At 44.7% G+C, this 190,092-nt stretch carries 147 protein-coding genes, 1 tRNA gene and 2 pseudogenes; 70 read left to right on the top strand and 80 right to left on the bottom strand.

The genetic code is table 11. The features are described 5' to 3' along the window. Positions 1 to 64 precede the first annotated feature (64 nt). The 5 genes from AC23P2_RS23050 to AC23P2_RS23030 all read right to left on the bottom strand — a co-directional run bounded on the left by AC23P2_RS23050 (position 65) and on the right by AC23P2_RS23030 (position 3,263). Positions 65 to 454: a hypothetical protein gene (locus AC23P2_RS23050; protein WP_487775386.1), complete on the bottom strand. Its 390-nt coding sequence runs from the start codon at positions 452 to 454 to the stop codon at positions 65 to 67. Positions 455 to 514: 60 nt separating this feature from the next. Beyond that, a complete protein-coding gene (locus AC23P2_RS23045; RefSeq protein WP_487775385.1) occupies positions 515 to 2,089 on the bottom strand; it encodes a zinc-dependent metalloprotease in 1,575 nt (524 codons plus the stop codon). Between the two features lie 62 nt (positions 2,090 to 2,151). Beyond that, on the bottom strand, positions 2,152 to 2,367 hold the full coding sequence (locus AC23P2_RS23040; RefSeq protein ID WP_487775384.1) for a hypothetical protein: 216 nt from the start codon (positions 2,365 to 2,367) through the stop codon (positions 2,152 to 2,154). Positions 2,368 to 2,596: 229 nt separating this feature from the next. Then, a complete protein-coding gene (locus AC23P2_RS23035) occupies positions 2,597 to 3,127 on the bottom strand; it encodes a DUF6169 family protein (RefSeq protein ID WP_487775383.1) in 531 nt (176 codons plus the stop codon). Next, positions 3,102 to 3,263, bottom strand: a complete 162-nt coding sequence (locus AC23P2_RS23030) for a hypothetical protein (protein ID WP_472487867.1) — start codon at positions 3,261 to 3,263, stop codon at positions 3,102 to 3,104. Before AC23P2_RS23030 ends, AC23P2_RS23035 begins: the two co-directional genes overlap by 26 nt. A gap of 240 nt (positions 3,264 to 3,503) precedes the next feature. Between AC23P2_RS23030 and AC23P2_RS23025 the strand changes: the two genes are divergently transcribed. Continuing rightward, positions 3,504 to 4,688 (top strand): hypothetical protein, encoded by a 1,185-nt coding sequence (locus AC23P2_RS23025; RefSeq protein WP_487775382.1) that lies wholly within the window; start codon positions 3,504 to 3,506, stop codon positions 4,686 to 4,688. A gap of 27 nt (positions 4,689 to 4,715) precedes the next feature. After that, positions 4,716 to 6,134 carry a hypothetical protein gene (locus AC23P2_RS23020; RefSeq protein ID WP_487775381.1) on the top strand — a complete coding sequence of 473 codons (1,419 nt, stop codon included), beginning with the start codon at positions 4,716 to 4,718 and terminating at the stop codon, positions 6,132 to 6,134. An 80-nt stretch (positions 6,135 to 6,214) separates the two neighbouring features. Here AC23P2_RS23020 and AC23P2_RS23015 read toward each other — a convergent pair whose 3' ends face one another. From AC23P2_RS23015 to AC23P2_RS23005, 3 genes are all read right to left on the bottom strand, one after another. After that, entirely contained in the window at positions 6,215 to 7,330 is a 1,116-nt protein-coding gene (locus AC23P2_RS23015) for a DUF2911 domain-containing protein (protein WP_487775380.1), read from the bottom strand. 110 nt (positions 7,331 to 7,440) lie between these two features. Next, positions 7,441 to 7,950, bottom strand: a complete 510-nt coding sequence (locus AC23P2_RS23010) for a metallophosphoesterase family protein (RefSeq protein ID WP_487775379.1) — start codon at positions 7,948 to 7,950, stop codon at positions 7,441 to 7,443. A gap of 63 nt (positions 7,951 to 8,013) precedes the next feature. Beyond that, a complete protein-coding gene (locus tag AC23P2_RS23005; RefSeq protein ID WP_487775378.1) occupies positions 8,014 to 9,195 on the bottom strand; it encodes an NRAMP family divalent metal transporter in 1,182 nt (393 codons plus the stop codon). Between the two features lie 393 nt (positions 9,196 to 9,588). Here AC23P2_RS23005 and AC23P2_RS23000 point away from each other — a divergent pair, with 393 nt between their 5' ends. The 4 genes from AC23P2_RS23000 (at position 9,589) to AC23P2_RS22985 (ending at position 11,768) form a co-directional block, all read left to right on the top strand. Further along, on the top strand, positions 9,589 to 10,206 hold the full coding sequence (locus tag AC23P2_RS23000) for a hypothetical protein (protein ID WP_487775377.1): 618 nt from the start codon (positions 9,589 to 9,591) through the stop codon (positions 10,204 to 10,206). A 177-nt stretch (positions 10,207 to 10,383) separates the two neighbouring features. Next, entirely contained in the window at positions 10,384 to 10,761 is a 378-nt protein-coding gene (locus AC23P2_RS22995; protein WP_487775376.1) for a transposase, read from the top strand. Continuing rightward, positions 10,694 to 10,918 carry a hypothetical protein gene (locus AC23P2_RS22990; protein WP_487775387.1) on the top strand — a complete coding sequence of 75 codons (225 nt, stop codon included), beginning with the start codon at positions 10,694 to 10,696 and terminating at the stop codon, positions 10,916 to 10,918. Before AC23P2_RS22995 ends, AC23P2_RS22990 begins: the two co-directional genes overlap by 68 nt. 325 nt (positions 10,919 to 11,243) lie before the next feature. Further along, positions 11,244 to 11,768 (top strand): hypothetical protein, encoded by a 525-nt coding sequence (locus AC23P2_RS22985; protein WP_487775375.1) that lies wholly within the window; start codon positions 11,244 to 11,246, stop codon positions 11,766 to 11,768. Between the two features lie 640 nt (positions 11,769 to 12,408). Here AC23P2_RS22985 and AC23P2_RS22980 read toward each other — a convergent pair. Next, entirely contained in the window at positions 12,409 to 14,091 is a 1,683-nt protein-coding gene (locus AC23P2_RS22980; protein ID WP_487775374.1) for a fatty acid--CoA ligase, read from the bottom strand. Positions 14,092 to 14,440: 349 nt separating this feature from the next. On the opposite strand from AC23P2_RS22980, the gene AC23P2_RS22975 reads away from it, so the two are divergent. Continuing rightward, positions 14,441 to 14,980 carry a hypothetical protein gene (locus tag AC23P2_RS22975; protein WP_487775373.1) on the top strand — a complete coding sequence of 180 codons (540 nt, stop codon included), beginning with the start codon at positions 14,441 to 14,443 and terminating at the stop codon, positions 14,978 to 14,980. Between the two features lie 91 nt (positions 14,981 to 15,071). Here the strand turns inward: AC23P2_RS22975 and xerD are convergent, their stop codons facing one another. The 3 genes from xerD to AC23P2_RS22960 form a co-directional block, all read right to left on the bottom strand. Continuing rightward, entirely contained in the window at positions 15,072 to 15,965 is an 894-nt protein-coding gene (gene xerD / locus AC23P2_RS22970) for a site-specific tyrosine recombinase XerD (RefSeq protein ID WP_487775372.1), read from the bottom strand. 232 nt (positions 15,966 to 16,197) lie between these two features. Then, complete coding sequence (eat, locus tag AC23P2_RS22965; protein WP_487775371.1) at positions 16,198 to 17,520, bottom strand: ethanolamine permease; 1,323 nt, start codon at positions 17,518 to 17,520, stop codon at positions 16,198 to 16,200. A gap of 45 nt (positions 17,521 to 17,565) precedes the next feature. After that, positions 17,566 to 18,525, bottom strand: coding sequence for a vWA domain-containing protein (locus tag AC23P2_RS22960; RefSeq protein WP_487775370.1), 960 nt, complete (start codon positions 18,523 to 18,525; stop codon positions 17,566 to 17,568). An 86-nt stretch (positions 18,526 to 18,611) separates the two neighbouring features. Here AC23P2_RS22960 and AC23P2_RS22955 point away from each other — a divergent pair, with 86 nt between their 5' ends. Together AC23P2_RS22955 and AC23P2_RS22950 are read left to right on the top strand one after the other, a co-directional pair. Then, on the top strand, positions 18,612 to 19,571 hold the full coding sequence (locus tag AC23P2_RS22955; protein ID WP_487775369.1) for an L-threonylcarbamoyladenylate synthase: 960 nt from the start codon (positions 18,612 to 18,614) through the stop codon (positions 19,569 to 19,571). Positions 19,572 to 19,619: 48 nt separating this feature from the next. Further along, positions 19,620 to 20,402 (top strand): sterol desaturase family protein, encoded by a 783-nt coding sequence (locus tag AC23P2_RS22950; protein ID WP_487775368.1) that lies wholly within the window; start codon positions 19,620 to 19,622, stop codon positions 20,400 to 20,402. A 60-nt stretch (positions 20,403 to 20,462) separates the two neighbouring features. Here AC23P2_RS22950 and AC23P2_RS22945 read toward each other — a convergent pair whose 3' ends face one another. Further along, positions 20,463 to 21,353, bottom strand: a complete 891-nt coding sequence (locus AC23P2_RS22945; protein WP_487775367.1) for a Ppx/GppA phosphatase family protein — start codon at positions 21,351 to 21,353, stop codon at positions 20,463 to 20,465. Between the two features lie 127 nt (positions 21,354 to 21,480). On the opposite strand from AC23P2_RS22945, the gene AC23P2_RS22940 reads away from it, so the two are divergent. From AC23P2_RS22940 to AC23P2_RS22920, 5 genes are all read left to right on the top strand, one after another. Continuing rightward, on the top strand, positions 21,481 to 23,343 hold the full coding sequence (locus AC23P2_RS22940; protein WP_487775366.1) for a carbamoyltransferase family protein: 1,863 nt from the start codon (positions 21,481 to 21,483) through the stop codon (positions 23,341 to 23,343). Positions 23,344 to 23,346: 3 nt separating this feature from the next. After that, positions 23,347 to 24,480 (top strand): SGNH/GDSL hydrolase family protein, encoded by a 1,134-nt coding sequence (locus tag AC23P2_RS22935; RefSeq protein ID WP_487775365.1) that lies wholly within the window; start codon positions 23,347 to 23,349, stop codon positions 24,478 to 24,480. Next, complete coding sequence (locus AC23P2_RS22930; RefSeq protein ID WP_487775364.1) at positions 24,464 to 25,531, top strand: hypothetical protein; 1,068 nt, start codon at positions 24,464 to 24,466, stop codon at positions 25,529 to 25,531. Before AC23P2_RS22935 ends, AC23P2_RS22930 begins: the two co-directional genes overlap by 17 nt. Before the next feature lie 109 nt (positions 25,532 to 25,640). Then, positions 25,641 to 25,790: a DUF5989 family protein gene (locus AC23P2_RS22925; RefSeq protein ID WP_169731800.1), complete on the top strand. Its 150-nt coding sequence runs from the start codon at positions 25,641 to 25,643 to the stop codon at positions 25,788 to 25,790. A gap of 75 nt (positions 25,791 to 25,865) precedes the next feature. Beyond that, entirely contained in the window at positions 25,866 to 26,234 is a 369-nt protein-coding gene (locus AC23P2_RS22920; protein ID WP_487775363.1) for an SxtJ family membrane protein, read from the top strand. 16 nt (positions 26,235 to 26,250) lie between these two features. Here the strand turns inward: AC23P2_RS22920 and AC23P2_RS22915 are convergent, their stop codons facing one another. The 3 genes from AC23P2_RS22915 to AC23P2_RS22905 all read right to left on the bottom strand — a co-directional run bounded on the left by AC23P2_RS22915 (position 26,251) and on the right by AC23P2_RS22905 (position 29,610). Further along, a complete protein-coding gene (locus AC23P2_RS22915; protein ID WP_487775362.1) occupies positions 26,251 to 27,381 on the bottom strand; it encodes a pyridoxal phosphate-dependent aminotransferase in 1,131 nt (376 codons plus the stop codon). Positions 27,382 to 27,649: 268 nt separating this feature from the next. After that, complete coding sequence (locus AC23P2_RS22910) at positions 27,650 to 28,735, bottom strand: GRAS family protein (RefSeq protein WP_487775361.1); 1,086 nt, start codon at positions 28,733 to 28,735, stop codon at positions 27,650 to 27,652. Positions 28,736 to 28,860: 125 nt separating this feature from the next. After that, positions 28,861 to 29,610 (bottom strand): LOG family protein, encoded by a 750-nt coding sequence (locus AC23P2_RS22905; protein WP_472487848.1) that lies wholly within the window; start codon positions 29,608 to 29,610, stop codon positions 28,861 to 28,863. A gap of 59 nt (positions 29,611 to 29,669) precedes the next feature. Here AC23P2_RS22905 and AC23P2_RS22900 point away from each other — a divergent pair, with 59 nt between their 5' ends. The 6 genes from AC23P2_RS22900 (at position 29,670) to AC23P2_RS22875 (ending at position 33,484) form a co-directional block, all read left to right on the top strand. After that, positions 29,670 to 30,308: an MBL fold metallo-hydrolase gene (locus AC23P2_RS22900; RefSeq protein WP_472487847.1), complete on the top strand. Its 639-nt coding sequence runs from the start codon at positions 29,670 to 29,672 to the stop codon at positions 30,306 to 30,308. Between the two features lie 4 nt (positions 30,309 to 30,312). Continuing rightward, on the top strand, positions 30,313 to 31,020 hold the full coding sequence (pssA, locus tag AC23P2_RS22895; RefSeq protein WP_487775360.1) for a CDP-diacylglycerol--serine O-phosphatidyltransferase: 708 nt from the start codon (positions 30,313 to 30,315) through the stop codon (positions 31,018 to 31,020). Between the two features lie 43 nt (positions 31,021 to 31,063). Further along, positions 31,064 to 31,315, top strand: coding sequence for a phosphoribosylformylglycinamidine synthase subunit PurS (purS, locus tag AC23P2_RS22890; RefSeq protein ID WP_028521798.1), 252 nt, complete (start codon positions 31,064 to 31,066; stop codon positions 31,313 to 31,315). A gap of 66 nt (positions 31,316 to 31,381) precedes the next feature. Next, positions 31,382 to 32,383 (top strand): 3-oxoacyl-ACP synthase III family protein, encoded by a 1,002-nt coding sequence (locus AC23P2_RS22885; RefSeq protein ID WP_028521797.1) that lies wholly within the window; start codon positions 31,382 to 31,384, stop codon positions 32,381 to 32,383. Between the two features lie 43 nt (positions 32,384 to 32,426). Beyond that, positions 32,427 to 32,882 carry a DinB family protein gene (locus AC23P2_RS22880; protein WP_487775359.1) on the top strand — a complete coding sequence of 152 codons (456 nt, stop codon included), beginning with the start codon at positions 32,427 to 32,429 and terminating at the stop codon, positions 32,880 to 32,882. An 11-nt stretch (positions 32,883 to 32,893) separates the two neighbouring features. Continuing rightward, positions 32,894 to 33,484: a Pycsar system effector family protein gene (locus AC23P2_RS22875; RefSeq protein WP_487775358.1), complete on the top strand. Its 591-nt coding sequence runs from the start codon at positions 32,894 to 32,896 to the stop codon at positions 33,482 to 33,484. On the opposite strand, the gene AC23P2_RS22870 is transcribed toward AC23P2_RS22875, so the two are convergent. The 4 genes from AC23P2_RS22870 to AC23P2_RS22855 form a co-directional block, all read right to left on the bottom strand. Then, positions 33,477 to 34,562, bottom strand: a complete 1,086-nt coding sequence (locus tag AC23P2_RS22870) for a hypothetical protein (RefSeq protein WP_487775357.1) — start codon at positions 34,560 to 34,562, stop codon at positions 33,477 to 33,479. The two genes, AC23P2_RS22875 and AC23P2_RS22870, sit on opposite strands and share 8 nt — an antisense overlap. 65 nt (positions 34,563 to 34,627) lie before the next feature. Further along, on the bottom strand, positions 34,628 to 35,650 hold the full coding sequence (locus AC23P2_RS22865) for an alpha/beta hydrolase family protein (RefSeq protein ID WP_487775356.1): 1,023 nt from the start codon (positions 35,648 to 35,650) through the stop codon (positions 34,628 to 34,630). 31 nt (positions 35,651 to 35,681) lie between these two features. Then, on the bottom strand, positions 35,682 to 37,007 hold the full coding sequence (locus AC23P2_RS22860) for a M20/M25/M40 family metallo-hydrolase (protein ID WP_487775355.1): 1,326 nt from the start codon (positions 37,005 to 37,007) through the stop codon (positions 35,682 to 35,684). A gap of 115 nt (positions 37,008 to 37,122) precedes the next feature. Then, positions 37,123 to 37,851 carry a hypothetical protein gene (locus AC23P2_RS22855; RefSeq protein WP_487775354.1) on the bottom strand — a complete coding sequence of 243 codons (729 nt, stop codon included), beginning with the start codon at positions 37,849 to 37,851 and terminating at the stop codon, positions 37,123 to 37,125. Between the two features lie 148 nt (positions 37,852 to 37,999). Between AC23P2_RS22855 and AC23P2_RS22850 the strand changes: the two genes are divergently transcribed. Further along, positions 38,000 to 39,316: a hypothetical protein gene (locus AC23P2_RS22850; RefSeq protein WP_487775353.1), complete on the top strand. Its 1,317-nt coding sequence runs from the start codon at positions 38,000 to 38,002 to the stop codon at positions 39,314 to 39,316. A gap of 60 nt (positions 39,317 to 39,376) precedes the next feature. Here AC23P2_RS22850 and AC23P2_RS22845 read toward each other — a convergent pair whose 3' ends face one another. The 4 genes from AC23P2_RS22845 to AC23P2_RS22830 are packed head-to-tail and all read right to left on the bottom strand — an operon-like array spanning position 39,377 to position 47,263. Next, positions 39,377 to 41,536, bottom strand: coding sequence for an ATP-binding protein (locus tag AC23P2_RS22845; protein WP_487775352.1), 2,160 nt, complete (start codon positions 41,534 to 41,536; stop codon positions 39,377 to 39,379). A gap of 35 nt (positions 41,537 to 41,571) precedes the next feature. Then, the gene (locus AC23P2_RS22840) at positions 41,572 to 43,764 is read right to left on the bottom strand and encodes an ATP-binding protein (RefSeq protein WP_487775351.1); all 2,193 of its coding nucleotides are present in this window, start codon (positions 43,762 to 43,764) and stop codon (positions 41,572 to 41,574) included. 11 nt (positions 43,765 to 43,775) lie between these two features. Then, positions 43,776 to 45,896 carry an ATP-binding protein gene (locus AC23P2_RS22835; RefSeq protein WP_487775350.1) on the bottom strand — a complete coding sequence of 707 codons (2,121 nt, stop codon included), beginning with the start codon at positions 45,894 to 45,896 and terminating at the stop codon, positions 43,776 to 43,778. Continuing rightward, positions 45,896 to 47,263 (bottom strand): ATP-binding protein, encoded by a 1,368-nt coding sequence (locus AC23P2_RS22830; protein ID WP_487775349.1) that lies wholly within the window; start codon positions 47,261 to 47,263, stop codon positions 45,896 to 45,898. The genes AC23P2_RS22835 and AC23P2_RS22830 overlap by 1 nt, the downstream gene beginning before the upstream one ends. A 105-nt stretch (positions 47,264 to 47,368) precedes the next feature. On the opposite strand from AC23P2_RS22830, the gene AC23P2_RS22825 reads away from it, so the two are divergent. Next, complete coding sequence (locus AC23P2_RS22825; protein ID WP_487775348.1) at positions 47,369 to 50,482, top strand: cyclic nucleotide-binding domain-containing protein; 3,114 nt, start codon at positions 47,369 to 47,371, stop codon at positions 50,480 to 50,482. 11 nt (positions 50,483 to 50,493) lie between these two features. On the opposite strand, the gene AC23P2_RS22820 is transcribed toward AC23P2_RS22825, so the two are convergent. The 6 genes from AC23P2_RS22820 to AC23P2_RS22795 form a co-directional block, all read right to left on the bottom strand. Then, on the bottom strand, positions 50,494 to 51,621 hold the full coding sequence (locus AC23P2_RS22820) for a DNA alkylation repair protein (RefSeq protein WP_487775347.1): 1,128 nt from the start codon (positions 51,619 to 51,621) through the stop codon (positions 50,494 to 50,496). 109 nt (positions 51,622 to 51,730) lie between these two features. Next, on the bottom strand, positions 51,731 to 52,351 hold the full coding sequence (locus AC23P2_RS22815) for an NADPH-dependent F420 reductase (RefSeq protein ID WP_487775346.1): 621 nt from the start codon (positions 52,349 to 52,351) through the stop codon (positions 51,731 to 51,733). Between the two features lie 12 nt (positions 52,352 to 52,363). Next, positions 52,364 to 53,017 carry a potassium channel family protein gene (locus tag AC23P2_RS22810; protein WP_487775345.1) on the bottom strand — a complete coding sequence of 218 codons (654 nt, stop codon included), beginning with the start codon at positions 53,015 to 53,017 and terminating at the stop codon, positions 52,364 to 52,366. Continuing rightward, complete coding sequence (locus AC23P2_RS22805) at positions 53,017 to 53,955, bottom strand: bestrophin family protein (RefSeq protein WP_487775344.1); 939 nt, start codon at positions 53,953 to 53,955, stop codon at positions 53,017 to 53,019. The genes AC23P2_RS22810 and AC23P2_RS22805 overlap by 1 nt, the downstream gene beginning before the upstream one ends. Before the next feature lie 144 nt (positions 53,956 to 54,099). Next, positions 54,100 to 54,669 carry a hypothetical protein gene (locus AC23P2_RS22800; protein ID WP_487775343.1) on the bottom strand — a complete coding sequence of 190 codons (570 nt, stop codon included), beginning with the start codon at positions 54,667 to 54,669 and terminating at the stop codon, positions 54,100 to 54,102. 17 nt (positions 54,670 to 54,686) lie between these two features. Beyond that, positions 54,687 to 55,004, bottom strand: a complete 318-nt coding sequence (locus AC23P2_RS22795; RefSeq protein ID WP_487775342.1) for a DUF4890 domain-containing protein — start codon at positions 55,002 to 55,004, stop codon at positions 54,687 to 54,689. A gap of 99 nt (positions 55,005 to 55,103) precedes the next feature. Here AC23P2_RS22795 and AC23P2_RS22790 point away from each other — a divergent pair, with 99 nt between their 5' ends. Continuing rightward, positions 55,104 to 55,463, top strand: a complete 360-nt coding sequence (locus AC23P2_RS22790; RefSeq protein ID WP_487775341.1) for a winged helix-turn-helix transcriptional regulator — start codon at positions 55,104 to 55,106, stop codon at positions 55,461 to 55,463. A gap of 17 nt (positions 55,464 to 55,480) precedes the next feature. Here AC23P2_RS22790 and AC23P2_RS22785 read toward each other — a convergent pair whose 3' ends face one another. Continuing rightward, entirely contained in the window at positions 55,481 to 56,116 is a 636-nt protein-coding gene (locus tag AC23P2_RS22785; RefSeq protein ID WP_487775340.1) for a hypothetical protein, read from the bottom strand. A 130-nt stretch (positions 56,117 to 56,246) separates the two neighbouring features. Further along, the gene (locus AC23P2_RS22780) at positions 56,247 to 57,005 is read right to left on the bottom strand and encodes a type 1 glutamine amidotransferase domain-containing protein (protein ID WP_487775339.1); all 759 of its coding nucleotides are present in this window, start codon (positions 57,003 to 57,005) and stop codon (positions 56,247 to 56,249) included. 405 nt (positions 57,006 to 57,410) lie between these two features. Here AC23P2_RS22780 and AC23P2_RS22775 point away from each other — a divergent pair, with 405 nt between their 5' ends. Further along, a complete protein-coding gene (locus AC23P2_RS22775; protein ID WP_028521779.1) occupies positions 57,411 to 57,758 on the top strand; it encodes a winged helix-turn-helix transcriptional regulator in 348 nt (115 codons plus the stop codon). Positions 57,759 to 57,903: 145 nt separating this feature from the next. Here the strand turns inward: AC23P2_RS22775 and AC23P2_RS22770 are convergent, their stop codons facing one another. The 5 genes from AC23P2_RS22770 to AC23P2_RS22750 form a co-directional block, all read right to left on the bottom strand. Next, complete coding sequence (locus AC23P2_RS22770; protein WP_487775338.1) at positions 57,904 to 58,683, bottom strand: alpha/beta hydrolase; 780 nt, start codon at positions 58,681 to 58,683, stop codon at positions 57,904 to 57,906. Positions 58,684 to 58,695: 12 nt separating this feature from the next. Next, positions 58,696 to 59,802: an alcohol dehydrogenase catalytic domain-containing protein gene (locus AC23P2_RS22765; RefSeq protein WP_487775337.1), complete on the bottom strand. Its 1,107-nt coding sequence runs from the start codon at positions 59,800 to 59,802 to the stop codon at positions 58,696 to 58,698. A 147-nt stretch (positions 59,803 to 59,949) separates the two neighbouring features. Continuing rightward, complete coding sequence (locus AC23P2_RS22760) at positions 59,950 to 60,276, bottom strand: HopJ type III effector protein (RefSeq protein WP_487775336.1); 327 nt, start codon at positions 60,274 to 60,276, stop codon at positions 59,950 to 59,952. A 39-nt stretch (positions 60,277 to 60,315) separates the two neighbouring features. Continuing rightward, complete coding sequence (locus AC23P2_RS22755; RefSeq protein ID WP_487775335.1) at positions 60,316 to 61,062, bottom strand: hypothetical protein; 747 nt, start codon at positions 61,060 to 61,062, stop codon at positions 60,316 to 60,318. An 18-nt stretch (positions 61,063 to 61,080) separates the two neighbouring features. Continuing rightward, complete coding sequence (locus AC23P2_RS22750; RefSeq protein WP_487775334.1) at positions 61,081 to 62,091, bottom strand: bestrophin family protein; 1,011 nt, start codon at positions 62,089 to 62,091, stop codon at positions 61,081 to 61,083. Positions 62,092 to 62,256: 165 nt separating this feature from the next. On the opposite strand from AC23P2_RS22750, the gene AC23P2_RS22745 reads away from it, so the two are divergent. Further along, positions 62,257 to 63,375 (top strand): DNA polymerase III subunit, encoded by a 1,119-nt coding sequence (locus AC23P2_RS22745; protein ID WP_487775333.1) that lies wholly within the window; start codon positions 62,257 to 62,259, stop codon positions 63,373 to 63,375. Here AC23P2_RS22745 and AC23P2_RS22740 read toward each other — a convergent pair. From AC23P2_RS22740 to AC23P2_RS22725, 4 genes are read right to left on the bottom strand one after another with little or no spacing between them, the layout of a single operon-like run. Beyond that, positions 63,343 to 63,984: a hypothetical protein gene (locus AC23P2_RS22740; protein WP_487775332.1), complete on the bottom strand. Its 642-nt coding sequence runs from the start codon at positions 63,982 to 63,984 to the stop codon at positions 63,343 to 63,345. The two genes, AC23P2_RS22745 and AC23P2_RS22740, sit on opposite strands and share 33 nt — an antisense overlap. Next, a complete protein-coding gene (locus AC23P2_RS22735) occupies positions 63,984 to 65,081 on the bottom strand; it encodes an efflux RND transporter periplasmic adaptor subunit (RefSeq protein ID WP_487775331.1) in 1,098 nt (365 codons plus the stop codon). Before AC23P2_RS22735 ends, AC23P2_RS22740 begins: the two co-directional genes overlap by 1 nt. A 5-nt stretch (positions 65,082 to 65,086) precedes the next feature. Continuing rightward, a complete protein-coding gene (locus AC23P2_RS22730) occupies positions 65,087 to 68,278 on the bottom strand; it encodes an efflux RND transporter permease subunit (RefSeq protein WP_487775330.1) in 3,192 nt (1,063 codons plus the stop codon). A 17-nt stretch (positions 68,279 to 68,295) separates the two neighbouring features. Continuing rightward, a complete protein-coding gene (locus AC23P2_RS22725; RefSeq protein ID WP_487775329.1) occupies positions 68,296 to 69,747 on the bottom strand; it encodes a TolC family protein in 1,452 nt (483 codons plus the stop codon). A 114-nt stretch (positions 69,748 to 69,861) separates the two neighbouring features. Here AC23P2_RS22725 and AC23P2_RS22720 point away from each other — a divergent pair, with 114 nt between their 5' ends. From AC23P2_RS22720 to AC23P2_RS22710, 3 genes are all read left to right on the top strand, one after another. Further along, positions 69,862 to 70,539, top strand: coding sequence for a response regulator transcription factor (locus AC23P2_RS22720; protein WP_472487816.1), 678 nt, complete (start codon positions 69,862 to 69,864; stop codon positions 70,537 to 70,539). Beyond that, positions 70,536 to 71,903, top strand: coding sequence for a sensor histidine kinase (locus AC23P2_RS22715; RefSeq protein ID WP_487775328.1), 1,368 nt, complete (start codon positions 70,536 to 70,538; stop codon positions 71,901 to 71,903). Before AC23P2_RS22720 ends, AC23P2_RS22715 begins: the two co-directional genes overlap by 4 nt. Positions 71,904 to 72,063: 160 nt before the next feature. Continuing rightward, positions 72,064 to 72,411, top strand: coding sequence for a carboxymuconolactone decarboxylase family protein (locus AC23P2_RS22710; protein ID WP_472487814.1), 348 nt, complete (start codon positions 72,064 to 72,066; stop codon positions 72,409 to 72,411). Positions 72,412 to 72,580: 169 nt separating this feature from the next. Here the strand turns inward: AC23P2_RS22710 and AC23P2_RS22705 are convergent, their stop codons facing one another. The 5 genes from AC23P2_RS22705 to AC23P2_RS22685 form a co-directional block, all read right to left on the bottom strand. Beyond that, positions 72,581 to 75,979 (bottom strand): VCBS repeat-containing protein, encoded by a 3,399-nt coding sequence (locus tag AC23P2_RS22705; protein WP_487775327.1) that lies wholly within the window; start codon positions 75,977 to 75,979, stop codon positions 72,581 to 72,583. A gap of 24 nt (positions 75,980 to 76,003) precedes the next feature. Continuing rightward, positions 76,004 to 76,705 carry a hypothetical protein gene (locus AC23P2_RS22700; protein ID WP_487775326.1) on the bottom strand — a complete coding sequence of 234 codons (702 nt, stop codon included), beginning with the start codon at positions 76,703 to 76,705 and terminating at the stop codon, positions 76,004 to 76,006. A gap of 8 nt (positions 76,706 to 76,713) precedes the next feature. Then, positions 76,714 to 77,478 (bottom strand): glycosyltransferase family 2 protein, encoded by a 765-nt coding sequence (locus AC23P2_RS22695; protein WP_487775325.1) that lies wholly within the window; start codon positions 77,476 to 77,478, stop codon positions 76,714 to 76,716. A 125-nt stretch (positions 77,479 to 77,603) separates the two neighbouring features. Then, a complete protein-coding gene (locus tag AC23P2_RS22690; protein ID WP_487775324.1) occupies positions 77,604 to 79,457 on the bottom strand; it encodes a RagB/SusD family nutrient uptake outer membrane protein in 1,854 nt (617 codons plus the stop codon). A 19-nt stretch (positions 79,458 to 79,476) separates the two neighbouring features. Next, complete coding sequence (locus tag AC23P2_RS22685) at positions 79,477 to 82,737, bottom strand: SusC/RagA family TonB-linked outer membrane protein (protein WP_487775323.1); 3,261 nt, start codon at positions 82,735 to 82,737, stop codon at positions 79,477 to 79,479. Positions 82,738 to 83,257: 520 nt separating this feature from the next. On the opposite strand from AC23P2_RS22685, the gene AC23P2_RS22680 reads away from it, so the two are divergent. The 3 genes from AC23P2_RS22680 to AC23P2_RS22670 all read left to right on the top strand — a co-directional run bounded on the left by AC23P2_RS22680 (position 83,258) and on the right by AC23P2_RS22670 (position 85,506). Continuing rightward, positions 83,258 to 83,728 (top strand): ATP-dependent zinc protease family protein, encoded by a 471-nt coding sequence (locus AC23P2_RS22680; protein WP_487775322.1) that lies wholly within the window; start codon positions 83,258 to 83,260, stop codon positions 83,726 to 83,728. Positions 83,729 to 83,845: 117 nt separating this feature from the next. After that, complete coding sequence (rimK, locus tag AC23P2_RS22675; RefSeq protein WP_487775321.1) at positions 83,846 to 84,748, top strand: 30S ribosomal protein S6--L-glutamate ligase; 903 nt, start codon at positions 83,846 to 83,848, stop codon at positions 84,746 to 84,748. Positions 84,749 to 84,798: 50 nt separating this feature from the next. Continuing rightward, positions 84,799 to 85,506 carry an NUDIX hydrolase gene (locus AC23P2_RS22670; protein ID WP_028521764.1) on the top strand — a complete coding sequence of 236 codons (708 nt, stop codon included), beginning with the start codon at positions 84,799 to 84,801 and terminating at the stop codon, positions 85,504 to 85,506. 267 nt (positions 85,507 to 85,773) lie between these two features. Here the strand turns inward: AC23P2_RS22670 and AC23P2_RS22665 are convergent, their stop codons facing one another. From AC23P2_RS22665 to AC23P2_RS22655, 3 genes are all read right to left on the bottom strand, one after another. Further along, entirely contained in the window at positions 85,774 to 87,063 is a 1,290-nt protein-coding gene (locus AC23P2_RS22665) for an adenylosuccinate synthase (protein ID WP_487775320.1), read from the bottom strand. Positions 87,064 to 87,170: 107 nt separating this feature from the next. Continuing rightward, positions 87,171 to 87,674 carry a Fur family transcriptional regulator gene (locus AC23P2_RS22660; RefSeq protein WP_037302452.1) on the bottom strand — a complete coding sequence of 168 codons (504 nt, stop codon included), beginning with the start codon at positions 87,672 to 87,674 and terminating at the stop codon, positions 87,171 to 87,173. Between the two features lie 107 nt (positions 87,675 to 87,781). Beyond that, positions 87,782 to 90,040 (bottom strand): RelA/SpoT family protein, encoded by a 2,259-nt coding sequence (locus AC23P2_RS22655; RefSeq protein WP_028527258.1) that lies wholly within the window; start codon positions 90,038 to 90,040, stop codon positions 87,782 to 87,784. A gap of 252 nt (positions 90,041 to 90,292) precedes the next feature. Between AC23P2_RS22655 and AC23P2_RS22650 the strand changes: the two genes are divergently transcribed. From AC23P2_RS22650 to AC23P2_RS22640, 3 genes are all read left to right on the top strand, one after another. Next, positions 90,293 to 90,374 (top strand) — tRNA-Leu (locus AC23P2_RS22650). A 138-nt stretch (positions 90,375 to 90,512) separates the two neighbouring features. Next, positions 90,513 to 91,859: a trigger factor gene (tig, locus tag AC23P2_RS22645; RefSeq protein ID WP_487775319.1), complete on the top strand. Its 1,347-nt coding sequence runs from the start codon at positions 90,513 to 90,515 to the stop codon at positions 91,857 to 91,859. Between the two features lie 71 nt (positions 91,860 to 91,930). Beyond that, positions 91,931 to 92,500: a Crp/Fnr family transcriptional regulator gene (locus AC23P2_RS22640; RefSeq protein ID WP_487775318.1), complete on the top strand. Its 570-nt coding sequence runs from the start codon at positions 91,931 to 91,933 to the stop codon at positions 92,498 to 92,500. Between the two features lie 30 nt (positions 92,501 to 92,530). Here the strand turns inward: AC23P2_RS22640 and AC23P2_RS22635 are convergent, their stop codons facing one another. Next, entirely contained in the window at positions 92,531 to 93,115 is a 585-nt protein-coding gene (locus AC23P2_RS22635; protein ID WP_487775317.1) for an O-methyltransferase, read from the bottom strand. A gap of 39 nt (positions 93,116 to 93,154) precedes the next feature. Between AC23P2_RS22635 and AC23P2_RS22630 the strand changes: the two genes are divergently transcribed. From AC23P2_RS22630 to AC23P2_RS22620, 3 genes are read left to right on the top strand one after another with little or no spacing between them, the layout of a single operon-like run. Next, complete coding sequence (locus AC23P2_RS22630) at positions 93,155 to 94,696, top strand: ATP-binding protein (RefSeq protein ID WP_487775316.1); 1,542 nt, start codon at positions 93,155 to 93,157, stop codon at positions 94,694 to 94,696. Positions 94,697 to 94,745: 49 nt separating this feature from the next. After that, positions 94,746 to 96,287 carry an ATP-binding protein gene (locus tag AC23P2_RS22625; protein ID WP_487775315.1) on the top strand — a complete coding sequence of 514 codons (1,542 nt, stop codon included), beginning with the start codon at positions 94,746 to 94,748 and terminating at the stop codon, positions 96,285 to 96,287. A gap of 49 nt (positions 96,288 to 96,336) precedes the next feature. Next, on the top strand, positions 96,337 to 97,884 hold the full coding sequence (locus AC23P2_RS22620; RefSeq protein WP_487775314.1) for an ATP-binding protein: 1,548 nt from the start codon (positions 96,337 to 96,339) through the stop codon (positions 97,882 to 97,884). Here the strand turns inward: AC23P2_RS22620 and AC23P2_RS22615 are convergent. Next, positions 97,874 to 98,650, bottom strand: a complete 777-nt coding sequence (locus tag AC23P2_RS22615) for a hypothetical protein (protein ID WP_487775313.1) — start codon at positions 98,648 to 98,650, stop codon at positions 97,874 to 97,876. The two genes, AC23P2_RS22620 and AC23P2_RS22615, sit on opposite strands and share 11 nt — an antisense overlap. Before the next feature lie 145 nt (positions 98,651 to 98,795). Here AC23P2_RS22615 and AC23P2_RS22610 point away from each other — a divergent pair, with 145 nt between their 5' ends. Next, positions 98,796 to 99,638, top strand: coding sequence for a universal stress protein (locus AC23P2_RS22610; RefSeq protein WP_487775312.1), 843 nt, complete (start codon positions 98,796 to 98,798; stop codon positions 99,636 to 99,638). A gap of 92 nt (positions 99,639 to 99,730) precedes the next feature. Here AC23P2_RS22610 and AC23P2_RS22605 read toward each other — a convergent pair whose 3' ends face one another. Genes AC23P2_RS22605 through AC23P2_RS22590 form a run of 4 tightly spaced genes read right to left on the bottom strand, consistent with a single transcriptional unit; the run spans position 99,731 to position 104,074 of the window. Beyond that, positions 99,731 to 100,756, bottom strand: a complete 1,026-nt coding sequence (locus tag AC23P2_RS22605) for a hypothetical protein (protein WP_487775311.1) — start codon at positions 100,754 to 100,756, stop codon at positions 99,731 to 99,733. A gap of 4 nt (positions 100,757 to 100,760) precedes the next feature. Beyond that, positions 100,761 to 101,828 carry a hypothetical protein gene (locus AC23P2_RS22600; RefSeq protein ID WP_487775310.1) on the bottom strand — a complete coding sequence of 356 codons (1,068 nt, stop codon included), beginning with the start codon at positions 101,826 to 101,828 and terminating at the stop codon, positions 100,761 to 100,763. 4 nt (positions 101,829 to 101,832) lie between these two features. Continuing rightward, on the bottom strand, positions 101,833 to 103,659 hold the full coding sequence (locus tag AC23P2_RS22595) for a M56 family metallopeptidase (protein ID WP_487775309.1): 1,827 nt from the start codon (positions 103,657 to 103,659) through the stop codon (positions 101,833 to 101,835). A 46-nt stretch (positions 103,660 to 103,705) separates the two neighbouring features. Next, the gene (locus AC23P2_RS22590; protein ID WP_487775308.1) at positions 103,706 to 104,074 is read right to left on the bottom strand and encodes a BlaI/MecI/CopY family transcriptional regulator; all 369 of its coding nucleotides are present in this window, start codon (positions 104,072 to 104,074) and stop codon (positions 103,706 to 103,708) included. A 140-nt stretch (positions 104,075 to 104,214) separates the two neighbouring features. Between AC23P2_RS22590 and AC23P2_RS22585 the strand changes: the two genes are divergently transcribed. Next, positions 104,215 to 105,054, top strand: a complete 840-nt coding sequence (locus tag AC23P2_RS22585) for a dienelactone hydrolase family protein (protein WP_487775307.1) — start codon at positions 104,215 to 104,217, stop codon at positions 105,052 to 105,054. A 162-nt stretch (positions 105,055 to 105,216) separates the two neighbouring features. Beyond that, positions 105,217 to 105,381, top strand: a complete 165-nt coding sequence (locus AC23P2_RS22580) for a hypothetical protein (RefSeq protein ID WP_487775306.1) — start codon at positions 105,217 to 105,219, stop codon at positions 105,379 to 105,381. A gap of 66 nt (positions 105,382 to 105,447) precedes the next feature. Here AC23P2_RS22580 and AC23P2_RS22575 read toward each other — a convergent pair whose 3' ends face one another. From AC23P2_RS22575 to AC23P2_RS22565, 3 genes are read right to left on the bottom strand one after another with little or no spacing between them, the layout of a single operon-like run. Beyond that, entirely contained in the window at positions 105,448 to 108,561 is a 3,114-nt protein-coding gene (locus tag AC23P2_RS22575) for an efflux RND transporter permease subunit (protein ID WP_487775305.1), read from the bottom strand. A 3-nt stretch (positions 108,562 to 108,564) separates the two neighbouring features. Further along, positions 108,565 to 109,647 (bottom strand): efflux RND transporter periplasmic adaptor subunit, encoded by a 1,083-nt coding sequence (locus tag AC23P2_RS22570; RefSeq protein WP_487775304.1) that lies wholly within the window; start codon positions 109,645 to 109,647, stop codon positions 108,565 to 108,567. A gap of 20 nt (positions 109,648 to 109,667) precedes the next feature. Continuing rightward, positions 109,668 to 110,948 carry a TolC family protein gene (locus AC23P2_RS22565; RefSeq protein WP_487775303.1) on the bottom strand — a complete coding sequence of 427 codons (1,281 nt, stop codon included), beginning with the start codon at positions 110,946 to 110,948 and terminating at the stop codon, positions 109,668 to 109,670. Positions 110,949 to 111,287: 339 nt separating this feature from the next. Between AC23P2_RS22565 and sufC the strand changes: the two genes are divergently transcribed. The 6 genes from sufC to AC23P2_RS22535 all read left to right on the top strand — a co-directional run bounded on the left by sufC (position 111,288) and on the right by AC23P2_RS22535 (position 115,470). Continuing rightward, positions 111,288 to 112,046 (top strand): Fe-S cluster assembly ATPase SufC, encoded by a 759-nt coding sequence (gene sufC, locus AC23P2_RS22560; protein WP_028527244.1) that lies wholly within the window; start codon positions 111,288 to 111,290, stop codon positions 112,044 to 112,046. Between the two features lie 24 nt (positions 112,047 to 112,070). Continuing rightward, positions 112,071 to 112,298, top strand: a complete 228-nt coding sequence (locus AC23P2_RS22555; protein WP_487775302.1) for a hypothetical protein — start codon at positions 112,071 to 112,073, stop codon at positions 112,296 to 112,298. After that, a complete protein-coding gene (locus AC23P2_RS22550) occupies positions 112,295 to 112,552 on the top strand; it encodes a Txe/YoeB family addiction module toxin (RefSeq protein ID WP_028527243.1) in 258 nt (85 codons plus the stop codon). The genes AC23P2_RS22555 and AC23P2_RS22550 overlap by 4 nt, the downstream gene beginning before the upstream one ends. Positions 112,553 to 112,569: 17 nt before the next feature. Next, on the top strand, positions 112,570 to 113,889 hold the full coding sequence (sufD, locus tag AC23P2_RS22545; RefSeq protein ID WP_487775301.1) for a Fe-S cluster assembly protein SufD: 1,320 nt from the start codon (positions 112,570 to 112,572) through the stop codon (positions 113,887 to 113,889). A 211-nt stretch (positions 113,890 to 114,100) separates the two neighbouring features. Beyond that, positions 114,101 to 115,039: a D-2-hydroxyacid dehydrogenase gene (locus tag AC23P2_RS22540; protein WP_487775300.1), complete on the top strand. Its 939-nt coding sequence runs from the start codon at positions 114,101 to 114,103 to the stop codon at positions 115,037 to 115,039. A gap of 92 nt (positions 115,040 to 115,131) precedes the next feature. Continuing rightward, complete coding sequence (locus AC23P2_RS22535; RefSeq protein WP_487775299.1) at positions 115,132 to 115,470, top strand: hypothetical protein; 339 nt, start codon at positions 115,132 to 115,134, stop codon at positions 115,468 to 115,470. A 51-nt stretch (positions 115,471 to 115,521) separates the two neighbouring features. On the opposite strand, the gene AC23P2_RS22530 is transcribed toward AC23P2_RS22535, so the two are convergent. Further along, positions 115,522 to 118,572 carry a serine hydrolase domain-containing protein gene (locus AC23P2_RS22530; protein ID WP_487775298.1) on the bottom strand — a complete coding sequence of 1,017 codons (3,051 nt, stop codon included), beginning with the start codon at positions 118,570 to 118,572 and terminating at the stop codon, positions 115,522 to 115,524. Positions 118,573 to 118,684: 112 nt separating this feature from the next. Between AC23P2_RS22530 and AC23P2_RS22525 the strand changes: the two genes are divergently transcribed. The 4 genes and pseudogenes from AC23P2_RS22525 (at position 118,685) to AC23P2_RS22510 (ending at position 122,816) form a co-directional block, all read left to right on the top strand. Further along, complete coding sequence (locus tag AC23P2_RS22525; RefSeq protein ID WP_487775297.1) at positions 118,685 to 120,487, top strand: TrkH family potassium uptake protein; 1,803 nt, start codon at positions 118,685 to 118,687, stop codon at positions 120,485 to 120,487. Between the two features lie 6 nt (positions 120,488 to 120,493). Then, entirely contained in the window at positions 120,494 to 121,177 is a 684-nt protein-coding gene (locus AC23P2_RS22520) for a potassium channel family protein (RefSeq protein WP_487775296.1), read from the top strand. A gap of 85 nt (positions 121,178 to 121,262) precedes the next feature. Then, positions 121,263 to 121,805, top strand: a pseudogene (locus tag AC23P2_RS22515) (phosphoenolpyruvate carboxykinase (ATP)); the annotation flags it as partial. 114 nt (positions 121,806 to 121,919) lie between these two features. After that, complete coding sequence (locus AC23P2_RS22510; protein WP_487775295.1) at positions 121,920 to 122,816, top strand: S1 family peptidase; 897 nt, start codon at positions 121,920 to 121,922, stop codon at positions 122,814 to 122,816. 92 nt (positions 122,817 to 122,908) lie between these two features. Here AC23P2_RS22510 and AC23P2_RS22505 read toward each other — a convergent pair whose 3' ends face one another. Beyond that, complete coding sequence (locus AC23P2_RS22505) at positions 122,909 to 123,712, bottom strand: SDR family oxidoreductase (RefSeq protein WP_472487779.1); 804 nt, start codon at positions 123,710 to 123,712, stop codon at positions 122,909 to 122,911. Positions 123,713 to 123,727: 15 nt separating this feature from the next. Beyond that, positions 123,728 to 124,756 (bottom strand): helix-turn-helix domain-containing protein, encoded by a 1,029-nt coding sequence (locus tag AC23P2_RS22500; protein WP_487775294.1) that lies wholly within the window; start codon positions 124,754 to 124,756, stop codon positions 123,728 to 123,730. Positions 124,757 to 124,891: 135 nt separating this feature from the next. Between AC23P2_RS22500 and AC23P2_RS22495 the strand changes: the two genes are divergently transcribed. The 5 genes from AC23P2_RS22495 to AC23P2_RS22475 all read left to right on the top strand — a co-directional run bounded on the left by AC23P2_RS22495 (position 124,892) and on the right by AC23P2_RS22475 (position 131,904). Continuing rightward, a complete protein-coding gene (locus AC23P2_RS22495) occupies positions 124,892 to 126,316 on the top strand; it encodes an aldehyde dehydrogenase family protein (protein WP_487775293.1) in 1,425 nt (474 codons plus the stop codon). A 153-nt stretch (positions 126,317 to 126,469) separates the two neighbouring features. Further along, entirely contained in the window at positions 126,470 to 128,188 is a 1,719-nt protein-coding gene (locus AC23P2_RS22490) for a histidine kinase (protein WP_487775292.1), read from the top strand. Between the two features lie 3 nt (positions 128,189 to 128,191). Further along, on the top strand, positions 128,192 to 129,601 hold the full coding sequence (locus AC23P2_RS22485) for a sensor histidine kinase (RefSeq protein ID WP_487775291.1): 1,410 nt from the start codon (positions 128,192 to 128,194) through the stop codon (positions 129,599 to 129,601). 57 nt (positions 129,602 to 129,658) lie between these two features. Next, the gene (locus AC23P2_RS22480) at positions 129,659 to 130,354 is read left to right on the top strand and encodes a 3-keto-disaccharide hydrolase (protein WP_487775290.1); all 696 of its coding nucleotides are present in this window, start codon (positions 129,659 to 129,661) and stop codon (positions 130,352 to 130,354) included. 140 nt (positions 130,355 to 130,494) lie between these two features. Beyond that, complete coding sequence (locus tag AC23P2_RS22475) at positions 130,495 to 131,904, top strand: Gfo/Idh/MocA family oxidoreductase (RefSeq protein WP_487775289.1); 1,410 nt, start codon at positions 130,495 to 130,497, stop codon at positions 131,902 to 131,904. 44 nt (positions 131,905 to 131,948) lie between these two features. On the opposite strand, the gene AC23P2_RS22470 is transcribed toward AC23P2_RS22475, so the two are convergent. The 8 genes from AC23P2_RS22470 to AC23P2_RS22435 form a co-directional block, all read right to left on the bottom strand. Further along, positions 131,949 to 134,222, bottom strand: a complete 2,274-nt coding sequence (locus tag AC23P2_RS22470) for a tetratricopeptide repeat protein (RefSeq protein ID WP_487775288.1) — start codon at positions 134,220 to 134,222, stop codon at positions 131,949 to 131,951. Between the two features lie 315 nt (positions 134,223 to 134,537). Continuing rightward, positions 134,538 to 136,460 carry a heparinase II/III domain-containing protein gene (locus tag AC23P2_RS22465; RefSeq protein WP_487775287.1) on the bottom strand — a complete coding sequence of 641 codons (1,923 nt, stop codon included), beginning with the start codon at positions 136,458 to 136,460 and terminating at the stop codon, positions 134,538 to 134,540. A gap of 58 nt (positions 136,461 to 136,518) precedes the next feature. Next, positions 136,519 to 137,952, bottom strand: a complete 1,434-nt coding sequence (locus AC23P2_RS22460) for a TolC family protein (RefSeq protein ID WP_487775286.1) — start codon at positions 137,950 to 137,952, stop codon at positions 136,519 to 136,521. Then, positions 137,952 to 141,116, bottom strand: a complete 3,165-nt coding sequence (locus AC23P2_RS22455; protein WP_487775285.1) for an efflux RND transporter permease subunit — start codon at positions 141,114 to 141,116, stop codon at positions 137,952 to 137,954. Before AC23P2_RS22455 ends, AC23P2_RS22460 begins: the two co-directional genes overlap by 1 nt. 30 nt (positions 141,117 to 141,146) lie before the next feature. Continuing rightward, positions 141,147 to 142,229 carry an efflux RND transporter periplasmic adaptor subunit gene (locus AC23P2_RS22450; RefSeq protein ID WP_487775284.1) on the bottom strand — a complete coding sequence of 361 codons (1,083 nt, stop codon included), beginning with the start codon at positions 142,227 to 142,229 and terminating at the stop codon, positions 141,147 to 141,149. Positions 142,230 to 142,280: 51 nt separating this feature from the next. Next, positions 142,281 to 142,565 carry a hypothetical protein gene (locus AC23P2_RS22445; protein WP_487775283.1) on the bottom strand — a complete coding sequence of 95 codons (285 nt, stop codon included), beginning with the start codon at positions 142,563 to 142,565 and terminating at the stop codon, positions 142,281 to 142,283. 299 nt (positions 142,566 to 142,864) lie between these two features. Next, positions 142,865 to 144,217: an ATP-binding protein gene (locus AC23P2_RS22440; protein ID WP_487775282.1), complete on the bottom strand. Its 1,353-nt coding sequence runs from the start codon at positions 144,215 to 144,217 to the stop codon at positions 142,865 to 142,867. A 13-nt stretch (positions 144,218 to 144,230) separates the two neighbouring features. Further along, on the bottom strand, positions 144,231 to 144,902 hold the full coding sequence (locus AC23P2_RS22435) for a response regulator transcription factor (RefSeq protein ID WP_487775281.1): 672 nt from the start codon (positions 144,900 to 144,902) through the stop codon (positions 144,231 to 144,233). Positions 144,903 to 145,355: 453 nt separating this feature from the next. Here AC23P2_RS22435 and AC23P2_RS22430 point away from each other — a divergent pair, with 453 nt between their 5' ends. Continuing rightward, positions 145,356 to 148,760 (top strand): DUF7133 domain-containing protein, encoded by a 3,405-nt coding sequence (locus tag AC23P2_RS22430; protein WP_487775280.1) that lies wholly within the window; start codon positions 145,356 to 145,358, stop codon positions 148,758 to 148,760. 53 nt (positions 148,761 to 148,813) lie between these two features. Here the strand turns inward: AC23P2_RS22430 and AC23P2_RS22425 are convergent, their stop codons facing one another. Continuing rightward, on the bottom strand, positions 148,814 to 149,446 hold the full coding sequence (locus tag AC23P2_RS22425; protein WP_487775279.1) for a transposase: 633 nt from the start codon (positions 149,444 to 149,446) through the stop codon (positions 148,814 to 148,816). Positions 149,447 to 149,709: 263 nt separating this feature from the next. Between AC23P2_RS22425 and AC23P2_RS22420 the strand changes: the two genes are divergently transcribed. From AC23P2_RS22420 to AC23P2_RS22410, 3 genes are all read left to right on the top strand, one after another. Then, entirely contained in the window at positions 149,710 to 151,080 is a 1,371-nt protein-coding gene (locus tag AC23P2_RS22420) for a TrpB-like pyridoxal phosphate-dependent enzyme (protein ID WP_487775278.1), read from the top strand. Between the two features lie 143 nt (positions 151,081 to 151,223). Beyond that, complete coding sequence (locus AC23P2_RS22415; RefSeq protein WP_487775277.1) at positions 151,224 to 152,072, top strand: Rpn family recombination-promoting nuclease/putative transposase; 849 nt, start codon at positions 151,224 to 151,226, stop codon at positions 152,070 to 152,072. A 239-nt stretch (positions 152,073 to 152,311) separates the two neighbouring features. Beyond that, positions 152,312 to 152,566: a hypothetical protein gene (locus AC23P2_RS22410; RefSeq protein ID WP_487775276.1), complete on the top strand. Its 255-nt coding sequence runs from the start codon at positions 152,312 to 152,314 to the stop codon at positions 152,564 to 152,566. 86 nt (positions 152,567 to 152,652) lie between these two features. Here the strand turns inward: AC23P2_RS22410 and metG are convergent, their stop codons facing one another. Beyond that, the gene (metG, locus tag AC23P2_RS22405) at positions 152,653 to 154,710 is read right to left on the bottom strand and encodes a methionine--tRNA ligase (RefSeq protein ID WP_487775275.1); all 2,058 of its coding nucleotides are present in this window, start codon (positions 154,708 to 154,710) and stop codon (positions 152,653 to 152,655) included. A gap of 96 nt (positions 154,711 to 154,806) precedes the next feature. Here metG and AC23P2_RS22400 point away from each other — a divergent pair, with 96 nt between their 5' ends. Next, on the top strand, positions 154,807 to 155,325 hold the full coding sequence (locus AC23P2_RS22400; RefSeq protein WP_487775274.1) for a hypothetical protein: 519 nt from the start codon (positions 154,807 to 154,809) through the stop codon (positions 155,323 to 155,325). Between the two features lie 41 nt (positions 155,326 to 155,366). Here AC23P2_RS22400 and AC23P2_RS22395 read toward each other — a convergent pair whose 3' ends face one another. From AC23P2_RS22395 to AC23P2_RS22380, 4 genes are all read right to left on the bottom strand, one after another. After that, the gene (locus AC23P2_RS22395; protein WP_487775273.1) at positions 155,367 to 156,260 is read right to left on the bottom strand and encodes a glycosyltransferase family 2 protein; all 894 of its coding nucleotides are present in this window, start codon (positions 156,258 to 156,260) and stop codon (positions 155,367 to 155,369) included. A gap of 24 nt (positions 156,261 to 156,284) precedes the next feature. Further along, positions 156,285 to 157,913 (bottom strand): M1 family metallopeptidase, encoded by a 1,629-nt coding sequence (locus tag AC23P2_RS22390; RefSeq protein ID WP_487775272.1) that lies wholly within the window; start codon positions 157,911 to 157,913, stop codon positions 156,285 to 156,287. A 369-nt stretch (positions 157,914 to 158,282) separates the two neighbouring features. Then, entirely contained in the window at positions 158,283 to 158,804 is a 522-nt protein-coding gene (locus AC23P2_RS22385) for a DinB family protein (protein ID WP_487775271.1), read from the bottom strand. After that, on the bottom strand, positions 158,801 to 159,439 hold the full coding sequence (locus AC23P2_RS22380) for a pyridoxamine 5'-phosphate oxidase family protein (protein ID WP_487775270.1): 639 nt from the start codon (positions 159,437 to 159,439) through the stop codon (positions 158,801 to 158,803). Before AC23P2_RS22380 ends, AC23P2_RS22385 begins: the two co-directional genes overlap by 4 nt. A 102-nt stretch (positions 159,440 to 159,541) precedes the next feature. On the opposite strand from AC23P2_RS22380, the gene AC23P2_RS22375 reads away from it, so the two are divergent. From AC23P2_RS22375 to AC23P2_RS22365, 3 genes are all read left to right on the top strand, one after another. Further along, positions 159,542 to 160,972 (top strand): amidohydrolase, encoded by a 1,431-nt coding sequence (locus tag AC23P2_RS22375; RefSeq protein ID WP_487775269.1) that lies wholly within the window; start codon positions 159,542 to 159,544, stop codon positions 160,970 to 160,972. A 5-nt stretch (positions 160,973 to 160,977) separates the two neighbouring features. Beyond that, positions 160,978 to 162,435: an aminotransferase-like domain-containing protein gene (locus AC23P2_RS22370; RefSeq protein ID WP_487775268.1), complete on the top strand. Its 1,458-nt coding sequence runs from the start codon at positions 160,978 to 160,980 to the stop codon at positions 162,433 to 162,435. 119 nt (positions 162,436 to 162,554) lie between these two features. Continuing rightward, positions 162,555 to 164,015: an ATP-binding protein gene (locus AC23P2_RS22365; RefSeq protein ID WP_487775267.1), complete on the top strand. Its 1,461-nt coding sequence runs from the start codon at positions 162,555 to 162,557 to the stop codon at positions 164,013 to 164,015. 147 nt (positions 164,016 to 164,162) lie between these two features. On the opposite strand, the gene AC23P2_RS22360 is transcribed toward AC23P2_RS22365, so the two are convergent. From AC23P2_RS22360 to AC23P2_RS22340, 5 genes and pseudogenes are all read right to left on the bottom strand, one after another. Continuing rightward, complete coding sequence (locus AC23P2_RS22360) at positions 164,163 to 167,174, bottom strand: hybrid sensor histidine kinase/response regulator transcription factor (protein ID WP_487775266.1); 3,012 nt, start codon at positions 167,172 to 167,174, stop codon at positions 164,163 to 164,165. Between the two features lie 97 nt (positions 167,175 to 167,271). Then, positions 167,272 to 167,499, bottom strand: a pseudogene (locus tag AC23P2_RS22355) (T9SS type A sorting domain-containing protein); the annotation flags it as partial. Between the two features lie 55 nt (positions 167,500 to 167,554). Next, the gene (locus tag AC23P2_RS22350; protein WP_487775265.1) at positions 167,555 to 176,101 is read right to left on the bottom strand and encodes a beta strand repeat-containing protein; all 8,547 of its coding nucleotides are present in this window, start codon (positions 176,099 to 176,101) and stop codon (positions 167,555 to 167,557) included. Between the two features lie 512 nt (positions 176,102 to 176,613). After that, positions 176,614 to 178,545: an ATP-binding protein gene (locus AC23P2_RS22345; protein WP_487775264.1), complete on the bottom strand. Its 1,932-nt coding sequence runs from the start codon at positions 178,543 to 178,545 to the stop codon at positions 176,614 to 176,616. Between the two features lie 164 nt (positions 178,546 to 178,709). Further along, positions 178,710 to 179,300, bottom strand: a complete 591-nt coding sequence (locus AC23P2_RS22340; protein WP_487775263.1) for a helix-turn-helix transcriptional regulator — start codon at positions 179,298 to 179,300, stop codon at positions 178,710 to 178,712. A gap of 339 nt (positions 179,301 to 179,639) precedes the next feature. Between AC23P2_RS22340 and AC23P2_RS22335 the strand changes: the two genes are divergently transcribed. The 7 genes from AC23P2_RS22335 to AC23P2_RS22305 form a co-directional block, all read left to right on the top strand. Next, positions 179,640 to 180,314, top strand: coding sequence for a LytR/AlgR family response regulator transcription factor (locus AC23P2_RS22335; protein ID WP_487775262.1), 675 nt, complete (start codon positions 179,640 to 179,642; stop codon positions 180,312 to 180,314). A 222-nt stretch (positions 180,315 to 180,536) separates the two neighbouring features. After that, the gene (locus AC23P2_RS22330) at positions 180,537 to 182,294 is read left to right on the top strand and encodes a sensor histidine kinase (protein WP_487775261.1); all 1,758 of its coding nucleotides are present in this window, start codon (positions 180,537 to 180,539) and stop codon (positions 182,292 to 182,294) included. Between the two features lie 415 nt (positions 182,295 to 182,709). Then, on the top strand, positions 182,710 to 183,783 hold the full coding sequence (locus tag AC23P2_RS22325; protein WP_487775260.1) for a hypothetical protein: 1,074 nt from the start codon (positions 182,710 to 182,712) through the stop codon (positions 183,781 to 183,783). Positions 183,784 to 183,787: 4 nt separating this feature from the next. Then, positions 183,788 to 185,152 (top strand): TlpA family protein disulfide reductase, encoded by a 1,365-nt coding sequence (locus AC23P2_RS22320; protein ID WP_487775259.1) that lies wholly within the window; start codon positions 183,788 to 183,790, stop codon positions 185,150 to 185,152. 185 nt (positions 185,153 to 185,337) lie between these two features. Next, positions 185,338 to 185,841, top strand: coding sequence for a hypothetical protein (locus tag AC23P2_RS22315; RefSeq protein ID WP_487775258.1), 504 nt, complete (start codon positions 185,338 to 185,340; stop codon positions 185,839 to 185,841). Between the two features lie 354 nt (positions 185,842 to 186,195). Beyond that, positions 186,196 to 189,234, top strand: a complete 3,039-nt coding sequence (locus AC23P2_RS22310) for an Ig-like domain-containing protein (RefSeq protein ID WP_487775257.1) — start codon at positions 186,196 to 186,198, stop codon at positions 189,232 to 189,234. A 94-nt stretch (positions 189,235 to 189,328) separates the two neighbouring features. Continuing rightward, on the top strand, positions 189,329 to 190,092 hold a 764-nt coding region (locus AC23P2_RS22305; RefSeq protein WP_487775256.1), incomplete at its 3' end, for an Ig-like domain-containing protein.

Below are 190,092 nucleotides of genomic sequence, written 5' to 3'. Positions count from 1 at the left end.
TTGAACGTAGAACACTACATTACAAATAGTTAACTCAATATCGTGGAACATTACCCCCGTTTATTTAATAAAGGCCAACATCGTAGGTAGCGTCGCTTTGGTCATAGTGTGCCCAATAACAAAAAGAAGACACTTTGTTACAGTTACGTTTGAAGTCTTCTTTCTCAATTAAATAAGTTCCAGTTTTTGTAGGAATATGTAATATACTTAACCGTTCGAGATAATCAGTAAAAGACGTATTAGTAATGAAGTATAGCCCTATTGTGCCTTTTAATGGGCTACAGTAGTTCATGTAAGTGGTTTTTAATTTGGGTTTTGACCATTTTTGTCCGTTGCGCATTCCCTCAATTTCTCCATCATAATCTGATAAATCAAACTTAAACGTGGGTTCTTTATGGCAACCGAAAAGTAGAAGTAACGCTGTTACAATGACGTGATTGACGTATATTTTCATGGCTTTTGGTGGTAATTTTCACCAGCTCGCGTTACTTTAAGCCGCGAGCTGAAATGAATGTTATTGAACAACTGAAAACTTTTGAACGAATGCGCCGTTTGCCGTATTTAAACGAACTAAATAAATACCATTTGCTAAATTTTGTAGCGAAACCACTTGTTGGGTAGTTCCTTTCGATAAAATCCCTTTGAGTAAATTTTTAACTACTCTCCCTGTAAGATCAATGACTTCCAATGTTCCGTATTGGTCTGCTTCTAATGTATATTCAATAGTAACTTCTTTGGTAGCTGGGTTGGGAAAAGTGTTCAATTTAATTCCGTCTATTTTGTCAGGTTTAATCAAAGGTTTCCAAACAATAGGTGCCAAAGGGGGAGTCACTTCATTAGAAGTAGCCAGTCGTGCGCCGCCTTGTGAGTAATCAATGTAAATAGTAGTGTAAGCGTTAGCTGTTTGGCCGTCCGAAGAAGAAATATGCAGCCATACATAATAATAATTGTTACCCGTCCACGGGAGATATTCGGAAAAATACTCTCCTGTCCCTCGTACACTACTCCAGTTGAATCCATCAGTACTTGTACGCCATTCAAAACTATACGGCTGATTACCACACGATACTATTGCTTCCCACGTATAACTATTATAAACGTAACCATAGGTTGGCCCCTCCATAGCCCCCCACAGGATATTGGGTTCTGAGCGAAAATTTCTAACGGTTGAAGAGGCTTCATACAGTTGTCTTGCGTTATGTTCACTCGCATAAGTGCCCGTTGGAGTTCCAGAAAATGATACTTCTGGGTTTGAGAAATTTTCAATGATAGAGGCATTGGCATCACTATACATCATTGTATTGCGGTATTGCAAAAATAAACCAGGTATAAAACGATAAGCGTGAGCATACGGGTTGCCGCCTGAGTCTATAAAAACTGTATGACGGCAGCCAAATAAATGTCCTACCTCATGGGCAAAAATTTTCTGACTTACTGCTTGTTGCATTTGGACGATTGCGTAAGCAAGTGAGTCATTGGGATTGTTATCGGCAGCAGCTCCTCCGACAATATCGAGATGCTCTTGACATAATAAAACTACAATATCTGCCTTGTACTGATTTCGTAAACTTTTAGCTGTACTATTATTTGATAATTGCCCTGCATCAAACTTCATATCGTTTGAAAACGAAAAATTATTGAATTGAAGAGTTGCGGCAATAGTTGCAGAGCCGTCTCCAGAAATGTTACTTCTATAGACGGTATTATTGTATTGGCTAACTGTATTAGAAGCGACATCAAAAGGATTCAGTCCCGTTTCCTGAACAGCTTCTGGAGTATATAGAACCAAGATGCGAATGGGGCCTGTACAAGGAGCAATCCTAGCATTTTTTAAGTCAGCGATACTTTGTCTTCCATTTTTATGAATTTTTTCGGAGGTGCCACACCCTTTTTTAAGAATCGCAGAGTTATGTTTCACTAAAACGTGTTTGGGCTCTGATTCACCTATGTTCATTATTTCAAACTCACCTTCGTCTGGAATAGAAATATAACCGTTGTATCTATCTTTAGATCTTTTAATTACGATACTACCGAGTCCATCTTTGGTAGTAGCAAACCACTGATATTCATTAGGGGATATATACTCCATTCTAAGGGTTTGGGCATCAATTCGTTTTGATAATTTAGGCAGTGAAAATGAAACGCGTCCATTTAGCTGTTTTTAAACAAATCGTCAAAATCGACTAAAGAAACATCATCGAAGCCTTTATTGGTTTTTAACTTTTCCCATTTTTTCTGCTCACTAGCAGACAGAGCCGTTGTTTCTCGTTTGATTTTGAAAAATTCGTCTTGCGAAATAGCAAGAATAGGTAAGCCTAGCAAGCAGATTAGCAGAATTGCAATTAGTGGATTAGTGAACTTTTTCATAGATAAACGTTGTTTGTGTTTGATTTCGCCTCAAAACTAATGAATATGTTTTCGCCATGTTAGCGTAAAAATACCTGTTTTATTAAAAAGTTAGTTTTTTCTTTTTGTCGAGACTTTTATTTGTACAGCAGAAAAATAGGTGACTGAAACGACCCACTTACTTGTAAGGTATCGGGAAAAGCCTTGTAGTATTTGTAGCTTACCACAAGAGATATATTAAAAAAGGCTATTAATTACCTAGAAGATAACTGACAAATTCTTTACTATACAGGCATGTTTCAAGATTCAACAGAACCACGTCTGTTTTGACTGTTTCCCCATATTCATTTTCAACATCAACAGGAATTATATACTTTGTAATGGGAACGTCGGGTTTATATTCGGAGTTTTCAGCTTCATCAAACCATCTATTAAACAGGCCACTCCTTTTCTGCTGCCTACCATCACTATAATCACAAACATAAATGATGCTTGAATGGATGTTGTTATCCACATATTCCTTCAATATGGCTAGAATAGTGTATTTTACCTTTACATCTCGCGTAGGAACGTCGGAACTGTGATTAGCTGATATGATGTCAAATCCAAATTCTTTAATGAAGCCACGGTAATTTGGGTTATTAGGTAGGTATTTTTCGCCTCCAACAAAATAAACGCCATAGACTAGCCCCGAATCAGTTGTAAATTCGAATATAGTAGCAAATTGACTCGAAGTACGGGTGTAACTATAGTGCTTAACTGAGCTTGATGCCTTGTGCATTTAATTCTTCGCTGGTTATTTCGCCGCGAAAATGGGCAAAAATAGCCTTTTTATTATCTAACATTTTTGAGGCCATGTTAGACTGTTTGCTACCCTTCTTGAAGGTCTTGTTTTTGGGAGTGTCTATGGTTTTCATGTCCTTGCAGTATTTGGTCTGTATGATACAAATGTACTACATAAATTAGACAATAAAAGTTTTAAGGGCTAGGGCCAAAATGTTAGTTTTTGTTTTGAAAGTTAAAAAATCAATTCTACGTCTTAAATTGCGCCATTCGTCCCATTTTTGGGAGGTAAAACAATAAATTTTGCCAACTTCGAGTTTTTAAGTATCAAATTGTGATTAACAATACGCACTTAACAGCCCAAACCATCCAATATGAGCTTCTTTGAACGTGTCAAAGCCTATTTTAGTCGCGATAACTTTCAAAAAGACCCTGAATTGGTGTCTTTTGATGAACTAGAGCCGTCCCAAGCTGTTCAAACAGCACCTGCGTCTGCTACGGCAGTTACATCAATGCCTTCTTTGCCTAGCACGGGGGCAGTTACGCCTTCGGTACTGTCTGCCTCAACCCAACCAATGTTGGCGGAAGACTCGCTCGCTGAGACTAAATCGTGGGCGATGACGCCCCCTAACCAAAAAATCGAATGGCCAAATTGGCTGGAAGATGAAACCCTGCTGCGTGATGAAGGGGTGATTTTTGGTTTGTCTGAATCAAAAGCCGAGGAAAAAGTAGCGATTATCCGCAACTACTTTGTCCACCAAATGGCCGATTGGGAGCGAGAAGTGGAGCGTCACGGGGAGAAAATTCAAGAGCTTAACCTGTTTATTGAGCAAAAAGAAAATCGTATCAACGAGCTCAAGGAAAAATGTTCGGACTTGGAATGTCGTAACCACGACGGCGAACATCAATTGCCCCGTACCATTGTAGGTTTGGCTTTTTCGGCGGCGATGTGTGTAGGTAATTACTTCTTAATTGATGACACTTTGCGTCCGCTGTATCCCAATAGTCAATGGATTGCGGTGGGGGTGTTTTTGGCAGGGATGTTCAATTTATTTGGTCGCGTGTCGTTGTTTCACGATACTGAAAGCACCGTTTCGTGGCGGCGAATGCTCGAAGAAGTTGGGATGCCGTTTGCTGCTGCCTTGTTTGTGTTTGTGCAAGCTATTCAAAATCAAGGTGTTTGGCGGGCGAGTGCGTTGTTTGTTTTTGTATTTTTCTTGTTTTTGTTTGCGGGCAAATTGTTGTTGAGTAACATTACGGTGTTGCGAAATGACTTGAAAATATGGTTGACAGGAACAAATTTGAAGAAAGAAAAATCAACCAAAACAGAAACGTGGGACGGTGAAGTGGCGCGATTAACGGCCGAAATTGATGGGTTACGGGTGCAAAAATGGCAGATTTTGCCCAATCTCAACAAAGCTGAAGCCGAATTAGCCCGTTTGAATGCCCGTCGCGATGCACTTATCAAATTGTTTGAAAGTGAGTTTTACTTGGCACGCCAACTCCGCGACCGTTTGACCGATAAACAATGGCGTGAGTTTGAAAAAGGATTTGAGTAAGGGCTTTTTATTTAGTCACCAACAACCATGGAAGAGAACCAACAACATACCGAAAAACCTGATTTTTTGCACGGATACAATAGTGGCGTAGAAGGGTCGGAAAACCGTAGCCCTTACGAAAGCTATTTGTCGAGCCAGATACATTACAATTGGCTAGTACAGCGAGTTACTGATCGTCGAAATGAAGCACAACGTGTTGAAAATCAAATAGAAGAGACGATAGTAAAACGTAAAGTTGCGTATGACCGTTTGCAAGAGTTTGTACAGCGTTTTACCAAATCGACCAAACGTTTGGCTGATTTAATAACGCAACGTGACCAGATTGATGAAGAAACAGAAGCCCTGCGTAATCGTCGTAAGCAAACCCAGTCAGAGTATTCGCTATTGGCAGGTTTGTTCTTCTTTGCGGCAGGGTTAGCCTTTGTGTTTGGAGACTTGATTATCTCGCACGAAATCGTTGCCTATGCCCTCAACATCCGCAATAACTACGAAGCGTGGGCCTTTGCGATTGGTTTGGCCATGATTTCTATTTTGCTCAAACCCGCCTACGACCGTTTGATTGAAAAACCTTATACTGACCAGCATACCCAACAAGCGCGTTCGCGTTATGCGTGGTTTAAGGTAGGCTTGGCAGGGTTTGCGATTGTGACATTGGGGATTTTGGGCTGGTTTCGCTACGAGGCGTACCGCACCGACAAATTGAAGGAAGCGATTAATAAGTCGGTAAAAAACTTGCAGCTGAATGCAACCCCGCTGGATCCAACGGCATCGATTACCCCTGCGCAGCAGCAAGCTTTATTGCAAAAAATTGAGCAGCAATTACTACGCTCCGACGAACTCAATTTAGGATTAGTCAATAGTCCTTGGGCGTTGGCTTCGTTTGTCCTGAGTGGTATTTTGTTTGCCTTGGCAGGAGCAGTTTCGCTCGGAATGGCCTTGCCCGTTTTGCAAAATTTCTGGTATCGTTGGTTGCAAATTGATCCACGTTTGGGGCGCTTGCGTCGCCGCCGTAAAAAATTGGTAAAAGAAATTGAAGGCGCTGAAAAAGAAGTGGCCGAAGACACAACTCAGAAGGATATTTTGGCGCACGAGTTAGAAATACTTCCTAATTTGGACGATTTACGTGCCGAACGTCTCAAGCTTCGCGATGAACTTGATCAACTGATTGAAACGACCCGTTTGGCGCAAACTGATAGCCGCATTGCTTCGTTTAACGACGGGTACGCCAAAGGTGAGATTGCCCGCGAAATGATGAACGAAGAGGAGTTTACCCAGTTTAGAAACTCGGTGATGAACACGCACAATTTGGCCTTAAAGGCATCAACCGCCGCCGACCGTAGCATCAATTACTTGACAACGGGCTCAGGCAAGAAAGGAAATTCACTTCGTCCGCATCAAATGATTCGGAAAATGATTACCGATGAGTTTAGAGGAGAAGGAGAATAGGGTGAGAATGTCGAGTGGGAGAGTGCAGAGTGTCGAATGATAGCAACAAAAAAGGAGGGCTTGCCCTCCTTTTTTGTTGCCTAATTGATTGCTTGTCCTTGTTCTAATTTTTTTATCATGGCTTCGACGCTGGTTTTGTTGAGGGCGTCGGGTGCTTGAGGAAGCGCGGCTTTCATGTATTCTAACGCTTTTTTACTGTCGCCAATGGCCGAATAACCACGCGACAGCCCTACGTTGGTGGTGAATTTGTTGGGATTTTTATCGTAGTTGACTTTAAATACCTCAAAGGCTTCTCGGGCGCGTTGGGCTGCCAGTAAGGTTCGGGCATATTGGTGGAGTTCGTTCATCGACCCTAGCGGCAGGGCTTCCTTCATGAGTGCGTCGGCATCGGCGGTTTTGTTCATTTTCAACAATACGCCCGCTTTGGCGCTCAGGGTTTGGAAGTTTTTTTGCCCGATAAATGGAGCTGAAATACCTTGGTCGGCCCAAGCCAAAGCTTTGTCGAGGGCGATGTTGTGTTGAACACAGTAATTGGCCGCCTCCACAAACCCTTGCCACGCAAACCCTGGCGTGTTGCGAAGTTCGTTGGCAAAAGACGCCACTTGTGCTGCATGAACGTCGGTTTCTACCTTGAACGCAATTTGGCGCTTTTCCCACTGCATTGCTACGGTTAAGCCGTTTTCGGTTTGGTTAGTGAACTCGTATTTGAGCCATTCCACGCTTTGGGGTAATGACTGGTTTTTGACCGTTACGCGTAAGGCATCTTCGGCTGGGTCATAATAAAAGCTGCCCCATGAAGTGTAATTTTTCGAGAAAACGAGCGTAGTTTCGTTCTCTCCCAAAACCATGTGCAAGCCATAGGTACCTGCGGGAAGGTCTTGGCCTTCGATTTTTACGGGGTACGAAAACGAAATGGCGGTGTTTTCGTTGGCTCCTGCGCGCCAAGGTGCCGCTTTACTGGTACCAAACCCCAAATCGTTGAGGCCGTAAGGGGCTATCGGTGTTCCCCAAATCTTGCCTTCGCGCCCTTTGACCCCAGGGCGATGGTAAGAAATATCGACTTTGACGACACCAATGTATTCCGAAACAGAGGCTTTTTTATTGCCACCATCGGGTGCGGTAGTGAGGCGACCTTGGGCGTGAAGCAACATTGCGCTGACCATGAGCCAGCCAAACAGTAGAAAAAAGTATCTCATGGGTGATGAAGTTTTGTGTTGCCGCGAAATTGGACAAAATTACTAGCTTCTACATCCCCCTTTTTGTGGTATTTTTTAAAATTATAAGGCGATATTGATATTGCTCAAAATCAGTGGATTGCCCCCCGTTTCCCCAACTCAATCACCTCCATTTGGTTGATTTTACCGCTGTCCAAAACAAACCGCAAAAGAGTACGGATTTTGTGAAACCCTTCGCGGCCCGCTGCGCCTGGATTCAGGTACAGCATGTTGTTGAGTTGCGGATCGCGCATGACGCGGAGGATGTGCGAATGGCCACACACAAAAATATCGGGAGTCATATTCTTTAATTCGGGCCGAACGTGCGGGTTGTATTTTGGGGGCGCTCCACCAATGTGCGTCATCCATACCCGAAACCCCTCTAACTCAAAACGTTGGTGTTCGGGGGCTTGCCAGCGGATTTCTTTGGCGTCGATATTGCCATATACCGCCCGAAGTGGTTTAAATTGGGCTAGTTTGTCCAAAATCTCAACGCTACCAACATCGCCCGCGTGCCAGATTTCGTCACATTCGTCAAAATGGGTAAAAACAGCGTCGTCTAAATAATGGTGCGTGTCAGAAATAAGACCAATACGTTTCATAGAAAATGTCGAATTGAGTGTCGAGTGTCGAAGGCAGAATGTCGATTTTTGAATTAGAAGTACTTATTTCAACAATGTTTGAAGTGCCATGCCGCTCATGATGAGGACGACTAGCCAGCCTGCAAGTTGCAGCCAAAATGGATGTCGGTATTCCCCGACGAGGCGTTTGTTGCGAGCAGCGATAAGCATCACCGAAAGCGCAATGGGTAGAATAAATCCATTGACCGTTCCTACAAATACTAAAATTTGTACGGGTTTTCCGATGGCGATAAATATAAGGGTAGAAAGGGCGATAAAACCGACCGTGATATAGCGATGATTACGTTCGAGGGTAGGGTGGAAAGTCCGTAAAAATGAAACCGACGTATAGGCCGAACCAATGACCGAAGTGATGGCGGCACTCCACATGAGTACCCCGAATAGCCGATAGCCCGTTTGGCCCGCAGCCAACTGAAACACCGACGCGGGTGGGTTGTCTTTGCTTAACGTAAGTCCCATGGCAACCACGCCCAACGTAGCTAAAAACAGAAAATAACGAATGACGGAGGTGACCAAAATGCCCGTGGTCGCACTGCGATTGACTTGGGGAAGGTAGTGTGCTCCTTTGATGCCCGCTTCCAACAAACGATGTCCGCCCGCAAACGTAATGTAGCCGCCAACCGTGCCGCCGACGAGCGTGATGGTGGCGATGGGGTCAAACTGTTGGGGAGCAACGGTTCGCAAGATGGCTTCCCCCACGGGAGGGTTGGCCGAAAAGACTACGTAAGCAATAAGCAGGAGCATTAAAATGCCTAGGTATTTGGCAAAATTGTCCATGGCTTTGCCTGCTTCGGGAAGTAGAAATAGGGCGATTCCAATCGCCGCACTTACCAACGCTCCGATTTTTACATCTAACCCGCTCATGGCTTCAATTCCCAAACCTGCACCCGCCACATTACCAATATTAAAAGCCAATCCACCCAGTACAATCAAGGCAGAAAGTAAGTAGCCCAACCCAAAAAATAAATCGTTGGCAATGTCTTGGGCGCGCTTTTCGGTAATGGCAATGATTCGCCAAATATTGAGTTGAGCCCCTAGGTCAAGCAGAATAGACAGGAGAATGACAAAGCCAAAATTAGCAAGTAACTGTTGCGTAAAAACGGTAGTTTGTGTCAAAAAACCTGGCCCAACGGCGGAAGTCGCCATCAGGAATGCCGCGCCAAGCATGGTATTGGTAGAGGAGTTACTTTTGGGTGGTAAAGGCATTACAGGTAATTTTTAGCTGGTTATCAGAATGAACTTCCTAATAACCGAAAAAAAATCTTGTAAATCAGGTTAAACGCATAAAAAAAGTAGCCTCAGGGAGGCTAAATCTTAGTAGAAAAAGAGGGGGGTGGATTTGATTCATTTTTCTACTAAGATGTAGCTCCTCTGGAGTAATGAATAGAGAATCTCTATTTTAATGCGTTCAACCTGCTTGTAAATAAAATCTTGGATTCGCTCCGATAGCGCGAAGCAGAGCCTTGTGCTATCAGGGTCATATAGAACGTATCCTCGATGGAAAACATTATTTCAAGAACAAAATCGTAATTTGCCAACCCAAATTGATTTCCGTTTCATAGGCTAAGAATATATTTACCAATCAAACTGCTGTCAAGAATGAAGAAAATAAGCTCATATCATGGGACTCTCTGGGAAATTGAGTTAAATGAAAATCTAGGATTTGGATATGTCCAAATTATAGATACCAAAATCTATAATGGGTGGGGATTTTTAGTGAAAATTTTGAATTGTCGTTCGGAAGTTCGAAAAAAGCACCTCTCAATAGAAGAGTTTTATGTTTGGGATATGTTAACTAGCCCCTTGATGGCGGCTGGAACAATTCCTCAAAAAGGAAACAAAATATGGAAAAAAATTGGCACCTTTCCACTTAATAATACAGATACACAAGTTCCTGTTTGTAAAGAAGGAGGTTGGGATTATGAAGAAGAAAAAGAAGTATGGTCTATAATTAAAAATTTGACACCACAGGACTGGGAGGATGGTTGTTCCTTTGAGCAAATAAAGCATTTAGGGTATTACAATCCAGTGATTTTTTTACACTCAATTCACCATCGTATTACTATGGAATGGATGAAAGTTTTAGGAATGGACTTTGAAAATTACCATACAACTGAATCTGACCAAGAACATATCCGAACTATGAAAGAACAAGTAAAATATAGTGTTCCATACTCAGAAGTCCCTATTGAAATTAGGGGTAAAGTAAAACTGTAATTCACCCAAGTTGTGCGTAGTGTTCTTTTGAACACTGCGTACAAAACATAAATAGCCCGCACCGGCGGCTCGGGTCTGTGACGGCCCGACCAAAGTAGAATATCAATAAAATAACCGTAAAACTCATGGCCTTTGCGCGTAGAATTCAAAATCCAGAAGGGCTATATTTCATAACTTTTGCTACCGTGCAATGGCGGGGCCGCCCGTGCGATAGACGTATTTACCCGAAGTACTTATATTGACATCGTTTTAGACAGTCTAAGATACTGTCAAAAAGAAAAAGGCTTACGGGTTCATGCGTGGTGTATCATGAGTAATCATGTGCACTTGATGATTTCTACGAAATTTGGTAGCAATCCATCGGATGTTTTGAGAGACTTCAAAAAGTTCACTTCAAAGCAAATTATAGCAGCAATAGAAGACAAAGAGCAACCTGAAAGCCGTCGAGGCTGGCTTTTATGGTTGTTTCGTCAAGCAGGGGAAGCTAATGCCAAGAACACCACCTATCAACCGCGTCGGCGGCCCGATTTGGCAACAGGAAAATCATCCCATTGAACTGATTAGCAACAAATTTATTGACCAGAAGTTTCAATATATCCACGAGAACCCTGTAAAAGCAGGATTGGTAGATGAACCTTGGGAATATCGTTTTTCTTCAGCACGAGATTACATGCACAATCAAAAAAGGCTATTAGAGGTAGAATTACTATGAAATTAAGGTATTTGGAGAGTTTATCAGGCTTGGTCGGGCCGTTACATGGGACCGCCCACGCGGACGGCCTTTTATACTCAGTACGCAGTGTTCTGTCGAACACTACGCACAACCTTTGTGGAACTGATGACCCTGAAGTATTTGCTATGGATATTGGTGACGAACCGATAATTAAAAAACTAGGAGATAAATTTTCTGAGTTCATTAAGTATGTTATTGGCAAAAGATTAAAAAGGGAGTCTTGGTAAAATATAATAGTTGTTCATTTTAAAAAAGTTTTACTTAATTTCAAAAAATGAGCTGATTTACTTAAAACCCTAAAAAAATGAAACGAGAAGACCTAAATTACAGCTTAGATATGTGGATGGAGGAAGATTTGCGTTTTTTTTCTCCCTTTAAGCAATCTATTGGAGTAACAAAACAATGTTTCATTAAAGCCTGTGAAAAACAGAATTGGCCATTTGGTATTGGTGGAGAGCCTTTTAAGGAAAAATACTACGGTTGGTGTCAACGTGTTGAACCTACAGAAAAAGAGGTTATTTCATTAGTAATTGAGTGCTCTGATTATACTCTCAATTGGTTTGAAAATCAGAAATATAATCCTAAAGCTCATATTTCTGATAGTTGTTATTATATCATGTATTTTGATTTTTGTTATGATCGTGAGTTTATGCTGGATTTTGCTATTGCCTTCTTAGAAGAAAATCCTACTTCCTATGCGGAAACTCTTTGGGCTAACGATACAACCTATTTTGATGAATATACTTTGGCAGATTTGTATGAAATCAAACGATTAGGTTATGCAAATAATTGGGCATGGTATCGACGCGGAAAGCCCGCAGAGGAGTAGAGTAATCATTGATTATCCTATTTTTTCAATTACTTTAAGAATATATAGGAATTAGTATTACGAGATAAAAAATAAATTATATCTCTTAGTAATTAACCTTTTATGACCCCCAAACACATTCAATAATTCATTTCATTTAACCATTTATTTATGTTCAAACACCTTGCTGCTTTTTTCATTATTGCTGTTTTATTTGTCGGCTGTAGCTCCAAATCAGAGGAGTGCGTTGCCCCCGCCATTGATAAAAATCTGGTAGGTACCTGGAAAGGGTAAAGTCAAGGAAAACACCTGTACCAAAATAGTCCTCGACGTTTTTGGTTTGTACACCGTCGAACTTACGAAATAAACTTCTCTTTCACGAGGTACCTCCGATAGCTCGAACGTCCTGCTGTTGCTGAATATCAGAAGGCTTCTAGCCTAGTCAACAAAAAAGGCTGTAAGCCTTCTGACAACTATCACGAGGCAAGAACCTCGCGCTATCGGTAGAAGCTTGCAAAAAAAAGGTGTGAGCGTCACGCTGCATCGAAGGAGGAAATCTAACGTTACTTTAGACCCCTCCTTCGTCGGGGTGACAAAAAGTAGGGAATGACAATGAAATGGGGCGACAAAAAAGCCTTTCAATAGTCAATTTTATAGGAAACTAGGCACCCAAAATCAACTCCTTCATCTCCACTCGAATTCGTTTTTTGTCAATTTTCCCCACCGATGTTTTAGGAATTTCGGGGACAAAAACGATATTGTCAGGGACGTACCACTTGTTGATTTCGCCACTATCTACGCGGGCTTGTAAACCTGCTTTGATGCCTTCGGGGGTAAGTTTGTCTTGGTAGTCGGGCTTGATTACCAAAATCGCGTGCGGCCGCTCGCCCCAGCGTGGGTCAGGAAAACCAACAACCGCCGATTCGGCCACCCCTTCCACTTGGGAAAGCAAATTCTCAATGTCGAGGGACGACACCCATTCTCCGCCCGTTTTAATCACGTCTTTGACGCGGTCAGCAATCGTAACGTAATAATCTGTACCAATCGCCGCTACGTCGCCCGTGTGCAGCCAGCCGCCCGCCCAGAGTTTTTCGGAGGCTTCAGGGTCTTTATAATAGCCCTGCGTCATCCACGGGCCACGCGCGACCAATTCTCCCACGGCGTCGCCATCGTGAGGGAGCGAGTTGCCATCGTCGTCGATAATATCCAGCTCCACAAACGGGGCAATTTTTCCCGCTTTGGTTCGGAATGGAAGTTGTTCGTCGGTACCCAATTGAAGCTGTTCGTCGGTAAGGTGAACCACCGACATAATAGGCGCCGTTTCTGACATCCCATAGCCTTGTGTTACGTTGATGCCCAGTTCTAAGGCTGCTTTGGCAAGTCCTTTCGTAAGGGCCGAGCCACCAATCAAGACACTCCATTTACTCAAATCCACTTGTTTTGCCACGGGGCTATTGACCAACATATTGAGGATGGTCGGAACACAGTGCGAGAAGGTTACCTTTTCTTTCAACAACAACCTCAAGAGCATTTCGGGCTCGTACCGCCCAGGATACACCTGTTTGAAATTGAGCATGGTCGCCAAATAAGGGAACCCCCAACCGTGTACGTGAAACAACGGCGTGATGGGCATATAGACATCGCGGTGGTCGAGTGGCAAGGCGCGGTAGCCTGGAAAATACGCCAATAAACAAAACGTGTGCATGACTAATTGACGATGCGAAAAGTAAACGCCTTTGGGATTGCCCGTTGTACCTGTAGTATAAAAGGTAGTTGCTAAACTATTTTCGTCAAAATCAGGGAAATCAAAGTCGTCTGAGGCACCACTGAGCAAGTTCTCGTACTCGCCTTCAAGACGAAAACTGGTGGTAACCAACGGCGCATTGGGGTCTTGATACACTTTATCACTGATAATGATAAATTTCTCGACGGTGGTAAGTTGGTCTTTGATGGCTTCGATGATTGGCACAAAATCTTCATGAATAATCACTACCTTATCGTCGGCATGATTCATGGTATAAAGAATTTGGGCAGGAGAAAGCCGAACGTTGATCGTGTGCAACACCGCCCCTAAGCAAGGAATTGCAAAGAAACACTCCAAGTAACGGTGACTGTCCCAGTCCATGACCGCCACGGTATCACCTCCTTTTACCCCTAGTTCAGTGAGAACATTCGCCAGTTGACGTACCCGTTTGTCGAAGGTGGTATAATTCATCCGAAACAAGTCTCGATAGACAATCTCCCGTTGTGGATTGTATTTAGTGACTTGGTTGAATAACATCTTGATAGTCAACGGTGGGTCGTAGGCCGAGTGCGTGCGGGGAATAATACGCGTCTGAATCATCGCTAGTTAAAGGTTTGTTGTTTGGGTAAATTTATGTTTTTTCTTTGAATCACTATAAAAAATAAAGAGAGGTACCAAAAATAACTTTTGCGTAAAAAACCTCCCGAAAAATAATGAGCAGTTGGGAGGCTTCCTTGCCGTGTAAATTAACTTGCTTATAAAGAGAGGTTTATAATTGGTGGTACTTGATTTTGGTATATTTATGTATGTTGATTAAGTCTAAGGCGTTTTTTATAAGTAGTTGATATTTATGGTAGTTAAATATTTTTTTATTTTTTTTGTGATATAAATAAAAGTTTGGCACGTAAGTTGTTTAAAAGAAAAGCATAGCTCACAAAAATACTTTGGAATGAAGCAGATTTTAGGAGTAGGTTCTCGGGTACGTCATAGCGAGTTTGGCGATGGGGTAGTGATAAATGTGAAATCAAGTAGTTATAGCATCACCTTTATTGAGCACGGGAACAAGGTCATTAAATTAGACACTCCTTTGGAGATTGTAGAAGCGGTAGAATTGGACACCGATTTGGTGAGTCTCTTCGACGTAGAACAATCTCTGACTAAAATCCTTCAAAAGTGGATGGATGCGAGCGAAGTAGTTCCGTTGGGAGATAAATGGAAAGGCGGAAAATTGATTTTAAAGCCTGGACGAAGTGACTTGGCTCCTAAGGAAATGACCATTGATAGTTTTTTCCATAAAATCGTGATGACCCGCGACCGCTTACGCGTATTGGAACAACGCATCAATGCCAGTAAACTAGATGACGAAGAAAAAGTAAATTTACAGCAGTACATCACCAAGATTTACGGTTCGATGACCTCCTTCAACCTGCTCTTCAAACATACTGAGCACTATTTTGTGGGGGAAAAATCTAGCGGTGATAACGCATAAAGAGCTTCTCAATTCACGTTTTTATGTGATTTGAATAAGGGGTAAAGTAAAAGCGGAGATCGCGGGGGGCCATGCCCCCCGCGACTTTTTTTTAGGCCCTTGGGTGGTATTTTGTCACTACTTCGCGGAGGTATTCGCGGTCGAGGTGGGTGTAGATTTCGGTCGTAGTAATGGATTCATGGCCGAGCATTTCTTGCACCGCCCGCAAATCGGCTCCTCCTTCAATCAGGTGAGTGGCAAAAGAATGTCGAAAAGTATGCGGACTGACTTTTTTGGGTATTCCAGCCACTTCAACCAAGTTTTTGATGATTAAAAATACCATAACGCGGGTAAGTTGCTTACCTCGACGGTTCAAAAACACAAAATCTTCGTGGCCTTTTTGTACTTCGAGCGCGCTACGGGTATGGTTGATATAAAGCAAAGTTTGTTTGACGGCATCGCTGCCAATGGGTACCAGGCGGGTTTTACTCCCTTTTCCAATGACCCGTAAAAAACCCGCATCGAAATAACAGTTGGTGATTTGTAAATCGACCAACTCAGATACCCGAAGCCCCGAACTGTACAGCACTTCCAACATGGCACGGTTGCGCATTCCTTCGGGGGTCGAGAGGTCATTGGCTTCTAACAACGCTAAAATTTCGGGGTAAGTGAGGACATCGGGCAAATGCCGCGACAAATGTGGAGACTCGATGAGCTGAGTTGGGTCGATGGTAAGAATATTTTCTAACAACAAATATTTAAAAAATGCTTTGAGTCCCGATAAAATTCGTGCTTGCGAATGAGCGGCCAGACCCAAATCGTGCAGGTAGCCCAAAAATCCCAAAATATCGAACTCAACCACTGCCGTGATTTCTTTTCCTCCCATCAATTCGACGTATTCGGCGAGTTTGGAGGCATCGCGTACGTAAGCTTCCACCGAGTTGTCGGCCAGACCGCGTTCGAGGAGTAAAAAATCTTTAAAGTGTTTTAGGTAAATATCCCACATAAATAGGCCCTCTTGATGATTGATGGCACAAAAGTACGGGCTTTTGAGGGGAAAATCAGGGGGCAGAAAAAACAAAAAGCTGCTCGAAATTTCGAACAGCTTTCCGACGTTATCCACACCATTTCTATAAATCCAATTTCTCAAATGAGAAAGAATTGAATTCGAGAACAAAGCTAATGCATTCTTTATTAAAACGAAATTAAAAAGTGCGAAATTTTTACTGAAATGACTTTTATTCCTTTTGATACATACTAATTGCCCAATAAATGGTAAAACTAACCACAAGCGTTCCGACATAATAAGCGGCCAAGAGTGGATTGGAAACGACGACGGCAATTAGGGACACCAAAGTGAGCCCAAAAGCACACCAAGGAATATAAGGATAAGCAGGTGCACGAAAGGGGCGAGGGAGGTTGGGTTCGTTTTGGCGGAGGCGTATCACACAAATACTCCCAAAGCCATAAAGGGTAAGCGCACCGAGTACCGATAACACGATGATGTCGGCCGAGGTGTTAGACAACAACACGATGATTCCGACGACCATATTTACCAGCAATGCATTGGCGGGGGTTTGGAGTTTGGGGTGAATTTGACCCAAAATCCGTGGGAAGTGTCCAACGCGACCCATTTCAAACGTGGCGCGTCCAGCAGCCATTAGCAACCCATGAAACGAGGCTACCAAGCCAAACAAACCAGTTACAATAACGGCACTGTACCAAATCGAAGACTCACCGACCAAGCGTGCCAGCGCCAAAGGCAAGGGAGAATCTGAAGCACTGCCATCAGCTTTGTAGATGACAGCCTCCCAGCCCGCAATCCCCACCGAACCGATAAAGGTAATACTACAAAGTATGACGAGGGTAAACATCGCAGAACCAAAGCCGCGTGTAAGGTCGCGTTGGGGGTTTTTGCTTTCTTCGGCAGCATTGGCTAGTCCTTCGATGCCTAAAAAAAACCAAATAGCAAAAGGAATGGCAGCCCATACGCCCGACCAGCCATTGGGTAGGGCATTGTGCGATAAATGCTGCACCGAAACCGCCCCGAACGTGATGGAGGAAAATAACAAAAGCCCCGCAATGGCCACAAACGTAATCAAGAGCTCAAAAGTAGCGGCCAATTTTACGCCAATGATGTTGAGCGATGTAAATACTATATACGCACCGATGGCGGCATACGTAGGTGGTAATTCGGGAAAAAAAAGATTGACGTGGGCGCCTATGCCGACGGCGATGGCGGGTGGCGCTAAAACAAATTCAACAACTTGGGCAATGCCTGCTACAAACCCCCAGTCGCGACCCAGTGCGCGCGTGGCGTAGTCAAAAATGCCCCCTGCTTTGGGAATAGCACAAGAAAGTTCGGCGTAGCCAAACGTAAAACAGACGTACATAACGACGACTAGCCCCGTAGCGAGGGCCATACCGAGGCTGCCGCCTTTTTCAAGGCCAAAATTCCAGCCAAAGTACATTCCCGAAATAACGTAACCTACGCCCAGACCCCAAAGTAATGTAGGGGTGAGGGATGCTTCTAAATGGGTGTTGTTTGTTGATTCCGACATGGTGGGGTGTCAGTGGGTTTAGTAAAAATGATGAAAAAAGTGGTGTCAGACTTGGAAGGTAGAGACCGTTACCAAGATGTCAAGGGCAATTAAAACAAGGGCGACCATTAGGAAATACCTGTACTTATTACTTACAACGGCCACTTTACGGCTATCAATCAAACGATTTTCCACCGAATTGATGGCATCAACAACATCTCCGATGGCGTTTTGTTGGCTGTTGATTTCGAAATATTTTCCGTTGGTAGATTTTGCTAAATCTCTTAAATAAGCATTGTTGAGGTGTGTAGTTACAATTTGGTCGTTGTCGTCTTTTACCCATCCTGTTCCTTCCTTGATTCGGCCACCGTTGGTGGTGCCTACGCCCACAATCATCAGTTTAAGGTCAAATTTTTTGATATTGGTAAAAGTTTGACGTTCGCAGGCACCAAAATTTTCCCCGTCGGTCAGAAGTAAAATAATTTTTGAGGTATTGGTCGAACGATTTTGGACAAGTTTTTCCACCCCCAAATCCAGCGCACTGCAAATATCAGTACCGTGGTTGCTGACTTGAGAGGTGTTGAGCGTTTGGGTAAACAAACTGAAAGCGTTTAGGTCGAACGTAAGCGGAACTTGCAAAAATGGGCTACTTGAAAAAATCATGAGGCCAAACCGATTTCCACTGAGGGAAGTGGTGAGGCGTTGTAGTTCAAATTTGACTTTGTCGAGGCGAGAAGGCTGAACGTCAGTAGCATCCATTGATTTGGATACATCGACGAGCACCATGATGTCTTTTCCTTCGGCAATAATGTCGCGTTCGGGTTCGCCAAAAAAAGGCCCCAAAATCGCCACAATCAACAGCGCAACGTAGATAGTTCTTAAAAAAAACTTGATGACCACGCCCCGCGCAGTACTACCCAATGCCTTGGCGACGTACAAGGTTCGTCCAATGTAAACACTGTACAAAATGAGGAATGCAGCAATAAAAATATACTCAACGAGTGTGAGTTCGTAGTTAAAATTCATATCAAAACCCTAAAATCCTGTTCAAATAAACAAAAAATCCCCAAAAGGTAAACCGTGAACTGTAAACTCTCCGCTAACTTTGCAGCATGGCAATGATAGGAACAGATATTTTAGCAGTAAAAAAACTCCTTGAAGCGGGGGAAGTGGTGGGGATTCCGACCGAAACAGTCTATGGTTTGGCGGGAAATGCGTTGAATGATGACGCTGTTCTTCAAATTTTTAAGGTTAAAAATCGCCCACAATTTGATCCACTGATTGTGCATACCAATTCGTTGGAGAAAGTAAAAATGTTTGTCACTGATTTTCCTCCGAAAGCTCAGCAACTCGCCGAAGCATTCTGGCCTGGGCCATTGACGTTGCTTTTGCCCAAATCAGAAGCTATTTCTGACTTAGTCACATCAGGCTTGGGAACAGTAGCGGTACGTATTCCTAATCACCCACTTACCTTGGAACTGCTATCAGAACTTGATTTTCCATTGGCAGCGCCCAGCGCCAATCCTTTTGGTTACATTAGCCCAACGTCGGCGCAGCACGTTGATAAACAGTTGGGTAAAAAAATACCTTACATTTTGGAGGGAGGCGCCAGTCAAGTAGGAATCGAATCGACGATTGTGGGTTTTGAAGAAGAAGAAACGGTGGTGTATCGTTTGGGTGGAGCATCGGTTGAGGCCATCGAAAACGTGATTGGTCCCGTTCGTTTGGTGGCACATTCAAGCTCCAATCCCAAAGCGCCAGGTATGTTAAAAAGCCATTATTCTCCCAGAAAACCGCTCTTTATTAACTCCTTGGCGGAAGCATTGAAGGCGTATGATACTCAAAAAGTGGGATACTTGACCTTTAAAAAAACTTCTACGCTAGTTCCTGTCGAGCACCAGCGCATTTTATCGCCATCGGGGAATTATGCCGAGGCAGCCAAGCACCTTTTTGCATACATGCGCCAACTTGATGCGCTTGAGGTCGAGGTAATTTGTACTGAACTTTTGCCCGAAAAAGATTTGGGGCGTGCCATCAATGACCGCATCCGACGAGCAGCGGTTCGAGAGTGAAATGCCTATTTTCTAAAACACCTTACTTGTGTGTGTTGTTACTCAAATATGGAAACCATTGATTTTACCCAGCCCGATATTTTTGCCCAAACGGCTTTTTATATGTTTCTAGGCATTTTTGGGCGTTATGTGCTCATTGCTGCTTTGTTTTACTACTTGTTTAAAGTAAAATACCAAGCGTATTTTCAACCAAGGGAAGTCAACTTACGACCTCGTCGTCCCGAACAACATTGGCGTGAAATTGGCTTTTCGTTTATTACATCGGTCATTTTTGCCGTTGTAGGCACGACCATGGTGGTGCTTTGGCAGCAGGGATATACAAAAATATACACCGATTTTAATCAATATTCCGTTTTGTGGTTTGTTCTTAGTATCGGCTTAGTTTTGTTTTTGCACGAAACCTATTACTACTGGCTTCATCGCTGGATGCACCACCCAAAGGTATATAAATGGGTACACAAAGCACACCACGATAGCATTACTACTTCCGCGTGGACTTCTTTCTCTTTTCATCCTACTGAAAGTATTTTGCAAGCACTGGTGTTGCCCGCCCTGACGTTTGTGATTCCCCTACATTACAGCGCAATTGTGGTTATTCTGCTCATAATGACTACTACGAGCGTTATCAATCACCTGAATACGGAGCTGTATCCCCGTGATTTTCATCGGCATTGGTTTGGAAAGTGGTGGATAGGGGCGACGCACCATAGCCTACATCATTCGCAATTTAAGTACAACTATGGACTGTATTTTACTTTTTGGGACAAATGGGGTAAAACCGAAAGCCCCGATTACGAAAAGCTTTTTGATAAAAAGACATCCAAAGTTTGATAACTGATGCCGAACAAACTTGGGATGTCTTGTGATTGATGTTATTTTATTGTAAATTTTCTAACCAAGCCCTTCGTGTTTTTTGCACAAATTTTCGTACACCAACTGAATAATACCATCTTTTAGTCCCAAGTCAGGAACGATAATTTCGGACGCTCCCGCCCACTTCATCACCGAAATGTAGATATCGGAAGCAGGTACGATGACGTCGGCACGGTCAGCGTTGAGGCGAAGTTTATGGACGCGGTCTTCTTGGCTGAAAGAAGCAATGTAGTCGCGCATTCGAGTAAGTTCCTCGACAGACGTTGCGTTATCGGACGTTTTTGAGACCAAATTAAAAAGCTTAGAAATGTTGCCACCCGTTCCTACTGCCTTTACAGGTTCGTAGCTGTCCACGTTTTCTTCAATCCAGCGTTCCATTTTTTGCCAAGCACCTTTGCTTTCTTTGCCTTCTAGCAGCCGTACTGAACCAATCTTAAAGGACTTTGAAGCCACTTTTTGACGATTAAAGTACAGGTTCAACTCCGTACTACCACCGCCTACGTCGATGTGGAGGTATTGTCCATCTACCAGGGCCTGAACCACCACATTATTGATAAGCTCGGCCTCTTTGCTACCGTCGATAATGTGGATTTTTATTCCTGTTTCATGGGCGATGCGTTCAACTACTTCGTGCCCATTGGCCGATTCGCGCATGGCGGAAGTAGCGCAAGCCATGTATCCTTCCACTTCATGAAGCTCCAGTAACAGCTTGTAACACTTCATGAGTTTGATGGTGCGCTCTTGGCTTTCGGGGGTTAGGCTGCCATAAGTGAACACATCATGCCCCAAGCGGAGTGGAAAGCGGACGTACTCTACCTTTTTGAAACTGGTGTAACCTCCATCTTTCAGAACCGATGAAATTTGCAAACGTGCCGCGTTTGAGCCAATATCAATTGCTGCTATTTTCAATTTTGTCTCAATTTAAGTTTCTGCAAAAGTAAACGGGAAAGAGCTACCATTAAATAACCTATTTCCTAATTTTTTGAAATATTAGGTAATCCTGTGTAGTTTTGTTGCCTTATATAATTCTGGTTGAATGAAAATCCTTGGAATTTCAGCATTTTATCACGACTCCGCAGCCGCCCTCATCGATAACGGCGAAATTGTAGCAGCAGCACAAGAAGAGCGTTTCACTCGCAAAAAACATGACCCTAATTTCCCTACCAATGCGGTCAAATATTGTTTAGAATACGGTGGAACTACCCTCAATGAATTGGACGCTATTGTCTTCTATGACAAGCCCCTTTTGAAATTTGAGCGCTTGCTCGAGACCTATTATACCTTTGCTCCTAAGGGATTGAAGTCATTTATTACGGCGATTCCTGTGTGGATCAAAGAAAAAATGTTCTTGAAGCGCCTTATCAACGAGGAATTAGAAAAAATAGGTTACGACAAAAAGAAGCCCGTTAAGCTTCTGTTCCCTGAGCACCACTTATCGCACGCAGCAAGTGCTTACTATCCATCTCCCTACGAAAAGGCAGCTGTCTTGACCATCGACGGGGTGGGTGAGTGGGCTACTGCTTCTATCTGTTTGGGTGAAGGAAATAAGATGTCAATTCTCAAAGAATTGCGGTTCCCGCACTCTTTGGGGTTATTGTATTCTGCTTTTACGTACTTTCTAGGATTTAGAGTAAACTCAGGAGAGTACAAATTGATGGGATTGGCGCCTTACGGCAACCCCACTGCTCCCGAAGTTGATAAATACATCGAGACCATCAAAAAGGAATTGATTGAAATCAAAGAAGACGGTTCTATTTGGTTAGACCAACGTTACTTTGACTATGCAACAGGCTTAAAAATGGTAAACGAAGGAGAGTGGGAGCGTATGTTTGGCATGAAAACCCGCCGTCCTGAAGACCCACTCGAAGCCCATCACTGTAACCTTGGGTTGGCGATTCAGCGCGTGACCGAAGAGGTGGTAGTGAAAATGGCGCAAGAAGCCAAACGCCTCACAGGAGCCGATTATTTGTGCTTAGCGGGTGGGGTAGCGCTCAACTGCGTATCGAACGGAAAATTACAAAAATCGAACGTTTTCAAAGAAGTATATATCCAACCTGCCGCAGGTGATGCGGGTGGGGCGTTAGGAGCTGCTTTGACGGGTTATTATATTTATTTTGACCAAAAACGCGTCATTAACTATACCCGTGATGCCATGAAAGGTTCTTACTTAGGGCCTACTTTCTCTGACATCGACGTGGAGCTTGTCGCGAAAAAATACAAAGCTGCGTATAAACATTTTGACAAATTGGACGACTTAACCAAAGAAGTTGCTCAGATTTTGGCCGATGGAAACGTAGTAGGTTGGGTGCAAGGCCGTATGGAATTTGGACCACGGGCGTTGGGAGCGCGTAGTATTTTGGGCGACCCACGGAATGCCGAAATGCAGAAAAAACTCAACGTAAAAATCAAATACCGCGAGTCGTTCCGTCCGTTTGCTCCTTCGGTATTGGCCGAAAAAGTAGGTGATTATTTCGACTACGAGGGAATTTCACCTTATATGTTGCTGGTTCACCCCGTCAAAGATTCGCGTCGGAAACCTTTACCAAAAGACTTTGATGGATTTGACTTGCGTAACAAGTTGTATTATTTGCGCTCTGATTTGCCATCTATTACCCACATCGACTTCTCGGCACGGATTCAGACCGTTCACCAAGATACCAATCCACGCTACTACCAGCTTATCAGCGATTTTGAGAAGTTGACAGGCTACGGAGTAATCGTGAACACCAGTTTCAACGTACGTGGTGAGCCTATCGTTAGCACGCCAAATGATGCCTATCGCTGTTTCATGCGTACCGAAATGGACTACTTGGTGGTAGGTAACTATTTGTTTGACAAACGTCAGCAGCCCGCGTGGCAAGATACCGATAACTGGAAAGAAGAGTTTGTCCTCGATTAAAAAATGACTTCAAAACTCGTCACGTCTGTTTTTAGACTTTTATTGCTTGGTATTCCATTTGTCTTGTTGTTTTTCCCTGACAAATGGAATATCAAATTTGACTACCCCTACGCAGGGTTAGTTGATAACTTCTATATTCGCCTTGCCAAGGCTATGACTTTGCTTTTGGTGTTGGTAGAATTGCTCCGTATGTTTTATTATGGGGTAATCAAAAACGAAAAGAGCAACAAACTGGTCGCTAATATCGCCACCTTAGGGATTATGGTGGTTTGGTTGGTGGGATTGTTGGAAATAACCTTCATGTTTATTTCGCAAAGCCACGAAGGTGACCTTAGCAAAGCCTCTCAGATTTGGTTTGCCAAATACTGGCGCCCCATCACACCTGAGGGTTACCGCGATTTTCCTAAAACAAACGCCGAAAAGAAAAAGAAGGTATTGGTTTTGGGTGACTCGTTTGCGGCTGGGCATGGGTTGGAAAATACGGAAGATCGTTTTTCTGACCAATTAGAACAAAAGCTGGGGGCAGACAACTATGCTGTGTACAATTTAGGCGTTTCAGGTTCCGACACGCGCGATGAGTTTCAGCGTTTGCAGAAGTTTCCTGTAAAGCCCGAAGTATTGGTGTTGGAATATTTCCCGAACGACATTGAAAAAGCAGCGCGGGATGCTAAGTTGACTTTGGCACAATTTCAACCTTACGATGACATTACAATCCCAGGAGCGGGGTCGTTGGTGATGCGTTTTTATTTCCCCAACTATCTTTATTGGCAGTTTCCGCACATGCCTCCTGCGTCGATTACCGATTTTGTTCAAAAATCATATACCGATACCACGATTCTGAACCCGCATTTGCGCGATTTGCAAAAAATTGTGGACTATGCGCGTCAAAACAACGCCCCAATGTACGTGGTGATGGTGCCGTTTTTGCAGAACGTTGAAAAAAGCAATGGTTATACTAAGCCTATTGAAGATTTTTTCATCAATCAGAAAATTCCAGTCGTTCGCCTTAGTGATCATCTGGGCAGTATTCCCCCAAAGGAACGAATCGTAGGTAAAAACGATGGTCATGCAAGCGCCAAAGTAAATGCGTTGATTGCCGACTTATTATATAAACAAATTCATGCAAGCACCCCGTAATAGTACGAGGCAGAAAGGTTTGTTTGCGTTAATTACCATCGTATTGATTGGGCTTTTTTGCGAACTAGCTTTTCGTCTAACACTGAAAATCAGTAAAGAAATTCCTTTTGTTAGACCCGACTTAGCCGTTGAAGAACATTTTTATAAGGAATTGAAACTCGTTCAAAATTCGACTATTTCAACGGATAATGATTCGTTGGATGTGCTTATTTTGGGTGGGTCGGTTGTGGCTGATGAATGGAGGAGTAAAGTAGCTCGCTATCTGCAAGATTCGCTACGAAAAGGACTGAATACGTCTAAAGTTCGGTACTTTAATTTAGCCAATTTGGGGCATAATACCAACGATAACTTGTATAAATACAAGATGTTGGGAGACAAACGCTTTGATTTGGTGGTTTTTTATGAAGGGATTAACGAGACTCGTTTCAACAATATACCTGCATCGCTGTTTCGCTCTGATTATACCCACGTGCGCTGGTACCACGACATAGCTTTGATAAAACAACACCCCGAGATGCGCTATACAGTGATTCCGTTTACGTTTCACTTGTTCTTAAATTACGCATCTACGCTTGTTGGGAAACGGTATTTTATCAACGATACACCCGATGAACGCTTTTACTCGGAAGCGTTTGATGTCAAAACAGCCCCTACTTATCGAAACAATCTGAGTCAGATTGTAGCAACAGCACAGGCGCGGAAAGAGCCACTTATTTTGGTGAACTTTACCTATTACATTCCCGAAAAATGGCGTAAATCAAATTTTAAAGACCAAGAATGGGATTATGCGGGCTGTGATTTATCATCGCCTATTCGGACGTGGGGAACGCCCTTGGCAGTAGAGAAAGGGATCTTGACCCACCGCGCCATGATGCAACAAATTGCGAACCAGAACAAAGGCGTATATTACCTGGATATGATGCCTCTTTTGCCGCGCGAAGGTCGAAATTTCTGTGATATTTGCCATTTGACGGACGATGGTTGTCGGGTGTTTGCCAATAATGTGGCCTCCTATGTTTTGAAAAACAATATGATTCGCAGCTCATATTGAGTTGGTTAGGCGAGTAATAACGATTAATTTTGCGAGTGTTAGAGGTTACTTATAACCTCGGCTAGTAACAACGATTAAATTTGCACTATAATAAAACGTTTTAAAAAAAATGGATTTTCTAAAAGATTTGTTGGCGTTCTTGAAAGAACGTAAAAAATGGTGGTTAGCTCCAATGATCATCCTTTTGTTATTGATTGGTATCATCATCGTGATTGGTGGTGGCTCTGCCGTAGCACCTTTCATTTATACATTGTTTTAATTGAATGTTATCTGTTACTGGTTATCAGAATTACAAATAACCAGTAGCGGATAACAGATAACTTATCTCCTCGAAATGTCAGAAGCAGAAAAAAGTAAAGCCCAGTTGGTGATTGTTACTGGGCTGGTGGTGTTTTCGTTTATTTTCAAAAATGCAGCTACGTATCTTTTGTATGCGGCAGGGGCAGTGGGACTTGTCAGTATTTTTATCCCAATTGTTGGCGATTTTATCGTTAAAATCTGGTTTAAAATCGCGGAAGGGCTTGGCTGGTTTAACTCACGCGTTATTTTGACGGTTCTCTTTTATGTGTTTTTGTGGCCGATTGCGACACTTTATCGCCTTTCTACCAAAAACCCAATGAACGTAAAACGCCCAGATTCAAATACGGTGTATGCAGAAAGAAATCATACTTATACACCCAAAGATTTGGAGCAAATTTGGTAGTTAATCTTCCCTTTGCTTATTTACAGACAACATTTGTTTCGATGGCGCGGCTTTTATGCTGCGCCATTGTTTTTTTAAGGAGACGTACTACTCGGTGCATTTCCACTTCGGTACCAATGGTCAGGCGGAGGCAGTTTTGGAGTGGATAACCTACCAAAATACGATTGGCTTGGAGGGCAAGTTTGAGGTTATTATATAAATCATCGTCGTTGAAACGGAGCAACAAAAAGTTGGCCGATGAAGGCTGAACCGAAAACGTATGAGGAGCGGCCACTTCGTCGAGAAGCTGATAAATAAAGTCGCGTAAGTTGTTGATACGTTGGATATTGGCTTGTTGGAATTTGATAAATTCTGCGTTGGTAAGCGCTTCTGAAACAATAATTTCCGTAAAACAATTAACCGTAAAAGGAATCGTATATTTCTTCACTAATTGGATAAGCGCCGTGTTGCCAGCTGCATAACCGAAACGAACACTAGGCAAGCCGTACCCTTTTGAAAATGTACGAAGTACGAGTAAGTTGGCATAGCGTTGTACCAACGAAAGTGCAGTCTCTCCCCCAAAATCACCGTAAGCTTCATCAATCACAAAGACACATTCTGGGTGTTTTTCTAGCAATGTTTGAAGGTATGCCAATGGAAGTGTTGCACCCGTCGGGTTGTTGGGAGATGTTAACACCACCAAAGCGGGCTCCGTTAGTTGAGGAAAAGATGCAAGGTCAAAGCCCGTATTTGGTGACAATACCCACTCTTGGTAGCGCATTCGTTCGTTTTGACACACTTGGTGGTAAAACGTAAACGTAGGGCTTTCGAGAATAGCGACTGAAAATACCTTCGAAAAGCAGCTGACGATTTGTTGGATAAGTTGTGAAGAGCCGTTTCCTAAGAGTATATTTTCAGGGGTCACATTGGCTTGTTGGGCAATGAGCGCTTTGAGTGCGGTATTGTGAAAATCGGGATATTGATTCCATGACAATGATGCCATTTTGGCGGTCAACTGCTGCTTTAATGCTTCGGGTAAATCGAAAGGAGTTTCGTTGCAGTGAAGCCGAGCCACATTTTCGGGCATTTCGACTGAGATGGCTTGGGGAGTAAAGGCAAATGATTTCCGTATCTCGCGGGGTACCGCCAGTTGTGCAATTGAGTTCATGATTCTGTTATGTTAGAAAAGGTTTAGAGAAAATCTTTTGAAGTAATTATGGTATATTTATAAAATGAAGGTGTTAAGTAGTTGAGCAAAAGTTCTAGGGTAATTCAAAGTAGCCTCGGTAGAGGCGTAACATTTGTAGTAGCAGAAGGGTATTTTTTTAATTTTTGCTTCGGAGAAGCAAAACCTATTGCTTTGTTATGCTTCCGCACAGGCGTCCCTGTCCGAAGCAAAATAAACTACTAATACACTAAAATTGATGTGCAACTACTTAAATAGCCCAGAAAAGGCTTGTAATTTCTTCTCCTTCAAAAACCGTCGCGTAGCGATTGGGGAGGTCAGTTTTTAAGTCAGTACCGTTGAGGTGGGTGTATTGGAACTGAGCCTCGCGTTTTTCAAGTTGGAATCCAGTTTCGGTCAGCAGTTGTTCCCATTGCTCGGTGGCGTAGTGTTTTTCTACGCGAACTTCCTCCGAATTGCCAAGAACATCGTCGATTTCACGGCTAAAGAACAGTTTCAACGCTGCTTTTTCCGTACTGGTTATGTTGAGGGTATCAATAATTCTGAACAACGCACCGTAGTGATTGACGCAATTTTGGAAGCGACGCTGGTAATTGGGTTCGTAATGGTTTGAATTGGGTTCGCTCAGGGCCAACGCTTTAATGCCGAGTGTTTTTAGTAATTCAAACACCGTTTTACGTTGCGAAGCGTGTTGAATATGGTGTAGTGCAAACGACGCATTGGCATAAATTCCGTCGTGTTGCGCGGGGAGAAGCGCTTGCAGCGTATCCAAGGTATAGTTTTCGATAAACGCAACCTCCGTCACCAACTTAACCGTGAAAGGTGATTGGGCACTTACGCGTTTTACATTTTCGTGGGCAGTCGTCACGGCATCGGCAAATGGCTCAATGCCAACGACGGTTAGGTGTTTGACGTTGCTGTTTTCTTTCTTAGACAACCCTTCAATGATGTTTGCTACTTGAAAACCAGTCCCAATGCCGATGTCCATCAAGACGGGATGCGTGTGCTGGGCGAGGGCATCAATTAATAAAGTGTTGGTGCAATGTTGGCTTAAATTTGCCAATGGAAATTGTTGAATTAATAATTCAAACAAACGAATTTGGGGGATTTCAAAACGTTGTAAATAAATATGTTCGTGGCTTTGTGCTCCTGTGGTGTGCTTACGCATGGCTTTCGTAAGCGTATAATGAAACAACGACTCAGGGTTTTCTAAATCTTCGACTGACTCATGATAAATTTCGCTAAGCGTTTGATTATCAGCTTCGGTGAGCGAATGAGGCATCCGACTAGCTAAGTCATGTAAAGAAGTCAAGGCGGTAGTTGCGAGAAAGTCCATTGTCGAGCACGGTTATGTTTTTGTTTGATGGTTCAAAGCTACAACCAACGCCTCCCAAGGTTCAAAACTGAGTTACCAAGGCGTTGATATTTGCCATTGAATAGGGAAAAAATGAAAATGAACCGCTAACTCTTTTCAAATAACCACCAGATAGGGCGACGGCGGCGTTGGATTTTAAAATTTGCCTTCAAATAACTTTGGATGTGCTGGGTCGCTTCTTCAAGGTCATCGGTGATTTTGAGCAAATTGAGGTCATCAGGAGAAATGGTTCCTTTGTCAATCATCTTTTGGAGCATCTCAATCAGTGGTTCATAGTAAGCTTTACCAATCAATACCATCGGAAAGTTCTGAATCGTCCCCGTTTGAATAAGTGTTAGGGTCTCAAACAGCTCGTCCATGGTGCCTACGCCGCCTGGCATAATCACAAACGCGTAGGAATATTTGACCAAAAGTACCTTGCGGATGAAAAAGTACTTGATTTTTACCCATTTGTGCATGTAAGGGTTTTCGCTTTGTTCGTGCGGAAGAATGATATTACAACCCACCGAACGTCCACCCGCTTCAAACGCCCCACGGTTTGCGGCTTCCATGATGCCAGGCCCACCGCCTGTCATCACCGTAAGTCCCAACTCCAAAGCAATGCGCCGACCCATCTCACGGGCTTGTTCGTAGTGTTCACTCCCTTCTTTGAATCTTGCCGACCCAAAAACAGTGACACAAGGGCCAACAAAGTGCAGGGCACGGATTCCTTTCAGAAATTCCCAAAAAACTTCGAGAACAAACAAAAACTCAAATCGACGGCTTTTGGGGCCTTCTAAATAGTAGTCGCCCGTGCGTTGGTCGAGGAAGGGCGGGGGGAAAGGTGGATTGGGCATAGAACTCGTCTGGTTTCGGAAATACTTTAGTAACTTAGCGGCAGAATAGCTTAACTACTATGATTCAAATCACTTCTTTTGTTTTTTCTCCTTTTTCGGAAAATACCTACGTTCTTTATGACGAGACCAAGGAAGCGGTCATCGTCGATCCAGGTTGTTTGATGCAGTCGGAAAAAGAAACATTGGCTAATTTTATTTCAGAAAAAGGATTAAAAGTTACGGCTTTACTCCAAACTCACGCGCATTTGGACCATGTTTTTGGGAGCGCATTTGTGAAGCGTAAATATGGCGTAAAAATGTACATGCACAAAAAAGAATTGCCTGTATTGGAGGCGGTCGAAAGTCGCTGTAAGTTATGGGGAATTCCTGGTTTTGAACCCGTAGAGGCCGATGCATTTTTGGAAGAAGGCGACAAAGTGACGTTTGGACAGTCGTCGTTGGACGTGGTATTTGTGCCAGGCCACGCGCCAGGGCACATTGCCTTTATTTGTCATCCGCAAAAATTTGTCATCGGTGGCGATGTGTTGTTTAAGGGAAGTGTAGGCCGTACCGATTTCCCTTTGTGCGACCATGCGGCCCTCCTGAATAGCATTCGTACAAAGTTTTTTACGCTCGACGACGACTATCAAGTATATGCAGGGCACATGGAACCCACCACCATTGGGTATGAACGCCGTTATAACCCCTTTTTGAAATAAACGTATGCGCCTTTTTACGATTCCCAATTTAATGACCTGCGGCAATCTACTTTGTGGATGCTTGGGTATTGTGTTTAGCTTTCGGGGTGATTTATTATTAGCGGGCGCCTTGATTTTTTTGGCGGCAGTGCTTGACTTTTTTGATGGCTTTGCCGCGCGGCTTTTAAATCAATCCTCGCCCATTGGCAAAGAACTAGATTCATTGGCCGACATGGTGACGTTCGGTGTTTTGCCTTCAATGATTGTATTTCAATACCTCGAACGTACCAACGATTCTATTGAAATTGAGGGTATGTTGGTGTCTTTTGTAGCGTTTTTGCTGGCGGTTTTTTCGGCCTTGCGTTTGGCCAAATTCAACATTGATACCCGTCAAGCCGATTCGTTTATTGGTGTACCTACGCCAGCCAATGCCATTGTAGTGGCCTCACTTCCTTTTATTCTTAGGATGTACCCTGAGTCGCAATCTATCATTGTTAACTCAACGGTATTGATAGGTTACACGCTTGTGATGTCGTTTTTGATGATCATGGAAGTACCTTTGTTGGCCTTCAAATTCAAAAGTTTTGGTTGGAAAGAAAATCAACTCAAATATATTTTCCTTGGGGTGTCGGTGGTTTTATTGATTTTGCTGAAATTTGCAGCTGTTCCGCTGATAGTCGGTATTTACATTTTACTCTCATTCATAGCCCCCAAATCCCCAAAAGGGGCTTAACAATCAAAATCTCCCCCATTGGGGGTGGGGGGCTTTAAGTTCTATGAAATTCATCGCCGAAATCAACGTCATGCCCCAAAAAGAAATCCTTGATCCACAAGGGAAAGCCGTTAAACTCGGGCTTCATAATTTGGGTATCGACGACGTATCTGATGTCCGTATTGGCAAACACATCACTTTGAGTTTAGACGCTGATTCAGAGGCTGCTGCCCAACAACTCGTCGAAACGGCTTGCAGTAAATTGTTGGCCAATTTGATTATGGAAGACTATACTTACACGTTGAAAGAAGCTTAGTGAAGTGATAAAGGCAGAGCATTCGGAAGGAGGTTCTGCCTTTTGTTATTTAATATTCCTACAATCATGCCATATTCCAAAATTACAGGTTTGGGTTTTTACGTACCCGAAAACGTAGTAACCAATGATGACTTGAGCAAACTGATGGATACCTCTGACCAGTGGATTCGTGAGCGGACAGGGATTCAAGAACGTCGTTACTTTACCTACGGCAAAGATACCAACGCGAGCATGGCTACTGCGGCGGCCCGTCAGGCATTGGAACGGGCGGGTTTGCAGCCATCGGATGTTGACATGATTGTGTATGCCACCATTACGCCCGACTATTTTTTCCCAGGCTCAGCGTTTTTGATGCAGCGCGAACTCGACCTCATTGGCATTCCTGTGATTGACATTCGGGAACAATGTTCGGGTTTTGTGTATGCGCTTTCGATTGCTGACCAATTTATCAAAACCAGTACGTATAAAACGATTTTGGTCATAGGAGCTGAAATTCAATCGACTTGGACTGATAAAAGCAATAAAGGCCGCAACGTCGCCGTCATTTTTGGGGATGGTGCAGGGGCTGCCGTCGTGCAAGCGACCGAAGACCCCACCCACCGTGTCCTTTCTACCCACTTACACGCCGACGGTCGTTTTGCGGAAGATTTGTTTGTGAAAGACCCAGGCAGTAGCCGCCCAGTTCGCTCAGCTACCAAAGAGATGGTGGATGAGGGAGGATTTGAAGTGATTATGAACGGAAACGCGGTCTTCAAACACGCCGTTGTTCGTTTTGCCGAAGCCATCAACGAAGCCTTGGATGCCAATGGCTATAAGCCCGAAGATATTTCGCTGTTGGTACCTCACCAAGCGAATATCCGTATCAGCGAGTACATTCGTCAGCAGATGGGCTTGCGCGAAGACCAAGTCTATAACAATATTCACAAATACGGTAATACCACCGCCGCCTCCATTCCTATTGCCCTCACCGAAGCTTGGGAAGAAGGACGCGTCAAAGAAGGCGATCTTGTTTGCCTAGCTGCTTTTGGTAGCGGTTTTACGTGGGCGTCTGCGCTGATTAAATGGTAATTGTACTGGACATAATGTCGAAGTAATCATAGCCTTTGTTTCCATGAAAACGCATTTTCTCCGACTTCTCGATTATGAGCGTTGGGCCAACGCCCAATTGGTCGCTTCCATTGAATCGCTCGAAACACCTCCCGAAAAAGCCTTGTCGCTGATGAGCCATGTGCTCAATGCACAAATGGTCTGGTTTACACGCGTTGCCAACGATCATTTGGTGGTGGGCGTGTGGGACGTCTTGCCTGTTGCTTGGCTTTCTGAAACGTTGGAACACAGTTATCAAAAATGGTCAAGCTTGATAAAAGATACCGACGAAGCTGATTTTGATAAAATTATTACGTATCAAACCACCACTGGTGCTACTTTTCAGTCGTCGTTAGGTGATATTTTAACGCACCTAAGCCACCACGCAGCCTATCATCGTGGACAAATCATCAGCATTTTAAAACCCGAATTGTCGCAAGTACCATCGACTGACTTTATACTTTGGGCGCGTCAATCTTAAAAAACAGACCAATGGAAGAGTTTGAACAACCCAAAGAAAAAGACAAGTCGAAGAAAGAGAAGAAGAAGAAGAAAAAAAAAGAAGGCCGTAGTGCAGAAACGATGTTTCGGACGACTTTGGCAAGCCATCTTCAGCTCAGTGCTATGGCCGACCAAAAAGCGGGCTTGATGATTTCGATTAATTCTATCATCATTTCGGTGGTTATCACTTTTTTGGTGAGTGAAGTAGAGTCCAACCCTCGCTTATTGCTGCCGATGACTTTATTGGTACTCGTTTGCCTTGCGACTATCACCTTGGCGTTGCTTTCTACCCGCCCGTCGGTGCGCTCAAAAGCCGAGCGTCTGACGTTGGATAAATCCAAAATAGACTTGTTGTTCTTCGGAGATTATTTGGCGCTATCGCGCGATGAGTATAAGGACGCAATGAAGCAGCTGGTAACGGAAGAAGAACGAGTGAAAGAAACGATGATCGACAATATTTACGCCCAAGGGTTTGTCATTGAACGTAAATATCGCTTATTGAAAATCACCTATTTGGTGTTTATGATTGGTTTCCCGTTGGTTCTTCTTAGCTTCTTGGTGGTATTATTTGGGATTAGTTGAGTCCTTTGATAACAACACCAGCCGCCTGTGGTTTTCCCCCACCATAAATCAGCAAGCGCTTTACATCTTTTGGATTGTCGATAATCGAATAAAAATCATCCAAATAGCGCAGAGTACGCTTAATGTAGCCTGATTTGAGATTCGGATTGTTTTGATACAAGGCGTAAATCTCGGGTTTGGCGGCTTTGAACCTTGCAAAAACCTGCTGGAGCAGTGCGGGAGGGTAGGTTAATCCTCGGTAAAGGCGCTCTCGTACTGAGGCAAGTTCCAATTGCTCGGCAGGTTGGGCGTATTTTGCTTCTACAATGCCCGAATGGTCAAAATCATAAGGGACAGGAATCGGATATTTTCCTCCTTTGGGTGCTAATAGTTTGATATTGTGTAGATATGGCACGGACCAGTCGGTGTTGCCAATCATGAATTCAAACACCGCAACCGTTGCCATTTGAAGAGAATCAATGCGGGTCATTGGAATTTGTTTGATTGTATAATCTTTGGCTTTGTTGCGTTTGGCCATATCGTCTTCATCTTCAAGCAAAAACGCATAACTTGTTACGGGTTTTTGAAGCCCCGCCGAGTCTTCGTACGTTACCTGGGCAATTCGCGCCCGAAAGCTGTAATTGGTTATCAAGTTGTACATTCGATATACCAAGTATTCGTTGAAAATGTATTCTTCGCTCTGGCAATGCGTGACAAGTTTAAGCCGATTTTGGCGCTCAAAGATGGAGTTTTTGTCTTTTTTTTGCGGTAAATCCAACAGCAAAGGGGGAAAAATGCAGTTTTTGGATGCTTTGCGGAAATTGCCGCGCACTTTGAGCTTGATCGGAATTTTTAAGTCACCCTTCTTCTTGCGGGCATAATACAATTCGGCCCAGTGGTTGGAAGGGGAAGCGCCTCGGTCTTTTTGAAGGGCTTTAATGTTGGTAACAATTCGCAATTTGATGACCTCGTCGTTCTTGAAAAGAGGACCAAAGTTTACTTTTTTCTCGACTTTGGCGGTGTCGGTTGTCACCTTTTGACTGTAAACCTGAGCACAGGCCAAGGTATAAAAACAAAGAAGATGCAAATATCGCTTCATACAAAATGGCTGAATTTAAGATATGAGAGAGGAGTGATGAGATATGAGAGAAATATTAGAATGGGCTATTTAATGGGATTGGGAGGCGTGAGATGCGGAGCTAAAAAACGATAAATCTCTTGCCGCGACTCTTTGGCTAGTTTTGTATCAATGCGATTGAACGTATGCCCCCCTGGTGCTTCTTGGTAAATTTTATACTCAAATTTTTTGCCATTGGCTTTCAGCGCGTTGATAAGCCCTTCTACTTCTAGCACATTGACGTCTTCGTCGTTGGTATTGGTGTGAATAAGAAGTGGAGTTTTTAGTTTTTGAGCATTCCAAAGCGGCGAGCGACGGCGGTATTCGGCCACGTTTTCGGCGGCGTCTTTCCCAATGTGATTGGGCGATGAAAACTCGTTGCGATAGCTTTGGGTTTTGTAGCCCATGCGGGCAATCAAGTCACTCACAGGCACACCAGCGTAGGCAACGCGGTAGTCTTCGGGATGGTCAAAAATATTCATGAGCGTAATCATCCCGCCGTGGCTCCATCCCATAATACCGACGCGTTCGGCATCGACTTGCGGCATGTTTTCGACCGCCCAACGTTTTCCCGCTAATACATCGTCGTTTTCGTAGGCACCATAGTCGATTTGGCGGTAAAAAGTGCTTCCGTAGCCTGTGCTTCCTCGGTATTCGGGGGCGATGATGATGTACCCTTGCTCAACCATTTCGCGGACAATGTGGGCATAAAACGTATTGAAATCACCGTGAACACCGCCGTGAATGAGCACAATCAACGGCAGTTTTTTCGACTCAGCGTATTTTTTCGGAATAAAAGTATAGGCAGGAATAACCACGGGATTGTAGGCGCCTTGCCCAGTGGGGTTGCGTACCACATGTGGAGGTTTGCTGGCGTACCGAACTTTGTCGATGATGGCGACATCGCCCAGTTTTTCGTACCAGAGCAGGTCGTCGATGGTCTTGGTCAGACCTTGTTCCATAAATTGGAGTTTGTCTTCCAATGCTTTCACGCGTTCGTTTAAGTCGGAACTTTGTCCAAATGACCACTGCGTCAGAAACAGCAAGAAAACAAAACAGAGCTTTTTCATAATGAATGGAATTTAGTGGTTTTAGGTAGTTTTATTTGGCCAAACCTGCTTCCGATACAAGCGTGAGTAAGGCAAGTTGAATGGCTTTATAGCTGTCTTTTTCGTCGTACCACCACTCGTTGAGGGCGTGGTTATTGCTCGTTTTTCCACCTTGCCCGAGCGTAATGGCAGGAATTCCTTTGGAAATAGGCACGTTGGAATTGGTCGAGCCACGCGTCAGTCGAGGTGACACCCCAAAATAGGTAGTAGCGGCCATGGCGCGTTGGATGAGTGGAAGACTTTCGGGAAGTTCGCCAGAAGGACGGTCGCCGATTTTTTTGATTTCTACCGTCAGGGCAGGCCCCATGCGCTTCATGGCATTGTGCTCGACCAAGGCTTGTTGAATGGAGGCTTTTAGTAACGAATCGACCATGTTGAGGTTTTCGGGAATTTCAGAACGCATATCGACTTCCATCCACGACTCGAACGCAATCGAATTGACCGACGTTCCGCCGCCAATGCGCCCTACGTTGTAGCTCGTGCGAGCGCCCGAACGAGTAAACTTATCAGCCGCTTTGGAAAAATAATGAATGGCCGAGCCGAGTGCATGTTGGGGATTGGCCAGCCCAAAAGCTCCCCACGAATGACCGCCTGGACCACGAAACGTGACACGGTAACGAAACGAACCCAAACCCATGTTGATAAGTGTGCCCGTATCGCCGCCGTCGATGGCAATCCAAGAGTCGATGCGGCGGCTTTGGTCAGTAAATAAAAACTTGGTACCGCGCAAATCCCCCAAGCCTTCTTCGCCCACCGAACCCACAAACAGTACATCGGCGTCGGTCTCTACCTTGGCTTCTTCCAAGGCCCTAACTACGGACAACAATAAAACCAAACCACGGGTATTGTCGGCAATGCCTGGCGCAAAGAGCGTATCGGCATTGTTGCTTACTTTAATCTTGGTTTCGAGTGGAAAGACGGTGTCTAAATGGGCGTCAAAAGCAATCGTACGCGTGCGTTTTTTCCCCTTACGAAGCGCGAGCACGTTTCCTTCCTTATCCGTCCAAACCGAATCAGCACCTGCTTCTTTGAGCATACTGGCAAATTGTTCGCCGCGCTTGGTTTCCATAAACGGTGGCGCAGGAATTTCGGTGAGCATGATAAGCTCGTTTCGGTTGCGCTGGGTTTGCCCTAGAATGGACTGAAAAGCGGCTTGTAATTGTTTGGTTTTGGCCAATTGCTCTACTTCTTTCAAATAAGAGGTTTCTAATTTTCCACTTTTTCCTTCGCCGTTTTCTTGGGCATTCACAGGTTTTGGAAGAAAAACAAAACAACCTACCAAAGCGAGCAACGTTAAGGTAGAGGTACGATTTAGCATATTGATGAAATAAAAAGATGGTACGCTAATTTTACCGCAATCTACACATGTTTGGCTGTTAGATGCTATTTTTTGCAGGCTCAATTTTTTCTAACGTGACTTTTTGGGGGAGGCGTCAAAAATGCAACTCAAAAAACCACTGACAGAATGTTTGCCAAAAAGGAAACTTGTAAAAATTGAGCACAGAGTAATGATAGACTAAAAGAATCCCCAGGGCAAGCGGAAATACATTGAGCCGTTTGTGCGACCGCCAATCCCAAATACAAAGCGCTATCAACAGCAAATCGCTCAATATAAACCCTGCCACGGGCGTAATAGGCCACCCTTCCAACAAGGGTAAATAAGCACGGATACCTGGCGCAAAATGACCGATGAGTCGGTCGGTAATGGGCGTAACCATTGGAAAAGCACAACAAACCAAGTACCGTGCGTGAATGGTCGCTTTCTTTTTGTAATAAATGCCCAAACCGTATAGAGTCAAAAAGGCAACGAGGGCGTTGATTACCAGTGTGATAAAGAAATATTCCATCGTGCCTAACGCCTGACTTTTGTCAATTTGGAATTTGAGTAAATCCAACGTCGTGAGTATAATCAACGGAACCAATACGTAAGAATATTTCCCGATTTGGCGGTGCAACGTCGTTTTCTTTTGACGAATGAGGTAAGGTTGCACAACCAACATGGCGCACCACAAAATCAGACTGATGCCGTGGGTGTGCATTCGATAATTGGCTTGGTCTAGCAATCGAGAAAAATAACTAAACCAAAAGCCGCCGACCATCAATAGGAAAAAACCAATGAAGTAGAAGTGACTCCTTTTAAATAGCGCGGTTTCGAGTTTCATCGTTAAGCGTTTTTTTAGAATAATAGATTCCGCGAATATGATTTAGTAAATAGTTGATTCTCTTTTGAATATTTGCAAAATACTATTAAAATTTTTATAATTGTACTTGTAAATCAATACATTAACCACACATTTCTTCTTGGCTGCTATGAAAAACTTTCTGCTGTTTGTATCGTTTTTGTATGTCCTTGGCAGTTGCCGAGATAAAAATGAAAGCCCTCAACCCAGTGTTTATCCTGAGTTACAAATCAAGGCTATTCACTTTCCGGGCATTCCAGATGAAAATGTAACAATTGACCCTCTTAAATGGACTATCCATGTCAAAATTCCTGCGGCTTTAAGCGCGACCCATTTTATTCCAACTTTAGAACTGTCAGATGAAGCGCAACTGTATGATTCTTCTGAGCTTACTGAGTTGAGCAGGGTCTATAGAATGAAATACCCCAACGAACAAGACTTGAGTGTACGAATTAAAAGTAAAACATCAAACAGAAAAATAACATACACGATAAAGACAACACCTAGTGCTCCGCTCAAAATTACCCAATCAGAGCCTCTCGTCGATTTTGTTATTGGTGATTCTTCTTATATCAACATCAATGCTGAAAATACCTCTGGAAATGCAGTCCCTCAAATGGCTATCTTTAGGAATAAGAAATCTGGGGCTGAACATACGTTGAATTTTAATTCGATTGGATCACTTGGAACTACCCATAACACTTTAAGACTCACTGCGGCTTCCCTTCCCTTTGAATTAGGTGAATATGATATTTCTTTCCTGATGGCGGATGGAACCGAACTGAAAGTAGGGCCGACGGTCAGGATACTGCAAGGTAAACCTAGCCTAAATATGAGTGCTGGGAGTAGCATGAATAGAGTGGCAGGTAAAGATTTGGCAGTTGGTGGAATCAATTTGTTTGAAAACACGGTTACTTTTCGATTACATTATCCCAATGGTACAACGGTTCCGTTGCAAGCCAATTATTCCTTAAATGGACGAGCGGCTTCTTTGTCAATGATTTCCTCGTTGGCTCCTGGTTATTATGGTATTGAAATTCTTCGGGACAATCAGCCTTTGGGTATCAGTTACCGATTGAGTATTTTAAAAAATGAAGTACAGACCATGATTATGGCCTTGAACAATTTCCCCTTTCGTAACTATCCCAGCGCTGAACCGATGGTTTTGGCCCGTAATCAGCGTATTTCTGTGCATTTTAATGCTGTAGTGCCTTACGGGATTTATGGCGTAACCGACAAATATGTGATGACTTACGCAGACGAATCAAAACCTACATCTGTTTTTCGTTTTCCGATTACAATTCCCAATGAAGTTGCACCTCACTTTACAATTCCCACCGATGTTCCTGCTGGACGTTACAAAGCTATAATTCAGGAAATAAATCCTGCAACAAAAGAAGTAGTACAGCAAAGCGAGCCTTTTGAACGAATCGTGGTATTGCAGTAATGAATTAAATACAAATGCCTCCGTTTTTTGGGCTGGTGATTATACTTAAACACATGGCTTTTACGATGACTTATCTAACGGTAATTTTATCATAAACGTCGTTCCTTGGCCTTCCACACTTTCTACCGCCAACGTTCCATCGTGCCCTTTGGTGATGATGTCATAACTCAGCGACAAACCCAGTCCCGTGCCTTCGCCTGTGGGTTTGGTGGTGAAAAAGGGCTGGAATATTTTGGGTAAAATGTCATTCGGAATACCGCCGCCGTTGTCGCTGACTTGTATTTCGACCGCGTTGGCAAGGCGTTTTGTTTGGACCGATACGGTTGGTTTGAAACCCGTCGATTTTTTTTGATTGACGGTATAAAAGGCGTTGTTAAACAAATTCAACAAGACACGGCCAAGGTCTTGCGGGACGACGTTGATTTTGGAGAGGGTAGGGTCAAGATGAACCTGAAAATCAGCATTAAAAGCTTTATCTTTTGCCCTCATTCCGTGGAAGGAGAGTCGTAAATATTCATCGCAAAGGGCGTTGATGTCGGTGGGTTGGCGTTCACCTGTACCCATGCGCGAGTGCTCCAACATCCCTTTGACGATGCTTGAGGCGCGCTTACCATGGTGGTTGATTTTCCCAAGGTTTTGCGAAATATCAGCCAATATTTCTGCTCCCACCCCCTCAATGTGGGCCTCTTCTTTGAGTTCATCAATAAGTTCGACGGACAATTCGGCAAAGTTATTGACAAAGTTCAACGGGTTTTGAATCTCATGAGCGATGCCCGCCGTGAGTTCGCCGAGGCTTGCCATCTTTTCTTTTTGAATCAATTGATTTTGCGCCGCCTTCAATTCCTCCAATGATTGTTCAAGCTGCGACGTTCGTTCGCGTACTTGTCGTTCAAGCGTTTCGTTCTGAACTTCAAGTAGTTGCTGCCTTTCTTGTTCTTGCTGTAGTGTTTTTTGGGTAAGAGTATTGTTTTCTTGCAGCTTCTCAATCAGTACTTTATTGGTTTGAGAAAAACTGATGGCCAAATAGAGCGAAATCGACAGCGGTACGCACAGAACGGCGATTTGGTAGGTTAAAATACCTCCAAATCCTTGAGGAAACAAGGGCGAAAAACCGTAGTAGGCAAGGAGAAGGTCAAAATAAAACAGCATAAACATTACCAGCGAAACCCCCATTCCAATCATGATGAGGCGAGCCCCGGGGAGATGCTTCCGTAAAGCCACCACCGTCACCCGAATCACCTCGGCCGTCATCAGTAGTTCGGTGCCGAGCTCGGCCCAAATGGAGCCTAATGAGTAGGGGGTAAAAAGGCTTAACATAATGACTGCCCCAAAAACGACAATGAGCCAAAAGAGTATCCCTGTTTTTTGGTGATAAATCTCATAAATGGCACGTATCAAAAACAGGTACGCAATGGGGAAAGAAAGGGTTTGAATAAACTCGACAATGAAATAAAGCGAGAGGGTTTCGACAAACTCAAAAGAGAGGGGAATGCAAAAAAAAGCAATCCCTAGCGCAAAGGTCGTTCCTGAAAAATAGAGGTTGGCGCGTTGGGTTCGGTAAAGGGAAAAAAAGGATAAGTGCAAAAAGGTGAGAATAAAAAAGACCCCAACCTGAAACCAACCGTAATCGCTTTGCTGGCGCTGGTAAGCTTGGCTTTTGGGGGCGTTTTCGGTTTCAATCAAAGTGGCTCGGAAACAATGGTTCTTGTTGAAACCCACACGGTTATAGAAAGAGTTTCGCTCGTATGCTACCCGTACTGCGATTTGTACAAACGGATAACTGACCGAATAAGGCAATCCGATGGAGTTGTTGTGGAAAATATTCGCCGCTTGTATAATGCCACGTTTGGCGTCGATGTTACCGATTTTTCGGGCCAAAATGCCGTTGATATATACCTCAGAGGCTACACTTTGGCTGATTTGGAGGGTGGTTAGTTTTTGGGCAATCAGCGGCGAAAACTCAATCGTGGTGCGAAACCAGCCGTATCCCTGCCGAGAGAGTTGGGGAATGGCATTGACGTCTTGCGTAGGGTCAATGATTGTCCAGTCGCTGTCATCAAATTCGGGGTCAGCCCATTCGAGGTTGTCGCCTACGTGCCATTTCCAGCCGTTGGTCAAAACCAAACCTTTGGACGGAATACTGTCGATGGTGTTTACATTTTGACTCTGGGCCCCGAACCAAAACAGCAAAAAGAAAAGGATTAAAATTGGGTTTTTCATGGAAAGGCTGTATTGAAAAGAATGGTTTAGAAATGCTAGGAAACAGCAATGGGCGCGGTTGTTATGGGAAGCCGAATCGTAAACGTGGTACCGTTACCCTCAGCCGATTCTACTTCGATTTTGCCACCGTGGCCTTTGGTAATGATGTCATAGGCCAACGACAACCCTAAACCAGTGCCTTGACCTGTGGGCTTGGTGGTAAAAAAGGGTTGAAAAATTTTGGCTTTGACTTTGTCACTCATCCCCGCGCCGTTGTCTTTGACTTTGATAATGAGCTGGTTGTCGCTTTTTTCGGTGAGCACACTTACCTTAGGTTTGAAAGATGGGCTAGAAGCCCGCGTTACATTGACGGCATAAAAGGCATTGTTGATAAGGTTAAGCAGGACACGTCCAACGTCTTGAGAAACTACGCTGATTCGGGGAAGGTCAGGTTCGGTAATGAGCTCAAATTCAGCGTTAAAGCTTTTGTCTTTGGCCCGCATTCCGTGGTAAGAAAGGCGGAGGTATTCGTCGCACAAGGCATTGATGTCGGTGAGTTGGCGTTCACCTGTACCCATCCTCGAATGCTCCAGCATTCCTTTGACGATACTGCTGGCACGTTTGCCGTGGTGGACAATCTTTTGAAGGTTTTGCTGTAAATCTTCCGCAATGGCTTTTACTTCCTCGGTATCGCCGCGCTCAAGCTCTTCTTTCATTTCGTCGATTAATTCGGTCGATACTTCTGAAAAATTATTGACAAAATTCAACGGATTCTGAATCTCGTGGGCAATGCCCGCCGTTAATTCTCCCAATGAAGCCAATTTTTCTGACTGCACCAATTGTGCTTGCGCGGCTTTGAGACTTAGCAATGACTTTTTGAGCTCCGACGTACGCGTGGCTACTTGTTTTTCGAGTAACTCATTTTGGGTACTCAAGAGGTGCTGTTTTTCTTGTTCTTGGGCTAAGTTACGCGCTGATAGTTCTTCGATTTCGGTGATTTTTTTGAGCAATGAGCGGTGTGTTCGGGTGTATTCTTTTACCAACGACAAAGAAAGTCCAACGGGAATACTCAATACAAATATGAGGGCTAAAATGCCTAAAACGACCAAGAAATATTCGCTAGTAGATTGAACTGAGTCAATGTTGTAAGCCAACATCCCAAAAAGAATGGAGACCACAAAGAATACCACGATACAAACCGCCATCGCAATGAGGGTATTGACGGGCACTTTGGCGTTGGGGTGGCGTCGGCGGTCGGCAAGGATACTGACCCGAATAAAATCAACAAATAGTAAAACGAAGAAAGGCCAAGTTTGAGTCTCAAAAGGGAGCGTGATGTCAAAAATCGTGGATGTCAAGGCCAATACCATGAGTCCTGCTTGCAGGTAAAAGAAATACTTGAAGGGCTGGTCGAGGTAGAGATACAGCGAGACATTGATGAGAAGAAGGCCAAGGTAAAGTGTAATCAGCGTGATTAACTCATTGATTTCGTGCCCACTAATGGTGGTAATATGGTCGTCGAGAAAGTCGGCGAAGAACGAAATACCAAAGAATAACAACGTAAATCCCAGCGATAAGCTAACCTTTTGCTGGCGATTGGTTGAATAAAAAAGAAAGTGTAATAAGCTGAAAATAAAGAAAACGCCAATGCAAAATGCCAGCGCTCGACTCATTTCTAGGTCATCCCGATAAAAGGAACCTCCCCAGCGGTTAATGTCATGTAGCCTGATTTTGAAAAGCTCTTGGCCCGTGCCTGGAAAATAAAAATTGCGCTTCGTAAACGAGTAGCGAATGGCTAAAACGTGCTGTAACGTGTCTGGAAGCGTGATGGGCAGCAATTCGGCAAGTACCTTGGTTTTTTCTACGGCAGGGTCGGTGCTGACGACCCCAATCTTGTGGAGTAATTTTCCGTCGAAGTAAATTTCCGAGGCACCCATTTGCTCAATGCTTAGGAACAACGTCTTTTTAGTAAGGCTCGAATCAACGCGAAGCGGTTTGCGAAACCAGCCAATCTGGGCTTCGCGCAGTTCGGGAAAATGGCTGATATTTTTGTACAAAACGGGCGAATCGCGCCACGTTGAGTCATTGAACGACGGAGCCGCCCACTCAGCATTGTCGCCTTCTTTCCATTTCCAAAATTTAGACAGAGAGGTACCGTCAGCAGAAATGCTTTTGATAGGGGCGCGGCTTTGAGACCACGCCTGACAACCGAATAAAATGAAAAGAAAAACTTTAAATAAATGCTTCATAAAAAATGAGGTTAGGAAGGATTGGGTAAAGTAATGATAAACGTCGTTCCTTCTCCTTCAATGCTGTCGAGTTCAATGGTTCCTCCGTGGCCTTTGGTGACAATGTCGTAGGCCAAACTTAGCCCCAAACCCGTGCCTTGTCCTGTGGGTTTGGTGGTAAAAAAGGGTTGAAAAATTTTGGATTTGAGTTCTTCTGGAATACCTGTTCCGTTGTCTTCTACTTTGATGATAATTCCTTGCTCGGTGGTTTGGGTATGTATCGAAACCGCGGGGGAATAGTCCTTGATTGCTAGTTTTGTTTTGGCTTGTACTGCGTAAAAAGCGTTGTTAATGAGGTTGAGTAATACCCGCCCAAAATCCTGCGGAATGACATGTACTTTTGGCAAAGATTCATCAAGAAAGGTATTCATTTTGGCATTAAACGATTTGTCTTTGGCGCGCAATCCGTGGTAACTCAAGCGTAAATATTCTTCGGCGAGGGTGTTGAGATTGATGGGCTCTTTCTTGCCCGTGCTCGCCCGCGAATGCTGGAGCATCCCCGTGACAATGCTCGATGCACGTTTTCCGTGGTAATTTATTTTTTCTAAGTTTTGGAAAATATCGTCCAAAATCTCGTTCTCAAGTTCTTCGTCGCGCTCTTCTTTGGTACGTTCCGATTTGAGCTCGTCGAGTAGTTCTACCGATACTTCCGAAAAGTTATTGACAAAGTTAAGCGGGTTCTGTATTTCGTGGGCGATACCCGCCGTGAGTTCGCCCAAACTCGCCAGTTTTTCCGACTGGATTAGTTGTTGTTGGGTGGCTTTTAGGTGTGTTAGCGATTGGGTGAGGGCAGATGTTCGTTCGACTACTTGTTTTTCAAGCAAGTCGTTTTGTTGAGAGAGAATGCGTTGTTTTTCCAGCGATAACTCTTCTACCTCTTTTAGTTTTGATTGTAGTTCTTTTTCGGTGGTTGAAATACTACGCGCAATCAACATGGAAAGCGTCAGCGGAGTACACGCATAAAAAGCGGTCATTAGGAAATTGGCCCAGTTTTGCACCGATCCAACCTGAACCGTCCCCGAAATAATGAGCAGGCGAGCGCACAAAAAAACAATCATTAAGACAAAAGAAAGAATCAGAGAACGGGAGTCGCGCTGGTTGGATTTACGGGCAAGTACAACTTTTCGGACGACTTCTATCAATAGACCAAGGATACTTCCATAATAGATGTATTGGGTAAACGGAGCGTTGGGGGCAAGAAGGCTTACAGAAGTAACACTTAGAAAAACTACAACTAATACCTTGAAAAACCAAGAAATTGGCTGCTGTAAGTAGCTGATAATGGTGTAGCAAAGGATGACTATATAAAGGGAAATAAAAAGACTGTAGGCAAAAGTGAGTAGTGAGGCGGTAAAAGGATGGCTGGTGCCAAATAAACCATCGCCTGTCACAAAATGCAAGGTGGCAAACAAAAGACACAAGGCAAAGGTGCGGTTGTAGCTTTTGGTTGTATTGTAAAGATAAAGGATAAAATGTAAAACCGCCATCACTAGAAACAATCCTGCCAATGACCAATTATACCAAGCGACGTATCGGCCCGATTGAAAGGCTTTCTCAAAACGCCCCGTTGGGTCAATCAGTGTACATTCAAACAGCGCCTTTTTTGAAGGAAATAACTGTTGAAAAAACGTTGGACTACTGGTGTACGAATGACGAACGGTGAGGGTATAAGTCCCTGCTTTGGGAAAAACAAGGTAGGAAATACTGCCCAAGGCCGTCGAAGATGTGATTTCGGAGGCGGGGTCTTCGCTCACTTTCCCAAGCTGACGAATGCGCTTCCCATTCAGATAAACTTCGGCCGCACCCGTCTGACGGGTAAGGATGGCAAGCGGGTGCTGACACAAGCTTGAATCTATTGTTAGGATAATCCGCAACCAACTGACTTTTGAGGAGGCAAAGGCAGGGTTTTCCGAAAAAGGCAAAGACACGTCAATCGGTTTCCAAACGGTATCTTTTGCGTTTTCTGGCCGCCAACTCCATCCTTTATCAAAGGGTACGCCATTTGCTGGCAGAGAGTCCACTTGGAGGGGCGGAAGTTGCGCATTGACGAGGGTGGCAGCGAAGAAAATAAAAAGGAATAAAAAGTGCTTCATCAATGAGTGGGTAAAGTAATGGTAAAGGTCGTTCCTGCTCCTTCGACGCTATCGAGTTCGATGGTGCCTCCGTGGCTTTTGGTGACGATGTCGTAGGCCAAACTTAGCCCCAGACCCGTGCCTTGCCCTGTGGGTTTGGTGGTAAAAAAGGGTTGAAAAATTTTGGATTTGAGTTCATCGGGAATACCCGTTCCGTTGTCGCCTACTTTAATAATGATTCCTTGATCGGTGTTTTGGGTACTAACCGTCACGGTAGGCATATAGTTTTCGGGTTGGCTGATGCTTCGGGCTTGTACGGCGTAAAAAGCGTTGTTGATAAGGTTGAGCAATACCCGTCCAAAATCCTGCGGAATGACGTTGACTTTGGGCAAAGACTCATCAAAAAATGTATTCATTTTGGCATTAAATGACTTGTCTTTGGCGCGTAATCCGTGGTAGCTTAGGCGTAAATATTCGTCGGCGAGGGCGTTGAGGTTGACGGGTTCTTTTTTGCCCGTACTTGCTCGCGAGTGTTGTAGCATCCCCGTAACGATGCTAGACGCGCGCTTTCCGTGGTGGTTTATTTTTTCAAGGTTTTGGAAAATATCATCCAAAATCTCTTCTTCCAATCCTTCGTCGCGTTCGTCTTTAGGCCTGGCGCGTTCGGTCTTGAGTTCGTCGAGCAGCTCTACCGATACTTCCGAGAAGTTGTTGACAAAGTTGAGTGGGTTCTGAATCTCGTGGGCGATGCCCGCCGTGAGTTCGCCCAAACTCGCCAGTTTTTCCGACTGGATCAGTTGCTCTTGGGTGGCTTTTAAGTGTTCGAGGGCTTGTTGAAGTTCTTCTTTTTGTTTGGTGATTTCGGCGGTACGTTCGGCTACCTGGTATTCCAAATCCAATTTTTTGGCCTCCAGTATTCGGTTGTTTTCTTCTTCTTGGACAAGTTTCTGTTGTTGCTTTTTAAATTCTCGTTGCTGGTTGCGGGCAATAACGGCAAGTACAAAACTGAGGACAAAAACAATGGATTTGGCCGTTTGGAAGAAGGCGTCGTAGTTTTCGTAGAAGCGAGGTGTCCAGTATTCGGCTAGGTTGTCGATAAGAAAAACCACCCCCAACGGTACAATCATCCAAAACAACAGGCGCGCGTTGGGGACTTCTTCTTTTAAAAGATAAGCAGGAATTGCTACCAAAATGAGAAGCCCGAAAAAAACGGGGGGAGCGATTTTTTCGCTGTCGGTAATAACATCTACCAACAAAAAGCCGAAGGCCGTAAAACGCCCGATTCTGATGCGTTGGTGCCAGTCGGGCAGCCTCTCGGCTGTTTGTAAAAACTTTTGAACAAAAGGTAGCAAAAAGAAGGCTACCAGAAAGGGAAGTATAAAGCTCATAACCGTGACCGAACGAGGTTTTGTTAGGAATAAGTTATATCAAAGGTCGTAATAAGTTGTTTTTTGTCCAATATCTGTATTTTTGTCCAATATTGCTTACTCGCTATGTCTTTTTACCCACTATACCGTTCGTTAGGCATCAGGGCTGAAGAAGTCCGAACCGTCGGACTGTTTTTCTTGCACCACTTTTTTTTGGGCTTTGGTACGATGCTTATTTACGTCTCGGCCAACGTCATTCTCCTTGAAAATCACCCAGAAACGAGTCTTCCGCTGGCCTACATGGCTTCGGCGGTGGGGATGATGCTAGTAGGGAAAATCTATAGCTATTTTGAACACCACTTGTTACTCGATCGTCTGGTGATTCGGGTACTTGGGGCGGTGCTGGTGCTGACGGCCGTCATTTTGGCGTTGGTTTATTTTGGGCATTCGGTGGCGGCATCGGTTGCCATCATGGTGGGTTTTAGAGCGATTTATTTATTAACAAATCTTGAATTTTGGGGCGTCTCGGCCGTTGTATTTGATGTTCGCCAAAGCAAACGGTTGTTTGGGGTGATTAGCGCGGGCGATATGCCAGCCAAAGCCCTTGGGGGGATTTTGGCGGTCTTGATTCACGGCCATACCGAACTACTGGTGCTGATTTTATTGGCATTCGGGTTCTTTTGGGCGGCTATGTACACCGCCGTGCAAACGTTTCGGTCGCATAAAGTCGCCACCGAACACGGCCATGCTCCCGTGCGTCGTACCCACATGCCCCGCCTGATTGCACAGTTGTTTGGAGGAAGTGAGTTGATTTTTGCCATGTGTCTGAGCCTGACTGCGGTAGCGATCATGGCAACGGGGGTAGAATACGCTTTTTTTATCAACGTAAAATACAAACTTCATAGCCAAGCCGACGTGATGAAATACCTCGGTATTGTGTTGGCACTCACGTATTTATTGGCAACGTTTGTAAAACTGATTGTCTCGCGCCAAACGGTCGAATACTTTGGCATCAACCGAATGTTGGCATTGCTTCCCGTAGGAGGATTGTTGGTGTCGATGGCCTTGGGCGTGATTTTCTTCACGGAGGCCGACGTGTCGGTGCAATTGGTGGCTTATTGCTTTGTTTATTTAGGCTTTGAGGTTGTGCGTCGGGCCTTGTTTGATCCCGTTTTTTTGGTGCTTTTTCAACCGCTTTCTACCCACCAACGCCTGCGCGGACATACCCTCGCCAAAGGTTTTTATGAGCCGTTAGGACTAGGAATCGGGGGATTGATGCTGTACTTGAGCCATCATTTATGGCAAGGAGGTGACTGGTTTTTGGTGGAAGAAATTGTGATTGGGGCGTTGTTTGCCTTGTGGTTTTTGAGGAGAACATACCGTCAATACGTGCTTACGTTGCAAGAGGCGTTGAGTAAACGTTTTATGGCGGCCGAAGATTTGGCTGTCCCCGATGAGGCCGTTCATGCGGTGTTGAAAAACTTACAAAGTGACAAACCCAAAGAGGTCATCAATGCGATTGAATGGTTGGTGGCCAATCGCCCCAAAAGTGTGTCATCAGATCGCCTGTATCGGTACGTGACGGAGTTGGTTGGACATTCCAATGAACGTATTCGGGTAAAAGCCCTTGACATTGCCGACCAGCTTAAAGTAAAGCTCAAACCAGCACAGCTTCGAATGATGATTTTGCACGACTCGGAAGTCAGTGTACGGGAGAAAGCGGCATTTGTATTGAGTAAAGAGTCCGAATCGGCAGCGGTAGAGTTTTTGTACCACGACGATTTATTGGTTAGAAAAGGGGCATTGCTTGGGTTATTGACCACCCATCCCGAACAAACACAAGGGCAGACGGCGCTCAAAGCGATGCTGCAAAGTGAGCAGGTAAAAAGTCAGTTGGCTGCCCTCGACATTGTAAAAGAATTGGGCTTGTTAACCCACAGTAAACTGATAGGTAACGCACTAAAACAGTCTGACCCCGCAGTGGTTATGGCAGCCATTGAGACCGCAGGAAGGTTGAAAGAGCCAGCGCTGACCGAACAAGTGGCGGGATTATTACATGAAAAAATATACTGGCGGCAAGCCGCACGCAGCTTGGCCCAATTGGAAGCTATACCCGTACTAGCTGCTTTAGAAACCTCCGCGAACTCTCTAACTGTGACCCAGCGGGTGATAGCCACTGCGGGACAGATGCAGTCGGAAGAAGCCCATGCTTTGTTGGTAGAAATGGTACAGCGCCCCGACGTGACGGTTCGAACGTCGGCTTTGCAGGCGTTGCGGAATTATCCAAATGCGCGAGGTAAGAGTGCAGTTTTTGAACAATTGCTGAAAGAAGAGTTTTTGTTGGCACAACGTTTATTGCACGCTACCAATGAAACAGACCTCGGCAATGACCTGAAAAATAGCCTTAACTACGAGCAAGAAGTGCTTATTCAGCGAATTTTTGGGTTGCTTATGCAACAATATGACCAAGAGGCGATTCTGAGCACGCAGGCGAGTTTGTTGCATAGCTCGCGCGAACGCCGCGCCAATTCATTGGAATTACTTCAAAATGTGGTGCCTCGTCAGGTATATGCGAGCTTACACGCGCTGCTCGACAACGTTGCCGATGCCGATAAAATTCGGTTGATGGATGCTCAATTGGGGGCATCGACAGCTACTGGATCAATCAAAGACTATATTTTACAGCAAGGAACGCGTTATTTTACCGATTGGACTATCCGATTGGCTTTGCGTGGAATCCCGCTCGAAACCCTATTTCAATACCCCGATTTACGAGTTATGAGTCATTCTTCTGCCACCGCTACGGTTTCGATTACGGAACGGGTTATGGTTCTAAAAAACACCGAACTTTTTGCTGAAACCCCCGAAAACGTCTTGAGTAGCATTGCGCCCATCATGCGCGAAGTGAGCTACCACGAAGGTCAAACGATTTTTGACAAGGGCGATTTGGGAACGAGTATGTTTGTGATTTATGACGGCGAAGTGGGTATCTATGATGGCAAGGTCCAACTGGCAACCTTTGGTCGGGGAGATGTTTTTGGAGAATTAGCCCTGCTTGATACAGAACCTCGCTCGGCAGGTGTAGTTGCACTATCGGATGTTCAATTGTTCCGCATCGACCAAGGTGATTTTTACGATTTGATGGACGAGCGTGGGGAAGTACTTCGAAATATCATTAAGATACTTTGCCAACGGATCCGTACCCAGAATACCAAATTGCGCCAACTTTCGACGAAATAAATCTCACTTTTCTACACTTCCAGCTCAAACTGAAACGAAGCCAGTACTGTTCCATTCACTTGAATATCAATTTGATGGATTCCTGCGTATAGTTGCCGCGTAGTCATGTTGGGTCGAAAAACGTGGCGCTTCGACAGCATTTGGGGAGCGCTAGGGGAGAGCACAAGGGTTTGTAACTTAAAGACTTTTTTGCTGGTCATCAACCCTTGCTTGTTCTGAAAATACAGGATATAGTCCACCGCAGCGGTTTTGGTTTCGGTGCTGCTTAGGTCAAATGAAAAAGAAAGTGCATCGCCTACTTTTGCGCGTGTATCAAACTTCAATTTACTGAGATGAATATTGGCACTGTTGCCAAAACCCAATAGACGAAGCGCTTCGGGGTGGCCCATTTTTACCAAAGTACGTAATGAATGTTTAGTGATAAAGCTCATTTCTGTTTCCGACTGTCGGCCTGAGGCTTGCCAATTTTTTAGTGTTTCCAGTACCAATTCAGGCTGAAGTTTAGCAATATCATTGAGATGATTGGCCACACTGCGCGTCACAAAACGGGTGTTGTCGGCGTAAAGTTGGTGGAGAATTGGCAGGGCGTCGCTGGCCGAAGTATGAATTTTTTGTGCCCAAGGGAGCTTGGGGCGGCTTCCTTCGCTGCACAGCCGCCGAACGTGGTAGTTGCTATCGTTAGCCCATTGAAGCAACGTAGCCATCGTTTCTTCGGGAAACGTATTGATAAAGAACCGAATGGAGTATTCGGCTGAGAACCGTTTCGTGATTTCTTTGATGGCTTCCAATGAAAAAGCAAGGTGTTCGCGGGAACAGCCGTAGTTGGCTACAAAGTCGCTAAACGGGGCGTAGATAAAATCCCCAAAATCGTTGTCAGTGAGCTCCTCGTTCAAAGGGGCGGGAAGCGCTTGCAATAAGACGGTAGTAGCTTCTTGATAATCAGCAGGTAAAAAGCGGCGAAGGCATTGGCGAATGTGGGCGATCCGCTCTTTTAACTCTAGCTGTGGGAAAGCCTTAACGACCTCTTTTTGGAACTTTTCTTGCTCAAAAGCAGGATATACGTTGGCGATAGAACGGGCTAAAAATGCCACCTTCGGGGGATTAAAAAGGTGGTCTTTGAGGGGAAATTTTTCTTCCATGAGTAATTTATTTTTGCAAGGCTGTTGACCCTACAAAGATACAAAAAAACGCCATCCTGCGGGAGTCTCCTTAGGGTGGCGTTTTGCTAATAATAGAGCTAAAGGGTAGTTAACGTCTCAATAGCTTAAAGCCAACCTCGCGGCCTTGGCCTTTAAACATGGCAAGGTTAATCCAGAAAAACGCAAACTGTTCCATGAGTTGGAATTTATCATTTCCACCCACGTCATAACAAGCGCCAAAGCCTGCATCGAGAGCGAGCTGATTGGCGATTGTTTTGCCCTTTTCAGAATCTCCCGCCACAAAAGCATCAATGGCGAGTTCTCCGTAGTGCGGGTCAAGCATGTTGTTAAAACCTGTGGTATTAAAACATTTCACTACGTCGGTAGTGGCGGTATTGGCCAAAATGGCATCTGAGGTGTTGTTGAAGCCCACAGGCCCGCGTCCCATCACGATGTTCATGGTATCGATGATGACTTTGCCCGTGGTATCGCCCAAGGATTCAGCTACCTCTACGGCTAGGGGGGCAGGAGTGGCCAGCACGATGACGTCGCATTGCTGAACGGCGCTTTCGATACTAGTAAAACGGTCTTCGCCGATTTTGGTGGCGAGCTTGATTGACTTGTCGCTCAACGGGAATTTGGCACCCATCAAGACGGTATGGCCCGCGCCGATAAACTTTTGAGCCAATGCCCCGCCAACATTGCCCGAACCAATGATTGCTATTTTCATGGATTTTAAGGATTATTTAGACGTAAATTTTGAGATAATAATGCCGACGACGGCTACCATATAAAACTGCCCCACCACTCCCCAAAAAGCGGCTAAGAGCCTGGCATTGTCAGCTTTAGGAGTGATGTCGCCGTACCCTATGGTGGTGAGTGTAATGCTGCTAAAGTAAACGACCTGATGGTACTTTTGAGGAATGGTGGTTCCTTGAAGGTTTTGGAAGGCATCAGGGAGGTGGAAGTCGATGAGGAGGAAGCTAAACGTAGCGACCACAATAATCAACAAAAAACCACTCAGAGAGCCCATGATGATGCTTTCGGTTACTTCATTTTTACTAATAATTTGCCTGATGACTTCCGTAAAAATGATGCTGTAAAAAAGCAGGTAAGACCATAAAGCAACTTGGGTCAGCACCGAATTGACAAAAATGGTTTGGGCCGCTATGGGTACAGCGACTACGGAAACTATCAGGATATTTTTTGCCCACTTCATCAGTAAATTTTGGTCGTGAAATAGGCCAAACGACCCTATCCCCAGCAAAAGCATGTTGGTCGGCCAAACGTAGTTTGCATAGAGTGGGTCGGAGAAAATTACTATTTTGTCAAAAATAGCAAGGGTCAAAATGATGAGTAAAAACTCAAACCTGTAGTTCAGTAAGTGTTTTTTCATTAGTATAAAAATCCATTTTCTGACTCAATTTTAGGAGGTAAGTTACGTTCTTCTAGCATTTCTTTCAAGTCTCGCTCAATCGTATTACAAATAGAGGTCATCGGAACATCCGTAATTCGATTTTCAAACGGGTCTTCGTTGACCTCACCTACCTTGCCCATTACCCCAAATACGAACGAAACGAGGATACTCACTGGAATCATTAGCGCTGGAATGCCCATTTTGTTGAAATCACCTATCAAAGAAAACGGAAGAATGGCCATAAATACCACCATGAATAATTTGGTAAAAAAGTGGTATTGGCGCAAAAGAGGCGTGTTTTTAATGCGTTCGCAAGCCCCTTGGAAATTGTTGAAGCCTGCCAGCGTAGGTTCGAGACTAATGTTGTCAAAAGCCCCCAAAAGCTCCGAGCGCATTCCCTCTTTGATACGAATGCCCTGATTTTGAAGTAAATAATTGGGTTTGTTTGACTTGGTGGCAAGGGCTTCTATTTCTTTTGGAGAAAGTAAGGATGAAAGCTCTTCCCAGCTAGTTTGCCGACGAAGATGTAAACGCAGCGCATGGGCAAAGGCTATCTGACGGTAAATCAATTCTTTTTTGTAGTCATCCGCTAAAGCCTGAGATGCTTTACCAATAGCCACGGCGTTGTCGGCATTGGCGATGATTTGGCGCGCAAAAATGCGGCTATTGTTGATAATATTTCCCCAAATCGTACGGGCTTCCCACCAGCGGCTGTAGGAATTGTTGTTACGAAAAGCCAGAAAAATGGCCAAGGCACTTCCTAAAATAGCCGCGACGGAAAAGGGTAAAACTACTTTTTCGAGCTGTTGGTTGTGGTACAAAAAATAAACAGCGACAGAAAGACCTGCCGAAGCAAGTAATTCGGTACGCATGTAACGAGCAACGGCAACGGGGTTAAAAACTTTGCGAAGAATCATGGGGATATAACGTCTCTTTAAACACTGATTTTTAGGCAAAAATCAGTAATAAATAGCGATAATAAACCATACACACCTAAAAGTATGTATAGTACTTTTAGGTGTGTATGGGCTGCCAATGGGCGTTTATCCATGAAGGAGTGATTACTTTCGATACAGTGGTACTTGCAAATTAGTAGGACGGTTTGCTGGGGTATCAAAGCCACGCCCATCTACGTGTTTACTTCCCATAAACAACATATCGTTGTAGATAAAAATAAGATCATAATCGCCTACGGTTTCACCCGCTTTTACTCCAAAAAGTGGAAACTCTTTACCCTTGATGTCTTGAGTTACGTCTACTTCCCACGTAGTTAGTCCTTCAACGGGAGCTGTATTGAGCTGGTCCGCAAACATGGGATGAAGGGGCGTTACTTCAAAACCTTCGTCCAAGATGTAGTCAATCTCAAACGCTCCTTGGGCAATTGGATGCGCGTTTCCCCAAATGGTATGCCCTTTGAAAGTAAACTTTACTAAGGGTAACTGGCCATAAGGGTCTCCTGAACTCACAATAGTTCCCTCAAAACGGTTGTCTGGAAAATATTGAAAATTGCGTTGTACGTAAAAAGGCTCAATTTTGCCCGTACCGAGACGGTCTTCAAAGGGTCTCAATTCGGGCGTGATGCTTACCCACTGACCACCTTGCACATACGTTTTGATTTGTTCGATTGTCATTTTTGTTGATTTTAGTCTTAGTTAATGCGTAGTTTTTGCGCTTGTTCGGGCGTTAGCAACTGTTTCAAATCGGTTTCCCACTTGGAAACCGCCTGCTGAATTATTTCTTTTTTCTGGCCTTGCTTGTAAGCCTCTTCGTGCCCGTTGGCTCTTTCAAGGTTAATCTGATACACGCGGGTTTTTTGCTCCTCCGAGAGTGACAGCTTTTGGGACATTTTGTTGGTAAGGTGTTTTACCTTTTCCTCTTTGCTAAGGCGCGAGTAGATAAATGCTTTGAAGCCAATGGTTGAAATGGCGAGCAGCGCTAGACCGATGATAATTGGGCTTGTTTTCATTTTTCTGTATTGATTAAAATTGATGGTTCAAAATTCTTATCTTTGTCTAGTAATTGCAAGTAGTCCTATTTTATATAAATAGTATAAAAATATAGACTAATGGGAAATAAGCGTAAAAACAAAGATTTTAATCCGAACGGTTGCCCCGTAACGCATTGTATGAACCTGATAGGAGGAAAGTGGAAGCCCGTTATTATTCACTTACTACGAAAAGATTGCAACCGATTTTCGATGTTGCAACGGGCAATACCCGACATCAGTAAGCAAATGTTGGTGAATCAATTGCGGGAAATGGAAGAAGATGGACTGGTGGAAAGAATCATTTACGCGGAGATTCCTCCCCGAGTAGAATACAAAATGTCGGCGTACGGCATGACCCTGTTTCCGATCATTGATGCCATGAGTGAATGGGGACTAAAGGATACGGGAATGGTCAACGCTACGTTGGTTGCGGAGTGAACAAAGCCCCCGTTTCTTTAAAAATCGTATCTTATAAATGCTCCTACGTTTTGGGTGTGCGTAAGCGTACTTTTTCCTGATTGATTAAAATCAAGCATTGCTCCCCCTGCCCAGGCATGGTATTTGGCTCCCAAACGGAACCGCTGTGTGAGGTTCCAAAATTGATTTTTGGGATTGTAAACGGGAAATACCTCGGCTTGAAAAAAGCCTTTCCATTGCGGATTGATGGCGGGTTGATAGCGAAAAAGACCAAACAAATCGACGTTATTTTCTTTTTTTACATCAGTCACAAGCCACCCAAAAAACATGAAATTTCCCTTTTGTCGGTAGTACTGAATCCCCACTTTGGGCGTAAAGCCTGCGTTGAGCAGCGAGGCGACGCCTACGATACCCAGTCCATTTTTGAAATTGTAAGAAACTGCGTTGGTTGAGCCAAAGGCAGTGGGCGAATTTTGATAGTCGGTATTTGCTCGGTTACGGCTAAAAAACAGGAACGACGTGGTTTCGTTTTTGGTATTTTTGAAGTTTTTAAACCACATCAAATCAATTCCTGCCCGTTTATGCCCTGCATACATTTCTACAGATTGGGCATGGGAGGGGATAAAACCTGTGAGTAGGAAAAGAAAAAGACATTTTACACTGTTAATCACCATCGTTGATGCGTGTTATAGGTGTTTTTTCACACAGATGAACGCAGACTATTTTTCACAGATGAACCCAGATTAGTTCTGCGTTTATCTGTGCCTTACATCTGCGTCCATCTGTGTGAAAGGTTATTTTAAGCTATTTGCCCAACAATTTTACGACCAACTCAGCTGCGGCGGCTCCGCTGTTTTGTTGTTGACCCGTAATCAAATTTCCGTCTTGGATTGCGTACGAAGAGAAGGGGGCGGCGACTTTAAAGGTCGTTCCTGCCAATTTTTGAGCTTCGGTCTCGATGCGGTAGGGCTGAATTTTCATGCCAACGGCTTGATCAGCAAACTCTTCCTCAGCATCGGCAAAACCTGTCCACGTTTTTCCTGCGACAATCAGTTCTCCGTTCGATTTTTTAGCTTCGAGCAACAACGTCGTCGAGTGACAAACGGCGGCACTTGGTTTGCCAGTTTCGTAGAAATCCGCAAAAAGTTTCTCTAGCTCGTGGTTGCCCCTGTAGGTGTACATAGGGCCTTGTCCGCCCACCAAAAAGATAGCATCATAGTCGTCTGCCTTTACTTCGGTCAGTTTTTTGGTGTTGGTGAGCATTTCATTGAACCACGGCTGCTGCATGTAGCCAAGCGAAATCACGTCGTGCGCAGAGTACCCACTGGCATCGGTTGGATTGGAATACGTATCCATCTCCAATTTACCACCTTGGGTCGATACCAATTCTACTTCGTAGCCTGCTTCCTGAAATACACGAAGGGGGTGAGTGAGCTCGGCTACCCAGAAGCCAATCGGCCAACCCGTTTGTTGTGAGACACTTGGTGAGCTTACCACCATTAAAATTTGGCCCTTCGTAGGTGCGCCGTGGAAATGTACGTAGCTGTTAATTTCTGTAATCATTGTGATGTGTTTTGGTTGTTTATGGGGCAAAATTGTCTCCTCAAACACTCAAAACCATGTGTACCACTTTTTTGTACGATACGCACTAAAAAGTATGTATAGAATTAAGAGGAGGTATATGTATCTTTGAAGATCAGGTTAAATACATTTAAAAAGGTAGCCTCTGCGAGGCTAAATCTTAGTAGAAAAAAAGATACGGAGACACTCCAAAAGCCCCATCGGGGCGGCCGACGCTCGGTGACATCTTTCACCGAACGTCGGCCACCTCGATGGGGCTTTTTGGTGGATTTGATTCATTTTTCTACTAAGATGTAGCTCCTCTGGAGCAATGAATAGCACTCTATATTTTAATACATTCAACCTGTTTGAAGATCAGGTTTACTAATTACGTGATACAATTTCAAAATGGGAGATTTTAGATACAATGGCAAAATGTACTACAATCCTGTAGAGTTTGCGATGGACCGCATTGGCGGGACGTGGAAAATGCCGATTTTGTGGCGCCTGAAAGACCGCGTGATGCGATACAGTGAATTGCAGAAAGACATTCCGCACATTTCGCAGAAAATGCTCACCACCCAGCTGCGTGAGTTGGAAGAAGATGGGTTTGTTACTCGCAAAGTATATCCAGTGGTTCCACCAAAAACTGAATACACGATTTCGGAGAGAGGGTTACGAGCTATTGAGGTCGTTAATACGATTCGGAATTATGGCCTAGAGTTGATGAAGGAAATGGGAATTACGGACAAATAACTCGCGTTAGCTTAGAGTACTTTAGCCGAAGATTTTTATTTTATCTCCCTTTTATCCGTGTGCTATTATCGACGATTTGAGCACACGGACGATACGGATTAGACACGGATTTTATGGATTTAAAAAATACTCGGGCGGAGTAAGCTTAGAGCTGTTGGTTAAAAAACAGTAGCGTATCTGTAATGTGTTCCTCCCAGTACTCCCAGGAATGCTGCCCTTCAAATTCTTGGTAAATGTGAGGTAGATTGTTGTCTGTTAGGGTTTTGTGGAGTTCTCGGTTGTGCTCAATTAAAATATCTTCGCGGCCACAATCAAAGCGGAAAGGAGGGAGGCTATCTTTGTTTTGAAGTAGGTACTTCCCAACCCCATCTTGCTCCAAGGCATCGGACTTTAGTTGGTCGAAATCAGCCACAAATTCGGCGAGTTGATTGAAGTGGGTAATGCTTGACAAACCCGAAAACGCTCGAAACAACGAGGGGTACTTTGCTCCCAAACGCAATGCCCCGAAACCGCCCATCGAAAGACCCGTGATGAAAACAGGGCTATCGTCGGTAGCTTGGGCGAACTGCTCTTTTACTACTTGAATTACATCTTCGACAATCCAGCGCTCATAATCGGCGGTTTGGTGGGGCACGTAGCCACTCCCGTCACCGTATAGCCCATCCGAGGGCATGGCCAAAATCATGGGTTTAATTTGGCCACTATCCATAAGTTTTTGGGCTGTTTCGTGTACTTTCCCCTTCACTGTCCACGCCCAATGACTACCGTAAACCCCATGTAACAAAATGACGATGGGCAATACGCCTTCGGTAGCAGTGGGGGTATAAACCGTCAAGTCTGCTCTTTTTTTCAACGCATTACTTTTCACTGTTAGGAAGTGTAAGCCTTGAAAGAAAGCATTTTCGGTGGTGAAGAAAGAACTCATAAAGCCGATGGGTTAAAAAACAATTACTCCTTTGGCATTTACTCCTGCGTGCATATCCGTAAACGCCTGCGACAAACTACTGAGGGGATAAGTGCGGGTGACCATTTTATCCAAAATCAAATCGCCTTTGGCATAGAGATTTTGTAAAATGGGGAAGTCGATTTGTGGACGGGTTTTACCGTACAACGGGTTGATATATACCTTATCCCATTCAAACAAGTTCATATCAATCGTGATTTCTTGCTCGATACCGCTGACTTGAACCGCCATGCCTGCATTTCGAACCATGGCCAAAGGCGCAGCCCCTAGGGCAGGAATGGCGGTACATTCAAACGCGTAGTCGGCGCCTCGTCCGTCGGTCATGGTTTTGACTATTTTTGAGGCATTTAGCAAACCGCTGTCGGTTTTTTCGGCTAAAACGGTGTGCGTCGCTCCGTATTCTTTGGCCATTTCGAGGCGCAAAGGGTTGATATCGACGGCGATGATTTTGCCTGCTCCTGCAATGCGCGCTCCTTGAATGACGTTTAAGCCAACTCCCCCCGTTCCTAACACGACCACTGAGGTGCCTGGCTTCACCTTGGCCGCATTGACGACCGAACCATAGCCTGTCATTACCCCACAACCAACGATGGCTGCCGATGAAAAGGGCATTTCAACGTGCATTTTGACGCAAGCGGCTTCACGCACAAGGGTATATTCCGACATGGTTCCGAGGCTAAATGCCCGTTCAATTGGCACACCGTTGTAGGTAGTAGAACCAAACGTAGCGTGCCCTTCGCTTAGTTTATTGCCCGCCGTTACGGCTGAGTTGCGCTCGCAGATGTGTTGGTTGCCTTCTTGGCATTGGAAACACTCGTAGCACGGAATGGCCCAATTGAGCATTACTTTATCGCCCACTCGCAAGGACTTGACCCGATTTCCAACTTTTTTTACAATCCCAGCCCCTTCGTGCCCCATCACCAATGGTTTCCCCCACGACTGAGAATCCCAATCGGTATGGCATACGCCTGCGGCTTTGATTTCTACCAATACTTCATCACCCTGTGGGTCGGCTACGGTGATGGTTTGAATCGAAAATTGTCCGTTACCATCAGCAACGGCGGCTTTGGAGTGTAACATGGGTTTAGGCTTATAAATTAACGCACAGTTAATCGTTAACTGTGTTGAATATCAAAAACTTAGCACCTTTAACGGTTAACAGATAACGGTTAACAGATAACGGTTAACAGTTAACAGATAACGATTAACATTGCTCATTTACTTGAATTAGTGGGCTTTCAACGCATCTCCCTCAAACTGAATTCCGTCCCATCCGTATTTGACGAAGTTACGAATGTTTTGATGGTCTGTTCCTTTGGGGTTGCTGAGAACGTCTTTTCGGTAAAAATCTCCAAAACAATAGAGCGTTTCTTGGGCGCTTAAACCCGAAAGTTTAGCGAAAGAAAATACTTTGCAAGATCCCGAATTTTGGCCTGCTTCGTTGTACGTATCACCGTTTTTGAAGGCGGTTGGGGTAAAGTCAAAATTCGCTTCAATGTAGGCAATGACTTCTTGGAAACTTACTTCGTTGGCTTTGATTTTCTCTAGTATCATGAATTGTTTTTGCGCCAAAGTTATGGAAGAAATTAGAAATTATACCGTTAAAAGTTCCATCAAATCACGTTTAGTACCTGATTTTAGCTCAATAACCTCAAAGCGTTTGGCGGAGGTGTACGACCCCATGTCGGTATCGCTGTTGATGAGAATCGCCCCCATCAAAATCACATATTTACAGTTGTACGTAGTTTTAGCAACCAACTCACAGATGCGGGCGTCGATGGCTTCGTAAATTACTTCGGTAGCTTCAAACAGTGGGGTTTGGGCGGAGAGAATACGCTCTTTTTGTTTCAATAAAATTTGCTCAATCGTATTCATTTGATAGTCTAAATCAGTAACGTTTCCTTCGATGATTTGGTCGTTCATCAATTTAGCCAAAGCTCCTTTAGCCGCTCCACAACAGGCGCTGTTTTTGTGCTGCCCAAATCGGTGGATTTCTCCAATGGTTCCCGTTTTGGTAATCCCGATGTGCGGCCCGTAGTAGATAAACACGGCGCCATTGTCGGGGACGTGGCTGGCAAAAGCGCCCATGCCCGTCAGGCCAGTAAATGGAAACCCGTCTAGGCCACCCATTTTAAAAGGGCCGAGTAATTCTTTGGTACGGGCGGGATATTGAATACTGTTGACGTCGTCGCTGCAAACACTGTCGGCAAGCATCACTTGCTCGGGTTCGAGGTCAAGGTGTTCTTCAATAAAATCAATCAACCGATTGACACTGTCGATGGTCGTAACGGCGTTGGGGTACCACTGACGAATGATTTTTAATTTCTCTTTCTTGAGCATGATTTTTGCGAATTTGGGTTACAAAACAATGTTATTTTGGGGTTGAATGGCGGGCGGAAGGTCAGTTTCGCCGAGCATTTCACGCATGTCAATTTCAATCGTGCGGCTCATCTGGGAAATAGGAACATCGTTGGGGCTACCTTCAAATGGGTTTTCGGTACTTTCGCCCACTTGGTCGAGGGTAGTGTACATCCAGCAAATCAGGATACTAAAAGGAACGACAAACCAAATCATGTGTCCTTGCAACACGCCCGAAATATTCTCGTTGAGTTTGTCAAAATCTTTGAGCATTCCGTAGGGGAGCAAAATGCAGAAAATGCGAATAAAAACAGTGTTGATGGTCGCAAACTGACGTGGGTATGGGAAGTTTTTGATGCGCTCGCTTCGGCCTTGCTGGTCGTACAAATCCTTGATGGCGCGTTGCATTTCAACAAATTGAATACTGTCGATTTGGTTGCTTTTGTAAAGCTCTTTGATGGTTTTGCTTTGTAAACTTAGCACCTGAGCCGCTTTGTTTTTGGTACCCATAATGTACATAAGCTCCTCTTTTGAAAGGTATTTTTCCAACTCGCTTTCCAACGAACTTTGTTTTTCTGGAATAGTGTAATGGCTGTTTTGGTAGTCTTGATTATGCTGGAGGGCTTGTGCTTCCCACGAGCGACTATCCCGCATGGCATAACGCAGGGCGGTCAGCCACGCAAAATGCCGATAAACCAGCTGCTGGGTTTGGGCGGGATTGTCCAAAAAATCGCGTGCCATGACGCCCCAAGCGCGGCTACTGTTCAAAATGCTACCCCAGATTTGGCGGGCTTCCCAGGTTCGGTTGTAGGTTTGGGTATTTTTAAACCCGACAATAAACGCAGTGGCTGTCCCTAACAACGCCACTACAGTCCATGGCAAGGCCAGCCATTCTATGTCCAAGTATTCGTACAAAATGACGGGAATTGCGCCCAAAAAGAAAAATTTGATGATGTTGGAACGCGTCCAGACGAGAAGTTCTGCGGTTGTGTATCTTTTCCCTGCGTGCATGAGAGAATGTAGGTTTTTGTAGTGAATGTACAAATTATTTTATCCTTTCAATAAAATCAAACTTTTGCGTTTGGTGCGTGCCTGATTTATAGAAATTATCAGATAGATGCCTAATACAAGTTGCCTTTCTTTAATTTTACAGCCAATAATAAACCCAGTTCTGTTTTGCTGTTTAGAGATATTATCGGTCACGACGAAACCAAGCGCGCACTGCTTCGTTCGGTACAAACCAACCACGTAGCCCATGCGCAGCTTTTTGATGGGCCTGTGGGAGGCGCAGGAGTAGCGTTGGCGTGGGCTTTTGCCACCTACGTCAATTGCGAAGACCGCCAGCCCGACGATGCCTGTGGGCGTTGTCCTTCGTGCGTCAAAATGCGTAAACTCGTCCATCCCGACGTGTATCATATCTTTCCGCTGCCTCGTACACCCAAAGAGGGAGAAGATTTATTGGCCGAACTTACTCCAAAATGGCGTGCTTTTTTGGAAGAACAACCTTACCGAACACTGCCCGACTGGTTGGCGTATATCAATGCCACTGGCAACCAACAGGGAATTATTCCCATTCGAGAATCTCGCGGAATTATCAGTAAGCTTTCGCTCAAATCGTTTGAAGGAGAGTACAAAATCATGTTGTTTTGGCAACCTGAACTGCTCAATGTGGCCGCCGCCAATGCACTTTTGAAAATTTTGGAAGAACCTCCTGAAAAAACGCTGTTTTTGCTGGTATCGAGCCAATCAGATAAACTGTTGACGACGATCATTTCGCGGACACAACGGGTAGCCGTTCGGGCTTTTGCCGACGACGAAGTGATGCAGTTTCTGACCCAAAAGGGGGTGGATGAGCGTCGGGCAAGGCAAATCGCGTTTTTGTGCGAAGGCAACTTGTCAGAAGCCATGCGCTTGACCCACGAAACCGAAGACGACCGTCACGCGTGGTTTGCCAATTGGATGCGTAAGTGTTACTCGCGTGATTTTGCCGCTTTGGTTAAGCTGGCAGATGAGTTTGATGGTTTGGGCAAAGAAAAACAAAAAGGTATTTTTGATTATACCCTCAATTTATTTCGCGATTTGTTTTTGTGGCAAAATGGCGTGGAGGATTTATTGCGACTGCAAGATGAGGAACTGAGTTTTGTGCAGAAATTTGGGAAAGCTGTCGCACCTTCCGCCATAGAGTTGCTCATTCAAGAAATTACCGATGGGTATTATCACCTTGAGCGTAATGCCCGGGCTAAAGTGCTTTTTTTGGATATTTCATTGAGCGCGGCGCGGAGTATGAGAGGGTAGGAGCTGGGAATGAAAATGTAGCTTGTGCGCCGCCGAAAAAATTTCTAAAATGAGCGGTTCGCTTGTGTTGCTAGAATTGTCCAGCAAGCGGTTTTTTTTGACCAGTTTTAATAAATTCAAAAATGCTTGGTCTTGCTCATACGCCTTTTTTATTTTTTTGAGGGTAAACCAAATGAGTTTATCTTCAAACGTTTTGCTGAAAAAATACGTGTGTGAAGAGCCCGTGTCAGACCAATCGTGCCGTGAAAAGAGCCACAATCCTTCGCCGTGGAAAGGGGACGTGGTCTCATAACCCAAAATTTCCAATAAATAGCCCCCTTTGTAGCACCAATCCACCCCATCCTCGCGGTAGCCAAATATATCTTCTAAGCTGTAATTGTAGGTCGAATCAGGGGTAATTAGTTTCATGCGTGTCATTCGAGGAATGCGCAAATGGTAGCCTTTGGTGTTGTTGGAAAAGCCATTGGTAAGACGGTGGTGAATAAAATCATCTAAGGTTAGATAAATACCGTTGGCATCGTTTACTGATTTACGCTGGGCAAACGATTCTCCAATGGTTGTGGAGCCAATCACTCCTAGCAATTGAAGAAAAACAAACAGTCGTCTCATTAAATTTTAATTCCCTCTTTTATGTCTTCGCGCGCATTGGTAATGATTTGACTTTCAGGAGTCAAGCGGCCAAAAACTTCGACTTTTTCTCCCGATTGTTGCCCACGTCTGACGTCAACGAAACGGGTTTGGCCGTTTTCGACACATATAATGTACTGCCGTTCGGTGGAAGTAATGACGGCTGAAGTGGGTACCGACAAGGCGCCAGGAGAACCGTTAGTTTCTAAAATTACCTCAGCAAACATGCCAGATTTGAAGGAACCGTTTGGGTTTGGCACGTCTATTTCGACGGTTTCTGAGCGAAACTGGTCATTTAAGTCGCCCGAGCGCCGACTGATTTTTCCATGAAAAACTTTGCCTGGCAGAGCGCTAACGGTATAGCTAACGGTTTTGCCTTGTTCAAGGCCTACACTATAAGATTCTGGAATATCCACCACTAGCCTCAAGCGGTTGTGTTGTTGCAGTACCAACATGGGACGTTCCATTTTAGCCCCTGCTCCCACCAATGTTCCAGGATGAACGTTACGTTCGGTGATGACGCCGTCAAAGGGGGCGCGCACCGTTAGGTAGTCCCTGATTCTGGTAAGGGCTCTAAAATTGGCTTCTTCCCCCATGGTATAAGCGCTGTCGGCCATCATTCGGGCGCGCGCTGTTTCTAGCTCAAGCGCTGCTACCGAGCCAGCCACTTTACTACTGGCTTTCAAACGTAAAAAATGCTCCCGACTTGCAGTGAGTAGAGCATTGGCTTTGAGGCTGTTGGAACGGGCAGCTACGAGTTTTTCTTCGGATTCGGGCGAATCTAATACCATTAAAATTTGTCCTTTCCGTACAACACTACCTCGGTCAACCAATACTTTCTCTACAAAACCGTCAGCTTTTGGATAGATATTTACTTCCTGGTAAGCCCTAAATTCGGCAGGCAATTGAATGACATCTCCTACTTTTTCTTGTGATACCCGCCCAAGCGCATACGCAGGTTGCATTTTTTGGTTTTTGCTCTTTTTGGGGGACGCGGGAGCTGGCTCGGACGAGGAATAAAGAACGAAGCCTACAAACGTAATAAATACGGCTAAACAAATAAATACAATGGTTTTCATTGCTATTAATGAGCTAAGGAATGATGAGTGATGGAAGGTGTTTCGGTAATGCTAGATTCAGAAAGTGACTCATAATCAGGGAGAAGAGACGGGTCGTCGAACGAGGTTTTTTGTTGGATTCTCACATATACCTGTGGAACGATGTAAAGAGCCGCTAAGGTGGATGCGATTAGTCCACCGATAACTGCGCGGCCCAAAGGCGCGACTTGCTCGCCTGCTTCGCCCATTCCTAAGGCCATTGGCACCATACCCGCAACCATCGCAAAACTGGTCATAAGAACAGGGCGAAGACGAACCCCCACGCTGTCGATGGCGGCTTGTTTTGCGTTGCGGTAAAGCTTACGAAGCTGTTCGGCATTGGTCACAATTAAAATGGCATTGGCTACCGAAATACCAACCGACATAATGATGCCCATATACGACTGTAGGTTGAGGGTACTGCCCGTTAAAAGCAATAATCCAATGGCGCCAACCAACACCGCAGGAATCGTAGATAAGACTACAATTGAAAGTTTAAATGATTGATAGTTAGCAGATAACAGTAAGAAAATGGCTAGAATTGCTATGGCTAATCCTTCTTGTAAGCTTTGGAGGGTTTCGATAAGCAGCGACGACATCCCTTTGATTTCGGTGAGCAAACCTTTGGGCGTATCGCCTAGTTCAGCCATCGACTTTTCGACTGCTTTGGTAGCATTGCCCAAATCTTTGTGGTGAACGTTGGCCGAAACGGTCACAAAGCGTCGAGGCCCCGTGCGGGCGTATTCGCCAGGTAAAGTGTCCATTGAAAAAATGGCGACATCTGACAAAACAGGGCGAACTTGTCCCGCAACCAGCGGAATTTCTTTCAATTGTGTCAGGTTGCTCATGGCATATTCGGGAATTTGTACCTGTACTTGATAGGTATAAGCCGACTGCTTATCTAGCCATTGGTTTTTTTCGGTATAACGGCTGGACGACGTAGAGGCAGTGACCGAACGGGTGACGTCTTGGAGCGACAAACCCATCAGGGCTAACTTACGGCGGTCTAAGCGGATATTGATAACGGGAAATTTGAGCGGTTGAATAATACGCACATCTCGCAAAAAAGGAACGCTGTCGAGCTTGGTAACCAAGCTGTTTGCATAGTTTTCAATTTGTTTCATGTCTCGCCCCGCGACCTGCACTTCAATGGGTGTATAAGCCCCTTGGCTCATCAGTTTTTCGGTCAGGTCGGCTGGTTCAAACGACAGCGTGAGGTCGGGCATTTGTTCTGCTACGGCGTTCCGCAATCGCTCCTTAAAATCTTGCATATTGGTGTGATAGTCGTTGTTGAGGGCGACTTTAATCACGGCATCGTTTGATCCACTTGTGCTTACGTAGAGGTTGGTAGTGGCATAATTGGTAGGAACTACCCCCACGTAGGCCGACGAAACCGCTAGGTTGCCCTCGGATACCTCATCCACAACCTCCAACAGTTTTTTTACACGCTCTTCGGTACGTTCGAGGCGGGTACCATCGGGGGTTTTCATCCGAATTACCAATTGGCCAGCGTTTAGTTGGGGTAACATATCTTTGCCAATAAGCATAAAACCAACTCCTGCTAATAACAGCACAAGTAAGGTATAGCCTATCACGACCCCGCCATTGTATCTCAACAAGCGCTGAGTTTGCTGAAGAAATTTATTTTTTAGCGAATCAAAAAAAGTAGGTTTTGCTTCAAAGTCAACGTCTTTGGGCGCGTGGTGGACTTTGATTAAATAATTGGAAAGAATCGGAACCAGACTTTGTGCCAAAAAATAGGAGACAGTCATGGCAAAGCCAATCGAAAGTGACAACGGTAAAAACATCGCTTTGGGAACCCCTGTCATTAGAAAAGAAGGTGCAAAAACCGCCAAAATACACAACAAAATCAGCAACAATGGCAGGGCAACCTCTTGACATGCTTCAAAAATGGCCTGTTTTTTAGGTTTCCCCATTTCGAGGTGTTGGTGAATGTTTTCAATCGTGACCGTCGCTTGGTCAACCAAGATACCAATCGCCAAAGACAGGCCAGACAACGTCATAATATTGATGGTCTGACCTGCCAAATTCAACAAAAAAACAGCAATGGTTATGGATACAGGAATAGTTAAAATAACAATCAAAGAACTCCGCCAATCGCCCAGAAAAAGCAATACCATCAGGCCCGTCAGAATGGCTCCAAGCCCGCCTTCAAACAAAAGACTTTTGACGGCATTGATAACAAAAATCGACTGGTCAAACTCGTACGATACCTCAATGTCGTCGGGTAATAAACTTCGCATTTCGGGCAGTTTTGCCTTCAGTTTGGTGACCACATCCCAAGTAGAGGCGTCTGCCGTTTTTACAACAGGAATATAGGACGAACGACTCCCGTTGACCAGCGCATAGCCCGCCGTTACGTCTGAGCCGTCGGCAACGGTGGCTAAATCTTTTAAAAAGATGGTACGGTGGCCTTTGGTAACAATCGAAATTTGATTGAAATCTTCTACTTTATCTTCGAGGGAGTTGAGGGTAGTAATATATGACTTGTTCTCCACCCTGATATTCCCCGATGGAGTCATGACGTTGTTGGCGGCCAGGGCATCGACCACTTCGTCGGGAGATACGTGCAGGCTGCGAATTTTTTCAGGGTTAAGATTGATAACAATCGTTCGGGAGTTGGTGCCAATGGGCGGGGGCGCTGATAACCCAGGAATCGTCGAAAACAGAGGCCGAACGCGGGTAACGGCCAATTCGTGGATTTCTTTCAGCGCCCGTGTTTTGCTGCTAAAGACCAAGTCACCGATGGGGACTGACGAAGCATCGTACCGCACTACTTGGGGGGGTAAAGCACCTGGAGGGAAAAATTTCATTGCGCGATTTACCTGAATCGCAACTTCGGCAGCGGCTTGGGCCATGTCCGTGCCTTCATAAAATGCTAATTTGACAATGGTTAGCCCTTGGACACTACGACTTTGTATTTCTTTTATCCCCGACACGTACAAAAATTGGTCTTGCATACGTGTGGCAAAGAAGCCTTCCATTTGCGCAGGTGACATTCCTCCGTAAGGCTCAATGACGTAAATTGTGGGGGAGTTGAGTTTCGGAAAAATATCAATTGGGATTTTGGTAGAAGCCAAAATGGAAAAAAACAACATCCCCCCAATGAGCACAAGGGCCGATAATGGACTTTTTAATGAAGTGGTTAGAAGCGACATAACGACAAATGGTGGGGCTATCGGTGTTTGAAAAGCTTGAAAAATGACTCAAAGTCGTTGGTAACGTACGCTTTTTGTAAAAGCATGGCGACCGAACGGTGCTGCGTCGTTAGGTAATCTTTCTCGACCGACGTCAGTAATTGGAGGGCTTCACTTAGCCCAAGTATGTTGTCTAAGCCGTTTTGATAACGCGCCAAGCGTTGCTGATACACATCGGTAGCAGCACGAAGCGAACTAGAAAAATCACGAAGCTCGTGTTGCAAAACCGCCAATACTGAATCTGCGGTAGTGGAGATATTTTGTAGCTGAAGCTGCTCGGAGGCTTGCTGAAAACTTGCTTCTTGAACGCGGTATTGCTGTAGCCGAATACGATTGGCTACCCGCCGAAAATCCATTACATTCACAGTGATGGCAAGCCCCGTCAGGACATTGGCGCGGCTATAGACCAAGCCAGCGGGCAGCGGGCCGTACTTATTTTCCACATTGAGACTTGAACCCCGTGCCGACGCGGCGGCTAAGAAGGACACCCTAGGCATGGCCGCTTTCCGAATGACATCTATTTCTGCTGACTGCCTCCGTACGATACTTTCTTGGTATTTCAGTAAGGGGTGATTGGTCGAGACGTCGGTTGGGCGAAGGCGCTCCAAAGACGACTGAAGACGAAACGTCGTGTCTATTTGGAGTGCGTTGACGGGCTTCCCCGTGAGCGTGGCCAACCGTATTTGGGCTTGGTAATAATTTTCTAACACCTGACGATACGCAATCTGAGCTTTGGTGACCTGTACTCTTACAAGCGAGGAGTCTAACCCCGCTTTGATGCCATTGTTGACAAGGTTGGTGATGATTCGTCGAACGGTATCAATGCGGGCAATATTCTGTTGTTCAATGTTTAACTGTTGTCCAAACCGAAGTATTTCTAGGTAGGTACCGATGACCAGTTGCTGTAGTTGAAACTTTTCCTTCTCTACTACTGATTCCCCCACGACGGCTTCGGTACGGGCGAGCTGGTCTTCTGATTTGTACCTGCCAAAATTATAAATCTCCCAATCCATACTCGCTAGAGCAATATTCCCCGAAGCTAAATCCATGCGGTTGACGCCTCTTCGGGCGCCAGAAGTGGGGACAATCAGCCCAAGTGAAAAATACGAACCCGACATGCCGTTGGCGGTACCTAGGTCTATTTGGTCATGCAGTCGTACGTTGGGAAGTCGGCTCTCGCGCATCACGGCGGCATTGGTTCGGGCGGCATCTAGGGCCGCCCTTTTCGCTGCAATGGTGGGATAATGTTGTATCGTCAACTCAATGGCTTGTTCCAAGGTAAGTGTTTGGGCATGAAGGCCGCTAGTGCTGAATAGCACAAGCGAAAAAACAAAGAGAATACAAAGACGACCCGCTATCATGTTTTGGCAAAGGGTAAATGGTGTTGATAATTTGGCGTGCAACAACGTTTTCCCAAAGTACGTACCCATCCCATTAGAGGCTAATTAGACAATTATTAGAATTTGATTAGAAACCCGTTTAGGGGAAGAAATTGGTTACTTTAGCGGTATTAATGAAGTTGAAAAAACATGCCATAACGTGTTATGAATGTATTAGTTGTAGAAGATGATGCGGAACTTGCTCAGTTTATTCAGAAAGGATTGCACTCAGAAGGAAACTCCGTGACGTTGGCTTTTGATGGAACAATTGGCCGCAGTTTTGTCAATGACCATCGCTTTGATGTGGTTGTTTTGGACGTCAGTCTTCCTGGAATGAACGGGTATGATTTGTGCCATTACATAAAACACAATTGGCCAGCTATTCCTGTTTTATTGCTGACGGCCTTGGGGAGTTTAGATAATAAAGTGGCTGGTTTTGAGGCAGGTGCGGACGATTATTTGACAAAACCCTTTGCCTTTAAAGAATTGTTGTTTCGACTCAAGGCTTTGTCGCGCCGTCATTCGGTGCAGCCACTGCTGCCCAAACGGCTCGAAGTAGCCGATTTGGTGCTTGATACGGACTCCCACCAAGTGTGGAGAGCAGGAAAGCGAATTATTCTGACGGCCCGTGAATATGCGTTACTTGAATACCTGCTGATTAACCAAGGCCGCGTCATGAGTCGGGTGAATATTCAAGAAAACGTATGGGACATTCATTTTAATACCAATACCAACGTAGTGGATGTTTATATCAATTATTTACGCCGAAAAATTGATACCGAAGAACCCAAATTGGTGCATACGGTTTTTGGGGTAGGGTACATGATAGGGCTAGAACCATGAGAATTAAACAAAGAATCACCATCGCTTTTGGGCTTTTAGTGGCGACCCTTCTTTTCTTATTTTCAATTTTTATCTATCAAGCTTACGAAACCAACCGCCGTTCGTTGATGAAAAGCCGTTTACAACGAAGGGCGCTTGCGATTCAGTCGTATTTCAAAAACCGAAATGAGTTCTGGCAATCAAGTTACTTGACGCTGCTCGACCAGCACGAAACGTTGTTTGACGAAAATAACAAACGGGTGTATTCTACTTCCGAATCGTACGTTCCATCGGCGGAGATACTGCAAGAAGCCCGTAGAGGAGAAGTTTATTTTAGCTATACTACTTCCACCTGGGAATATCCGATGGAAGGGGTTGCGTTGTCATTTGTCAACCAGGGTAAAAAGTATGTTGCTATCGTAACGGCCTATGATTTGACGGGGCGACAAACGGGTGACAACCTTATCCTGACCTTGATTGCTGGCAATAATATTGCGCTGGTCATCATTGTTTTTGTGGGGTTTTTGTTTGCCCAACGGGCCATGCAACCCTTTGACCGATTGATTCGGCAAATCAATGGAGCCAGTGTCAATGATTTTTCGTTTCGGCTGCAATACGACAATACTAAGCCCAACGAAGCCAGTTATTTGGCCGATGCGTTCAACTTGTTGCTAAATCGTCTTCAGCAGTCAATGCGTAGTCAGGAGCATTTTATTCGCTATGCTTCGCACGAAATACGGACACCCCTGACGGTCGTGAAAGGAATGTTGGAGACAAGTTTGGCCTATGACAAATCGTTGAAAACTACCCGCGAAAGTACCGAAAAAGCCCTCGTTCGTTTGGAAGGTGCCATCGAACTGGCAACGGTGCTCCTGCAGTTGACCGAGGTAGAAGGCTTGAAAGAGAGTCGTTTGCAGGAAGATATAAATGTTGTTGATACTATTTTGGATACGATGGGGTATTTTCAGGAAAAGTACCCAGAGCAGACAGTTGACCTTCAACTGAGCGATTCCTTCATTGAACATAGTTCAGTTATTAAAGTAGTCGGAAACAATAGTTTACTCCGAACGGTTTTAATTAACATCATTGACAATGCCTGTAAGTATTCTGCGCACCAGCCTGTTTTGGTTCATTTGGATTATCAATCGCTTTGGACGATTATTGAAGTTGTTGACAAAGGTATTGGGATTCCTGAATCCCAACTTGCGGAAGTTTTTTTACCAATGATGCGCGCCGAAAATGTAGGGGAAATCAAAGGGTTTGGGCTGGGACTTACTTTAGCAGAAAAGGTCATGACGATTCATCAGGGGAAATTAAAAATTCAATCCGTTCCGAATCAAGGTACTACCGTTTCAATTTATCTTCCCACGACGTTTGTGGATTAAAGCCTTGACTACCACCATACGATTATTATCGCTTGCTATGGTCGTTGCTGCAACGAGCCATTGTGTGAAAAAAAAGTCTAAAAAATGGAGTAACTCGCTCGGTTATTCTTTTTTAGATAAGTGTTTCTAAACTTCCAATACACCTTTTCTACTTATTCAAATGGCTGAATATCAATCTCCGAAAGATCGTGCCTACGTGGATACGCTCATCAATGCTGCTTCCAAGGAGGCGTCTGCTTTTTTAAACCTCAAATACACTGCCGAGCGAAAAGATGGAGCGATTCCTGTCAAATACCGTGAACTGATGTCGGTAGCAGTAGCTCTGACTACTCAATGTGCTTATTGCATCGAGTCCCACATTAAGAACGCTGTTGAGGCGGGAGCCACTCGCGAAGAAATCGCTGAAACTGTTTTTATAGCCGCCGCTCTTCGTGCAGGTGGTGCTGTCGGAAATGGCCTCCTTGCCATGCGCTTGTTTGAAGAGGAGAGTAAGAAAAATGCTGAATAAGATAGCGCGAGGCGCTGCCTCGTGATTATTATCGCAAGGCTTCCAGCCGTTTTTGCCCTAGCTAGGCTGGAAGCCTCTGAATCTTTAGCACGAACGGGACGTTCGCGCTATCTAAGCACGCCCCGAACTACGATTCGGGGCGCACATGGATTCACGTCTCTGACGTGATTTAATTGCTTTTATACGAAACAACGCCTTGTTGATTAATCCCAAAAAAGAGGTAATTGTTGACCGAAATGGCACTTCGTACTTCGCCTTGTAACATAAAGCCCGAACGCGCTTGGGGTACATAACTGAATTTGCCTTGGCCATCGTTGTGTAACAGTACGCCAAAATTGGCATCGTAGTGGCCAAAGCGCAGACGAGTATGAAGCTGATTTCCGCAGAACAATAAGTCTTTTTTGCCGTCTTTGTCGTAATCCAACGCCACCAACGCATGAACAGGCGACGCTTGGACTTCGAGTGGAAGGGCTTGTGGGGCAAATTTTCCATCGTTCCCGCATATAAATAGCGTCGTTGAGAGGTGATTGGCTTCAAGATGCCCTGCACCACTCAATTCCGACGAATCAAAAACATTTTGCAGCGTCGCATCGGCGTACGTTTTGTAGTCGGTGTAGCGTTTTCCCATGATTGGCAATTGACCAATCAACTCATCGCGGGTGACGTACGGGTAGCTTTTTCCTTGAATGTATGTACACAAAATAGGGTCAATTCGGCCATTTTGGTCAAAGTCTTTGAAGTACAATTCGGCAGGTTGTTCTTTCGAGGCTTTCACTTGCGAGTTGAGCCCTAAGTTCCCCACGACTAAGTCCATTTTACCATCGCCGTTGAAATCGTCCACCAGCAATTTGTTCCACCAGCCGCTGTATTTTTGGGCAAAATAGCTATCCGTTTTTTCTTCCAATTTACCATTCACGTTTTCAAACACCGTCACGGGCATCCATTCCCCAACGACAATGAGTTCGGGCTTTTTATCGCCGTTGAGGTCAAGCCAAGCAGCATCCGTGACCATGCCAAGCCCAGCTCCCCAGCCCGCAACGGGGGAATATTTTACTCCCCCTGAGGGACTATTAAGCAAGAGATAACTTTGCGGAGTCTCGGGATAACTTCCTGGCACTACTCGCCCACCCACAAACAAATCAGATTTGCCGTCTCCGTTTACGTCAGCGACTCGAACGCAACTTGTGCTCACGGGCATAGAAGGAAGCGCGGCGGCGTTTTTGGTGAAGTTTCCTTGACCGTCGTTCAAGTAAAGGGCATCTTGCAAAAGCGGGTCGTTGGGCTGAAAATTGGCATACCCTCCGTGGCAAACGTACAAATCAAGGTCTTTATCACCGTCGGCATCGAAAAATACGGCGTCCGAAGCATCGCTCTTCGCGTCTGCCTCAAACGCAGGTTGGGCTTTTTTGGCAAAACGTGGAGCAGCGTCCGAACTGCCTTTTTGTTGTAAAAACAATGCCCCTGCTTGTCCGTTTCCACCTCCAACAAAGACGTCTTCGAGGCCATCGTCATTCACATCGCCTTTGGCAAGACACGGCCCAATGTACGACTGCGGATTAACCATCAAAATCTGACGTTTGAAGTCATTATAGGCTGTCGAAGGCTGTTGGTACGCGATAGGCGAGGAGGTAGGTTGGAAAAGCGGCGTGGGAGAGGCAGTCTTGAAAGAACTCAACGTTGCGTCTTTCTCATTGAGCGTCAGCCATTGGTCACCTTTAACGTTAGAAATGCGTTGTTGTTTGCCGTTAGGCCACGTTACGTGCAGCGAATCGACGGTGGCATTTGTCCCTAATCCAAAATTGAGCACACCCGACACGCTCGACTGATACCCACGCATGGGCATTTGTTCGAGGTACTGAGGTTGGCCTTTTTGGAAAATGGTTACATTGGCACCGATTCCAAAACGATTGTTTTCTGAGCCAGCCAAACTGATTTTGAGGTAGTGGTTTTGGAGCTTTTTGTTGGCATCGTTTTGATAAATAAAAGCGGGGGCATTGATGTTGTTGACCACCAAATCCAAATCTCCGTCGTTGTCCAAGTCGGCATATACCGCACCATTGCTGTTGGAATGTTGCCCCAATCCCCAAGCCAAACCAACGTTTTTGAACGTTAAGTCTTTGTTGTTTTTATAGGCATAATTGACCACGTTTGAGGCGGGCATTTGTTGCACGAGTTTCATAACGTCATCGCGGGTTACGTTGGTCGCATTTTGCTGAAAATCGTTCATGTATTTCAGAAAATCGAGGTTGGTATAGTCGCGAAGGTAGCCATTGGTAATGTAGAGGTCTTTCCAGCCGTCGTTGTCATAGTCAGCAAACAATGCCGCCCAGCTCCAATCGGTGTTGGAAATGCCCGCCATTTGGCCGATTTCGGAGAACCTCACCCCCTGTCCCCCTCTCCTTTCAGGAGAAGGGGTATTGAACCCTCGCCTGGAAGGAGAGGGCAGGGTGAGGTTAAGTTGCAGCATATTCCGCATAAACTGCTTTTGGAAACCCGACCGCACGGTCATGTCAAACTTTTCGTAGTTATCAGGAGCCATGAGCAATTTTTGACGGCGGTTATCTTCGGGCAACATATCGAGGGTAAAAATATCGGGTAAGGCATCGTTGTTCACATCTGCTACGTCGTTCCCCATCGAAAACTGTGAAATATGCCCAATTGACTGCCCAAGTTGGTCGGTAAAACCTCCCTTTTGATTGTTGATGTAGAGGCGGTCGGGGATGGTATAGTCATTGCTTACGTAAATATCAGGCCAGCCATCTTGGTTAAAGTCGGCGATTCCAGCTCCCAAACCATACGAAAGCGGTGAACTATTAATGCCCGATGCAGTAGTAATGTCGGTAAACCGTTTGTTATCGTTCCTAAAAAGTCGAGAGCCACTGACCTCATCATTCATTTTTATCCATTCCGCACTATTGGATTCATTCAAAACGGGCAAAGATTTGATGTTGTGGTTGAGCAAAAACAAATCCAAATCGCCATCGCGGTCATAGTCAAAAAAGTACGCGTTGGTGCTTGAGGCCATGCTGTTAAGGCCATATTCCGCCGCTTGTTCTATGAAGGTAGGAATGCCCTGGGCGTTGTTCCCTTGGTTGATAAACAGCTCATTGGCCTTCTTTTCGGGCATTAAGTTTCCCGAGTGGCAGACGTAGATATCCAAGCGACCATCGCCGTTGACGTCGGCCATGGTTACACCTGTTTTCCAAGGCCCTGGCCGACCTCCCGCTCCCGACGGCAGCGTGATGTCTTCAAATTTCATGTTACCACGGTTGAGGTAGAGTCTATTATCGCTCATGTTGGCCGTAAAATACAGGTCTTCGAGCCTGTCACCGTTGAGGTCACCCACGGCCACGCCTCCTCCATTGTAGAAATATTCGTACATCAATACGTTGGTATTGAGTCCTTCGTTGATGATGTTTTGAAAATCAACGCCTGTTTGTTCGGCGGTTAGCTGCGTAAAAAGTGTGGGTTCGCTGGATGCTTGTTCGTCTTTATCATCTGACGTTTTGGTACAGCTGGCGAGAAAAAAGGTGAAACAAGCAATATAAAGAGTAGATGTTAGCTTCATAAAAAAGTAGGAATCGAAGGTAAATTAGGGAAACTGACGACAAAATTGAATAATATCTTTTAGGTCTTTTTCATTTCTAAAGTCGGGCCTGTTTTCTTGTAAATAATTCGTAATCTGCTTTTTATACTTAGGAAGTATTTTAAAAAGCGATGATTTTGTCGCTTTATAGCAGCTGTTGTTTTTGTCAATAAAGTAATAAGTAGTGTTTTTACTAAAGACAACATCACCTTTGGGGTCAAGCTTTTGGACAGAGCCATTTCCGTTGGAAAAAACGGTAAATGTTCGAATAGATGAGGCTCCTGTTGATTGTTGATATGCCCCAATTTTTTCCAGATTAGCTAACCTAAATTGCTGTTTTCGGCCAAGCCGAACGGAAGAAGAATCGTTGGCTTCGATAAGCAAGTAACCATATTTGGGGGCAAAAACAAAAGGTTGTTTCCCTACAAGAATCATTTTAATCAGTTGCTCATTGGCAAGTGATAGGGTGTCATTTTGTACCCCTACGAAATGAATTTCTCCCAAAAGCAAGTTATAGTTAAGCTGGGCGTTTGTGGTATGCCCATTATAAAAAATAACCTTTCCTGGTTGAAATTGGGGGTAAAAGTATTGCACAGTGGCGGGAATAGCTTTTTTGGGGTCTTCCCCTGCCTTTACCTTAAAAAACTCTTGTGCCTTCATTGGATGAATGAAGAACAGCATTACTAAGAATAAACTAACTGCCTTCATGGTCATGGCTATTTTATTTTTCGCAAAATACTTCTTAGCACAATCAAAACGTGATTCCAGAGGGTTGGGAAAAAACCAAAGTGTTTGGCCAATACTTTGAACCTATCTTGGAGTGATTGACGGTGTTTTTGCACCGATACACCCCCCGTGAGGTAATTGCATAATAGAAAATCAAGGTAAAAGTTTCGGGTTGATTTTTTTAAAATTTCGATTTCCCAGCCAATATCTGCACTCAGGTTTAGGATGTCGTACAGCGGAGCCAAGGCTCGTTTAGCAATAAAGGCTTGGTGACAAACTTTCATTCCCATTGCCATGTCTTGCCAAGTGAGTTGCTGTGGTAGCCGATGTGGTGTAACTTGCGAGCGCAACCCTACTTCGGTACCGTCGTCATTTACAAACATGGCATCGCTGTAATACACATCTGCTTTTTCAGCCAATAAGGGTAATAATTTTGAAAGTACCTTACTGTCTCGAATTTCATCCCCTGCGTTCATGAACCAAACATACTCGCCCGTTGCGTGCTGTAAACCTTTGTTCATGGCATCGTATAAGCCATTGTCGGGTTCGGAAACAAGGGTATTAATCATGGCATGATACGGTTGTGCGATGGCCAATGTATTGTCTTTGGAAGCGCCGTCGATGATGATGTATTCGACAAGGGAGCGCTGAGAACCGTTGATAAAAGCCAGATTTGCAGAAATACTTTCAAGGGTTCTTCCCAAAAAAGTCTCGGCGTTGTACGTAATTGTAATGATGGTTAATACAGGAGACATGAAATGATTTTTTCAAAAACGATGCAGTTTAGGAAAAAAGCGAATGTGTTGCCCCAATCAAAAGAAAAAATCTACCTCCCATGAAGAGGTAGATTTTTTTAGTGAATTGATAGCGATAAAATGACCTAGTAACCAGGGTTTTGAACCAACTTGCTGTTACGGTTCATTTCATCACGGTGAATTGGCAAATAATACATTTTATCCAACCAAGCACGGTTTTCCTTACCAGGGTCGATTTCAAACACTTTGTAAGTGTAATCGTAGCTAGTTGGGTCGTACTTATAAAGCGTAACTGTTTTACCTGCTTTGAGCGTACCCGTTACGTTGATACCGTTGGCCTTACGTCCGAGGGTAGTAGGAGCAATCATCCAACGACGAGTATCGTGGTAGCGTTGCTCTTCCAAGTACATTTCAACGCGTTTTTCGTTGCGTAAACGCTGACGAAGCGCATCTCCAGACTCAGTGAGTGCTGGCATACCCGAACGGAAACGGATTTTGTTAAGCCACGTACGAGCTTCTGCGTCTTGGCCTAATTCGATACACGCTTCGGCATAGTTGAATACCGCTTCGGTATAGCGCAATACTGGCCAAGGAATTTGTTGCCAAGTGTTTTGGTCAACAATCGCTGGGCTAGGATCTACAAACTTACGAGCATAATAACCAGTGTAGCTACCGTTCCAGTCTTCTACCGACGACTTACGAGTGTCGAGTCCGAAAACAGGTACTTTAGAGCTACCGCTTGTGATTTCGTACGTTCCAGTTTGGATTTGGTTGACAGGATCTTTCGCTGCTACGTCGGCCGTACGTGGTTTCCAGTTGGCGCCATCATAAAGAATAGAAGCGTAGAAACGTGGGTCACGGTTGTCGTATGGTTTAGCAGCATGTTCTGCTTTGCTCCAGTCAAATTTGCTACCGTCCATCATTTCGTAGTCGTCCACCATCAACTGAATAGGCGTATTTCCTGCCCAGTTGTGATAACCGTTGGGGCCGTTGAAAAGACCTTGGCGACCACCGTCTTCTTGTTTAGCGTTAATAAAATAACGTGCCATCAAAAGCTCTTTCTCGCCACCGTTTCTTCCCATAGCAATGTTATGGTAGTTGTTAAAACCTTCATCTTTTGAAGCAGGAGCCGATAAGGTAAGTGCATAACCATAGCCCGACAAGTCTAATACGGCTTTGGCTGCATCTTTTGCTTTTTGCCAACGGTCAGCTTGGCTTCCGCTTGTGTAACCAAGTAATTCTGGTTTTGAGAAACTTGCCAATACCGTTGATTTTGCTTTTGCTTTAGTCATATCATGCAAATCACTGGCAGCATACGTAAGAATACGCGCCTTAAGGGCAAGAGCCGCTGCGCGGTTTGCGCGGCCAGCTGCGAGAGATTTACCGTTCAACAAAGTAGCAGCCTCATCACAATCTTTTACGATAGAGTTTACGCATTGCTCAAACGTACTACGCTCAGCGAGGTAGTCAGCTTCCCCCAATTCGTAAGCGCGTTCTACTACTGGAAAACCTCCGTAGTAACGCACCAATTGGTGGTTGTAGTAAGCACGTAAAAACTTAGTCTCGCCTTTTAAACGATCAACCAGCGTTGCGTCAGTAAATAGAGGCTTTTCAAGTTTGCTAAGTGCCAAGTTACAAGCACGAATACGAAGGTACATTTGCTGCCAGCTAAGTGTACCGTTTACCCAACCAATATCGGCAGGGTTTGAACGAGACTCCGTGATGGTTGTAATACCACGACCTGGGTGCGTAAACATTGTCTCGTCAGTGAGAGAAGCAAGCATTTGCTCATTAAAACCACCCTGGCCGAGTCCAGCGTAGATTTCGGTTACAAAGGCTTCACTTAGAGCCGCGTCAGTCCATACCGTCGATTCAGAAAGCTGATCTAAAGGTTTGGTATTGACAAAATCGCCATTGCAGCTAGAAAGAAATAAAGCGGCTGAAACGGCAGTGATAGATAAATAGTTGAATCCTTTCATGTTGTTTCTGTCAAAGAAATTAGAATGTAACTGATAAACCAGCGTTGATAATCCGTTGTTGTGGATAGTATTGACCTGTTGTAGAATCTGATTCTGGGTCAAAATCCTTAAATTTGCTGATTGTGAACAAGTTAAGACCATTGACGTACAAGCGGAAATTATTCATTCCTACCTTGTTTGTTAGAGAAAACGGAAGCGTATAACCTACTTCAAAGTTTTTCAAACGAATATAGTCACGGCTCTTAAACCAGTAGGTGTTACCTCCTGAGAAGTACTGGTCGCTACGGTTAGCGATACGAGGGTGAACGCTGCTTGGATTTTCTACTGTCCAACGGTCAGTGTACATATTTAACAAGTAGTTACCGATGTTACCCATTTCACCTGGACTAACGTATTGTTTTGCACCCGTAGAACCTTGGAATAAGATGTTTACGTCAAATCCTTTGTAACTACCAATCAAACTGATACCTCCTTGGAATTTAGGAATGTTGTTGAACGTAGTACGTACTTGGTCGTCTGGAGTGATTTTTCCGTCACCGTTGTAGTCAAGGTACTTCATATCACCAGGGCGGAGTGTATTTACGATGGCCTTGTAATCAATTTTGTTTTCATTGATTTCTTGCTGATCTTTAAATACTCCGTCATAAATATAAGCCTGTACGGCGTTGATTGGTTTGCCAGTAGTGCGTTGCCAGTCAGGAGCTCCTGGAGCTTCATCCCAGAACAAGATTTTGTTTTGAGCATAGCCACCATTTACGCTTACGTTGTACTTAAATGCACCAGCTTGGTTACGGTAACCAACATTAAATTCCCATCCTTTGTTAGATACTTCACCGATGTTTTGTGCTGGCAAAGTCAAACCAGTTGATTGAGGAACTGAGGCATTTTTAAACCACAAGATGTTAGTACGCTTGTTAGAGAATACGTCAAATTCGAAGCTAACTTTTCCGTCTAGGAGTTGCCCTTCCAAACCGATGTCGGCATTGTTTGCTACTTCCCACGTGATGGTGTTGTTAGGAACGCGAGTTTCGTACAACGTTTTTGTTTCTGTATTATTGATAATATAGCTGCGGAAACCGTAGGTTGACAAGTACTGGTAAGTTGCAAGAGTTTCAGTATTTGGCAAATACACTTGGTCGTTACCCATTTGTCCGTATGACGCACGAAGTTTCAAATAATTGAAAATTGGAAGTGATTTTTTGATGAACTCCTCTTCAGAAAGTACCCAGCCCACCATGGCTCCAGGGAAGAAACCATAACGAGTTGCAGAAGGAAACATGTCCGAACCATCGTAACGCCACAAGAACTCAGCTAAATATTTCTCTTTATAGTTGTAAGCAACCCGACCGAAGTAGTTCAAACGAGCGCGTTCAAAAGCACCACCACCGTTGTTTTTCTCCAAGTCACCACCCGCAAAGATTTGGTCAAGGGCGGTAGAAAGGAAATAACGGCGGTACGCATTGAAGTTATCACCTTGGATAGTTTCTTTGTTGGTACCCGCCAAAACAGTAACACTATGGCCTCCAAAGTTGCGCTCGTATGAAAGAACTCCTCCCAACAAGACGTTGAGCTGATTGGTGTTCGTCAATGTCAAGCGTGGTTCTGCTGGTCCACGCTTACTTGCAATGAGTTTTGGCGTTACGCCGTCTGCCTCAAAGCCAGTTCCGCGTTCGTAGAGCGTCCAAGGTGTTTCCCAACGACGTTGGTTTCTTGACAAAACGTCGATTGAAGCTGTTCCTGTAAATTTCAAACCTTCAACACCAGGGATTTTGATGTCCAACTGACCGTTTGTTTGGAGGTAGTTACGCTTGTCTTGGTCGTAACCAGTGGCATTGGTCGTGATTGTTACTGGGTTTTCACCGTTTTCGATGTCAGGACCAGGGAAGCCATTTGGCCAGTAAGCTGGTTGGTTTGGCTTACCACGCATCAACATACGGAAAATGGCTCCTGCGCTTTTAGTAGGGTATGAGCGGGATTCTTGGCGACCTGCTACCCCTAGGTTTACACTGATAAACTTGTTAACTTTTGCATCCAAGTTGATACGGAAATCGTATTGTTTGTAACCAGTTGCAGAGTTAATATAGTTACCATCTTGATTTTGATAACCAAGCGATGCTAAGTATTTTACGTTCTCACTTCCTCCATTTAACTGAACGTTGTGCCGTACCTGTGGTGACCAGTTTTTGAGCGTAGCGCTATACCAATCAGTATTTGGGTGTCCCCAAGGGTCAGATCCATCTAAGTACTTTTTGAAATCATCAGGTTGATAAGGTGCCTTACGTTGTGCACCAGCAGCGGTTGTATAAACCCCCGCCGATTTATAAGCAGCCGTAGCAGCAGCCCATTCTGATGATGGTAATCCATAAATGTCCAAGTCGTTCAACATTTCGGCGTACTGTGCTGCATTAGCTAACGATGGAAGTTTCGTAGGCTGCGACCAACCTTGGTTCAATGAATACGAAAGTTCTGGTTTACCCGATTTTCCACGTTTGGTGGTAATCAAGATAACCCCGTTAGCCGCACGCGCACCATAGATAGCTGCCGAGGCATCTTTCAAAACCGAGATACTTTCGATGTCGTTAGGGTTGATACGATCTAAGCCCCCTTCACGACCGGGAATACCGTCGATTACGATAAGAGCAGAGTTGTTTCCTAAGGTATTTGAACCACGAATACGAATACCAGCACCGTCGTTACCTGGCTCACCACTACGGTTGGTAGCTACAACCCCTGGTAAACGACCTGCGAGTGATTGTGAAAGGTTAACGGCTGGTGATTTTACCAAGTCACCCCCTTTTACGCTCACAACCGATCCTGTTATGGTTTCTTTCTTTTGAACACCGTAACCTACAACTACGACTTCATTGAGGGATTTTACGTCAACGGCCAAAGTTACATTGACGCTTGAACGGTTACTTACTGGGATTTCTTGCGATAAATACCCAATAAATGAAAATACGAGTACGGCACTTTTTTCATCCGAAACGTTGATGGAGTAAGCGCCGTTGATGTCGCTTGAGGTACCTACCGAGGTTCCTTTGACAACAACACTTACGCCAGGCAATGCCTGCCCTTGCTCATCTGTGATTTTACCTTTGACGGTAATCGCCAGATTCCCTGCGTTGCGTTCAGGTTGGAGTTTAGCAAATACCGCCGATTTGCTTTCTTGACGTGCTTGCCACCGAGTTGCTTCTTGGGCATAACTGCTAACCGTGTGACCCACGAGTAGCATAGCCAGAGGCATTCTTAGCAAACTGAGTTTGTAGCTCACTTTTGTCATAAGAAATTGGGATTATGAAGTTGATAGATAAAATGAAAAAAATTCGGTATCAGAGAAAATCAATTTTTGGAGTTAGGACGAAGAGGCTATAGCGGCCTAAAAACACTCCTCAAGAAGTTGAGTATCAGTGGGTCATAAAGTATGTTTAGGTTGATAGATAGGTGTAAGGTGACGATAAAATCCCTTACATGATATAATGTACAAATATATACTGATATAATGCAATAGTCCTAGCTTAATTTTGCAAATACTGATTGTATTTTGACTAAAAAAGCGATTTTTTTATAATTTTTGAACAAAATATTCTTAGTTGAATAATATATAGTTTTCTTTTGTATTGCTATCATCCAATAATGTTTTTTGAGTTTAGCACCTGACTAAAATTAGTTTGAGTGTGCAAATAAAAATTGTTTTTGTACCATTTTTGATTAAGATACTACCAAAATTGTAAGGAATTTTACCATTAAAAACAGATGGAACGTTTTATAACAAGTTAACTTTTTGCCGTACTTTTGCTGTGATGGAAATCAAGAAGAAAAAGAAGCCTAGCACGACCGAAAAACGGGTCATTGGCCGTAACGACATAATAGATTTCCCTGATTTGGGGCTAACGCACGTTCGTGTAAAAATTGACACGGGCGCTTATACTTCGTCTATCCATTGTTTCAAGATAAGCGTGGAGGAAGGTGTTCTTTCTTTTTTCTTGCCTGCTCATCGCAGTGAAAAGCACCAAAAATTTACGACAGATCAATTTGAGCTAAAAGCCATCAAAAATTCGTTTGGCCAGACTGAAATGCGCTATGTCATCAAAACCAAAGTAATACTTTTTGGCAAAAGCATTAGAACCGAGTTTTCGCTGGCCGACCGTTCTCAGATGCGTTATCCCGTGCTTTTAGGGCGAAAGCTGCTGCGTAGTCGGTTTTTGGTGGATGTCTCTCTCGAAAATTTATCCTATGATTTTATGCAACGCAAAAGTAGGGCCAAAGCGTAGTTAACAAAAACGTAATATTATCTCAACGTACTTCCTTATAATTTTGTCACGTAGGAACATAAAACGCGAGGGTCAAAGGAAGCCTTGTGGAGCGTTCCATTGTTTGTTTTTCCAATTATGAAAATTGCGGTTTTATCAACCAATGCTAAGTTATATTCTACTCGAAAATTAGTCGAGGCCATCGAGAAACGCGACCACGAGGCAGTGGTGATTAACCATGCGTTGTGCCATGTACTCATCGAGGAAGAAAAGCCTGTTATTCTGTATAAAAACAAAGAAATTGAGGGAATCGACGCCGTCATTCCTCGAATCGGCGCATCCGTGACCGACTACGGAAGTGCGGTTGTGCGCCAGTTTGAGATGATGAAAGTCTTTACGACGGTGAAGTCGCAGGCCATCATGCGGTCGCGAAACAAATTGCGAAGCCTGCAAATTCTTTCCAAAGCTGGAGTGCAAATTCCCAAAACAGTTTTTGCCAATCAAGCAAAAGACATTGATAGTTTGATTAAACTGGTGGATGGCCCTCCCGTTATTATTAAACTACTAGAAGGTACCCAAGGCGTGGGCGTGGTGTTGGCGGAGTCTAATAAGGCAGCCAAATCGACGATCGAAGCTTTTTATGGGCTAAAAACCAATGTCTTGATTCAAGAATACATTGCGGAAGCCAACGGAGCCGATATTCGGGCTTTTGTGGTAGGAAACAAGGTGGTAGCTGCCATGAAACGCCAAGGAACGACGGGAGAGTTTCGTTCAAACCTTCACCGTGGCGGAAAAGCAGAAGCCATTTTGCTACCACCCGAAGAAGAAAAAGCAGCTTTACAAGCGGCGAAGGCACTGGGAGTAAGGGTCGCGGGAGTTGATATGATTCGGTCAAATCGGGGGCCGATGATTATGGAAGTAAACTCTTCGCCAGGGTTGGAGGGTATCGAAAAGGTAACAGGTATCAATGTCGCAGACTTGATAATTGGGTATATTGAAGAAAAAAAACCGATGGATGAGGGGGATACGATTGGGGTATAGGTAAAATGTACTATTTTTCGACTTTGAACCTATGATGAAAAAAGTACTCTATGCTCGATATAGCATCCTACAGTAAACAAACTAAATACCTTGTTGCGCTTGACTCCATTATTTTTGGGTTTGATGGCAACCAGCTAAATATCCTTCTGGTAAAACGTGGCCCTGATTCTACCATCGACACTTGGTCGCTGATGGGCGGGTGGCTGGCCGAAAATGAAAATCTCGAACTGTCGGCCGAGCGAATTTTGTACGAACTTACGGGACTGAAGGAGGTTTATCTCGAACAATTATACACTTTTGGGGACATTCACCGTGACCCCATCGCACGCACGGTTTCGGTGGCGTATTTTGCCCTGATTAATGTCGAACATTATGATTCGAGCGTTTCGGAAGTGCATCATGCGCAGTGGTTTCCAGTGAGTCAAATGCCCGACGAGATTTTGTTTGACCACCGCCAAATGATAGACTTGGCGATTCAGAAACTACGCTACAAAGCAGCTTTGCACCCGCTTGGCTTTGAGCTTTTACCCGAAAAATTTACAATTCCTCAGCTTCAAAAACTGTACGAAGCCATCTTTCAGACGACTTTTGATAAGAGGAATTTTAGCCGTAAAATCCTTTCAACGCATTTGTTGGTGAAGTTAAAGGAAAAGCAAAAGTCTTCTAAAAAAGGAGCGTACCTGTACCAAGTCAATGAAGAAAAGTATAAAACGTATAGCAATTCGTTCCTGAATTTTGTCTCAAATCCTGAATTTTAACGATACTAAAAAGAGGCTGTCCAAAAAGTCTGGTATCACCAAATTATCTTCGGCGTCTGTTCAACCTCACGGCAGCGGCCGACCGTCCCCTAAATCCCCCTCACGGTACGCCGTCGCGGCCTTTCTGGAGATGGGGACTTTAAAAGCCCTTCTCCTGGAAGGAGAAGGGTTGGGATGAGGTTGAAACCAAAGAATATTTTGTAACCTGTTACTTTTTGGATAACCTCTTTTGTGTTTTTCGCTATTAGCTGATTGCTAACCGCTTATCTAAGCTGTTTGTGCTTCGCGGTGGATAATCGCTTCGCGGTCAGGCCCTGTTGAGATAAAGCTAATTGGAAGTTTCAATTCGGCTTCTAAAAACTCAATGTAAGCAGCAAGTTCTGCTGGAATCTCGTTGTACGAATGAAGGTTTTCTAGTGATGTAGCCCAGCCCTTCAACGTTTTATAAACAGGCGTTACTTCTTCGTCGCAAAGGTCGTAAGGAAGCTGGTCTGTAGTGCTACCGTCGGGCAATTGGTAGTGCGTACAAATTTGAATTTCATCAAAAATATTCAATACATCGACTTTCATCATGACCAACTGCGTCACGCCGTTGATCATAATGGCGTATTTGAGGGCAGGAAGGTCAATCCATCCACAACGGCGCGGGCGCCCCGTGGTTGAACCAAACTCACGTCCTTCTTGACGGATACGTTCTCCAACTTCATCCAACAATTCGGTAGGGAATGGGCCGCTTCCTACGCGTGTGCAGTAAGCTTTGAAAATCCCGAATACTTCGCCGATGTGTTTTGGTGCAACCCCCAAGCCAGTACAAGCCCCCGCAGCAGTGGTGGTAGAACTGGTTACAAAAGGATACGAACCAAAGTCAATGTCCAACAATGAGCCTTGGGCACCTTCTGCCAATACCGTTTGACCAGCTTCGAGTGATTCGTTCACTACGTATTCGCTGTCAACAAATTGGAATTGTTTGAGGAATTCGATTGCTTCAAAGAACGCTTGTTCAGCTTCGGCGAGTGAGGTTTCAAACTCATAGTTATAAAACTTGAGGATTACCTTGTGCTGATCCACTAGGTGGCTGTACTTTTCTTTGAAATTTGGAGAAAGGATATCGCCCATTCGCAGCCCCATCCGCGCTACTTTGTCTTGGTAAGTAGGGCCAATACCGCGTAACGTAGAGCCAATTTTGGCAGCACCTTTGGATTGTTCGTAGGCGGCATCAAGCAAGCGGTGGGTTGGAATAATGACTGCCGCTTTTTTTGAGATAAACAAGTTTTTATCAAGTGGGAGATTGAACTTAGCCAAGCCATCAATTTCTTTTTTGAGGACGATGGGATCAAGTACAAGCCCGTTTCCGATAACGTTTTTGATTTCAGGACGGAAAATCCCCGACGGAATTTGGTGCAAAACGTGCTTAAAACCGTCAAATTCGAGTGTATGCCCCGCATTAGGCCCACCTTGGAAGCGTGCCACCACTTGGTATTGTGGCGCCAAAACGTCCACTATTTTCCCTTTTCCTTCGTCGCCCCATTGGAGGCCGAGTAATACATCAACTTTCATTAGAAATTATAACCCCTAACCCTGAAGGGGATTTTATTGGATGTGATACATGCCCATAGGGTTGGGGTTGGGCACGGTGCATGTTGGGCAAGTAGCCCCTCTCCGCACTATTCAACTTCTATTCTTTTGGGCCGTTCGGCGATGGCCTTGGTTTTATTTTCACAGTTTGCCCGTTGGCAATTACCATAAAAAATTAACGAGTGATGAAGTACGTTAAATTTAAGAAGTTCGCCCACCATGTTTTGAATATTTTGGACGCGAGGGTCACAAAACTCCATTACTTGGTGGCAATCCATACAAATAAGGTGGTCGTGTTGGCGAGAGCCGTAAGCTTTTTCGTATTGGGCTAAATTTTTGCCAAACTGGTGTTTCGTAACCAAATCACAGTCAACGAGTACATCCAATGTATTATAAACAGTTGCCCTACTTACCCGATACTTTTTGTTTTTCATCGAAATATACAGCTCATCCACGTCGAAGTGGTCTTCACGGGTGTATATTTCTTCCAATATCGCAAATCGCTCAGGGGTTTTGCGAAGCCCTTTGCGCTCTAAGTAGGCAGTCAGAATGCGCTTCGCAGCTTCTAAGTTTTCGTGCTTGGCCTGTGGCATGATTACAATAAGAAAATTTGAAAATTTGAAAATTTGAAAATGAACCTTGGTTTTCAAATTGGGTGCATTGGCAAATTTTCAAATTAGAATAGCAAAAGTACTAATTTTCAATCAAACCGCGCTACTTTAAATACACCATCTACTTTTTCGATTTTGTGGATGAGTTGTTCTAAGTGCCGGGTGTCATAAACATACAGTTTGATGAGTCCTTCAAAGAGCCCTTCTTCGGTTTCTACCGAAATAGAACGAATATTAATGTGGAGCTCATTGGATATAATCCGAGTCAAATCATTGACCAATCCCACGCGGTCGGTGCCGTCAATGCGGAGTCCTGCCAAAAAAGCAATTTTTTGTTGTGACGTCCATTTTGCTTTAATGACGCGGTTGCCGTGGTTCGACAAAAGCTCTGGGGCATTGGGGCAGGTAGTTCGGTGAATTTTGATGCCTTCGTTGACCGTCACAAACCCAAACACGTCATCGCCAGGAATAGGATTGCAGCATTGAGCCAAGATGTAGTCAATCTTGTCCATGTCTTCGCCAATGAGCAGTGCGTCGGCATCGGTGCGCTCGCCGTGCATTTTTTTGAGCTCTTTGGTAAACTGCTTACCGTCTTGGAGGTCGTCGGTATTGATTTTGGCTTGTATGTTCTGTTTTGCCTCTTTCTCCTGTTTGAATTTCTTGATTTCGTCAGGTTGAATGTAGGCTTTTCCAAAACGATAATAAAGGTCGCTGGGGGTTTTACAGTTAAAATAGGCCCTCAGCTGATTGATCAGCTCAAGGGTAACGTCAAGGTGTAAGATTTTACACTTTTTCTCAATAATACTACGGCCATCGCTGATGTATTGTTTGTTTTCTTCCTTGATAAGTTCTTTGATACGGGCTTTGGCCTTGGAGGTCACTACGAACTTGAGCCAATCTTCGCTTGGTTTTTGACGTTTGGCCGTGATGATTTCCACTTGGTCGCCGTTGTTTAGTGGCTGACTAATGGGCACCAACGTATTATTAACTTTTGCCGCGATGCAGCGTGCGCCAACTTCAGAGTGAATGTCAAAAGCAAAATCGAGGGCTGTTGCACCGCGTTGTAGTACCCGAAGCTCACCTTTTGGGGTAAAGACAAAAACTTCTTCGGCAAACAAGTTACTGCGGAAATCGTCCAAAAACTCCAATGCGGCCGATTTGCTGTCTTTGGTTGCTTCGAGCATTTCGCGGACTTGGTTAATCCACTGGTCGATTCCTTGCCCCGTGCGGGTGTCGTTGCCTTTGTATTTCCAGTGGGCAGCTACTCCTTTTTCGGCAATTTCATCCATTCGTTTTGAACGAACTTGTACTTCCACCCACTGTCCTTTGTCGGCCCCTTCGGGGCGATACATTACTGTGATGTGCAACGATTCGTAGCCGTTGGCACGGGGCGTGGCCAACCAATCCTTGAGGCGGTCGATATTGGGCGTGTAGTGGTCGGTAACGATCGAGTAGGCGTGCCAGCAATCTGATTTCTCCGCCTTAATGTCCACCGAATTCATAATAATCCGTACGGCAAACAAATCGTAGATTTCTTCAAAGGGCTTTTTTTGCTTCCTCATTTTGTTCCAAATCGAATAAATCGACTTGGGGCGCCCTTTAATTACAAAGTCATAGCCTTGTTCTCTGAGGTCGATGTCAATAGGTTCGATAAACTTATTAATAAACCTATCGCGGGAGGTTTTGGTCGCACGCAGTTTGTTTTTGATTTCCTCGTAGCTTTCGGGCTCGGTATATTTGAGGTAGAGGTCTTCAAGATCGGTTTTTATCGAGTGCAATCCCAAACGGTGGGCGAGTGGGGCATAGATAAAGATAGTCTCGGACGCAATTTTTAGCTGCTTGTCACGCGCCATGCTATCGAGGGTGCGCATGTTGTGGAGGCGGTCGGCGAGCTTAATCATAATGACCCGAATGTCGTCCGAGAGCGTAAGGAGCATCTTACGGAAGTTTTCGGCTTGTTGCGACGTGCCAAACTCAAACTGTCCCGAAATTTTGGTTAGGCCGTCGATGATTTGGGCAACCTTAGGCCCAAACTGATGCTCGATGTCTTTGAGGGTGTAGTCTGTATCTTCTACTACGTCGTGAAGCAGCGCACATATAATAGAGGTAGTACCGAGGCCAATTTCCTCAACGCATATTTGGGCGACGGCGATGGGGTGGTAGATATACGGCTCTCCCGACTTGCGGCGCATGTCTTTGTGAGCTTCTACCGACAGATTGAACGCTTTCTTAATTTTTTTGGCGTCATCATCTTTTAAGAAGGGTTTGGCGGCGCGTAATAGTTTTCGGTACCTTTTAAGAATTTCTAAGCGCTCCAATTCCAAATCAATTTCTACTTCGATGGGCATGTTATTGGTGTTCGGTCATCCGAAATTTGTTGTACTCAATACGACTAAGGTAATAAATCGTTGTGTTTTTAACAAGTTTTTTATGAAGTAGTAAAAAAAAATAGACATTTTTTTTGAAGGTAAATTATTGATTTATAGCAAGTATAGGCCAAAAGAGATAGCTTTCTGTTTTTAAGAAAGATAAAAAAAATAAAAAAAAGCTTGCATCTTGTATTTACAAAAGGTAGTTTTGCATCCCCAAACACACACGCTGCGGGCGTGGTGAAATTGGTAGACATACCAGACTTAGGATCTGGCGCCGCAAGGCATGGGGGTTCGAGTCCCTCCGCCCGCACTATCTGGTTTTATAAATGAGTGATTTAGTGACTTAGTGATTTAGTGATTTCTTACCCACTTTTTCGCTAACCTAATTCACTCATTTTTTTTATAGCATATTTTCAAAATCCCCAATTCAGAAATTTAAACATATATCATGGAGGTTCTGTTAGAAAAAAGCACACCCACCAATGCCACGCTAACCATCAAATTAGCGAAAGAGGATTATCAACCAAAAGTAGATAAAACAATCAAAGATTATAGCAAGCGCGTAGCTTTGAAAGGTTTCCGTCCTGGAAAAGTACCTGCTAATGTAATCCAGAGAATGTACGGTAAAAGCATTGTTATCGACGAAGTGAATAACTTGCTTTCTGAAACCGTAAGTAACTATATCCGTGATAACAAACTTGCCGTAGTGGGCGACCCACAAATTAACCGTGAAAAAACAGATGCGGTTAATTGGGACAAACAAACGGAATTTGAATTTAGCTACGAATTAGGTTTAGCCTCTGATTTTGAGGTGAATATCGGTGCATTGCCTGCGGTTTCTTCTTACACGATTGAGGCAGGAGAAAAGGAACTTAACGACACCATCGAAAACCTTCGTACGCAGTTTACGGGCCAAATCAACCCTGAAACGTCGGAAGCGGGTGATATGCTTTACGGTGAATTGAAGCAAGTCGGTGGCGAATTTTCTACTAAAACGGCGATTCCTTCAAAACAAATCAAAGAAGAAGCACAAGCTAAATTCGTTGGTTTGACCAAAGGAAGTGAAGTAACATTTGATATTCGTGATACGTTTGTGGATGACAAAGCTATTGCGCTTTTGACGGGTAAAAAAGAGGAGGAAATCGCTGAATTTGCGGGTGAATACGCTTTTGTGGTAGAAGACATCACGCGCCAAGCGCCTTCAGAAATCAACCAAGAGTTTTTTGATAAGGTGTTGGGCGTAGGTAAAGCAGAAGACGAGGAGTCGTTCCGCTCACAAGTGGCCGAAATCATCCAACGTAACTACGCACGTGAAGCAGATTCATTATTGCGCCGTGACATCGACCAGTTGTTGTTGGACAACATCCAAATCGACCTTCCTGAGGCGTTTTTGAAAGATTGGTTGTTCCAATTGAACGAAGGTAAATTTACCGCAGAACAAATCGACGCTGATTATCCACAATTTACAAAATCGTTGAAGTTGTCGTTGATTAAAAACAAATTAGCCGAGCAAACCGAAATCAAAGTAGAGCAATCAGAAGTGATTGCGCGTGCTGAGGACATGGTTCGTGAGCAATTTGGTATCTATGGCGATTCAATGGGCGACCAGATGGAAGAAACCATCCGCAAAATTGCGATGAACTACCTAACGACCGAAAAAGAGAACAACTACTCGAAGATGTTCAACTTGGTGTTTGACGATAAAGTGTTTGAGTACTTGAGCGGCCAAGTGGCAGTTGAGGCAAAAACAATTGACGTAGAGCAGTTCAAAGAAATTGTGAACGCGTTGAGCTAATCACATACATGTATTGCTTAGATTAGGAGGTCGCCACACAATGGCGGCCTCTTTTATTTGGACTCATCGCTATGGAATCACTAACTGCACTTATCAAACATTTTTGGCCAACTGTTACGCCCGATTTTGAAGTGGCGCTGAAAGAGGCGGTCGTCAGGGAAGAAATTGCCAAAAAAACGGTGATTTTACAAGAAGGGCAAGTGGCCAAAAAGATGTACTTTGTCGAAAAAGGCTGCTTGCGGGGGTATTATCTAAAGGAAGGCGCTGAGGTAAACTCGTGGTTTATGAAAGAGGATGATTTTGTCATATCTATTGTCAGTTTTTATACCCAACAACCCTCCGAAGAACTGATTGAGACGCTTGAAGATTGTGTTTTGTGGTCAATTTCGTACCAACGACTTCACCAGTTGTATCTCCAGCATCCAGGATTTAACCAAGTTGGGAGGCTGCTGACGGAGCGTTATTATGTATTGAGTGAACAGCGAACACAAAACCTACGTAAAAAAACAGCTGACGAGCGATACCGTCAGCTGATTACGTCTTTTCCAGCTATTAGCAAGCGAATACCACTCAAGTACATCGCGTCGTACTTGGGAATTACCTCCGAAACCCTGAGCCGCTTGAGGGCAAAGAAATGGTAAAACTGGGTTTTAAAATTGACGGGGATAGTTCTACGTTTTCTTCACCAATACAATAACTCCCGACGCCCAAGTCATTTTAACCATTTGAAAACGGGAGTCATTTTCGAGGGTTTGAATGAGGTTTTCCACTTTTTTATCGTGTCCATCGGGCCAATTGGGCTGCGGTAACATATCGTCGATGATATAAAAACCGCCTTCTTTGACCAAAGCCAAAGTTTCTTCCAAGTGGTTGTATTTGCCAGGCCACGTATCGGCAAAAATCAGGTCAAAATGATTTTGCGGGAGTTTCACAATGACGTCCTCCCCTAAACTGTGAATGAGTTCTAGCCTTGAATCCGAACCAAGGTGTTTTTGGGCAATTTGGATGAGTGCCTCGTCCGATTCTACCGAAATGAGGTGAGCGTCGGATGTCATACCTTCGAGCATCCAAGCCGTTGCTCGTCCTGCACCCGTACCAAGTTCAAGAAATTTTCCAGCGGGTTTGCTGGCCACAAACGTCCGAAGAAATGCTCCAGTGAGGTCATCGGAGGGCTGGCCAAAGCTAATGGCTGCGGCATCGGCGTCGATGGCGGCGAGGAGGACGGGTTTTTGAGGGATGGGTAAGTCGGTCATCATTAATTTCTGTCTATCTTTGTTTAAAGAAAGCGAGAAACGATGCAAAAATATCCGATAGGAATTCAGAATTTTCAAGAGCTTATCACGGGGGGGTATCTCTATGTTGATAAAACAGCGTTGATTTACCGCTTGGTAAGCAGGGGGAAATACTATTTTCTGTCTCGCCCTCGTCGTTTTGGGAAGTCGCTGTTGGTGAGTACGTTACAGGCGTTGTATGAAGGCCGAAAGGAGCTTTTTGAAGGGTTGTACATTGGTGACAAATGGGATTTTAGCCAGACGAACCCCACGCTTGTGATTTATTTTAATCAGATGAGTTTGCGTGATGTGGGTTTGGAACAATCGCTGATAACGACGTTGCGTAACGAAGCGCGCCGCCACGATTTAGTGTTAGAGAGTGAAGGGGTGGGCTTTATTTTTCAAGAGTTAATCGAGAAACTGCACGTCAAGACGGGTCGAAAAGTGGTGGTGTTGGTGGATGAGTACGACAAACCGATAGTGGATTACTTGGAGGAATTACCCATTGCGCACTTGAACCGTCAGTTGTTGAAATCGTTTTACGGAATACTCAAACCTTCGGACGAGCATTTGGAGTTTGTGTTGCTGACAGGCGTGAGCAAGTTTGCGAAAGTGAGTGTGTTTTCTGATTTGAATAATTTGCGAGACCTTACCCTTAATCCACAATTTTCGGATTTGGTTGGTATTAACCAAGAAGAACTTGTTTTGAATTTTAAGGCAGAAATTTCAGACTTAGCCAGAGAAAGAGGGATTACGGAGGAGGTATTTTTGGGTCAAATCAAGCATTGGTACAACGGCTACTCTTGGGGGGGCAAGGTCAGTGTTTACAACCCCTTTTCGTTGCTCAACTTTTTTGCGGACAACGGTAGTTTCCAAAATTACTGGTTCAGTACAGGGACGCCTACGTGGTTAATTGGCTTGTTGCGTAGCCAAGGGATTTATCAGATAGAGGGTCAGGAGGTATCGGCCATTAGTTTAGATACCTTTGATATTGAACGGTTAGAAGTTTATCCTATCTTATTTCAAACGGGCTATTTGACGATACTTTCAGAGGAAGATGGGATTTATGTGTTGGATTATCCTAACCAAGAAGTGAAGCAATCGTTTTTGCAATATCTGTTGCAAGGCTATCGTCAAGGTTCATTGGGAGAGGGCTTACCTTTGGTATTACATCTTCGGAATGCTTTACAAAACAACGACTTAGCCAAAGCGATGGAGGTGATAAATACCGTGTTTTCGTCGTTGCCTTATGATTTGTGGCAAAATGAGAATGAGCGTTTCTACCATGCACTTATTCATTTGACTTTTACATTGTTGGGCGTGTATGTACAGTCAGAAGTTCACACTTCACGGGGTCGTTGTGATGCGTTGGTGCAAACGCAGCGTTATGTGTATGGGTTTGAATTTAAGTTAGATAAGACATCATCGGAGGCATTGTCACAAGTAAAAACGAAAGGGTATTTGACGCCCTACCGTCAACTGGGGAAAGAATTGGTGGCAGTGGGCGTCAATTTTTCGACGGCAACGAAATCGGTTGAAAGCTGGGAGGTAGCGGTTTTAAATTGATACGCTGACAAAATTTGGGTCTATCTTTGTTTAAAGAAATTTAGGGACGATGCAAAAATATCCGATAGGAATCCAGAATTTTCAAGAGCTTATCACGGGGGGGTATCTCTATGTTGATAAAACAGCGTTGATTTACCGCTTGGTAAGTAGGGGGAAATACTATTTTCTGTCTCGCCCTCGTCGTTTTGGGAAGTCGTTGCTGGTGAGTACGTTACAGGCGTTGTATGAAGGCCGAAAGGAGCTTTTTGAAGGGTTGTACATTGGTGACAAATGGGATTTTAGCCAGACGAACCCCACGCTTGTGATTTATTTTAATCAGATGAGTTTGCGGGATGTGGGTTTGGAGCAATCGCTGATAACGACGTTGCGTAACGAAGCGCGCCGCCACGAGTTAGTGTTAGAGAGTGAAGGGGTGGGCTTTATGTTTCAAGAGCTTATCGAAAAGTTGCACGTCAAGACGGGTCGAAAAGTGGTAGTGTTGGTAGATGAATACGACAAACCGATAGTGGATTACTTGGAGGAACTACCCATTGCGCACTTGAACCGTCAGTTGTTGAAATCGTTTTACGGAATACTCAAACCTTCGGACGAGCATTTGGAGTTTGTATTGCTGACAGGTGTGAGTAAGTTTGCGAAAGTGAGTGTGTTTTCTGATTTGAATAATTTGCGAGACCTTACCCTTAATCCACAATTTTCGGATTTGGTTGGTATTAACCAAGAAGAACTTGTTTTGAATTTTAAGGCAGAAATTTCAGACTTAGCCAGAGAAAGAGGGATTACTGAGGATGTATTTTTGGGTCAAATCAAGCATTGGTACAACGGCTATTCTTGGGGGGGCAAGGTCAGTGTTTACAACCCCTTTTCGTTGCTCAACTTTTTTGCGGACAACGGTAGTTTTCAAAATTACTGGTTCAGTACAGGGACGCCTACGTGGTTAATTGGCTTGTTGCGTAGCCAAGGGATTTATCAGATAGAGGGTCAGGAGGTATCGGCCATTAGTTTAGATACCTTTGATATTGAACGGTTAGAAGTTTATCCTATCTTATTTCAAACGGGCTATTTGACGATACTTTCAGAGGAAGATGGGATTTATGTGTTGGATTATCCTAATCAAGAAGTGAAGCAATCGTTTTTGCAATATCTGTTGCAAGGCTATCGTCAAGGTTCATTGGGAGAGGGCTTACCTTTGGTATTACATCTTCGGAATGCTTTGCAAAACAATGACTTAGCCAAAGCGATGGAGGTGATAAATACCGTGTTTTCGTCGTTGCCTTATGATTTGTGGCAAAATGAGAATGAGCATTTCTACCACGCGCTTATCCATTTGACGTTTACGTTGTTGGGGGTATATGTACAGTCAGAAGTTCACACTTCACGGGGTCGTTGTGATGCGTTGGTACAAACGCAGCGGTATGTGTATGGGTTTGAATTTAAGTTAGATAAGACATCTTCGGAGGCGCTGGCACAAGTAAAAACGAGAGGGTATTTGACGCCCTACCGTCAACTGGGGAAAGAGTTGGTGGCAGTGGGCGTCAATTTTTCGACGGCAACGAAATCGGTTGAAAGCTGGGAGGTAGCGGTTTTAAATTGATACGCTGACAAAATTTGGGTCTATCTTTGTTTAAAGAAAGCGAGAAACGATGCAAAAATATCCGATAGGAATCCAGAATTTTCAGAAATTGCGAGAAGGTGGGTTTGTTTATATTGACAAAACGGCCTTCATTTATCGGCTTACCCAGCAAGCAGGTTACTATTTTCTATCGCGTCCTCGTCGATTTGGGAAGTCATTGTTGGTGAGTACGTTACAGTCGTTGTATGAAGGCCGAAAGGAGCTTTTTGAAGGATTGTACATTTTTGATAAATGGGATTTTAGCCAGACGAACCCCACGCTTGTGATTTATTTTAATCAGATGAGTTTGCGTGATGTGGGTTTGGAGCAATCGCTGATAACGACGTTGCGCAACGAAGCGCGCCGCCATGAGTTAGTGTTAGAGAGTGAAGGGGTGGGCTTTATGTTTCAAGAGTTAATCGAGAAACTGCACGTCAAGACGGGTCGAAAAGTGGTAGTGTTGGTAGATGAATACGACAAACCGATAGTGGATTATTTGGAGGAACTACCCATTGCACACTTGAACCGTCAGTTGTTGAAATCGTTTTACGGAATACTCAAACCTTCGGACGAGCATTTGGAGTTTGTGTTGCTGACGGGCGTGAGTAAGTTTGCGAAAGTGAGTGTGTTTTCGGATTTGAATAATCTCAATGACATAAGTTTAGATGACGATTACGCTAATTTGGTAGGGATAAATCAATCTGAATTGGAAGCCAGTTTTGAGGAAGAGATTAGCGCTTTTGCACTAAAACAAGAAATTTCTAGAGAAGCGTTTCTGGAGAAAGTGAAAGAGTGGTACAATGGGTATTCATGGAACGGGGTTGATAGGGTTTATAATCCTTTTTCATTATTAAATTTCTTTTCAAAGAGAGGCGCTTTTCAAAATTACTGGTTCAGTACAGGCACACCTACTTGGTTGGTAAAACTGGCGAAGGAGAAGTTTTTGTACGATTTTAGTCACTTGTCAGTGACAGAAGATGAACTCAATTCGTTCGACATCGACAATCTTCGTCCGATAACGTTGTTATTTCAAACAGGCTACCTAACCATTGCCAATTATAGCCCAGAGGACTATTTATACACACTTGATTTTCCTAATCAAGAAGTAAAACTCTCGTTGAATCAGTATTTGTTGAAGGCGTATCGGCAAGATGAAAGTGAAGGAGCTTTGTCGATGGTAGTACATCTTCGGAATGCTTTGCAAAACAATGACTTAGCCAAAGCGATGGAGGTGATGAATACCGTGTTTTCGTCGTTGCCTTATGATTTGTGGCAAAATGAGAATGAGCGTTTCTACCACGCGCTTATTCATTTGACTTTTACATTGTTGGGCGTGTATGTACAGTCAGAAGTTCACACTTCACGGGGTCGTTGTGATGCGTTGGTACAAACGCAGCGTTATGTGTATGGGTTTGAATTTAAGTTAGATAAGACATCATCGGAGGCGTTGGCACAAGTAAAAACGAAAGGGTATTTGACGCCCTACAAACCACTGGGGAAAGAATTGGTGGCAGTGGGCGTCAATTTTTCGACGGCAACGAAATCGGTTGAAAGCTGGGAGGTTGAAATTATTTTGTAGCGTATTGACTCAAATCAGGGCGTTTGAAATCAGTAAAAATGCTTTCGGGAAGTTTATCAAACACCATGATGTCGGTAAGGTCACGGTCACCACGCTCACCCGAAAGAAGGATTTTTCCGTGTTTTTTGTAGTCAATCCAAGGGCGAACGAAGCCTGGTTTCTCGGCATCAAATTTGGGATAATACGCCCACTGCCACACCAAATGATTGGCTTTGTTGAGCCATACTTTATACTTGTTGTCAGGCGTATTTCCTACGTTCTTGAATGTCAATTGGATGACGTCGGCATCGGCGCCGTCTTGCGTTTTTTCTTCGCCGAGGTACTTTAGGGTTACTCCCGAGTCTTTGAGTTTGAAAGGCATAGTGAGCCAATATCCGTCGTTAATCCAAGCGCCTTTTCCCTGTTTTAGATACTTGGCTAATGAGTCTGGGTGGGTTTGTTCTTGGCCATATTTGAAAATTCGTCCTTTTCCATCATTGATGTTTATTAGGATGGTTTGGTCGTTGTTGACATTGTCGATACGAACGTTTCCTGTCCATTTATCCCAAATTAATTTTCGGTTTCCGAAGAAGTTCCAAGCAATAAAATGGGTTTTGTCCCAATTTTTTCGCCCTCCCATGGCTTCCATGGCTTTGTCGGCGAGTTCGATGGCCTTTAAATCGGAGCCTGCTTGGTCAAAACCTGCAGCTGCGGGGTTGTTTTGGGCAAAAAGACAGGTGGAAGTTGCCAAATAAAGAAAAAATCCGAGGATAAAATGTTGTTTCATACAAGTGGTTTTTGAGTTAAAATCCGTAAAAAGGGTGCTTCTACTGACCTAATTGATGATAGTCATCAAGATAACTGATTTTTGTCATACATTTTTCAGTTTTATAGAGAGAATTTTACATCGTTCAATTCAACCACACACAACGATGAGAGCAATATTAGTTCCGATAGATTTTTCTGAAAATTCACAACGAGCTTTGGAGTTTGCGCAGGAAATAGCCGAACGTTACGACGCAGGTATATCATTGGTTCACGCGTTTCATCCGCCCGTTGTGGATCCCAACTTGCCAGCTGAAACGCTTGTAGCGTTGGCTGAACAAACCGAAAAACTCAATCAAGAGACACTCTTGAAGTGGGAAAGTGATTGTAGAGCAGATGGTTTTGCGTGCCAAAGTAAACTCGTGTACGGCGCCGCAGCGGAAGTGGTTTTGGAAGAAATCAAAACGCAAAAGCCGATTTTGGTGGTGATGGGGAGAACAGGAAAAGGTGGTTGGTTGGATAAAATTATTGGCAGTGTAGCGGCTGGCGTTGCAGCAAAAGCAAGTTGTCCTGTGTTGGTTTTACCACCCCAAACAGAAACTCGTACGATTCGGAAAATAGTGTATGCGACCGAACTCGAACGCCCCGAAGAAAATGCACTTGGGTTTGCATTCAACCTCGCCGAGCACTTTAAAGCGGAGCTTGATTTAGTAAAAGTAAGAGCGCCTTTTGAAGTGGATGTGTTTAACGATGAAGAGTTTATGCAGGACATTGCGGCGATTTTGGGTACAAAAAAGTACACTTTGCAGGTCATAGAAGCCGACACAGTTGTGGGAGGTCTCCAAACCTACGCCGAAGAACAAAACGCGGATTTGATCGTGATGGCAACGCGCAAACGTGATTGGCTATCGGGTATTATCAATCCAAGCGTGTCAAAAAAAATGGTACTCGCTACGAACATTCCCGTGCTTGTGTGCCACTTAGAAATTGTAGAGACATTAGGAGTATAGTGCTGAACATAGCACTCAAACTATAAAAATCTTGCGAGAATGGGTTGTTTATAGCACACCTAGGTTCGGTTTGAGCCTAGGTGTCTTTGTTTTTAGAAGTCGCCCGTGTAAAATGGGCTAACGACATAATGGCTAGAGTCGCGCTGTAAGCGATTGGGTGCACGTTCTATCCAAACGACATAATCGGTTTGGCCTTTTAGTCGATTGAGAATACCTGAAAAATCTTCCTTTGTTTGACGTTTATGGGCATAGACTTTGGCTACTTGCCGAATATGTACCTTATGAAGTTCTTTTAGGGTAATTTCTTTGCCATCAACAAATAGGGTGACATTCTCTTGGTATTTTGGATAGATGTCTAAGTATTTGTCGGGTCGCACATAGACCATCGTTCCCTGTCGTTTGAAGAAACTTGCTTCCAACAATTGATTCATGTTGCCCGACCAAGTTCTTTCCGCTTTTTCGCGAGTTTCGGCGGGATTGGTTTGAGCGCCTCTCACTTTATCTTTGAAAGAAACGTCGTATAAAGATTGTTTTAAGGTGCTGTTGTGGGTAAACAAACCTTCTTGCGTTAAGACCTGAGAAAGCACATTGGGGTAGTCAGACGGCAGAATTTTGGGATAACAACCCACTTCTGGGTCGTAACAAAAATCAAAAAAGGCCATTTTGTATCCTTCTGATGTCTCGTCTCTTCGTTTGATAATCTTCATGGTTTCGCTGCCATAGTCGCCCAAAATCACGTTTTTGATGCCTGAAATGCGCCCTTCCGCGTCACGTTCGATGCCTTGAAGTTCAAAGGCAACTCCGTGTTTTTTTAGTGCTTTGTAAATGGCAGCAATGTCTTTATCGGTGGCGTACGGGGTAATAACGCCATAAAGTTTTCCCTTTTTGGCGACCAAATAACGGGTTCCGAACTCGGAGGGACTCAACGACGTACGTTGGGCGGGTGAGTAGGATTGCAAACACATTAAAATAACGCCTATGGCCACCACAAACGAGGCATATCGCCAGCTGCTTCGCCACGTTGGGGTTCGATTCATCATCTTAATGCGACTTTTGAGCAGCGATTGATTGAAGTGGTTGGTAAACGTAAAATGTTCGGGGGATGTGAGGGTTTTCATGGCTTTATTCGTGTTCGGTAAAAACCAAAATATAATGTTGCCTTAAAAGTTTATTTTCTTGCCAAGTTTCTTTAAAAATGGCCGAGTAAAAGTCTTTAATATGTATTTTTTCTACCTCCTCAAGTGTTGATGGATTACCATTTAATAAAATAATGTCGTTACGCCGTGGTTGGGCAATGTTGAGAAAATCGTTTTCTGTTAGATTGAGATATTTTGATTGTTTTACAAGGGAATTTTGAGGAGTTGGCTTGGCCAGTTTTAGTAAGGTTTCTTTTGTAATTGACGTGCTTCCTCCTGGGCCTAAACTCTCGCTAGTTTTTATTTCCAAATAGCTGATTCTGTTTTTTTGCTGTAGTGCCTGAGCTAATTGGTCGTCTTTTTGTGCTATAACCTTTAGTTCATCTGGCATTTTTTGACTATCAATTGTACCACAACTTTTTTTGATTAAAGAAACATAGCCTCCATGTGAACTTACGGGTTTGTCGTAATTGTCAGGGATAAACGATTTATAACCACAACCATTTCCCTTTGCCTCAACTGAAATAATGAACGAATTAAGTGGATCTAACTGGAAGCCTGATACTTCAAAAGTTTGGTTATGTTTGACAAATTCTTTCTTCATATCTACCAAATCTTCCATTGTTGTTTTAGGGGTAATTAGCCAATAAAGCGCATCATTTTTATAAATGATATATTTTGTTGCCGAAATGTATTTTTGAGTATCGGTGTTGACAACAACTGGGTTTTGAAGAGCTGGTAATGATGCTGAGTCCAAAGAAGAGAGAACAGGAGCTTCAAAAATAAAATCATTGAAGATAGTTTCATTTTTTGCTTTTGGAGTCAGAACTGTCTCTAATTCAGGAACATTCTTAACGATTTGTGCTGCGACTTTTTCCCGATAAGGCTTTGTAAACGCCGCGCATACCCAAATTGAGGCAATAAATAGCCCATATTTGCCAAAGGCTTTCCAACTAGATTTGCGTTTGTTCATCATCGCAATCCGACTTTTGAGCAGCGATTGATTGAAGTGGTTGGTAAACGTAAAATGTTCGGGGGAAGTGAGGGTTTTCATGGCTTTAGTGGTAAGTAAAGATTAAAATATGGGCTTTCTTATCTCTGAAGGCATCCTTGAAACGGGCTAAGTACAAATCTTGAAATGAGATTTTTTCAATTTCTTCAATGCTCGAAACTCTGCCATTCAAATACACTATGTTGCTGCGGTACTCTTCTCCAATCCTGATATAATTGTCACTTGATAAATTGATTCTAGTAGAAGGTTTATTTTGGGATTTTAAATACTCCAAAGATGCTTTGGAATAATCACGATTACCTCCTCCTCCTACTTTTTTGTCTGTTTCGATAACAAGGTATTCGAGGTGATGGGCGCGTAAATCCTCAAGAGATGCGCGGTAATCGTCCTCTGCCAGTTTTTTGAATTCGGGTAAAGAAGGCTCTAGTTCACTAATTCCCATCATTCCCTTTTTATTAATCGTCGCAAAACCTGAAATGGATTGACAAGGTACGAACAACTCTGCGTCCCCAATGGCCGAGGAGGTACTTCCTGCGCCTTTATTCAGACATATTACGCCGATACGTTGGTTAAACAACCGTAGCGGATCAAGTTTAAATTCGGTAGTCTCAAATTCGAGCCCATATTTATTAAGCTCTTGCTGAATGGCATTTAGATCTAAAAGCTTTGATTTTGAAGTAACTAGCCAATAGACTGTACTATCTCTATAAATCAAGTATTTAGTAGAGGCGACAGGTTGTGAAGTAGAAACAAATTTGGGCTCAGTAGAGATGGAATGAGAGTCTAAAAGGGTGATAGGAGCGGGGCTTTTCCATTCAAAATCTCGTAAATTTTCTCTGGGAATGCTGGCTGAGACCTGCAAAACGGGTTGAAGCTCAGGCATCTTTTTTACAAGAGTCGCTTTTACTATTTCCCGATAGGGCTTCGTAAACGCCGCACATACCCAAAGCGAGGCAATGAATAGCCCATATTTTCCCATGGCTTTCCAGCTAGACTTGCGTTTGTTCATCATCGCAATTCGACTTTTTAGTAGCGCTTGGTTGAAGTGATTAGCGAAGGTTTGTTGGGAGGTATTGAGGGTATTTCGTAACAAATGAAATTGATACGATTTCTTTTCAACGCCCGTATCGAGCACGGCACGGTCGGTAATGTATTCGAGGGTTTCTTGTACCAAACGCTGATGCCACCACGCAAAAGGATTGAACCAAAAAACAATTTTGAGTATTTCCGACGTAAGCATATCGAGGCTGTGGTACTGCTGGGCGTGGATGCACTCGTGTGTCCATACCTGCTCCCATTCGTCGGTGGTATGTTGGTGAGGGTTGTAAAAAATCCAGTGAAAAAATGAAAAAGGGGCTGTAAGGGTTGGGTTTTCTACCAATACTACGTTAAAATCGGTGGCATAAAGCGTACTTTTGCGCTTGAGCCGCCAGAGGGAAGCCAATTGTACCAAAAATTTTGCCCCCAATACCCCCACGCCTAGCCAATAGACCAACGCAATCCAAGAAAAGAGTGTCCACGCTTTTTGTGCAGATGCGGCAGGGCTGACCGCCTTGGACTGACTTTCTTCCTTAACTATTGTTGGAGCAGTGCGCGATGAAGAGACCTGAGTCGCTGAGAAGGGTTGCTTCGGCGCTTTTTCCTTGGTCCAAGAAGCGGCTTGATTGACGAGTTGGGCAGGGGTGTCGGGTACCCATTCCCAATCGGGTACGGGGACGATGGGCAAAACCAAGGTCGCGGCTACATTGATCCACAACAACCATCGGTTCACCTGCAAAAAAGTTTCGCGTTTGACGAGCCAAGCGTAAGCGCCCGTCAAAATAGCCATCACCAAACTGGCTTTCAGTAGATAGGAGAGGAGGTCGAAGTTCACGGTTTTGTCGAGGTTAAGAGGTGAATAAATGGTTGGTCGAAATGCTTTAAGTGTCGCTTTCTCCTTCAATCATGCGCAGGATTTCGCGTAACTCATCGGCAGAGACTTTGTCGTTTTGGGCAAAATAGGAGACTAGGTTTTTGTACGAATTGTCAAAGTAATTGTCAACTAACTTGCTGATAACGAATTGATTTTGGTAGGACTCCTTTGACACCAGTGGATAATATTCGTAGGTGTTTCCGTAGGTTCGGTGCCCGATGTATCCTTTTTCTTCGAGGTTGCGAATAATCGTTGACACCGTATTGTAGTGCAAAGGTGGGTTGGTGAAAAACGGTAAAAGGTCTTTCACAAAAGCACGTTCTACTTTCCAAAGCGCGTGCATGATTTCTTCTTCTTTGTTTGTTAGTTTTTCCATACTACAAATGTAGTCCTATAATTGTAGTTTGCAAACTATTTTTGTAGGATTTTTTTTAACGTGCTTTTTTAAACCATTTTTTGCAATTTTGGTTTGCTAATACGTGTACCAACATATATCACTGTTTAACTCATTCACCAATGAAAAAATTGATTCTCGTCGGGGCGATGTTCGCCATGCAGGCATTTATCCAACGTCCAGCAGAAGCTCCCATTCCATTGTGCCACACCTCGCATGACATGGCAACTTGGGCGGCTGATGCCAACTTTATGGCCATGCACGAAGCACCTGAAGCTTACCATTACGCGGGCAAAGGCGAAACCATTAAGTTCTCGACGCCTGACGGAAAAGAGGCATCGGGCTTTTTGATCAAAGCTCCTAAGAAGTCGGATAAATGGCTTTTTGTCTATCAAGAATGGTGGGGACTCAACGACCACATCAAGCACGAAGCTGAAACGTTCTACAACGATTTGGGCGACGTAAACGTGTTGGCCTTGGATATGTACGATGGTCAAGTAGGAACAACTCCCCAAGAAGCTGGCAAAATCATGCAGTCGGTGCCGAAAGAGCGTTTGACGGCTATTATGCAAGGTGCGTTGGCGCACGTTGGTAAAAAAGCTAAAATTGCGAGCGTAGGTTGGTGCTTTGGAGGTATGTTATCGTTGCAATCGGCGTTGTTAGAAGGCAAGCAAGCGGTGGGCTGCGTGATGTATTACGGTCGTCCTGAGCAAGATGTAGAAAAACTCAAGACGTTGAACGTGGACGTATTGGGTATTTTTGGCAAACAAGACAAAGCTCCGTCGCCCGAAATGGTCGCAAAATTTGAGGAAGATATGAAAACTGCTGGCAAGCAAGTAACCGTGAAAATGTACGATGCCGTACACGGTTTTGCCAATCCAAGCAATCCTAAGCACGACGCAACAGCGACGGCGGATGCTTACAAGCACTCAATTGAGTATTTGAAGAAGAAGTTTAGCTAAAGTATTTCCTTTCAGAAAACTTTCTCATTTGTCACCCCGACGTAAGGAGGGGACTAAATCCTCTGCTTGTTGGTGGTGGTGTAGATTCCTCCTATCGTCGGAATGACAAAAAAATCGTCGGAATGACAGAAATTGTGTCGGAATGACAAAAGTTGCGTTGGAATGACAAAAAAGTTTCCCTTTTGTCACCCCGACGTAAGGAGGGGACTAAATCCTCTGCTTATTGGCGGTGGTGTAGATTCCTCCTATCGTCGGAATGACAAAAAAATCGTCAGAATGACACAAATTGTGTCGGATGACAAGAGTTGCGTCGGAATGGCAAAATAATAGATACAAAGAAACGCTACTCGGAAACCCCAAGTAGCGTTTTTGTCATCAATTAGACCATTGAAGTTACTGTTTTAATAATTGTTTGCGCTTTTCGCGGCTGCTGTAAATCCATTCATACACGGTAGGAAGGATGAGCAACGATAATAAGGTAGCCGTGATAAGCCCACCGATGACGACAATCGCCAGTGGTTTTTGGGTTTCGGAGCCAATCCCCGTCGAAATCGCGGCGGGTAATAAGCCCAAAGAAGCCACTAAAGCCGTCATTACAATGGGGCGAAGCATCGACTTAGAACCTTCCTTAATCGCCTCAATCAACGGCATTCCTGCTTTTAGGTTTTTGTGGTAATTGTTGATAAGAATAACCCCGTTTTGGGTGGCAATCCCGAACAACGCAATAAACCCAACCCCCGCCGAAATACTAAAGTTGACCCCCGTAAGCAACAGAGCCGCAATCCCGCCAATAAGCGCAAAAGGTACGTTGAGGAGCACCAAAATGGAGTCGAGGGCGTTGCCAAAGGAAACAAACAAGATAAAGAAAATCAAAATCAAGCTGATGGGTACCACCAAGGCCAAGCGATTTTGGGCGCGTTGTTGGTTTTCAAATTCCCCGTTCCATTTCATTTCGTAGCCTTTGGGCAATTTTACGACGGCATTTACTTTCTTTTGGGCTTCGGCAATGGTGCTTCCCAAGTCGCGGCCACGCACCGAAAACTTCACGGCGATAAAACGGGCGTTGTCTTCGCGGTAGATAAAGGCAGGCCCAGCTACGTTTTCAATACTTGCTATTTGTTTTAACGGTATTTTTCCGCCGTTGAGGGTAGGCACTTGGAGCTGACCAATTTGCTCAATCGACGAACGAAACGGCTGGTCGTAACGAAGGCGTAAATCAAATTTCTTTTCCCCCTCAAACACTTGGCTCACGGCTTTTCCTCCAATCGCCATTTCGATGACCGCGTTGGCGTCGGCGGCGTCTATGCCATATTGGGCCATTTTATCGGGGTTGAGGGTAATGCGAAGTTCGGGTTGGCCTAAATTACGGAATACCCCCAAATCTTCTACCCCTTGGACATTTTTGAGCACGTTGAAAACCTCCGTGATTTTTTTGTCCAACACATTGAGGTCGTCTCCTTGGACTTTTACCGCAATCGATCCTTTTACCCCCGAAACAGCTTCGGCAACGTTGTCGGAAATGGGCTGCGAAAATCCAAAATCAACGCCTCTGAAACCTGCCAATTTGGCTTGCATTTCGGCCACCAATTGGTCTTTGGTGATGTTGCGTTTCCACTCGTTGGCGGGGTACAAATCCACAAAAAATTCTTGGTTGAAAAAGCCCGTGGGGTCGGTACCGTCGTTGGGGCGGCCTGTTTGGCTAATGACGCCTCTCACTTCAGGAAATTGTTCAAACACCTGACGGAACTTGCGTGTAAAGTGGTAGCTGTCTTCGAGGCTGATACTAAGGGGCATACTCGCCCGAACATAAATTGAGCCTTCGTTGAGCTGGGGCAAAAACTCTGACCCTACAAAGTGGAACGCCCCAAGTGCCAAACCGAGTGCCGTTACGCCCGCTACCATGGCTCGTTTGGGGTGGTTCATCATGCCGTCGAGCATCGGAGCATAGGCTTTGTTGAGCCAAGTGATTACGGGATTATGACGTTCTCTGACGTTTTTGTTGAGCAAAATACTACTCAAGACAGGGACAAATGTAAGGGCCAATAACAAAGCTCCCAACAAGGCAAAACCAATCGTAAATGCCAACGGACTGAAGAGCTTTCCTTCCACTTTTTGGAAAGAGAAAATAGGGAGTAAGGCCGTGATAATGATGAGCTTGGACGTAAAAATGGATTTTCCCATTTCGACGGCTGTTTTTAGGATTCGGCTAAGTTTAGCGCGTTTGTTGAAGCGTTCCATGCCCTCTTTTTCGGCCCAGTGCGCCAGCATCACAAATAGCCCCTCGACCATTACCACTGCCCCGTCGATGATGATACCGAAGTCGATGGCACCGATGGAAAGGAGGTTGGCAGTCATGCCTTTGGCCCGCATTAATATAAAGGCAAACAACAACGCTAACGGAATGATGAGCGCAACCGTAACCGTAGTGCGCCAATCGGCCAAGAATATCAGCAAGATGACCGTTACCAGTGTAATCCCCAACGCTACGTTTTCACCCACGGTGTGCATGGTGTGGTTGTTGAGTTCGGTACGGTCGTAAAATACCTTGATTTTAACGTCTTGTGGCAACACCGTTGAGTTGAGGTAGGCTACTTTTTCTTTGAGCTTTGGCAATACTTCGCCTGGGTTTTCACCTTTGCGCATCAACACAATGCCTTCGACCACGTCGTCGTGGAAATCGCGACCAACAATGCCCAACTGCGGTAAATTAGAAGGACGAACCGTACTGATGTTTGAAATCCTGACAGGAACACCGTTGATGTTTTTGACAATGATTTTTTCAATGTCAGGTACATTTTTTACAATCCCAATCCCACGTACTACAAACGCTTGCTGACCTTCGCGCAGGATGTCACCACCCACGTTTACGTTGGCGCGTTGGAGTGCGCCGTACACGTCGAGGGCAGTAAGGTTGTATTTGGTGAGTAAGTTGGGGTTCACACTTACTTCAAAAGTACGCACACGTCCGCCAAAACTCACTACGTCGGCTACGCCCTGTACGGCTTTCAGGTTTTTCTGAATCACCCAATCTTGGATGGTTTTGAGTTCGGTCACCGACTTCGTGGGCGATGTGAGCGTATAGCGATAAATCTCGCCCGTGGGGCCTGCGGGAGGTTGGATTTCGGCATTTACACCGTCGGGCAAGTCCACGTTAGAAAGTTTTTGGCTGGCTTCCATGCGGGCGCTAAAGTTGTCAACGCCGTCCTCAAAAATGATTTTGATAAACGATAAACCAAACAAATTGACGCTCCGAATGGCCGTACGGCGGCTAATGGAGTTCATTTCGGTTTCAATCGGAATCGAAATAAAACGTTCTACTTCTTCGGCACTCCGACCAGGCCACTGCGAGATAATGACCACCTCGGTATTGGTAACGTCGGGATAGGCTTCAACGGGGGTATTGTAAAAACTTACGGCCCCAGCAATTACTACCAACAAGGTGACAAAAAAGACAATTCCCTTGTTTTTGAGTGAAAAGCCAATGATATTTTTGATGAATTTGTTCATGACTTAGTCGGTTAATTCATTGAATAACAAGAGCGCGCCTTCGGTCACGACTTGGTCGCCGTCGCGGAGATTGGCTTTGATGTAGCTGTATTTGGAGGTGCTTTTGATGACTTCTACGGGGACGGATTGGTAATTGCCCTTGCCTTTGTCGAGAATGACAAAGTAGCGATCTTCGCTAAAAATGACCGATTTAGGATTGACTGCCAACAGTTTTTCTGGTTTTTCGATGTGCAGTTTTACCGTACAAAACATATCGGGTTTGAGCAAGCCCCCTGGATTCTGAAGCACTACCCGTGCTTGCAGCACTTTACTGTCGTTGTCAATAACCTGACTGATGTTATCGATGCGGCCTTGGAACACACGGTCGGGATACGCAAGGGTACTGATATTTACTTCTTGACCTACTTTGACGGCCTGAATATCAGACTCATAAATATTGATAAGCACCCACACATCCGAAAGGTTTGAAATCGTGAAGAGGCTGTTGCCGTTGTCGGGGCGAATTTGCATATTGGGGTTGATGTTACGCTCTACAATGTAGCCACTTACGGGTGCCGAAACGGTAAAAATGGGCTGGCTGTTGGCCGAAGTTCCGCCGTACATTTTTAGCACTTGGCTAGAACGTTCAAGTTCTGATGACGCGATTTCGAGTTGTTTGCGGGCATTGACCAAGTCATTTTCTGACGAAAACTTGGTTTTGTACAACTGTTCTACGTTGTCGGCGTTGCGCTTGGCAATGTCGTAGTTCGATTTGGCGGTGTTATAATCCTTCACAAATTGACTGACGTCTGCGCTTTGAAGTTTGGCCAATACTTGCCCTTTTTTGACAAAAGCCCCCAACTCGGCATTGACATCCAGTACATTCCCGCTAACCATTGGATACACACGATCCACTTGTTTTTGGTCAAACGATACTTGCCCCGTAAACTGTAGTTCTTGTTCGTAGTTGCGGAGTTGGACTGTATCGGTACGAAACGCCGAGCCCATGTCTTTGGTCTTGGGTTCCTCGTTTTTTTGTTCGCTTTGGCACGAGAGGAGAACGAATGCGGGTAAACACAGTACCCACAACAGTAACTTGGTTTTCATTGGTATGATAGAATTGAGAGTTAAAACACCTTAGAATTGGTGACGTAGTTAAGTTGTTGCTGTGCTTGATATAGACGATTCGAGCTATCAATTAGCATCATTTGGGCATCTTTATAAGCCCTGATTTTGTCAATAAAACTCACCAAATCAATCACCCGACGGGTGTAGTCTTCGGTAGCGTTTTTAGAAATATCTTGGATACTTTGGAGGTATTCGGGTGTGATTTTGGCTTGTAACTGCGTGGCTTGGTTGTATTGTTGAAATGCGTTCACTACCTCTTGTTCTACCTGAATCCCCACGGCGTTGCGGCTTTCTTTGGCTTGGTCAATACCCCAGCGAGCGGCTTGGATATTGCCTTGGTTTTTGTTACGAATGGGTAAATCAATCAAGGCTTGTACTCCTACGTAATTGGGGAATGGTCCACCTACGTGTTGGTAATCAGCACCCAAGGTAAGGTTAGGCGTAGCGAGGGCTTTTTGGTAGGTGAAGTTGCGTTGATTGTAAGTGACCTGTTGATCGGCGAGTTGCAAATCGGGGCGTTGCGCGAGCGCTTGGTTGACCAAATCGTTCAGAGGTTGCGCCGTTTTTGAGGCAGTCATTTCCGTAACGGGAATAATATACGTCGTTCCGTTTACCGCTAATAAAGTTCGCAATGTAGCTTCGTCTTGGCTGATTTGGGCGTGTAAGTCGGTGAGGTCGCTTTCCCAATTTTTTTGTTCCAATTCAAGGCGTGTCACTTCGTAAGGAGCAATGACGCCTAATTTGAGCTGAGCCCGAAATGCTTCCAGAAGCGAGGCAAGCTGCTGACCTTGCAATTGGAGCATGGTTAGTTTTTGTTGGTTGGTAGCCAAATTCCCGAATGCCTGTGCCAACTGAAAACGAACGTTTCGCATAAGGTCTTGAAAAGCTGATTGTTGGAGCGAAATGTTGGTTTCGGCCAACTGAACGAGTTTGCTTCTTAGCTTCACCAAGCTCACAATTTGCTGTACCTGAACGTTGACGACTCCGCCCGTTGGGTTGTACAAATCGTTGTTGCGACCGTACGGAAGCAGTTTGTTGCTGTACCCATTGTAGAGGTTGGTTTCTACAAATAAGTTGGGATTATACCAAAGCTTGGCTTGTTCTTTGGCAGCTTCGGCTACATTGACGTTGTATTTTTGAGCCAATAACACAAAGTTTTTTTGGATAAACTGTTGCTCGGCTTGGGGCAAAGAAAGGCGCAACGAGTCGGATTGGGCGTGAACGGGGCGTGCGCTTAAAGTCACCATCGTGATGGCAAAAAGCAATGGAACAATACGCATAGCTAGATAAAATGTAAATGAAAAATAGAGCGTTAGGCTGTTAATAAGTTGACTGTACAAATGTCGGTGGGTGTTATTAAAGGAGTTTAAAAGTTAGATTAAAACGCAGTTAAATAGCAACTAGGAAGCGCTACCCTTTCGATATACGAGTATTAATGTTTAAACTAAATATTTCCCTTTTGAACGTTTGAAACTTTTTAGGGGTTACTCCAACTTTTCCTTCATTAGAATTGTTACTCAAACACAAGGGTTTATGGACTCTTTGTTGTAATTTTGCAGACTTTTTCGGATGTATTACGGGAATCATTCTCGTCCTTACCTAGATAACAAACACTTATTATGCTTACAATCACGGATTTACAAGCGTCGGTTGACGACAAGGCGATTTTGAAAGGAATCAATTTGGAAATCAAAGCAGGCGAAGTCCATGCGATAATGGGGCCAAACGGCTCTGGTAAAAGTACCTTAGCTTCGGTTTTGGCGGGGCGGGAAGAATATGAAGTAACAGGCGGTAGCGTTGATTTTGACGGAGAAGATTTGCTAGAAATGTCGCCTGAAGAAAGAGCGGCTGCGGGTATTTTCTTGGCCTTTCAATATCCTGTAGAAATTCCAGGGGTAACGACTATCAACTTCCTGAAAACGGCCCTCAACGAAATCCGCAAATCACGCGGAGAGGAGTCATTGGATGCAGCGCAGTTCTTGAAATTGATGCGTGAAAAAGCCAAATTGGTAAACATCGACGACTCATTGTTGAAACGTTCGTTGAACGAAGGTTTCTCAGGTGGTGAGAAAAAACGTAATGAGATTTTCCAAATGGCGATGTTAGAGCCAAAATTAGCGATTTTGGATGAGACCGATTCAGGGTTGGACATCGACGCGCTTCGTATCGTGGCCGAAGGTGTAAACAAGTTGCGCTCGCCAGAAAACGCAGTAATCGTAGTGACGCACTACCAACGTTTGCTCGACTACATCGTGCCTGATTACGTACACGTATTGTACAAAGGTCGTATCGTAAAATCAGGACCAAAAGAATTGGCGCTTGAGTTGGAAGAAAAAGGATACGACTGGATTAAGGCAGAAGTAGCGGCAACGATGTAGCCTTAAAATTTAAAAATAATTCGTATGACTACTATCATAGAATTGAGGGCAGAAGAGCTTGATTATCAGTTTTTTAAAGGGCTGAAGTCGATGTATAAAAATCGTAAGATTCGTTTGACTATTGATAGTGAAATGGACGAAACAGATTATCTGCTTTCAACTACTGCCAATCGCAATGCTCTTGAAAAGTCATTGGAAGAAGCGAGAAAAGGAGAAAAAATTGTCATAGAATTAGGTGAATTGAGTAAATGAGAAATATTGCATTTACTCCTACGGCTTTCGGCCAGTTTAATGATTGGAGAAGTATAAACAAAAAAATACAGGATCGTATCATTAAATTACTGGAAGAAATTCAAAGAAATCCTTTCGAAGGAACTGGTAAACCAGAACCTCTTAAACACAATCTTAAAGGGTGTTGGTCGAGAAGGATAGATGATGAACATCGTTTGGTATATCAAGTTACCAACGATGAGATAATTATCATCAGCTGTAAGTTTCATTATTGAGTTGTAAAAATTCAAACATGGATTTGTCAAAAAACATAGATTTAAAAGAACAACTCGTTGCCAATTTTCAAGCGACCGAAGGGCGTCTCAACGGCGAAACCAAATCGGCGGTGCATCAGACGCGTCGTGCGGCAATGCAAAATTTTGAGACGTTGGGATTCCCAACTATCAAGCACGAGGAGTGGAAATATAGCAACGTCAGCAATTTAATAAAGCAGGCGTTTGACTTTAACGTCAAAACGGAGTTCGGGGAAAATGAACTTGCTACCCTTTCAATTCCTAATTTGGAAGGAAACGTTTTGTACTTTATCAACGGCATTTATAATGCGGAACTGTCGAACATTGTTTCGCCTGAAAGCCAACTGCAAATTTTGAACTTTGGCCAAGCGGTAAAAGAAAATCCGACTTTGTTGGAAACGTATTTTGCCCAATATGCCAATTACCAAAACGAAGCTTTTACGGCCCTTAATACCGCCTTTGCCCACGACGGTGTTGTCATCAACGTGCCTGCGGGAAAAGTAGTAGAACAGCCCATTATCTTGCGTTTTATCACCGATGCCCGCAGTATCAACGTGGCTTCACAGCCCCGTAACTTGGTGGTGGTTGGTAAAAATGCCGAAGTGAAAATCGCCGAAGCGTTCCGTACGCTGGGAGAGAATGGCGCATTTACAAACACCGTGACCGAAATTGTGGTGGAAGAAAATGCCAACGTTCAATACTACAAAGTACAGAATGATACCGAAAAGTCGTATCATGTGGGTACTACGCAAGTATGCCAAAAGCAAAATAGCCATTTCTACGCCGTAACAGTAACCATCAATGGTGGGTTTGTCAGAAACAACCTCAACATTGTGTTGGATGGGCAAAATTGTGAGGCGTTTATGTATGGCTTGTATTTCCCGAACGGAAAACAACACGTAGATAACCATACATTGGTGGACCATGCACAGCCAAATTCGTACAGTAATGAGTTGTACAAAGGGATTTTGAAAGATAAATCAACGGGTGTTTTCAACGGGAAGATTTTTGTACGTGATGGAGCCAGTAAAACCAACGCGTACCAATCGTGCCGTAACGTGGTGCTTTCGGATGAGGCTATCATGAATACTAAGCCACAGTTGGAAATTTTTAACGATGACGTAAAGTGTTCGCACGGAACGACAACGGGTAAACTCAACGATGAAGCTTTGTTTTACATGCGCTCGCGTGGGATTCCTAAGGCTGAAGCACAGACGTTGTTGATGTATGCTTTCTGTGAGGATGTCATTAGCCAAATCAAAATTGGAGCTATCAAAGAATACCTCGAAGGACTGATTGCTGAGAAATTGTCGCAATAGTCAAGCATTTGATGGATAAACATTATAAAAAAATCCCCGTTGGCAAACGGGGATTTTTTGTTGCTAAACATTGGCTAACTATGACCTGACCCCGTCGGGTCACCCGTTTGTCCCCGATTTTTTTGTTGAATTGAGGTTATGTAAGCTTCGGTAAATGCTTTAATAGATACGCAATGTTTTTAAAGCAAAACGTTAATCATAACTACACCCCGTGAAAATCGTTTTTTTAGATGCCCGTACACTAGGAGATATTCCTAACCTTGTTAAATTGTCTGAGCTAGGCGAAGTCGTTTTTTACCCCGATACCCAACTCGATGAAGTAGCCTCGCGGATAGAGGCGGCTGAAGTCGTGATTACCAACAAAGTCAAAGTGGTTCGTCAAACGATGGAGAACTCGCCGTCGTTGAAGCTGATTTGTGTGGCAGCCACGGGAATGAATAACGTTGACTTGGTCGCAGCCAAGGAGTTGGGGATACAAATAAAGAACGTAAAAGGATACTCAACTGACAGCGTAGCCCAAGAAACCATGGCGTTGTTGTTGGCCTTGCTCAACTCGACAGCCTATTACGATGCGTACGTAAAATCAGGGGAATATTCGAAAGAACGAATGTTTACGCACCTTGGTCGGCCTTATTGGGAGCTGCGGGGGAAACGTTTTGGAATTTTGGGGCTGGGCGAAATTGGCCGCCAAGTTGCGCAGATCGCAACGGCGTTTGGTTGTGAAATCGTATATTATTCCGCTTCGGGACAAACGTATGATGTCCCTTATGCTTCACTTCCGTTGGACGAGTTTTTGGCGACGTGCGACGTGCTTTCGGTACATGCGCCGCTCAACGAACATACCGATAATTTACTTACCTACGAGCGTATAGCCCAAATGAAACCTACGGCTTTGTTGCTCAATACAAGTCGGGGAGGTATTATAAATGAAGCAGATTTGGTACGGGCACTCGATGATGATTTGATTGCGGGCGCAGCCATTGATGTATTTACCCAAGAACCCATTCCCGCTACACACTTCTATTTACAAGCTAAAAATCCAGAAAAACTATTGCTCGCCCCTCACATAGCTTGGTCGAGTATCGAAGCTAGAATTCGCCTTATGGATAAGGTTGCCGAGAATATTCAGACGTATTTGGCGGGGAAATGAGGCAACAGTGCTTAGAGGGGCAAATTATTGCTCCAGAGGAGCTACATCTTAATAGAAAAAATTAAGCAAATCTGCAAGAAAGCCCTGTCGGGGTGGCATCTTCAACTGAGTGTGTCACCCCGATGGGGCTTTTTCTTGCAGAAAATCTTTGTAGAAACAAAGATTTCGCCTCTACCGAGGCTACTTTGAATTTCTACAAAGGTTTCACCTCTACCGAGGCTGCTTTGAATTTCTACAAAGGTTTCGCCTCTACCGAGGCTGCTTTGAATTTCTACAAAGGTTTCGTCTCTACCGAGGCTGCTTTGAATTCCTACAAAGATTTCGCCTCTACCGAGGCTACTTTGAATTCCTACAAAGATTTCGCCTCTACCGAGGCTACTTTGAATTCCTACAAAGGTTTTGCCTCTACCGAGGCTACTTTGAATTCCTAAAAAACTTTTGATGTACTTAACAGTGCGTTTAAACTGATGAATATACCAACTTTACTTTATTCCCAATCCATCATACACCACTTGCATAATGGCCGTGCGGACATTGAGCGACGAAAGCTTATTGTTGTCGCGGGTGGGATAGACACGGTTTGACAAAAATACGTAATTGAGGTTGTATGCAGGGTCGTTCCAAATCATAATGCCCGTAAAACCCGTGTGTCCGTAGCTTTGCGGACTGGCGCTTTTGGGTGCATTGCCGTTGTAAACGCGGCTAGGTTTGTCAAAACCAATTCCTCGGCGTGATTCTGGGAACTGATAACGCGTAAATTCATTCATGGTCTTTTCCGAAATGAACGATTCGCCGCCATAGCTGCCTTTTTGGAGGAACAATTGCGTTACTTTCATCAAATCATTGGCATTTCCAAACAAGCCTGCGTGACCACTTACGCCATTCAACATGGCCGCTGCTTCGTCGTGTACGCGCCCGTGAACGAGTGTTTGTCGGAAAAAAGTATCCCGTTCCGTAGGAGCGATTTGGCTTAGTTTGTTGAAACGAAGCGGGTTGAAAGTAAGGCTATTAGCCCCGATTTTCCGATAAACGTTCGACTTTAAATAATCTTCAAATTCGATGCCCGTGAGGTTTTTCACTACTTGCGGATAAAGCATAAACGACAAGTCGGAATACACGTACTCCTTTTTTTCGTTGAGGGCTGAATTTTTGAGCGAAGCAAACAGTTTGTTATGGTATTTTTTGTGCAACCAAAGGCTGTCCGTAATCTGCACGGTATAAGCGCCGTGTGCTTCTTTACCCCAGCGGAACGTGCGAGGTTTCCATTTGCCATTGGGCTTGCGGCAATCGCGCCAGAAGTTAATAAAGGCTTTCAGACCTGCTTGGTGGGTGAGTACTTGTCGCCAAACTAAGTCGGCTTTGTTCGATTTTTTCAAGAACGGCAGATAGTCTTTCATCGTCCCGTCTAAGTTGAACTTACCTTCGCTGTGCAATTTGGCTAATGCAAGGGTAGAGGCCGCAATTTTGGTAACCGAAGCAAAATCATAGAGCCCCCCAACCCCCGATGGGGACAAATTTGTAGCTCCCGCATTGGGGATTAAGGAGCCATAACTTTTTCGATAAAATACTTTGCCATCTTTGGCCAATTGCACCACCATACTCGGCGCCGCCTTTTGGGCGATGGCATTGTTGGCAATGGAGTCGATTTTGAAAGAAAGCCACTTGCTATCCAAGCCCACTTCTTCGGGAATGGTGTATTTTAGCCGACCAATCGCAGGCGTTTCGATGCCTGTTCCGTACGGAAATTGGGTATTGACCGATACGGGAAGTTTGCCTTTGGCAGGAATAGCGCCGAAAATCAATTGGGCCGACAATTCTTCCGTAAATGGCGTTAGCTGATAGGCCATGATTAAACCTTTGGCCTTGCCAATGTCCTGTAGTTTGTTGAGTGCGTAAACGTTTCCAAATACCGTAATGACCGAATTTCCGTTGGCCGCAAGTTCTTTTACCCAAGCTGCGGTGGTGGGCGTAATGCCATAGTTGGTGCCTGGGCGAATGTTGTTCAAATGCGCACCTACCAGTACAATATCGTAACTTTTGAGGGCGGCTCGAATGCTACCTTGAAGGCTGTCAGGTGTTTTTGGGTGAATGACGTAATGGTCGATGTTGGTGTAAAGTGACAATGTTTTTTGGAACGTGGTGAGTTCTCCCGTAAAAGCAGTTTCGTTGCGGGTGCCAAGGGCAATGACCCCATCTTTGGTGACGGTGGTAATGGCAGGAGCGTCGGTCAATGAAATAGAGGCAATACTTACTTTATCTAAATCTTTGATGGGGAGGACGTTGTCGTTGTTTTTGAGAACGGTCAGCGCATTTTCGGTCAACTGGCGATTGATAAGTTCTGATTGTTTATCGTTGATGTCTTCAATCAGATTTTGGGTTTTAATAGGGGTAAACTTGTCGAGACCCACCCACGCTTTTGCCGCTAATACTTTTTTGACCCGTGCGTCAATCTCCGCTTGAGAGATGCGTCCTTCGGCCACGGCTTTTTTGATTTCGGCAATGGCCGCAGGTACATTGGGACTAAACTCTAACACGTCCATGCCTGCTTCTAAACCTTTGGCATCGCCCAAGCCGTTGGGGAAATACTTTGTAAGCCCTTTCATGTTCATGGCGTCCGAGTAAATCAGGCCATTGAATTTGAGTTGGTCGCGGAGCAGCCCCGTTACGATGGGTTTTGAAAGCGTAGAAGGTACGTTTTTGGCCGTATCCAACACTGGAATGGCCAAGTGTGCCATCATGATTCCGTCAGCTCCTTGTTCAATCAGTTTACGGAATGGATACAGCTCCACTGAGTCGAGGCGGGCGCGGTTATGAGGAATAACGGGCAGGTCGTAGTGTGAGTCCACGCCCGTATCGCCGTGGCCAGGAAAGTGCTTGAGCGAACTCAAAATGCCGCCGTCTTGCATTCCTTTCATGTAGGCGAAGCTTTTTTCGTACACTTCCTGTGGGTTTTCGCCAAATGAACGGAAGTTGATGACAGGGTTGTTGGCGTTGTTGTTGACATCGACCGAAGGTGCAAAATTGATGTGCACCCCCAAACGGCGTTTTTGAGCGGCAAGGAGTTTTCCCATTTTATAAATCAGCTCGTCGTTGCCCTGAATCGCCCCCATCGTCATTTGGTATGGAAAACGTACTGAACTATCGAGGCGCATGGCAAGTCCCCACTCGGAATCCATGGCGACCAATAATGGTACTTTGGAAATCGACTGATAATAGTTCGTCAACTGTGCTTGCTGAACTGGGCCGCCTTGGAAGAAAATCACGCCGCCTACTTTGTAATCTCTAATATACTTTGCTACCACACGCGGGTTGGTAAAAGTCGTATCAATGATCACACGACTTGGGTTGTTTGGGTATCCGTGCGCTGCGACCATGATGAGTTGGGCAATGCGCTCGTCGGCGGTAAGGCTATTAAAGACTGAGTCAACCCAACGTTGATTTGGGTTTTGGAGAAAAGGCGGGGTAGTTTGTTGGGCGAAACTGGTTTGAACCAATAAAAAAGCTAGAAAGAATAGGAACAGCAAGCGTTTCATGTGTGAAGTGCGTATTTTTTGGCAAAGGTATAGAAAAGGTCGAAAAACTGCTGAAAGTTTGATATTCTCACCAAAATGTAACTAATTCGTATTACAACCTATTTAGGATTCAATGGCTTTACGTCGTCTTTATCACCGTTATCAGCGCTTCAAGATAAAATTGCTCCATTCGTTACACAATTTTTTTGAGCAATTTTCTCTGTACGTAGGGCTTGTAACAGCCGTTGTAATGGCCTATGACTTGGGGTTTCGACACGTTTCTAAGCCCGTTTTTTTTTCGAGTGTTTATTTGCTTTTTTTGAGCACTTTTACCGTGGCTTTTACCCTGCGTACGTTGCTGTTTCCGAGCAAAAGCAACCTGAGTAATGCGCTGCGGCTGCTCTTGATTATCGTGCTGTTATTTGTTTGTGGCTATAAATTTAATCACCTCAAACATGCGTTTGCACCCCATTCGTGGATGAACGTGGGCAGCTTGGCTATTTGTGGATTTTTATTGCTTTTTGATGTTTCACGCAAGGTGCTGTCGCTCTATTCTCAGCGCTTTAATCCTGCTCTATCATTCATTCTTAGTTTTTTATTGTTGGCCTTGATTGGAGCGGGGCTGCTCATGCTGCCTCGGGCTACGGTTCATGGAATTAGCTTTGTCGATGCCCTCTTTACGTCGGTAAGTGCGGTATGTGTGACGGGCTTATCGACGGTGGATGTGGCCGTAGAATTTACCCGTTTGGGTAAGATTATCTTGCTAATATTGATTCAACTGGGTGGGCTGGGGATGCTGTCATTTACCAGCTTTTTTGGGTATCTGTACCAAGGTGGTTTTTCGATTGAAAATCAGTTGTTTCTAAAAGATATTGCCACTTCCGACCGAATAGGGGATGTGTTTAGAACGTTGATGAAAATCATTTTAATAACGTTGGCCATTGAGCTGATTGGCGCCGTCTTTATTTATTTTATGCTTGAGAATAATGCCTTTTTCGTAACAAGTGGGCAGCGTTTCAGGTTCGCTATTTTTCACAGTATTTCAGCTTTTTGTAATGCGGGTTTTTCAATTGTTCCAAACGGGCTTTTAAATGACTTTCTGCGGCAAGATTTGGGCTTTCAGTGGGTATTAATTGTCTTAATCGTTCTGGGAGGAATAGGGTTTAGTATTATCGACGACGTGTATTTATTCTTAAAACATTACCTTCGTCAGTTGTATTATTGGGTTCGTTACAAAGAAAAAATGCACCATTTGTCGCGTTTACTAAGCATCAATACTCGCTTGGTTTTGGTTTTGACGACGGTACTAATCTTCTTCGGAGCCTTGTCATTTTGGTGGAGTGAAGCCAGTGGAGTATTGCTTCAACACCCCAGTTTTGTTGATAAAATCACTACATCCATTTTTGCTGCGGTAACCCCTCGAACGGCAGGTTTTGCCTCTTTTGATTTGGAGGAAATTTCGCCCGCAACAGTGTTGATTTTTCTCCTTTTGATGTGGATTGGAGCTTCGCCAGGTTCAACAGGAGGGGGGATTAAAACCACCACCTTTGCCGTTGCGTTGCTTAATGTGTTTAGTTTGGCCCGTGGAAAAGAACACGTAGAGGTACTTCGGCGTCGTATTCCAACTGAGTCGGTAAGAAGGGCATTTGCCATTATGACGCTTTCTTTATTGTTTATTGGCCCAGCTATCTTAATCATCACCGTATTAGAACCAGATAAACCGCTCATTGGGGTCGCTTTTGAATGTTTTTCTGCTTTCAGTACGGCAGGACTCAGCCTTAATCTTACGCCTCTTTTTGGGGATGCCACCAAAATAGTACTAATTGTTCTCATGTTTATCGGTCGGATTGGGACGTTTACATTGTTTGTGGCTTTTGTTCAACGTACCAAAGCGCGCAACTATCAGTATCCCAACGAAAACGTTTTTATAAATTAGAATACCATGAAGTTTTTTGTAGCTGGTCTTGGAAATTTTGGTTCTACCCTCAGTATTCGGCTTACGGACATGGGGCACGAAGTGATTGGCGCTGATATTAGCCTCACAAAGGTAGAATCGCTCAAAAATAGAATTACGCATACCGTTTGTATGGACTGCACAGACGCGACCAACCTCCACACCGTCCCCCTGAAAGAAATGGATGTGGTAGTGGTGGCTATTGGCGAAGACTTTGCAGCATCAGTGCTGATTACGGCGTTGCTGAAACAACAAAATGTAAAAAAACTCATAAGTCGAGCTTTCAACGATGTGCATCGAACGGTGATTGAAGCCTTGGGCGTGGACGAAATTCTTTTTCCCGAAGAAGATGCCGCCGAACGGGTCGCCAATAAGTTAACCCTGCCTTTGGTTGATAATTCGGTGCAGATTTGTGATAATTCGTCGATGATGGAGCTGTCGATTCCCCAAAAGTTTTATTATCAAAAATTATCTGAAACGGAACTGGCGCAGGCCAAAGAGCTAAAAGTAGTAGCGTACGTGCAGGTTAAAAATGAAAAAAGCCTCTGGGGAAATACCCGAAAAATTAAAAAGCTCAACCTAGATATTGACGCCGAAACCGAACTGCGGCCAGGAGATCGTCTCATTATTATTGGTAATGTGAAGGAGTTGAAGAAAATTTTAAATCGATGATGAAATAATCGCCAAAGAATTATAAAAAACACCAACGGTTATTTTTATAATTACGCTTGCTGTGTACTTTCCCCATTGACTACATTCGTTTGGCATACTGCCACCAATTTCAAAACTGACGACAGGTCAGGCCATGTATCATTTTATTTCGGGATATACTGCCAAAATAGCAGGCACAGAAATGGGCATCAAAGAACCGCAAGCGACTTTTTCGGCTTGTTTTGGAGCGGCTTTTTTACCACTTCACCCAACGCGTTATGCTGATTTGTTGGGTAAAAAAATTAACCAACACCAAGTAAACGTTTGGCTTATCAACACGGGCTGGACGGGTGGTGGCTATGGCGAAGGTGAGCGTATAAAACTGGCCTATACGCGGGCAATGATAACGGCGGTATTAAAAGGCGATTTGGAAGAGGTAAACTACGTGAAACACCCGATTTTTGGCTTTGAAATGCCCGAAACGTGCCCAAATGTGCCTAGCGAATTGCTTAACCCACGTGCGACTTGGAACGATGCTGAAGCTTATGACCACGCAGCTTTGTACCTTGCCGATTTGTTTCGCAGTAACTTTGCTAAATACAGCGATTACGCAAGTCCGCAAATCTTGGCGGGGGCGCCGTTGGTCTAACGATTTTCTTTCTCTTTTTTAATTCCCAAAGCCCTCAGAAATTCCGCTGAGGGCTTTTTTGTGGTACGAGAATTGTACTATAGTATTGCAATAACTTTATACCTAAGAGAAAAAATGTTTGTAAAAGCCATCGAACGCGTTAGTGAGTTTACTCGACCTATCCATATTATCACTCGTTTATACAACCAAGCCGAAATCAGACCTGGCGCTGCGACCTTGTTTTTTATCAATGAAAATGGCGATGCCATCACTTGTAAGCACGTAGCCGACTTGATTGTCAACGTGGGAGCTATCCAGCAGCACTATGCACGTTTTATGGCAGAGTACCGTAAAATTTTACGCGAGCCGCAGCACGACTATTTGCGGCAACGATTGGAAGAACAGTTTAATATGAAGTTGGGGACGGTTATTGGGCAAAAATTCGATTTTATCAATTGCTTTGAAAGTCTATCCCAAATCCACGTCACGTACCATCCAAAATACGATTTAGCACTTTTGCGTTTTGAAGGAACAGGACAAAAGTTTTTTCAACGTCCTGCCGAATTTGTCGCCGATGGAGCCAGTGCCAAGCAAGGAAAGTCATTGTGCCGCTTGGGGTATCCGTTTGCCGAATACACCAACTTTCGCTACAATTCAGATTTAGACGACATTGAGTGGGTTCGAACCAATAACCAAGTAACTCCTTCGTTTCCCATTGATGGAATTGTCACTCGACATATTGTCGATGAGTCAGGAACTCCCTTTGCTATTGAAATGAGTACCCCAGGATTGGTAGGACAAAGTGGTGGCCCGCTGTTTGATACCGAAGGCACAGTTTACGGAATGCAACAATCGACTCGGCACTTGCACATGGGGTTTGACATGGTCAATCACGACGTTTGGGTAGGGGGAACCCACCGCGCCAAGATTTCTAATCACCCCTTTTTACACGTAGGTGTGTGTATCAGCGCCGACATCATCAAAGAGTTTCTTCGCCAACATGATGTGAAGTTTTATATGAAAAAAGGGTAGAAGGAGTGTCGAATTTCTAGTGCAGAATGTCGAATAGGGGGCAATTTAGTCGTTATTAGTCCCCTATCAAAAACCCTCAAAAATGCCTATCATCACTTCATCCCATAATTTTCCCGAAGTAAATATTCAAAAACTCGACTGGGTAAAAAGCGTTTGAGCAATAGCGAAGCACGTTGGAGAAACGGCCCTGCTACGTAATAAATATTGGGTGACTTTGCGTTGATTACTTTTTCAATCGTTTTGGCAATGTACATCGGTTCGGCGGCTTCGCTTACTTCGGCGTTTACCTTGGCGTTCATGTCGTCCACGTAGGCTCGGTAAGGCGAATTGGAAGGGCTGTGCGCCACCAAACGGTTGGCGTTGATGTTGGTGCGGACGTCGCCAGGCAATACGCTACATGCCTCAATCCCAAAAGGTTTGAGTTCAATGCTGAGGGTTTCGGTCAGGATTTCTACCGAGGCTTTGCTGGCGCTGTAAATGCCCCGAAAAGGTAAACCCATGCGGCCTGCAATCGAGCCTACATTGATGATAAGTCCACTGCGGCGTTGGCGCATGGCGGGCAACACGGCGCGACAAACCCGCAAAAGTCCCCATACGTTGGTATCAAAAACCCGTTGAATCATCTCTTCGGGAACCTCTTCGAGGGCACCAATAATTCCCAAACCTGCATTGTTGATGAGGATGTCGATTTGTTGTTCACGTTGTAGAACGTGGGCGATGGCGTTTTGCACCGAAGTATCGTCGGTAACGTCCATCACAACCGTTTGAAAAGAAACGACCTCGTTGAAGGGTTTGCGACTGGTGCCATACACGCGATGCCCTAGTTTTGTTAAGTACTCGGCGGTAGTGCGGCCTATCCCCGTCGAAGCTCCAGTAATGAGAATAACTTTAGACATGTATTAACAACCCATCTATTTCTTAATTTGGTTCAGTTCTTCGTGCATTTGATTCACTAAATACCGAAGATGGTCAAGCGAAACGGTAGGCTCGGGCAAAACTGTGCTAAAAAATGCCTTGATTTCCCACACTTCCAGTACGTCCTTGATGGGTACCTCAAAGGTAGGAATGTTTACTTTATCTGAACTCAACAAAAGTGTTCCTTTGATTTTTACTTGGTTATAAACTCTTCGGCAAACCACCCCCAAATTTCGTGCTACCAAAACGTACATTTTCCCATCAGCGATGTCGTACCAATTGCTGATTTGCTGACCCACCAAAAACGAATTGACGTACGAAAAATCGTCGCCTGCTTCAAAGGCGCGGTAACTGCCGTTGGGCAAAAGTGGAAATTCAAAAGAAGGAAGACGTTTGACGTAATCGTTCTGCGAAAATTTGTCAATGTACTCCTTCATTTGCGACTGCCGAACGTAAGGAATCGCCTGGGGATTTGGCTTATCGTACGCACTTGGTGTTTGGACAATGGTAGCCGAACCTCCGTCATAATTGTTGTTGAACGTCGTCACTGGGGCATAAGTCGGTACCACAGGCGGCGGTGTAACGGGCGCCGAATAGCTGGGCGGGCTCGGTGGTTTGGGGGGCTCAATGACAGGAGGCGCTACGGCAGCGGGTGGGGGCACAGGCACAGGCTGTGGGCGCGGCTGCGTGGACGTAGGCGGCACATAAAACTGGTCAAAAATGCTCGAAAGTGTCTGTGGCTCTTTTTCTTGAGGCTCCGATACCAACGACGAAACCGCTGGTTTGTCGATGGGAATAAGACTCGGCGTTTCGCGGATTTTCCGAAGGTCTTTTTTTAGCAAATCGTCAACAGAAACATTGAACAACTTCGACATTACCTTCAAAACGTCGATGTTGGGATTGGCGCGTTGTTCTTCGTAAGCGCCCACAGAAGCCCGTTTTATGCCAATTCGGCGGGCAAATTGGTCTTGCGTCATTCCGTGCAATTTCCGCAAGTATTTCATGTTGTCGCTGACAATGCTCATGGCGATTTTGATAAAAATTTTAGTAAAAGTAGATAAATTTCTGTTTTACTAAAAATATGTAACTATCCTGCTGAAAAATTGTATTTTTGTACTTACCCAACGCTGACTTAACCTAACCTTTTTGACCAAAAACCTATGATAGTACAAGAACCAATGGTCCATGCGGACTGTAAACGTATTTTTGAAAAACAGCGGCGCAAAGCAGCCTACATTGCCCTTACTGACGCCAATGAGCGGAAAGCAAAACTCCAAAAGATTCAGGCGTATTTGATGGAAAACCAAGCAGAGGTGGAAAAAGTTATGTACGATGACTTCCGAAAACCAGCTTCTGAAGTGCTTTTGGGGGAAGTTTACAGCATTACTTCGGAGATAAAATTTGCTTGCAAAAACTTGAAACGTTGGGTAGCCCCGCAACGGCTTTCGACGCCCATGGGGATGATAGGCACCGTAAGCTACATCAAACACGAACCCAAAGGAAATGTACTCATTATTTCTCCTTGGAATTACCCACTTTCGTTGGCCATTAAGCCGTTGGTTTCGGCCATTGCGGCGGGGAATGTCGCCATCATCAAACCCTCAGAAATGACGCCAAATACCTCGGGGTTTATCAAAAAAATGATTGGTGAGCTGTTTGATGAAAACGAAGTGGCGGTGGTAGAAGGCGATGCCACTGTGGCTACGGAGCTATTGAAACTGCCGTTTAACCATATCTTTTTTACAGGAGCGCCTTCCATCGGCAAAGTGGTGATGCGGGCGGCGGCCGAGCATTTGGCATCGGTAACGCTGGAGCTAGGAGGGAAGTCGCCTAATATCATCGACGAAACGGCAGATATTCAAAAAGCGGCTGAGATGACGGCTTGGAGTAAATGTTTGAACAACGGACAAACGTGTATTGCGGCTGATTATGTGATGATTCATGAGTCGAAAAAAGACGCGTTTGTCAATGCTTATCGGGACGTAGTCAAAAAAATGTACGCCTCAGATGGCACGAAAGTAGAAACCTCAGATAGTTATGCCCGCATTGTGAACCAACGTCATTTTCAGCGCATCAAGGGGTATCTGAACGATGCCGTAGAAAAGGGTGCTAAAATTGAAGTGGGCGGAGCTACCATTGCTGACCAAAATTTCATTGAACCAACGCTCCTTACCCATGTTAACGATAGCATGAAAGTGATGCAGGAGGAAATTTTTGGACCTGTGCTACCTGTGTTGACCTACCGTGAAAAAGAGGAGGTGATTGGGTACGTTAACAGTAAAGAAAAACCGCTGGCTTTGTACATTCACAGTAATAGTCAACGCAGTATTGATTATTTTCTGAATAATACCACAGCGGGAGATACGGTCATCAACGACATGATGTTGCAGTTTAGCAACGCCGAAGTGCCTTTTGGGGGCGTAAACAACAGCGGAATTGGAAAGTCGAATGGTTTTTTCGGATTTCAAGAAATGAGCAATCTGAGGGGAGTTACTAAACGACAATTTGGAACGATGAAGTTTATCTATCCGCCTTATACCGACAAAGTCAAAAAGCTCATTGAGCTATTCATTAAGTATTTTTAGGGCATTATTTTTTTGAAAAAATACGTATTTGTTACGCTAAATAAGTGGATGCCCCGTTTCGGGGCATTTTACGTATATATATGCCAATGGTCTCGCTGGGTTTTGGTATTTTTGGAGGTTAAGATAAAACTCCAAAATCGCGAACAGAAATCAATGAAAAAAATGCTACTGATAGGGCTGGCTGTGCTGTGGAAACTAAGTGTTTTTGCGCAGAAAACAGCCGCGTATCAGGGTGATTCGTGGAAAGAAGTACTGCGCAATAAACAAGGAACAGTCACGTCGCTTTGGAATGGCATCGACCCGTTTGTGTTCAAGGCTTCAGATGGGCGGCTGATGGGCGTGGAGTACGAAGTAATGGAAGCATTTGTGCGTTTTACCGAAAAAAAATATGGGGTAAAGTTGGCCGTCAACTGGGTGGAAAACCCCGATTTTCAGCAGATGATAGCGGCCATCAAAAACAGCAAACAAGCAGGGGTATTTGCGTGGGGGTATGTGTCAATCACCGCCGAACGGGCCAAGTTTCTTCAATTTACCCCACCCTACATGCCCGACCTCAACGTGCTAGTGACACACGCCAACCAAGCACTGTACAAATCGCCCGAAGCGTTTTTAGACGGTGCTAGAGAGATGCACAGCTTTGCGATGAACAACACCACGATGGCCGAAGACCTTGCCAAACTTAGGTCGCGGATTCCTCAGGTGGCAACAACGTTTAAAAACAATGATTACGAGATTGCCGAGGCGATTTCCCAAGATGAGAAAGCGTTTGGGTATCTGCCATTGTCGATATACATTGTGGCGCTTCAGCGTGGCCTCAAAGTCAAACGCCAGCCCGTTTGGGCCGTCAAACGTCCAGGTTTTGCGGGGATTTATCCTCAGAAAAGCGATTGGAAAGTACCCGTCGATGCGTATTTTGAAAGTGCTGATTTTCAGCGTGATTTTGAGCAAATCGCCCGTAAGTATTTGGGGGCGCACATGTGGAAACTGGTATTTCTGAACGTGATGAACGATTCGATGCGAAATCAAAACGATTTGGAGTTATTACAAATTGAGAAAGACTTGTTTGCGGCACGTGTCATCGAAGCTGCTCAAGAGTCAGAATTTCAGCGTGACGTTCGGAATATTATTTTACTCACGGGTGTGTTCGCGTTGGTATTGATGTTGGTTTTTTACCTTCGTTATCGCAGCAAGAAGCAATATTCGGAAGTATTGAGAACGCAAAACGAGTTGATTTTGGCCCAAAAAAGCGAGATAGAACGCATCAATCGGGATTTGCAGCTACGGGTGTTACAGTCACAAACAACCCCTCATTTTGTTTTCAATGCACTGCACACATTTCGGTATTTTGTAAGCCTAAACGAACGAAAAAGTACGCTTGCGTACCTGACGGCGCTGTCGGAATGTATGACTAGTTTGTTGCAACAGTCCGAAACGACCTTCTGTACGGTAGAGGAAGAATGTCAGTTATTAACGCAATGTTTGCAATTGGAAAAAATCCGTTATGCCGACAAATTTGGCTTTGAAGTGCAGTATGACCAAGCCGTCAAAGATTGGCAAATTCCGACGTTGTTGATATACCCGCTGATTGAATCTGCCTTGCACCGAGGTATTTTGGTTAGAAAAGACAACGATGGTTTTCTGCAAGTTGGGTTTGATTATAAGAATGGATACATTGTGGGGAGCATTGAAGTAAATGCACCAACGGGAGAGCCTTTATTAAGCATCAACAATAAATCAGAGATCGACAACGCGTCATTAAACCTGATGTGGCAACGGATGGAGCTTTACAACGCAGCCCAAGCGGGTACGATTACGGTTTCGACGTCTGTCCCTAACCGTTACGAAATCCGTTATCGTGTTTTAAAATCATAACGTATGTTGAAAGCGCTTTCGGAATCGTTAAATGCCAAGAAAAATGCCTTCTCACAGACCTTGATCCGTTGGGTTCGACCCTTATGGAGTTGGGTGTCGAGACAAGGCATTACTGACGCGCTTTCCGAAGACCGTAGAAACAAAGTGAAACTGACCAACCGCTTGGCGGCAACAGTTAGTTTGATGCTCATCGCACCGTTGTTCAACTACGTTCAAGTACTTGATGTATTCATTCTGCATTTTTTAGCGATTCTGAGCTACATGACACCCATTTTTATCAATCGCTTGGGGTGGTACTCGACGGCGCGGTGGTGGTTTGTGCTCATGCCGCCTGTGTTCAATTTGATAGGCGCTGGATTGCTCACCGAGGGGCCTGCTTCGGCGGCCAAAATTTCGTTTATGGCCATGATTATCTTGCCTATTTTGCTTTTTCAAATCACGGAGTGGTTGCAAATGCTATTTGGGCTTGGGTTGGTTTTTCTGACGGTGGTAGCGTTTGACTACGTAACAGACTTAATTCCTCGGTCGGCCTGGATTGCCAACGACGCCCACTACGACAACCCGCACGTAGCGCACATGGGCATCATTCGAGGCATGGTTATGCTGACGGTGGCTTTTATATACCTTCAACTGGTCAACCGTGGCAATCAGCAAAAGTTGACAAAGGCTTTGGACGAAACCGATCGCCAGCGTGCAGTTTTGGATGATACCAATGCGTTGCTTCGCCAACAAAACGAGGAAATTGAGCGCCAACGCTTGGACATTGAACACATCAACCACGACTTGCGTTTGCAGGCATTGAAAGCCCAAATGGATCCACATTTTTTGTTCAATGCGCTGGGATCGATTCAACATTTTATCCTCAAACAAGAGACCAAAGAGTCGCTGAATTATTTGGCTAAATTCTCAAAACTGATTCGTCAAATGCTGGAAAACTCGGTGAACGACCGCGTATCGCTGGCCGACGAAACGCGGGCATTGTCGTATTATATTGATTTAGAGCGACTTCGTTTTGAAAATAAATTTGAATACCACATCGACATTGATGAAACCATTGATGCCGAGCGGACGGAGATTCCGCCAATGTTGCTTCAACCTTACATCGAAAACGCCATCTTACACGGGCTTCGTCCAAAGGAGGAAGGTGGAGGGCGGCTTAAAGTGGTTATTCTGAGACAGTTTGATGATTTGTTGTGCGTCATTGAAGATAACGGTATTGGCCGCGAGGCCGCTGCGTACATCAACTCCCACCGCCGTCGCTCGCATATTTCGCGCGGTACTTCCTTTACCGATAGTAGGATTCGCCTCCTCAATGCCAACCGAACCCAGGCCGTTAGTGCCATTACCATCGACTTGATGGATGATCAGGGTAACCCCCGAGGCACGCGCGTAGAACTTAAAATTCCGCTCTGATTGCAGTATCATTTGGCCAAAAATGCCTTCTTATGGTAAATATTAATCTAAGAAAGCATGAAAGTAAAATGTTTGTTGGCTTCTTTATTGTTCTGTACTTCACTCTCGTACGCCCAATCTGAAGACAATACCCTGACGAAAAAGGAAAAAACCGAAGGATGGAAACTCCTTTGGGATGGAAAAACCAATACTGGCTGGAAAAGCACAAAAGCCGATGGTTTTCCTGCCACAGGTTGGTCAACGGAAGGTGGCGTGTTGAAAGTCTTGAAAAGTGCCCGAGGAGGCGATATTATTACGACGAATAAGTACAAAAACTTTGTCCTAAAAATAGATTTCAAACTGACCGAAGGTGCCAACAGTGGCATCAAGTACTTCGTGAACTCGTCGGGGATTGGTTGCGAATACCAAGTGTTGGATGATGACAAACATCCCGATGCCAAAGCAGGCGTGGAGGGTAACCGTACCTTGGGCTCTTTGTACGACTTGATTACGGCCGACCCCAAAAAACCGCTTAAAAAGGATGACTTTAATACGGCCATGATTGTGGTAAACAACAATCACGTAGAACACTGGTTGAATGGCGTAAAAATTGTAGAATACGACCGCAACAACCAGATGTGGCGGGCGTTGGTCAACTACAGCAAATACAAAAAATACGCTGATTTTGGCAATGCTACCGAAGCGCCCATTTTGCTCCAAGACCACGGTGATGAGGTGTGGTTTAAAAACATTAAGATTTTAGAAAAAAAATAATCGTTATATGGTGGGTCGGATTGTTCACAACCCAATCGCTAACAAACAGTTAATTCGTGCGTCGGGTTGCTCACAACCCGACCGCTCTCGACGATAACCAGTAAATAAGATTTTTAAAGTTTTAACATAATCGTTACCAAATGACAACTAGAAGGGATTTTATAAAAAAAGCAGGGGTTGCGGGTTCGGGCCTAGCTTTGGGGCAATTGAGCCCAAGCATTATGACAAATCCAGCACGAAAAGGCGAGAAAGTCAAATTGGCGTGTATTGGGATTGGTTTCCGTGGTGGAGAAATCATTAAAGAACTCAATAAAACGGGCTTGGCTGAGATTGTGGCGCTTTGTGACATTGACATGGGGGCCAAGCACACGCAAGAAATTGCGGCCATGTTCCCCAATGCCAAACAGTTCCAAGATTTCCGTAAGATGTTCGACAGCATGGGAAATCAGATTGAAGCGGTTTCTATCGGAATTCCTGATTTTGCCCACTACGTAGTGGCCGTACATGCGATGTCGTTGGGTAAGCACGTCTATGTTGAAAAACCAATGGCGCGGACGTTTCACGAGTCAGAGTTGCTAATGAAGTTGGCTAAGAAAAACCCTAAAGTGGTGACCCAAATGGGAAATCAAGGACACTCAGAGGCGAACTACTTTCAATTTAAAGCGTGGAAAGACGCGGGTATCATCAAAGACGTTACCAAAATTACGGCCCACATGAACTCGGCCCGCAGATGGCACGGTTGGGATCCAAAGATTTCAAAATATCCCGAAGCACAACCCATTCCATCAACGTTGGACTGGGAGACGTGGCACTTGAACACCATGTACCACGATTTTAACGAAAAATACCACTACGGCAACTGGCGCTGCTGGTACGATTTCGGCATGGGTGCTTTGGGCGACTGGGGCGCGCACATCTTGGATACGGCGCACCAATTCCTCGACCTCGGGTTGCCAAACGAAGTGACTGCGGTGAAGTTGGACGGACACAATGATTTCTTCTTCCCGATGTCATCGACGCTTTTGTTCCGCTTCCCTGAGCGTAAAGGAATGCCAGCCGTGGACATTACGTGGTACGATGGGGTCAATAACCAGCCACCGCTGCCCGACGGATACGGTTTGTCAGAACTTGACCCGAATATTCCAGTGGTAGCAGGCCAGAAAATCAAGGCTGCGACCTTGAACCCAGGTAAGATTATTTACTCGAAAGACCTCATTTTCAAGGGCGGTTCGCACGGTAGTACGTTGAGTATTATTCCAAAAGAAAAAGCGTTGGAGATGCAGTCAAAACTACCCGTAGTGCCTGCCAGCCCGTCCAACCACTTCAAAAACTTCTTGTTGGCGTGCCAAGGCGAAGAAAAAACACGTTCACCGTTCGAAATTGCAGGGCCATTGTGTCAGGTATTTTCGTTGGGGGTAATGGCGCAACGTTTGAACACCAAATTGTTGTTTGACCGTACGACAAAAACCATCACCAACCATCCTTTTGCCAACGCTATGCTAACAGGCATTCCGCCGCGCAAAGGCTGGGAAGATTATTATCGTATATAAGTGTGAGTTTACCTTCCCGAGAGTTTCAAACTTTCGGGAAGGTTTTACCGAATTTTAGGGCACTTTGTTCGACCACGTTGTTTGCGCGAAGCGGGACGAAATTGAAGTTGATTTTTTGTGACCAAATACCCTCCTTTTCCGTTTCGCGTCCTAATCTCTCCCCCTTCTTTCATCGGAATAAAATCCAACGACGGCAAAAACGCAAAGTCATTAATCGGCTGAGGATGAATGTCAAACAGCGGGTCGCCAGGGAAATGGTACGTCTCAAACTCGTAGTCAAACAAGAAAATCGTAATAAACCCATCGGGACTGTACTTGAGGCTGATGTCTTGGGTAGGTTTCAGTTTAAACGCTTGCTGTAAATCGGCTCGGCGGAAAAACTGGTCTTTAAAATGGTCGTGGTGAAGTTTGGCACGATTGTACAGATAAACAGTGTTTGACGAGTCGTAGGTAATCGCAATGTCGATGTAGTGCTTTGAAAAGTCTTTTCGGGTGTCTTTGGCAAACAAAACGCCCATGTTGTTGATGGCGTTTTTGCTTAAATACAATTGATAATGCTCAATGGCTGCCGTTTCTTCGTGGCGGTTTTTGAAGACATTCCCGATGTTGACATTATACGCCTTTTTGGTAGAATCAATTTCCAAACCTTTTTCAAAATCTTTGAGCGATAAGTCGGAAAACTTGGCTTCTTCGGCTTGGTCGCGGTTGTGGCGTTCACGCAATGACATATACGACTGAACAATCCCACGGTTGTTGTACAGCATCGGCAATTGTTTTTTTCGCAAAAGGCTATCGTAGAGTACCTTTGCGCGGTCTATGTCGTCGATGTTGAGGTATGAAACTCCTAATCCATTACTGGCGTTGATGTTGCCTGGGTCTAAGGCGTGGGCTTGGGTGAAGTCGTCGAGAGCCTGCTGGTATTCGTTGCATTTAAGGTAAATATTTCCTCGGTTGACAAGCATCCGAACGCTGATTTCGGGGTTGGCCCGAATGGCTTTTTCCAGCCACTTGAGAGAAGTCAAAAAATATCCCTCGATGCGGCAGTATTCACTCATAGCCAAGCAAGGTAGTAAACCTTTTCCCGAAAGCTTCACCGCTGTTTGAACGTCATCTTTTGCCAGGGCGGTTTGGTTGGAATAAAGTCGGCAAAAAGCCCGTGCCGCAAAAAAATCGGCATGATGCGGGTTTTTAGGGTTTAGAATTTCCCCTGCTTGGTCAAAGCAGCATACCGCTTCTCCGTAGTTTTGAAGGCGATAATAAATAATGCCTAACCCAAGCCACGCGTGTTTTTGGGTAGAATCTAAATCCAACGACCGCTCGTACGCTTTTTGGGCCTGACGTTGCCCATTGGTGCCGACGTACGCATTGCCCAAACTTAACCACGCTTCCGCTGACAAATCGTTGAGCCGACAAGCTGCGTCGTACTCCAATACCGCTTCTTGGTACTTGCGTTGCCGATAAAGCGCGTGCCCCAAACCCAGCCTCGCCGCAAAGCGATAATAAGGGTCTTTGGTGGCAAGGTATTCGCGGTAAAGCGCCTCCGCCGCTGTATATTCGGCCAAAGCCAGCGAACTGTTTCCGCGCTGTACCAAAAAGCGCGGCCCGCTTGGGTGCTTGCCTACCCGAGTTGCGAGTTTGTCGGCTTTTTCGTAGAGGCGTTCGGCTTGTTTGTAGTCGCCAAGTTTAAAATGAACATTGGCGGCTAATTCATGAAATTCGGCCGCTTTGGCAAACCCGATTCGTTTGCTCCAATCTTGCGACTGCTGCAAATCACCCAATTTGTAATGGGCCAAAGCGATGTTAAAAATGAGTGTATCGCTAGGAGGAGCGTGTTCCCACGTGGCCAAACCCTGTTGAATATCGCCTTTTTGAGCTTCCCAAACGCCCTTATTGTGCAAATAACGATGCCCAGCTCCTGTCTGAGTCAAGAGTTGCAGGGCAGTGTCGTATTCTTTCAACACACCCGTGACAAGCGAGAGATTATACAGTAGGGTATCGTTGTTGGCGTCGTATTCTTGGGCTTGCAAAAACATCGACTGCGCACTTTGGTACCGCTGATTGTAAGCGTACTGAATGCCACCGTTGTTGAGTTGAGGAAACCGCTTAGGGTTCTGAGGAACGTTTTTTTTGGGAGGAACTACCGCAATTTTCTTGGTTGAATGCGCTGACGACCCCGTATTAGAAGAATCTACCACGCACGCTTGAGACCGTGTGCCAAGTACAAATTCAACTACAAAAAGGAGTAAAGTAAACCTAAAAGTCAGCATCTCCATACCAATCGTCAATGTAACTAACTTAATTTCATTTACACGAACCATGCCATGATTAGCCACTTGAGGGAAAAAAATGAGCAATAAGGCGTCAAAAACAGCTGTTTTGGCCTTTTGGTGTAGAATGTGTAAGTAAAGTTAACGCTAAGTTTTGACTTTAGCGCTCATTTAGTTACATCGACGATGAAAAAAGGGGAAATATTAGCTTAATACATAATTTTATTTTTTACCCGCAGAATAATACAAACGCAGATATTCGCTGATAAATGACTTAATGAAGCTATTTTCATCAGCGAATATCTGCGGCTCTAAATCTGCGTTAATCCGCGGGTAAAACTTAAAAAAACACAGCAAACAATGTGCCTAATTCGGCATAATTAAAAATGTAGATTTTCCTTTCTGTGGCAATGCTTTGTGCGAAAGAATAAGCCGCCGCACGGGGCGATTGTCCCATTTAGTTTTGAAACTAACGTACTCCATCCCGTCGGTAGAAGGAAGGTCAGTTGATACATCCCAGAGTTTGCTATCGTATTGAATAACAAAGTTTTGTCCTTTGGGTGTGGTCAATTTAATTTTGCCAAGAGTGGTTAAATCCGTGTCGCAAACAGTCATAAATACTTGCTGTAGCGAAGTAGGTTTTTGGGTCAACGTAAAATCATCGTTTATCTCGACAATATTCTTTAAGCGATTGAGCTTCACCGAACGATTCCATGCTTGGATTCCCGCTTCTTTGGCGTAGCTAGGCGCAATGTCCATCGACAACGTTGCTTCTTTTTCGTTGATGGTACTTTTGACGTTATGCGCTTCGTAGGTTCGCCCCGCAAGTTGTCCTAGCCCGTTGACAATTGGCAAATTATGGTATTGAGATTGGGTAAACCAAAGTTCATAACGTTTCGACGAAAAAGTACGGGCGGTGTAGTTACCGCGACCTGCGTCGATGATGACTGGTTCACCGTTGGCGTACAGCAAAAAGTCGCCTACGTCGTTGTGGTTGTGACTTTCGGCATTGTGTCCGCCGTGGGTAGCCAAGTACAAACCATTGCTACTACGGGCCGTTAGTACTTGAATATCGCCAAGCCAAGCGTCTTTGACGGGTTGGTACGTGGTTTTGGTGGAAGGCAATTCTTTGACAGTAAGTAAGTTTTGAATACGACGCATCCGATGGTAGCCGTTATTTGACACTGCAAATGGGTATTTTTCAGTTGCCCATAATCCAAACTGTGCGAGTTGGGTATCGTTGATTTTTTTACCAAAACGATACAGCATGATGCCGTCGGGTTTGAGTTTGGGGTCGGCATCGGCAAAGTTGACAAAGTAATCGTCCGCAATGTGGGTTTTGAAAACATACGAAGCCATTTTTTGAACGAGCGGCTGCTGATAAGCACTTACTTTGTTTTGAGTAGCAGCTTCTAGCAATTCCAAACAATCAAATACGCAAGCCCCTGCCGCAAACCAATAACTTGGGCCTTCGTCGCAGCCTCCATCTTCTCCCAGTCCGTTGAGGTACAAATCCAAACCGAGCATAGCGGCGTGTAATTGCTCCGCGCGGCGCTTTTCGTCTTTTTCCAACAAAAGCGTCGCTGTCATCCAATTGGACATAATCCACGGATTCCAGTTGTTAACGGCATTTTTTTTACTCATCCAACCGTAGCGATCGGGGTTTTGAATCATGGGGACAAACAACCGACGGTTGGTTTCAAAGTAAATTCGTTTGCGGATGAGTTTGTTGATTTTATCTAATTTTTCGCCCACAAAATAGTCGGCAAAAGAAAGTACGGCAGCGGTTTCGGCGGCAAACAAATCCACGACGGGGTCTTCGACGTTGGGCAGACCTGTACCGCTAATGTGGGCAGGAACGCCCCAAAAACTTTCCTCACAAATCGACCAAACTCCGTTGAAAATGGCTTCCGTAAAACGGCCTTTGTCCTCTACGCTTTCGGCCAAAATAAGGTCAATGAGTGCGTTTCGTTTTCCGTACGAAAGTTTACCGTGGCGTTCGCGGTCGCCAGAGCGTACAAAATCCATCGAAACGCTGCCTGGAATGGCTTCAAATTTGTAGTTCAACACGGCTTCCCCCGCTTTTATGACCCGTGTCACCACGCTATCGGGCAGTTGGGATTGCCATTCGACGGAGGTTTTGGGGTAGGGTTTAAACTGCGCTTGGGGAATGAGCACCTGCCGAACGGCATCAAGCGAATAGGCGTTGCCGAGGAGGTTTCGTTGGGTCGGTTGGGCACTGGCGATGGCTGCCCAACCGATTAAGAGGGTTGTGAAAAGGTGTTTCATTGGTCTTTTGATTATAGATGGCAAAAAAAACCTTTTCATACTGACCACGGAAAATAAATTAATTCCAACCCCCACCCAGGGCGCGGTAAATATTGACAACGGCATTCATCTGTTGCATTTTGGTTTCGACAAGGTCGAACCGCGACTCAATAGCATCCCGTTGTGTTAGCAACACCTCCATGTAATCGGCACGAGCCGAACTAAACAGGTTATTAGAAATCGTAATCGACTGCGTAAGGGCCTGAACTTCCTTCGATTTGGTGTCGTACGTTTTTTCTAAATTACCGATTTTAGCCATTTGGTTGGCCACTTCGATGTAGGCATTCAACAGCGTTCGTTCGTAATTATACACCGCTTGAATCTGCTTGGCATTGGCATTGAAATAAGAAGCCTTGATGGCGTTTTTGTTGACCAACGGTGCCGTCAAATCCCCCGCCAACGAAAGAATGAGCGATTGAGGGGTTTTTAACAAATACAAAGGATTGAAAGCCTGATAACCCAAACCTGCCGAGATACCAAGAGAAGGATAAAAACGGGCTTTGGCAACCTGTACGTCTAGTTTGTTGGCGGCCAACTCCTGTTCTGCCTGACGGATGTCGGGGCGATTGGCCAGTAACTGCGAAGGTAAGCCCGTATGAATGTTGGCTGGAACCAAATTACCAAAATCTTGCGAACTACGAGCGACGGTTTGGGGATAGCGTCCCACCAAAAAATTGATGCGGTTTTCGGTTTCAATGATTCGTTGCTGAATGTTGTACTGCAAACTTTGGGTGTTCAATACCTGAGCTTCAAACCGTCGTACGGCCAATTCGGTCACTTTGGTTGCTTCCTTTTGAAGGCGTACAATCCGAAGAGCATTGTTCTGAATATCAATGTTTTGGTGAATAATCGCCAATTGATTGTCAAGGGCCAACAACTCGTAGTACGAAGTGGCAATTTCGGCAATTAAGTTGGTGACCATGAAATTTCTACCTTCACCACTTGCCAAGTACCGATGCACGGCGGCATCTTTGGCATTGCGCAATTTATGCCAAATGTCGATTTCCCATGTGGCAAACAGGCCGCCCAAAAAATTGGGAAGAGGTTCGGGGGTTTCTCGGCCAGGTTTGATGTCGGTGGTCGCTTCGCTGGCGCCTATGTTGGTATAACGTCCCACTTTGTCCACCCCAGCACTTCCACGGACACCCACAAAAGGTTTGTATTCCCCTTGGCGAGCCATGATTTCGTTGCGCGAGATTTCGATTTCTTGCATCGTAATGTTTAGCTCCTGATTGTTTTGCAAGGCGCTGTCAATCAGGGTTGTTAGGTAGGGGTCTGTAAAAAACTCCTTCCATCGAATCGTGGCGCTGTTGGTCGAGTCCTGCGAGTTATTAAAACCCGCAGGTAACGTATTACTTTCGGTTTTGGTGACCAACGCAGGGGTTTTACAGCCCGAAATGGCTAGCGTTAACCCCACGACTCCTATGCCGAGTGTGATGATTTTCTTAAACATTAGTGCTCAATTTCTTCGGTTAACGGATTCTCTTTTTCACCTTTAATCAACTGACGACCTTCGGCGATTTTTCCGAAAATAAAGTACAGCCCTGGGACGATAATGACTCCGAATACAGTCCCGAAAAGCATTCCTCCCAGGGCCGACGAACCAATCGTACGGTTGCCAATGGCTCCTGCACCTGTGGCAAGTACGAGCGGAATCAACCCCGCAATGAAGGCAAAAGACGTCATGAGGATAGGGCGGAAACGTACCTTGGCACCTTCGATGGCCGCGTTTAAGACGGTGAAGCCTTCTTTGTGTTTTTGAACGGCAAATTCCACAATCAAAACGGCGTTTTTCCCCAGCAACCCGACCAACATGACCAACCCTACTTGGGCATAAATGTCGTTGGCCAAACCCATCACTTTGATAAGTAAGAAAGAACCGAAGACCCCCGCAGGCAGCGAGAACACCACCGCCAACGGCAGAATAAAGCTCTCGTATTGGGCAGCTAACACGAAATAGACAAAGGCCAATACCACTAAGAAAATATAAAGTGCCTCGTTGCCGCGCATTACTTCGTCTTTCGACAACCCACCCCAGTCGATGTCATAGCCCCTTGGGAGGGTTTTCTTGGCTACTTCTTGAATCACTTTGATGGCTTCCCCGCTACTGTACCCTTTGGCAGGCGCTCCACGGAAAGCCGCAGTGGTGTACATGTTATAGCGGTTGATTTCGTTGGCGCCCTGCGATTTTTTAATGCGCATAAAGGCCGAGAACGGCACCATTTCATCGTACTTGTTTTTGACGTACAAGTTCATGATGTCATCGGGAAGTCGGCGGTATTCGGGCGATGCTTGCACAAACACCTTAAAGAAACGCTGAAACTTGATAAAACCGAGTTCGTACGTACTACCAATCAAAATCGAGAGCGTATTCATGGCGTTGCCAATCGAAACACCTTTCTGCATGGCCAATTTATTGTCGATTTCGAGCTCGTATTGGGGGTAATTAGCACTGTAAAAGGTGAACAAGCCCGTCAGTTCTTTCCGTTTTTTGAGTTCATTCATAAAATCAGAACTGACTTTTTCGAGTTGTTTGTAGTCTCCCGTGTTGGTTTTGTCCAACAATTGCAGCGCGAAACCACCCGCAGCTCCGTATCCTGGTACGGCTGGTGGGTCAAAAAATTCGATGGTAGCCCCTGGGATAACTTTGGCCCTTTCTTCTAATTCATAAATAATCTCGTTGACGGTGTGTTTACGCTCGTCCCAAGGTTTAAGGTTAATCAAACAAGTACCTGCGTTTGACCCCCGACCTTCGGTAAGTACTTCGTATCCCGCAAGGGCCGAAACTGATTGAATACCCTCTACTTTTTCGGCAATCGCTTGGAGTTTGCGGGTAATGTCGTTGGTACGTTCCAAGGTCGAGCCTGGAGGCGTTTGTACGATGGCGTAAATCATCCCTTGGTCTTCACTCGGAATAAAACCCGAAGGGAGTTTGGCCGTAATCCCGAAAATTCCGACGCCAAAAGCCAACAAGATTCCCCAAGTCACCACGCGGCGGTTGACGATAAGGCGCAAGAGCCCTACGTACCGACCCGTTAGTTTTTCAAAACCTCGGTTAAAGGCATCAATAAAGCGGTCGATGATGGTTTTCTTGCGTTTGTGGCCGTGGTGATTTTTCAAAATCATCGCACAAAGCACAGGGGTTAGGGTAAGTGCGACAAGCCCCGAGATGACAATAGACGTAGCCATTGTGATGGAAAACTGACGGTAGAAAATCCCCACGGGGCCTGTCATAAAGGCCACAGGCACAAACACGGCGGTCATCAACAACGTAATGGCAATAACGGCACCGCTGATTTCGCGAAGTACTTTTTTGACGGCTTTGTAAGGCGTGAGGTGAGGCTCTTCTTCCATTTTGGCATGGACGGCCTCGACGACCACAATGGCGTCATCCACCACAATACCAATCGCAAGTACCAACGCAAAGAGCGTAATCATGTTGATGGTTAGCCCAAACAACTGCATAAAAATGAACGCCCCAATCAGCGAAACAGGCACCGCCAGCGTAGGGATAAGCGTAGAGCGCCAGTCGCCCAAGAAGATAAACACTACCAAGGCCACCAAAATAAAGGCATCTCGCAGGGTATGAATTACGTTTTCGATGGAGGCATCTAAGAAGTGCGAAACGTCGTAGCTAATTTCGTAGTCCATCCCTGGAGGGAACGAGGTTTTCTTCATTTCGTCCAGTTTGGCTTTTACGCTCTTGATAACATCGCTGGCGTTACTTCCGTAGGTTTGTTTGAGCATAATCGCCGCCGATGGATAGCCATTGAGGTTAGAATAAATGTCATAATATTCGCTCCCAAGTTCCACTTCGGCAATATCTTTTAGTTTGAGAATTTCACCGTTAGGGTTCGCCTTCACAATCACATTTTTGTATTGCTCCACGTCGTTAAAACGCCCTTGGTAGGTCAATACGTACTCCAATGCCTCGGCGCGTTTTCCGTCGCTTCGGCCAATCCGCCCAGGCGACCCAATTACACTTTGGTCGTTCAACGCTTCCATGACTTCGTCGGCAGAGATGTTGTAGGCCCGCATACGGTCGGGTTTGAGCCAAATCCGCATCGCGTACTGGCGGCTACCCAAGATGCTGGCCTGTCCAATCCCCGTAATCCGCTGAAGTTCAGGCAGCATGTTTACCCCCGCAAAGTTGAAGAGGAACTTCATGTTGGCTTTGGGGTCTTTGCTGTACAAGTTGACGTACATCAACATGTTAGGAACGATACGGTTTACGATGACCCCTTCGCGCTGTACCAAGATGGGCAAACGGTTGAGCACCTGCGCAATACGCGTATTGACGTTGACGACGGCTTGGTCGGGGTCAGTACCGAGGTTAAAGACAATCTGGATGTTGGCTTCCCCCGCACTGGTGGCGTCAGAAGTCATGTATTTCATGCCAGGTACCCCGTTGATGGCTTGTTCCATCGGAATCAACACCGATTCGGTAAGTACCTTCGCACTAGCCCCTGGGTAAGAAGCCCGTACGATGACCATTGGGGGCGAAATTTCGGGAAACTGCGAGATGGGTAAGCTAGTGATAGCCAATATCCCCATAAAAATGATAACCAGCGAGATGACGATAGCAAGTACTGGCCGATGTATGAATTTACTAAACATATTCGTGCGATGTTTTGGGGCGAACAGCTATTACTCGGTATATACTTTAAGGTTGGCCAATACTTTGTGCGGCTCTTGGTAGTCAAAGTGAATTTTCTCGTTGTCGTGTACTTTACGGATACCTTCAAGCAAGATGCGTTCGTCGGCGGCTAGGCCATCTTTTACCACGTAGAGGTCGGGCATTTCGGCGGCGATATTAATCTCGCGCGACCTCACAACATTGTCTTTTCCTACCACATACACATAGCGTTTTTCCAGAATTTCAAAAGTAGCTTTCTGAGGAATGATGATGGCGTTGCGAAGCGGAACCACCATCTGAATATTGCCCGTTTCACCGTGACGAAGTAGCCCTTTAGGGTTGGGGAAAGTCGCCCGAAAAGCGATGTTTCCCGTTTCGTTGTTGAAGTCGGCTTCAATCGTTTCGACAATCCCCGAATGACCAAAAAGTTGATTGTTAGCCATCACCAAGTTAACCGACATCCTTTTGCCGTCTTGCGCCTTGCTTTTAAAATCGAGGTATTCGGCTTCGGGTACGTTGAAATACACCCACATTTTGCTGTTGTCAGAAAGCGTGGTGAGCAAGTCACCTTCGTCCACCAAACTTCCTGGACGTACTTGAAAATGATCCATGATGCCTGAAAAAGGCGCTTTGATTTTGGTAAAACCTAAGTGAACTTGGGCCAAGGCAAGTTCGGCTTTGGCTTTGTCCCACTTGGCATTGACCATCGCTAATTCGTTGGGTGCTACGATGTTGCTATCGGCAAGGCGTTTGGTGTTTCGGTATTCGATGCTGACAAACTTCGCTTCGGCTTCGGCTTTTTGCACTTCCGCTTCGTACAGTTTGGGCATGATTTGAAACATCATTTGGCCTTCTTTGATAAACTGCCCTTCGTCCACGTAGATGTTTTGGAGGTAGCCTCGCTGCTGAGCGCGGAGCTCAATATGACGAAAAGCGTGAATCTGGCAGACGTAGTCTTTGGTAATGGTAGTGTCTTTTTTGAGGGGGGTAGTTACCAAAAACTTGGTAATTTCTTCCTTCTCTTCTTCTTTTTCTGAGCAGCTTGTGCACCACAACAAAGCACAGAAACTTGCGAGCATGAGGGTCTTATTCATACTAAATTCACTTTTTGTGTAGGGAGAATGGGGAAAATAATGTGAGTGGATTTATTTTTTTGAATGGGAGTCCGTTTTGGTCAATGGGGGAGCGTTGGGGTGTTGAGCCAATTCCCGTAGGAGGCTATCTTTTTCTTGGTTGTTGCGAATACATTCCGAAAGTTGCTGCCGACAATACACATTATCGACACTGCTCGCTGCACTAGCTAATTCAAATTCATAGAGGCTCCGTTGGCGGGTTTGTTCATAAAGCAAAAAGCCGTTGAAGCCTAGTGAGAGGGCCAACGTGAGCCCCAAACCGTAAAGCAAAATCGATGGAAAATAATGGCGTCGCATAGAGTGGATAGCTATGTTGATTGACAAAACAAAGCAACCACTTAGGCATTAAAACGATGTGAGAAGGAAATTAGAAAACATTAGAAAAGTCTAAATGACTCGAAGGGCTTGTAGGAGTATAGAAAGGCGAAAATGCTTTTAATGCTCCATTTTTGGGCTTTGAAACCGTATGAAAATCGCTAGTAATGTAGGATTGTCTAGGAATTGTACAATTATATGTTTTTAGGAGACAAATTAAAAGACATTAGAAAAATGGAGTGATTTTCTAATGTTGAGCTGAGAATCGACCCTAAAAAAGATTAATTTAAACTGGGAAACGAGATGGAAACGGTGGTGCCTTCGTTGATTTTAGAATTCAGGTGAAGAAAACCTTGGTGAAGCTCAATGATTTTCTGCGTCATGGCCAAGCCAATGCCAAACCCAGGCACTCCCTCTACGTTTTTTCCTCGGTAAAGTGGGTCAAAAATATGGGCAATATCAGCCTCCGCAATGCCCCGTCCTTGGTCTTTGATGACGACCAAAATTTTATCAGAAGTCGTCTGAAGATGTACCGCAACGGCCTCAGTGGAGTACTTGCAGGCATTGTCGAGGAGGTTTAGAAAGGCGGTGGTTAGCAAAGTCGCATTTCCTTTGACGGTCAGCGAGTGGTCGTCGGTTGCAAACTGAATGGGTAAACTTCGGTGCGGATATTTGGCATGAATTTGTCCCAATGCCGTCAGTAAACAATCATCCACCTGCACCCTTTGGAGGGTAAGAGCACCATCGGTTACGCGTGCCAATCCTAGCAAGCTATTGGTGAGGGAAATGACCTTTTTTAATTCTTCCACGGCCACTTCCATGCTGTCGCGCCAGTCGTTGGGGTTTTGGTCGTAGCGCAACGAAGTTTCCAAAGTACCCAAGGTATTGGTAAGCGGAGTCCGAAGTTCGTGAGAGGCGTGGGCCACAAAACTCCGTTGGGAAACAAAAGCATCTTCGAGCCGAAAGAGCATTTGGTTGAACGTCATGGCAAGCTGCGCAATTTCGTCGCGACGGTTGCCTTCATTAACGCGTTTGTGCAAGTCTTTGGCCGTAATTTGCTCGACTTCGTCCACAATTTGCGAAATGGGTTTGAGCACCCTGCCTGAGAAATACCACCCCGCTAATACAATTAGCGAAAAGCCTAACATATTGGCCAACAGCAAGATTTGCTGTAATGTGCCAAGTTTTGCAAAGCCAATTCGGTCGTATCCTGAAGCAAAGATGTAGAATCGCTGCCCACGGTCATAGAAGGGGAGGAGTATAGACTCCAAGTGCCCCGACCGAAACTCAAAAAGTGAGTCGGAGGGTAAGTGCGGGATTTTTTCTTTGTAATAATCCGATTCTTTCAGGGTACGGTTGGTAAAAACCAATTTGTGTTGATGGTCAAAAATACTGATTTGTTCCTCCACAATGGTGAGCAAATCGGTACGAACCATGTTTTTGAAAAAATCATCGTGCAGATGCCGCCTCGAAATCAAAACCCGCCCCGCAACCCGTGCTTTTCCCTCCAATCGGCTATAAAATTCTTCTTGGCGGTACAGCGAGTAAAAATACCAAACCAACAACGACAACGTCACCTGAATGGCCGTGGCAAGCAGGGTAAAAATAATGGTAAGTCGATTACGAATGAGCATATTGGGAAAACGATTATCCTTCGCGTAGCACATAGCCCATCCCAACGATGGTGTGTAACAATTTGGTAGAAAAGCCTTTGTCTATTTTTTTGCGTAAGTAGCTGATATAGACGTCGATGACGTTGGTGCTGCTGTCAAAATCTAAACTCCAAACGCGTTCGCTAATGTCCACCCGAGAAATAATTTTCCCTTTGTTGAGCATCAAGTATTCCATCAAAGAGTATTCGCGGGTCGTCAGGTCGATACGTTGCCCAGCCCGAGTGACCGTTTTGGTGTCAAGGTTTAGTTCTAAATCTGCCAATTGCAACACTTGTTTTGGCTTCGTACCGTTTCGCCGCGTCAAAGCCCGAAGCCGTAGCAGAAGTTCTTGAAATTCAAAAGGTTTGGCGAGGTAATCATCCGCACCTGCGTTAAAACCATCGGCCTTGTCGGCGAGGCTATCGAGGGCGGTTAGCATTAGTACGGGAACACTTTCATTGTCAGCCCGAATTAATTGACATAATTCAAAGCCATTGATGTGGGGAAGGTTGACGTCCAATAAAATGATGTCATAACTGTTTTTGCGAAACAGCGACAGGCCCATGCGCCCGTCGTAGGCAACTTCTACTTCATAGCCTTCGGCCGAAATACCTTTACGAATAAAAGAGGCGAGTCTGTCCTCGTCTTCAACTAATAAGATTTTCATACAAACGATGTGGGTTGCTGATGTGTCAAAGTGTTCGTTTCCACCCCTTTAGGAGTAATGCTGTTGCTGCAAATATATACACCGACTTGATTGGGCAGTCATGTACGCAACCCTTGTAAAGCGATTTTAATCCTTTTTTCATTTCAATTTGCCCATGGTTTCTTTTTCAATTTGACATAAAAAAGGAGGTTTTTGTACCTCTTCAACGCTACTTTGTCTAAGATTTTATGGTAGAAAATGACTTTTTAGATTGAAAGATAAAGGGGAGGATAGACAGGTTAAACACATTAAAAAAAGTAGCCTCTGGAGCAATGAACAGCCACTCTATATTTTAATGCGTTCAACCTGGAAGATAGGTTCGTTTCTAAAAAACAAGGATAAAATAAGTAAAAAGCAGAACTTGGTCGTTTTATTTATTTTTAAGTATCTCTCTAACAAAAGTTTGATTAACCCATGCGTTTTAAAAAACAGTCAAAATTGCAACTTTCGGCGGCAATCGGGACGGCTTGTTTAGTGGTGTCATGTATGAAAACGCCCCGCAATAGCCAGCCCGTTGTCATCAAAGAAGATCCTTCCAAGGCCATTGCTAGGGCCAAGGAAATCCGTGAAAAAACGCCCGTAAAGCTTGCCGAAGGGCTACAAATGACCCTTTGGGCATCCGATTCGCTAGCGCCAGACCCTGTGGCGATGGCGATTGACGACCAAGGACGAGTATATATCAATCGAACAAACCGTCAGAAAAACTCAGAATTTGACATTCGTGGACACCGTGATTGGATGACGGAGTCAATCGGCCTTCAAACGGTTGAAGACCGCCGTGCGTTTTTACGCAAAACGTTTTCGCCCGAGAAAAGCAAAGCCAACGAGTGGCTCGCTGACCTCAACGAAGATGGCGTACACGACTGGAAAGACTTAGCGGTAGAAAAAGATGAAATCTGGCGCTTAGAAGATACCAACAACGACGGTATCGCCGACGTTTCGCTGCGGGTCTTGGAAGATTTTTTTGATGAAGTCACCGACGTGGCAGGAGGTATGCTGGTACGAGCTGGGGAGATTTTTGTCGGAATTGCTCCTGACTTATGGCGTTTGAAAGACACCAACGGCGACGGTATTATGGACAAAAAAACATCTATTAGTCACGGATACGGTGTACACATTGGGTTTAGTGGACACGGTATGTCGGGCGTAACTGAGGGGCCTGACGGACGTATTTACTGGAACATTGGAGATATTGGTGCCAATATTACGGCTCCTGACGGCAAAAAATGGGAAAACCCCAACTCTGGTATCATTGCTCGTTCTAATCCAGACGGCTCTGATTTTGAGATTTTTGCGTCAGGACTTCGCAATACCCACGAGTTTGTTTTTGATGAATACGGCAACCTCATTTCATCGGACAACGACGGTGACCATCCAGGCGAAAGCGAGCGTCTCGTACACGTCGTACAAGGACATGATGCGGGTTGGCGCTCAAACTGGCAGTATGGAAAATACACCGACCCCCGCAATAATAGATACAACGTGTGGATGAACGAAAAACTGTTCAAACCGCGCTGGGAAGGCCAAGCTGCGTATATTTTGCCTCCGATTATGAACTACCACAACGGCCCGACGGGGATGGAATACAACCCAGGCACGGCCCTAGGCTCTGAGTGGAAAAATAAGTTTTTCTTGGTAGAATTTGTGGGAACACCTTCACGCTCCCACATCTGGTCATTTGGGCTTAAACCAAAAGGAGCAACGTTTGACCTCGACGGTGAAAAAGACATAGTGAGTGGTATTTTGCCAACGGGTATCAAATTTGGCCCTGATGGTGCGCTCTACGTGGCTGACTGGATCAATGGTTGGGATACAAAAAACTACGGACGCGTGTGGAAGCTCGATGTGACCAAAGATAAGAATGATTTGGCTGCCGTACGGGAAGAAACAAAACGCATGATTCAGTTGAGTTACCCTGCGCAAACCGAAGAAAAACTGTATTCGCTGCTTTCGTACGGCGATATGCGGGTTCGTCAAAAAGCCCAATTTGAGTTGGTCAATCGCGGTAAAAAAGGACTTCCGCAGTTGATAAAAGCAGCGGAACAAACACAGAACCAATTGGCGCGTATTCACGGAATTTGGGGAATTGGACAGTTGACGCGCATCGACCAAGCCAATGCTGGAACGTTGATGTCTTTGTTGAATGACAAGGATCCTGAGATTATGACCCAAGCGGCCAAAATGCTCGGAGATGCACGCATCGCCAATGCGGGTAGCGCTTTGATACCTTTGTTGAAAAACACCAACCCACGCGTTCGTTTTTACGCTGCCGAAGCATTGGGGCGTATTGCTTATGCAGATGCCGTAACGCCGCTGATTGAAATGATTGGTGCCAACAACGACGAAGACCTTTACCTGCGTCACGCGGGCGTTTTGGCCTTGTCGCGCATTGGAAAAGTAGAGCCAATGGTAGCCTTGGCCAACAACCCAAGCAAAGCATTGCGGACAGCAGCGGTGTTGGTATTGAGACGCTTACGTAATGAAAATGTAGCCGTTTTCTTGAGCGACAAAGACGAATACATCGTAGCTGAAGCAGCCCGCGCCATCAACGACGACTTGTCGATTGTAGGAGCATTGCCAGCCTTGGCCGCAACCCTCAAAGAAACCCGTTTTACGTCGGAAGTGATTGTGCGTCGCGCAATTAATGCCGCATTGCGGGTAGGAGGGGACAAAGAACTCCAACTATTGCTTGATTTTGCTCGTCGTACCGATTTGAAAGAAGACATTAAGGCAGAAGCATTGGCAGCGCTTGGGACTTGGGCAAACCCTTCGTACACCGACCGTGTGGACGGCCGCTACCGTGGTAGAATCGAGCGTGATCCTTCGGCCGTCAAAGCTAAGGTGTTACCTTTCATCAATGAGTTTTTGAAAGAAAAGAATCCTGAGCCTTTAGCAGCGATTGTGGGCTTAATTGCAGACGTAAAAATCACGGAAGCCAATGAGCAATTGGTGGCAATTTTTGAAAGTAGCGAAAGCCCACGCGTCAAAGGAGCGATTTTGACAGCACTCAATCAGCTAAATTATCCTCAAATGGATGCCATCATCAAAAAAGGGATGGACGACAAAGAGGAGAGTGTACGTACCGTAGCGTTGGGGATGTTGAACAACAACAACGTGACAAAAGCGAGTTTGCCGCTGATTGTGAATTCTATTTTTACCAAAGGCTCAACGCGCGAACAACAAAAAATGCTCGATGTATTGGGAAAAATGGAAGCTGACAAAACACAGGTAATTTTGAGCGATTTGATTGATCAATTGAAGGCCAAAAAGTTGTCGCCTAACTTATCACTAGAGCTTAAAGAAGCCATAGAAGCATCGGGCATAGCAGCGTTGAAAGAAAAAATGGCAACGGTGAAGCCTGGTGCTTCGCTTGTGGATGAATATGCCGAAGCACTTTTTGGCGGAAACCGCATGGCGGGTCGTAACATATTCAACAACAACTCAGCGGCACAGTGCGTACGCTGTCACGCTGTTGGTGGTACGGGCGGAGCCGTTGGTCCTTCATTGACCCACATCGGTGATGTGCTCACCCGCGAGCAATTGTTACAGGCATTGATTGAACCAAGTGCCCGTTTAGCACCAGGGTTTGGAATGGTATCGTTGACGTTGAAAGACGGACAAGTAGTGAACGGAACGTTGGCCAAAGAAACGGCGGAAGAATTAACCATCAATACCTCCGACGCCGAGCCATTGGTGATTCCTGTGGCGCGCATTGGCAAGCGCGAAAACATGCCATCGGGTATGCCGCCGATGGGTAGCATTCTGTCAAAACGCGAAATTCGCGATTTAGTAGAGTACCTGACGAATTTGAAGAAGTAAAACAAAAGCCTCCTAGAACTACCTTCCCGAAAGTTCTAAACTTTCGGGAAGGTCTAAAATTCCCCTTCTTCTAAACATTTTTTTGAAATCGGCATTTGGTGATGAAATCTGACAAACTCATGGATTCCACCAAAATAATCCAGCACTTCAGCTCGTCTCAAACTTGTTGGTTGCTCGCTTTTTAGGGCACGAAAAGAGGAAAACTCCCACTTATCCATCGAATCTACAAAGCCATGATGAACGGGGTTTGCATGAATGTAGTGAATCAATTGTATAAAATACTCCTCATTATTTACTTCTCGTCGTTTAAAATTTGGCATAAATAAACTTCCCATACGCCCTTGTTGGCGATTAAACGCTTGTGAATAAGAGCTATAAAGGTTACCAAACTCTCGACTTATAAAAGCGGACCAGTCTATCTCTTTGGTTAATTGGCAATGAGGTTTATTTTTCACTTGCCACGCCATTTTCAGTTCTTGTTCATCCTTGATACGTACCAAAAAATGTATATGATTCGGTAATAAACAGTACGCATACGTATCTACAATGGGATTCATAAAAAAGGTGTAGCGTTGTAGAAAAAACTGATAATTGCCTCTGTTCATGAACAAATTATCCCTGCCGTTTGCATGATTAAAAACATGATAGTATGTATCAGGAATAAGCGGAATGTCATATTTCTTCATTTTGTAACTCCTTTAAAGTCAATAATAATTCACGTTGGTTAGACTTTAAATCAGTGCTAAAGTTTCTGTTACCCTTTAAACAAAACTTCCCGAAAGCGTTGGAGCTTTCGGGAAGTTAATATGGACTCGTCAAAAGCCTCCCGAAAGTTCTGAAACTTTCGGGAGGCATATAAAAAAACTTTTCGACAAAGGTCATTGCAGGTCGGGAAAATCCTTTTTAAGTTTAAAGGTTAATATTCCTAATCACGTTAATTCCTTAAATCATGTCGGAAAAGCAACACAAAATTTTACTCACCGAAGACGAGATTCCAAGACATTGGTACAACATTCAGGCAGATATGCCCAACAAGCCACTGCCTCCTTTGCACCCTGCTACCAAACAGCCTGTAGGGCCAGGCGATTTGGCTCCGTTGTTTCCGATGGAGCTAATTAAGCAAGAGGTATCCCAAGAAAGGTACATCGAAATTCCTGAGGAGGTACGCGAAATCTATAAGCTGTGGCGTCCAACGCCCATGTTCCGCGCGCACCGCTTGGAAAAGATGCTCGATACTCCTGCTAAAATCTACTACAAATACGAAGGCGTAAGTCCATCGGGTAGCCACAAAACTAACACAGCGGTGGCGCAGGCGTATTACAATAAAATGGAAGGCGTAAAACGGATTACTACCGAAACAGGTGCAGGGCAGTGGGGGACGGCCTTGGCCATTGCGTGTCAGATGTTTGGTATTGAGTGTGAAGTGTTTCAGGTGCGTATCAGCTACAACCAAAAACCGTATCGTAAAGCCCTCATCGAATCGTTTGGTGCCAAAATTTTCCCTTCTCCTTCGGAGCTAACGCAGTCGGGACGGAAGATTTTGGAACAATATCCCGATACGCCAGGAAGCTTAGGAATTGCGATTTCGGAGGCAATTGAGTGTGCTGTTCAAGACGAAAACTGTAAGTACGCCCTCGGAAGCGTATTGAACCACGTGTTGATGCACCAGACTATCATTGGCCAAGAGTGTTTGGTACAGATGGAAAAAGCAGGTGATTATCCTGACATCGTCATTGCACCGCTTGGTGGAGGCTCCAATTTTGCAGGGATTTCGTTCCCATTTTTACATAAAAACATTACTGAAGGCAAAAACGTACGCGCCATTGCCGTAGAACCAGCTTCGTGTCCTAAACTAACCAAAGGTGAGTTCCGCTACGATTTTGGTGATTCGGTTGGGTTTACGCCGTTGTTACCGATGTACACGCTTGGGCATAATTTCCGTCCTGCGGCCATTCACGCGGGAGGCTTGCGTTACCATGGGGCGTCGGTATTGTGCTCGCAGTTGTTGAAAGATGGCCTCATCGAAGCCAACGCTATTCAGCAGTTGGAGTGTTTTGAAGCGGGTGTAGCCTTCGCCAAAGCGGAAGGAATTATTCCCGCGCCCGAAGCGACGCACGGCATCGCGCAGGTATTTAGAGAGGCGCAGCGTTGCAAAGAAGAAGGAAAATCAGAAACGATTTTGTTCAACCTTTGCGGCCACGGTTTCTTGGATATGCAGGCTTACATGGATTATTTCGATGGCAAACTTTCTGATCACTTCCTAACTGACGATGAACTCAAATCGGGCTTGAAAGAACTCGAAGGTTTTCCATTGGCCTAACGTTGATTGGTATTTATAAAAAGTGAGGCTGTCCCAGAAGGATAGCCTCGATTTTTTGGCTAATTTTTAGGAGGTTGTGAAGTAGTTTTGTGCTTGAGAAACCTAAATTTGTTTAAATTTGGCTAGCGCATTTAGATAAAACGATGAAAGCAAAATATATAAACCCTTTTACAGACTTCGGATTTAAAAAAATCTTCGGGGAAGAAGCCAGTAAGCCTTTGCTTATTGACTTCTTAAATGCACTTTTACCTCAAACCAACAAAATTGTTGACTTAAATTTTAAAAATACTGAGCAATTAGGGCAAACCGATTCCGACCGAAAAGCTATTTATGACATCTATTGTGAAAATGAAAATGGTGAAAAATTTATTGTAGAACTTCAGAAAGCTAAACAAAATTATTTCAAAGAAAGGACTATTTACTATTCGACTTTTCCTATTCGAGAACAAGCCGAAAAAGGAGAGTGGAACTATAATTTGAAAGCAGTTTATTGCGTTGGAATTTTAGATTTTAGGTTTGGCGACTATGAGAGCGAATCCGAAAAGAGTGAATTTGTTCATAGCATCAAACTTAAAAATCAAAATGGCAAAGTTTTTTATGAGAAACTGACTTACATTTATCTTGAAATGCCAAATTTTAATCTGAGCGAATCAGACTTGGCAACCCGTTTGGACAAATGGTTGTATTTCATCAAACATCTGGAAGACTTTCAAACAATCCCGACAATATTTAGGGACGAAGTATTTACCCAAGCTTTTGAAAAAGCGGAATTGGCAAAATACGGACAGGCGGATTTAGATAATTATGAAAATAGTTTGAAAACTTATCGAGACTTAAAAGGTGTTATAGACACTGCTTTTGACGAGGGAAAACTAGAAGGAAAGCTAGAAAGAAATATTGAGGTTGCTAAATCTGCCAAGAAAATTGGACTTTCGATAGGAGACATAATGAAGCTTACAGGACTTTCTGAAAGCGAAATCAATAAATTGTAGCGCACAAATGCAATCTTGTGACGATATAGCTACCGAAGGTTTTGCCCAACAAGGCATGTATGCTAATGCTGGAGCCCTTATATGATTTGCTAGTTGAGCGCCACCGTTGCGTTAAGAGCCAAAACTTAATGTACAATTATAACAGACAATAATGACAGAATGGAAACCAATCTCACGGAGTGAACTTAACGACCAAATCCAAAAGACAGAAGCAGATTTAAACGGGGAACTTTTGGCAATTGATTAAAATAGACCCGACAAAGTGGACGGAGAAAGATTATGGAAACGAAGGTGGTGGATTTTGGGTAGTGGCAATTTGCGGGACAAAGGTTATTTGGTACAATGATATCGAAGATGGCTTCAATATTTCGGACTACAAAATATATGGCCAAATTGAAGAATATTATTGCAACCAAGACGAACTTAATTGGGCAGTGAAACGACTATTTGATTTGGGGAAATTTGGCGGTGAAATAATTGGACAAGCTGGATAACCACATATTGATTGGTATTTACAAAAAGTGAGCGGATGTCCCAAAAGGACATCCGCTCACTTTTTTATAATCAGGTTCCAAGCCATTTACGAAATCGATGCGCCCGCCCACACTTCTTTGTGCGGTTGGAGCAGTGACAGGCTGCCATCGCGGTCTTCGGCCATGAGAATCATCCCGTTAGACTCTTGTCCCATGATTTTGCGCGGGGCAAGGTTGGCGATAAAAGTCACCTGACGACCAATCATTTCTTCGGGCGAAAAATGCTTGGCGATGCCGCTCAGAATCGTGCGTTTTTCAAAGCCATCGTCCACCAAAAACTTCAATAATTTATCACTTTTAGGAACGCGCTCGGCTTCCAAAATGGTACCAATGCGAAGGTCTAATTTGGCAAAATCGTCGAACTGAATCGTTGGCTTGAGTTCAGGGACAGTTTTGGTGGCTAATTCGTTCATTTTCTTGGCGTCGTGCAGTTTTTGTACTTGTTTTTCGATGAGGGAGTCTTCGATTTTTTCAAATAATAAGAAAGCTTCCCCAACGGCTTGTCCTACCGATAGAAGGTCGTTTCTACCCGCGTCTGCCCATTGCTGATGGGAAAGCGATAGCTGATTACGTAGTTTTTGGGCTGTAAATGGCAAGAATGGCTCGCTGACGATGGCCAAGTTGGCAGCAATCTGAAGCGCGATGTGCATGATGGTGTTTACGCGTTCGGCATCGGTTTTAATGACTTGCCAAGGTTGGGTTTCGGCCAAATATTTATTGCCCAAGCGTGCCAAATCCATCAACAGCGCCAAGCCTTCACGGAAACGATAGTTTTCGAGGGCATCCCCAATTTTGACGGGGAGTTCGGCCAACGAGGCGAGCGTTTCACGATCAAAATCCGTCAACTCACCCAAGGCAGGAACGCTACCGTGGCAGTATTTGTGGGTTAAGACAACGGCACGGTTGACAAAATTGCCATAAATCGCTACCAACTCGCTGTTGTTGCGGGTTTGGAAATCTTTCCATGTAAACTCACTGTCTTTGGTTTCAGGGGCATTGGCCGTCAACACGTAGCGAAGCACGTCTTGTTTGTCAGGAAGTTCTTCTAAATATTCATGTAACCAAACGGCCCAGTTACGAGACGTCGAGATTTTATCACCTTCCAAATTCATAAATTCATTGGCAGGAACATTGTCAGGCAACAAATACTCATTTCCCATTGCCATGAGTGTAGCGGGGAAAATGATGCAGTGAAACACAATATTGTCTTTGCCGATGAAGTGGATCAACTTAGTATCTTCATTGTCCGATTTTTTCCACCACGATTCCCAGCCAGCGTCGGTGCCGTTTTGTTGAGTCAACCAATCTTTGGTGGCCGAAATATACCCAATTGGCGCTTCAAACCACACGTACAACACTTTGCCGTCGGTATCGGCAAGGGGTACTTTGATGCCCCAGTCCAAGTCGCGGGTCATGGCGCGTGGCCGAAGACCCTCTTTCAACCACGACTGACACTGACCAAACACGTTGGTTTTCCATTCGGTATGGCTTCCCACGTATTTTTCCACGTCGGGTTGCATTTTGTCCAAAGGTAAGTACCAGTTTTTGGTCGATTTTAAGACAGGTTTTGAGCCCGAAAGTGTCGAATGTGGTTCTTTTAACTCCATGGGACTGAGGGCTGTACCGCAACGCTCGCACTGATCACCATAGGCATTCGGATTGGCACACACAGGACAAGTACCAACGATGTAGCGGTCGGCCAAAAACTGCTGCGCTACTTCGTCGTAATACTGCTCGCTGGTTTCTTCAACGAAACCGTCTTTGTCGTAAATGGTCTTAAAAAACTCTTGCGACGTGCTGTGGTGAATAGGCAGGCTGGTGCGAGAGTAAACATCGAACGAAATACCAAAATCAGCAAACGATTGCTTGATTTGGGCATAATACTTATCGACTACTTCTTGGGGAGTAATCCCTTCTTTTTTGGCACGGATGGTGATGGGCACACCGTGCTCGTCGGTGCCACTGACAAAAGCTACGTTGGCGCCTTTGGCACGTAAATAACGCACGTAAATATCGGCAGGAACATAACAACCTGCCAAGTGACCAATATGGATAGGGCCGTTGGCGTAAATGAGGGCCGCCGTAACGGTGTATTTCTTACTCATGGGATAATAAATCAAATTTGAGGCTGCAAAAATAGTAAAATAGCGTGGCAATGGAGAATTGTTTAACTTTGATGCAATGCCAATTTTGAGTTAACCATGAAAAATTTTATACAACAGCTGTACTGGGCAGGAAGTATGTTGGCGTTAGGAATCGCGCTGGAGGGTTGCACGCCCAAAGAAACGCCCGTTTCCGTACCTCAAGCAGCGTCGTTTGACTTGCTTCAAGACCGTATTTTGACGCCCACCTGCGCCACAGCGGGCTGTCATGCGTCGGAGCAAGAAAGCACGTTTGCGGAGCACGGTTTGGTATTGGCCAAGGGGAAAACGTATGATTTTTTGGTAAACAAAGACCCTAAGAACGCCAATGCCCGTACTGAAAAACTGAAGCTAGTGACGCCTTATTTTTCGTTGCAAAGTCTTTTTTATCATAAACTGGTTTGGGGAGACAGTGGTCACCACAGTGGACTGAGTTACGGAAACCCCATGCCGCTCAATGGAAAAGCACTTTTTAAAGGACAAATTGAGTTTGTGCGGCGGTGGATCGAAGCGGGCGCTCCTCGCACGGGCAGCGTAGTGGATACAACGCTCCTCAACGATAAAACACCAAGTTTTTAGTACGTGCGTCGGGGTACTCATACCCCGATGCACAGTGGCACTTAAAACCAGTACTTTATTTTGTCGCGGGTACGTTTGAAACGAAGCGCGGTACTTTCGGCGGGTTCATTCAGAATCCCTTTGTAATAAGCGTTTTGGGTTGACCTTTGAAATTGAAGGTAATAATCAAAAAAGGTACGGGCTGAAATTCGCCACTTTTGATAAAACTGCTTACTACCGTCGTTCTTTTTGATGCGTGAAACGCTCTTCGACATAAAGTGATACACGAGGCTATCGCCAATTCCTCTAAAGTTACGAACGCCCACGGCCCACAGTTTTCTACAAATATCTGGGTCAGAATACATTCCAGGACTAAATTCGACGCTGAAGCCGCCAATCAAATTCCACATCCGTCGGTGCATGATGCTTGGCGGGTAATTGGCACCCTGCCAGTCGGGAATCATCAAGCTCGACCATTCTTTCAGCAGTTGTTCTTCCTTGAAATTTTCGACGCTATCACCATAGTTGTGCGGCGACGAGACGTTGCCGCTGTTGGCTGCTACCCGTTCAATCATGGTCGATGAAAAGTAAAAATCGTCCCTTCCGTAATCAGTAACGGCCCTAAAAAGGCGCTTGTCCCATTCGGGGCACACGTACATATCGTCGTTGATATAAACGATGTAATCCGCTTTGGAAAGCGTGAACGCAGCATTGCAAGCAACGCAAATTCCAACATTTTCGGCCGTTTGGGTGAAGTCAAGTTGTTGTTGTTTGGCCCAGGCTAGAGTGCCATCGGAGCCGTCGTTGATGTGGAGAATAATCTGGTGGTTGTAAGTAGAGTTTTTGCGGATGCTCTCAACGCAAAGTTTGACCAGTGAAAGATTATTCCAGGTAGGAATGAGGATGGAGAAAAGTGGTTTTTCTCCATCCGAGTGTTGTTCATAATGGATGTGCATACGTCGTAAGAATGGTGTAATGATTTATTCTAATTTTTTTATTTCTACATAAAAATTAGGGTCTATCATCACAGCGCTTGCCTTAGAGGCTTTGAGTGTTTTCCAATCAGAAGTCGGCTGTAGTGTCTTCCAATTGTCGCCAATTTTTAACTTTATTGGCATCTCAAAACCTGTTACGCAATTGCTCCAGCGATACGAAAGCTGTTTACCTTCGAGTTTGTACTCTAATGTTGGAATGCGGACATCGCGGAGGTACTGGTCAAACACTTTTGACAGGTTTATTCCCGCTTGTGCGCTCATATAATCTTCAATTTGTGGTGACGTAACGGTCTGGTGGTAAAACGTCTTATTCAATCCGCGCAAGATGCCGCGCCACTTCTCGTCGTCGTTCACAATTTGTCGAATGGTATGGAGCATGTTTCCACCTTTGTAGTACATATCGCCCGAGCCACTGTGATTAACACCATATACGCCGATAATCGGTTTGTCGTTGCGAATTAATTTTCGACAACCAATCACATATTCTGCTCCTGCTTGCTTACCGTGGTGATATTCAGTGTATAAGTTTTCTGAATAATTTGTAAAACTTTCATGAATCCACATGTCGGCAACGTCTTTGTAGGTAATATTATTGGCAAACCATTCGTGCCCCGACTCGTGAATGATGATAAAGTCCCACTTTAATCCCCAACCCGTAGCCGAAAGGTCGCGGCCAAGGTAGCCGTTTTGGTAGCCGTTGCCGTACGTCACTGAGCTTTGGTGTTCCATGCCCAAATAGGGGACTTCTACCAACTTAAATCCATCTTCGTAAAAGGGATACGGCCCAAACCAATGTTCGAAGGCTTTGAGCATGGGTCTGACTTGTTGAAACTGTACTTTGGCTTTTTCTGCGTTTTCAGGTAGTGCATAAAACGACAGATCGAGCTTGCCTTTTTCGCCTTCAAAGGTTTCGGTCCAGCTGACGTAGTTGCCGATGTTTACGTTTACGCCGTAGTTATTGATAGGATTTTGAACATACCAATGAAAAGTACGCCACCCGTCGGCGTTATTAGAAATACTACTTAAACGTCCGTTGGAAACATCCGTCAAACCTGGCGGCACAGTAATGCTGATTTTCATGCTGTCGGGCTCATCGTACATGTGGTCTTTGCATGGCCACCACACACTGGCACCTAAACCTTGACAAGAAGTAGCGACAAAAGGCTGCCCGTTTTGGTCACGTTTCCAAGAAAAACCACCATCCCACGGAGCGCGTTTCGCGATGCGAGGTCGGCCACCATAATGCACTGTGATTTCTTCTTGTGCATTGGTTCTTTGGGGTTTGACCAATGAAACAAAAAAAGCGTCACCGTCGCGTCTGAACGAAAGTTCTTGGCCATCTTGGGTAATTTTGGAAATAGTCAGAGGGCGTTGGAGATCAATTTGAAGCACTTGGGCGGGCTGTAATACTTTATAACGGACAACAACATGGCCGCCAATGGTACTATCAGTAGGGTTAATGCGGGTGTTGAGGTGATAAAACTGCAAATCCCACCAAGCACGTTCTTTGGTAATACTACCCCGCAGTGTATCGTCGTGCGTAAAAGTGTATTTTTGGGCGAAAAGGGTGAAGTGAACAATCGAAAATAGCAGAGCTAGACGAAAAATTTTCATAGTAGAAGAGTGCTTGTAGTTTGCTTGGGAATCCAGTTTGGGATGAAAAATGCTTTTGATAAAGCAATAATACCAGTTTGTAGGGCAAAAAAAAATCCGAGCGGGAAGCCCACTCGGATTTTTAACCTTTACTCAACGTTATGAAAAACTCTATAGCTTAGACTATAGGTCGAATACAAGGTCACAATTTTTTTTTATTTTTTTTCAAAGTTTTTAAAAAAAAGTGTCTAAGTGGAAAAGCCTCCCGAATTTCAGGTTGAACGCATTAAAATATAGAGTGGCTATTGATTGCTCCAGAGGCTACTTTTTTTATGCCTTTAACTTGCCCGAATTTTATTGAAAACAGAAAAGTCGTGAATCAAATTAGGCTTAAATCAAAGGGAAATAACGCTCTTGTAACACCCGTAAGTGGTGAATGGGATGGCCAATCAACACAAAGCCTAAAGCTAAGGGAGAAATTTGCTGGTTAAAACTAACTCCCGAACGATGGAACATTTCGTCGTTGAAACTTTTAAAAAGCGCTATGGTGGATTGACGAACTACGGCAAATTCGTCCAACAAATCATCCAATGTACGTTGGTTGGCGGTGGTATTAGCTCCAAATAACTCCTCATCATAGCCTGGCAGGCTGGTTTTGTCGTTTCGGGCAAAACGCATGGCTCGATAAGACATAATGCGCTCATTATCAATCAAATGTTGAATGATATCCTTGGCAGTCCACTTGCCTGGCGCATAGACTTGGTCGCCAAGTGCTTCCAGTTTTTCTTTGATTTCGGGCGTGTGATAAAGGCGAGCTGTTGCCTCCAGGCCGTCGATAATGTCAATGTCGTCAACCAGTAAAATGTAACGGTCAAAATACTGAGGCATGTGTTGGATGTCGGAACGTTTCATGAAGGTAGGTGAGTTAAATGTTCGGGTAAAGATACATTTTTACTGAATTCATCCCCCACAGGAATTTCACGAATGGTACGAAGAGGAATCAGCCCCGACCAAATTGGCAGTTCTTGGTCTTCCTCGTCATCTTTGGGCATTCCTGTACGCGACTTGGCCGAAGCTTCTACGATGGGGAATGACAAAACTGTTGTTTTGCGCACTTCGCTCTCCGTCATGGGACGCAGATAGTCCCAACTATTAGGGACGATTTTCTCCGTAATCCAGCGGAGTGCGTCCCATTTAAGGGTAGAATCTTCTACTTTTTCGGCGTTGGAAAAAATAACTACCGAACGATAATTGACCGAATGATGAAAGGCTGATTTGGCCACCACCAAAGCATCCGTCAACATAACCGAAATACAAACGGGAATTCCTTTTTCGAGTTCACGAATAAAATGGCTACCGACCGACCCATGAAGGTAAATACGGTCTTCGTAGCGGGCAAATGCCGTGGGGAGGGCAAAAGGCTGGCCATCAATGGTAAAACTTACGGTACAAAACATCGATTCGTCCAAAATCGAATAAACGGTTTCTTCGTCGTACTGAGCGCGTTTGGCCAAACGACTCGGGGTGGTGCGTGGAGTTGGCTGCATGGGTTGATTGGTTTTTTTTTGACAAAAGTATATCTTTACTGGATTGCTATACGTATCCACTTTTAATAAAGTAAGTAGTCCACTTTTTAACCTAAACAAACGATGAGAACCAAAAACCTATGGGTGTTTTTAGCGGGAATGAGTACGGCTTTTGCCCAAGCCCCCAACAAAACCCACGAAAGTGTTATCAAAGAGATTGACCAAAAAGAAAAGCAGTACGGAGTTCTTTCAAAGCAAATCTGGACATTGGCGGAGGTCGGCTACCAAGAAGTTAGAAGCTCAGCCATCTTGCAAGATCAGCTCCGCAAAGAAGGCTTTAAGGTGCAATCGGCAGTGGCAGATATGCCCACGGCCTTTGTAGCTAGTTTTGGGGAAGGCAAACCTGTGATTGGCATCTTGGGGGAATTTGATGCGCTCCCTGGGCTTTCGCAAGACTCTATCCCTGTCAAAAAATCAATCGGCGGTATTGCTGGTCATGCCTGTGGTCACCACTTGTTTGGCGTAGGGTCGTTGGCGTCAGTGGTTGCCATTAAAAATTGGCTGGTTCAATCAGGACACAAAGGAACGATTCGTTTTTACGGTACACCTGCGGAAGAAGGTGGGTCAGGAAAAGTATATATGGTGCGCGATGGCTTGTTTAAAGACGTGGATGTGGTGCTACACTGGCACCCAGGCGACAGCAATAGCGCAAGTTCGTCGTCGTCGTTGGCCAATAAATCGGCCAAATTTCGTTTCAGAGGCATTTCTTCGCACGCTGCGGCTGCACCAGATCGAGGGCGTTCGGCCTTGGATGGCGTGGAGGTAATGAATTATGCCGTCAATATGATGCGTGAACATATTCCTTCGGCCACTCGAATTCACTATGTGATTACCAATGGAGGCAAAGCGCCAAATGTTGTTCCTGATTTTGCCGAAGTGTATTACTACGTTCGTCATCCAAGTCGCCAATACGTGGCCTCGATTTGGGAGCGCGTACAAAAAGCGGCGCAAGGCGCGGCATTGGCAACGGGCACAACGGTAGAGGAAGAAATCATTGGCGGTGTACACGAAATTTTGCCCAACGATGTATTGTCGCAGTTGATGCACGAAAATTTGAAGGGCATTGGAGGAATGAAATATACGCCAGAAGAACTAAAATATGCCGAAGAACTCAGCAAAACCCAAGGCATGGGCATTCGTGAATTGAGTTCGGTTGAAACCATTGAACCATTGGCAAATGAAGGATTAAGTAGCGCTTCGACAGACGTGGGTGATGTGAGCTGGGCGGTGCCAACCGTTGGGTTACGCACGGCTACGTGGGTGCCAGGTACGCCTGCCCATAGTTGGCAAGCCGTGGCAGCGGGCGGCACGAGTATTGGCCGAAAAGGAATGGTGATTGCTGCGAAAGCATTGGCAACGACAGCCATTGATTTGTTCCAAAACGAAAAAATCATTTCTGAAGCCAAAGCCGAATTTGACAAACGCCGTGGGTCTGATTTTACCTACAAAGCTTTGGTAGGGGATCGAAAACCAGCCCTTAATTATAGAGACTAACCACGATGCTTGCTTATCAGTTACAACTATCCATCGACAAAAACGCCAAGCAGCCTGCGTATTTGCAATTGGCCAATCAATTGATTCAGTTGATTCGGACGGGGGAGTTGCGCGCAGGACAAAAATTGATTGGTACTCGCTCATTGGCCGAACTGCTGGATATTCACCGCAAAACGGTCGTGCAAGCCTACGATGAATTGTTGGTGCAAGGTTGGCTAGAAAGTAAGACGGGCAGCGGCACCTACGTAGCTGAAACGTTGCCCGAAGTAGAACCCCAAAAACTGAGTAAACGAACGGTTGAAAAGGTGAACCCTGCCAAAAAAGCGGGGTTCGCTTTTGCGGAGCCACAACATTTGCGTCGTGACGTACTGACGTCGAGTTATGCCTTGCACCTAGATGATGGTTTTCCTGACCCACGGCTGGCACCGCTTGCCGAATTAAGCCGCGTGTATCGCAGCCAATTGTTGTTGGGGAATCAGTATGTGAAGTTAGGCTATGGTGATACCAAAGGCTCAGCTTGGTTGCGACAAGAACTTTCGATTTATTTAAACGAAACTCGCGGGCTTAAAATTACCCCCGAAAATATCCTGATTACGAGAGGAACGGTAATGGGAATCCACTTGGCAAGTGCTGGCTTGGTACAACGCGGCGATGTGGTCGTGACGGGCAAGATGAGTTGGGGAACGGCTACAACTAATTTTGTGCAAGCTGGGGCACAAATTGAGCCCATTGAAGTGGACGAATACGGTTTGGTTGTAGAAGAATTAGAAAAACTGTGCCAACGAAAAACCGTTCGTTTTGTGTATGTTACTTCTCACCACGACTATCCGACTACCGTCACCCTACGTGCTGACCGCCGACTGAATTTGTTGAAATTGGCGGAAAAATACGGCTTTATCATCTTTGAAGACGATTATGACTACGATTTTCACTATTTGAGCAAGCCGTTGTTGCCGCTGGCGAGCGCCGACCGTGCGGGCATGGTACTCTATTGTGGGTCGTTTACCAAAGCCATTTCGCCTGCGTTTCGGGTGGGGTATTTGGTGGGGCCTGAAGATGTAATCACGCATTTGGCACGACTACGGAGGATTATCGACCGACAGGGCGATTTGATGCTAGAAAATACGGTTGCTGAGCTTTTACAGATGGGCGTTATCGAACGGCACCTTCGTAAATCGTTGAAAGAATACCGCAAACGGCGGGACGTTTTTGCGGAGTTACTTCAAAACGAGCTGCGCGAACATATACAGTTTCAACTTCCCGACGGAGGCATGGCGATTTGGGCATTGTTTGATAAAAGCATTGATATAGAACAACTCACCGAACGCTGTCTCAAACACGACCTGTTTTTTTCCAATGGTAAACATCTGCATCCGACCCTCAACGGGACGCGTTTGGGGTTTGCCTCGTCTAATGAGGAGGAATTGGTGAGGTGCGTGGAGGTGATGAAACGAAATATGTGACTTTTTATTGATGTATCGTACATTACGTAAGAGTACTTGTATTTTGCTTAATTGAAATAAGATTTTTATTGTTAAAGCGTTGATAGTCAATGAATTTTTGCTTAATTAGAAAAAAGACAATGATGAAAAATTGGATAACAAAGGCATTTGAACTATTGGAATATACTCTTAATCCTATGCCTCATGAAATAAACGAATTGGATTGGAAAGAAAATTTATCACCTAACAATAAAAAACTCAGCCAACATCTTTCTGCCTTTGCAAATCAGCCAGGGGGAGGGTACATGGTTTTTGGATTGGAGGATAAAACAGCAAATTTGGTTGGAGTGACTCAACAAAGTGCAGAAGCAATCATTCAAAAATTAAGTAGTATATGCAGGGATTCTCTCAATCCTGTTATACGAATGGATCATGCCATCGAAGAGTATAAGAATATACCTTTGTTGTTGGTCTATGTTAGTGAAAGTGCTGTTAAACCAGTTCACTTGGCGAGTGGGACATTAGAAGACGCTTATATCAGAAGCGGAGGTACGACCAGAAAGGCATCTCGTCAAGAGATTGGAGGTTTGATGTTAAATAGCCAAAGTCCACATTTTGAAGAATTACACGCTTCAATGCTGAAATCTACACCAGAAATTTTAGACGCTCTTGATTTTAGAACTATTTATAAACTTCTTGAAAAACCTATCCCACAGTCAAGCGAAGAAGTTGTGATTTGGATGCAGGATGAAAAGATGATAAAGCCGATGAATTTGGGTTACTACATTACAAATTTTGGCGCTTTGGCAGCAGCCTATCGTTTGCAAGATTTTGATTCCCTTAACAGAAAAGTAATACGTGTAATTAAATATAAAGGGCTAAATAAAAAGGAAACAGAGAGAGAGTTCCCAGGAACAAAAGGATACGCGATTGGTTTTGAGGGTTTACTAGGTTTTTTAGATGCCGTACTCCCCAAAAGCGAAATTATAAAAAATGCACTTAGAGAAGATGCTACCGTATATCCTAAAATAGCACTTCGAGAGGTTATAGCTAACGCAATAATTCATCAAGATTTTACAATAAGGGGAGCTGGTCCAATGATTGAGATATTCGATGATCGAATTGAAATATCAAATCCAGGAAAGCTGTTACCTACAAAAAAAATAGATAGACTGATTGGAACCACTCCTGAATCACGGAATGAAATTTTGGCATCAGCTTTTCGGAGGTACAAAATTTGTGAAGAACGCGGAAGTGGATTGGAAAAGGCGGTTCTTGCTATAGAATTGTATGGGCTGCCTCCCTTGAAGTTCGAGGAGTTAGAAAATTCATTCAGGGTGACTATTTATAGTCCTAAGACGTTTGCTGAAATGACGCCTAAAGAACGAATTGAAGCGTGTTATCAGCATAGTGTTATCAAGTATTTTTCTAGTGGTGGTATGACTAATACCAGTTTGAGAGAACGTTTTAAAATGAACGAAAAGCAAAGACCACAAGTATCTCTTGTAATAAAAGACGCAATAGAACAAGGTAAAATTAAAGTAAAAGATATTCATAATATCTCTACCAAATTTGCAGAATATATTCCTTATTGGGTTTAGTAAAAGTGAATATGTTTTGCTTAATTAAAAAGTAGTATTTTTTGTTAACTGTCTGAAAATTAGGGATTTTTTGCTTAATTGGAAAAAGGAAATGGCATTTGACGTAGCTGGTATTGCTTGGTTTGGTGGCGGCTTTATCGAAAAATACTACGCATATTCACTGGGCAAAATGCCAAATCGTTCAGTAAAGACCTTTGTGAAATAGGGCAGACTCTCAAAACCTACTTTATAAGCCACTTCTGACACGGTTCCTATTTTGTCTCGGAGCATCTGTGAGGCCAATTGGAGGCGGTAATTTCGGACGTATTCGGTTACGGTTTGGTTGGTGAGTGCTCTTAATTTACGACGAAGTTGGACCGATGTCAAATCCATCGCCTCCGCAAACTGCTCCACATCAAAGCTGCTTTCGGAATATTTTTGAGCCAAAACTTGCTCGATTTTTTGTAAAAATAACTCATTGATGGGTGAGACCGACACACTTTCTACTTCCACAGGTGCTGCTGGCAAGGCGACTGTGACGTTGTTGGCGTATTTTTGTTGCAATAATTGTTGCTTAAAGAGCAAATTTTTTACCCGTATCTGTAACTCTTCCGTGTGAAACGGTTTTGATAAATAATCATCAGCTCCTGTTTCAAGCCCTTCCAGTCGGTCGCTGAGGGTTGCTTTGGCAGTGAGCATCACGACGGGAATATGATTGGTACGGATGTCAGTTTTAAGGGCTTTACAAAATCCAAATCCATCGAGCCTTGGCATCATAACATCACAAATGACCACATCTGGAATCAATTCAATCGCTCTTTGAAGACCAATTTGGCCGTCTTGTGCTTCTTCGATGCGGTAGGTATTTCCAAAAATACTTCGGATGTAGTTTCGCAAATCGGGGTTGTCTTCTACAATGAGTAGCAGTGGGGCTTCGTCATTTTTCTCGTTAATAGAAGAGTCAATGAAAGCAGGCTTGTCCAAATTCGAGGGCGAATCTGAGTGTGCTTGTGTAGGTTTGTTTGGCTGTACGTATGCACCCCAGTTTGCTTCATTGCAGGGGAGAGTAATGATAAAAGTTGTGCCTTTTTCGGGCTTACTTGTGACGTCGATGGTTCCTTTAAGTGCCAAAACTAACTCTTTGACCAAGGCCAATCCAATACCTGTTCCTTCGTAATGCCGACGTTGACTATCATCGACTTGGTAAAATCGGTCAAAAATTCGAGGAAGCCGTTCGGGGTCAATACCAATTCCGTTGTCAGCCACGGTCAGTGTAAGGAGCGTCCCTTTCTCAGTCGTTCCCTCTTGGGGAGTAGCGTATTGAACATTGACAATGACCCGACCATTTTCATTGGTAAACTTAAAGGCGTTAGAAAGTAGGTTAGTGACGATTTTTTCCAGTTTATCTTCATCAAAATAGGCCAAGCACTTCTGATGACTCTGGGTACGTTCAAAGATGATTTGTTTGCTTTGCGCAAGTGACTCAAACGACGCAAACTGGTAGCGTAAAAAATGGGCTACGTCGGCATACTGAATGATGGGCTCTAACTTTCCAACTTCTAGCTTTGAAAGGTCAAGGAGTTGATTGATAAGATTTTGGAGTCGAGACAGGTTTCGTTGCATGACAGGAATCATGCTTTCCGCAGGGTACTTTTTTCCTAGCTCAGCCAGTGGACCCACAAGCAGGGTCAAGGGCGTTCGGAACTCGTGGGAGATGTTGGTAAAAAACCTGGTTTTAATTTCATCCAGTGCTACTAATCGTTCTGCTTCTTTTTTCTCAAAAGACAGTCGTTGCATTAATTCCTCCCGTCGCGTTTTTTGGCGGTAATAAACAAAGTAAGCTCCAAATAGAACGATAATAAGCACCAACGAAACGGCAACTACCCAAAAACGCGAATTTTGGGCTTGCTCATTGGCAAGTTCAGCTTGAAGTTTATTTTTTTCTACGTCAAACCGCACCGACGCTTCTGAGGTAATGGCTTTTATTTCTTGTTCGTTGCTGATAATCAATTCTTCATAATATCCTTTTCGGTGCAAATAAGCGTTTTTAAAATCACCGATTAGTGAATCGGCAATCATGCGATTTTTGTATAATACCGCTAACAGCGCGTGGTAATCCCGCTTATCTGGGTCAGCGTTTAGCGTGACAACTGCCTTCTGAAAATACTGCACGACCTCTGTTCTGTTTCCTTTTACCCCCGACACTTGGCACAAATTCCCATAAACTTTGGCAATGTCCCCGAGCCCTTTAGGTTTGTAACGTTGCCGATAGATAAGCTCTTGCTTAAAATAAGGTTCTGATTGGGCAGGGTTAGGGTAGTGGTTGAGGATAATCTCCCCAATGTTGCCGTTGATAGTGCCTATTTTTAAGCTATCTTTTTTTAGTCGGACTTGAGCAATCGCCAATTTGTTGTATTTAATGGCTTGCGTGTATTGGTTTAGATAGACCAAGCAATTGGCATAATTTTTATAAAAGTCAATACGGTAGTGATCAAAGGGCTCTTTGGATAAGTAGCGCTCGCCCTCTCTAAAATACTTGATAGCCGTCTTAAAATCAGACACTTGGTTCATATAATAAGTCCCAAGGCGGTTGAGCTTGTGGTCTGCCAACAAGACATGGTCGTAGCCTATTTTTCGAAAAAGTAAATCCGCTGTAAGAAAATGATTGACGAGTGTAATTGAATTGGCACGTTGGTCGTACAGAAGCAAAGCCATTGCAAATTCCACATAAGCCCTAACTCGTTCGGTTTCGGGGGTTTGCGGCATTTTTAGTAGTTCCTCCAGCGATTTTTTCAGTTCTAAGTACTTAGAACTATTTTTGGGTACTAGCTTAGAAGAGAAATACCTGGCTTTTACATAATTGTTAAAAATACGTAAGAGTTTGTCTTGTGTTTTGTCAGCATGATTCTCAAGAAACTTCAAATCGGTGGCCTTCGAAACACTATCTCGTTTTTCACTAGCCCAAATAAAGTGCATCTCTAGGCTATCCAATCGAGCTAGGTCTTTTAGCTTTAAAAACGAAACTACCTCAGGGCTTTGAGCCTTTACAGGTGTAAATGTAGCGAAAACCAGTATTAGAAAAAGTGGAAGAATTATCCAAAACTTGTGGTAAGCTCGTGGAGAATAACTACGCATTTGACGGTTTTGAAGGTTGTTGAGTAAAAATACATCTTTTTTCAATGTATGGGACGTAACCTTCCAAAAAAGATACCAAACGTAGTGTGAATGGGGAAAAATTAGGGCTGCTCGTCATTGACAAACAACCCTAATTGATTATTTATTGTACTTTGATCACTTTCAAGGTAGTTGATGTAGTTGAGTTGGATACTTTCAAGAAATACATTCCAGCCGGCAATTCACTTACGCCAAACTCTTCTTGGTGCGTGTCGGTTTCAGGCACAAATTGGCGACGTAACACTTCCCGACCCGCAGCATCCAATAACGTAGTTTGCACAACTTGCCCCTTGCTGTCTTGCACTTGCAGGCGGAGAATGTTGGTAATTGGGTTGGGGAGAACTTCAGGAAAACTGTTATCTACTACTTAATCTACCCCATTCTGACTATCTACCCAATTTACTAATCTTGAAATCTTGCCTATGATCAGAACATAAAACTCGTAATACATAACTCCCCGCTACATAGCCTTCCATTGAAATACTCTCCACATGACCAGATTCCAAATCAAACAATGAACGCCGATACAACTCCTCACCTCTCAACCCAACCAACACCACCATAACCTCTCCATTAATCGACTGGTTGAAACGTAACGACAAAATACTACCCACTGGATTACCCAAGATACTCACCCAAGAGTCAATAGATGAATCAACAGATATCCCAAACAAATCATCTACCCCAACTCGGAGACCACACGGAAAATTCGTCACCAATACCCCATTCTGCATCGTCAAAACACAGCCCGAGGACGATGTGCCTTCTACTGTGTATGTCCCCGTTTCAAGCGTCGAACCAAAACTCAACTTCTGACCTGTCCCTGATAATACATTGCTACCATATAACCCTCCATTGCGCTTCAACTGGTAATTAACACCTACTTGGGAACTGGATAACCCCAAAGAAACACTTCCGCTTCCACACAAACTGCCCCCACCCGTCACTTGAAACTTGCTCGGCTTGCTAACATTGTAGTAAACCACTTCTCCACTCGACTCCGTAATACATCCACTCGTCTTATCCTTGGCGATCACACGATAAGTGCCCCCAAAACTCGGAATACCAAAACTTAAAACGCCTCCATTTCCATTCACCTGCTGGCTAGTCCCCAACGAATTGTAGTACAACTGGTACAAGGTGTTCAATTCTGAACCAGAGGTTAAAATAGCAGAAACGTTATTACAGCCCAGATAGCCTCCCCCTGTGATACCAAATGGCGCTGCGGAGGGCTTGGCAACAATCGATGGTGCTGCTACTTTAACACTCTCACAACCAAGTGAACTTACACAACTCACCCAGTAACTAGGCATCTCGCGCGTAATGGTTATGGTAGAGCTTGGAAGGGGGAAATTAGGTGAATCTGATGAATACCACCGTATGGTATGAGCTCCACAATGAGCGGAGAGTGTCACGGTTTCACCTGGACAACCCGTCGTTTTACTCACAGTTACTTGTTGGGGAGGCACAGGAGGCACACCAATCGTCAAGGTAATCACGCCCGAGTAATTTGATTCACAACTCGCATCACAAGCTGCTTGGTAACGGTGGACTTGCTTATTGGAAGGTTGGTTAATTGGTGCAGTTGCCGACCACGCACTCCATGCACCGCTGCCCACTTGTACTCGCCAAACAGGCGAACCAGAAACACACGAACCTAGAACATTAAACTGTAAACTGTTAACAGAATTCGCATCCGTGTCGCAAAGAACGGGATTGTTGCCTTCGTTAAGCGTTTGTTGTAAAATAGAAAGTGTAATCGTTGGTTTGGTTTGAACAACTACTGTTACGCTACCCGTCATAGTAGCACTACAATTTCCTGAGCTATGAGTAGCTTCTACTGTGTAAACCCCTGCTACTTGCGTTCCAAAACTTAGTGTAGTGCCTGTTCCTGCTACGATGCTACCCGTATTGTTGCCGTCTTTTTTGAGCTGGTAGTTGATACCCATTTCCGAACCACTCAATCCTACACTAACCCCTGCACCATCAACACAATACACACCACCGCCCGTGACGTTGAATGCCATCGGAGCTGTTGAAGCGGTAATCATTTTCACCGTAGCATCGCTGTCTGTGCAACCCGCATTGGTAATGCTGAAATCTGAGTAGCTGCCTTGGGTTAAGCTGCTCAACGTAAACGCATTGGCAGAGACGTTGATAAGCGTTGATAAAGTCGTCGTGCCCTTTTTGTAATTCAAGGTATATTCACCGTTGGCTAAATTGGTGGTGGCAAAGGCAATGCTACCGTTGTTTCCTCCACAAGTGCTTGGGTTGGTGATTGTTCCTGCTGTGAGCGTTGGCGCTAGAGGGTCGTTCAAGGTTTTCACCGTAGCATCGCTGTCTGTGCAACCCGCATTGGTAATGCTGAAATCTGAGTAGCTGCCTTGGGTTAAGCTGCTCAACGTAAACGCATTGGCAGAGACGTTGATAAGCGTTGATAAAGTCGTCGTGCCCTTTTTGTAATTCAAGGTATATTCACCGTTGGCTAAATTGGTGGTGGCAAAGGCAATGCTACCGTTGTTTCCTCCACAAGTGCTTGGGTTGGTGATTGTTCCTGCTGTGAGCGTTGGCGCTAGAGGGTCGTTCAAGGTTTTCACCGTAGCATCGCTGTCTGTGCAACCCGCATTGGTAATGCTGAAATCTGAGTAGCCGCCTTGGGTTAAGTTGCTCAAGGTGAAGGCATTGGCGGAGACGTTGATAAGCATTGATAAAGCCGTCGTGCCCTTTTTGTAATTCAACGTATATTCACCGTTGGCTAAATTGGTGGTGGTAAAGGCAATGCTACCGTTGTTTCCTCCGCAAGTGCTTGGGTTGGTCGCTGCTCCCGCTGTGAGCGTTGGCGCTGATGGGTCGTTTAAGGTTTTGGCCGTAGCATCGCTGCCCGTACAACCCGCGTTGGTAATGCTGAAATCTGAGTAACTGCCTTGGGTTAAGCTGCTCAACGTAAACGCATTGGCAGAGACGTTGATAAGTGTTGATAAAGCCGTTGTGCCTTTCTTGTAGTTCAAGGTATATTCACCGTTGCCTAAATTGGTGGTGGTAAAAGCAATGCTACCGTTGTTTCCTCCGCAAGTGCTTGGGTTGGTCGCTGCTCCTGCCGTGAGCGTTGGTGCTAGTGGGTCGTTTAAGGTTTTGGCCGTAGCATCGCTGCCTGTGCAACCCGCATTGGTAATGCTGAAATCTGAGTAGCTGCCTTGGGTTAATCCACTCAAGGTAAAGGCATTGGCAGAGACGTTGATAAGCGTTGATAAAGCCGTCGTGCCTTTCTTGTAGTTTAAGGTATATTCACCGTTGCCTAAATTGGTGGTGGCAAAAGCAATGCTACCGTTGTTCCCTCCGCAAGTACTTGGATTGGTCGCTGTTCCCGTCGTGAGCGTTGGTGCTAGAGGGTCGTTCAATGTTTTGGCTGTAGCATCGCTGCCCGTACAACCCGCGTTGGTAATGCTGAATTCTGAGTAGCCGCCTTGGGTTAATCCGCTCAAGGTGAAGGCATTGGCTGTGATTTCTACGTTTTCCGTCAGCGAGGTTGTGCCCTTTTTATAAGTGAGGGTATAATTGCCGTTGGTTAAATTGGTGGTACTAAAAGCAATGCTACCGTTGTTTCCTCCACAAGTGCTTGGGTTGGTCGCTGCTCCTGCTGCGAGCGTTGGTGCTAGAGGGTCGTTCAATGTTTTGGCTGTAGCATCGCTGCCCGTACAACCCGCATTGGTAATGCTGAAATCTGAGTAGCTACCTTGGGTTAAGTTGCTCAATGTAAAGGCATTGGCAGAGACGTTGATAAGCGTTGATAAAGCCGTCGTGCTTTTCTTGTAGTTTAAGGTATATTCACCGTTGCCTAAATTGGTGGTGGCAAAAGCAATGCTACCGTTGTTCCCTCCGCAAGTACTTGGATTGGTCGCTGCTCCCGCTGTGAGCGTTGGCGCTAGTGGGTCGTTTAAGGTTTTCACCGTAGCATCGCTGCCTGTGCAACCCGCGTTGGTAATGCTGAAATCTGAGTAGCTGCCTTGGGTTAAGTTACTCAAGGTAAAGGCATTGGCTGTGATTTCGACGTTTGTCGTTAGTGAGGTTGTGCCCTTTTTATAAGTGAGGGTATAATTGCCGTTGCCCAAATTGGTGGTAAAAGCAATGCTACCGTTGTTCCCTCCGCAAGTGCTTGGGTTGGTCGCTGCTCCCGCTGCGAGCGTTGGTGCTAGTGGGTCGTTCAAGGTTTTGGCCGTAGCATCGCTGCCCGTACAACCCGTATTGGTAATGCTGAAATCTGAGTAGCTGCCTTGGGTTAAGTTGCTCAAGGTAAACGCATTGGCAGAGACGTTGATAAGCATTGATAAAGCCGTCGTGCCCTTTTTGTAATTCAAGGTATATTCACCGTTGGCTAAATCGGTGGTACTAAAAGCAATGCTACCGTTGTTCCCTCCGCAAGTGCTTGGGTTTGTGGCTGCTCCCGCTGTGAGCGTTGGCGTTAGAGGGTCGCTTAGGGTTTTTACCGTAGCATCGCTGCCTGTGCAACCCGCGTTGGTAATACTGAAATCTGAGTAGCCGCCTTGGGTTAAGTTGCTCAATGTAAAGGCATTGGCTGTGACGTTGATAAGCGTTGATAAAGCCGTCGTGCCCTTTTTGTAGTTCAAGGTATATTCACCGTTGCCTAAATTGGTGGTGGTAAAAGCAATGCTACCGTTGCTTCCTCCGCAACTGCTTGGGTTGGTGGCTATTCCCGCTGCGAGCGTTGGTGCTAGTGGGTCGTTTAGGGTTTTGGCCGTAGCATCACTGCCCGTGCAACCTGCGTTGGTAATGCTGAAATCTGAGTAGCCGCCTTGGGTTAAGTTGCTCAATGTAAAGGCATTGGCTGTGACGTTGATAAGCGTTGATAAAGCCGTCGTGCCCTTTTTGTAGTTCAAGGTATATTCACCGTTGGCTAAATTGGTGGTGGTAAAAGCAATGCTACCGTTGTTTCCTCCGCAAGTACTTGGGTTGGTGATTGCTCCCGCTGTGAGCGTTGGTGCTAGTGGGTCGTTTAAGGTTTTGGCCGTAGCATCGCTGCCTGTGCAACCCGCATTGGTAATGCTGAAATCTGAGTAGCCGCCTTGGGTTAAGTTGCTCAAGGTGAAGGCATTGGCAGAGGCGTTGATAAGCATTGATAAAGCCGTCGTGCCTTTCTTGTAATTCAAGGTATATTCACCGTTGCCTAAATGGGTGGTACTAAAAGCAATGCTACCGTTGTTTCCTCCGCAAGTGCTTGGATTGGTGGCTGCTCCCGCTGCGAGCGTTGGTGCTAGTGGGTCGTCCAAGGTTTTGGCTGTAGCATCGCTGCCCGTACAACCCGCATTAGTAATACTGAAATCTGAGTAGCCGCCTTGGGTTAAGTTGCTCAATGTAAAGGCATTGTCAGAGACGTTGATAAGCGTTGATAAAGCCGTCGTGCCTTTCTTGTAATTCAAGGTATATTCACCGTTGGCTAAATTGGTGGTGGTAAAGGCGATGCTACCGTTGTTACCTCCGCAAGTCGTTGGGTTAGTCACTGTCCCAGCGGTAAGGGTTATATTACATTCACCTGTTCCTTGAATGTTAAACGTATATGGATTTTCGTCACTGTCGTCATTCGCAATGCTGACCGTAGCTGTACGTAGCCCTACCGCACCTGGTGTAAATCCAATAGTAAAGGTGGTCGAACTTCCTGCTGCAACAGTAGCAGTAGGAAGGGCTGTTACTTGAAACTCAGCAGCATTTGTTCCAGTTACATTGACAATAGGTAATCCTGAAAGTGTCAATGAACTCGTTCCAAGATTTTCGATGGTAAAGGTTTTCGATACTGACCCTGTTCCAAGGGGTTTGTTCCCAAAATCAGTGCCGTTAGTCGTAGAGGGTGGATTGGTACCACTGCTGATATTCGCATTATTGCCTTTGACGTTGATTTCGGGCGCAGGGGCAATTCCCGTTCCTTGAATCGCGAAATTATAGGGGTTTTCGTCGGAGTCATTATTGGCAATGCTGATGGTGGCAGTACGTAGCCCCGCTCCACTGGGTACGAATCGCACCACAAAAGTGGTAGGGAGGACTCTAGCAATAGAAGTGGCAGGCAGGGTTGTTACGGTAAAGTCGCTGAAATGAGTGCCAGTAATTTCTACCAGCGGGTCGCCCGTCAAAAGTAAAAAGGGACTTCCAGTGTTTTCGATGGTAAACGTCCGCTCAATCATGCCCGTAGTCACCATTTGTTCTCCAAAATCTGTAAAATTAGTGAGACTAGGCGTAGTGCTGCCATCAGCAATAGAGATATTATTCCCTTTTACATTGATATCGACCTGATCATCGTTTAAGATACTACTCGTTGCTGAATTTGGAGTCCCAATGGTATAGTTTGTGCCGCTCGTGACGGTCAGGGTGACAGTTTCGGCGCTTTCTATTTCGCTATCTACGTAGGGGTCAACCTCAACGTAAGCACTCGTGCTTCCACTTGGAATGACGATACTCCCCCCGCTGCTGGTAAAAGTGCTTGCACCGATTATCTGGTAGTCGGTTGACGATGTAACTGGGTCGCCTGCGTATTTAGGTGTTGCTGTACCTCCTACGCTAAAATTAATGGTTAGGTCGCTTGTTGTCGCTGCCGAAGAGAGCGTAAATGTATATCGCAGATTGGTTCCTCCATCTTCGGCAATAAAGCTAGTTAAAGAAGATATCCTAACCGATGGTGTGTTAATATACGTAAAAGGCACAATGAAAGTACAGCTTCCTACACTAGGGGTTATTTTAGCGTATAGCGTTTGTGAGCCTGCGGGTAAGGTATTGGAAGGACTAAACGAATTAGGTTTACTAAATGTACCTGCTGAAATGCTGGCCGCAGCATCTCTATAAATCGCGATTGTGCTGGTATTACTGTTAGGATTGCCACTGTAGCTAAAAATGGGGACAGAGTTATTAACAACAATAGAGCTCGTTGGCGCATTATAAATAGGGTTATTTAGTACGAGAGACCCATATTTTAATACGTTATAGTTGAGGAAGTTTGAAGTGGTACCACTAAGTTCTCCGCCAATGTACATGTAACCATAATTTTGAACAGTTACTTGTGGATCAACATAAAAATAGCCTGTTGCGATAATAAACTGGGCACATGCAGCATTTGTAAAAGTTGCGGCAGAAGAAAGAAGCGTCCCCGTTCCACTGGTGCAATTGATAAGGCCGTTGTTAGTGATAGTGCCTTTTAGCCCAGAGAAAATACCATAAGGGCCATTGTATGTAATACTCCCATTATTTGTGAGCACCATGTTGTCCGTTGGTGTATAAGTGCTAAAGCCAGCCCCAACTCCACCCAAAGTAATACTCGCATTAAGAGCGTTATTGACGGTCATCGAACTTTGAAATGCGGCAAAACCCGTTGAAGAGATTTGGGCTTGGATGGTGCCGTTGTTGTTGATGGTCACATTGTTGGCATCTTCGGCATAAAAGGCGATGTACATACTGCCCGAACTGGCCTGTGCGATGGTCGTACCGTTGTTGGTGAAAGTACTTCCACTCTGGAAAATAATGCCATCACCATTGCTTTTTGTAACAGTCAGCGTCGCTCCGCTATTGACAGTAAGGCTGGTATTTTCCTGTAGCGTGATTTGGGAAACCGTTGTATTTCCAGTAACCACAGGCTGATTAGAGGCTGCCGCAATAATTACGGTGTTGCCTGCGTCAGGTACGCTGGCAGGCGACCAGTTGCAGGCGGTATTCCAGTCGGTACTGACAGCGCCTTGCCAAGTGATGGTTCCTGTGGGGGTTGCAACGGGCGAGCTCACAGTCAACGTTGCTGAGGCGGACTCTGCATTTCCACCACTGTTGGTGGCCACACATCTATACCGACGATTGTTTAAGCCTGTAACATCACCAATGGTTAGGGTTGGGGTCGTTACGTTGGAATAAGGCGTGGCATTACTCAGGTTGCTCCAGTTCATTCCCTCGTCGGTGCTTACTTGCCATTGATAACTAGCAGCATCTGTTGCAGTAATTGAAAAGGTAGTAGCTGTTCCTGCGCAAGTGGTTACTGAGGTAGGATTGGCTGTGATAACAGGAGCGGGAATATTATTCGTGTATAAAAAAGGAACAATAAAGGTACAAATTCCTCCTGAGAGAGTGATTTTGGCGTAGAGGGTTTGTTCTCCTCCAGGTAGAGAAGGGGAAAAGGTATTAGAGGCTTGGGTAAATGTTCCTGCTGAAGTAGTGGCGGTGCTATTGGTAAAAATTCCATCGACGGTCGCGTTGTTACTTGCACCAAATGTAAAAAATGGGGATTTGTTGTCATCAAGTAGAATGCGGTTGTTGATAAGCGTACCAGTGTTGTTGAGGGTTTCATACTTTAGTACCCCATTGTTGGTAATCGTACCCCCATTGTGCAACCACCAATACACTTGTAGCAAGCCATTGTTGTTGAATGTTCCCTCGTTTCGGAAGTCATTGTTATTGGCAGACGTAAAAAAGATTTTACCGCAAGAGTTATTGTTAAATGTGGCCCCAGGTTCATTGGCAATTCCGAAGCCACTTGACACATTGATAGTTCCTGTATTGGTTACAGTACCACCTCCATTTACTAACATTGCGTATATATTCGCCGCAGTGGAGTTAAAATTAATGGTGCCACTATTAATCAAGGTAGCAGCATTCTCCAAAATGAAGCCATTTGAGATAAATTGACTTACGTTGAGAACTCCCCCGCTATTGACGGTCAGTTGTCCACCTGTCAAAATATGTACCAGAGTAACACTGACATCGGAGCTAATAACAGGATGAGTTGCCGTGTTGGGGATAGCGACGGCATCAGCAGCGCTTGGGACAGCGCTAGGTGTCCAGTTGGAAGGGTTTGTCCAAGCGTTGTTCGCAGAGCCATTCCATGTGTAGTTCAGCGCAAGTGCTGCCTGTTGGACTACCAAAACCAAGAATAAAAATAAGAGCTTTTTCATGGGTAGAAGAGAGTAATTATAGCGATTGAGAAAAACATAATTTGGGTAGTGGCTCAAAAGGAGGAGGGGATGTTTCGTCAAACAATCCCCTGTTTCCTCCTTTTCCCTTTCTACCACGAAAGTTCAAAATAAAGGTCATTGAGAAAGGGCAAGGCTATCGCCTGAGCACCTTTTTTGGGTGACCTTGCAGAGTAGGGCAAACCGTGATGTAGGGGGAGTGGTATTAAGAGTTTTTCATACGTTTTGAAAGATTAAAGCAATTTCATGGGTCGTAAAAAATTAGGTGTTTTTTATCCAATTGGATGACACAAAGGTGGGGAATGTTGGGCATAGGGCATTAACTCAAAATGAACAATCTTTTGCTCATTTTGAACTTGTAACATGGCCATTTTTAGCCTCTCAGAAGGTATTTTAGATTCTTTTCCTCATTTTGAACAATCTTTTCCTCATTTTGAACAAATGGGGGTTTTGTTTGAAAAATAGATTCAAAATGGGGTTTTCAGGGCAGGTGATTATTTTTGTTGATAAGCGACAGGAATCATCAAATTAAAAGTCGTTCCTTTTCCCAAAACACTTTTCACTCCAAATGAAATCTGGTTTCTTTGAAGGAAGCGACCAATAAGAATCATCCCTAGTCCCCGTGGAGTATTTTGACTTATTTCTGGATGGTGAAGGGTGTTGGTAAGCTGGCTGAGTTTTTCTGTGGACATTCCTTGCCCATTATCTTCGACGGTGAGTTCAACATGATTATTGGTTTTGTTGTAGGCTGCTTTAATCAGGATTTCGCCACCTTGTCGTAGGTTTTTGGAGGCGTTATCTATTAAATTACGGATGATCAAATCGCAGGCATTTGCGTCCATATACACCACTAAGTCAGTAGGACACGCTATAGTGATTGTCGCCTGTTTGTAAGAAGTAACTTGTTGGTATAGATGGGTGATGGGAAGAATTTTTTCGAGCAGAACAAGCCGTTCGGGCGAGTGTGGCAATTCATGACGTTGACTCAATGCCCAACTTAGTAAATTGTCAAGTAGCACCCTGATGCGCAGGCCCATTTGATCAATGCCATCCGAGATTTTTTTTAATTCATCATAGCGTTTCGTTTCAATATAGAACTTTATCACTTCTGCCATTTCTTGAAAGCTATTGAGAGGGCTTCGTAAATCGTGCGCAATGATTCCGAAGAAATAATCGCGGACTTGGTGAAGCTGTAAAATTTCATCGTACGCATTTTTGAGTTTAGCATTAGTCTGCCGCAGGCGATACAGGAGAAAAATGGTTACCAAAAACGCGAGTGTAATTGCCCCCCCCACGCCCATAAATAACTTATTTTGCGACTCTACGAGTCGTTTTTCTTGTTCTAATGCTTTAGCACGAGCTTCTTTTTTCTCGACTTCATATTCAACAACGGCGTTTTGGAGCTTCGTTTTTGTGCTAAAAAGATTGTATTTTTCGGCATAGGTGTAGATACTGTCCGCCCACACTGCCGCTTCTTTATACCTCCGCAAGCCTACTAGGGAAGCATGGATACCCATACTTATATCCCAGCGATATTTAAAAGTCCAATCACCTAAGGTATGAGCTCGTTTCATTGATTGCTGATAATAGAATAATGCTTGCTCATATTTTTGTAACATTTCACTAAAAAGAGCAAGGTTATAGAGAGAGGACATCGGAATACTTGTGCCTCGGTACTGTTGAAAGAGTTGAACAACCTCAAGGGTGTATTTCTGTGCTTCTAGTAGTTGCTGTTTTGATTCATAAATAGCAGCTAAAATATTTAATAAGAATGGCTTATAGCTAATATATTGAGGGTGCTGTTCAATCAAAGAAAGCGCTTTTTTGAGTTCGGCAATAAGCTTGGTACTTTGAGTAGTAAATGCTTCTCTCCCCACAAATCGAGCATAAGCATAATAATATAGAATCTTTAACTCAGGGTTTGAGGTGTTTTTACAAAGCGCCATTGCCTCCTCTAAATATTGATGCCCAAATTGGGTATTTTTAGGTGAGTTTGTTTCTCTTTCAAGCATAAGCATCCCCATGTTTAGCAGAGCTGAGACCGTCCCAGTCGTATCGTGATGGGTCTTATAATGTTCGTATGCCAACTTACTGTAGTTATAAGCCTCTTCAATCTTATTTTGTGAAGCTTTTTGCTTGGCTAAAAAATAGAAGTAATGGCCTTTGATTTGTGGAAAGGTGTTTAGTTCACCTTTGAGTTGGTCAATATAGATGCTTGTCCCTTTTTCATTGGTCTCCCATAGGTCGAGGTTTTTGCAAAGACTTAAAAGTGTCGAAACTTTTGCGGTGCCTGTTTTTTGGGGAAGGGTTTGGGCGAGGCTATCGGTATTAGCCGTCATAAAAACTTGCCCAAGGGTAGGGACTTGTGCGTATAGGGGTAATGTAGTCGCAATGAATATGCCTAATAAGAGTAGAATAAGTTTCATGGTGGGTAGAGCAGTTAGAGTTTTTGAGATAAGGAGGAGTTAAACAGCTGTCTTTTCGCAAGTTCGGAAAAAACAGCTGTTTAACGGTTATTTACAAAACATGATTTTTGTTATGTTTTGATTTTTCTTCAAAAAGTAACAGCCCCAATTAGCTTTTTGTGTTTCTAACTACGAAGATGAGAGGAAAGGTTGGCTGATTCTCTGAAAGTTATCTGGTATTTTTTTGGGGTCATTCCAAAATATTTTTGAAACATTTTATTGAATTTGATAGAAGAATTTGCACTGTAACCTACCAATCTGGTAACCTCTACGGCTTTGTACCCAGATTTTAGGAGCAAAGAAGCCTGTGTCATTCTTTTATCCATGTACATCTGATAGAGCGTTTTTCCATGCACGCGCTTAAAAAGCAATTTTAGCTTCATGACACTTATACCGTGTTTTTTGGCAATCTGAGTTTCAGTAGGTATGGGCTGAGAAAAGTCACCGTTAAGGTACTGCTGCATTAATTCTTTACATAATTGCAAGTCACGAGGTTTCGTTGAGGAATGCCCAATTATTTCTTCCGACCGTTGAGCATTTACCACTGTTTCCTCTTGGCCAACCCTCTTAACTGGAGCATGTAGGTTTGTGGGCTGGTCAATACTGGAAACCGTTGTGGGTTGTAACTGAAAAGGTATTCCTTCATATATAAGAAACTGCGTCAGTTTTATCACGCTTTCCTGACTGATTCGAACGGAGAATCCAAGTGTGTCCATAATGATCTGATTTAAAATTTTTAAAAGTAGGTTAAAACATTGTAAAAAAATTAATTAATAGGGTTATTATAAATGTGTAAACTGTCCAATTAGTTTTTTATTTATACTGACTCAATTAACACTTGTATTTACATTCCCAATAATCGGGCTATTTTGAAGGAAAACAATGTATAAAGGGGATATAATGCGCAATAAGTACACGATGTGTGATGCTTTCGATTGAAATATCACCTTGACCTGCATTTTGTCCCCGTTTGTAGTAGTCTTTTGCTTAGATAACTTGGTATGGCTTTATATGTGTACGTATCTTTATGACATAAAATAAATTTATAAACAGTTATGAAAGTATTAGTAGTTGAAGATGATCCATTATGGCAGTCAAAGCTTCAGATGATGCTTCTTCAGTATAAACATGATGCTTCTATTCGGTTAGCTTCTTCTTTATCAGAGGGGGAGGAAATAGTGGTGAGGTGGGAGCCTGATTTAGTAGTTTCGGATATTGTGCTTCCTGATGGGCTCTCTTATGACATATTTAATATTCCTAATAGAACATACCCAGTGATCTTTTTGACGGGGCATCCGAATAATGATTATTTGAAATCAATACTGACCTTGCCCAAAACAATGTTCATTGTGAAGCCTTTTCATCAGCTAAGTTTACAGGCCATGATTGAGCACCTATTACCGCCTGCTCCGTCGCAAGAAGGATTGATGATCCCTGGTAAGTTCCGAAAGAAGCTTTTCTTGCCCTATGAAAAAACTATATACATTAAAGCAGACCGCAACTACGTTCATTTTCAAACAACTGAGCGTCGCTATAGCATCAAGCGTTCATTACGGACTGTGCTCCACGAATTAGACGCTCGTTTTTTGCAAGTTCACAAAGCGTTTGTCGTTAATGGTGATTTTGCCACCCGCCTTGATTTGTCGGCGCAGGAGGTAATCGTCAATGGGAGTCCTATCCCCGTAGGGCGATCATTTCGTGAGAATCTTATCAGGCTGTTTAGCCAGTAAGGATACGCAATGAATACACACATAACTAGGTAAATGAGGTTTCTTTTCTATATCACACTATTTGTTGGACAGGTACAGGTTGGTATTTCTCAGGCGTTTAAGTTTGCTGACATACCTCCTGTATCAAAAATAGATAGTTTGGAAAAATGGACGGCTGGACATAAAAGCAAGCGAATGGAACGATTGCAAAACCTACTGGTACTTGAACGTACATACACGTGGGTGAATGCAAATAAACAGGGAAGATATTTTAAAGAAATTGAGCAGTTAATCCCTGCCTTCCCCAATCAATCGTTTGCCCAGCCGTCATTACAATACCTCAAAGCCTACTTCTTTTTTAAGAAGAGACAAACATACCAAGCATCTATTCACCTCAAAGACGCATTGGTTCAATTTGAACGTTTGGGTGATGCTTCTGGGATATTACATTGTTATGCTTTGTATGTACTTATACAGTCGTCAAATTTTGGTGATGCCGTGACCAAAAGTAGTCTTTTACAAAAAGAGTACATAGAGCGTATTCATAAAATCTTGAAAGAACACTACACCGTTCACGATTTTGTGCAGGCTCAGGTTGCCTTTCTAACATTAGGGTATTCTGATATCGTTAAGAAAAACTCAGCCATGCCTCAAGGTAGGAATGGGGTTAGTGAAGGATTGTATGTCACTGAGGGACATCGGCTAGAGGTAATGGCAGAGCAAGCGATAGCCTTGACACAGAAGGATACTTCTGTTGATTATGCACTAGATGATTTTCGAGCTCTGTTGGCAATCACATACTATGTCCAAAATAGAATGCTGGAATCGTTTGCTCTAAACTTAAAAATCTTAAATTCTCTCTCTGAACAACAAAGCCGTGAAAAAGCTACTGCGTACTTGAATTTATCTAACGACTGTAAATCGCTTGGCAAAATAAAGGAAGGAGAAGAGCTTGCGCTAAAAGGATTGGCTGTTTTGGATAAGTATGAAAAAGAAAATCATGTACTTCGCTGGGGATTGTTTAACAACTTGCAATGGTTTGAGGCTAAAAAGGGGAATTATAAGCAGGCACTAGAATATGAGTATCAGATGTTTCGGCATTATAGAAAACGAATTGAGGAGGAGAAAAATGATAAGATGCTGGACATACTGGCACAGTATGAATTTGAGCGAAAGCAAGAAAAAATAAAGCAGCTAGAAGAAGCTAAAAACCGAAACCTTGTTTTTTTACTAATAGCCATTTTGATTACTGTTGGTGTAAGCTTTTTAGGATATAAATTGTACAATGCAAACCAAAAAATTCAACTTTATTTCGGGACAAGAGAAAGACTTTTTGGGATAATTGCTCACGATTTACGCAGACCAATGCACGCTTTTCATGGGATAGGTGATTTAATTAGTTTTCATCTTAAACGAAAAGAATATGAGGCTATTGAACGATTCTCTAAGTCGCTGGATGAGTCAGGAATAGCTATCCAAAAAATGCTTGATAATTTGTTGAATTGGGTTTTGTCCCAAAGAAACGAATTACCGTATAACCCTACGTTGTTTCGACTTGCTACGGCCATCAATACGGTGATAGACTTGTACCAAAAAGTAAGCATTGTGAAGGGTATTTCGTTTGAAATCGACTGCGCCAAAGATATTTTGGTATATGCTGACTACAATGCAGTTGAGCTAATTTTACGCAATTTGATCGATAACTCGTACAAAGCGCTAGGCGAAAATGGAAAAGTGAGGGTAATTGCGAGGAATAGTAGCCCTGTTCAAGTAGAAATACAAATTAAAGACAATGGAAAGGGAATTTCGGTTGCCAAATTAGAAATGATCCAGAAAGTATTTCGTAAACCAGAACGAGCATTGGTAGGTGCGGAAGGCATGGGTATGGGCATGATTATGATTGGGCGATTTGTTCAGAAGAACAAAGGAACTATTTGGGTGGAAAGTTCGGAAGCCAATGGTACGAATTTTACAATAGTACTACCTAGGGTTCATAGGTAAAATCAATAAGAAGTCAATACGGTGGTAATGTGTAAGCACTCAATAAACTTGAGTGCTTTTTTGTTTGGTAGCCATTTGTTTAAATGATGGCATAGAATTTGATAGGGGTGATTTTTTTAATTAAACAATTAATTTTTTTCGATGATTATTGCTTACGTACCCATGAGTTGCATTTCGTCACCTTCAAGTAAATAAATTAAGTATCAATGGTATAAATGTTGCGTCTAAATAATTGCGATACTTAATAAATAAACCTCAATCAATGAATCGATAAAACAAAATTATTTAACATGTATTTATTGAAAATCAAACTTAATTGTTTGTATTATTTATAAAACATTCATGTTTTATACCAGTGTTATTTTTTTTGTCAAATATAAAAACTAATTTTTTCACAATTAATCTAATTACCCCTATGAAACTACTTCTTTCACGCTCACTTTTTGCGGCATTTTTGGTTGTAGCAGGTTATGCGAGCTCATTTGCGCAAACCACCGTTACCCTGCCGACGATTCCTTGTTCTAACTGCAACGGCCCTGGCGCATTTGCCACTACCGCACCAGGCTGTACGCCTGCTTTGGTAGGTGCACCTCTAACCATGTCATGGGGGGCGGCCTCAGGAGCTACCAGCTATACTATCATGATTGCGACCGATGCCACTATGTCTCAAAACGTGGCAGCTTATACCCAGATAGGAACTTCGCTCTCTGTACCTGCCTATGCTCTTAAACCAAGCACTACTTACTATTGGACGGTCTTTGCCAACAGTGCTACAGGCTCTACCAAAGCAACGGGGGGTGTTTGCTCATTTATAACCAATACGACATGGACGAGTACTTCGTTAACAAGTGGATTTCCAAACGGAAGTTCTAGTGATCAACTGCTGGCACAAGGTATTGCTGGTGGCTATTATACCTGCCAAAAAGGAGATGGTACATGCGCTTCGGGGGATAATATGCTTTGTAATCCCCAGTTTCAACAAGTTAATCCATCCAGCCCATTTGTGCCAAATTGGTCTTTGTCTAACGCAGGCTTCCAAGGAGCTGGTGGCTATGTCCATCCACAAGTTGCAGGTTACACTATTTTGGGGGTTGCTCTTGCAGGGGCAGGGTCAGGTATTCCGAGTACAGGCACTACAACAGGTATAAAATCTACGGCAGGCAGTACAGATATAAGCCAATGGCTTTATGTAAGTAACTCTTCATCGGCACCAATGAATTTTGAAGTGTCAGCATGGGCGAAAGGTGGTACAACAACGATAATTACTCCAGCATATGTACAATTTACGCTTGCATCTCAAGCAACCGCTCCAACTTCAGTCTCTACTGGCCAGATACCGATAAATTCTGCTTGGACACAATTTACAAGGACAGTGTCTCTACCAGCTGGGGCCGCAATACATTACATTAGCATACAGCTATATTATTATTCTGCCAATGCTACTGCGGGTAATGCATATTTAACGGATGTAAGAATGTGTAAATTATAGTATTATGCGTTGGTTGATTAGCTATTGTGTATTGTATGGACTGGCAATTCTACATGCTTTTGGTCAAGAACAGAGTAATGTACTTATTGGTAAGTTTGAAAACGCAGCTTTAGGTCAAGGGCGTACAGTAGTGTTGATGGGCTACGAGGGCAAACGCCCTCAGTGTATGGACACAACGGTGGTAGCCGCAGATGGTAGCTTTACCTTGCAATATCCTTCATTTTATCGAGGGATGGGTCAATTACAGGTAGAGGGAGTTCAAGGCGAAATCCCCGTTATACTGACTCCCGCTGAATCTAGGCCACAGCCGTTTACATTCACAAGCACAGGTAATTTGGTGTTTTCGCCCAATAGCCCGAATGGTTTGTATTATACCTATCGGCAAAAAGGAGATAAAGATTTGTCTCGTCTTGACCAAATCGGGAAACTCAGCCGCTACTATCAGCCCACTGAAGGGTTTGGTTTAGATTTGGCCGAAGAGCAAAAGAAGGTAGAGCTGGCTCGGAACCGATTCCTATCCGAGATAGATACACTCCGTGGTGATGTCGGGTATTTCTTACGATTACAGGAGAGCTTGATGACCATGAATATACTTTTGGAAGCACAGACACAACCGCCCCTCCAAAGGTTGAAAGATGCCCAATATCTGTTTGAACGGGTGTTTAATTTTGATGATGACCGCCTGTGGCACAGCGGTATCTTGCATCGGTTGGCATATAGCTACTTTCGGCTATCATCGGTATTGGAGGGAGGGGTTCAGCACGCCAGTGATTTTCTGGCGAGTAGCCTGGCAAACTCCCCCTACAAAAATACCTACATCGAAGAGATTATCGGGGTCATCCAAGCACAACCAACTATTGCGGAGTATTTTAGCCAAAAGATGTTGGAAGCAAACCAACAGTGCGACGACATCAAGGGCAACGATATGCCTAGCAAAATCAAGCGGCAACTGGAGCAGTACAGTCTATTGAAAGTAGGTAACACGGCTCCCGACGAACTTTTGCAAAATGGTAAGCACATCAGTGAACTACCAGCGGCTTACAAACTCATTGTGTTTTGGGCCAGTTGGTGCGAACACTGCCAAAAGGAAATCCCTGAGCTGCGGGCAATGTATGCCGACTTAAAAAAGCAGGACATCGAAGTGGTAGCGATGGGAATGGACGACAATGCCCAGATTCATCAGATTGTAAGTCAAGCCAATCCTTGGGTGAGCCATTTTGTAGGTCGAGATTGGAATGCTCCTACGACGCAGCGATACCATGTTTTTGGGACACCAACGTATTTTCTGGTGGATAAAAACAGGAAGATTGTCGCCCGCCCTAAATCAGTATCTGAGGTAGCTCAATGGCTGAACCGAAACAAAATGTAATGAAAGTGTTTGCTTGTCATTCCTACGTTAGAGAAAATCTAGTCGTCTGAGGGAAGTGGCTATAGATGCTTCGTCCCTCAGCATGACAAAACATATGGCATGGCAAGTTAAATCAATTAGGTAATCTGTTGACTGACAAAAAGGTGAACAGAAGGGGATTTAAAAATCAAAAACTTTAGGAAATCATGAAAAAATTCATTTTTCAACTTATAACTCTTTGCCTGTTGTCAGTAGCAGGCTATTGCCAATTCAGTGGCAGCACTTCATACGTATTGACCGCCGCCTCAGGAGGCAGCAACTATCAGTGGTACAAAGATGGAACCGCTATCAGCGGCGCCACGTCGGCGTCTTATACCGCAACGGCTCCAGGTGCCTACTATGCTGCTTTCAATAACGGTACCTGTAATACGACTACGCCTACGACGGTTATTGCCAATTCGGGCACATCAGTTACGTTCAATGCGTCTTCTACCTCTGGAACGTATCAATGGAACAACGCAAGCAGTGGGACTGCTACGGCCATCAGCGGAGCAACGAGCGCAACGTATGCTACCACCACGGGTGGGATTTATAACGTGACCGTAACAGGTAGTTCGTGTACGCCTACCTCCAACAATTATTATTTGTATTATTTATCAACGTCTTCTGGACCTTGCGCCGCTGGGACAACCGCCCCTAGTGTCAACTAGCTGCGGGAGTTTTAATTAAACAATGGAGCGCGAATCGAAAATCAGAGAAATGATTTCGGTTTATAGCGCTGAAATGTTTGATTGTTCGTAGAAGCAGTTCTTTATGACAAGACTTTGAGATGCTATATCGCCTTATGGGCGAGAATGGGTGTTTTTTGTCTAAAAAAACAGGGTTTTATAGTGATTGAAGCTATATACGTTGTTTTCGTAAAGTCCGAATAAGCTTTTAAATCGAGTTTGTACGTCAGTGCTAATTTTTTCTACCCCTTGTTTCAAAGAGCATCAGTTACCCAGTACAGCGCGGTTTCAAAAAGTAAAACGATGATAAAATGGATACATAACCAATTAATGAGAATGATCATTTATACACCAACATACAGGGGGGGATGGGGTCTGATTTTACTGATGCTGTGGGTAATTCGTACAGCTTTCGGACAAATTAGTATCACCAACTCCTGTCCAGCCACGACGGTCAACTTGACGACGCACGTGACTGGGACTCCCCCCTCAGGCACGACGGTGACGTGGCATACGGGCACTCCCGCCACGTCGGCCAATAAAGTGGCCGATGCTTCTATGGTAGGCGCGGGGACGTACTACGCGGCTTATTTTGACGCGACCAATAGTTGTTACAGCCCAACTTCAATGCCAGTGCAGGTAACAATCAATAGTTGTGGTACGATACAAGCAACCAATGCCTGTCCCGCTACGACAGTAAACCTGACGACGCACGTAACAAGTACGCCGCCAGCGGGCACGACGGTGACGTGGCATACGGGAACTCCTGCGACGTCGGCCAACAAAGTGGCTGACGCTACGATGGTAGTAGCGGGAACGTACTACGCGGCTTATTTTGACGCGACCAATAGTTGTTACAGCCCAACTTCAACACCAGTGCAGGTGACAATTAATAGTTGTGGCACGATACAAGCGAGCAATATATGTCCTGCGACGACGGTGAACCTGACGACGCACGTAACAAGTACGCCGCCAGCGGGTACGACGGTGACGTGGCATACGGGCACTCCCGCCACGTCGGCCAATAAAGTGGCTGACGCTACGATGGTAGGCGCGGGGACGTATTACGCAGCTTATTTTGACGCGACCAATAGTTGCTATAGCCCAACTTCAACGCCAGTGCAGGTTACAATCAATAGTTGTGGTACGATACAAGCGAGCAATACATGTCCTGCGACGACGGTAAACCTGACGACGCACGTAACAAGCACGCCGCCAGCGGGCACGACGGTAACGTGGCATACGGGCACTCCCGCCACGTTGGCCAATAAAGTGGCTGACGCTACGATGGTAGGAGCAGGAACGTACTACGCGGCTTATTTTGACGCGACTAATAGTTGCTATAGCCCAACTTCAACGCCAGTACAAGTAACAATCAATAGTTGTGGCACGATACAAGCAACTAATACCTGTCCTGCCACGACGGTGAACTTGACGACGCACGTTACAAGTACGCCGCCAGCGGGCACGACGGTGACGTGGCATACGGGCACACCTGCTACGGCAGCAAACAAAGTGGTCGATGCCACGATGGTAAGCGCAGGGACATACTATGCAGCATATTTTGATGCAACAAATAGTTGTTACAGCCCTACTTCTACGCCAGTACAAGCAACAATAACTATCTGTCCACCCGCTAACCTTCCTCCTAAGGCGAACCCAGACGTTGCAGTAACGCCACAAGATAAACCAGTGAATGGGAATGTGTTGACCAACGACGACGACCCGCAAGGGGGCACGTTGGTGGTAACAACCACGCCAGTGACGCCACCGACAAAAGGTACGGTGACATTGCAACCTGACGGAAGTTTTGTTTATACGCCGACGCCAGGCAAGACGGGCGAGGACGTATTCTGCTACGAAGTAAGCAATGCACAAGGGTTGAAAGACACAGCTTGTGTGACGGTGGATATAGTACCGACTCCCATTGCGGGCAATGATGCGCCCGTGGCAGTGGATGACAACACGGAGACGTTGAAGAATACACCTGTAACAATCAATGTCAAAGCCAACGACGGTGACCCCGATGGCGGAGATGTGTTGGGAATACCGACGAAGATTAGTAACCCAACCAACGGCACGGCGACGGTAAACCCAGATGGCACGATTACCTACACGCCGAATACTGGCTTTGTGGGGACAGATACATTCAAATATTCTGTGTGTGACAATGGTGTACCGAGCAAGTGCGACACGGCGACGGTGAATGTACGGGTGAACGAACCCGTGGCGGGCAATCAGCCACCGATAGCGGTGGACGATGCCAAGCTGACGAATGTAAACACGCCAGTATCGGGTACAGTAGCGTCCAACGACTACGATCCTGACAATAATGTACCGCTGAGCTTTACGAAAGTGACGAACCCGACCAACGGGACAGTGACGGTAAACAGCGATGGTAGTTATACTTATACACCTACCACAGGCTACATCGGCAACGACAGTTTCAGCTACAAAGTGTGCGACAGTGGCAGTCCTAGCAAGTGTGACACGGCTACAGTGAGCATAGCGATATTGGATGAGCCGTTGGCAAAGCTTCAAGTAAAAATATTATTACAGGGAGCTTTGTTTGGTACTACCGATGGCCTGATGCGTGATGACTTGAGAACAGGAGGCTATCTGCCGTTGACCGAACCGTATGCTGCCTTGAATATCGCCTTGGGTACCGACCGCTATAAGGCTGTGAATAGCGGCGGCGAAACCACCACTACGGCCGTATTGGCCGCCAATGCAGGCACTGCCAACGCGATTGTGGATTGGGTATTTGTTGAATTGCGTAGTAGCGTCGATCCAACGCAGATAGTACGCACCTTCTCTGCTTTAGTTCAACGTGACGGTGACGTAGTATCGGCAGCGGATGGCACTTCGCCGCTTACCCTCCAAAATACCCCTGGTACTTCCTATTTCGTAGCAGTAAAACACCGCAACCACTTGGGAGCGATGACAGCCTCGGCTGTTGCACTAACGACCACTGGTACGTTGGTGGACTTTACGACGATGAGCGACGCACAGCAGTGGAACCGTCCGACGGTAGGTACCGACAATTACGATGGTTTTGAGCAAAACAAGACGGTACTTACGGGGAAAAATGCGCTCTGGGCGGGAAATGCGGTGGCAGATAATAAGCTCAAATACGATGGTTCTGGTACAGATTTAGCCAAAATATTGAACGAAATATTGGTGGATTTTGCAGCGACTACCTACAACTTCAACAATGGGTTTGGGTACAAGCAGGGTGACATCAATATGGATGGTAAGGTGAAGTATGCGGGCAGCGCCAACGACGTCATCTATATACAGAACAACGTGTTGTTGTATGGCCTCAACACGGGGCAGTTATACAATTACAACAATATGTTTGAACAACTGCCCTAAAGCGATGAAGGCCGATGAGCAGCATACGCTCATCGGCCTTCATTACTCCAAGGTTCACTCACTGTAACCAGAACTTCAATAAACATAAGTAATTATGAAACAAATATTCATTTTTCTATGCGGACTTTTACTGCTTTGTGGTAGTGTGGTCGCCCAGAAAGTTGACTTTACAGTCCGCTACAATTCCTCTTCGGGCGAGTACGAAGTCTATGGGCGTCCCAACTTCAGCGCTGCTGCGTTTAACGTAGGTGGCGGCTCGCAGTTGACCGTTGTGCTGCCGCAGAGTGTAGCCAATAATGCCCTAACGATTACCTCCGTTAATGGAGGCGTATGGGTGGATAACTCCCGTATATATGCCCCCACAGCAGCATCGACGCTGGATTTTCATGGGGTATCGACCACGGGTGCGCCGATGGCGTGGACTTCGGGGGCAGAAACGCTTCTCTTTAAATTTACCCTTGCTGGCGGCTGCGTGGCGGGGGTGCGTCTGTTTGAAAATGCTACGGATCCCCAATCCAACGCGGCTGGGATGCTTGGTGGAGACTTTAATAATTATTTTGCCAATGCCCTCAACTTTGCTGATGTTTATCAGAGCAATTATAACAATTCGGGGACATCGTGCGCCATAGCGCCAAAAGCGAACCCAGACATTGCGGTGACACCACAAGATAAACCAGTGAATGGGAATGTGTTGACCAACGACGACGACCCGCAAGGGGGAACGTTGGTGGTGACAACCACGCCAGTGACGCCACCGACGAAAGGAACGGTGACGTTGCAACCTGACGGAAGTTTTGTTTATACGCCGACGCCAGGTAAAACGGGTGAAGATGTGTTCTGCTACGAAGTGAGTAATGC

This window comes from Runella sp. R0.1_18 (genome assembly GCF_057652155.1).
This window is presented reverse-complemented; position numbering and strand designations above follow the sequence as displayed.

Excerpts from the sequence above, each read along its gene's own strand:
- AC23P2_RS23050 (WP_487775386.1), bottom strand. The coding sequence starts at position 454 with ATGAAAATATACGTCAATCACGTCATTGTAACAGCGTTACTTCTACTT.
- AC23P2_RS23045 (WP_487775385.1), bottom strand. The coding sequence starts at position 2,089 with ATGGAGTATATATCCCCTAATGAATATCAGTGGTTTGCTACTACCAAA.
- AC23P2_RS23040 (WP_487775384.1), bottom strand. The coding sequence starts at position 2,367 with ATGAAAAAGTTCACTAATCCACTAATTGCAATTCTGCTAATCTGCTTG.
- AC23P2_RS23035 (WP_487775383.1), bottom strand. The coding sequence starts at position 3,127 with ATGCACAAGGCATCAAGCTCAGTTAAGCACTATAGTTACACCCGTACT.
- AC23P2_RS23030 (WP_472487867.1), bottom strand. The coding sequence starts at position 3,263 with ATGAAAACCATAGACACTCCCAAAAACAAGACCTTCAAGAAGGGTAGC.
- AC23P2_RS23025 (WP_487775382.1), top strand. The coding sequence starts at position 3,504 with ATGAGCTTCTTTGAACGTGTCAAAGCCTATTTTAGTCGCGATAACTTT.
- AC23P2_RS23020 (WP_487775381.1), top strand. The coding sequence starts at position 4,716 with ATGGAAGAGAACCAACAACATACCGAAAAACCTGATTTTTTGCACGGA.
- AC23P2_RS23015 (WP_487775380.1), bottom strand. The coding sequence starts at position 7,330 with ATGAGATACTTTTTTCTACTGTTTGGCTGGCTCATGGTCAGCGCAATG.
- AC23P2_RS23010 (WP_487775379.1), bottom strand. The coding sequence starts at position 7,950 with ATGAAACGTATTGGTCTTATTTCTGACACGCACCATTATTTAGACGAC.
- AC23P2_RS23005 (WP_487775378.1), bottom strand. The coding sequence starts at position 9,195 with ATGCCTTTACCACCCAAAAGTAACTCCTCTACCAATACCATGCTTGGC.
- AC23P2_RS23000 (WP_487775377.1), top strand. The coding sequence starts at position 9,589 with ATGAAGAAAATAAGCTCATATCATGGGACTCTCTGGGAAATTGAGTTA.
- AC23P2_RS22990 (WP_487775387.1), top strand. The coding sequence starts at position 10,694 with ATGCCAAGAACACCACCTATCAACCGCGTCGGCGGCCCGATTTGGCAA.
- AC23P2_RS22985 (WP_487775375.1), top strand. The coding sequence starts at position 11,244 with ATGAAACGAGAAGACCTAAATTACAGCTTAGATATGTGGATGGAGGAA.
- AC23P2_RS22980 (WP_487775374.1), bottom strand. The coding sequence starts at position 14,091 with ATGATTCAGACGCGTATTATTCCCCGCACGCACTCGGCCTACGACCCA.
- AC23P2_RS22975 (WP_487775373.1), top strand. The coding sequence starts at position 14,441 with ATGAAGCAGATTTTAGGAGTAGGTTCTCGGGTACGTCATAGCGAGTTT.
- xerD (WP_487775372.1), bottom strand. The coding sequence starts at position 15,965 with ATGTGGGATATTTACCTAAAACACTTTAAAGATTTTTTACTCCTCGAA.
- eat (WP_487775371.1), bottom strand. The coding sequence starts at position 17,520 with ATGTCGGAATCAACAAACAACACCCATTTAGAAGCATCCCTCACCCCT.
- AC23P2_RS22960 (WP_487775370.1), bottom strand. The coding sequence starts at position 18,525 with ATGAATTTTAACTACGAACTCACACTCGTTGAGTATATTTTTATTGCT.
- AC23P2_RS22955 (WP_487775369.1), top strand. The coding sequence starts at position 18,612 with ATGGCAATGATAGGAACAGATATTTTAGCAGTAAAAAAACTCCTTGAA.
- AC23P2_RS22950 (WP_487775368.1), top strand. The coding sequence starts at position 19,620 with ATGGAAACCATTGATTTTACCCAGCCCGATATTTTTGCCCAAACGGCT.
- AC23P2_RS22940 (WP_487775366.1), top strand. The coding sequence starts at position 21,481 with ATGAAAATCCTTGGAATTTCAGCATTTTATCACGACTCCGCAGCCGCC.
- AC23P2_RS22935 (WP_487775365.1), top strand. The coding sequence starts at position 23,347 with ATGACTTCAAAACTCGTCACGTCTGTTTTTAGACTTTTATTGCTTGGT.
- AC23P2_RS22930 (WP_487775364.1), top strand. The coding sequence starts at position 24,464 with ATGCAAGCACCCCGTAATAGTACGAGGCAGAAAGGTTTGTTTGCGTTA.
- AC23P2_RS22925 (WP_169731800.1), top strand. The coding sequence starts at position 25,641 with ATGGATTTTCTAAAAGATTTGTTGGCGTTCTTGAAAGAACGTAAAAAA.
- AC23P2_RS22920 (WP_487775363.1), top strand. The coding sequence starts at position 25,866 with ATGTCAGAAGCAGAAAAAAGTAAAGCCCAGTTGGTGATTGTTACTGGG.
- AC23P2_RS22915 (WP_487775362.1), bottom strand. The coding sequence starts at position 27,381 with ATGAACTCAATTGCACAACTGGCGGTACCCCGCGAGATACGGAAATCA.
- AC23P2_RS22910 (WP_487775361.1), bottom strand. The coding sequence starts at position 28,735 with ATGGACTTTCTCGCAACTACCGCCTTGACTTCTTTACATGACTTAGCT.
- AC23P2_RS22905 (WP_472487848.1), bottom strand. The coding sequence starts at position 29,610 with ATGCCCAATCCACCTTTCCCCCCGCCCTTCCTCGACCAACGCACGGGC.
- AC23P2_RS22900 (WP_472487847.1), top strand. The coding sequence starts at position 29,670 with ATGATTCAAATCACTTCTTTTGTTTTTTCTCCTTTTTCGGAAAATACC.
- pssA (WP_487775360.1), top strand. The coding sequence starts at position 30,313 with ATGCGCCTTTTTACGATTCCCAATTTAATGACCTGCGGCAATCTACTT.
- purS (WP_028521798.1), top strand. The coding sequence starts at position 31,064 with ATGAAATTCATCGCCGAAATCAACGTCATGCCCCAAAAAGAAATCCTT.
- AC23P2_RS22885 (WP_028521797.1), top strand. The coding sequence starts at position 31,382 with ATGCCATATTCCAAAATTACAGGTTTGGGTTTTTACGTACCCGAAAAC.
- AC23P2_RS22880 (WP_487775359.1), top strand. The coding sequence starts at position 32,427 with ATGAAAACGCATTTTCTCCGACTTCTCGATTATGAGCGTTGGGCCAAC.
- AC23P2_RS22875 (WP_487775358.1), top strand. The coding sequence starts at position 32,894 with ATGGAAGAGTTTGAACAACCCAAAGAAAAAGACAAGTCGAAGAAAGAG.
- AC23P2_RS22870 (WP_487775357.1), bottom strand. The coding sequence starts at position 34,562 with ATGAAGCGATATTTGCATCTTCTTTGTTTTTATACCTTGGCCTGTGCT.
- AC23P2_RS22865 (WP_487775356.1), bottom strand. The coding sequence starts at position 35,650 with ATGAAAAAGCTCTGTTTTGTTTTCTTGCTGTTTCTGACGCAGTGGTCA.
- AC23P2_RS22860 (WP_487775355.1), bottom strand. The coding sequence starts at position 37,007 with ATGCTAAATCGTACCTCTACCTTAACGTTGCTCGCTTTGGTAGGTTGT.
- AC23P2_RS22855 (WP_487775354.1), bottom strand. The coding sequence starts at position 37,851 with ATGAAACTCGAAACCGCGCTATTTAAAAGGAGTCACTTCTACTTCATT.
- AC23P2_RS22850 (WP_487775353.1), top strand. The coding sequence starts at position 38,000 with ATGAAAAACTTTCTGCTGTTTGTATCGTTTTTGTATGTCCTTGGCAGT.
- AC23P2_RS22845 (WP_487775352.1), bottom strand. The coding sequence starts at position 41,536 with ATGAAAAACCCAATTTTAATCCTTTTCTTTTTGCTGTTTTGGTTCGGG.
- AC23P2_RS22840 (WP_487775351.1), bottom strand. The coding sequence starts at position 43,764 with ATGAAGCATTTATTTAAAGTTTTTCTTTTCATTTTATTCGGTTGTCAG.
- AC23P2_RS22835 (WP_487775350.1), bottom strand. The coding sequence starts at position 45,896 with ATGAAGCACTTTTTATTCCTTTTTATTTTCTTCGCTGCCACCCTCGTC.
- AC23P2_RS22830 (WP_487775349.1), bottom strand. The coding sequence starts at position 47,263 with ATGAGCTTTATACTTCCCTTTCTGGTAGCCTTCTTTTTGCTACCTTTT.
- AC23P2_RS22825 (WP_487775348.1), top strand. The coding sequence starts at position 47,369 with ATGTCTTTTTACCCACTATACCGTTCGTTAGGCATCAGGGCTGAAGAA.
- AC23P2_RS22820 (WP_487775347.1), bottom strand. The coding sequence starts at position 51,621 with ATGGAAGAAAAATTTCCCCTCAAAGACCACCTTTTTAATCCCCCGAAG.
- AC23P2_RS22815 (WP_487775346.1), bottom strand. The coding sequence starts at position 52,351 with ATGAAAATAGCAATCATTGGTTCGGGCAATGTTGGCGGGGCATTGGCT.
- AC23P2_RS22810 (WP_487775345.1), bottom strand. The coding sequence starts at position 53,017 with ATGAAAAAACACTTACTGAACTACAGGTTTGAGTTTTTACTCATCATT.
- AC23P2_RS22805 (WP_487775344.1), bottom strand. The coding sequence starts at position 53,955 with ATGATTCTTCGCAAAGTTTTTAACCCCGTTGCCGTTGCTCGTTACATG.
- AC23P2_RS22800 (WP_487775343.1), bottom strand. The coding sequence starts at position 54,669 with ATGACAATCGAACAAATCAAAACGTATGTGCAAGGTGGTCAGTGGGTA.
- AC23P2_RS22795 (WP_487775342.1), bottom strand. The coding sequence starts at position 55,004 with ATGAAAACAAGCCCAATTATCATCGGTCTAGCGCTGCTCGCCATTTCA.
- AC23P2_RS22790 (WP_487775341.1), top strand. The coding sequence starts at position 55,104 with ATGGGAAATAAGCGTAAAAACAAAGATTTTAATCCGAACGGTTGCCCC.
- AC23P2_RS22785 (WP_487775340.1), bottom strand. The coding sequence starts at position 56,116 with ATGGTGATTAACAGTGTAAAATGTCTTTTTCTTTTCCTACTCACAGGT.
- AC23P2_RS22780 (WP_487775339.1), bottom strand. The coding sequence starts at position 57,005 with ATGATTACAGAAATTAACAGCTACGTACATTTCCACGGCGCACCTACG.
- AC23P2_RS22775 (WP_028521779.1), top strand. The coding sequence starts at position 57,411 with ATGGGAGATTTTAGATACAATGGCAAAATGTACTACAATCCTGTAGAG.
- AC23P2_RS22770 (WP_487775338.1), bottom strand. The coding sequence starts at position 58,683 with ATGAGTTCTTTCTTCACCACCGAAAATGCTTTCTTTCAAGGCTTACAC.
- AC23P2_RS22765 (WP_487775337.1), bottom strand. The coding sequence starts at position 59,802 with ATGTTACACTCCAAAGCCGCCGTTGCTGATGGTAACGGACAATTTTCG.
- AC23P2_RS22760 (WP_487775336.1), bottom strand. The coding sequence starts at position 60,276 with ATGATACTAGAGAAAATCAAAGCCAACGAAGTAAGTTTCCAAGAAGTC.
- AC23P2_RS22755 (WP_487775335.1), bottom strand. The coding sequence starts at position 61,062 with ATGCTCAAGAAAGAGAAATTAAAAATCATTCGTCAGTGGTACCCCAAC.
- AC23P2_RS22750 (WP_487775334.1), bottom strand. The coding sequence starts at position 62,091 with ATGCACGCAGGGAAAAGATACACAACCGCAGAACTTCTCGTCTGGACG.
- AC23P2_RS22740 (WP_487775332.1), bottom strand. The coding sequence starts at position 63,984 with ATGAGACGACTGTTTGTTTTTCTTCAATTGCTAGGAGTGATTGGCTCC.
- AC23P2_RS22735 (WP_487775331.1), bottom strand. The coding sequence starts at position 65,081 with ATGAAAACCATTGTATTTATTTGTTTAGCCGTATTTATTACGTTTGTA.
- AC23P2_RS22730 (WP_487775330.1), bottom strand. The coding sequence starts at position 68,278 with ATGTCGCTTCTAACCACTTCATTAAAAAGTCCATTATCGGCCCTTGTG.
- AC23P2_RS22725 (WP_487775329.1), bottom strand. The coding sequence starts at position 69,747 with ATGGGTACGTACTTTGGGAAAACGTTGTTGCACGCCAAATTATCAACA.
- AC23P2_RS22720 (WP_472487816.1), top strand. The coding sequence starts at position 69,862 with ATGAATGTATTAGTTGTAGAAGATGATGCGGAACTTGCTCAGTTTATT.
- AC23P2_RS22715 (WP_487775328.1), top strand. The coding sequence starts at position 70,536 with ATGAGAATTAAACAAAGAATCACCATCGCTTTTGGGCTTTTAGTGGCG.
- AC23P2_RS22710 (WP_472487814.1), top strand. The coding sequence starts at position 72,064 with ATGGCTGAATATCAATCTCCGAAAGATCGTGCCTACGTGGATACGCTC.
- AC23P2_RS22705 (WP_487775327.1), bottom strand. The coding sequence starts at position 75,979 with ATGAAGCTAACATCTACTCTTTATATTGCTTGTTTCACCTTTTTTCTC.
- AC23P2_RS22700 (WP_487775326.1), bottom strand. The coding sequence starts at position 76,705 with ATGAAGGCAGTTAGTTTATTCTTAGTAATGCTGTTCTTCATTCATCCA.
- AC23P2_RS22695 (WP_487775325.1), bottom strand. The coding sequence starts at position 77,478 with ATGTCTCCTGTATTAACCATCATTACAATTACGTACAACGCCGAGACT.
- AC23P2_RS22690 (WP_487775324.1), bottom strand. The coding sequence starts at position 79,457 with ATGAAAGGATTCAACTATTTATCTATCACTGCCGTTTCAGCCGCTTTA.
- AC23P2_RS22685 (WP_487775323.1), bottom strand. The coding sequence starts at position 82,737 with ATGACAAAAGTGAGCTACAAACTCAGTTTGCTAAGAATGCCTCTGGCT.
- AC23P2_RS22680 (WP_487775322.1), top strand. The coding sequence starts at position 83,258 with ATGGAAATCAAGAAGAAAAAGAAGCCTAGCACGACCGAAAAACGGGTC.
- rimK (WP_487775321.1), top strand. The coding sequence starts at position 83,846 with ATGAAAATTGCGGTTTTATCAACCAATGCTAAGTTATATTCTACTCGA.
- AC23P2_RS22670 (WP_028521764.1), top strand. The coding sequence starts at position 84,799 with ATGCTCGATATAGCATCCTACAGTAAACAAACTAAATACCTTGTTGCG.
- AC23P2_RS22665 (WP_487775320.1), bottom strand. The coding sequence starts at position 87,063 with ATGAAAGTTGATGTATTACTCGGCCTCCAATGGGGCGACGAAGGAAAA.
- AC23P2_RS22660 (WP_037302452.1), bottom strand. The coding sequence starts at position 87,674 with ATGCCACAGGCCAAGCACGAAAACTTAGAAGCTGCGAAGCGCATTCTG.
- AC23P2_RS22655 (WP_028527258.1), bottom strand. The coding sequence starts at position 90,040 with ATGCCCATCGAAGTAGAAATTGATTTGGAATTGGAGCGCTTAGAAATT.
- tig (WP_487775319.1), top strand. The coding sequence starts at position 90,513 with ATGGAGGTTCTGTTAGAAAAAAGCACACCCACCAATGCCACGCTAACC.
- AC23P2_RS22640 (WP_487775318.1), top strand. The coding sequence starts at position 91,931 with ATGGAATCACTAACTGCACTTATCAAACATTTTTGGCCAACTGTTACG.
- AC23P2_RS22635 (WP_487775317.1), bottom strand. The coding sequence starts at position 93,115 with ATGATGACCGACTTACCCATCCCTCAAAAACCCGTCCTCCTCGCCGCC.
- AC23P2_RS22630 (WP_487775316.1), top strand. The coding sequence starts at position 93,155 with ATGCAAAAATATCCGATAGGAATTCAGAATTTTCAAGAGCTTATCACG.
- AC23P2_RS22625 (WP_487775315.1), top strand. The coding sequence starts at position 94,746 with ATGCAAAAATATCCGATAGGAATCCAGAATTTTCAAGAGCTTATCACG.
- AC23P2_RS22620 (WP_487775314.1), top strand. The coding sequence starts at position 96,337 with ATGCAAAAATATCCGATAGGAATCCAGAATTTTCAGAAATTGCGAGAA.
- AC23P2_RS22615 (WP_487775313.1), bottom strand. The coding sequence starts at position 98,650 with ATGAAACAACATTTTATCCTCGGATTTTTTCTTTATTTGGCAACTTCC.
- AC23P2_RS22610 (WP_487775312.1), top strand. The coding sequence starts at position 98,796 with ATGAGAGCAATATTAGTTCCGATAGATTTTTCTGAAAATTCACAACGA.
- AC23P2_RS22605 (WP_487775311.1), bottom strand. The coding sequence starts at position 100,756 with ATGAAAACCCTCACATCCCCCGAACATTTTACGTTTACCAACCACTTC.
- AC23P2_RS22600 (WP_487775310.1), bottom strand. The coding sequence starts at position 101,828 with ATGAAAACCCTCACTTCCCCCGAACATTTTACGTTTACCAACCACTTC.
- AC23P2_RS22590 (WP_487775308.1), bottom strand. The coding sequence starts at position 104,074 with ATGGAAAAACTAACAAACAAAGAAGAAGAAATCATGCACGCGCTTTGG.
- AC23P2_RS22585 (WP_487775307.1), top strand. The coding sequence starts at position 104,215 with ATGAAAAAATTGATTCTCGTCGGGGCGATGTTCGCCATGCAGGCATTT.
- AC23P2_RS22580 (WP_487775306.1), top strand. The coding sequence starts at position 105,217 with ATGACAAAAAAGTTTCCCTTTTGTCACCCCGACGTAAGGAGGGGACTA.
- AC23P2_RS22575 (WP_487775305.1), bottom strand. The coding sequence starts at position 108,561 with ATGAACAAATTCATCAAAAATATCATTGGCTTTTCACTCAAAAACAAG.
- AC23P2_RS22570 (WP_487775304.1), bottom strand. The coding sequence starts at position 109,647 with ATGAAAACCAAGTTACTGTTGTGGGTACTGTGTTTACCCGCATTCGTT.
- AC23P2_RS22565 (WP_487775303.1), bottom strand. The coding sequence starts at position 110,948 with ATGCGTATTGTTCCATTGCTTTTTGCCATCACGATGGTGACTTTAAGC.
- sufC (WP_028527244.1), top strand. The coding sequence starts at position 111,288 with ATGCTTACAATCACGGATTTACAAGCGTCGGTTGACGACAAGGCGATT.
- AC23P2_RS22555 (WP_487775302.1), top strand. The coding sequence starts at position 112,071 with ATGACTACTATCATAGAATTGAGGGCAGAAGAGCTTGATTATCAGTTT.
- AC23P2_RS22550 (WP_028527243.1), top strand. The coding sequence starts at position 112,295 with ATGAGAAATATTGCATTTACTCCTACGGCTTTCGGCCAGTTTAATGAT.
- sufD (WP_487775301.1), top strand. The coding sequence starts at position 112,570 with ATGGATTTGTCAAAAAACATAGATTTAAAAGAACAACTCGTTGCCAAT.
- AC23P2_RS22530 (WP_487775298.1), bottom strand. The coding sequence starts at position 118,572 with ATGAAACGCTTGCTGTTCCTATTCTTTCTAGCTTTTTTATTGGTTCAA.
- AC23P2_RS22525 (WP_487775297.1), top strand. The coding sequence starts at position 118,685 with ATGGCTTTACGTCGTCTTTATCACCGTTATCAGCGCTTCAAGATAAAA.
- AC23P2_RS22520 (WP_487775296.1), top strand. The coding sequence starts at position 120,494 with ATGAAGTTTTTTGTAGCTGGTCTTGGAAATTTTGGTTCTACCCTCAGT.
- AC23P2_RS22510 (WP_487775295.1), top strand. The coding sequence starts at position 121,920 with ATGTTTGTAAAAGCCATCGAACGCGTTAGTGAGTTTACTCGACCTATC.
- AC23P2_RS22505 (WP_472487779.1), bottom strand. The coding sequence starts at position 123,712 with ATGTCTAAAGTTATTCTCATTACTGGAGCTTCGACGGGGATAGGCCGC.
- AC23P2_RS22500 (WP_487775294.1), bottom strand. The coding sequence starts at position 124,756 with ATGAGCATTGTCAGCGACAACATGAAATACTTGCGGAAATTGCACGGA.
- AC23P2_RS22495 (WP_487775293.1), top strand. The coding sequence starts at position 124,892 with ATGATAGTACAAGAACCAATGGTCCATGCGGACTGTAAACGTATTTTT.
- AC23P2_RS22490 (WP_487775292.1), top strand. The coding sequence starts at position 126,470 with ATGAAAAAAATGCTACTGATAGGGCTGGCTGTGCTGTGGAAACTAAGT.
- AC23P2_RS22485 (WP_487775291.1), top strand. The coding sequence starts at position 128,192 with ATGTTGAAAGCGCTTTCGGAATCGTTAAATGCCAAGAAAAATGCCTTC.
- AC23P2_RS22480 (WP_487775290.1), top strand. The coding sequence starts at position 129,659 with ATGAAAGTAAAATGTTTGTTGGCTTCTTTATTGTTCTGTACTTCACTC.
- AC23P2_RS22475 (WP_487775289.1), top strand. The coding sequence starts at position 130,495 with ATGACAACTAGAAGGGATTTTATAAAAAAAGCAGGGGTTGCGGGTTCG.
- AC23P2_RS22470 (WP_487775288.1), bottom strand. The coding sequence starts at position 134,222 with ATGGTTCGTGTAAATGAAATTAAGTTAGTTACATTGACGATTGGTATG.
- AC23P2_RS22465 (WP_487775287.1), bottom strand. The coding sequence starts at position 136,460 with ATGAAACACCTTTTCACAACCCTCTTAATCGGTTGGGCAGCCATCGCC.
- AC23P2_RS22460 (WP_487775286.1), bottom strand. The coding sequence starts at position 137,952 with ATGTTTAAGAAAATCATCACACTCGGCATAGGAGTCGTGGGGTTAACG.
- AC23P2_RS22455 (WP_487775285.1), bottom strand. The coding sequence starts at position 141,116 with ATGTTTAGTAAATTCATACATCGGCCAGTACTTGCTATCGTCATCTCG.
- AC23P2_RS22450 (WP_487775284.1), bottom strand. The coding sequence starts at position 142,229 with ATGAATAAGACCCTCATGCTCGCAAGTTTCTGTGCTTTGTTGTGGTGC.
- AC23P2_RS22445 (WP_487775283.1), bottom strand. The coding sequence starts at position 142,565 with ATGCGACGCCATTATTTTCCATCGATTTTGCTTTACGGTTTGGGGCTC.
- AC23P2_RS22440 (WP_487775282.1), bottom strand. The coding sequence starts at position 144,217 with ATGCTCATTCGTAATCGACTTACCATTATTTTTACCCTGCTTGCCACG.
- AC23P2_RS22435 (WP_487775281.1), bottom strand. The coding sequence starts at position 144,902 with ATGAAAATCTTATTAGTTGAAGACGAGGACAGACTCGCCTCTTTTATT.
- AC23P2_RS22430 (WP_487775280.1), top strand. The coding sequence starts at position 145,356 with ATGCGTTTTAAAAAACAGTCAAAATTGCAACTTTCGGCGGCAATCGGG.
- AC23P2_RS22425 (WP_487775279.1), bottom strand. The coding sequence starts at position 149,446 with ATGAAGAAATATGACATTCCGCTTATTCCTGATACATACTATCATGTT.
- AC23P2_RS22420 (WP_487775278.1), top strand. The coding sequence starts at position 149,710 with ATGTCGGAAAAGCAACACAAAATTTTACTCACCGAAGACGAGATTCCA.
- AC23P2_RS22415 (WP_487775277.1), top strand. The coding sequence starts at position 151,224 with ATGAAAGCAAAATATATAAACCCTTTTACAGACTTCGGATTTAAAAAA.
- metG (WP_487775275.1), bottom strand. The coding sequence starts at position 154,710 with ATGAGTAAGAAATACACCGTTACGGCGGCCCTCATTTACGCCAACGGC.
- AC23P2_RS22400 (WP_487775274.1), top strand. The coding sequence starts at position 154,807 with ATGAAAAATTTTATACAACAGCTGTACTGGGCAGGAAGTATGTTGGCG.
- AC23P2_RS22395 (WP_487775273.1), bottom strand. The coding sequence starts at position 156,260 with ATGCACATCCATTATGAACAACACTCGGATGGAGAAAAACCACTTTTC.
- AC23P2_RS22390 (WP_487775272.1), bottom strand. The coding sequence starts at position 157,913 with ATGAAAATTTTTCGTCTAGCTCTGCTATTTTCGATTGTTCACTTCACC.
- AC23P2_RS22385 (WP_487775271.1), bottom strand. The coding sequence starts at position 158,804 with ATGAAACGTTCCGACATCCAACACATGCCTCAGTATTTTGACCGTTAC.
- AC23P2_RS22380 (WP_487775270.1), bottom strand. The coding sequence starts at position 159,439 with ATGCAGCCAACTCCACGCACCACCCCGAGTCGTTTGGCCAAACGCGCT.
- AC23P2_RS22375 (WP_487775269.1), top strand. The coding sequence starts at position 159,542 with ATGAGAACCAAAAACCTATGGGTGTTTTTAGCGGGAATGAGTACGGCT.
- AC23P2_RS22370 (WP_487775268.1), top strand. The coding sequence starts at position 160,978 with ATGCTTGCTTATCAGTTACAACTATCCATCGACAAAAACGCCAAGCAG.
- AC23P2_RS22365 (WP_487775267.1), top strand. The coding sequence starts at position 162,555 with ATGATGAAAAATTGGATAACAAAGGCATTTGAACTATTGGAATATACT.
- AC23P2_RS22350 (WP_487775265.1), bottom strand. The coding sequence starts at position 176,101 with ATGAAAAAGCTCTTATTTTTATTCTTGGTTTTGGTAGTCCAACAGGCA.
- AC23P2_RS22345 (WP_487775264.1), bottom strand. The coding sequence starts at position 178,545 with ATGAAACTTATTCTACTCTTATTAGGCATATTCATTGCGACTACATTA.
- AC23P2_RS22340 (WP_487775263.1), bottom strand. The coding sequence starts at position 179,300 with ATGGACACACTTGGATTCTCCGTTCGAATCAGTCAGGAAAGCGTGATA.
- AC23P2_RS22335 (WP_487775262.1), top strand. The coding sequence starts at position 179,640 with ATGAAAGTATTAGTAGTTGAAGATGATCCATTATGGCAGTCAAAGCTT.
- AC23P2_RS22325 (WP_487775260.1), top strand. The coding sequence starts at position 182,710 with ATGAAACTACTTCTTTCACGCTCACTTTTTGCGGCATTTTTGGTTGTA.
- AC23P2_RS22320 (WP_487775259.1), top strand. The coding sequence starts at position 183,788 with ATGCGTTGGTTGATTAGCTATTGTGTATTGTATGGACTGGCAATTCTA.
- AC23P2_RS22315 (WP_487775258.1), top strand. The coding sequence starts at position 185,338 with ATGAAAAAATTCATTTTTCAACTTATAACTCTTTGCCTGTTGTCAGTA.
- AC23P2_RS22310 (WP_487775257.1), top strand. The coding sequence starts at position 186,196 with ATGATCATTTATACACCAACATACAGGGGGGGATGGGGTCTGATTTTA.